Below are 230,686 nucleotides of genomic sequence, written 5' to 3' on the forward strand. Positions count from 1 at the left end.
ATCGGGCCCAGCGCGGAAGCGGGAACATGCGGTGGCGTCCGTCCTTGGCGCGACCTGAGGGGGACGCGTTCACCGGGTCATGGTAGCTGTCTGCTGCGAAGACGATGTGGGCTTGGGGGATTCGGGATTCGGGATTCGGGAATCGGGAATCGGGAATCGTCAGGCGAGCACCCCTCGCTTGCTGTGGGTGCGGTCTGTTCCAAAGCGATTGGCGCCGGCGAGCGGCGGCGCACTCAACCGAGTCGCCGCACCTCGTTGACGCCGGGCAGCGCGTCCAGCTTGCCAAGCAGGCTGGACAGCTGGCCGTAATCGCTGACCTTCAGGCGCAGGCGCAGCTGCGCCCTGCCGGTGTCGCGCACGTTGTCGCTGTTGATTTCCAGCACGTGCGCGTCCTCCTGCGCGATCAGGTTGGTGATGTCCTTGAGCAGCCAGCGGCGGTCGACCGCGCGCACCTGCACATCCACCTCGTAGCCGCTGCCGGCCTGGCCCCACTCCACCGGTAACACCCGCTGCGGATGCGCCGCGGCCAGACGCGACAGTGCCGCGCAATCGGTGCGGTGCACGGTGATGCCGCGGCCGCGGGTCAGATAGCCGGCGATCGGCTCGCCCGCCACCGGCTGGCAGCAGCGCGCCAGCTGCACCAGCAGATTGCCCACGCCCTGCACGGTGAACTTGGATTTACCCAAGCCCTCGCGGCGCGCGGTGGGCCGCGGTGGCGCCGGGACCGCGGGCTGCGAGGCGGCCCGTTCGGCCTCCAGCAGGGCGCGGCTGACCTGGTTGGGCCCGGTATCGCCCAGCGCCACCTGGATGTACAGATCGTCGACATTCTCGGCGTGGAACTTGCGCGTGGCCACGCCCAGGTCGGCATGCTGCAGGCCCAGCCGCTTGAGCTCGCGATCGAGCAGGTCCTTGCCGGCCTGTACGTTGCGCGCGCGGTCGAGCTTGTGGAACCACGCGCGCACCTTGTCGCGCGAGCGCCCGCTGGCCAGAAAGCCATTGGACGCCAGCAACCAGTCGCGGCGTGGGTCGGCCTCCTTGGCGGTCATGATCTCCACCCGGTCGCCGCTGCGCAGCCGGTAGGTCAGCGGCACGATGCGGTCGTTGACGCGCGCGCCGCGGCAGCGATGCCCGACCATGGTGTGCACGTGATAGGCGAAATCCAGCGGCGTGGCGCCTTGCGGCAGGTCGATGACCTCGCCCTTGGGGGTCAGTGCATACACGCGGTCTTCGATCAGCTCGGCGTCCAGCGCACCGGCCAGTTCGCCGTGGTCGCCTTCCTGCACCTGCTCCAGCAACTGGCGCATCCACAGGATCTTGCGGTCGAAGGCTTTTTCGCCGCCCTTGCCGCCTTCCTTGTATTTCCAGTGCGCGGCCACGCCAAGCTCGGCCTGCGCGTGCATCTCGTGGGTGCGGATCTGGATTTCGATCGTGCGCCCTTCCGGGCCGACCACCGCGGTATGCAGCGAGCGGTAGTCGTTGGCCTTGGGCCGGGCGATGTAATCGTCGAACTCGCTCGGCACCGGTGCCCACAGCGAGTGCACCGCCCCCAGGGCGGCATAGCAGGCGGCCACGTCATCGACCATCACCCGCACCGCGCGGATGTCGTACAGCTGGTCGAAGGACAGGCGCTTCTTCTGCATCTTTCGCCAGATGCTGTAGATGTGCTTCGGCCGCCCGCTCACCTCTGCGCGCAGGCCCTGCTGGGCCAGCGTCGTCGACAGGGTGCGCTTGACCGCGTCCAGATAGCGCTCGCGCGCCACGCGGGTTTCGTCCACCTCGCGGGCGATGCGGCGGTAGGTCTCCGGCTCCAGATGCCGGAACGCCAGGTCTTCCAGCTCCCACTTTACCTGCCAGATGCCCAGCCGGTTGGCCAGCGGCGCATGGATGTCGCGGGTGAGCTGGGCCAGTGCGCGGCGCTGCTCTTCGCTCAGGCGGTCGGCCACGCGCATGCGCGCCAACTGCCGCGCCAGCAGGATCGGCACCACCCGCAGGTCGTGGATGATGGACAGCAACAGCCGCCGCAGGCCTTCGCTGTTGCGCCCGGCCTCGCGACCGGCGTGCAGGGCCCAGACCTGGTCGGCCGCATCCAGCCCGTCCAGCAGCCCTTCCACCGCCACACGGCGCTCGGCCGGTTGCCACGGCAGGCCGGCGATCGCGCCGCGTAGCGCCGGCAGGTCGAACAACAGTGCCGCAATCAGGGTCGCCTCGTCGGCCGCCAGCAACCCCAACGCGTCCAGCGTGTCGGCGAGCAGCGCCCAGGGCACGTCCTCGCTCGGCGCTGGCAGCTGCTGCCAGGCCTGCGCCAGCGCGTCACGCAGGTCTGGCGCGATCGATGCGAGGGCAGGACGCTGCAGCAAGGCATGCAGGCGCTCGAAAGAGGAACTGGTCACAGCGGTGGACACGGCGATCGGCAACAACAAGGGGCTGACAGCTACGGTAACGTGCGCGTCACCTTCTCCACAACGCGCAGTGCGCCGTGGTCGGCGCAACGGCACGCGCCTGCGCTTATGGTCGGTTCACCCGCCAAGGTCTTGATTCGCAACCGCTGCGGGCCGGGATTGCTGCAGCGCCGCAAGCCGATCAGCACGGTCAATCGGCTTTTTACATGCTTTTTACAACTCGCCCAGACCGCCTGCCTATCCTCCATTGGCGTTGCCGCTGCGTCCTGCCGCGGCCACGTCATTCCAACCAACTGCGAGGTAGCCGATGAAGACCTGGAAGAAGCCTGTCGTTCGTGAAGTCAACTGTGGCGCCGAGATCAACTGCTACGTCTCCGGCGAATTCTGAGCGCACCTGCCGCCCTTCCTCCCGATGCATGACCGGCGATTGCCGGCAGATAGGTAACAGTTCTCCATGCGCATCATCGTTCTGGGATCGGCGGCCGGCGGTGGGCACCCGCAGTGGAATTGCCACACACCCGCCAGCCGGCGGGCATGGCAACAAGCCGACGGTGCCCAACGTCGTACCCAGGCCAGCATCGCCGTCAGCGCCGATGGCCAACGTTGGGTCCTGATCAACGCCTCACCCGATTTCCGTCAACAACTCCTCGCAACGCCCGCGCTCTGGCCGCAACGCGGTCTGCGGCATTCACCGATCGAAGCGGTGTTGCTGACCAGCGGCGAGATCGACCATATCGCCGGGCTGCTGTCGATGCGCGAGAGCCAGGCGTTCTCGCTGCATGCCAGCCGCCGCGTGCTGGACCTGCTGTCGCAGAACCCCATCTTCGATGCAGTCAATCCGGCTTACGTGCAGCGCCAGCCGTTTGCGCTGGAGACGCCACTATCGCTGCTGGGCCTGCAGCTGACGCCCTTCTCGGTGCCCGGCAAGGTGCCGTTGTTCATGGAATCGCGCAGCGGCGGCGACCTGGCCGGCTCCAATGAAGAAACCCTCGGGCTGACCATCGACGATGGCCAGCACCGCGTGCACTACATCCCCGGCTGCGCGGCGATGACCGATGCCTTGCGCGCGCGCCTGCAAGGCGCCGAGCTGGTGTTTTTCGACGGCACGCTGTGGCGCGACGACGAGATGGTGCAACTGGGCATCAGCCAGAAGACCGGCCAGCGCATGGGCCACATGAGCATCGACGGCCCCGACGGCACGATTGCCGCGTTCGCCCCGCTGGAGGTGGCGCGCAAGATCTTCATCCATCTCAACACCACCAATCCCGTGCTCGACATCCATTCGCCGGAGTACGCCAGTGCGCGTGCCAGCGGCTGGGACGTCGCCTACGACGGCCTGGAGATCACCCTGTGACCACCCTGCTCACCCCGGACCAGCTGGAGGCGGACCTGCGCGCCATCGGCGCCCGCCTGTATCACGACCAGCATCCTTTCCACGCGCTGCTGCACGAGGGCAAGCTCGATCGTGGCCAGGTCCAGGCCTGGGCGCTGAACCGCTTCGAGTACCAGCGCTGCATTCCATTGAAGGACGCCGCGATCCTGGCGCGCATGGACGACCCGGCGTTGCGGCGGATCTGGCGGCAACGCATCCTCGATCACGACGGCAACAGCCCCGGCGATGGCGGCATTGCCCGTTGGCTGCACCTGACCGACGCGCTCGGCCTGGACCGCACGCTGGTGGAATCCGGCCGTGCGCTGCTGCCCGGCACCCGGTTCGCGGTGCAGGCCTATCTGCAGTTCGTGCGCGAAAAAAGCCTGCTCGAAGCGATCGCCTCCTCGCTGACCGAGTTGTTCGCCCCCAACATCATCGGCCGGCGCGTGGCCGGCATGCTCAAGCATTACGACTTCGTCTCGCCCGAAGCGCTGGCCTATTTCGAGCATCGCCTGACCGAAGCGCCCCGTGATTCGGATTTTGCGCTGGACTACGTCAAGCAGCACGCCGATACCGTCGAGAAACAGGGCCTGGTCAAGGCCGCGCTGCACTTCAAGTGCTCGGTGCTGTGGGCGCAACTGGACGCATTGCACGTGGCCTACGTCGCCCCGGGCATCGTGTGGCCGGAGGCATTCGTGCCCGACCGCGACGCCAGCCGGGCCGCGGCGTGAGCAGCATCACCCGCGACAGCCAGCCGGCCCTGCGCGCAGGCGTGCGCCTGCAGCACGACCGCGCGCGCGACCAATGGGTGCTGCTGGCGCCGGAACGGGTGGTCGAGCTGGACGAGATCGCACTGGTGGTGGCGCAGCGCTACGACGGTGCGCGCTCGCTGGCGCAGATCGCGCAGGAACTGGCGGGCGAATTCGATGCCGACGCGGCCGATATCGAAGTTGATGTGATCGAACTCACCAACACGCTGCATCAAAAGCGTCTGCTGCGGCTATGACCATCGCCCCGCCACCACTGTCGGTGCTGCTGGAACTGACCCATCGCTGCCCGTTGGCCTGCCCGTATTGCTCCAACCCGATCGCATTGGCGGCGCTGCGCGAGGAAATGGATACTGCCGGCTGGCGCTCGCTGCTGCAGCAGGCTGCCGACATGGGCGTGCTGCAGGCGCATTTTTCCGGTGGCGAACCGATGCTGCGCAAGGACCTGCCCGAGCTGGTGGCGCACGCACGCGCGCTCGGGCTGTACAGCAACCTGATCACCTCCGGCGTAGCCGGCGGCGAGCCGATGCTGGACCAGCTGCAGGCGGCCGGACTGGAGCATGTGCAGCTGAGCGTGCAGGATGTCGACCCGGCCGGTGCCGACCGTATCGCCGGCTATCGCAACAGCCTGGCGAAGAAGCGCGCGTTTGCCGCCGCCGTACGTGCGCGCGGCCTGCCGCTGACGCTCAATGCGGTCTTGCATCGCCATAACGCCGAGCGCGTGCCCGGCATGATCGCGCTGGCGCTGGAGTGGCAGGCCGAACGCATCGAAGTGGCGCACACCCAGTACTACGGCTGGGGCCTGCGCAATCGCGCCGCGCTGATGCCCAGCCGCGCGCAGCTGATGGCCACGATTGACGCGGTGGAAACCGCCCGCCGCGAGCTCGGCGACCGCCTGGCGATCGACTTCGTCACCCCCGATTACTACGCCCGCCAGCCCAAGCCGTGCATGGGCGGCTGGGGCCAGCGCTTCGTCAACATCTCCCCGCGCGGCGACGTGCTGCCCTGCCACGCGGCCGAAACCATCGACGGCATGCGCTTTGACAACCTGCGCGAGCGTTCGCTGGCCGACATCTGGAACAATGGCGAGGCCTTCGTGCGCTTCCGCGGCACCGCGTGGATGCCCGAGGTCTGCCAGGGCTGCCCCAAGCGCGAGATCGACTGGGGCGGCTGCCGCTGCCAGGCGCTGGCGCTCAGTGGCGATGCCGCCACGCTGGACCCGGTCTGCGAACGCTCGCCGCGGCATGCCGAGGTGCGCGCCACCGCCGAACGCGAAGCTGCAGCGCCGGCACCGGAGTTGGTCTACCGCCGTCCCGAGCGTGCGAAAGTGCCCGCGTAGACCTTACGTCGCCGGTGGCGGAGCGCCCCCACACCCTGGTGGTGTCTCCACGCTGTGCGAGGCGGCCTGGGGCTGTCCCGCACGCATCAGCACCTGTGGTCTCAGGCTGCACGCTGCGCTCCAGCGTCTACACTAGCGGCCTCTTCGTCTTCTGGATGGCTTCCATGTCGCTCGCGCGCCGCATTCCATTGCTGGTCTGCCTGACCCTTGCCCTGAACGCCACCCCGGCCCTGGCGCAGCGCGCGGTGCAGGGCGACCTGCAATCGCAGATGAGCGCCGAACAGTTCAAGGCGGCCGGCCTGGACAAGCTCGATGCCGGCGAACTGGCCGCGCTCAACGACTGGCTGCAGGGCAAGGTCGCCAAGGAAGCTGCGGTCGTGGTCGAACAGGCCAAGGAAGCCGGCCGCCAGGAAGTGATCGTCAAGAACCGCGGCTTCTTCGATTTCGGCAGCAAGGAGCCGATCGAGAGCAACATCGTTGGCGAGTTCAAGGGTTTTTCGACCGGGCGCGTCTACACGCTCGCCAATGGCCAGGACTGGGAGCAGACCGACGCCGCCACGTTGTCGGGCGTGCGCAAGACCGCGCCCAAGGTCAAGATCAAGCCGGGTCTGGTCGGCGTGTGGTATCTGCAGATCGAGGGCTACAACACCCAGGCCAAGGTCCGCCGGATCAAGTAAGCCCGACCGGGCACTGCGCGGCCCGCCAGCGGGCTGGCGCACCCACGCCACTGGGAGAACACGCATGCGGTCGATGACACGTTGCAGCCTGGTGTTGCTGGCGTCGCTGGGCTGGTTTGCAGGTGCTGCGCCTGCAGGCGCGGCCCCTGCAGTCGCCCTGTCAGCGCAGCAGTGCGCCGACGCGCCCGAGGTCGGCATCGACCAGGCGCTGGTGTGCTATCACGATGCCATCGAACGCCAGCCGCTGGTCTACCGGCGTGTGGCCACCCGCACGGTGGCCGGCGTCGAGCGGCGCGATTACCTGCTGACCTCGCAGCAATGGTCGCCCGAGGCACTGGTGCAGCCGGCCAGTTGGCAACACGATGTCGCGATCTATGTCCCCACGGATGCGCTGCCGACGCGTGCACTGTTGCTCTCCACCAATGGCACCCGTCATCCAGCCGATGGCGGCGCGCCGCAGCCGTCCAGCGAATTGTCGCCCGAGGCCCTGGCGACGCTGGCAAAGCGCAGCCGCACCGTGGTGATCGCGCTGGGCGATATCCCCAGCCAGGCGCTGACCTATCGCAACGACGGCACGCCGCGCCGCGAGGACGACAGCGTCGCCTACAGCTGGTCGCTGTTTCTGGCATCGCCGCAGCAACGCAAGACCCTGCCGCTGCATGTGCCGATGGCCGCCGCCATCGCGCGCACCATGAGCCTGGCCGAACGCGAGTTGGCGCCGTTGCAGATTCATCGCTTCATCCTCGCCGGTGCCTCCAAGCGTGGCTGGGCGAGCTGGCATGCCACCATTGCCGATGCGCGCGTGGAGGCCGTGGTGCCATTGGTGATCGACATCCTCAATCTGCCGGCGGTGCTCGAGCACATGTACCGGAGCTATGGCGGCAACTGGCCGATCGCATTCAACGCCTATGCCAGGCAGGGCATCACCACGCAGCTGCACACGCCGGCCTTTGCGCAACTGGTGCAACTGCAGGACCCGCTGCATTATCTGCACACGCCGCAGCGCAAACGCCTGGCCGTGCCCAAGTACATCGTCAATGCCAGTGGCGACGATTTTTTCCTGCCGGACAACACGCGGTTCTTCTACAACGCGCTGCCCGGCAGCAAGGCGCTGCGCATGGTGCCCAACAGCGCGCATAACGGCATCCGCGCCTTCATCGTCGACAGCCTGGTGCCCTTCGTGACCCGGCTGCAGCAGCAACGCGCGCTGCCAAAGGTGCGCGATTCGCTGCGCGCAGGCGAACACCCGCAGCTCCGCTTCCACTCCTCCGAGCGCCCTGCGCAGTTGCGCCTGTGGCAGGCGAGCAACCCGGTGGCGCGCGACTTCCGCCATGCCTGCGGCATTCGCTACAGCGCCACGTCGATCACGCCTGCACGCGGCAACACCGTGTCGGTACCGGTACGGATGCCCGAGGCCGGCTGGAGCGCGTACTTCATCGAGGCCACCTACGCGGACGGCTTCGTCGCCACCAGCCAGACCTATGTGCTCGGCAAGCAGCAGTACCCGACGCAGGCACCACCCACCGACGGCGCGGCCTGCAGCACCTTGCCGGGCGCTGCCTCTGCGGCGACTGCGCGCTGAGTGGGCGACTCTTCCGGCAGCTGACAACCAGCTGTCGGTATCGAATGTCGGCATCAAATGTGGATGTGGATGTGGATGTCCATGATGGCCCAGCGTCCAGATGGCGACGAACGCCACCGTCGCAGACCAGGAGTGACCCGCGCGCGCCTTCCGCACTGCGCAATCACTTCCGCGCAGACAGCGCTGAATCGGGCGATCCTGCACTTGAGCCTGCCAACAAGATCGATCCAACCCGACTGAACCATTGACATCGTTGTCACCAACTTCTACACAGGCCGCTACTCGCCGATCGCATTGGCCGACCGGACGAACCCAAAGGACTGCACGTGGCTGCGACTTCGCGTTCTGCTCTCGCTACCGGCCTGCCCACCGCACCGGTTGCCACCGGCTTCATCGCGGCCGACGTCGGTGGCACGCATGTGCGGGTCGGCCACATCGCGCAGGCGGACAACGCTGCAGCCGAGCTGGCGCATTACCGCACCTACCGCTGCGCCGAACACGCCAGTCTGGACGCCATCCTTGCCGACTTCCTGCAGACCGGACGCGATGTCGAAGCCGTGGTGATCGCCAGTGCCGGGGTCGCACTGGACGATGGCAGCTTCATCAGCAACAACCTGCCATGGACGATTTCGCCTGGCCGCATGCGCGCCGCGCTCGCCGTGCCCAGCGTGCACCTGGTCAACGATTTCGAAGCGGTGGCCTACGCCGCCCCCTTGATGGAGCAACGCGCCGCGCTGCAACTGAGCGGGCCGACCCCGCGGCATGCGCGCGCCACCGGCCCGATCCTGGTGGTCGGCCCCGGCACCGGGCTGGGTGCGGCGGTCTGGATCGATGCCAGGCCGCGGCCGATCGTGCTCGCCACCGAAGCCGGCCAGGTCGCCCTGGCCAGCAACGACGAGATGGAACTGCAGGTGCTGCGGATCCTGCTGCGTGGCGAGCGCTATCTGCCACTCGAGCATGTGCTGTCCGGGCCCGGCCTGCTGCACCTGTACAACGCCGCGTGCGAACTGCATGGCGCCACCCCGCGCCATCGGCTGCCGGCCGCGATCACGCATGCCGCGCTGCACGAAGACGATGCGCTGGCACGCGAGTGCCTGCAGATCTTCTGCGCCGTGCTGGGCAGCGCGGTCGGCGACATGGCGCTGGCCTACGGCGCGGCCGGCGGCATCTATCTGGCTGGCGGCTTCTTGCCGACGATCGGGCCGTTCCTGCAGAACAGCGCTTTCCGCGAACGCTTTCTGGCCAAAGGCCGCATGCGCGCGGTGCTCGAACGCATCCCGGTCAAGCTGGTCGAGCACGGGCAACTGGGCGTGCTTGGCGCGGCCAACTGGTATCTGCAACACCACGCTGACCTGTCGTAAGCGATCCACCACGCGCTCGGTCCCGAGCGCGCGTCTGCAAGACCCCGCATCCGGCGAGCAGCAGCCCGCCGTCCTTCCCTGTGCGTGATGAGGAGAGACATCATGAAATACAGCATCACCCTGCTGTCCAGCGCGATCGCGTTGTCGCTGGCATTCACTGCGCAAGCCCAGGACACGGTCGACCGCCAGGCCACCGACCTGGACGCCGTGCAGGTGGTCGGCATCCGTGCCAGCCTGGAAAAGTCGCTCGACACCAAACGCAACAACGCCGGCATTTCCGAAGCGATCACCGCCGAAGACATCGGCAAGTTTCCAAGCACCAACGTGGCCGAGGCGCTGTCGCAGATTCCCGGTGTCACCCTGGACCGGCGCTTCGGCCAGGGCGAGCGCGTCAGCATCGACGGCACCGACCCCAGCCTCAATCTGTCCTTCCTGGACGGCCACCCGGTGGCACAGGCGATCTGGCTCTACGGCGAGCAACCCAGCCGCGGATTCGACTACACCTTGCTGGCGCCGCAGATCCTGGGCCGTGCGGAAATCCTCAAATCCTCCGAAGCACGCCTGACCGAGGGCAGCCTGGGCGGCACGGTGCTGATGCACACCCGGCAGCCGCTGGACCTGGACGTCAACGAGGTGGCCGCATCCATCGGCTACAGCTACAGCGCACAGGCCAGCGAAGGAAAACCGAATGCCGCGCTGCTGTATAGCTGGAAGAACGCGGCCGACACCTTCGGCATCGCGGTATCGGCGCAGCATTACGAAGAGCGCGTCGATCGCCGCGGCATGGAAGTGTTCGGCTATGCGCCGGCCAGCACATTTGCCAATGCCGCAGCCGGCGTGCCCGCCGATGCGGACGTGCCCAACTCGATCAACGCGGCCTGGTTCCAGCAGGATCGCGAGCGCGACAGCGCCGTGGTCAACCTGCAGCTCAAGCCCAGCGAGGCGCTGGAATTCAACCTCAGCGGCCTGTACATCAACGAGAACTTCGACAACTACAACCAGTCGATGTACAGCTTCCTGACCTGGAATGCCGGCACCGTGGCGGCAGTGGACCAACTCGGCGGCCTGCGCAACGGCGTGGTGACCAGCGGGCATTCCGGCGCCAATGCCGACCCGCTCGGCGGCACCGTGATCTACGACAACAATGTGCGCGAATCGGAAGTGACCACCAAGGGCCTGGACCTGCGCGGCGCGTTTCGCGGCGATGGCTGGGGATTGAATGGGCAGCTGGGCCAAAGCAGATCCGAGAACAAGGATCTGTCGCAGTATTTCATCGAACCGTTCTACAACGGCGGCTTCAGCTGGGACACGCGGCGCGGCATCCGCTTCGACGACCCGGCGCGTGCGCGTGATCCGGCCAACTGGGGCTCGGCTGGCGGCTGGTTCGGCAATAACGGCATCTTTTCCACCGAAAGCAAGGATACCTACGGCCAGCTCGACCTGAATCTGCAGTTCGACAGCGTGTTCAATCAACTGCTACTGGGCGTGCGTCATGGCAAGCACGAGGAGCGCTTCGAGCTCAACGTCTATGGCGGCGTGACGCCAGGCACGCTGGCCGATGTGCGCACCATCGGGCTCACCGACCTGCAGGAGTTCCATCCCGACCACGGCCGGCATGTGCAGGCAGGCCGCAACAACGTGCTGGACTGGATCCGCAACAGCCCGGTCGACTACGGCGCGCCAGACCCGGCCAGCTACCTCAACAACACCTGGGCGCTGCAGCAGACCAACAACGCCGCCTATGCCCAGCTGAATTTCTCCGGCGGCGGCCTGCGCGGCAATCTCGGGCTGCGTTATGTGGATTCGAAAACCGAGGGCAGCGGCTTCGTCTACAGCGGCACGCCCACCCTGCAGAACGCCGACAGCCTGTGGCAGACCCGCACGCGCAAGGAGGATTTCCTGCTGCCCTCGCTCACGCTGGCCTACGAGGCCGCCGACGATTGGGTGTTCCGGTTTGCCGCGGCCAAGGTGATCGCCTGGGCGCCGTACAACCAGATGGTCAACAACACCTTCCTCAACGACACCACGTTGACCGGCAGCGGCGGCAATGCCGAGCTGTCTCCGTACGAATCCTGGAACTTCAACCTGTCGGCCGAGTATTACTTTGCCCAGCAGTCGGTGGTGGCGTGGTCGCTGTTCTACAAGAAGATCGACAACTACATCGATACCAGCGCCAGCGTGGAACGCCAGTACAACGCGCTACGCGATACCGCGCCGCAAAGCTGGGCGCAGTTGCTCGGCAGCAACGGTTGCACCGCCGATGGCTACTGCGATTACAGCATCCAGCGGCCACGCAACGCCGGCGATGGCAAGGTCAAGGGCTTCAACATCGCATTCCAGCAGCCGTTCGGCGACAGCGGCTTCGGCCTGACCGCCAACTACACCTACGCCAATGGGCAGAACAACACCGGCGATGCCCTGCCCTATCAGTCGCGCAACAGCGTGGCAGTCAGCCCGTACTACGAAAAGGGCCCGCTCAACGCGCGGCTGACCTACAACTGGCGCGACAGCTACCTGGCCGGCGGTTACGTGGCCGGCGCCGCGCCGGCAAGCGTGGACGACTATGCCGAACTCGGCGCGAGCATCGGCTATGCGTTCAGTCCGAACTGGTCGTTGCAGATCGACGCGCAGAACCTGCTGGACGAGCAATACCTGCAGTATCTCGGCGACACCGACCACCTGGCCGGTCGCTACAGGAGCGGGCGCCGCTATATGGCGAGCCTGCACATGAAGTTCTAGCAGCGGCTGGCAAAACGGCTGCGCTCGCCGCCAGGCAGGCGCGGCCCGTGCTCGGAATCGGCACGTACACCTCGTACACGCCGGCTCCGGGCGCGCCGTCCACGCCCAGCCGGCCACTGCCCACTACGTTTCGTTAGTCGCGTCAAACGCGGCGCTCGGCCTGGGCGGCCGATCGATGCCAGGACCTGCGCTGATGCAGCGCGCTGGTGAGGACGGCAAGCCGCCGTCACCAGCGCGTCCAGCACCACTCAGTTGCGCAACGCCGCCACCCGCTGCGACAACTTCTTCGCCGACACGCCCGACCTGGCGCCCAGCTCCTGCGCGAACACCGACACACGCAATTCCTCCAGGTCCCAGCGTAGCGACTGCCATTCATCACGTTGCTGCAACCCGCGCGCGGCCGCCTGGTCCAATGCATCCACGAACGGCTTGAGTTCGAGCATGCGTGCCTGGTCGCGGGCCGGATCGCGTTTGGCACGCTCGGTCCGCAGGATCATCGCCTTGAGATAGCGCGGATAACTGGCCAGTGCCTCGGCCGGTGTTTCGCGCAGGAAGCCGGCATGCACCAGCGCGCGCAGCTGCTGTTCCATATCGTCCAGGTTGCCGCGCGCCCAGCCCATCAACGGCGCCTCCAGCAGCGGCTTGAGTTCGGCCACGGCGCCAAGGATGCTTTCGGCCAGCGTCAGCCGTTCCATCGCCTCGCCGAACAGGCGCTTGCCGGCCTCGTCGCGGCGCTGCGCAAAGGCACCGGGGTCGCGTATCGCGCCCAGGCCATCGGCCAGCACCGCGTTGAGCGCGGCATCGACCAGATCGCCGCGCAGCCGCTCCTGCGATTCGATCGCCGCGTACAGCAGGCCGGTCTTGGGCGACACCGGCAGTTGCTTGCGCGCCTGCTTGATCTTGTCGGCCAGCGCGATTTCCAGCAGCCGGCGCACGCCGCGCGGATGCGCCTGCGCCGCTTCGTTGCGGTCGGCGAAAATGCGCAGCGCCGCGTCTTCGCCCTGGTCCACCAGCGCCGGATACGCCGGCACGCCGGCCTCGCCGGCCACCTGTTCGGGAATCGGCGTGGACGGAAAATCGCGCAATCCCTCGGCCGCCAGCGCGCGCCCCGCACGTGCGGCGAAGGCCTGGCCGGCACGCTCGCCAAAGCGTGCGCGCAATCCGTCCAGGTCGCGCGACTCGGCCAGTACCTTGCCGTCGTCATCGCGCAGGCGCAGGTTCATCAGCAGATGCGTGTCCAGCGACTCTTCGTCGAAATCCAGCGCCGCCACCTGCGTGCCGGTGGCCTTGGTCAGAAAGCGCGCCAGCTCGCCACGGATAGCGTCGGCCGAGGCAATGCTGTAGGCCTCGTAGAACGCGCGCCCGAAATCCGGCGCCGGCACATAGTTGCGCCGTTGCGCCTTGGGCAGGCTGCGAATCAGGGCCGATGCCTTATCGGCGACGAAGCCCGGCGCCAGCCACGACAGCCGCGCCGGATCCAGCGCATTGAGCAGGTGCAGCGGCACATCCACCGTCACCCCGTCATCGATGGCGCCCGGCTCGAAGCGGTAATGCAAGGGCAGCCGCGCATCGCCCAGCGGGAAATACTTCGGAAACCGGTCGGCCTCGCTGCCTTCGCCCGGCAACAGGTCGTTCAACGTCCAGTGCAGGCTGCGGCGCTTGTCCGGCGGCAAGGTCTTCCACCATGCATCCAGCCCGCTGGCCGAGTGCAGCTCGGCCGGGATGCGATCCAGATACCAGCGCGCCTGCCAGTCTTCGTCGGCGACGATGCCGGCGCGGCGCAGCTTGGCTTCTTCCTCGCGCGCCTGCTCCAGCACCTTGAGGTTGTCGGCGATGAACGCCGCACGCGTATTGATCTCGCCCGTGACCAGGCCCTGGCGCACGAACAGGTCGTGTGCGCCGGCCGGATCGATCTTGCCGAAGTGGACCGGCTTTTTCGGCGCCAGCACCAGGCCGAACAGGCTGATCTGCTCGGATGCCACCACCTGCCCCTGCGCACGCGACCAATGCGGGTCGAAATGCTTGCGTGCCAGCAGATGCCCCAGCTCGGCGATCGCCCAGTCCGGCTCGATCGCGGCATTGGTCATGCCCCAGACTTTTTGCGTATCCAGCAGCGTGGCGGCCAGCATCCACGGCGGCGGCTTGCGTGCCAGTGCCGAGCCGGGAAACGGCACGAACCGGCGCTGCCGCGCGGCGAGAAAATCGCCTTTTTCGGTGCGATGGCCGATCTGCGTCGGCAGGCCGGCCAACAGCGCACGATGCAGGGCCTGATACGCCGCCGCGCGTTCGCGCTCGCTGATGCGTGCCGAGGCCTCGGCAAGGTCGGCACGCTTGCCGGCAGCGGCGGACGTGGCTTGCGTAGGTGGCGCATTCGGATCCGGCTTGCCTTCGCGCGCCAGCCGCGCAGCGCGATGCAACTGCCCGCGCGTCGGCCGGTTGGCGTTGTGCCCGTCCTCGCGCGCAGGCGCGCTGGCACCTGCCAGCAATGGCGCCAACATCGCAGCGGCCGGCTCCTCGCTCCACCCCAGCTCTTCGCACAACAGGCGCAGCTGCCGATGCAGCTCACGCCATTCGCGCATGCGCAGGAACCCGAGGAAATGCCGGTTGCACCAATCGCGCAACTTGGACTGGGTGAGATCCTCGTGCACCTGCCGGTACGCCTCCCACAACCGCAGGATGCCGACGAATTCGGAGCGTGCATCGGCAAACAGCGTGTGCGCATTGTCGGCCGCCTCGCGTGCTTCGGGCGGGCGCTCACGCGGATCCTGGATACCCAGGAACGCGGCGATGATGATCATCTCGCGCAGGCAGCCGTGCTGTTGCGCAGCCACCAGCATGCGCGCCAGCTTGACGTCCACCGGCAGGCGCGCCATCTGCCGGCCGATGGCGGTGAGGCGCCGATTGGCATCGATCGCGCCCAGCTCCAGCAACTGCTGCCAGCCGTCGGCGACTGCGCGTTCGTCCGGCGCTTCCAGGAACGGGAACTCCTCGATCCGCCCCAGCCCCAGTTGCAGCATGCGCAGGATCACGCCCGACAAGGACGAGCGGCGGATTTCCGGGTCGGTGAATGCCGGCCGCGCGGCAAAATCCGCTTCGGCATACAGGCGGTAGCAGATGCCTTCGGCAATGCGGCCGCAGCGGCCCATGCGCTGGTTGGCGCTGGCCTGCGAGATCGGCTCGATATGCAGGCGGTCCAGCTTCTGGCGCGGGCTGTAGCGCTTGATCCGCGCAAAGCCCGGATCCACCACATACCGGATGCGCGGCACCGTCAGCGAGGTTTCGGCCACGTTGGTGGCCAGCACCAGGCGCCGGCGCGGCCCCGGGTTGAACACGCGGTCCTGGTCGGCCGCCGACAGCCGCGCGTACAGCGGCACCACTTCGGTTTCGCGATACTTGCGCCGTTCCAGCGCCTGGTGCGCATCGCGGATCTCGCGCTCGCCGGGCAGGAACATCAGCACGTCGCCACGCGGATCGATGCGGGTGATCTCGTCGATCGCCGCCACGATCGCATCGTTGACGGTGCGCTCGCCATCGCGGCCATTGCCACGCTCGCCGTCGCCGTCGCTGTCGTCGGCCTCGCCTTCGAGCGGCCGGTAGCGCACCTCGACCGGGAAGGTCCGGCCTTCCACGTCGATCACCGGCGCGTTGTCGAAATGCCGGGCGAAGCGCTCGGTGTCGATGGTGGCCGAGGTGACGATCAACTTCAGATCGGAGCGCTTGTGCAGCAGCTGCTTGAGATAGCCGAGCAGGAAATCGATGTTGAGGCTGCGCTCGTGCGCCTCGTCCACGATGATGGTGTCGTAGGCCGACAACCAGCGGTCGCTGGCGATCTCGGCCAGCAGGATGCCGTCGGTCATGAACTTGATCCGCGACTGCTCGCCGACCCGGTCGGTAAAGCGCACCTGGAAGCCCACCGTGGTGCCCAGCGGCGTCTTCAGCTCCTCGGCCACGCGCGCGGCCACCGCCCGCGCGGCGATCCGGCGTGGCTGGGTGCAGCCGATCATGCCGGCCGCGCCGCGCCCGGCCGCCAGACACAGCTTGGGCAGCTGGGTGGTCTTGCCCGAGCCGGTTTCACCGGCGATGACGACGACCTGATGGTCGCGGATCAGCGCGATGATGCGCTCGGCCTCGCGCGCGATCGGCAGTTGCTCGTCCAACGTGATGGCCGGCTGCTGCTCGGCACGCGCCTGGCGTTGCGCCTGCGACGCTGCCAGCGCCTGCTCGAAGGCCTCGCGCACCTGCGGGTTGCCGGGCTTGCCCTGCCAGCGCGACCATAGACCGAGCAACCGGCCACGGTCGCGACTCATCGCGCCATCGACGGCGCGGCGGCGCTCACGCAAGGTGTTGGCAAGGTCGGTGTCGATAGCGCTCATTGATCGAAAAATGTGAAAGATTGAATGACAGCGGATCCTTTAGCCTGTCTATTGTGACCCGATATCTGTTTCCTCAGGAGGACCATTCCCATGTCCAAGAAAAAGAACGCCAACAAGCCCGTCGTCATCAATGAAGCATTGGACGCACTGCCGGTCGCCGCAGCATCGGCACCACACATCGATATCGGGATCAAGGACGGTGATCGCAAGCAGATCTCCGACGGTCTGGCCCGCTACATGGCCGACGCCTTCACCCTGTACCTGAAGACCCACAACTTCCACTGGAATGTCACCGGGTCGATGTTCAACTCGCTGCACACCATGTTCGAGACCCAGTACACCGAGCAGTGGGCGGCGCTGGACGAAGTGGCCGAGCGCATCCGCGCCCTGGGCTACAACGCACCGGGCTCCTACAGCGAGTTCGTCGCCCTGACCTCGATCCCGGAAGAACAGGGGCTGAGCGACAGTGCCGACTGGCGTGAAATGGTGCGCCAGCTGGTCAGCGGCAACGAAGCGGTCTGCCGCACCGCGCGCAAGGTGCTGGGCACCGCCGACGATGCCGGCGACGACCCGACCGTGGACCTGCTGACCCAGCGCCTGCAGACCCACGAGAAGTACGCCTGGATGCTGCGCTCGCTGCTGCAGTAAGCCCTGGGCCTGGTCCCTGCGGGTGTGCCCAAGGTTTCGCTGCGCCGGAACCTTGGGCCCCTGCTCCATCGCCGGCCACACCCCGCGCCTTCGACGCGCCCCTGACTTGGCGGGTTGCGGCCCTCTCCGCGTCGCGGAACACGTCCCCCGGCATTCACCTCGCGGCAATCCCCGACGCACCGTCGCGCAACGCCGCCCGCCTGACACCGGCCAGGGCTTGACCCGCGCGGTATCCTAGGCGGATGTCTTCCCCCGCCCACGAACTGCTCAGCCGCGTCTTCGGTTACGACGACTTCCGCGGCCCACAGCAAGCCATTGTCGAACACGTCGCGGCAGGCAACGATGCCCTGGTGCTGATGCCCACCGGCGGCGGCAAGTCGCTGTGCTACCAGGTGCCGGCGCTGTTGCGCGACGGTATCGGCATTGTGGTCTCGCCGCTGATCGCACTGATGCAGGACCAGGTCGAGGCCTTGCGCCAGCTCGGCGTGCGCGCCGAATTCCTCAATTCCACGCTGGACGCGGAAAACGCCCAGCGGGTCGAACGTGCGTTGCTGTCCGGCGACCTTGACCTGCTCTACGTCGCGCCGGAGCGTCTGCTGACCCAGCGCTTCCTGTCCTTGCTGGAACGCAGCCGCATCGCGCTGTTCGCCATCGACGAGGCGCATTGCGTTTCGCAATGGGGCCACGATTTCCGCCCCGAGTACCGCCAGCTCACCGTCTTGCACGAACGCTGGCCGCATATCCCGCGCATGGCCTTGACCGCCACCGCCGACCCGCCGACCCAGCGCGAGATCGCCGAGCGCCTGGACCTGGTCGACGCGCGCCACTTCGTCAGTTCCTTCGACCGCCCCAACATCCGCTACACCGTGGTGCAGAAGGACAACGCGCGCAAGCAGCTGCAGGAGTTCCTGGGCCGTCACCGCGGCTCGGCCGGCATCGTCTATGCGATGTCGCGGCGCAAGGTCGAAGAGACCGCGCAGTATCTGTGCTCGCAAGGCTTCAACGCCCTGCCCTACCACGCCGGCCTGCCGGCCGAGGTGCGTGCGGAAAACCAGCGCCGCTTCCTGCGCGAGGACGGCATCATCATGGCCGCCACGATCGCCTTCGGCATGGGCATCGACAAGCCGGACGTGCGCTTCGTGGCGCATGTGGATCTGCCCAAGTCGCTTGAAGGCTATTACCAGGAAACCGGCCGCGCCGGCCGCGATGGCGACCCGGCCGAGGCCTGGCTCTGCTACGGCCTGGGCGATGTGGTGCTGCTCAAGCAGATGATCGAACAGGGCGAAGCAGCCGAGGAGCGCAAGCGGCTGGAGCGCGCCAAGCTCGATCACCTGCTCGGCTACTGCGAATCGATGCAATGCCGCCGCCAGGTGTTGCTGGCCGGCTTCGGCGAGACCTATCCCAAGCCCTGCGGCAACTGCGACAACTGCCTGACGCCCGCCGCCGCGTGGGACGCCACCGTGGCCTCGCAGAAGGCGCTCAGCTGCGTGTACCGCAGCGGGCAACGCTTCGGTGTCGGCCACCTGATCGACATCCTGCGCGGCAGCGAGAACGAGCGCATCAAGCAGCTCGGCCACGACCAGCTGAGCACCTACGGCATCGGCCGCGACCTGGACGAGCGCACCTGGCGCGGGGTGTTCCGCCAGCTGGTGGCGGCCAGCCTGCTGGAGGTCGACAGCGAGGGCCATGGCGGCCTGCGCCTGACCGACGCCAGCCGCCAGGTGCTCAAGGGCGAGCGCCAGGTGATGATGCGCCGCGAGAACCCGGCTGCCGGGCGCGAGCGTAGCGCGCAACGCACCGGCCTGCCGGTGCAGCCGCAGGACCTGGTGCTGTTCAACGCCCTGCGCGGCCTGCGCGCGGAGCTGGCCAAGGAGCAGAACGTGCCAGCCTTCGTGATCTTCCACGACAGCACGCTGCGCAATATCGCCGAACAGCGGCCCACCAGCATCGACGCACTCTCGCGTGTCGGCGGTATCGGCGGCGGCAAACTCGCCCGCTATGGGGCGCAGCTGATCGAGATCGTGCGCGAGCAGGGCTGATGCAGCAGCGTGTGCCATCGCGGTGACGGGCCGGCATAAGAATCCGCGCAATCGACAGCGCGCATTCAATCAGCCGTTGCTAGTTTCACAAGGCGATCTGGCACGCGCTGTCAGTCCCTCCTGGTAGAGTCCATCCGATGAAACGCAGCCTGCTTCTCCTGGCCACTCTGTTTGCCGCCGGCAGCGCGCTCGCCCAGGCCGGCGAGCGCAGCGCCGAGCCGGGGTCGGCGCAGTCGCTGGACCTGAGCGTTCCGCAAGCCCCGGTGCAGTACCGCTCCGACCCCGCGTACAGCACCGACCCGCCGGGCACCTTCTATGGCGACAAGAGCGGCCCCAAGCCTGCGCTGACCCGCCCCAGCGCGGCCTCGCTCGCGGCCGAACGCGCCGAACAATGCCAGGGCAAGCTGCATGGCGCGGTCGAAACCGGCATGGGCTACTCCAACCGCGGCGGCAACAGCAACTGGCAGGCGGTCAACCTGAACTCCTGCAAGACCTATTACGACGATGACGGCAAAGCGCATCAGATCGGCGTCAGCATCAGTGTCGGGCGCGGCGAAGGCCCGCTGTTCGGGCCGCGCTACGGCCCCGGCGGCTATGGTCCTGGCCCGTTCGGCTGGTAACCGTACGGCTCCGTCTGCGTTGACAGAGGGTTCACTGCCGCATCGCTGAGAATGTGGCCTGCCTTACGAGACGTGCTCATGTCACAGAACAAGGAACGGCCAGTTGTATTCGTCGTCGAAGACGGCGATGGCACCCGACAACTCAGCTGCCTTGTGCTGGAAAGCTATGGTTTTACCTGCCGCAGCGCCGGCTCGGTCGAAGAGGCCCTGGCCCTGATCGAAAGCGACCCGCGCGTCGATGTGCTGTTTTCCGATATCCATTTCCCGGGCGGCCTGACCGGCGTGGATCTGGCGCTCAAGACCGCGCACGCCCCCTACAACCTGCCCGTGCTGCTCACCTCCGGGCTGGCGGTGGAGTATGTGGAAGAGATCCTGCCGGATGGCGTGGCCTTCCTCGAGAAACCCTATACCCCCGAGCAATTGCTGAGCGCGATCCGCAGCGTGATGGCCAAGCACCGGATACTTCCCACTCCGGTCGCCTGACGTAGAGGGTCGCGACTGGACGGCGACCCACAATCCCGGTATGAAGTGGCGGCCGACGCGATGCGTCGGCAACGGGGATTGATCACGACACGGTTGTGCCAGGGACGCGGCGCCATGCCCGCCTGGCCCGACCATGCCTTACGCCAGGGGACAACATGAAACACCTAGTGACCGCAGCCATGGCCATGGCTGCGTTGAGCGGTTGCGCGACGGTCATGAACGACGCGACCCAGCCCATCCGTGTGGATACCAAGACCGCCGATGGGCACCTCATCGCTGGCGCCGACTGCGCCCTCAGCAACGACAAGGGACGGTTCACCCTGAAGTCCGGACAGACCGTGCAGGTACGCCGGTCCTCGCGCGACCTGGAGGTCAGCTGCGTGCTGCCCGGTCAGCGCAATGCCGCCGGTCGCTCCATCTCGCGCGCCAACATCGGGATCTGGGGCAACATCCTGATCGGCGGCGCGATCGGCGCCATCGTCGATCACAGCAAGGGCACCGGCTACACCTACCCGAGCTGGATCCAGCTGGTATTCGGACAGACGCTGAGCTTCGACCGCCACCGCGAGGACCGCGGCCAGCCGTTACAGGGCGACAACGCACACGTCGCGGCAACCGCCTCCGGCACCGAAAGTGCACCCGGCGAAGCCGTCACGCTGCCGCTGGCAGGCGAGGTCGCCCCGCCTGTGCAGGCAGGCACAGCAGCACCGGCCAGCAAGGTCGCAGCCACGGTTGCGCCTGCGGGCCCGGCGATGTCCACCGAATCGGCCAGCACACGCGCCCAGGGCATCAGCAGCGGCCTGAATTGCGGCACGGTGCAGGCACACAGCGCCACGCGTTTCACCGCCGCCTGCAGTGGCGGCAGTACGGTGCAGATCGACTGCGCCGGCTTCCGCTGCAGCGCGACCTTCCCCTGACCTGACACGGCTGCGCTCGGGGACGAGCGCAGCCCGACAGCTTGACGATCGTCGGGGTTGACCCGACACGCTGTCGGCGCAGTCCCGATTTACGTGCCGCACGCCCCATTTAAACTGCAGCCACCGGACGCGAGGCCTGTTGGGCCGTTCAACTCGCGAGGCGCTGAGCACGCCCCCCGCCGGAACATCGCCGGCATCGCGTGACGCGCCTGGGTCGTGGTTGGTTGGTCGTCCACCAGCGTGGATGCGCGCGCCTTTCAGACGAAGCAGTCAGTCGTGCGCACGCACAGCGGCTCGCTCGAGTGCGCCGTCGAACCATCTGATAGGCATGCGACCACTGCGCCTGCGCTCCAGCGGACGTTACGAGATTCCCGAACCTGCAGCTGGATCCGTGCCGATATCCGCCTTGGCTGAGCTTGCGCGACGCCGTCGGATGCATTGGTTTGCCAGCCTCTCCCTAGCAGGTGGCTGGTCGCTGCTGTTCCTGCGCTTCCGGCTGCAGACCTGTCAGCTTGCCGCCGGCAGGCGAACACGTGCTCGGTCGCGCCTGTATTGCAGCCGCTGCGTCGGCAGGCAGATGCACGCGAGCGCGCTTGCAGCCGTCGCGCGCGCTTGCGGGGCCAGGCGACGCGGCGCGGTTGCGCGCGGCCGCTGCAGCGTATTTCACGCCATCAAGCAGGCCGCTCGCTAGGCTGACGTCAGTGCAGCACTCGGCTGCGAAGATTTTCAGGAAATTTCCATGGGCGACAATTCGTTTCTGTCACCGGCCTTCATCATTCTGGTCGTCGGCGTGATTGCCGTTGTGTTCTGGCTGGTGACGCGCGCCAAGAAAAAACGCAACAAGAAGTAAGCCACGAACCAGGCGACCCCGGCATCGGGATGCGCAACGCAGCTTGCGCTCACCGCGCAATCGCAGTGCATTGCCGAGCGCGCAAGACTCGGCCGACGCGCGTCGCTATTGCCCGGCACGGTCGCTACGTTTTACGTGCGGGCCTGACAGCGCATCAATGCCGCAATGGCCTGAACAACGGCGCCGGGCAGTGACACCGCCATGGTGCGGTTACGCAATGCTTGCTGCATACATGTCGGCAGCAGCGGCATGCCGCCGCATGGCAGCCACGCGCATCCAACACGTGCTGCCCGTCAGAAACGCTCGCCTGTCGGCAGATAGCGCCATTGGCCGATGGCCAGCTTGCCCAGCGACACGCGGCCCACGCGCAGGCGCCGGATGCTGACCACCTCCAGCCCGACCTCACCGCACATGTAACGCAGCTGGCCGGGTTGCACGTGCTTGATCGCAAAGCGCAGACGCTCCTCGTTCTGCCAGCTCACCTTGCACGGCGACAGGCTGCGCTGCTGATACACCAAGCCATGCGCAAGCCGCGCCATGCCATATGGGCGCAGCTCCCCGCGCACCTCCACCAGGAATTCCTGTTCGATGGAGGTGGCGTCGGCGCTGAGCCTGCGCAGGACGCGGCCGTCCTGGCTCAGTACCAGCAAACCGCTCGCCGCGTCCTCCAACGGCAGCGGCGCCTGCAGACGCAGGAAGTGCCGCTTGAGCACACGCATCTCGAGCTGGTCCAGGGCGCTGCGCGTTTCCGCAGTAGCCAGTGCCAGTGCCGCCTCGGCGCTCATGCCTGCCGGTTTGTGCAGCAGCAGCGTGGCAGGCTCGGCAGGTTCGAGCACGGCGTTTTCCGCCAGCGTCACCTGCGCCGCGGTCGCCAGGGCTTGCGGCTCTTCGACCACGACCCCGTCCACACTGACCCAGCCGCCCTCGATGTACTGCTGCGCCTCTCCACGCGAGCAGCCAAACCGCGCGGCCACGCATTTATCGAGACGGATCGGATCGGACATCGGGCGGGCTCGGCTTCAGGGGACGGCAGTGTACGTGCTGGGTCGACGGATGCGTGAGGCCGGCTTCTGCGCTGCCCGACAAAGTGGGAAACTGGGCGCTCACACAGGAGATTGCAGATGTTCATCAAGTTTGGCAGCACCCGGGTCCGCCTCAACCACATCTCCGTCATCAGCGATCCCTTCAACGCAGGCGAAAACTTCGGATCGTATTGCCACTCGGTCCGGGTCGGCCTGCTCTCCGGCGAGGAAATCTTTGCACGCTTCAATACCGAAAGCGGCGCCGAGCAGCTTCATGCCGATGTACTCGCTGCGCTGGAAGGTTGAGCGCAAGACCCATAGTGCCGCCATGCGCGTGACGCCTCACGCGCGATGCGCGCTGCCGCACCAGCAGCCGGCCATGCCGGCTTGCAAGGTGCACGTGGCAAGGCCCGTGTCGCATTGCATCAGAGTAGATCGCATCGCCGGAACACGCCGCTGCACCAGCACCGGCGCTTACCAAAGACAAGCGGATTGCAGGTATCGCGACACATAGCGGATGCGATCCTGTCAAAGCATCCGCTGCGCTCCAGGGGGGCGCCACCTGTCGGCGAAACGTCGGAAAATCGTTCTGCGGTTGGCATGCTTCGATCCAGCGATAGACGCCACAAACACGCAGTGCATGTGCGGATGTCAGGACGCTGCGGACGGCTGTCGGGAAATTTCTTCCGCACGATGAATTCAATCTAAGTCATTTCAGATACGTACCTTTAGCTCGTCGCAATCCGGCCGTTAGCTGGGCAAGACGCTCTGGTGGATGACCCATTCATCGAGCCCCTCAGCTGCACTACCTGGATGCGGTAATGAATACATATCTGCAACGCCTCAATGTCGGCCGTCGCCTGGGCATGGCCTTTGGCATCTTGATCCTATTGTCGGGCCTGCTTGTTGCGACCGGCCTGGTCACCATGTCCAACGCCCGTTTCGAGCTGGATACCATCGTCAACAGCAACATGGAGAAGATCCAGCTGTCCTCGGAAATGCTCGACGCCAATACCAATGTGGCGATCGGCCTGCGCGACATCGTGATGGTGTCCGGCGATGCCGCCAACCGCCGCAGCATGGAGATGATCGAAAAAAACCGTGCACGCTACAAGGAGGCGCATGACGCACTGACGGCCTTGCCGAGCAGCGCCCCTGAAAAGAACGCGCTCCAGCTGCTGCAGGAAAAGCGCGACGTGTCGGTGAAGTTCAACAACCAGATTCTCCAGTACGGCATTCACGACCAGAACCAGCAAGCGCAGGATTTGCTGCAGGGCGACGCCGCCGTGGCGATGGACGCACAGCAGGCGGCCATCCGCGCCAATGCCGAGCTGGAGCGCCGGCTCAGCAAGGAAGCTTATCAAACCGCCGTTGCCTCGATGCATCGTGGCAAGGTCATCCTGGCCAGTGGCGGCATCACCGCGCTGGCCATCAGTGCACTGCTGGCCTGGTTGATCACCCGCAGCCTGACCCAGCCGCTCAGCCAGGCCACACGCACTGCAGAGGCCATTGCAGCCGGCAACCTGCACAACGATGTGCACACCAGCGCCAACGACGAAACCGGCCGCCTGCTCAAGGCCATGGACAAGATGCAGCTGCAGCTGCGTAACCTGATCACCGCGCAAACCGACATGGCCAGGCATCACGACAACGGCCAGATCAGCTTCCGTATCGATGCGGCGGCCTTCCCGGGCGACTACGGGCGCATGGCCAACGACACCAACCTGCTGGTTGCCTCGCATGTGGCAGTGCAGACCGATCTGGCACGCATCATGGGGCGGTATGCCGTTGGCGAACTCTCCGAAGACATGCAGCCGCTGCCCGGCGAAAAGGCCGTTTTCAGCGACACCATGTCGCAGGTCAAGCTCAACCTGTCGGCGATGAATCACCAGATCAAGCATCTCGCCCAGGCCGCGGCCAATGGCGACTTCAGCGCGCGCGGCGATGCCGAGCATTTCCAGTTCGACTTCCGCATCATGGTCGAAAGCCTCAACCACCTGATGTCCACGGCCGACGGCAACCTGCAGTCGCTGTCGTCGTTGCTGCAGTCCATCGCCGCAGGTGACCTCACCGCACGCATGAGTGGTGAATTCCGCGGTGTCTTCGCACAGATGCGCGATGACGCCAACGCCACGGCCAACCAGCTGGCGCAGATCGTCGGCAACATCCAGCAATCGGCCGTGTCGATCAACTCCGCGGCCAGCGAAATCGCCGCCGGCAACCAGGACCTGTCGCAACGGACCGAACAGCAGGCGGCCAATCTCGAAGAAACCGCAGCATCGATGGAAGAACTCACCTCCACCGTCAGGCAGAATGCCGAAAGCGCACGCCAGGCCAATCAGCTGGCGATCGGCGCCGCACGCGTTGCCTCGCAAGGGGGCGAAGTGGTCGGCAAGGTCGTGGACACCATGAGCGGTATCGAGGCCTCGTCCAGGAAGATCGCCGACATCATCAGCGTCATCGACGGCATCGCCTTCCAGACCAATATCCTGGCCTTGAACGCGGCAGTGGAAGCCGCACGTGCCGGCGAACAGGGGCGCGGCTTTGCCGTGGTGGCCTCGGAGGTACGCACGCTCGCGCAGCGTTCCTCCGGCGCCGCCAAGGAGATCAAGGACCTCATCGACGACTCGGTGCAACGCGTGGCCGAGGGCTCGGCATTGGTGCACAGCGCCGGCGAGACCATGGGCGAGGTAGTGGCCAGCGTGCAACGTGTCACCGACATCATGGGCGAGATTTCTGCAGCCTCCCAGGAGCAGTCGGCCGGCATCGAGCAGGTCAACCAGACCATCACGCATATGGACGAAACCACGCAGCAGAACGCCGCACTGGTGGAAGAAGCCACTGCTGCCGCGCGTGCGATGGAAGAGCAGGCGGTGCAGCTCACCGATGCGGTGGCGATCTTCAAGATCGACGCACGGCAGACGCGGCAGCACGCAGCGGCACCGGTCGCACAGCTGCTGAGCAAGGCCCGCCACGCCTGAGCCGGCAGTCGGCACTGCACCATGGCGAGGTCGGTCGCATTGCGCGGCTCGCCTCACGCAACGCGGTAGCACCTTGAGGCGCCCTTCTGCCGCGCGCCGCACCATGCCGGTGCGGCGCGCGGCAGAAGGCACGACAACGCTAGCGCGTATAGAGCCCGGGAAAATAGCGCTCCATCAGCGACTGCGGAGACAGCGGCGGGGTGAAGCCGTAGCGTGCATAAAGGCCGTGCGCATCGCTGGTTGCCAGGCTGAAACGGCGCAGCCCCTGCAGATCGGGGTGCGCCATGACCGCGTCCATCAATTGTTTGCTATAGCCCTTGCCCCGGTGCTCGGGCAACACGAACACATCGCCCAGGTACGCAACGGTTGCGTAGTCGGAAACCACGCGCGCAAAGGCGACCTGCCTGCCCTCCCAGAACCCGCCAAAACACAGCGAATTGGCGATGGAGCGCTGTACCACCGCAAGCGGGATGTCCCTGGCCCAGCTGGTGTGCTGCGCCAGGTAGCGATGGATCAGCGCGATATCGAGCGCGGATGGATCGGTGGAGACATGCAGCGGCGACATGACACTAGCTCCGGGACGGTGAGGCCTCAGGGTAGCGCCTGCGAGGGCAGCAGCAACAATCCACACAGCACCAGCATGAATCCCGCGATCGCCGCATCCAGCACACGCCATGCGCGCGGATCGCGAAAGGCCGGCTGCAGCAGACGCGCGCCATAGCCCAGCCCGGAAAACCACGTGATGCTGGCAAGGCACGCGCCCGACGCGAACGCCCAGCGCAACGGACCCGGGTAACGCGCGGCCAGACTGCCGAGCAGCAGCATCGTGTCCAGATAGACGTGCGGGTTGAGAAAGGTAAAGGCCAGGCACGCCAGCATGGCGCGCTGCCAGCGTTGCGCGCCGGTCTGCGCCGGCGCCAGTGCGCTGGTGCCACGCCAGGCCCTGCGTGCAGCCAGCGCGCCATATGCCGCAAGAAATGCAGCTCCCGCATAGCGAAGCACCTGCAACAACTCCGGCCATTGCGTTACCAGCACGCCAATCCCGGCCACGCCCAGCACGATCAGCGCGATGTCGCCGAACGCGCAGATCGCCACCACCAGACCAACATGCTGGCGCTGCAGTCCCTGCCGCAGCACAAATGCATTCTGCGCACCGATTGCAATGATGAGACCTGCGCTGGCGATGAAGCCAGAGATTGCGGCTTGAAGTAACACGAGCACCTCCCGGATCACAGGCGCCAATGCTGGGCGTTCCGCTGCAATTAGGAAAACTAAATCTTCTGTATCCTGCTTAGAACTTCTAATCCCGCCGAACGTCATGGATCTGCTGCACCCGCAACTGGCTGCATTCGCTGCCGTTCTCGAGGAAGGCAGCTTCGACGCCGCTGCGCGGCGGCTGTCGGTGACGCCGTCGGCAATTTCGCAGCGGGTCAAGGCATTGGAAGACCGGCTCGGCCAGGTACTGGTGATCCGCAAGGCTCCCTGCCGCCCTACTCCGGCCGGCGAGCGCCTGCTGCGCCGCGTGAAGCCGATGCAGGTACTGGAGTCCGAAGCGATTGCCGATTTCCTTCCCGGCGACAGCAGCGCCGGGCATCCGCGCACGCTGGCCATCGCCGTCAATGACGACTCGCTGCAGACCTGGTTCCTGGCGGCCTTGTCGGCGCTGCATCGCGCACATGGTTTTCTGTTCGATGTGCAGATGGACGACCAGGACCACACCCTGGAGTTGTTGCGATCGGGCGCGGTGCTCGGCGCCGTCACTGCCGAGCGCAAGCCGTTGCAGGGCTGCAACGTGCAAGCGCTGGGAGTGATGCGTTATCACGCCATCGCATCGGCCGCATTCGTTGCGACGCACTTCACGCAGGGCTTGAGTGCAGCGGCTCTCGCGCGCGCCCCGATGCTGGTGTTCAACCGAAAGGACACGCTGCAAACCCGCTTCGTCCGCCGCATCACCCGCGTCCAGATGGCGCCGCCGATCCACTACCTGCCAACCTCGACCGGCTTTGTCGAAGCTGCCGCACGCGGACTCGGCTGGTGCCTGGCGCCGGAATCGATGGTCACCCCCGCCGTGCGCGACAGGCAGGTAGTCATCATCGACCCGACACGTTGGCTCGATGTGCCGCTGTACTGGCAGTGCGCGGCAGTGCGCTCGCGCGCCCTGCAGCAACTTGGCCAGGCCTTGCGCAAGGCGGCGGCCGCGAGCCTGCGCTGAGACCGGCCGTGCCGCACGCGAAGCGGGCAGGCAACTCCGAAGCCCGAGGCGCGCAACTGCCGGCAGGATGTCGCACCGAATTGACGTGCAGATACGGTCGCTACCCTGCCCGCGCGCGCTCGGCACAGCCGCGTTGCCCGGCATCGCGCTGCCGCCGCAGCGGCGACCGGGTCGCCGTGCCACGCCGAGCCTGCTAGCCTTTCCGCCTATTCCGTTGTGATTGCCGATCCGTCATGAAAAAAGCCGTTGTTCTGTTGTCCGGGGGCATGGATTCCGCTGCCGTCATCGCGCTTGCGCAGGAGCAGGGGTTTGCCGTGCATGCCCTGAGCGTGCGCTACGGCCAGCGCCATACCTCCGAGCTGGACGCCGCCGCGCGCGTGGCCGCGGCGCAGGGGGTGATCGCGCACAAGGTGGTGGACGTGGACCTGCGCAGCATCGGCGGCTCGGCGCTCACCGACGACATCGACGTGCCCGACGCCGGTGGCGACGGTATTCCGGTCACCTACGTGCCGGCGCGCAACACCATCATGCTGTCGCTGGCGCTGGGCTGGGCCGAGGTGATCGGCGCCAACGACCTGTTCTGCGGCGTCAACGCGGTCGATTATTCCGGTTACCCGGACTGCCGGCCCGAATTCGTGCGCGCCTTCGAAGTGCTGGCCAACCTGGCCACCAAGGCCGGCGTGGAAGGCGCCGGCCTGCGCGTGCATGCACCGCTGCAGTTCCTCAGCAAGGCCGACATCGTGCGTGAAGGCGTGCGCCTGGGCGTGGACTTCGGCCTGACCGTGTCCTGCTACCGCGCCGACGCCGACGGACGCGCCTGCGGCCACTGCGACGCCTGCCGCCTGCGCGCGGCCGGTTTCGCCGACGCCGGGGTCCCGGACCCCACCCACTACGCCATTTCGCCTTGACGCCGGTGTAGGGTAGAATGCGCACCCCGGCGCGCTGCCGGGACAGTGGGCCGTTAGCTCAGTCGGTAGAGCAGAAGACTTTTAATCTTTTGGTCGATGGTTCGAATCCATCACGGCCCACCAATCAGATCAACAACGTGAAGGGCGCCCAGGGCGCTTTTTTTTGTGCCTGCGGACAATCCACCGGCAACTGCGCAGCCATGGAACGTGCTGCACGGCCACGCGGATGGATGGGGTGCAGCGCCTATCGCAGCGCGCGCGGCGGCGCCCAAGCCGGCACCTCCCGCCCGATCACGCTGCGCCGGCCGTCAGGTCCTGGGCCCGGCGCTGGCGGCCGTGTCGTTCCCGCTGATCACCTGGCCCGCGTCTTCTGGACACGCGATTGCACGCGCCGCGTTCGCTGCGCGGCCCCGACGGCGCGCGCCTGCTTGCGCAGCCACGTGAGCACGTCCACCGCCGCGTCCACACGCATGCAGACATGCAGGCGGCCCAGCACGACGCTCTGCGCATCGCTGCCCGGCAAGACCTCATCAAAGCCAGTGGCTTCGCAGGCGATCAGGACAGGCGACGCATCGGGCCGCGCGTCGGAATGCAGCATCGCCAGCACATAGCCCTGCATCGCCTCGACGCTGAGAACCACACCCTCACAGACGCGGAATTGCCTGTTGGCGCTCATCGCTGCATCTCCGAGGGGCCATCGACGCCAACGATCACCGCAACCAGACGACGATAGGCCGACGTAAGCGGGTGAACGGGTGTGCTGGGGCCTTCGCCGCGCGGCGTCAGGTTGAACGAGGCTGCACGGTTCCATTCGAATGCGTTGGCGGCCGGATCGAAATGGAGGACGATCTGGCGCGCAGCAGATGCGGGCATTTCATGGGTGTCGTAAGACATGCTGGATTCCTTTTGTGTTTTGGAATCCGCCACCCAGACGCCAATCGGGGTGGCGGACGGTACGCGGTTGGCGTGCCGGCCAAAAGGAACCGGTGGGCCTTGCGGCCCCCGCGCACCGCCCGCCGTAGAGCTGGCCGGCATGCGCCCACAGTGATGCGGGCGGTAAAAAAGCGCCGTGCATCGATCGATGGGCGCTGGTGCGCCTTTTGGTTCGGGACGCCAATCCCGGTCGCCGAATGGGCGGCGACGCTGGAATACTCGCTCCGCCGCTTGGCGCCTGTCAACGTAAAGACACACCGCCGCGACGACGCGACGGTTGCGACGCAACGCGGCGAAAGCACTGCCCGCCGAGCCAGCAAAACCTGAAACTCCGGCACATCCCGCTGGACGATCGGCTGGGCCGATGCGGTTGCGCCCATATGTCACACGCCCTGGCGGGAGCGAACCGGCGCCGCAGCAAATGCGAATTCACATGCCGCGCCACGTTTCCTATCGTTGTCGGCTCAACGACACGCGAGCGCAACGCCATGAGCAACATCGAAAAAGCCGGCACGTTTCTTCTTGGAGATCGCAGCGTCGCCCGCATCGGCTACGGCGCGATGCAGCTCGCGGGGCCCGGCGTGTTCGGCCCGCCCAAGGATCGCGAAGGCGCGTTGGCGGTGCTGCGCGACGCGATGGCGCACGGCGTCAACCACATCGACACCAGCGATTTCTACGGGCCGCACACCACCAATCAACTGATCCGCGAGGCACTGCATCCCTACCCGCAGGCGCTGACCCTCGTCACCAAGATCGGCGCCGCCCGCGGCGCGGATGGTTCCTGGCTGCCGGCCTTCTCGCCGCAGCAACTGATCGAGGCGGTGCACGACAATCTGCGTAATCTGGGGCTGGAAACACTGGAGGTGGTCAACCTGCGCGTGATGTTCAAGACGCAGGAACCGGCGGAAGGCTCGATTGCCGAACAGCTGGAGACCCTGATCGCGCTGCAGCGCGATGGCCTGGTGCGGCACATCGGCATCAGCAACGTCACCGCGACGCAGGTGGCCGAGGCACGCGCCATGACCGACATCGTCTGCGTGCAGAACATGTACAACGTCGCGCATCGGCACGACGACGCCCTCATCGACGCGCTCGCGCGCGACGGCATCGCCTACGTGCCGTTCTTCCCGCTCGGCGGTTTCTCGCCGTTGCAATCGTCCACGCTCGCCGCTGTTGCCGGGCGCCTGGCCGCAACCCCGATGCAGGTGGCACTGGCCTGGTTGCTGCAGCGCTCGCCCAACATCCTGCTGATTCCGGGGACCTCGTCGGTGGCGCACCTGCGCGCCAATCTGTTCGCGGCGGAACTGAAACTGCCGGCCGATGCCGTCGAAGAATTGAACAGGATCGCCGCGTAAACGCGCACCACTACTGCCTCCCGCCGGGCAGCGCGCCGAGCGCCGGATCGGAGCGACCAACGCAACATCGCCAGTGCTCGCCAGGCGGATGCGGACGGCGCGTCAGCACTCACGGTGGACGCTTGGCAGACGCCGATGCCGGGTATCGGGTACGCCTGCCTGGCGGTACGCGCAGGCGTCGTGTCGCTCGCGCCTAGCGCCCCGGTTCGTCGTTCCACAGCAGCTTGTGCAGCTGCATCTGGAAGCGTACCGGCAGGCGGTCGGCCACGATCCAGTCGGCCAGCTGCCGCGGCGTCACTTCGCTCTTGCTGGGCGAAAACCACACCGTGCAGCGGCGGTCCAGCGCATGGGCCGCGACGATCTCGCGCGCCCATTCGTAATCGGCGCGGCTGCAGATCACGAACTTGATCTGGTCGCGTGCGGTCAGCAGCGGCAGATTTTCCCAGCGATTGCGCAGTTGCTCGCCGGATGCGGGGGTCTTGACGTCGACCACGCGCGAGACGCGCGGATCGACCGCCGACACGTCCAGCGCGCCGGACGTCTCCAGCGAGACATCGAAGCCGGCATCGCACAGTTTCTGCAGCAGCACCAGACAGCGCTTCTGCGCCAGCGGCTCGCCGCCGGTCACACAGACATGGCGCACGCCGTGGCCGGCGACCTCGGCAACGATCGCGTCGATGTCGTGCCATTCACCGCCGTGGAAGGCGTAGGCGGTATCGCAGTAGTGGCAGCGCAGCGGGCAACCGGTCAGACGCACGAACACGGTCGGCCAGCCGGCGGCCTCGGCTTCGCCTTGCAGGGACAGGAAGATTTCGGTGATCTTCAATCGCGGCAACGGCGACTGGACGATCTCGCTGGGGACGGCGGCGGCGTTCATGGGCAAAGTATGCGCCACGCCCGAAGGCGCACGCGCGCGCGGGCTCAGCGCAGTTGCTGGCCGAGACGGATGGACTGCAGACGCTCCTGGGCCACGCGCGCTGCGTCGGAGCCGGGATACTGCGTTGCGACCTGCTGCAAGGTCTGCTGGGCTTCGTCGTTCTTGCCTTCGCCATACTGCGACAGGCCAAGCTTCAACAGGCCGCCAGAGGCCTTGTCATGCGTGGGATAGCGGCTGACCAGATCGCGGAACTGCGCCTCGGCCAGCTGGAAATTTCGGGTGGCGTAATAGCTTTCGCCCAACCAGTACAAGGCATTGGGGGTATAGACGCCGTTTGGGTACAGCTCCAGAAAGCTCAGGAACAACTGCGAGGCATCGTCGTACTTGCCGTTCTTCAATGCATCGAAGGCGACATTGTAGGCAGTGCGTTCGTCGTTGCTGACGGCCATCGTGCCTGGATCGCCATGCACGCTGGGCGGCTTCTCGGAAGTTGCCGCCGCTGCAGGCCGCGCGGCAGGAGCCGGGGCCGGTGTGACGCTGCCGGTGGGCGATGGCAATGGCGGCGTTGCGCCACCTGCCCCTTCCAGCCGGTTCAGGCGTCCGTCCAGATCCAGATACTGGTCCTTGGACTGCTGCTTGAGTTGTTCGTTGTCGTGCTGCAGCTGCTCCACGGTCGCTCGCAAGCCCTGCAGGTCCGAACGCGCCTGCTGCAGCTGATTGAGAAGATCGTTGTTGGCCTGGCTGTTGGCCTGCTGCTGCTCAAGCACGGCAACACGATCAGCGAGACTGGCTCGCTGCGCGTGCGCCGGCGCGGCGACCACAAGGGCCGCCGCGACGAACAGGGATGTCACTCGAAAGCGCATCGCTTCTTACTGAGCCGTGTACACGATTTCAACGCGACGGTTCTGCGACCAGCAGCTTTCGCTGGTTTCGGTGCAGACCGGACGCTCTTCGCCGTAGCTGACCACGGTCAGCTGGCTGGCGGAACCGCCGGCAGCCTGCAACGAGGACGACACGGCGTTGCCGCGGCGCTCGCCCAGACCCATGTTGTACTCGCGCGAACCACGCTCGTCGGCATTGCCCTGCAGGGTGATGCGCGAGGACGGACGGTCACGCAGGTACTTGGCGTGGCACGCCATGATGGCCTGGAATTCCGGCTTCAGGGAGTCCTGATCCAGATCGAAGTAGACAACGCGCTGGCGCAGGCAGGCATCGGTATCCAGGTCGCCCGGGCCATACAGGCCAGAGGTGGACGGGCCGGTGGGAACGGAGGAACCAGCGGTGGTGTCAGTCGCAGGAGGCGGAGTTTCCTTCACCTTCTTCGAACAACCGGCCAGCACGGCAACGGACAACAGGGAGACAAGCAAGACGCGGGTGGACTTGTTCATGGGATACCTATGGAGGCTCTGGGCCAATGAGTGGTTTAACGCAGCGAAATATTAACATTAATGCGCGGTTCGGTAAGGCCCCCATGCGGGTTCTCTCACATCGCCATCGGCCAGGACCAGACGCTGGCGGACGCGAGCGTCGGCGGAGACGGCGTAGAGCACGCCACGGCCACCCTCACGTGCGGCGTACAGCACCATGCTGGCGTTCGGCGCAAAGCTCGGCGACTCGTCCAGCGACCCCGGCGAGAGCGTACTCCAGCTCGGTGAACCCAGGCTGCGATCCATCATGGCGATGCGGTAGCTATTGCCGCTGCCCTGCGCCACGGCGATCTTCTTGCCGTCAAAGGACACGCTGGCGGTGGCGTTGTAGTTGCCCTGGAAGGTCACGCGGTTGGCGCTGCCGCCGCTGGCAGAGACCTGATAGATCTGCGGACGACCGCCGCGATCGGAGGTGAAATAGATGCTGCCACCATCCGGCGCCCAGGTCGGCTCGGTGTCGATGCCGAAGTGGTTGGTCAGCTGGGTCAGCTGCTTGCTGCCCAGGTCCATCACGTAGATTTCCGGGTTGCCGCTGCGCGACAGTGCCAGCGCCAGGCGACGCCCGTCCGGCGAGAACGACGGCGCACCGTTGATGCCACGGAAGCTGGACACCAGTTCACGCGCGCCGGTGGCGATGTCCTGCAGGTAGATCGAGGAATTGCCGCGCTCGAAGCTCACATAGGCCAGCTTCTTGCCGTCCGGGCTCCAGTTCGGCGACAGCAGCGGCTCGGCCGAACGCACGATGGTCTGCGGGTTGTAGCCATCCGAATCGGCCACCATCAATGCATAGCGCATCGCGCCACCCTTGCCGCTGGCGGTCACGTAGGCAATCCGGGTCCAGAACGCGCCGCGCACGCCGGTGATCTTCTCGTAGATCGCATCGGCCATCTGGTGCGAGACATCGCGCATCGCGTTGGCGCGCGCAGTCATCGCCAGGCCGAGCAGGCGCTCGCCCTTGGCCACGTCGAACAGTTCGTACTCCACGCGGTAGGCGCCTTCGCCGGCATCCATGACGCGGCCGACCACGATGTAGTTCTGCTTGAGCGTGCGCCAGGTCTGGAACTGCACCTCGGTGCCACGGGTCGGCTTTTCGACGATCTGCGCAACCGGCAGCGTGCGGAACTGGCCGGAGCGGTCCAGATCGGCGCCGACGACGGCAGACACATCGGTCTGTGGCGCAGTACCGGAACCTTGGTACGGCATGGGCACGACGGTGATCGGTGTCGCCGAGGCGCTACCGCCCACGATATCGATGGTGAGCCCTTGCTGTTGCGCAAGTGCGCTCAGCGGCAACAACAGGGCGGTCAAGGCAGCTAGCCAACGCAGCGGTTTTTTCATGGACGGCTCGGATCGGGCAGGAAAAGTGTGCAAGGGATACCAATCAGCGAGTGAACATACTCGCAATCGTGAACGAGACAGCGTGAAAACGGAGCGAGTGGTCCACCAGCAGGCGCTTGCGTCAGTCTAGAGCGAGCGGGCTTGCGGTTGCGTGCCCACTCGGTTGCCCGGCAGACCTGCACCAGGCAGTGGATCGCTACCGCTTCCCCGCCGAGGCGCAGCGCAGGCTGTGCTGCCGCGCCCCGGCCATCCGTGACCTGTGCTTACTGGTCCTGGGCGGTGAACACAAACGTCAGGTTGCGCTGGAAGACCGACTCGAATCCGCGATACGGCAATGGCTGGGCGCTCAGCACCGCGGCCTCGATCGAGCGCTGGCCGGCCTCGTCGTACGGGCAGCCGGGCGCGACCTTGGCTTCCATCACGCTGCCGCCGGGCAACTGGCGGATGTTGATGGTGCACTTCTGGCCCGGCGGAACCGACGGCGGGCGCACCCACTGCGCCAGCACCTTCTGCTGGATCGCCGCGGCGTACTTGGCCGACAGATCGGTGCTGGTGCCGCCCTGCCCTGCGGTCGGTTGCGCGCTGGCGGCGGCAGCCGACGAGGCCTGCTGCGCGCGCGCGGCGGCGACCTGGCGCAGCTTCTGCTCGGCCAGCGCGGCCTCCTTGGTGGCCTGCTCGCGCTGGCGGCGGATCTCGGCGATCTTCTTCTCGCGCTCGGCATCGGCGGCAGCCTGTTGCGCGGCGGCCTGCTTCTTCTTGGCGTCGGCTTCTTCCTGCTGCTTGGCCAGGCGCAGTTTCTGCTCGGCCTCTTCCTGGCGCTTGCGCTCGGTCAGGTCGATCTGCTCCTGGCGGCGCTTGGCTTCCTGCTCCTGCTTGGCCTTTTCCGCCGACAGTGCCAGCGCATCGACACGGTCCTGGTCGACCTTGTCGGGTTGCGCGACGCGCTCCTGTGCCTGTGCCTGTTGCGGCGTGGGCGCATCCTGCGGACGCGGCTCGGGAATCGGCTGCGGCGGCGGCACGGTATCTTCCGGCGCCGGCTCGGGCAGCGGCGCGGGCGGTGGCGGTGCCTCCACCGGCGTGGCCTTCAGCGCCTGGCGCGCGACGCGTGCTTCGGCCGCGGACACGTCCAGCGAGGCTTCCATGCTGGGATCGCCCGCCGCCGGCTCGACCGAGCGTTCGGGCGACCACAGCCAGCCGGCAATGAACACCAGTGCGACCAGTACGTGCACGACCAGGGCAAGCATGACCGGTCGCAGCCAGCCATCCTCGCGTGCGGTCTGGGTGGGGAGTGCGTCAGCGTGCATCGCTGCCTGCAGTGCCGCCGGAGTCGGAGATCAGGCCGACCTTCTCGACCTTGGCCTGCTTGAGCACGTCGATGGCGTCCATGATCTTTTGATACGGCGCGGCGCGATCGCCGGCCACCACCACGCGCGCGTCCTTGTCCTGCGCCACGATGGCGGCCAGCTGCGCCTGCAGCGCGGCCACGTCCATGGCCTGCGGCTTGCCCTTGGGCAGCTGCAGGGCAAGCTGGCCGTCGGCAGCGACCACCACCACGACCGGATCCTGCTTGCTCTCCAGCGCCTTGGCGCGCGAGCTCGGCAGGTTCACGTCGGTACTCAGGGTCAGCAGCGGTGCGGTCACCATGAAGATGATCAGCAGCACCAGCATCACGTCGATGTACGGCACGACGTTGATGTCGGATTTGAGCTTGCGCTTCTTACGGCGGGAAATACCGGAAATCATCGCGGAACGTTCCTATTGATCCCCCGCACATGGATGTGCGGGCTCTTGCGGCGGACTCGCCCATCCAATCCCTCGCACACGCGGGTGCGAGCTGTCGCGCGTGGCAAGCCTGCCCAGTCCCTGCGCAGCGGGAAACGGGCATGAGCGGCTGCCAAACCGGCCACGTCCGCGCACCGGGGTGTGCGGGCCATGGCAGGAGATTGGCCTACCTGCCGGCTGTCGCAGGGCGCGCGCATCACTCGTCTGCGCCGGCCTGGCGCTGCAGGATCGAGCTGAACTCGTCGGCGAAGGTCTCGTAGCGCACCGACAGCCGTTCCACGCGGGTGGTGAAGCGGTTGTAGGCCCACACCGCGGGAATTGCCACGAACAGACCGATGGCGGTGGCGAACAGGGCTTCGGAAATACCCGGCGCCACGGCCGCGATACCGGCCTGCTCGCCGCTGCTGACCATGTCGTGCATGGTCACCATGATGCCGAACACGGTACCGACCAAGCCGACGTACGGCGCGGTGGAGCCGATGTTGGCCAGCAATTCGAGATTGCGCTCGAGCTGGTCGACTTCGCGGGTGAAGGCGGTGCGCATGGCACGCTGCGCGCCTTCCAGCTGCACCCGCCCGTCCAGCCGGCGGCGGTCACGCAGCCGCGAGAACTCGCGGAAGCCGCTCTCGAACATCGACTCCAGGCCGCCGACGGTGCGGTTGCGGTCGGTGGCAGATGCGTAGAGCTTGGCCAGATCGGCGCCGGACCAGAATCGGTTCTCGAACTCGTCCGCCTCGCGGTTGGCCTGCTTGAAGGCGCGCGCCTTGCGGAAGATGATCACCCAGCTGATGAACGAGCCGATCAGCAGCAGCAACACGATGATCTTGACCGGGATACTCGCCCGCAGGATCAGATCGACATAGTTGATGCTGCTGTTGTGCGCCACGCTGGCGGTCTGTGCCGCAGCGGCGGCAACGTCCTGCGGTAGTGCTTCCACTACCGTGTCCTGCAGGGCCAGGAGCAATGCAATCGACATCCGTTTGTTCCTCAGTAATCGGATTCTGGGGTTTCTAGAGCTTTCAACACGTCATACAGCGCATCGTCCATCCCGCGCGGGCGAAAGTCGCTGGTGCCGAGTGCGGCAATGCGCACCTCGGCGGTCAGCAGCACTTCGCCCTCGCGACGCACCGACTGCGCAAACAGCAGGCTGGCCCGTCTGCATCGCAGCAACACTGCCGACACTGACAGCGCATCGTCGAGCCGGGCCGGCTTGAGGAAATCCAGTTGCATCGAGCGAACCGCAAACACCAGCTCGTGCTGCTGGCGCAGGCGTTCCTGCCCATAACCGGCCGCGCGCATCCATTCGGTGCGCGCACGCTCCATGAAGGCGACGTAGCGCGCATGGTAGACCACCCCGCCGGCGTCGGTATCTTCCCAGTACACGCGTGTCGGCCAACTGAATACTGGCGGAAAATCGGGAGACGGGAATCGGGCGTCGGCGGTCATGGGCACGGAGGGTTGGTCGAGACGGGCCGGGCGAGCGACAAACGGAGCACCATCAGAACAGCTCTCCCGGCTCGCCGATGCCCGGGGCGCGATCGCGCGGCGGCTTCAGGCCCAGGTGCAGATAGGCCTTGGTGGTGACCATGCGGCCGCGCGCGGTGCGGATCAGAAAGCCCTGCTGGATCAGATAGGGCTCGATCACGTCTTCCAGCGTGCCGCGCTCCTCCGACAGCGAGGCGGCCAGCGATTCCACGCCGACCGGGCCGCCGTCGAAGTGTTCGACGATCACCCGCAGCATGCGCCGGTCGAGCTCGTCGAAGCCTTCCGGGTCGACCTTGAGCATCTGCATCGCCGCCTGCGCCACCGGCAGATCGATATGCCCGGCGGCCTTGACCTGGGCAAAGTCGCGCACACGCCGCAGCAGCCGGTTGGCGATACGCGGGGTGCCGCGCGCGCGGCGGGCGATCTCGGCCGCGCCTTCGGGCGTGCAATCGATGCCCAGGATCGCCGCCGAGCGGATCACGATGCGGGTCAGTTCCTGCGGCGAATAGAACTCCAGCCGCTGCACGATGCCGAAGCGGTCGCGCAGCGGCGCGGTCAGCAGGCCGGCACGGGTGGTGGCGCCGATCAGGGTGAACGGCGGCAGGTCGATCTTGATCGAGCGCGCGGCCGGGCCGTCGCCGATCATGATGTCGATCTGGAAATCTTCCATCGCCGGGTATAGCACTTCTTCCACCACCGGCGAGAGGCGATGGATCTCGTCGATGAACAGCACGTCGTGCGGCTGCAGATTGGTCAGCAGCGCGGCCAGGTCGCCGGCCTTTTCGATTACCGGGCCGGAGGTCGAGCGCAGGTTCACGCCCAGCTCGTTGGCGATGACATGGCTGAGCGTGGTCTTGCCCAGGCCGGGCGGGCCGAAGATCAGCACATGGTCCATCGCCTCGCCGCGCGCCCTGGCTGCTTCGATGTAGATCTCCATCTGCTCGCGCACCGGCTGCTGGCCTAGATAGTCGGCCAGGCGCTTGGGCCGGATGCTCGCATCGGCGGCATCGTCTTCGCGGGTGGCATTGCTGGCGATGATGCGGTCCATTGAAAAGCCGGGAATGGGGAATCGAGAATGGGGAATTGAGCGGACAATAGTAGCGGTTACCGGCACCGCTGGTGCCCTTTTCAGCCGCCGCCGAGTGTCTCGGGCCGGCGCAGGCCGTTGCTCTTCCTATTCCCCATTCCCGTCTCCCGATTCCAAAGGCCGCGACGCGGTCGCGGCCTCAGATCTCGACCTGGGCGCCCAGCTCGACCAGGCGGTTGCCGGGGATGCGGAAGAAGCCGGTGGCCGGGGCGGCGTTGCGATGCATCAGCGCGAACAGCTTGTCGCGCCAGATCGGCATGCCGCGGTTGGCGCTGGCCACGATGGTCTCGCGGCTGGCGAAGAAGGTGGTGTCCATCGGGTCGAAATGGATGCCGCCCTGGTCGCAGGAGCGCATCAGTGCCAGCGGCACGTCCGGCGTTTCCATGAAGCCGAAGCGCACATAGACGCGGTAGAACTCGTCGCCGATCGATTCGATCTGCAGGCGCTTGTCCGCCGGCGCGTATGGGATCGGCAAGGTGTCGACGTTGAGGAAGATGTTGCGCTCGTGCAGCACCTTGTTGTGCTTGAGGTTGTGCATCAGCGCATGCGGCACCACCATCGGGTCGGCGGTGAGGAACACCGCCATGCCCGGCACGCGCGCCGGCGGGGCCAGCATCAGGCCCGGCAGGAAGCTGTCGATGCGGATGCCGTCCTTGCGGATTTCCTCGCGCAGCAGCGCGCGGCCGCGGCGCCAGGTACGCATCAGGGTGAACACCACGATGCCCAGCGCCAGCGGGAACCAGGCGCCCTGCAGCAGCTTGGCACCATTGGCGATGACGAAGGCCAGCTCGATGAAGAAGAACACCACGCACAGCGGCAGCACCCAGTTACGCCAGCGCGGCCACAACGAGCGCGCCACCAGCGCCAGCAGCAGGGTGTCGATCAGCATGGTCATCGACACCGAGATGCCGTAGGCCACCGCCAGATTGGTGGAACTGCGGAAGATCAGCACCAGCGCGATCACCATCACCATCAACAGCCAGTTGATGCCGGGCACGTAGATCTGGCCGATGGTGGTGCGCGAGGTGTGCTTGATCAGCATGCGCGGGATGTAGCCCAGCTGCATCGCCTGGCGGGCCACCGAATAGGCGCCGGTGATGACCGCCTGCGACGCGATCACGGCCGCCAGCGTGGCCAGGATGATCATCGGATACAGCGCCCAGCCCGGCACCGCTTCGAAGAACGGGTTCTTCAGCGCGGATGGGTGATTGAGCACCAGCGCGCCCTGCCCCAGGTAATTGAGCAGCAGCATCGGCAGCACGAAGAAATACCAGCCGTGGCGGATCGGCCTGGCGCCGAAGTGGCCCATGTCCGCATACAGCGCCTCGCCGCCGGTCACCGCCAGCACCACCGCGCCGAGGATGAACACCCCGTGCCAGCCATGCTCCATGAAGAAGCGGATCGCCCACCACGGATTGAAGGCCTTCAGCACTTCCGGCGCATCGATGATGTTCCAGGCGCCGATCGCCCCCAGCGACAGGAACCACAGGCAGGTGATCGGCCCGAACACCTTGCCGACCTTTTCGGTGCCGAAGCGCTGCACCATGAACACCACCAGCAGCACGATCACGGTGATCGGCACGATGAAGGGATGCAGGCTGGGCGCGGCGATTTCCAGGCCTTCCACCGCGCCCATCACCGAGATGGCCGGGGTGATCACGCCATCGCCGAAGAACAGCGAGGCGCCGAAGATGCCGAGGATGCCGACCACGTACGCCGAGCGCGAGCCGTTGCGCATGGTGCGCTGGGTCAGCGCCATCAAGGCCATGATGCCGCCCTCGCCCTCGTTGTCGGCGCGCATGATGATGGTCACGTACTTGAGCGTCACCGTGACCATCAGCGCCCAGAACGCCAGTGACAGCACGCCCAGCACGGTGTCGTGGTCGCTGGTCAGCCCGTAGTGCGGCGAGAACGCCTCCTTGAGGGTGTACAGCGGACTGGTGCCGATATCGCCGAAGACGACGCCGATGGCGCCGATGACCAAGGCCATATGGCTATTGGCAGGCGCATGGCCGTGGCCAGCTGCGGAAGTGGGGGTCTGGGACATGAAGTGGGCAGGGTATCGCCAAGTGGCGTGAAGGAGAGGAAGACAGCGCAGCCTAGCGGAGCGCGGCCTGGAGGGCCTTGCGAATGACCGTGGCGACTTCGTCGCCTTCTGCCCCGGCCTCGCGTGCCATGCGTGCGGCCTCGGCCGGCTTGTAACCCAGTTGCTGCAACGCCACCGTGGCTTCGGACACCGCATCCGGGCCGAGCTGGCCGGTGATCGGCGCACCGCTGCTGAAGTCGGCGGCGCGGTCGCGCAGCTCCACCACCATACGCTCGGCGGTCTTCTTGCCGATGCCGGGGATGCGCGTCAGCGCGGTGATGTCGCCGCTGGTGATCAGGCGGGCGAACTCGTCCACGCTGACCCCGGACAGCACCGCCAGCGCGATCTTGGCGCCGATGCCGGTGACCTTCTGCACGTCGCGGAACAGCCTGCGCTCGCCTTCGCGCAGGAATCCGTACAGCGACACGCTGTCTTCCTTCTGCGCGTAGTGGGTGAACAGGATCACGTCGCGGCCGACATCGGGCAGGTCGTAGAAGGTGCTCATCGGCGCCTCCAGCTCGTAGCCCACCCCACCCACGTCGATCACCAGCCACGGCGGCTGCTTGTAGGCCAGGATCCCGCGCAGGCGGCCGATCATTGGGCACCGCCGGGGCGGTGCCGGGATTGGGGAATCGGGAATGGAGAATCGTAAGAGCGCGCGCTGCTCTGGACTCTGCTGTTGCAATTCCCGATTCCCGATTCCCGACTCCCGATTCTCATTTCTTGCGGCTCCAGGCCTGTTGGGTATTGACGCCCAGGCGCTGCGCGGTGGCGCGCACATGGGCGTGGGTGATGGCGACCGCCAGTGCGTCGGCGGCGTCGGCCTGCAGCTTGCCTTTCAGGTTGAGCATGATGCCGACCATGTGCTGGACCTGCACCTTGTCCGCCCCGCCCTTGCCGACCAGCGCCAGCTTGATCTCGGTGGCAGCGTACTCGTGCACCGGCAGGTCGCGCAGCACCACCGCGCAGATCGCCGCCCCGCGCGCGTGGCCGAGCTTGAGCGCGGAATCGGCACTCTTGCCCATGAACACCTTCTCGATCGCCACTTCCTGCGGCCGGTAGGTCTCGATCACCTCGCCCAGCCCGTGCAGCAGGCGCTTGAGCCGCTGGGCGAAGTCGCCCTCGCCCAGCAGCACCAGCGGCGCATGATAGACATGCCGGCTGCGACCGCTCTCATCGACGTCGATGATGCCGAGCCCGGTCCGCTGCGAGCCGGGGTCGATGCCCAGGATGCGGGTCATCGCGCGGCCGGGAATGGGGAGTCGGGAATCGGGAATGGGTAAAGCAGCCTCCTGGCATGCCCGACGCTGCCGGGCAATGCAGGATGCAGCTGTTTCAACTCCCGATTCTCCATTCCCGATTCCCGGCGCTTCAAGCGCCGAGACTCGACTGGTCGACGTTCGAATACACGTCCTGGACGTCGTCCAGGTCTTCGAGCATGTCGAGCAGCTTGCGGACCTGCACGGCGGTGTCGCCGTCGACGGCGATGTCGTTTTCGGCGCGGAAGGTGATTTCGGCGTGGGCCGGCTCCAGGCCGGCGGCGGTCAGCGCCTGCTTGACCTGGGCGAAGGCCTCCGGGGCGGTCAGTACGTCGATGGCGCCATCTTCGGGGTAGACCACCACGTCGTCGGCGCCGGCTTCGATGGCCGCGTCGGTGAGGGTGTCTTCGTCGGTGCCGGCGGCAAAGCTCAGCACGCCCAGGCGCTTGAACATGAAGGCCACCGAGCCGTCGGTGCCCATGTTGCCGCCGCACTTGCTGAAGGCATGGCGCACGTCGGCCACCGCGCGCACGCGGTTGTCGGTCAGGCAGTCCACGATCACCGCCACGCCGCCGGGGGCGTAGCCCTCGTAGCGCACTTCCTCGTATTCCACGCCTTCCAGCTCGCCGGTAGCTTTCTTGATGGCGCGCTCGATCACGTCCTTGGACATGTTCGCCGACAGCCCCTTGTCCACCGCCACGCGCAGGCGCGGATTGTTGGACGGATCGCCACCGCCGCCGCGCGCGGCGACGCTGATCTCGCGAATGATCTTGGTGAACATCTTGCCGCGTTTGGCGTCGGAGGCGTTCTTGCGGCCTTCGATGGAGGGGCCTCTACCCATGGGTGGTTCCGGACTGGCTTGAATGACAGGGCGCGAATTTTACCTGATTGCTCGCCCGCACCGGGGCGGCGGCGTTCAGTGGCCGAACCGGCCGTGGCGCAGGAAGCGCAGCACCTGCTGCGCGGCCTCGGGCGAGCGCAACAGACCGCTGTGGCTGGCCTGCACCACGCAATGGTCGCGCAGCCCCGGCAGGCGGGTTTCAGCCAGCGCCACGGTGCCGTCCGAGCCGCCGTCCAGCGGCGCCAGCCAGCGCCCCACCCCGCGCGCGACGGTGCCGGCGACCTGGCCGATCTCCGCCTCGCCCTCCCAGTGCGCGACACCGTGCTGCAACAAGGCCGCGCTGCGCCCCAGCGCCCAGCGCCCGCCGCGCCGGGCCAGGCCGCGCGCGGCGGCGCTGCCGCACAACGGCGAGCCCAGGCAGACCACGCGGCGCACAGGCAATGCGGGCGCGGCGCGCAGGGCCTGCAGCGCCACCAGCCCGCCCAGGCTGTGACAGACCAGCCACTGCGCGCCGGTCGCCTGCAGGCGTTCGATCAGCCGCGGCACCGCCTGCGCCGGACCGCCGAGCACGCTGGCGTAGCCGAACAGCGCCGGCGCCAGGCCCTCGGCACGCAGCCGACGCGCGAGCGGCAATAGCCAGTGCGCGGTATTCCAGACGCCGTGCACCAGCAGCACGTCGGCGGTTGCGGTCGCACGTCGCGCACCCGCTGGCATCGGCGTGCCGCTCAGTCGGCCGCAATGCGCGGATTGCGGCGCAGGATGAATTCGCGGTCGAGGATCTTGCCGACCGGGAAATCGTACTCGCCCACCTTTTCGAAACCGTAGCGGGCGTAGAAGCGTTGTGCGCCGAAATTCTCCGACCACACGCCGATCCACAGCGTGCGCGGGCCGTCGCGCTCCAGCCATTCCAGCGTGGTCTCGAACAGGCGGCTGCCCCAGCCACTGTTCTGGTAGTCCTTCAACAGATACAGCCGCTTGAGCTCACCGTCGCCGGGACGCACGTCCTGGTGCGGCAGCCCGCAGGGCCCGGCGGCGGCGTGGCCGACCAGCAGGTTGTCCATCTCCAGCAGCCAGATCGCATAGTCCGGATGCGCCAGCACGATGCGTGCGCGCTCGACCGCGTAGGTCTCCTGCAGGAAGCCGTGCAGATCCTCTGGCGAGTACAGATGCCCGAAGGTTTCGGTGAACGTCTGCGCAGCCAGCAGCGACAAGGCTTCGGCATCGTCCGGTGTGGCGCGGCGGATGCGGGTCATGCGGGCGTCTCATGCCGGGGGGACGTGGCAGCTTCGCGCATGCGGCTTCGTTGCCGCAAGCGGGGAATGGGGAATGGGGAATGGGGAATGGGGAATGGGGAAGCGGGAGGCGGGAATCGGGAAAGCATCCGGGATCCGCGTTTCCGGACCGCTCGCAGTGGATTGTCGAGGGCGCGCGAGGAGCGCGGCCCTGCGTCGCGGTTGCGGCAGGGCGCGCCTCGGCTGAGGACACCGCCAGTTCGGCAGATGTGCAGCGCGCCACCGCATCTACGCATGCGACACGCTGGGGGCGCGGCGTATCAGCTACACGGCCACGCGCTGGCATGGCCGTGTGGTGACAGGTCAGGCCTGCTTGGGGCGTACCTGCACGTGCACTTCGGCCAGCTGATCGGCGGCGATCGGCGACGGGGCGTCGGTCATCAGGTCCTGCGCGCCGGTGGTCTTGGGGAACGGGATGACGTCGCGGATCGATTCGGTGCCGGCCATCAATGCAGCGATGCGGTCGATGCCGAAGGCGATGCCGCCGTGTGGCGGGGCGCCGTAGTTCAGCGCATCGAGCAGGAAGCCGAACTTGGCACGCGCCTCCTCGGCGCCGATGCCGAGCAGCTCGAACACCGCGCTCTGCATGTCCGGGCGGTGGATACGGATCGAACCGCCGCCGATCTCGTTGCCGTTGAGCACCATGTCGTAACCACGCGAGACCGCGGTGCGGGCGTTGGCGCGCAGGTCGGCGATGTCGTCCACCGCCGGCGCGGTGAAGGGGTGATGCAGGGCCACGTAACGCTGCGCCTCCTCGTCCCATTCGAACATCGGGAAATCGGTGACCCACAGCGGCGCCCAGCCATCGGCGACCAGATTGAATTCCTTGCCGGCCTTCAGGCGCAGTGCGCCCATGAAGTCGGACACGGTGTTGTAGCGGCCGGCGCCGAAGAACACGATGTCGCCATTGGCCGCACCGACGTGCTTGAGCAGCGCAGCGAAGGCCTCTTCGCCGAAGAACTTGGCGATCGGCGAGCTGACCTCGCCGGTCTCCGACAGCTTGATGTAGGCCAGGCCCTTGGCGCCGTACTTGGCGGCGTGCGCGGCGTAGTCGTCGATCTGCTTGCGGCTCAGCGTGGCGCCACCGGGGATGCGCAGCGCGGCCACGCGGCCGTCGGCGTCATTGGCGGCGGCGGTGAACACCGGGAACTCGCTGGCCTTGACCAGCTCGGCCACGTCGACCAGCTCCAGCCCGATGCGCAGGTCCGGCTTGTCCGAACCATAGCGACGCATCGCCTCGGCCCAGGTCATGCGCGGGAACTGCGCGGCCAGCTCGACCTCCACCACTTCCTTGAAGATGGCGCGGATCATGTCTTCGACGAAATCCTGCACGTCGCGTTCGCGCACGAAGGCAAATTCCATGTCCAGCTGGGTGAATTCCAGCTGGCGGTCGGCGCGCAGCGCTTCGTCGCGGAAGCAGCGTGCGATCTGGTAGTAGCGGTCGAAGCCGGCCACCATCAGGATCTGCTTGAACAGCTGCGGGCTCTGCGGCAAGGCGTAGAACTCGCCCGGATGCATGCGCGCCGGCACCAGGAAGTCGCGTGCGCCTTCCGGGGTGGCCTTGGTCAGGATCGGGGTTTCGATGTCCTGGAAATCGCGTGCGTCCAGGTGCCGGCGCAGCGCCTGCACCAGCTTGATGCGGGTGCGCTGCATGCGCTGCATTTCCGGACGGCGCAAATCCAGGTAACGGTACTTCAGGCGGGTTTCCTCGCCCGGGTTTTCATGCGCGTGGAACGGCAGCGGCGCAGCCTTGTTGAGGATGCTGATGCGGGTGGCGATCACTTCCACCTTGCCGGTGCGCAGCTTGTCGTTGACCGCATGACGCGCACGCACCACGCCTTCGACCTGCAGCACGTCCTCGTAGCCGAGGCTGGCGGCCACCTTGAACAGCTCGGCGCTGGCGTCGTCGCCGGCCACCGGTTCCACCGTCACCTGCACGATGCCTTCGTGGTCACGCAGGTCGATGAAGCACACCCCGCCCAGGTTGCGGGCCACGTCGGTCCAGCCGGCGAGAGTGACGGTTTGGCCGATCAAGGTCTCATCGACCAGGCCGCAGAAGTGGGTACGCATCGAAAGCTCCGCTGAAAACCCGACGCAGGACGGCGCCGGAGAGCCGGATATTCTGGGGCCGGCGGGCGACAGGAGCAAATGCGCAGGCGCTCATGGCCGCTTAAGTCAGCGCCCGGCTGAATAGGCGCCAGACCCTTCCGCACCAAGGACGACACGATGCTGCGCACCGCCCTGCTGCTCTCCGGCTTCGGCCTGATCACCCTGACCGGCCTGCTGACCAGCGCGCCTGTCGCCGCGCAGGACCGTGGCTGGAACGGCCCCAGCATCACCTGCTCCAGCAACGACAACCGTCGCCGTGAGTGCGATACGCCGTTCCGCGGCCGCGCGGTGCTGGTCGAAAACATCTCCGGCACCCGCTGCATCGAAGGCCGCAACTGGGGCAGCGACCGCGGCCGGGTCTGGGTCGACAATGGCTGCCGTGGGCGCTTTGTCGATGGTCGCAACGGCGGCGGCGGCTGGGGCGGCAACACTGGCCCCGGCGGTGGCGGGGTCGCCGGTACGGTGCGCTGCGAGAGCAACGACCAGCGCCAGAAGATCTGTGACACCGGCTGGCGCCGCGCCATGCTGGTGCGCCAACTGTCCAACACGCCCTGCGTGGAAGGCCGCAACTGGCGCCAGGACGGGGGCCGCATCTGGGTGGACGACGGCTGCCGGGGCGAGTTTGCGCAGGCCCGCGGCGGCGGCTGGGGCCGGGGTGACGGCGGCGACGGTGGCCGCGACGACCGCCCGCGCAACGACTACGCCATCACCTGCGCCAGTGACGACCGCCGCCTGCGCACCTGCGGCTGGGATGGCCGCTATGGCCGCCCGGTGCTGACCCGCCAGCTGTCCGCCACCCGTTGCGAGGAAGGCCGCAGCTGGGGGTACGACGCCCGCCGCGCGACGCTGTGGGTCAACGATGGCTGCCGGGCGCGCTTCGAGGCACGTTGAGGCAGCAGGTACGCGCGCCGCTTACGGGTCGGGACAGGGGGATGCGGCTTCAGCACTGCCAGCCGCTGCCCGGCACCGCCCGTCGTTGCGGCGCACTGACCCGGCTCAGGCAGGGTCGGCCGCAGGCTTTGCCGCGGGCTTGCTCTCGGCGGCGGCGGCCGGCTTGGCATCGCCACCGGCGCTGCTGCTCTCGCTGAGGTTTTTCTTCTTCTCGCCCGCCGACTTGAAATCGGTCTCGTACCAGCCGCTACCGGACAGCCGGAACGATGGCGCGGTGATCTGGCGCTTGATCGTGGCCGCCGCGCAGGCCGGACAGGTCTGCGGATCGGGGTCGGCCATCTTCTGCAGGCGGTCGAAGGCGTGGCCGCAGGTGGTGCACTGGAAACCGTAGATGGGCATGGCAGGATCAGCTGAAGACGATGCAGGGGCGCAGATTCTAGACGGATGCGGGCAGGCAGGTGCAGTGGTGCATCTACGCTTGACCACGCGCACGCGTTGCCGGCGAGAGACATCGACCGGTGATCGCTGCGCGCCCGCCCGTGCGCCCGATGGGCGCCCGGCATCGCGGCTCCCATGACAGACGGCAAGACATGGGGGCGTGCGCGCACATGCCGACGGTCACCGGCCTGGACACCGAGTGATGGGGCGGCGTGACCGTGCGAACTGCGCAGGCAGGTGGGGCCGTCATCCGGAACGTCGAACATCCAGGCTTCGCGCCGAACTACAGCCAACCACTTGGTATCGAACGCCGAAAGCCAGCTGGCTTCGGTCAAGCCGCGCGACACGGGCTGCTACACTCGAACAGGTGATCGACGCGCCTCTTCCCCCACGAGGACCGCATCCATGTTGCGGCTGACTGCCTTACTGCTGGGCGTCGCCCTGCTGCTGACCGGCAGCGGGCTGCTCGGCACCCTGCTTGCCGTGCGCGGTGGCCAGGCCGGTTTCGATGCGCGTGCGCTCGGCCTGATCATGTCCGGGTATTTCGCCGGCTTCTTTCTCGGCACCTTCTTCGCACCGCCGCTGATTCGGCGCATCGGGCATATCCGCGCATTCGCGTTCTACGCGGCGCTGGCGGCGATCGCGGTGCTTCTGCATCCGATCTGGTTGAACGCCTGGGGCTGGGGATTGCTGCGGCTGGTCACCGGCGCGGCGCTGGTCGGCCTGTACACGGTGATCGAGAGCTGGCTCAACGCCGAGCCGGACGCGCGCCGGCGCAGCCGGGTGTTTTCGGTCTACATGGCGATCAATCTGTCGGCATTGGCGCTGGGCCAGATCCTGCTCACCGCAGGCGATGCGGGCGCACCGGCGATGTTCACGCTGACGGCGATCCTGATCTGCGCGGCAGTGATGCCGGTGATGACCACGCGCCTGATTCCGCCCGAGGTGCCGCACGTGTCGCGCCTGCGCCTCAAGACGCTGTACGCGTTGGCCCCGGTGGCGACCATCGGCGCGGGATTGTCGGGCCTGGCGATGGGGGCGTTCTGGGGCTTGTTGCCGGTGTACGCCGACCGCATCGGGCTGGATGCCGACGGCGTGGCAATGTTCATGCTCACCGCCATCATCGGCGGTGCAGTGCTGCAGTGGCCGATCGGGCGCATCAGCGATGGCCATGACCGGCGCATCGGCCTGGTCACGATCAGCATGCTGGCGGCCGGCATCGCGATCGCCGCCGCAGTGCCGATGGTGCAGGCACAGACGCAACTGTTGTTCGTGCTGTTCTTCGTGTACGGCGGGTTGGCGTTCTCGCTGTATCCGTTCGCGGTGGCACACATGCTCGATTACCTGCCGCGCGAAGATCTGCTCTCCGGCTGCAGCAGCCTGCTGTTGGTACATGGCGTGGGCGCGGCGATCGGTCCGGCCCTGGCCGGTGGCGCGATGCAGAAATTCGGCCCTGCCGCACTCCCGGTCTATTTCGCGGTGATGCTGCTGGCACTGGCCGGATTTACCCTGGCACGCCTGCTGCGCTTCACGCGCCGCCGCATCCACCCAATCTCCTTCCGCCCGATGCTGCGCACCACCCCATCGGCGTTGGAGTTGATGCCGGAGACGCAGCAGGCCGAAGCACCGCCGCACACCAGGAGCGGCTAACGCCCCTGTTTCGCGGGTATCGGTCGCAGAGCCGATGATCTGCGGCTTGGCTGCGGGGTCCTTGCCCGCCCACGGTCGCGGGACACGCCGCAAGACAGAGCAGCTGATAGAAGGCCGTGTAGATCATCTGTAGAGCCGATGGTCTGCGGCTTGGCCGCGGGGCCCTTGCCCGCCCACGGTCGCGGGACACGCCGCACGACAGAGCAGCTGATAGAAGGCCGTGTAGATCTGCTGTAGAGCCGATGATCTGCGGCTTGGCTGCAGGGTCCTTGCCCGCCCACCATCGCGGGACACGCCGTGAATCCATCCATGGAGGCTCTTACGCGGCATCCATGCCGCGTAAGGTCCCGCGACGGTGAGCGGGCAAGGACCTATCGAGATGGTCGGTGTGCATGGGAAGAGCAGTGCTGGGTGTGCCTTGTTGAATCACGTAGCAGCGGTTCCAGGTCTGATGCACATCGCACGACAGACGGCTTTCCAATGAGCGCCGACCAACTGTCTGGTGCGGCGTCCTTGCCGGTTGCGGGCCCGTGTGGCGGCATGGATGCCGCCACCGAGCCCCCAGGGATAGGTTCACGGCGTGTCCCGCAAGCGGTGAGGGCGCTGCGCCCTCGACGACCTGAGCTTTTGACCCAAGCACTTGACCACCCCTCCAACGACGCGACGATTCGCATCGCCTGTCTTGGAATGAATAGCCTCGGTATGACACGCAGTTTCGGAGGTGTCGTTCAACGACCCAACGCGAAGCATGCAGACGGCGCTAGCCCGCAATCGTCCTTGCGGCAGGGCGTAGTAAAACCATCCAGTGATCCCGACCACACCTTTTGCGCGGTCATCATCACGCAATGCAAGCACGGCAGTCTTTGCAGACCTCCCCGCTTGTTGGATTGTAATGGATTCGACGTCCTCCTCGCGCGTGCGCCATCCGGCCACGCTCGCGTTGCTACTGGTTCCGCTCACCCTGCCCGCCTACGCACAGCAAGCCCCCGATGGCGCAGCGTCTGGCCCGTCCGCGGCCGAACCGGGCAGCGCTGGCGAGCAGGTGTCCACGCTGGATCAGGTGCAGGTGGTCGGCCAGGCGATGACGTATTCCAAGACCAATGTCAGCAAGGAAATGCTGGACCGCCAGTTCGTGCTGGGCAGCGTCAACGATGCGCTCAACGAACTGCCCGGCGTGGTGGTGACCGAGGCCGATGCCTTCGGCTCGTCGGATTGGGGCACCCAGATCAGCATGCGCGGCTTCGTCAGCAATCGCGATACCCAGCAGATCGGCACCACCATCGATGGCGTGCCCAACGGCGGCTCTGCCTATGGCGGCGGCTCCAAGGCCAACCGCTTCATCGACATGCCGGACCTGGAAACGGTGGAAGTCAGCCAGGGCACCGCCGACATCGCCTCGCGCTCCAACGAAGCGTTGGGTGGCACCTTGAACTACCTCACCGGCGACCCGCTGGAAGAGCAGCGCGTGCGCGTGATCGGCGGCATCGGCGACAACCAGGCGCGCAAGTATTACGCGCGCTACGACACCGGCCTGCTCGGCGGCAACACACGCGCCTGGGTCAGCGGCTCGTCGGCACGCAACGACGACTGGATCGACGGCAGCGGCCACACCCGCCGCGACCACCTGGCCGGCAAGTTCGTCAGCGTGTTGGACAAGTGGACGCTCAGCGGCTACGCGTCCTACGACGATGCCGACGAATCCGAGTACACCAGCGTGACGCCCGAACAGTTCGCGCGCGACCCCGAGCACGACCTGCTGACCGGCACGCTCACCGGCATTCCGTACCTGGACCAGAACTATCGCTCCGGCTCGCGCGCGCTGCGCAAGAACACCTTCGGCTATCTGCGCGGCGCCTTCGATGGCGGCAATGGCTTCAAGACCACGCTGACCGGCTACGCGCACCGCATGCAGGGCCGTGGCGACTGGATTCCGCCGTATCTGGTGGATGTCACCAACGACGGCGCCGGCGCAGCGGAATCCGAAGCGCGTGGCGGCAACACCGTGTATGCCGGCAGCGACCTGGGCAAGCTGTATTACCTCACGCCCGGCGGTGCAGCCGCGACGATGCTGGCCGGTTGCGCCGGCAGCGATGCGCTGCCGGCCGAATCCAACCCGGCCTGCTATCCGGCCGGTTCGGTGCCGGTGCAGTCGTATCGCCACAGCCACTACGACAACCACCGCGCCGGCGCGATGGCCGACGTGGAATGGCGCGCGGATCTGGGCGCCATCGACAACACCGTGCGCGCCGGTGCGTGGCTGGAACGTTACGACCGTAGCGTCACCCGCGACTGGCATCGCCTGCTCAACGTCGGCACCAACATCGGCTTCGATCATCAGCCGTACTGGGTGCAGTTCAAGGATGCCTACCAGACCGACGAGCAGATGTATTACGTCGAGGACGTGATGCGCTACGGCGCCTTTGCCTGGCGTGTGGGCGTCAAGCAGTTCTTCGTCGACCAGACCCGCGACCGCCGCATCGGCGATGCGCAGCATGTGGAGTCGGATTCGCATTCGGACCCGCTGCTGTCGGCCGGCCTGACCTGGACCACCCCGGTGCAGGGCCTGGAAGCCTTTGCCGGGTATTCGCAGAACTTCGCCGCGATTCCCTCCGGCGTGCTGGGCGAAACCGACCCGGTCGCGCTGAGCCGGGTGCAACCGGAAACCGCCGACAACGTCGAACTCGGCCTGCGCCTGAGCCGCTGGCCGTTGACCGGCAGCGTGACGCTGTACGACATCCGCTTCGACAACCGCATCGTCTATGTGCCGGCCAACTTCGTCACCGGCATCGACTACCTGGGCGAAACCGATGGCGTGTACGAGAACTTCGGCGGCGTGCATGCGCGCGGCGTGGAAGCGGCGCTCGGCTATGGCTGGGACAACGGCTGGCGCATCAACGGTGCCTATACGTACAACAAGGCCGATTACCTGGGCAGCGGCGATGCCGCGCGCGACACCGCGCTGGAGATCACCCCCGGTGCGCAGGTGATCGGCCAACCGCGCAACACCTTGGTGGTGTCGGCGGACTGGCGCGGCCAGGCGTGGCGCTTCGGTGTGTCCGGGCGCTACCTGGGCAAGCGCTACCTGGACGCCTCCAACCGTGCGGCACTCGATGGCGTGACCACCTTCGATGCCAACCTGGGCGTGGAACTGTCGCAACTGTCGTCGCAGCTCAAGGGCCTGCAGCTGGCGCTCAACGTCAGCAACCTCACCGACAAGCGCTATCTGGAAGGCGTGGACGGCAGCGACAGCGCGTTCATCGGCGCGCCGCGCACGGTCGGGCTGACCGTGACGCTGGATCTCTAGCGTAGAGGGCGCACCGCTGCCCGGCAGGCGATAGGATTTCCAGTGATGGGGAGCGGATCGGGGAAAAGGCACACGACCGATCCGCTCCATGCATCGTCTCCTGCGCACCTGTAAAGGGACGGCATTGGCGCTTGTGCACGCACGCGCCAGAACACACGCACTGACATGTTGGGTACGCTCGGCCCGCTCCAGCGCCGACAGGATTGGCGCGCCAACCAGGTGACACGATGATCGACCTTCCCCGCCGCCGCGTTCTGCAGACCGGGCTTGCCGGCGCCGCCGCCGCGCTGCTGCCGCCCAGCATCGCGCGGGCCGCCGCCATCGCGCCGGACCGCCGCACCGGCACGCTGGAAGATCTGCAGCATGTGGTGATCCTGATGCAGGAAAACCGCGCCTTCGATCATTACTTCGGCGCCCTGCCCGGCGTGCGCGGGTTCGGCGATCGTTTCCCCATTCCCGCGCCGCCGCTGCCGGGCGCGCCCGCGCGCACGGTGTGGCTGCAACCCAGCGACGACGGCCGCCAATGGCTGACGCCGTTTGCGCTGGATACCGCAGCACAATTCGGCTTCATGCGCGTGCAAGGCACGCCGCATAGCTGGGTGGATGCGCAACGCGCCTGGGATCACGGCCGGCTCGGGCACTGGGCCGCGGCCAAGCACGACCACGCACTGGGCTATTACCGGCGCGCGGATATTCCGTTCCAGTACGCGCTTGCCGACGCCTTCACCATCTGCGATGCGTACCACGCCTCGATCCAGACCGGCACCAATTCCAATCGCGTGTTTCTGTGGAGCGGCGGCAACGACCCGCAGGCGCGCGCCGGCGGGCCGGTGATCGGCAACTCGCATGACAACTTTCCGGAACTGGGTGGTTTCGCCGAGCCGTATCGCTGGACGACCTACGTTGAACATCTTCAGAAAGCGGGTGTGTCCTGGCAGATCTATCAGGACATGCGCGACAACTTCACCGACAACCCGCTGGCCGGCTTTGCGCCGTTCCGGCAGGCCTTCACTGCTGCACCCGGGCACGATGCGCAGTTGCGCGCGCGTGGCGTCAGCACACGCGGTGTCGAGCAGCTGCGCGCCGACGTGCTGGGCGGGCGTCTGCCATCGGTGAGTTTCGTCATCGCCGACGCGGCCGGCAGCGAGCATCCGGATCCGTCCAGCCCTGCGCAGGGCGCGGCCTATACCGCGCGTGTGCTGGATGCGCTGACCGCCGATCCGCAGGTGTGGAGCCGCACCGCACTGCTGTTGATGTTCGACGAGAACGACGGCTTCTTCGATCACATGCCGCCGCCGGCGCCACCGTCGCCGGACCCGCGCGCGGCCGGCGGCCTTGCCGGCGCATCGAGCATCGCCACCGACGACGACTACCATCGCCACCCGGCACCGGGCGAACAGAAGGTGGATCTGCCCGAGCTGCGCGGCCGTCCCTATGGCCTGGGCCCGCGCGTGCCGCTGTACGTGATCTCGCCGTGGAGCCGCGGCGGCTGGGTGGATTCGCAGGTGTACGACCACACCTCGGTATTGCGGCTGCTGGAACGCCGCTTCGGCGTGCCCGCACCGGAGATCACACCGTGGCGGCGCGCAGTGTGTGGTGACCTCACCGGTGCATTCGACTTCCGCAATGCCGATGCGCGCCCCTTCGTCGCGGCGTTGCCCGATGTCAGCGCCACCGCAGCGCGCGCGGCAGCCCTGCGCGAACACGCACTGCCGCCGTTGCCGGCCACGTTGCAATCGCCGCAGCAGCCGTTCGGTACACGCCGTTCGCGGGCGCTGCCGTATCGCCCCAGCGTGGAACTGGCTTATCTGCCTGAGCGTGGCGAGGTGAAGCTGCGCATGTCAAACGCTGGCGCGGCGGTGGTCCTGCACGTCTACGACCGCCTCGATCTTGCCGCAATTCCGCGTCGTTATACGGTGGGGAACGGCGCGGCAGTGGATGGCACGTGGGCCACCGGCGATGGCCGTTACGACCTGTGGTTGATCGGCCCCAATGGCTTCCATCGTCACTATTGCGGAAAAAATCTGGGCGCACCATTACTGGTGGCCGAGATCACCCAGGATGCGAACGATCGCGCGGCCGTGTCCCTATCGCTGCGCAATGCCGGCAGCACTGCGGTGCAGGTGGAGCTGCAGCCGGGCGCGTATGCCACCGCGCAACCGCACGAACGCCTGCGCATTGCACCCGGCGCCACCGAACAACGCCGCTGGCAGGCAGCAGCAACCGGCGGCTGGTACGACCTGTGGGTGACGCACGACGGTGCAGCGCAGCGGCTTGCCGGGCGCATCGAAACCGGCGCAGACAGCGTCAGCGACCCGGCCATGGGCGGGCCGGCGCGGCTGCAGCAGGACGAGCCGCTGGTGATCGGCGCGCCGGGTTGAGAAAACTCAGCGCGGCGTGACCGCTGTCAGCGCGCGCCACTCGCGCTGGAACGCGTCGTCGGTGAACCCCGCGCCCGTCATCGCGACCGCGGCAGCAACAGCCTTGAGCGCTGCATCGCGTGCGGCAGCATCGACCGTTGCGCCATTGAGATAGGCGGTCAGCAGCAGCGGCGCCTGGCGTCCTGGCTGCCACAGGATGGCGATGTCGTTGCGGGTGTCGCTGCCGTTGCTGCCGGTCTTGTCGCCGATCTTCCAGCCGCGCGGCAGGCCGGCGCGCAGGCAGGTATCGCCGGTGCGGTTGTCGATCATCCAGTCGGTCAACTGCTTGCGCGAGGCCGGCTGCAGCGCGTTGCCCAGCAGCAGGGTGCGCAAGGTGGCGGCCATTGCCGCCGGGGTGGTGGTGTCGCGCGGGTCGCCCGGGGCGAACCGGTTCATCTCCGGCTCGTGGCGGTCGCTGCGCGTGTGCGCATCGCCGATGCCACGCAGGAAGGCGGTCAGTCCGGCCGGCTCGCCCACCAGCGGAAACAGCAGGTTGGCGGCCGGGTTGTCGCTATGGATCATCGTGGCCCGACACAGCTCGGCCACGCTCAGCGACCCGCCGACATGGCGCTCGGTGACCGGGGCATGTTCAAGCATGTCGGCGGCGCGGATCTTCACCCGTTTCGCCAGGGTCAGCTCGCCCTTGTCCACCCGCTGCAGCACCGCCGCAGCCAATACAAATTTGAAGGTGCTGCACAGCGGGAAGCGCTCGTCCTCACGCTGGCCGATGCGCCTGCCGGTGGCGCTGTCGAGCAGGCAGATGCCCAGGCGACCGCCGCTCCTGCGTTCGATCCCGGCCCATGCCTCTCGCAACTCAACCGCCGCAGACGCCACCAGACTGACGGCACGTAGGGGCCTGGACGCTGCAAGCAGCACACCCGCGCCGGTTGCGCACAGGAATTGTCGACGCTTCAACATGGACCAGCCTCCCGATCAGAGCCCGCAGTATCGGCCCGGGGCGGCCGCCGGAGTATCGCGATGTTTCGATCCCTGGCATGAATTGAACTAATCTCTGCGCATGCCCCGCCCTCGCCTCCCGCTCAACGCCTTGCGCGCCTTCGAGGCCGCCGCACGCCACCAGAACCTGACCCGTGCGGCGAGCGAGCTGTGCGTCAGCCAGGCCGCACTCAGCCACCAGATCAAGGCGCTGGAGCAACAGCTGGGCAGCAGCCTGTTCCATCGGCTACCGCGCGGGGTGGCACTCACCGACGAGGGCGCGGCGCTGGCGCCGGTGCTGGCCGAAGCCTTCGATCGCATTGCCGCCACCCTGGAGCGCTTTGCCGATGGCCACTATCGCGAGGTGCTCAGCGTCGGCGTGGTGGGCACCTTCGCCACCGGCTGGCTGCTGCCGCGCGTGGATGCCTTTCATGCGGCGCATCCGGAGATCGAGCTGCGCCTGTCGACTCACAACAACCGCGTCGACCTGGCCGGCGAAGGCCTGGATCTGGCGATCCGGTTTGGCGATGGCGACTGGCAGGGGCAGATTGCCGAGGCGTTGATGGAGGCGCCGTTTGCGCCGGTGTGTGCGCCGACCATGGCACGTGGCTTGCGCACGCCGACCGATCTGGCGCAACTGCCGTTATTGCGCTCGTATCGCCAGGACGAATGGCCGCAGTGGTTTCGCGCCGCGGGCGTGGCCGAAGTCGCCGCACGCGGAGCGATGTTCGATTCCTCGTTGACCCTGGCCAGCGCCGCGGCGGCCGGTATCGGTGTGGCGTTATTGCCGCTGCCGATGTTTCGCCAGGACCTGGATGCCGGGCGCCTGGTGTGCCCGTTTCCGATCCAGATCGACGCTGGACGTTATTGGCTGACGCGGCTGCGCTCGCGGGCGGAGAGCGAGGCTGGGCGAAGGTTTCTTGCGTGGTTGGTGGAGCAAACGCCGGGGTGACGCTGGATGCGTTCCCGGGCCGGTTGCCTGCGTGCACGCGACGCTGCCTCTCTTGTGAGATGGCTGCGCCGCACCTCACCCAGCCCTTCCATCGAGATGCCTGTCTTCCGTCGTACCCTCACCCCAACCCCTCTCCCGCAGGGAGAGGGGCTTAATCACCAGAGCGGCGGCTTGCTCCCTTCTCCCGCTGGGAGAAGGTGGCGCGTAGCGCCGGATGAGGGTACGGGCGCGAAGCCTACTTCCATCACCTTCGCCCTCTTGCACCAGCGATCAACAGGCACCATCACCAGCCCCATCACCGCGACCGCTGCTACACCCCCTCGATCAGCTCCATCCACGCCGCTTCCGCAGCCACCAGTTGCTGTGCGGTGGCCTCGCGGTCGCGGCCCAGCACCGCCATCTTCTCGCTGTCGGCATAGTTGCCCGGGTTGGCGAGCTCGCGGTCCAGCGCCGCCAACGCCGCTTCCAGTTCGCCGACGCGCTTTTCGGCGCTGGCCAGCTTGTGCGGGTTGACGGCCTTCTTCGGCGGCAGCGGCTTGGTCGGCGGTGGCGGTGTCGGCGCCACTTCGGCCATCTTCTGCTTGGTGCCCTGGGCGGCCGGGCGGCTGCGCAGCCAGGCGGCGTATTCGTCCAGGTCGCCTTCGAACGGCTCGACCACGCCATCGGCCACGCGCCAGAAACTGTCGCAGACCAGGCCGATCAGATGGCGGTCATGCGAGACCATCACGATCGCACCTTCGAAGTCGCTCAACGCTTCGGCCAGTGCCTCGCGCATTTCCAGGTCCAGATGGTTGGTCGGTTCGTCCAGCAGCAGCACGTTCGGCTGCTGCCAGGCGATCAGCGCCAGCGCCAGACGCGCGCGCTCGCCGCCGGAAAAACCATCCACCACCTCGAACGCACGGTCGCCGGCGAAATTCCATTTGCCCAGGAAGTCGCGAAACGCCTGGTTGGCACCATCCGGCGACAGCTCGCGGAAGTGATCCATCGGCGACTGGCCCTCGTGCAGCGACTCCACCGTGTGCTGGGCGAAGTAGCCAATCCGCAGGTCCGGATGCGCACTGCGCTCGCCCGACAGCGGCGCAAGCTCGCCCACCAACGTCTTCACCAGCGTGGACTTACCCGCACCATTGGGCCCCAGCAACCCGATCCGGTCACCCGCCTCCAGCCCGAACCCGACATCGTGCAGCACGGTAATCGCATCGCTGGACCCACGCTTTTGCGATTCCCCATTCCCGATTCCCGGCTCCCGCGGCGCAGCCGCATACCCGCAAGCCGCATGATTCAACCGGATCAGCGAAAACGGCAGCCGATTGGGCTGGGCAAACTGGATGCGGAACTCGCGCTCGGCGCGGACCGCCTCGGTGCCGGCCATCTTGGCCAGGCGCTTCATGCGGCTCTGCGCCTGGGTGGCCTTGCTGGCCTGCGCCTTGAAGCGGTCGATGAAGCTCTGCAGATGCGCGCGCTCGGCCTGTTCCTTGTCGTGGGCGATCTGCTGCTGGCGCAGGTGCTCGATGCGCTGGCGCTCGAAATCGGTGTAGCCGCCGACGTACAGCTTGGCGGTGCCGCCATGCAGGTGCAGGGTGTGGGTGGCCACGTTGTCGAGAAACTCGCGGTCATGCGAAATCAGCAGCAAGGTGCCCGGGTACTTGAGCAGCCATTGCTCCAGCCACAGCACCGCGTCCATGTCCAGGTGGTTGGTCGGTTCGTCCAGCAGCAGCAGGTCGCTGGGCATCATCAACGCGCGCGCCAGGTTCAGGCGCACGCGCCAGCCGCCGGAGAACGAGGACACCGCGCGGTGATGGGTGTCGGCCGGGAAGCCCAGGCCGTGCAGCAGCTTGCCGGCGCGCGCCTCGGCATCGTAGGCGCCGAGTTCGGCCATCTTCTGGTGCGCATTGGCCACCGCTTCCCAGTCCTCGCGCGCGGTGGCTGCGGCCTCTTCCTGCAGGATCGCGGAGACCTCGATGTCGCCACCGAGCACGAACGACAGCGCCGGATCGGGCAGCGACGGGGTTTCCTGCGAGACGCTGGCGGTGCGCACCTTGCCGGGCAGGTCGACATCGCCCTTGTCCGCTTCCAGTTCGCCCTTGACCGCGGCAAACAGGCTCGACTTGCCGGTGCCATTACGGCCAACCACACCGACGCGGTAGCCGGCATGCATGGTCAGGTCGACGTTGGACAACAGCAGACGCTCGCCGCGTCGCATGGAGAAGTTGCGCAGGGAAATCATTGATGGACAGTCCGATAGAACGAAAAGGAATGAGCAGATGAGCAGCACTCCTGCGACGCCATTCTAGCGTTAACGAATAATTAGCGCCTTCGGGCTGGCCGTCGTTCCTTCGCGTCGCCGCGACCAGACCCCGCCCAGCCTTGCTGGTCCTGCCTGGACCCCCGTTCGGAGTTGTCATGAATTACCCGCTGTCCTCGCTCGCAACCGCCGTGGTTGCGGCGCTGCTCGCCTCCCCCGCCTTTGCCCAGAGCGCCACGCCGGCCAGCGCGCCCGCCAACACGCTGGACACCGTCATCGTCACCGGTACCCGGGTGTCCGACCGGACCGTGGCCGAGTCGCAGTCGCCGATCGACATCATCAGCGCCGAGTCGCTGCAGGCCACCGGCACCTCGGAGCTGGCCACCGCACTGGCCCGCGCGCTGCCGTCGCTGAACTTCCCGCGCCCTGCGCTGAGCGACGGCACCAGCGCGATCCGTCCGGCACAGCTGCGCGGCCTGTCGCCGGACCAGGTGCTGGTGCTGGTCAACGGCAAGCGCCGCCACACCTCCTCGCTGCTCAACCTCAACGGCACCATCGGCCGTGGCGCCGCGGCGGTGGATCTGAACACCATTCCGGTGGCGGCGATCGCGCGCGTGGAAGTGCTGCGCGACGGCGCCTCGGCACAATACGGCTCCGATGCCATTGCCGGTGTGGTCAACATCGTGCTCAAGGGCGCGGAAAAGGGCGGCAGCCTGCAGGCCGGCTTCGGCCAGTACTCGGCCGGCGACGGCAGCAACTACGAGCTGTCCGGCGACACCGGCGTGGCGTACGGCAACGAGCGCGGCTGGCTGCATGTGGCCGCCCAGCTCAACCAGCAGGACCCCACCGACCGTGCGCGCGGCTATGCCGGCGCCCCCAGCGCCTCGCAGCCGGCGGTGGGCCAGAAGGCGTTCAAGATCGGCGACCCGGACGTCAACGCGCAGGCGGTGTCGGCCAATACCGAGTTCGCCTTCAGCGACAGCATCACCGGTTACGCCTTTGCCACCGCCAGCAACCGCGACATCACCTCGTTCGCGTTCTTCCGCGCGCCGGGCAGCACCCAGAACATCCTGTCGGTCTATCCGCAGGGCTTCCTGCCGGAAATCCAGACCTACGCCAAGGACCGCTCGCTGGTGGCCGGCGTGCGCGGGTCCACGGCCAGCGGCTGGGACTGGGATGCCAGCTACAACTACGGCTACAACAAGATCGATTTCCACACCCGCAACACGCTCAACGTGAGCCTGGGGCCGACCTCGCCGACCTCTTTCTACGATGGCGCGCTGGAGACCACGCAGAACATCGTCAACCTGGACGTCAAGCGCGGCTTCGACTGGGGCCTGGCGTATCCGGTGACGGTGGCCTTCGGCGCCGAATACCGCAACGAGAAGTGGAACCAGTCGCCGGGCGAAGTGGGCTCGTATTTCCAGGCCGGCACGCTGGCCGGTGGCGCGCAGGGTTTTGGCGGGTTTGCGCCGAGCGTGTCCGGGCAGTATTCGCGTGACAGCTACGCGCTGTATGCGGATCTGGAAGCCGATTTCACCGACAAGTTCTCGGCCGGCCTGGCCGGCCGCTACGAAGACTTCAACGATTTCGGCAGCCAGGCCTCGGGCAAGTTGTCCGGCCGCTATGCGTTCACCGACAGGATCGCGCTGCGCGGCACGGTGGCGTCGGGCTTCCGCGCGCCGTCGCTGGCGCAGCAGTATTTCCAGTCCACCAGCACCACCTTCCTGGCCGGCAATCCGAACCCGTTCGAGATCCGCACCTTCCCGGCCGACAGCACCGTCGCGCGTGCGCTGGGGTCCGAGCCGCTGGATGCCGAGACCTCGCTGTCCTACAGCCTGGGCCTGGTGCTGCAGCCGACCGATGCGCTCTACCTCACCGTGGATGCGTACCAGATCGACGTGGACGACCGCATCGTGCTGTCGTCCAACCTCACTGGCACCGGCGTGCGCAACCTGCTCGAAGCGCAGGGCATCTTCGGCATCAACGGCGGGCGCTACTTCACCAACGCGGTGGACACGCGCACGCGCGGTGTGGACGTGGTCGGCAGCTACCGCTGGCAGCTGGCCGCCAGCAGCGTGGACCTGACCGCCGGCTACAACTATTCGGAGACCGAGGTGCGCAGTGTCGCGGCCAATCCGGCCGCGTTGTCGGCCAACGGGCTGAGCCTGGAGCGCATCGACCGCACCGAACGCGGCCGCATCGAAGAAGGCTTCCCGCGCGACAAGTTCCTGGTCAACGGCAGCTGGAACCTGGAGCACTGGACGCTGGCACTGGGTGCCACGCGCTATGGCAAGTACAGCACGCGTCCGGCCGCGGCGATCAACGACCAGACCTTCGGCGCCAAGTGGGTGGTGGATGCCTCGGCCAGCTACAAGATCGATCGCTGGACGCTGACACTGGGTGCGGACAATCTGCTGGACGAGTACCCGGACGAGAACAATTTCGCCAACTCCACCAGCGGGCAGTTCCCGTACAGCAATCTGTCGCCGTTCGGCTTCAATGGTGCCTACGTGTACGGCCGCATCAACTATCGCTGGTAACCTGGCGGCCTAGCCTGCGGTGTTGCCCGGCATTTAGTGCCCAGGCGCGCTGCACGATTGCATCCTGACGCTCGACCACACGCCCCGGCTTGCCGGGGCGTGTGCGTTTTTGCCCGGCGTGCTTGCGGCGTTTTCCTGATGCAGGCCATCCGGAGGCGGGCATCGATGCGCCGTGAAGAGCCACCGGCGGCCGCAGTGGTATCAACGCGCTTCCACCCTGATGGAGCACCCACCATGGACGCAGCGCAACTCTCACGCGGCCGTCTGATCGACCACCTGCATCTGGTCGTCCACGACCTGGCGGCGAGCCGACGTTTCTACCAGGCCGTGCTCGATGTGCTGGGCATTCCGATCGGTGGCGAAGGCAAGGGATTCTTCTGGGCCGACGAGCTGTTCGTGTCCGATCGCCACACGGTGGCGCAAGGCGTACTCACCGGCCGCCACCATCTGGCCTTCCAGGCGCACGATGTCGCCATGGTGCATGCGTTCCATCAGGCCGCCCTCGCCCACGGCGGCCGCGACAACGGCGCGCCGGGCGTGCGCCCGTATCACCCGAGTTATTACGCAGCATTTGCCCTGGATCCAGATGGCAACAACATCGAAGCGGTGTTCCATGGTCCTGCGCAACGCATCGCCGATGCGGTGCAAATCACGTTCTGATGCAGAAGTTTCATAACTGCTATCGATGTCCATGATGGTGCAAAAAAACCCGTGCAGCAGCAGGTCGGGTGCAAGCGACGCATCACTCTGGTGCAAGCTGGCAACGTTTTCATAAGCATATTTGCGATAACGGTTGCAAGCGCAACATAACCAAAATTTGACATGCGGTTATGCGTGGTCAATGGTTGGAAACGCACCGCAGCTGCCGCAACGGACGCGGCCCGGGAAGGGGGCCCCTGCGATGCATCCGTTCCCCACTCGGAGTTGTCACCGCATGAATTGCAAGACCAGTCCACTCGCAGTTGCCGTTGTTCTTGCACTGTCGTTTTCCGCTTCAAGCGCAGTCGCGCAGTCACAAGCTCCCACCCAGAAAACCCTCGATACCCTGATCGTGACCGGCACGCGCGTGGCCGATCGCACCGTGGCCGAATCGGCATCGCCGATCGACATCATCTCGCCGCAGGCGCTGGAATCGACCGGCACCACCGAGCTGGCGACCGCGCTGTCACGCGCGATCCCCTCGTTGAATTTCCCCCGCCCGGCCATCTCCGACGGCTCGGATGCAGTGCGCCCGGCGCAGCTGCGCGGCCTGTCACCCGACCAGGTGCTGGTGCTGGTCAACGGCAAGCGCTACCACAGCACCGCGTTGATCAACCTCAACGACACCCAGGGCCGTGGTTCGTCGCCGGCCGACCTCAATACCATTCCGATCGCCGCGGTGGAGCGCATCGAAGTGCTGCGCGACGGCGCGTCGGCGCAATACGGCTCCGACGCCATCGCCGGCGTGATCAACATCGTGCTCAAGGGCAGCGGTGAAGGCGGCAGCGTCAATGGCCGCTACGGCAAGTACAGCGCCGGCGACGGCGAGCAGTATCAATTGTCCGGCGATGCCGGTTTCAGCTTCGCCGGCACCGGCAAGGTGCACCTGGCCGCGCAGGCCGGGCACTCGGACCAGACCAACCGCGCACTGCCCTTCCAGGGCCGCGTGGAGCAGCGTTACGGCGACCCGGACATCGACCAGGGCGCCATCTCGTTCAATGGCGAATACAGCCCCACCGATTACCTGACCTTCTACTCGTTCGGCATGGTCAGCCGCCGCGAGGTGCTGTCCAACGGCTACTTCCGCTTTGCCGGCGACAACCGCAACCGCCCGGAAATCTATCCGGACGGCTTCCTGCCGCAGATCTACAACGTCAGCAAGGACGTGTCGTGGGTCGGTGGCTTGAAGACCTCCACCGAAGGCGGCCTGAACATCGATCTGAGCTACAACTACGGCCAGAACAATCTCACCTTCGATGTACGCAACAGCTTGAACAACAGCCTGGGGCTGGCCAGCCCGACCAACTTCCATGCCGGCACGCTGGAAGTGACCCAGAACGTGCTCAATGCCGACTTCACCAAGACCCTGGACTGGGGCCTGGCATATCCGGTCACGCTGGCCTTCGGTGCGGAATGGCGCGGCGAGAAGTTCAACCAGTCGCCCGGCGATGCGGCATCATCGGCCAACGGCGGCATTCCCTCGGCCAGTGGCGCGTTGATCCCGGGCGCACAGGTGTTCCCGGGCTTCAAGCTCTCCGATGCCGGTTACTACAACCGCAACAGCCACTCGGCCTATGTGGACCTGGAAGCGGATCTGACCGACAAGTTCTCCGCCGGCCTGGCCGGCCGCTACGAGAAGTACAGCGACTTCGGCGATACCGCCACCGGCAAGCTGTCGCTGCGCTATGCGTTCACCGACAAGATCGCAGTGCGGGCCACCGCGTCCACCGGCTTCCGCGCGCCGTCGCTGCAGCAGCAGAACTTCCAGTCGATCGCCACCCAGTTCCTCAACGTGGCCCAGCCCAACGGCACGGTCACCGCGATCCCGTTCGAGATCGGCACCTTCCGTACCGACAACCCGGCCGCCATTGCACTGGGCGCCGAGCCGTTGAAGGCCGAGGAATCCAAGAACTACGGGCTTGGCGTGGTGCTGCAGCCGATCGAAAACCTGTACATCACGGTCGATGCATATCGCATCGAGATCGATGACCGCATCGTGCTGTCGGAAAACCTCACCTCCAATGCGGCGCGCAACTACCTTCAGGCCAATGGCTTCCCGGGCATCGGTGGCGGGCGCTACTTCACCAACGCGGTGGACACCAAGACCCAGGGCGTGGATGCGGTCGGCACCTATCGCTGGAACCTGGACGGCGGCAGCGCGGAGCTGACCTCCGGCTACAACTACAACAAGACCGACGTGGAACGGATCGCCGACAACCCGGCAGCGCTGGAAGCGATCGATCCGGGTGCGGTGCGCATCGGCCGCGCCGAACTGGGCCGCATCACCGAAGGCACGCCGCGCGACAAGTTCTTCCTGGGCGGCACCTGGTCGCCGGGCAACTGGTCGTTCACCGGCACCGCCACGCGCTGGGGCGAGTTCAGCACCTTCGGCACCAACGCCGGCAGCGACCAGACCTATGCGGCCAAGTGGACGCTGGACCTGGCCGCGTCCTACAAGTTGAACGACTGGAACTTCACCATCGGCGGCGACAACGTGCTCAACGAATATCCCGACCGCCAGGAAGCCGGCCTGGGCACGCGCACCTACCTGCCGTACAGCAGCGCCTCGCCGTTCGGTTTCAACGGCGCGCTGGTGTATGCCAACGTGAGCTACAAGTGGTAAATCGCCACGTGCCGGTCGGCAACGACCGGCACCTCGATCGCCGCGCCCCACGTCGCTGAGATCAGGCGGCACGCCCGCAGCATCGCTCGCCCTGTCCGATTGTCGCAACAGGGCGAGTTCCCCCCTCATTTCGCAAGGATGCGCCACGCAGCAGACGCTGCGTCGCAGTCCGTTGTCCTTGCCGTGCCCGCCATCCCGCCAGCGCACACGCGCTGCGTGCAGGCGACACGGATCACGCAGTCCGCCGTCCTCTTCCCCCGCACTACACGCAGCGCAGTGCTGCGTCCATCATCCCCCTTGAGTCTCCATTCCCATGCACACCTCCAACGCACTCTCGCTTGCGATCTCGGCCGCGCTCACCGTCTGTACGTTTGCCGCCAGTGCGCAATCGCAGCCTGCCCAGCCGCAGAAAACCCTGGATACGCTGATCGTCACAGGCACGCGCGTCAGCGACCGCACCGTGGCCGAATCCGAATCGCCGATCGACATCATCACCGAGCAGTCGCTGCAGGCCACCGGCGCGACCGACATCGCCACCGCGCTGGGCAAACTGCTGCCCTCGCTGAACTTCCCGCGCCCGGCGATCTCCGACGGCAACGATGCCGCGCGGCCGGCCACGCTGCGCGGGCTGTCGCCGGATGCGGTGCTGGTGCTGGTCGACGGCAAGCGCTATCACACCTCCTCGCTGATCAACTACAACCCCTACGTCGGGCGCGGTTCGGCGCCGGCCGATCTGAACTCGCTGCCGATGTCGGCCATCGCGCGCATCGAGGTGCTGCGCGACGGCGCCTCGGCCCAGTACGGCTCCGATGCCATCGCCGGCGTGGTCAATATCGTGCTCAAGCATGGCGCCGATGCCGGCAGCAATAGCGTGTCGATCAATGGCGGCATCATGGACAAGGGCGATGGCGAGCAGAACGGCATCGACGGCTCGGTCGGCCTGCCCTTCGGCGGCAGCGGCGGCGATACCGCGCCGGGCTGGGTGCGGCTGTCCTGGAACTACCAGAACACCATGAGCACCAACCGCGGCGAAAACACCAACCGCGCCACCACCGTGCCGGGCACGCCCAACCCGGGCGGTGTGCCCTACCAGCGCCACGGCGACCCGGCCTCCACGTTCTACCAGGGGCTGGCCGCCTTCGGCTATGCGTTCTCGCCGAACCTGGAGCTGTACGGCCACCTCAGCATGAGCCGGCGCGAAGTCACCTCCAACGGTTACTACCGCGCAGCTGAAAACACCGCGCGCAACGTGCAGGCGATCTACCCGAACGGCTTCCTGCCGCAGATCTACAACCCCACCAATGACCGCTCGGCGGTGCTGGGCCTGAAGGGCAGCACCGAGAGCGACTGGAATTGGGACATGTCGGCCACCTACGGCAAGAACGACATGAACTTCAACATCCTCAACAGCATCAATACCAACCTGTACTACACCACCGGCAGCTCGCCGACCAACTTCAATTCCGGCGGCTTCGAAACCGAACAGGGCACGATCAACCTGGACGTCAACAAGTCCTTCGACTGGGGCCTGGCGTATCCGGTCAATGTGGCCTTCGGCGCCGAGCATCGCCAGGACCGCTACCAGATCACCGCCGGCTCGCCGGCGTCGTACTTCTTCGATCCCAACACCATCAATCCCGACGACGGTGCCCCATATCCGGGCGGCGCCCAGGTGTTCTCCGGGCTTGAGCCGTCGGTGGCCGGCAAGTTCGGCCGCCACAGCAACGCGGTCTACGCCAACCTGGAAGCGGACATCACCGACAAGCTGTCCGGCGGCATCGCCGGGCGTTACGAAAACTACAGCGACGCCGGCTCCACGCGCTCGGGCAAGCTATCGGCGCGCTACGCCTTCAGCGATACCTTCTCGCTGCGCGGCACCATCTCCAACGGCTTCCGCGCGCCGTCGCTGGCCCAGCAGAACTATGCCTCGGTGGTGACCTTGATCCAGAACGGCGAGCTGGTGCAGGTCGGCACCTACCGCACCTCCGACCCGGTCGCGGTGGCGCTGGGCGCCGGCCCGCTGAGCCCGGAGAAATCGACCAACTACGGCCTGGGCGGCGTGTGGCAGCCGACGGCCAACTTCACCTCCAGCCTGGACGTCTACCAGATCCGCATCTGGGACCAGATCCTGTACTCGGACCAGCTGCAGCTGGCGCAGCCGATCGGCCAGGTGGCCGCGGTGCAGTTCTTCGTCAACGGCGCCACCAGCCGCACCCGTGGCGTGGACTGGATCAACAGCTATCTCGCCGACCTGGGCAGCTACGGCAAGCTCAACCTCAGTGCCAGCGCCAACTACAACAAGACCACGATCCTGGAACTGTCCAACCCCAACTTCGGGCGGGCCAGCCAGGGCCTGCTCACCGATGCCACCCCGCGTACCAAGTACATGGCCGCGGCGGACTGGACGCTGGGCGGCTTTGCACTGAACTTCAACGCCACCCGCTACGGATCGATCAAGCGCATCAGCGATCCGGCCGATGGCAGCCAGGACCAGACCTACGACGCGCGCTGGCTGTTGAACCTGGCCGCCAGCCAGACCTGGAACGCATTCACCTTCACCGTGGGCGCGGACAACCTCACCAACCAGTACCCGACCAAGGCGCAGCTGACCACCGGCTACGACGACCGCGCCGGCGGCCTGCAGTATTCGTCGCTGTCACCGTTCGGTTTCAACGGGCGTTACTGGTACGGCCGGGTCACCTATCGGTTCTAGGCCGCCACGCTCGATCGTAGAGTGCTGATCGAAGTTTCCGACCAGCTCATGTATCACGCAAACACCGCCGATCGCTCGGCGGTGTTTGTCGTTGGAGCCACCGCAACACGCGTGCAGCGGCTGTTTGCCGTCTACCACAATGGTGTGTATCCCGTTGAACGCCGTATTGATGGCCACAGTGCGTCGGCGGGCGTGGTCCACGCGTTGCCGCCATCCGTGCAGCGTCCAGGAGGGTTTGTTGGCTGCTATTGCCCGACGACCTCACCAGGAAGCAAGCAGCGCATCGACGCCGCGCAGGTTGGCGCGATCGTTCCAGCTCAGCGTGTCGCGCTGCTCCAGCCGCAGCGCCGGCAGACGCGCCAGCAGGCAGGCCAGAGCAGCCTCCATCTCGATCAGGGCCAGCCGGTTGCCCAGGCAATGGTGGATGCCGCCGCCGAAGGACAGCGCGCGGCCCTGCTGGCGGCGGATATCCAGCACCTGCGGGTCGGTGAACTGCAGGCTGTCGTGATTGGCCGCGCCCAGCATCAGGTACAGCATGGCGCCCTGCGGAACCGCCACGCCCTCGATCTCGAACTCCTGCAAGGCCGTGCGCGTGGCGATCTGCACCGAGCTGTCGTAGCGCATGCACTCGAGCACCGCATTGGGCAGCAGGCTCGGGGTGTCCTGCAGCAGGCGCAATTGCTGCGGATGCCGATGCAGGGCGACCAGCGCATTGCAGATCATGTTGGAGGTGGTTTCGTGGCCGGCAAAGAACAGCAGGATCACGTTGGAGACGATTTCCTCATCGCTCAGGCGGCGGCCGTTGTCCTCGGCCTGGATGAAGCGCGTGATCAGATCCTCGCCGCCATCGCTGCGGCGTTGCGCGATCACGTCGTGGAAATACGCTGCCAGCTGGTCATAGGCGACACTGGTCGCCTGCAGTTCTTCGGCCGTCATCATCGGATCGAAGACCTTTGCCAGGGCACTGGTCGCATGACTCAGCGCGGTGGCATCGGCCGCATCGATGTCCAGCATCCGGCAGATGATGGCGATCGGCAGCGGGAACGCGAACTCGGTCAGCAGATCGCAGTGGCCGTTTGCCTGGAAAGCGTCGATCAACCCGGCGGCGGTATCGCCGGCCACCTGGCGCATGGACTCCATCTGCCGCGCACCGAAGGCCTGTGTCATCAATCCACGCAACTGGGTGTGCAGCGGCGGGTTGAGCAGCAGGAACATGCGGCTCATGCCCTGAAACAGCGGCAGGTGCACCGCCGCCTCGCCGTAACGCAACCGAATGCTTTGCAGGTAATCGCGGCCGAGCCGGCGATCGCCGAGCAGCCGATCCACCACCGCGTAGCGGCCGGACATCAGCCGCCCGTCCGCCACCTGCACCAGCGGCCCTTCGTCACGCAGCCGTGCGTAGGTCGGATAGGGATCGTGCCGGAATTGGGGTGTTGCGAAATCGCTGAGATGCATGGCCTGGCTCGTAGGGCATCGCCCGCGACAGGGGCGATGAGGGCGTGGGCCTGCCGGACAACGCAGGCACTCCACTGGGGGCTCCGATTGTCGGCCGCCACCGCGCAGCGGCCTTGCGCAGGGGCGAAGCGGTGTCGTCTATGTTGAATCGGCGTGCCGGGCATGCGCCGTGCATCGCAGCCTGCGCCAGCGCGCGCAGGGCGCTGCGCCATGCGCGCGGAGGTCCGATGCATGCGTCCGCGTGCGTGCATGCGCTGCGTGTCGCATCACGTTAATCAAGCGCTGTGTACTATGGGCGTCCGGCCAACCGGACCAGCAACGCGGTCCTGTTCCCCCGCGCCGGACTCCAGCCATGACCACGCAATGCCCGCAGGCGATGCCCGGCGCAGTGCCGTTGGCTGGTCGCGCCCGCGACGCTCTCTCGGACACTCTCACAACGGATTGGAATGCATCACGACACCAGCCTCATCGACATCATCGCCGTCGGCCTCGCGGTCGCTTTCGTGCTGGGCACGCTCGCGCAGAAGGTGAAACTCTCGCCGCTGGTCGGCTATCTGCTGGCCGGAGTCTGCGTCGGGCCATTCACGCCCGGCTTCGTGGCCGACCAGACGATGGCCAACCAGCTGTCCGAGCTGGGCGTGATGCTGCTGATGTTCGGTGTGGGCCTGCACTTCTCGCTCGACGACCTGATGGAAGTGAAATGGATCGCGATTCCGGGCGCGTTGGCGCAGATCGTGGTCGCCACGCTGCTCGGCTGGGCACTGGCCTGGAGCATGGGCTGGCCGTTGATGCATGGCCTGGTGTTCGGCCTGGCGCTGTCGGTGGCCAGTACCGTGGTGCTGCTGCGCGCACTGGAAGAACGCCGCCTGCTGGAAACCCAGCGCGGCCGCATCGCGGTGGGCTGGCTGATCGTCGAAGACCTGGTGATGGTGATCGCGCTGGTGATGTTGCCGGCCCTGGCCGAGGTGCTGGGCGGCGGCGCGCCGGCAGCGTCGCATGACGGCGAATCCACCTCGCTGCTGGCCGCGCTCGGCCTGACGCTGTTCAAGATGGTGGCGTTCGTGGCGGTGATGCTGGTGGTCGGCCGCCGGGTGATTCCGTGGTCGCTGGAAAAGGTCGCCGCCACCGGCTCGCGCGAGCTGTTCACCCTGGCCGTGCTCGGCATCGCGCTGGGCGTGGCGTTCCTGTCGGCCACGCTGTTCGGGGTGTCGTTCGCGCTGGGCGCGTTCTTTGCCGGCATGTTGCTGAAGGAATCCGAGCTCAGCCACAAGGCCGCCAGCGATTCGCTGCCGTTGCGCGATGCATTCGCGGTGTTGTTCTTCGTCTCGGTGGGCATGCTGTTCGACCCGATGATCCTGGTCGAGCATCCGTGGCAGGTGCTGGCCACGTTCCTGACCGTGACCCTGGGCAAGTCGCTGGCCGCGTTCGTGATCGTGCGTGCGTTCGGCCATCCCACCGGTACGGCGCTGACCATTTCCACCAGCCTGGCGCAGATTGGCGAGTTCTCCTTCATCCTGGCCGGGCTGGGCGTGCAGCTGGCGATCCTGCCGGAAACCGGGCGCGACCTGATCCTGGCCGGCGCGCTGCTGTCGATCATCGCCAACCCGTTCCTGTTCTCGTGGCTGGATCGCTGGCAGGCCAGGCAGGCGCAGGACGCCCCGGCCAAGGTGGAGCCGGAGCTGCCGCCCGGCCCGCCGCTGCCGCTGGACGGCCATGCCATCGTGATCGGCTATGGCCGCGTCGGCAGCGCGCTGGCGCAGCTGCTGCGTAGCCGCGGCGTGCCGGTGCTGGTGATCGACGACAACAGCGATCATGTGGCCAAGGCGCATGCGGCCGGCATTCCCGGCATCCGCGGCAGTGCGGCGGCCGACCGCGTGCTGGCAGAAGCCCGCCCGGAGCACGCCAAGATCGCGATCCTGGCGATCCCGCAGCCGCTGGAAGCCGGCGAGGCGCTGGCCAAGCTGCGCGCGATCAACCCCTCGCTGACGCTGCTGGCGCGCGCGCACAGCGACACCGAGGTCAAGCACCTGCTCGAACACGGCGCCGACGGCGCGGTGCTGGCCGAACGCGAGCTGGCCTATTCGCTGGCCGAGATGGTGATGTCCACCCCGCCGTATCGGGCATTGCGCGTACCGGCGTCGTAACCGCAAGGCGGGGTGGCGCAGCGCTGCACGACACGAAAACCCGCCGGCAGCGCCTGCGGGTTTTTTATTGCCCGCAGGTGGTTCAGTGCGAAACGGCTTGCAGCCGTGCATTGATCGAACTGCGACCAGGGCACCGAAAACTGCCCACCAAATCCACTTGATAATCATTCCCATCCGGAGCAGGATGAGCGCCCGTTTCCTTGGCGGCCTCATCCATGACGTTTGCGGTTGGCGTTCTCAACGCAGTGCCGAGCGTGCAGTTGTGCGAGCTGCTGGGCCGCATCGGCTACGGCTTTGTGGTGCTCGATCTGGAACACGTGCTGCGCGCGCCGGACGACCTGGAACACGCCATCCGCGCCTGCGAGCTGTCCGGCTGCGAAGCCTGGGTGCGGGTGCCGGAAGTGGACGAAAAACTGATCGGCCGCGTGCTGGATGCCGGCGCGCGCGGGATCGTGATTCCACGCGCCGAATCGGCCGCGCAACTGGCCGATGCCATCGCCGCGGCACGGTTCCCGCCACTGGGCCGGCGCGGCATCACCGGCGGGCGCGTCACCGGTTTCGGCAATGTCGACCTGCCCACCTACATCGCGCAGGCCAATCGCGATATCCGCATCGTGCCGATGATCGAAAGTGCCGCCGGCATTGCGGCAGTGTCCGAGCTGCTGGCGCTGCCCGGCGTGGCACTGGTGATGGAAGGCGCGCTGGATCTTGCGCTAGACCTGGGCCTGGGCCCGCAACCGACCCATCCACAGGTGTGGGAGCTGCTGCTGCAACTGCATGCGCACTGCGTTGCGGCCAACGTGCCGTTCTGCCCCAATCCGCGCACCGACGCGCAACGCGCGCACTGGCTGCAACAGCCTGACCTGCGCTGGCTGCTGGCCGGCGAAGACCGCGCGCTGATTCAACGCGCACTGCGCGCTCATCTGGCCACTTTCGCCGCCCCTACTCCACCACCCGCCCGCAGGAGCACGCCGTAGATGTCGACGTTCCGTTTCCACGCCCTGACCATCGCCATCGCTGCGGCCACGTGGGCCCTGCCGCCGTTGGCGTTCGCCACCGAGTCGCCGGATGCGGCAGCCACCGATGCGCAGACGCCGATCCGTGCGCTGGACACGATCCAGGTGCAAGGCAGCCTGCTCGGGCGTTCCAGGCCCGACGACGTGCAGCGCTATGCCGGCAGCCGCCAGGTGATCGACCGCGAGCAACTGCGCAATGGCGGCAACCGCTCGCTGGACGATGCCCTGCAGCGCGTGCCGGGCATCAAGATCTTCGACGAGACCGGCACCGGGGCGTTGCCGCAGCTGATGCTGCGCGGCCTGTACGAAAGCCGCAGCGGCCGCGTGCAGGTGCTGGAAGACGGCATTCCGCTGGCACTGGCGCCGTACGGGCAGACCAGCCTGTCGTTGTTTCCGGTGGGGCTGAACCAGATCGACCGCATCGATATCGTGCGCGGTGGCGCGGCCGTGCAGTACGGGCCGAACAATGTCGGCGGGGTGATCAATCTGGTCAGCAAGGAGATCCCCAGCGAGTGGAGTACCACGCTGGCGCACAAGGTCACCGCCGGCGGCCAGGGCCAGTTCCTGCAGGACAGCGCGCTCAGCAGCGGCGGCTACCTCACCGACAACCTCGGCCTGCAGGTCGATGCCAATCGCACTTACGGCGAGTACTGGCGCGCGCACAGCGATACCGATATCAGCAATCTGCGCGTGCGTGCGGAGTGGTGGCTGGACGACACCAAGTTGCTCAAGGCCAGCGTGCAACGCTATCTGGTCGACATGGATCTGGCCGGCGCGCTCAGCCCGGACGATTACCGGCGCGACCCGCGCCAGTCCACGCGCCCGCTGGACAGCTTCGATGGGCGTACCACGCGCGCATCGTTGAGCTACGAGCAATTGTTCGGAGACTGGGGCCCGTTGAAAGATGTCCGGTTGTCCTGGACCAACTTCAGCGCGCGCAGCAGCCGCAACTTCATCGTCGGCATGCGCCAGGCCGCCACCGAAACCTGGCGTTCGGACCTGCCGCCGCAACTGCGCCAGACCGCACCGCGCGACTTCCGCGTGGTCGGCAGCGAGCCGCGCCTGAGCTGGAGCATGGGCGATGCCGGTGGCGTGCGTCAGCAGTGGACCGCCGGCGTGCGTGCGGTGCACGAGGACATCGATTTTTTGGTCGGCAATCTGCGCCTGCGCGATGGCCTGTTCACCAGCGTGCGTGACTGGCAGTTCGAAGACCGTGCCCTGGCCGCATACGTCAGCAATGCGATCACCCTGCCCGACGAACGCCTGACCATCACCCCGGGCCTGCGCTATGAGCGGCTGGATTCGCGCTATTTCAATCGCGCCACCGGCCTGCGTACGCGCAACCAGACCCGCGATGTATTGCCGGGGTTGACGGTGGGTTTCCAGGCCAACGCACACTGGTTCTTCTATGCGGACGGGCAGCGCTCGCTGCGTGCGCCGCAGGTCACCCAGATCATCTTCGGCAACAACCTGGATGCCGAACTGGCGTGGAATTACGAAGCCGGCACGCGCTACCAGCCCAACGACCGCACCCGCATCCAACTCGGTGCCTATCTAATCGATTTCGATCAGCAGATCCAGCTGGACAACACCACGCGCATGTTCCGCAACCTCGGCAAGACCCGCCATCAAGGCGGCGAGCTGGAACTGCAATGGAGCCCGGAAAACCTGCGCGCGCTCACCCTCAACGCCGGTTATGCGTATCTGGATGCCAGCCAGGAATCGGGTGCATTCCGCGGGCTGCGCGTGCCCTACACCTCGCGCAACCAGATCACCCTCGGCGGCAACTACACGCTCGGTCACACCACTGTCGCACTGTCGAGCTACTACTTCAGCAAGGCCTACAGCGATGCGGCAAATACCGTGCAGGAGAACGCGATCGCCTCGGTCGGCGAGTTGCCGTCGTACTGGGTATGGAACACGCAGGTGAGCCATACGCTGTTCGAACGCGATGGGCAAAAATTCAGCGCGTCGCTGGCGATCAACAACCTGTTCGATCGGCAGTACTGGTTCCGCGGTGTGGATACCAGCCCGTGGGGCCGCCAGGCCGCACCGTCACGCACCGTCACCGCCGGGCTGGAGTACACGTTTTAGGCCTGCCACCCGGCACATGCCGTAGCAACCGACGTACAGGGGCGTCGGTCGGCTGACGGCAACGGCGCTCGCGCTGGCGGGCGCCGCAGACAACACGGCGTGCATGACGCACGTCTCCCTGCCGCAGCATGCGGCATGCGATCACCGTATCGCAGGCCACCCACCGCCATCGCGGCGCCAGGCAGCCCGTTTCAGTACCGGTTTTTCCACCGTCCTGTTGAACGAGAGCTGCCATGACTGCGACATCCGCTGCACCGTTGGTGATCCTCACCCATGTCTGCCATCCGGCCATCACCGAAGGCTTCCTGCCGGCCGCGCATGCGCTCGGCCTGCCGGTGTGGCTGCTGACCGATCACCGACTCGATCACCTGAGCCATTTCCGCGAGCACCCCGCGCATGCGCCGCAGCGGGTGATCGAATGCGATGTGTTCAACCCGCTCGGCGTGCTGGATGCGTTGCACGACGCCGATGTGTCACCGCGCGCAGTGTTCAGCAACAGCGATCATCTGCAGACCAGCACGGCGCTGGTCGCAGCGGGTCTTGGCCTGCCCGGCAAGGACTGGCAGGTCTGTTACGCGGCCAAGAACAAGGCGGCGATGCGTCAGCGCCTGCGCGCGCATGGGCTGCCATCACCGTGGTTCTGCACGCTGGCGCCGGGTGCGGCGTTGCCGGCCGGCATTCCGTGGCCGGTGGTGGCCAAGCCGCGCGAGGGCGTGGCCAGTGTGGATGTGCGCCACTGCGCAGACGCCGCGCAGTTGCAGGCCTATCTGGACGATGTGTGGCAGCGCCATCCGCAGCGCACCGTGCTGCTGGAAGGCATGCTGGAAGGGGCGCTGTTCACGCTGGAAACGCTGGGCGACGGCCACACCCTGCAGGCGCTGGGCGGCTTCCAGGTGCGACTGTCGCCGCCGCCGCATTTCGTGGAATGCGAGGCGCAGTGGGATGCCCGCGTGGACACGCCGGTGATTGCGCAGGCGCTGCAACAGCTGCGCAGCTTCGGTGTCGGCTTCGGGTTGTGCCATAGCGAATTCATCCTCACCAATGACGGCCCGGTGCTGGTGGAGATCAACTACCGCAGCATCGGCGACCGCCGCGAATTCCTGCTCGACGACATGTTCGGCAGGCAGTGGTTCACCGCCGCGCTGGCGCCGCATCTGGGCCTGCCGCTGCCGCAGCTGCGCTGCGATCGCACCCATGCCTTGCTGCGTTACTACGTGGCCGAACAGGATGGCGAGCTGGTGGCCGCCAGCGAAGACCGCCGCCACCACGATGCGCACAGCGACGTGCACTACCGGCGCATGCGTGCGCCCGGCGAGCGCATCCGCCTGAGCCATTCCAACAAGGATTACCTGGGTGTGCTGAGCGCCGTGGCCAGCGATGCACAGGCGCTGCAACAGGCGGTGGTGCATGCCGAAGCGGGACTGCAATGGCGGATCGATGGCGCGGAGCTGCGCGCATGAGCAGCGCCGCCGACCAGCGCTACATCGCCACCCGCATCATCGATGCCTGCCTGCGCGAGGACCTGCGCGGGATCGCCTCGCGCGGCAGCGCCGCCACACCCGAGGCAAGCGTGCTGGCGGCATGGACCGACCCCAGCCCGGTGGAGGGCTGGTGGCGCATCGCACACCTGCCCGCTGGCACGCTGTGGTTGCCGATCCATCGGCAGGGCTATCTGCAGGACATCGGTGCCTGCGGCGACAGCTGGATCGTGCAGGGCGCCGATGGCGCGCATGTCGAACGCGGTGCGCAGGCGTGGCTGCAGCGCATCAGCGCGCAACTGGACGTGGAGACCCAACAGCTGCATCGCGCCTATGCCGAGGAAGCCGAGTGCGCGGCCGCCCACCTGGGCCTGGCGCGCCAGGCCTTCGATGCCCAGGCACCTGCGTTGCTCAACGCATTGCAGCATCCGGATGCAGCCGAGCGTGCGTATCGCTGCGATCAACTGGCCAGCTACCGCGACCATCCGTTCTATCCGACCGCACGCGCCAAGGCCGGGCTGGAGGCCTCGGAACTGCGCGATTACGCGCCCGAGTTCGCGCCCAGCTTCGCGCTGCGCTGGCTGGCGATTCCGCGGGCGCAGGTCAGCTGCACCGGCGCCGCGCCGGCCGAGCTGTGGCCGGACTTCGCCACGCTGGGCCTGGCACCCGAACTGGCCGACACGCATGTTGCCTGGCCGGTGCATCCGCTGGTGTGGGCGCGGCTGGAACAGGACGGGTTTGCGCTGCCGGCAGGCAGCCTGCGTGCGCCGCAGGCCTGGCTGGACGTGCGCCCCACCCTTTCGGTGCGCACGCTGGTACCGCTGCAGCATCCGCAGCTGCATCTCAAGTTGCCGATTCCGATGCGCACGCTGGGCGCGCTCAACCTGCGCCTGATCAAGCCGTCCACGCTGTACGACGGTCACTGGCTGGAGCGCGCACTGCGCCGCATCGATGCGCGGGATCCGGCGTTGCGCGGCCGCTGCGTGTTCGTGGACGAATCGCTCGGCGGGCACGTGGGACAGGCGCGTCACCTGGCCTATCTGCTGCGGCGCTACCCACCGCTGGACGACGCCACGCTGGTGCCGGTGGCCGCGCTGTGCGCGCTGCTGCCGGACGGCCGGCCGATGGCGATCCATCTGGCCGAGCGCTTTGCGCACGGCGATGTGCTCGGCTGGTGGCGCGAGTACACCGGGCTGATGCTGGGGGTGCATCTGCGCCTGTGGCTGCGCTACGGCATCGCGCTGGAAGCCAATCAGCAGAACAGCGTGCTGGTGTATGCCGATGGCCGGGCGACGCGGTTGCTGATGAAGGACAACGACGCCGCGCGCATCGCACTGCCGCAACTGCGCGCACAGCTGCCGGATCTGGACGCGTTGGGCCCCCTGCACGATGCGCGCATCGCGGTGGACGAGCCGCATGCCCTGGCGCGGATGTTCTGCACCATCGTGCTGCAGCTGGACCTGCAGGCGGTGCTGGAAGGCCTGGCCGAGTGGCAGCCCGCGCTGCGCGCGCCGCTGTACGCGCAGTTGCAGACGCAGTTTGCAGCGACGCTGGCGCAGCTGGACCGCGACGGCATCGACACCGGCCCCGCACGCCGCCTGCTGGCCGCACCGCGGCTGCCGGTGAAGTACCTGCTCAGTGCCGGCAGCCTGCTCAGCAAACAGCTTACCGGTGCGAGCGACATCAACAAGTTCTACGGCGATAGCGCGCCCAATCCCTTCGGCGCCGCCTTCGCTGGCGCACAGCAGATGCCGCGCCAACAGGCGGGTGCCCCGCGATGAAGCGCATCCTGGGCCCGGTGCTGGCGGCGCACTACCTGGCCGCCTTCACCGCATTGGGCATGCCGTTGTTTCTGCCGCAGGTGCTGGCCGAACTGGCGCCTTCGGCGGCGGTTGGCTGGAGCGGCGTGCTGTACGTATTGCCGACGCTGTGCACCGCGTTGACGGCCGGCACCTGGGGGCGCCTGGCCGACCGCTATGGACGCAAGCGTTCGTTGCTGCGTGCGCAGCTGGGCCTGGCGCTGGGCTTTGCGATCGCCGGCTTTGCGCCGTCGCTGAGCTGGCTGGTGATCGGCCTGATCGTGCAAGGCACCTGCGGCGGCTCGCTGGCAGCGGCCAATGCGTACCTGGCCAGCCAGCCGCAGGCCGGCCCGCTGGCGCGCGCGCTCGACTGGACGCAGTACTCGGCACGCCTGGCGATGGTCAGCGCGCCGGCGTTGCTGGGCCTGGCAGTGGCGCTTGGCCCGGCGCAGTCGCTGTATCGCGCGCTTGCGCTACTGCCGCTGCTGGCGTTCGCGCTGACCTGGCGCCTGCCGGCCGACCGGCCTGCGGTGCGGCCGGCAGCGTCCCCTGCGCGGTCAACACCCTCCGTAGACGCTGCCGCGTCGCTGTCGGCGTCAGCACGGACCGCCACGACGGCCAGCGCCCTGTGGCCTGCGTTGCTGGTCGCGCAGTTCCTGTTCTGCTTCGCGATGGTGGTGACCTTCCCCTACTTCATCCCGTATGCGCTGGCGCGCGGCGCCGGCCACGATGCGCTGGCCGGCCTGCTCTACAGCCTGCCGCATCTGGTCTATCTGGTGGTGCTGCCGTGGTGGCGGCGCGGCGATGGCGAGGCCTGGCTGGTGCCCGGCCTGATGCTGTTTGCGCTGGCCTGCCTGTGGCAGGCGCTGTTGCACGACGCCGCCGCATTGGCAGTGGCGCGGCTGTTGTTCGGCCTGGGCATGTTGTTCGGCCTGCGTGGGCTCAACCGCAGCCTGGCACTGGTCGCCAGCGGGCATGGCGCCGGGCGCCTGTTCGGCCGCTTCGACGCCTGCGGCAAATGGGCCGGCGTGTTCGCCGGTGCCGCTGCCGGCGCGCTGACCCAGGCGGCCGGCCCTGCCACCCCCTTTCTGGCTGCCGCGCTGGCTGCGGCGGCCGCTGCGCTCACCGTCCTGGTGCGCTTCCCTTCGAGGAGATCGACCGATGTCGCCGCACACGATGCATGACCCCTGGTACGACAGCATGGCCGACGCGCAGGCCTGCAGTTGCTGGTTGAACTGCTACCTGCGCGAGTTCGCGATTCCACAGCGCGCCGTGGACTTCGACTATCGCGGACTGGATCGCCCCGGCCCGCGCGTGGCCGAGCAGCGCTGGCTGCGGATCGATCTGGGCGATGCCGGCGCGCTGTGCGTGCGCATTGCCTACGCCGATCGCCTGGGCCGCTGCCGCTTTGCCTCCACGCCGTTTCTCAAGGGTGCCGGCCAACCGTGGCACAGCCTGGACGCGCATGCCCTGGCGCGCTGCCTGCTGCAGGCGCTGGGCAGCACGCAGGCGGTCAATCCGGAACTGCTCGCGCAAAGCGCCAACAGCGTGGCGGTCACCGCTACGTTATTGAGACAGGCGCACCGCACCGCGCCGACCGGCGAGGCGATGATCGACGCCGAACAATCGATGCTGTGGGGGCATGCCCTGCATCCCACGCCCAAGAGCCGCGAAGGCGTCGACCTGGCGCAGGTGCTGGCCTGCGCGCCGGAAGCGCGCGCCGCGTTCCAGCTGTTCTGGTTCCGCATCGACCCACGGCTGCTGCGCATGCAGGGCCGCGATGTGCGTGCGAGCCTGCGCCAGCTCTCCGGCGACGACGACCTGTATCCCTGCCACCCGTGGGAAGCGCAGCGCCTGCTCGACGATCCGTTGCTGCGCACCCTGCAGGGGCGCGGCCTGATCACGCCGGTCGGTGCGCTGGGCGACGCCCTGCGGCCCACCTCGTCGGTGCGCACGCTGTATCACCCGAAGCTGGACTATTTCCTCAAGTGCTCGGTGCATGTGCGCCTGACCAACTGCGTGCGCAAGAACGCCTGGTACGAGCTGGAAAGTGCGGTCGCGCTGACCGAGCTGCTGGCGCCGAGCTGGCGTGCGTTGGCGGCGCAGGTGCCGGGCTTCGATGTGATGCTGGAGCCTGCGGCGACCTCGCTGGAGATCGCCCAGGTCGATCCCGCCCTGCACGACGCCGACCCGCTGGCGGCGCGTGGCCTGTCGGAGAGCTTCGGCATCCTGTATCGGCAGACCCTGACTGCCGCGCAGCGGGCAAGGTGGCAGCCGCAGGTGGCCGCGGCCTTGTTCACCTGCGATGCGCAGGGCAACAGCGTGTGTGCGTCCAGGCTGCAGGCATTGGGTGGCGCGCAGCTGGATCGCCACACCGCCACGCTGCTGTGGTTCCGCGCCTATGCCGGCCTGCTGCTGGATGGCGCATGGAGCGCGCTGTTCCAGCACGGCATTGCGCTGGAACCGCATCTGCAGAACACCGTGATCGGGTTTGCCGAAGGCTGGCCGACGCGGGTGTGGATCCGCGACCTGGAAGGCACCAAGCTGCTCGCGCACCACTGGCCCGCCACGCGCTTGCAGGGCGTGGGCGAACGCGCGCGCCAATCGCTGTACTACACGCCGGAACAGGGCTGGAATCGCGTGGCGTACTGCGCGCTGGTCAACAATCTGGCCGAGGCGATCTTCCACCTGAGCGAAGGCGATGCCGTGCTGGACGCGCGCCTGTGGCAGTGCGTGGGCGAGCTCGCCGCGCGCTGGCAGCAGCGCCATGGCGCGCAGGCCGCACTACAGGGCCTGCTCGAGGGCGCGCCGCTGCCCGGCAAGAACAACCTGGGCACGCGGCTGTGGCAACGCGCCGACCGCCAATCCGACTACACCGCGCTGCCCAACCCGATCCCACGCAGCGCGGCGACACGGCGGGTGGCGGCATGAGCCTGCGCATCGATAGTGACGCAGTGATGCAGGCATTGCCGGGCATCCGCAACCAAAGCGATGGCCCGCTGTGCGCCTACGTCTACGACCTGGCCGCTCTGGATGCGCATGCGGCATGGATGCGCGCGCAGCTGCCCGAAGCGTGCGAGCTGTTCTACGCGGCCAAGGCCAATGCGGAGCCACCGATCCTGCAAACGCTCGCCCCGCACGTGGATGGCTTCGAGGCGGCCTCCGGCGGCGAACTGGCCTGGCTGCATCGGCAACAGCCCCAGGCCGCGTTGTTGTTCGGCGGCCCGGGCAAGCTCGATGCCGAACTGGCCCAGGCCGCCGCACTGCCCGACTGCACCGTGCATGTGGAAAGCCTGGGCGAACTGGAACGCCTGGCTGCGATCGCGGCGCAGGCCGGCCGCTGCGTGCCGGTGTTCCTGCGCATGAACATCGCCGTGCCCGGTGCGCAGAGCACGCGCCTGATGATGGGCGGGCAGCCCTCGCCGTTCGGCCTGGACCCGGACGCTCTGGATGCGGCGATCCAGCGCCTGCGGGCCAGCCCCTCGCTGCGGCTGGAGGGCTTCCATTTCCACCTGATGTCGCACCAGCGCGACGCCGGCGCGCAGCTGCAGCTGATCGCCGCCTACCTGCGCACCGTGCAGCAGTGGCGGCAACGCTATGGGCTCGGCCCGTTGCGGGTGAATGCAGGCGGCGGCTTCGGGGTGGATTATCTGGCGCCGGAATCGTCGTTCGACTGGGCCGGCTTCTGCGCCGGCCTGCCTGGCTTGCTGCGTGAACATGGCCAGGCGCTGCGCCTGCGGCTGGAGCCCGGCCGCTATGTCAGCACCAGCTGCGGCTGGTATCTGATGGACGTGCTGGACCTCAAGCGCAGCCACGGCGCGTGGTTTGCGATCGCCCGCGGCGGCACCCATCACTTCCGCACCCCGGCCGCGCAGGGGCACGATCACCCCTTCCGTGTGCTGCGTGGCGCGCATGCCCCGGTGCTGCGCGACACCCCGGTCACCCTGGTCGGGCAGCTGTGCACGCCGAAGGACGTGCTGGCGCGCAACCAGCACGTCGCCGCGCTGGCACCGGGCGACTGCCTGGCCTTCCCGCTGGCCGGCGCATATGCCTGGAATATTTCGCACCAGCAGTTCCTGATGCATCCGCCGCCGCAGATGGTGTTCCTGCCGGTGGCGGCTCAGGCGGCGGCAACGGCGTCGGTCGAAGGCTGGACCGGCACGCGGATATCTGCACGCAACGCTGCCTCTGCCACTGCTTCCGGGTCGTCAAGGTAGAGGTAATGCAGCGGCGCGGCGCGCAAGACGTAGCCGCTGTGTGGTAACCATTGCGCGAGCAGAAGGTCCAGTGCGTCTTCGATACCGGCATACGCACCGATGTGTCGCAACACCGCATGCGTGCCGCCGTCGAGCTGGCGCAGTTGCAGCGGCGCGGGCGGTGCCAGAGCGGCGTCGAAGACCATGCCGCATTCGAACAGGTGCCGATGCGCCGGCATGTCGCGGTGGTCGCTCAGCGGCAGGCCGATCAAGGACTGCAGTTGCGCGATCGCACCGACCCGCTCGGCCCAGGCCGCGATGCGGCCGAAGCCACGGTCCAGCTCGTCGAAGGCGCCACGCTGGCGCAACACCACCACTTCCAGCGGATCGAGCACCTGCACCAGCACCTGCAGGGGCGCGCCGGACACCTGCGGCGGCACCGAGGGCCTGGCCAGCTGCTGCAGTTTCTGCGCGCGCACGGCGGGCGCGTTGCGCAAGCTGCTCGGGCTGGCCTGCAGCACGGTGCGAAACGCGCGTGCCAGCGCCTGCGGGGTGTGATAGCCCACCGCCAGCGCCACCTCGGTGACCGATGTCGCCTGCTCGCCCAGCAGATGCAGCGCATGACTCAGGCGCAGCCGCGCGATGGTCTGCCCCAGGGTTTCGCCGGCCAGTGCGCGATAGACCCGATGAAAATGATGCGGCGATTGCTGCGCCACTGCCGCCAATGCGGCCAGGTCCGGCAGCGGTTCGCCGGCGCGGATGCTGGCCTGCAGATGGGCGACGACGCGCTCGACGCTGCGCTGGCGGTTGAAGACGACCGAGGTGGCTGCTGGCATGGGCGGTTCCTGATGGGCGGCCCCAGCATCGCGCAGATCGGCACCGCCTGCGGTCCCGATCTTGCGCAGTGGCGGTGGCGCGCCCGGGCGCAGACAACGCGCCGCAGGCGTCCACGTTGAAACGGCCTGGCTGCGGCGCGTGCGCCGGATGCACGTCACCGTCGATAGGCGGTGCGGCCCCGCCAGGAACACCCCGTATGCTCAGCTCGCTTGCAACGCCAGGGACTGGATGCGCCCCAGCGCGGCGCCGTCGGCGCGATCGATGTCGGCCGCCGGCGGGCCCTGCCAGTGGCTGAGGGGTATCCGCGCAACCGCGGATCCTGATGCAGCGGCAGCGCACGCGCAGTTGCCAACTTGATGACGAACAAGGCACAGCGCTGCAGCGTCGAGGCGACCACCACGCCCCATGCGCCGTCGGCGGTGGCCGCGCGCAGTTGCTGCCAGCCCGGTGCAGCGAGCGGGTCGTCGAGCTGGCCACGGCCGCTGCGCTGACCGGTGTCGCCGTCGCGCAGCACGCCGATCTACGCACTCATGCGTCGGACACGCCGGCTTCGGCAAAGGTCGCCATCCCGTTGTGCAAGGCGCAGGCATGGCGCAACAGCGGAATCGCCACCGCTGCGCCGCTGGCCTCGCCCAGGCGTAGATCCAGCTGCAGCAGCGGTTCGGCGTCGAGTGCGCGCAGCAAGGCGGCATGGCCGCGCTCCTGCGAGCGATGCCCGAACAGCAGCCATTCGCGCACGCCGCCATTGAGATGGGTGGCGACCAGCGCTGCGGCGGTGCTGATGAAGCCATCCACCAGCACCGGAATCCCGGCCTGCGCCGCGGCGATGTAGGCGCCGACCAACGCGGCGATCTCGAAGCCGCCCAACCGGCGCAGCCGCTCCAGCGCGGTGGAGGCATCGGCATGCAGGGCCAGCGCACGGGTGATCACGGTGGCCTTGTGGGCGATGCCCTCGGCATCCAGCCCGGTACCGGCACCGGCCATCGCCTGCGGAAACTGCGACAGCAGCGCGCAGCCCAGCGCGGCGGCCGAGGTGGTGTTGCCGATGCCCATTTCGCCACCGACAAACAGCTGCGTGTCGCAACTTCTTGCCTGCGCAACGCTTTCGGCGCCTGCGGCCAGTGCATCGCGCAACTGGGTGGAGGTCATCGCCGGTTGCTCGCAGATGTTGGCGCTGGCCGGCGCGATCCAGGCACGCCGCACCCGCGGCAACTCGCCCGGGTCGTTGACCACGCCCAGGTTCACCACTTCCAGGCGTGCACCGAGTTCGCGCGCCAGCACCGCGATGGCGGCGCCACCCCGGGCGAAATTACGCACCATCTCGCCGGTGACCGCCTGCGGAAACGCAGACACGCCTTCTGCGGCGACCCCGTGGTCGGCGGCATATACCGCGATCCAGACCCGCTGCACGGTGGGGTGTTCGTTGCGCTGCCAGGCCGCCAGTTGCACCGCCAGCTGTTCCAGCCGGCCCAGCGCGCCGGGCGGCTTGGTCAGTTGTTCCTGCCGCGCCAGCGCAGCCGCGCGTACGCGCGCGTCCGGCATCGCGCAGGCACCATGGATCCAATCGCTTGTCACACCACCTCTCCCGTCAGAACCATCGGCACACCTGCCACACCAGCACCACAGGCTCGCACTGTAGCGCCAATGCCTGGTGCAGCCGGCCGGCCTGATCGACAAATCGACGCGTCAGTTCGCCCACCGGCACGCTGCCCTGCCCCACCCGGTTGCTGACCGGCATGAGCTGCCACGACAGTTGCGGCAGGGTGGCGAGCAGGGCTCGCGCCTGCGCCCGAATCTGCCACTGCGTGTCTTCCAGGACCCGCGTCGGTGCCCGGCGCGCGAGGCCGCTCAGCGGCCATCGCCGGTGCACCAGCCGCGCTTACTGCGCGGCTTGATACCGCAGGGTCAGCAGATAATTGCGCCCCGGCTGCGCATACCAGCGTGCGGTTTCGTACTGGCGGTCGAACACGTTGTTGGCAGTGAGCGAGACCTTCCAGTCTGCAGTCACTGCATAGCTCACGCGCAGATCCAGCAAGCCGTAACCGGCCAGGCGCTCGGTGTTGGCCAGATCGTCGAACCGCTTGCCGGAGCCGAACAGGCTCGCGCCGACGCCGAATGCCCCGACGCTGCGGTCCGCATCGATGCGCCCGCTCTGCCGCGCACGCCGCGGCAGCCAGTTGCCTTGATTGATGCCGCCATCGGCTTCCGGCTGCAGCCAGGTCAAGGCGCTGCGCACGGTCCAGCCGGCCAGCTCGGTGTCGTAGCCGGCTTCCACGCCGCGGATGCGCGCCCGGTCGATATTGTTCGGCTGCCCGAACGGATGCGCCGCATCCACCAGCGCCGCGTCGTAGGCGATCAGGTCGTCGATGCGGGTCTGGAACGCGCGCAGCGTCCAGGTGCCCCAGTCGTAGCCACCGCGCAGGCCGAGCTCGGCGCTTCGGGAGGTTTCCGGCCCCAGCAACGGATTGCCGAAATCGGGGTAATACAACTCGTTGAAGGTCGGCGCCTTGAACGCGGTGCCGTAACTGGCGGTCAGGCGCAGATGCTCGGCAACATCCCAGCCCCACAGCAGGCTGCCGGTGGTCTTGCCGCCGAACTGGCTGTTGTCGTTGCGACGCAGGCTGGCCTGCACCGACTGCGTACCGAAACTTTGCTGCCACTGCGCGAATGCGGCGCGGTCGATGCGGCTGTCGGCATCGTAATTGTCGCTGCTGGCGATGGCATCGCGCTGCCAGTCGAAGCCGACCGTGAACAGGCCCGCGCCGGCAGCGATATCGGCCTGCAACGCGCCCTGCTTGCGGCGGGTGTCATAGGTGGACACATACGCACCGTCGTAATACGCATCGCTGAAGTCGGAACTGCTGCCGACGCTGGCGGTGAGCTTGAGCGCATCGGTGGGCGCATAACGCAGGCGGCCGCCGACCGTCTGCTGCACGCCCTTGGACAGGTTGCCGCCGAAGGCCGAGCCGTCGTATTCGTTGCGGCTCTGCGCGCGCAGGCCGTGCACGTCGGCATCCCACTGGCGATTGAAGCGCCAGCCGCCCTGCACGCTCAACGAATCGTTGCGGTAGCCATCGCGATCCGGATCGTAGTCGCTGGAGCTGGTGTCCAGATACGCGTTGATGCCATCGGTTTCGTCATGCACCGCGTTGGCCGAGTACCAGCCACCGCTTTCGCTCGGATCGCCTTCACTGCGCCCGGCCAGGCCCGCGCTGTAGCGGCGCGCATTGTCGCTGCCGGCCGCCGCGCTGAAGGTCGGCACGAAGCGGCCTTGCGGGCGGCGGGTAAAGATCTGGATCACCCCGCCCAGCGCCTCGGAACCGTACAGGCTGGAGAACGGGCCGCGCACGATTTCGATGCGCTCGATCTGCTCGATCGGCACGTCCTGCAACGCCGCGCCGCCCGAGGTGGCCGAGCCGATGCGCACGCCATCGATCAACACCACCACCTGGTCGGATTCGGTGCCGCGCAGGAACAGCGAGGTCGGCTTGCCCGGGCCGCCGTTGTTGGCCAGCGCCACGCCGGCCTCGCCACGCAGCAGGTCCTGCAGTGAATTGACTTGGCGACGCTCGATCTGCGCGCGGTCGATCACCGTGACCGGCGCCAGCGTCTGGTCCTGGGTCTGCGCAGTGCGCGAGGCGGTGACCACGACCTGGTCGAGATCGATGGCAGCCTCGGCGTGGGCCAGGTGGGCCACGCACAGCGACAGCCCTGCGGCCAGCACCGCACGGCGCGGCAAAACGGAAGAAACGGACATCGACTGCTGCTCCTGGAACCGCGCCTACCCGCGCGGGGGCAATGGGGCGGCAGGCAGCAACGGGCCAGGCGTCCAACGCGCAGCGCCAGACGAGCAAGGCCACGCCCACCGCGTGCCGGTTCAATCCCTCAGGCCGGTCTCCGGGCTCGCGAGGGAAGCCTGCGCCTCCGATGCCGCGCCTTCCCATGCGACTGCACAGTGGCGTGTTGCGGCACCTGACCTCGCCCACCGTTGCGGGGGCAGCTCCGGCATTGCAGCTCGCCAAGGCGATCTACGCACCGGATTCCCGTTTAAACCACCGCAACCGCGGCAGTCACCTCAGGGGCGCGCATGGTAGCAGGATTGGCCAGGGGCACCGGCGCGCTCTGGCAACCGGCCAGGCGCCGCGCGTCGGCACGCTCCAAATCCAGCCACGCGTCGGTGGGGTGCTGGAATTTCCCAGGGCATGGAAGCAACACGCCGAGGCGGCAGCGCGGGCGCACCAAGGCGCAGGTGAAGCTGGCGCGCAACCCGTGCATTGGTGCCCAACAGTAACGGGAGCTTCAAATCACGCGTTGCCGGCTTGTTCAAGGTTTCCAGGGCATGGAAGCGACGTGCCGAGGCGGCAGCGTGGCCGGGGATTGGCGGAGAGCGGCACACGGATGTGCCGCGGCGGCGAGTCAGACAGGATGTCTGACCGAGCCGAGGAGCCGGTCCCCGGCCGCGCTGCCGCCCCTACCGAAGCCCGAGAAAGACAGCGTGCTTGGCGGTGCCCGGAGAACCCGTACCTCACCCCAACCCCCGCAAGCGCGCCCCGGCCCGCGCTTGCGGCGCGGGCGCTCCAAGGCACGCGCGCCCATGGCGCACCAGCTGTGCCTCCTCGCCCCGACGGGAGCGGGGCTAGCCGTCTCCGGCTAGCTCGTTCCTTCGCGCACTCCCGCTCAGGTAACGGCTATCAACCTCATGCTCCCTGCAGCGCCTGCTCCAGATCGGCCAGCAGATCGTCGATGTGCTCGATCCCGATCGACAGCCGCACGGTGTCTTCACTGACGCCGGCATGTTCCAGCTCGGCCGGGCCCAGCTGACGGTGCGTGGTCGATGCCGGATGCGTGGCCAGCGACTTCGCATCGCCGATGTTCACCAGCCGCGTGAACAACTGCAGCGCATCCAGAAAACGCGCGCCTGCCGCGCGCCCACCGGGCAGGCCGAAGGTCAGCACGCCCGAGCCATGCCCGCCCAGATACTTCTGCGCCAATGCATGCTCCGGATGATCCGGCAGCGCGGCGTAATTGACCCAGGCAACCCGCGCGTGCTGCTGCAGATAGGTTGCTATTGCCAGCGTGTTGGCATTGATGCGCTCCATCCGTAGCGGCAGCGTTTCGATGCCTTGCAGGATCAGGAACGCATTGAACGGCGACAACGCCGCGCCGGTATTGCGCAGCGGCACCACGCGCGCACGGCCGATGTAGGCGGCATCGCCCAGCGCTTCGGTGTACACCACGCCGTGATAGCTCACGTCCGGCTCGTTGAGGCGTGGAAACCGCTGCTTGTGCGCCGCCCACGGAAAGCGCCCGCTGTCCACGATCGCCCCGCCGATGCTGTTGCCATGGCCGCCCAGATACTTGGTCAGCGAATGCACCACGATGTCGGCACCGAACTCGATCGGCCGCAGCAGCGACGGCGTGGCCACGGTGTTGTCCACGATCAGCGGCACGCCGTGCGCGTGCGCCACTGCCGCCACCGCCTCGATATCGGTGATGTTGCCGCGCGGGTTGCCGATCGACTCGACGAACACCGCCTTGGTGCGTTCGTCGATCAAGCCGGCAAACGCCTGCGGATCGCGATAGTCGGCAAAGCGCGTGCCGATGCCGAACTGCGGCAAGGTATGCGCGAACAGATTGTAGGTGCCGCCATACAACGCACTGGAGGAGACGATGTTGTCGCCGGCCTCGGCAATGGTCTGGATCGCATAGGTCACCGCAGCCTGCCCCGACGCCAGCGCCAACGCGTCGATACCGCCTTCCAGCGCAGCCACGCGCTGCTCCAGCACGGCGTTGGTCGGATTCATGATGCGGCTGTAGATATTGCCCTGCACCTTGAGGTCGAACAGGTCCGCGCCATGCTGGGTATCGTCGAATGCGTAGGCGACGGTCTGGTAGATCGGCACCGCCACCGCCCGCGTAGTGGGATCTGGCTGATAGCCGCCGTGCACGGCGATGGTTTCGGGCTTCCACTGCGGATCGGTCATGGCGCGGCTCGCTCGGACAGGAGTGCCGACCATAGCCGGCCTTGCGCGCGTGTCTGCAAACCAGCGGTGATGACCTTATGCCACCACGTTGTGAGCACAACGATGCGCCGCATGTGCCATCCACATCACGCAAACGGGCACTGCCTGCGCAGTGCCCGTTGCTTGCTTCAAACGCAACCAGCGATGCGGCGCACAACCGATGCCGGCTCTCAGCCCTTGGTGAACACCAGGCGCCCACCTTCGGCACGCACGCGCACGGTGTCGCCACCGAGGTACTGGCCCGACAGGATCTGCTGCGCCAGCGGGTTTTCCACCTGCGACTGGATCGCGCGCTTGAGCGGGCGGGCGCCATACACCGGGTCGAAACCGACATTGCCCAGCAATTCCAGCGCCGCATCGTCCAGGTCCAGCTTGAGGCCGCGCTCGGACAGGCGTTTTTCCAGCCCATGCAACTGGATGCGCGCGATCGACTTGATCTGCGCCTTGTCCAGCGGATGGAACACCACGATGTCGTCCAGCCGGTTGATGAACTCCGGGCGGAAATGCGCCTGCACCACGCCCATCACCGCCGCCTTCATCTGCGTGTAGGCCTCGGCGCTGCCGTCGCCGGACAGTTCCTGGATCTGGTGCGAGCCCAGGTTGGAGGTCATCACGATGACGGTGTTGCGGAAGTCCACCGTGCGGCCCTGGCCATCGGTGAGGCGGCCGTCGTCGAGCACCTGCAGCAGGATGTTGAAGACATCGGCATGCGCCTTTTCCACCTCGTCCAGCAGGATCAGCGAATACGGACGCCGACGCACCGCCTCGGTGAGGTAGCCGCCTTCCTCGTAGCCCACGTAGCCCGGGGGCGCACCGATCAGGCGCGACACCGAATGCTTCTCCATGAACTCGCTCATGTCGATGCGGATCATTGCCTCGGTGCTGTCGAACAGGAAGTCCGCCAGTGCCTTGCACAACTCGGTCTTGCCTACGCCGGTCGGGCCGAGGAACAGGAACGAGCCGCTCGGGCGATTGGGATCGGACAGCCCGGCGCGCGAACGCCGCACCGCGTCGGAAACGACCTTGATCGCCTCGTTCTGTCCGACCACGCGCTGATGCAGTTCCTCTTCCATGCGCAGCAGTTTGTCGCGCTCGCCTTCGAGCATCTTGTTGACCGGAATGCCGGTCCAGCGCGACACCACCTCGGCGATTTCCTCGGCGGTGACGCGGTCCTGCACCAGCTTGAAGTCGTGGTGTTCGACCTCGTTGGCCAGCGCCATCTGTTTTTCCAGCTGCGGCAGCACGCCGTACTGGATCTCGCTCATCTTGGCGTAGTCCTGGCGCCGTTGCGCCGCTTCCAGTTCCAGCTTGGCGTGCTCGATCTGCTCCTTGACCTTGGTGGTGCCCTGCAGTGCGGCCTTTTCCGACTTCCACAACTCGTTGAGGTCGTAGAACTCGCGCTCGAGCTTGTCGATGTCGGTTTCCAGATCGGCCAGGCGCTGACGCGAGGCGTCGTCCTTTTCCTTCTTCAGCATCTCGCGCTGGATCTTGAGCTGGATCAGGCGGCGCTCCAGGCGATCCAGTTCCTCCGGCTTGGAGTCGATCTCCATGCGGATACGCGAGGCTGCCTCGTCCATCAAATCGATGGCCTTGTCCGGCAGCTGGCGGTCGGTGATGTAGCGGTTGGACAGGGTGGCGGCGGCGACGATCGCCGGGTCGGTGATTTCCACGCCGTGGTGCACCGCGTAGCGTTCCTTCAAGCCGCGCAGGATCGCGATGGTGTCCTCCACCGTCGGCTCGCCCACGAACACCTTCTGGAAGCGCCGCTCCAGCGCAGCGTCCTTCTCGATGTACTTGCGGTATTCGTCCAGCGTGGTGGCGCCGATGCAGTGCAGCTCGCCACGCGCCAGCGCCGGCTTGAGCATGTTGCCGGCGTCCATCGCGCCATCGGCCTTGCCGGCGCCGACCATGGTGTGCAGCTCGTCGATGAACAGGATGATCTGGCCCTCGTTCTTGGACAGATCGCTGAGCACCGCCTTCAGGCGTTCTTCGAACTCGCCGCGGAACTTGGCGCCGGCAATCAACGCGCCCATGTCCAGCGACAGCACGCGCTTGCCGCGCAGGCCTTCGGGCACTTCGCCGTTGATGATGCGCTGGGCCAGGCCCTCGACAATGGCGGTCTTGCCCACGCCCGGTTCGCCGATCAGCACCGGGTTGTTCTTGGTGCGCCGCTGCAACACCTGGATGGTGCGGCGGATTTCTTCGTCGCGGCCGATCACCGGATCGAGCTTGCCGCTCTCCGCGCGCGCAGTCAGGTCGATGGTGTATTTTTCCAGCGCCTGGCGTTGTTCCTCGGCGTTTTCCGACTGCACGGTCTCGCCGCCGCGCAGCTTGTCGATGGCCGCTTCGATCTTCTTCTTGTCGCCACCGGCCGCCCGCAGGGCCACACCCAGCGGGCTGGCATCGTCGGCGGCGGCCAGCACGAACCACTCGCTGGCGATGAACGCATCGCCATGTTGCTGGGACAGCTTGTCGGTCTGGTTGAGCAGGCGGTTGAGATCGTTGCCGATCGACAGGTTGCCTTCCTGCCCGGAGACCTTGGGCAGCGTGTCCAGCGCCTCGCCCAGCCGCTCGCGCAGCAGCGGCACGTTGACGCCGGCCTGCGACAGCAGCGGGCGCGTGCTGCCGCCGCTCTGGTCGAGCAGCGCGGCCAGCACGTGCACCGGCTCGATGATGTTGTGGTCGCGGCCCACGGCCAGCGACTGCGCGTCGGCCAGCGCCTGCTGGAACCGCGAGGTGAGCTTGTCCATCCGCATGGGGAGAATCCTCTGAACTGGTGGCCGGCGACGCCGACGATACCGTGCAGATGCGGCTGCCGTGCGGGGTTTCAAGGTGTGGCGGCTGCGCAGGCGCCGATGCGGGGCACCAGGACCGGCTCATATCCGTGGCATGGGCTGCGCGCTACGGGCTCGCACAGGCCTGATCGGCCCAGGCCCACCGGCAAACCGTCAGATGATCCGCCGGAGAGACAAAGGTGCAGGTATCGCGCCACCCTGCTCCACGGCAGGAGTGTCCGCGCCCGCTGGCGCCACCACGTCCGGCGTCCGCAGCAGGCGCGCCAGCACCTGCGCCTGGATTGCCGCCAGGGCCGGCGCGCCGGGTGCACGCGGATGCGGGACCGGCACCGGCAGATCCAGGCCGACCTGGCCGTGTTCGATCAGCACGATGCGATCGGCCAGCGCACTGGCCTCGGCCACGTCGTGGGTCACCAGCACCAGGGTGAAGCCATGCTGCCGCCACAACTGCACGATCAGCTGCTGCATCTCGATGCGCGTCAACGCATCCAGCGCGCCCAGCGGTTCGTCCAGCAGCAACAGCCGCGGCCGATGCACCAGCGCACGCGCCAGGGCCACGCGCTGGCGCTGGCCGCCGGACAGCGTCGCTGGCCAGTCGCCGCCACGCGAGCCCAGCCCCACCGCGTCCAGCGCCGCCTGTGCCTGCGCACGCCCGGCACGCCCCAGGCCCAGCGCCACGTTGTCGATCACGCGCTTCCACGGCAGCAGCCGTGCGTCCTGGAACATCAGCCGCACCGCGTCGCGCTGCGCCGCCAGCGCGGCATGGCCGCTGTCGACGGTGCCGGTATCGGCCGTCTCCAGCCCGGCGATCACCCGCAGCAAGGTGCTCTTGCCGCAGCCGCTGCGCCCGACCACCGCCACACATGCGCCGGGCGCGACGTCCAGGTCGATGCCGCGCAACACGGCGCTATCGCCGTAGCGCTTGCCGATGCCGCGCAAGCGCAGCGGCAGGCCGGTCTCGGTCGCGCTCATCGGCGCAGCTCCGCACGCTGTTGCTGCGCCGGATGCCAGCCCAGCCACCAGGCTTCCAGTCCGCGTGCGGCCAGATCGGCCAGCTTGCCGAGCAGTGCATACAACACGATGGCGACCACCACGATGTCGGTCTGCAGAAACTCGCGCGCGTTGGTCGCCAGATAGCCGATACCGGAACTGGCGGAAATGGTTTCGGCCACGATCAGGGTCAGCCACATCAGCCCCAACGCAAAGCGCAAGCCGACCAGGATCGACGGCAATGCGCCGGGCAACAACACATCGACGAACAGCTGCGGCCCGCGCAAGCCGTAGTTGCGCGCCATCTCGATCAAGGCCGGGTCCACGCTGCGGATGCCGTGGTAGGTATTGAGGTAGATCGGGAAGAACGTGCCCAATGCCACCAGGAACAGCTTGGCGCCCTCGTCGATGCCGAACCACAGGATCACCAGCGGAATCAGCGCCAGATGCGGCACGTTGCGCAGCATCTGCAGGCTGCTGTCGAGCAGGCGCTCGGCCAACCGCGACACGCCGGTCAGCAGGCCCAGCGCAAAGCCGATGCCGCCGCCGATGGCCAGGCCCACGGCCGCACGCCAGCTGCTGATCGCCAGGTGTTGCCACAGCTCGCCACTGCGCACCAAGGTGACTGCCGCGCGCAGCACCGCGTCCGGCGCAGGCAGGATGCGCTGCGGCAACCAGCCGCCGGAGGCCGCGACCTGCCAGGCCACCAGCAAAACCAGCGGCAACACCCAGGGCACCAGCGCATTGCCCAGACGCTGCAGGCGGCTACGCATCGCGCAACCGTGGTGTGGTGGCAGGGTCTCGGCGCGACGGCGCGCATCTGCCCGTTGCCGATGTCCGGCACGCGTCCGCACCTGCGCGTGTGCTGCGGCTTGCGCGCATCACTTGCCCCCCGCCGGCTTGCCCGCCGTTTGCGCGGCCGCCGCCGCGGGCGCACGCCATACCGCCGGCGCCACCAGCACGCGTTTGGGCAACAGGCGCTGCGCGTAGAACAGATCGGCAGTGGCCTGCTGCGCCTTGACGACCTCGGCGCTGAGCGGCTGCACGCTGGCCGGCGGGCGGTGCGTCAGCGTGCGCTCGACCACCGCGGGCGACAGCCCGCTGACCTGCGCCAGCACCTTGATGCTGCCGGCGCGGTCGCGCTCCAGCAAGCCATCGGCCTGGTTGAGCGTGCCCATCACCTGCTGCACGAACGGACCCCAGGCAGTGGCGTAACGCCGCGAGGACAGGAAGAACCCGCCGGTCAGCCCCAACCCTTCGCCGTTGGCGAGCAGGCGTGCGCTGCCATCCAGCGTCAATGCCGAATACCACGGGTCCCAGATCGCCCAGGCATCCACCTGCCCGGCGGCGAACGCCGCACGTGCGTTGGCCGGCGACAGATACAACGGCGTGATGTCGCGCATGCCCAGGCCGGACTTGACCAACAGGCGCAACAACAGGTTGTGCGCACTGGAGCCCTTCTGGAAGGCAACCCGCTTGCCCTTGAGGTCGGCCACACGCCGCAGCGAGCTGTTGGCCGGCACCAGGATGGTCTCGGCCTTGGGCGTGGGCGGCACCCAGCCCACGTACAGCAGGTCGGCACCGGCGGCCTGCGCGAACAGCGGCGGAATGTCACCCGCACCGCCCAGGTCGATGCTGCCCACGTTCAGGGCTTCCAGCAGCTGCGGGCCGGCCGGGAACTCCACCCAGCTGATCCTGGTGCGCGGGAAGCGCTGCTCCAGCAACCGATGCTGCTTGGCCAGCACCAGGCTGGACACCGCCTTTTGATAGCCGATACGCAGCTGCGCCGGCTCGGCGGCCGTTGCGGGTTGCAGCCACGCGATGCCGGACAACAGCAACGCAGCAATCAAAAAGCGGTAGCGCATCGGCGTGTTCCTCATTGCCAGTCGGTGGACGGTTTTTCCCAGAGGTTCACGCCACCCTCGACCGCAAAGCGATCGATCTCGGCCAGCTCGTCCGCACTGAACTCGGTCGTCTGCAAGGCCGCGACGTTTTCAATCAACTGCTCCGGGCGGCTGGCGCCCAGCAATGCCGAGCTCACCCGCCGGTCGCGCAGCACCCAGGCCAAGGCCAGCTGCGCCAGGCTCTGTCCACGCCGCTGCGCGATCGCCTCCAGCCCGCGTGCGCGTTGCAGGTTGTCCTCGGACAGATGTTCCGGCCGCAGCGAGTCGCCACCAGGCCGGTTCACCCGCGCATCGCCGGGCACGCCATTGAGGTACTTGCCGGTCAACAGGCCCTGCGCCAGTGGCGTGAAGGCGATGACCCCGGCGCCGACCTCCTCGGTTGCGTCGAACAATTCGTGCTCGGCCCAGCGATTGAACAGGTTGTAGGCCGGCTGATGGATCAGCAACGGCACCTTCCACTCGCGCAACAACGCGGCGATTTCACGCGTGCGCGCCGCCGAATACGACGACACGCCCACATACAGCGCCTTGCCCTGCTGCACCGCGCTGGCCAGTGCACCGGCGGTCTCTTCCAGCGGCGTGTCCGCATCGAAGCGGTGCGAGTAGAAGATGTCCACGTAGTCCACGCCCAGGCGTTGCAGGCTCTGGTCCAGGCTGGACAGCAGGTACTTGCGCGAACTGCCGCCCTGCCCGTACGGGCCCGGCCACATGTCCCAGCCGGCCTTGGTTGAGAGGATCAATTCGTCGCGATACGGTCTGAAGTCTTCACGCAGCAGGCGGCCGAAGTTGATTTCCGCGCTGCCATACGGCGGGCCGTAGTTGTTGGCCAGATCGAAATGGGTGATGCCCAGGTCGAAGGCGGTACGCAGCAATGCGCGCTGCGTGTCGATCGGCGTGCTGTCGCCGAAGTTGTGCCACAGGCCCAGCGACAGCGCCGGCAGGACAAGGCCGCTGCGGCCGACACGGCGGTAGGCGACACGGTCGTAACGATCGGGATGTGCGAGATAGGTCATCAGGGTATCCGGTGAGTCAGCGTGCGCTGAAGCGATTGACGGGGCGTGCCAGCCCCAGATGATCGCGCAAGGTGCGCCCGGCATATTCACGCCGGAACAGTCCACGCCGCTGCAGCTCGGGCACCACGTGCGTGGCCACATCGGCCAGGCCGCCGGGCAGATGGGGTACCAGCACGTTGAAGCCGTCGGCGGCGCCCTGCTCGAACCAGGCCTGCAGCTCGTCGGCAATCTGCGTGGGCGTGCCGATCAGGCTGTAATGCCCGCGCCCGCCTGCGATGCGCTGGCCGAGCTGGGCAATGCTCAGCTGCTCCTGTCCGGCCAGCTCGGTGAACAACTGCTGGCGACTGCGTTGCCCGGTTTCGGTGAGCGGCAACTCCGGCAACCGGCCATCGGGCGGATAGCCGGACAGGTCGAAATTGCCCAGCATGCGCGACAGCAGCGCGATGCCGACCTCCGGCTCCACCAGCGCCTGGAACTGCTCGAACTTTTCCTGCGCCTCGGCCTGGCTCTGCCCGACCACGATGAACACACCCGGCATCACCTTCAACGCATCGCGCGAACGCCCGAACTGTTCCAGCCGCCCCTTGATGTCGGCATAGAACGCCTGCGCCTTGGCCAGCGACGATTGCGCGGTGAACACCACCTCGGCCGTTTCCGCCGCCAGCGCGCGCCCGGGCTCGGACGAGCCGGCCTGCACCAGCACCGGATGCCCCTGCGGCGCACGCGCGATGTTGAGCGGGCCGCGAACCTGGAAGTGCGCGCCGCGATGATCCAGCACATGCAACCGCGCCGGATCGTAGTGCACTCCGGCGGCGGTATCGGCGATGAAGGCATCGTCGTCCCAGCTGTCCCACAGCCCAGCGACCACCTGCTGGAATTCGCGCGCCCGCGCATAGCGCTCGGCATGCACGTAATGCGCGTCGCGGTTGAAGTTCAATGCTTCGTCGGCGGCATCGGAAGTGACCAGATTCCAGCCGGCACGCCCGCCGGACAGATGATCCAGCGAGGCGAACTTGCGCGCCACGTGGTACGGCTCGTTGTAGCTGGTGGTCATGGTGGCAATCAGGCCGATGCGCTCGCTCACCACTGCCAGCGCGCTGAGCAGCGTGAGCGGCTCGAACAGGCTGGAGCGCGCCATCCGCGATGCCACCGGCCCACCGGCCGCAGCCAGGCTGTCGGCGACGAACACCGCATCGAACCGGGCGGCCTCGGCGATGCGCACCATCTCACGGTAATGATCGAACACCAGCGGATCGGCACTGGCCTGCGGGTGCCGCCACGCGGCCACGTGATGGCCGGTGGCCATCAGGAACGCCCCGAGCGAGAGCTGTCGTGCGGCGCTCATCGCAGTCCACCGCGCGTCGCGCCTGCATGGCTCGGATCACTCTCGAAACACATCACCGACATCGTCAAAAATCCTTGTGCAATTGCAGCCCGACATAACGCTGGTCGTCACGCGGCACCAGCCGGTACACGTTGCCGGTGGCATTGGCCAACAATGGCGCGTACGTGCGGTCGCCGAGGTTGCGGCCGAGCACCGCCACCCGCCAGCCATGCGCATCGTCGGCCAGCGCGATGCTGGCGTTCCAGATCGCATACGGGCCCTGGACGGTCTGCGGGGTCTGGCTGAGGTCGTACTGCACGCTGTCCTGCCAGCTCACGTCGCCGTTGAATTCCAGGGCCAGGCTGCCGCGCAGCGGCACCCGATACCCGGCGCGCAGATTGCCCTTCCAGTCCGGCGAAAACGGCAGCGGCCTGCCGTCGACATTGCAGTTGGCCGCCGCGGCGGCAGGGCAGGCAAACCGCTGGATGCGCGCCTGCGTGTAGGCCAGCGAGCCGGCCAGGCTGAGCCGCTCGGTGGGCCGATACTCCAGGTCCAGCTCCAGGCCCTGCGTGCGCACTTGCCCGGCGTTGATCAGGCGCGTCACCACCTGCCCGGCCACGGTGTCGAAGAAGTTGGCCTGGTAGTTGGCGTACTCGGTATGGAACAGCGCCACGTTCGCACTGAGGCGATCGTCCAGTGCACGCGCCTTCAGGCCCAGTTCCCACGCGTTGGAAGTTTCCGGCTTCAGCGCTGGCGTATCGCGCGGCTGCATGTTGAAGAACACGTTGTAGGCCGGGCCCTTGTAGCCGCGCGAATAGGTGAGGTAACCGGTGGTCTGCGCATCGACGTCGTATTGCAGGCCGATGCGGCCGGACACGCCATTTTCCGCGGTGCTGCCACTGCTTGCCGTAGACGGCTGGATGCCGGTAACCGCGGCTGCGGAGCTGGACACGCGCTGGTGCCGGTAGTCGAGCGTATCGCGGGTAAAGCGTGCGCCCAGCAGCGCCCGCAGGTCCGGGCGCCAATGCCAGGTGGCCTCGCCGAACGCGGCATAGGTTTGCGCGCGGGTGGCGTAATCGGCCACACCCACGGCACTGGCGGTTGGCGTCGTCACCGTGCGGCGATAGGTTTCGTCGTTGCGCGCATGCAGGTAATACAGCCCGGCCACCGCTTCCACCGCGCGATCGCGCGGGGTCTGCAGGCGCAATTCCTGCGAATACTGCGTGTACCCCAGGTCGCCACGGTCGTGCGAGGACGGAAACGCCGCGCTGCGTTGCGCGGTGCGATCGCCGTCCTGGAACTGGGTGTTGTCCCACTGCCGCCACGCGCTGATCGAGGTCAGCAGCGCATCGCCGAGCTGCTGGTCCAGCTGCAGCGAGGCGCCCTTGTTGATGTCGTCCAGATACGTGCGGTAATCGCTGTTGATCTGCCGGTTGTCGGCGCTGGCGACAACCGGTGCCAGCGCCGCGGCGAAGTCCGCACGCGTGCTGGCAACCACCACCCCGCTGGGCGCATTGCTGTGCGATTGCAGGTAGTCGGCGAGCAGCGTCGCGTTCAAGCTGGGGGTCGGGGTCAGGTCCAGCCGCAGCCGCGCGCCGGAGCGTCGGTAGCCGTTGACGGTCTGGCCGTCGGCCGCGTTGCGCACATTGCCGCCGTACTCGGCCCACAACGCCGACACACTGGCCTTGAGCAGCTCCGGCACCAGCGTGCCGCCAACACTGGCACGCACGCGGTCTTCGTCGCCGCCACCGAAGTGCGAATAATCGACATAGCCGCCAAACAGTTCCGGCGCCGGCTTGCTGACGATATTGAGCACGCCGGCCGAGGCGTTCTTGCCGAACAAGGTGCCCTGCGGCCCGCGCAGGACTTCGATGCGCTCGACATCGAGCAGGTCCAGCGTGGCCTGGCCTGGGCGCCCCAGTACCACCCCGTCGATCACCGTGGCCACGCTGGGCTCGACGCCCGGCGAGGTGGAAATGGTGCCCACGCCACGCAGGAACAGCGAGGTGTCCTTGTTGGAGGCACCGGTGCGGAAGGTCAGGCTGGGCACCAGCGCCGGCAGGTCGGCCACGCTATTGCGGTTTTCGCGCTCAAGCGTCTCGCCCTGGACCACCGATACCGCCACCGGCACCTGCTGCAGGGTGGTTTCGCGGCGCGTGGCGGTCACGGTGACCGCACCCAGTGTCTGCGCGGCGCGCTCCGGCGTCGCGGCAGCCTCGCCCACCTCATCGGCCAGCACCGGCGTAACCGCCCACGCCAGACTCCACGCCAAAACTTGCGGCCTGGCCAACCATCTCGAAGCAGCGAGGATCCTTGCAGGGGTCCGGTGTCGCGCGGGCATGTACGTCCTTTCGTGGCGTCGGCTGTCTTGCAGCAGCGTGGGGAACTGCGAGTCGGCGAGCGTTGTGCACGGCGACCCTTGCGCAGCGCAAGCCAAAACGGCGCTGCAATGCGGTAGCGCATGCTGTTTGCAGCTGGCTCAAGCGTCAAATAACCAATGTTCAGATGGTTATTCACTCACGCGTCGCCGCGTGCCGGTCATCCATGCCCGGCGCGCGCCAAGACCCTCGCTGCACGACACCCGGCCAATGGCGATAATGGGCACATGGATGCACCCAAGCCCTGGCACCTCTACCTGCTGCTGTGCCGCAACGGCAGTTATTACGCCGGCATCACCAATGATCTGGAGCGGCGCTTTCAGGCACACCTGCGTGGCACCGGCGCGCGCTATACACGTGCACATCCGCCGCTGGAACTGCTTGCCAGCCATCCATATGCGGACCGCGCCGCCGCCTCGCGCGCGGAGTGGCAGCTCAAGCAACAACCGCGCGCGCGCAAGCTCGCCTGGCTGCTGGCACAACCGCACGGCGGCACCGAGTCACAGCCCGCTGACGCCTCGATCACGCCCGCCTAGCCGCGCGGTTTCTATGGTGTAGCGCTGTCAATCGCGGAGCAGCACATGCACTACCAGCTCTACTACTGGACCGGCCTGCAGGGCCGCGGCGAATTCGTCCGCCTTGCACTGGAAGATGCCGGTGCCGACTACACCGACGTGGCGCGCGTGGAAGGCGATGAGGTGATGAATGCCTTTCTGGAAGGCAACCAGGCCGGCGCGCAGCCGTTTGCGCCGCCCTTCCTCAAGGCTGGCGATACGGTGGTTGCGCAGGTCGCGGCCATCCTGCATGTCATCGGGCCACAACTGCAGCTGGTACCCGACTCGGACGCGCAGCGCATCCAGGCATTGCAGTTGCAGCTGACCATCGCCGACCTGGTGGCCGAGGTGCACGACAGCCATCATCCGATCGCCACCGGCCTGTATTACGAAGATCAGAAAGCCGAGGCGGCCAAGCGCGCCAAGGACCTGCGCGACAACCGCCTGCCCAAGTTCCTGGGCTACTTCGAACAGGTGCTGCAACAGGCCGGCGGCACCCATGTGCTGGGCACGCACTCGTACGTGGACCTGTCGCTGTTCCAGTTGGTCAGCGGATTGGAGTACATGTTCCCCAAGCGCATGAAGACACTATCGGCCGATCTTCCCGGCCTGAAGGCCTTGCAGCAACGCGTGGCCGCGCGCCCGCGCATCGCGGCCTATCTCGCATCCGAACGACGCGTGGCGTTCAATACCAATGGCATCTTCCGCCACTATCCGGAACTGGATGCGGCGTAAGTAATGGCGGCACGTGGCGTAGCGCGTGCCGCCCATCTGCGTTGCTTCATGCCGGAATGTGGCGCGAAGCTGCAACCATGCATGCAAGGCCGCACCGGGCGGCCTTATCCTCGCGCCACCACACGCCGCTTCAACGACCCTGCAGCAACGCTGTGCGGATCCGCTGCAACTGCGCCTTCACGGCAGCCGCCTGCGCCGGCCCCAGCCGCAGCAGCGCCTTTTGACCGACCGACAGCGACTCCAACGCCGGATCAACAAACCGATAACGGCCACGCTCGTCGCGTTGCACCCTGATCGGCTGTGCCGGGTCGGGCGTGCGTAGCAAATGATCGATCACGTCGATCACGCGATCGTTGAAGTAACGGTCCGGCGCGCCCAGGTCGGCATACGCCTGCTGCAACAACGGATAGAAACGTACATAACTGCGCACCAGCGCCTGCGCATCCACCTGGGTGAACGCCGCAACGTACGGCGCATAACGCGCCGCATTGGCCTGGTCGACCACTACACTTCCGGCGGCATCGGACACCGCAAATTCACCTGCCACCGGTTGCAGCACCGAGGCGCGACGGCTGATGCTGGGCTGGGTGAGATTGTCGATCATCACCACAACCCGTTCGATCAAGTGCTTGCGCAACACGATCGACAATGCACCGTCGTCCTGCACCAACGCCAGCAAGGCCTCCCACGCTGCCGCATCGCTTTGACCCAGCGCAGGGATCGCCGCGTCGGCGGCCTCGGCCGAGGGCTGCTGCACTGGATGGCGCGGCCCCGCCGGCGCCGGCGGCGACGGGGTCACCGCCGCTGCCACGGCGCTGGCGGTCTGGCTGATCGGCGCTGGCAAAGCGCCCGGCGCAGTGGGTGACCCGCTGAACAGCCACCAGGCAGCGCCGGCCACCACCGGCACCGCCAGCAGCCACGGCCAACGCGAAGACTTGGATTGCATCATGGAACTCCTTACATCGACACCATCCAGGGTGTGACCATGCCAGATCGCAGTGGTTCCATCGATGTGCAGCGATGCTGCGATCAAGCACTGAATCGAGGGCGCGGCGCCGTCACCGCCTGCGGGCACGCCGTGAATCCGTCCCTGGCGGTGGGGGATTGGTGGCCGCATCCATGCCGCCACACGGTCCCGCAACCGGCAAGGACACCGCACCAGAGAGTTGGTCGGTACTCATCTGAAAGCTGTCTGTCGTGCGGCGCGCATCGGACGTGGAGCCGACGCTTCATGATCGAACAAGACGCATCCAGCACTGCTCTTCCATGCACACCGACCCTCTCGACTGGTCCTTGCCCGCTCACCGTCGCTGGACCCTGAGCGGCATGGATGCCGCGCCGGAGCCTACAAGGACGTACTTGCGGCGTGTCCCGCGATGGTGGGCGGGCAAGGGCCTTGCAACCAAGCGCCAGATCGGCCGCTCTGCCGCTGATCCATCCGCACTTTCCAAGCCCAACCACCCAACCCAGAAAGCAGTCGAGACCGGGAACAGCGTGGTTGTTCAGCCGCGATCGGATGCTTGAATCAAAAGCTCAGTGAATCGAAGGCGCGGTGCCCTCACCGCTCGCGGGACACGCCGTAAACCCATCCCTGGGGGCTCGGTGGCGGCATCCATGCCGCCACACGGTCCCGCAACCGGCAAGGGCACCGCACCAGACAATTGGTCGGCGCTCACCTGAAAAGCCGTCTGTCGTGCGGTATGCATCAGACGTGGAACCGTTGCTCATGATCAAACGAGGCGCTTCCAGCACTGCTCTTCCCATGCACACCGACCATCTCGACTGGTCCTTGCCCGCTCACCGTCGCGGGACCCTGAGCGGCATGGATGCCGCGCCGGAGCCTACAAGGACGTACTTGCGGCGTGTCCCGCGATGGTGGGCGGGCAAGGGCCCGCAGCAAAGCCCCAGATCGCATGCTTTGGCTTTGGCTTTGGCTTTGGCTTTGGCTTTGGCGTTAACTTTGGCTCTGGCTCATCCACATCGCCTGGTCTCGGACCAGGACGACCGGCGTTGCCGCATCAAGCGACGCCCCCGCCCGCCTGAAATCCGCGAGCAGGCGTGCGCACCGCTCTCAGCCTCCGAAATCCAGCCGCGCATTCACCCAGGCCGCCACGATCGCGGCGGCCGCCTGCTCGGCCTGTTTCGCGGGCAGGCGCTTCTCGCGCACCAGCCATGCGGCAGTGTCGGCGCGCACCTTCGGTAGCAACGCGCGCACGGCCTTGCGCTGTGCCGCCGGCCAATCGCTGTCTTCCCCGGTCCAGGCGGCAATCGCCTTGTCCGGATCGTCGCCGTAGCGCTTGCGCAGTGCCGGGGTCAGGTATAGCAACGGCGACACCGACGCGCGTAGCGCGATGATTTTCCACTCCGCGTAACTGGCGTAGCGAATGGTGCCTGCGTCCTTGCCCAGGGCCTGGATCAACCCGTCGAAGCCGGCATCCAGCTGCTTCCAGCTGGCCAATGCAAACAGGCCGCCCGGCGGCTCGCAGATGGGCGCGAACCCGTCGCGGGTGGAGCCATACAGCGAGCCGAACGCCTCATATGCTGGCTCCCCCACTGTAGCGAAGATGAAGCAATGCACGTACGGGCGCTGATCGCGGTCGTCGCGCTCGATCCACATCCGCAACAACGTCAGGATACGTTCCTGCGGCTGCATGGCAGGCACGCCCTCCACGTCGTCGAGCAGGGATGCGGCGAAGTCGTCGACCTTGCGCAGCGCCTTGCGTGCGCTTTCAAACCGCGCATCCGCCAATGCCGCATCCACGCCCGCAGCAGGAACGAACTGATGCAGATACGCCAGCCACGCCGAGGCCAGCGGCGTGTCGTAGCCCTGCAACTGGCGCGCAGCGTCGGCAGGCGCAGTGGGAATCAAGGCGATGATGCGATCCAGCGCCTGTTGCTGCGCAACGAGCGCCTTGGCCAGCACATCGGCCCTGGCCTTCAATGTGCGTTGCAGGCAGTCATCCAGCTTGGCGTCCTGCGCGCAGGCATTGCGCTGCCGCAGCCAGGCGCGTTGCTGATCCCGCACGCCAGCGACCGTGTGCCGCGGCGTGGTGTCCACCAGCGCCCGATAGGACGCGTCGATCTGATCGTCCAGTGTGCCCAGCGCCGGCACCGCGCACAGCCGTTTTTCGACCGCGGTACCTGCCTGCTTGCAATCGAACGACGTCGCCCAGGCGCCGCCGGTGCCAAGCAACAGGGCGCCACCGATGAGCACGCGCAATACACCTGAGCGGGACATCATTGCACCGTGTCCTTGCGTGCAGGCAACAACGAGAGCAGCAGCAGGGTCACCGCCAGCGCGACATAGGCACCGACGAACTGCCAGCTGATCGCGCGCGCCAGGCCTTGCAGCGACCATGGCAGATAGATGCCACCGCGCGGGTCCACCGAATGGATCAGGCCGAACAGCGTCAGCCCGGCGGCCACCAGCAGGAAGACCGCGCCGCGACGCAGCCGGCCATCGATCATCGCCACCACCGTGGCGATCCACAGCATTGCGGTGATGATGAAGCCGTTACCCAGCGCGAAGATCACCGCCAGCTCCGGCAGGCCGTGCCCATCGAGCTTGGTGGTGAGTGCGACCAGCTGCTCCGGCGGGATCCAGCCCGGCGCCTTGATGGTCAGCAGGTACGCCACCGACGGCAGAAAGCCCAGCACCATCGCGCCGGCATGTTGCCTGGGCGTGGCCTGGAACGCCTGCGTGGTGATGTCGATCGACACGTACACGATGATCGGTGCCAGCACCGCCAGCGGCAGCCACTGCACCAACCCGGAGATCACGCCGAGCATGCCGCCGATGCCGACGAACAGGCCGGTCAGCAGCGTGTAACCGGAGCGCGCGCCCATGTGCTTGTAGGCCGGCTGGCCGATGTACGGCGTGGTCTGCGCCACCCCGCCGCAGACGCCGGCGACCAGCGTCGCCAAGGCTTCCACCAGCAGGATGTCGCGGGTGCGGTAGTCATCGCCCGCCGCGCGTGCGCTCTCGCTGACATTGATGCCGCCCACCACCATCAACAAGCCGAATGGCAGCAACAACGGCAGGTATGCCACCGTGGCCGGCAGGCCGTCGATGAAGCCCAGGTTCGGCAGCGGCAACACGATCGTCGGCGGCGTGAACGCAGGCACGGCAAAGCCCGGCGCACCCAGGCCTGCCAGGCCCAGCCCGTAATACAACGCAGTGCCGATCACGAACGCCACCAGCACGCCGGGCAACTTGGTCGGCAGCCGCCCCTTGGCCAGCAGCACGTACAGCAACAGGCCCAGGGTGACGAAGCCGGCCACCGGCGAGCGCAGGGTTTCCAGCAGCGGCAACAGGCCCATCAGCACCAGCGCGATGCCGGCGATCGAACCGAGCAAGGCCGCACGCGGCAGCGCGCGCGTGACCGCCTCGCCGACGAACGACAGCACCAGCTTGAGCAGGCCCATCACCACCAGCGAGGCCATGCCGAGTTTCCAGGTGGCGATGGCGGCCGCCTGCGGGTCCAGCCCCTGCGCCTTGAAGCCGACGAACGCCGGGCCCAGCACCAACAGCGCCATGCCGATGCTGGTCGGCGCATCCAGGCCCAGCGGCATCGCGGTGACGTCGTCGCGCCCGCTGCGTGCGGCCAGCCGCCGCGCCATCAGGGTGTAGAGCAGGTTGCCCACCAGCACGCCGAACGCGGTGCCGGGAAACATGCGCCCGAACACCACCTCGGCCGGGAACTGGAACATCCCGACCAGTGCCATCGCGATAAAGCCGAGGATGGAGAGATTGTCGACGACCAGGCCGAAGAAGCCATTGAGGTCGCCGGCGACGAACCAGCGCGGCGATGCCGCAGTACGCGAGGAAGGGGCCGACATGGGAGCCAGGAAGCGTGGGGATCGGCCGATGGTAGCCGCTGCTCCGCACGTGCGACAGCGGCGCGGTGGATCAGAGCGTGTCGCCGCGATTGCGCCGGTCTGTTCCATGCCAGGCGGCTGCGTGGCAGCAACGGCCCTACTTCATCGCCGCAGCAACCTCGATCCAGCCGACGATGTCGCCACGGTCGGCACTGCGATAGCGCACCTGCACGCGCGTGGCGTCGGCGCTGACATCCAGCGCATCGGCCCGATCGCCCTGCACCAGGTAGCGCTTGGTGCTGGTCGCCGAAGGTGTGGCGTACAGCGGCAGACGCGCCACCTGCACGTGCAACTGCACCGGCATCGGCGCGTCCAGCGTGGTACCGATCGCGCTGGACACCCGCACCCCACGCGCGTCGTAGCGCGGCCATACCGACAGCGGCATGCCATCGTCGCTGCCCGGATCCAGCAAGGTCTGGATCTGCGGCGAAGCGATCGGCTGCTGCGTCGTGGCCACATACAGCCGCCCATCGGCCGCGTAGCGATACACGTCGGCGTACCACATCGGCCCGCTGCGGCAGGAGCTGGTCAAGCTGCGCTGCTGCCTGTCGGGCGTCAGGTTGAACAAGCCTTCGCACTGCACCGCCGGGCGTGTGGGCGGGATCAGCGCACGAAACCGGCGTTGTGCCGGATCGAACACGAACACCAGCACCGCCTCGTTGACCTGGCCGAGCATCGCCGACACCGCCAGGTCAGGATGTCCGTCGAAGTTGTAGTCGTCGCTGTCCACGCCGGCGCCGCCTTCGCCGTCGTCCACATTCGCGTCGAGCCATTGCTCCTTGCCGCCCGGGGCGAACACCACATGCAGGCGTTCGCCGACCAGCGTGGCAGTGGCATGCGTGTGCGCGTCGATCGTCACCTGCACGCTGGCATCGCGTGCCGCGGCCGCGAACGACAGGCCGAAGAGCGCCGTCGACAACCACACGCCGGCTGCGCGCACATGCAGACGGCGCAGATGTTCAAGGCGCATGGCCACCCGGTCTGGCAGCTCACCCAGTACGAAGCTGCCCGCTGTAAAGGCACTGATGTGGCGCATCATTGCACCGCACGCGCAGCATTCGCCGGTGCCGCTGCCCACGCCGCGGTCGCACCGCAGGTACGGCGGCCGCGCCAAGCGGCACCACTCAGAACGACACCTCCACCGCCTGCCGCGACCACAGCACCGACTGGTGCCCGGTGGCCTGCTTCCAGGCCAGGCGGATCGCCTCGATGTCGTTGCGCCGCTGCGGGGTGTCCTCGTGCAGGATCACCAGCACCTTGGTGCCCAGCCGGTTCGGCTCCTTGGCACCGCGAAACAGCCACTGGCCGTAGGCATCGAACACGGTCAGCCCGTCCGGGAAGCGCGGGGTCACTTCCTTGTCCAGGAACGCGCGCCATTGCGTGTCGTCGATGGTGCGGGTCTGCGGGCGATCGGCCGGGCCGGTCTCCTCGCCCACACCGAAGTACAGCTCGCTGCGCACCCAACCGTGCGCCGTCGCCGGCCGCGCCGCATCGCCTTGCAGGCTGGCAGTGGTCGACCCCGGCGCGCCGCCGGGGGTGGTGGCGCAGGCGGACAGCGCCAGCGTGGCGGCAAGCAGGCAGGACGGCAGCAACTTCATCGACTTCTCCACAACGGGTACGGTTACGACGGATCGGGGGCAGGCTCATGCAGGGCCGGCATCAGCTGATGCCGGCGTGCGCGCACTGTGCCATCTCGCACGCGCCTGAACAACGCGATAATATCTCTCTATCCGGATGAATGTGGACGATCCGAACCCCTTTGCGCCCTGCCCGGCCGGATGCCGACCGCGCGGCGCGTTCGCAGTTGCTGTTGCAGGAGAGAGACATGACCCGCCCCACCCTTTCGGCCATCGGCCTGGCCGTCGCCGCCGCGTTGAGCGCCAATGCACAGGCCCAGCAGGCCGCCCCCGGCGCCACCACGCTGGACACCGTGATCGTCACCGGCACCCGCGCCAGCGACCGCACCGTGCTGGAATCGACCGTCCCGGTGGACGTGCTCACGGCCGAGGACATCCGCAAGGCCGGCGTGGTCAATGGCGAGCTCGGTAGCGCGCTGCAGGCATTGCTGCCCTCGTTCAACTTCCCGCGCCAGTCCAACTCCGGCGGCGCCGACCATATCCGCGCCGCGCAGCTGCGCGGCCTCTCGCCCGACCAGGTGCTGGTGCTGGTCAACGGCAAGCGCCGCCACACCTCGGCGCTGGTCAATACCGACAGCAAGATCGGCAAGGGCACCACGCCGGTGGATTTCAATTCCATCCCGATCAATGCGATCAAGCGCATCGAAGTGCTGCGCGACGGTGCCGGCGCGCAATACGGCTCGGATGCGATCGCCGGCGTCATCAACGTGATCCTGGACGACAACCCCGAGCGCGGCGAGCTGGAAGCCAGCTTCGGCGCCTACAACACCGATGTGGAGCCGATCAACCGTCGTGTCACCGATGGCCAGACCAGCTACGCCAGCGCCAAGGTCGGCACGCTGCTCGGCGATGACGGCGGCTTCTTCAAGGTCGGCCTGGAGCTGAAGAATCGCGAAGCGACCAATCGCGCCGGCTTCGACCAGATTCCACCGTTCGAAGAACAGACCCCGGCCAACCTGGCCCTGGCCGGCCGCCGCAACTACGTGCTCGGCGATGGCGCCACCAAGGGCCTGAACGCCTGGCTCAACACCAAGGTCCCCTTCAGCGCCAACGGCGAGTTCTACGCCTTCGGCACCTACAACCAGCGCGACACCGAAGGCGCCAACTACTTCCGTTACCCGGATGGCAGCGCCAACTGGCGCGAGATCTACCCCAACGGCTACCGTCCGATTTCCGAAGGCGAGAATCGCGATCTGCAGATCGTCGCCGGCGCCCGTGGGCAGCTCGGCGACTGGGACTACGACGCCAGCGTCAACTACGGCCGCAACGACTTCACCTACCGGCTGCGCAATTCGCTCAACGCCTCGCTCGGCCCCGGCAGCACCACGCGCTTCAAGACCGGCGATTTCGCCTTCGCGCAGACCGTGGGCAACCTGGATCTAACCCGCGTGTTCGATGCGGCCGGCGCCACCCATACCTTCGGCACCGGCGCCGAATTCCGCCGCGAGCAATACCGCACCCATGCCGGCGACCCGGCCAGCTATGCGGCCGGCCCGTTCACCGATCGCCCCACCGGCTCGCAGGCCGGCGGCGGCCTGAGCCCGCAGGACGAGGCCGACCTGTCGCGCAACGTGGCCAGCGCCTATGCCAACGTGTCCAGCCAGTTCGGCGACAAGTTCTCCACCGACCTGGCCGGCCGCTACGAGCATTACCAGGATTTCGGCAGCCAATGGACCGGCAAGCTGGCCGCGCGCTATGCCTTCGCCCCGGCATTCGCGCTGCGCGGGGCGGTCTCCAACAACGTGCGTGCGCCCTCGCTCAGCCAGATCGGCTACGAAGCCACGTCCACCGGTTATGACGCGGCCGGTCGCCTGACCCAGGGCCGCCTGCTGTCGGTCTACAACCCGATCGCCCGCGCGCTCGGCGCCACCGACCTGAAGCCGGAAAAATCACTCAACTACAGCCTGGGCTTCACCAGCCAGCTGGGCGATCACTTCGACCTGTCGCTGGACTTCTTCCAGATCGACATCGACGACCGCATCGCGCTGTCCGAAGACATCACCGGCACCGCGCTGACGGACTTCGTGCAGCAGAACTTCGGCGTCAGCGGTGTGCAGAGCGCCAGCTACTTCCTCAACGCCGCCGACACCCGCACCCGCGGCGCCGAGCTGGTCGGCAACTGGCGCCAGTACGCCTTCGGCGGCGACCTGCTGCTGACCGGTACCTACAGCTACGCCAAGACCGAGTTGAAGAACGTCATCGGCACCCCGGTGCAGTTGCTCGCGCTGGACCCGGACTACGTGCTGTTCGGCATCGAAGAGAGCAACACGCTCACCGATGCGGCGCCGCGCACACGCGCCGCGCTGGCCGCCAACTGGAACAACGAGCACTGGAACCTGCAGACCCGCATCAACCGCTACGGCAGCGCGACGCGCGTGTTCGACTTCGGCGGCGGCTTCGTGCCACGCCAGACCTACGGCGCGGAATGGCAGCTGGACCTGGAAGCCGAGTACCACCTGGGCACGCAATGGACGCTGGCGATTGGCGGCCAGAACATTCTGGATAACTACTCGGACCGTTCCATCGACGACATCGCCTACTTCGGCAACCTGCCCTACGACGTGCTCTCGCCGATCGGCAGCAACGGCGCGTACTGGTACGGGCGGGTGCGCTACACCTTCTGACGCCGGGATTGGCGGATTGGGGATTGGGGGATTGGCAAGGGCGACTAGGCGCCAATCCCCACTCCCGAATCCCCAATCCCCGCTGTTGCATAACCTGAATATCACATCGCTTTGCGCACACTAGCGCGATGGCAGACGTGCACTCCCCCCTTCCGTCGCCGCCATTGCTGGACGATGCCTGTGCATTGTTTCTGGACGTGGACGGTACCCTCATCGACTTTGCCGACAGCCCCGAGGCTGTGCGGCTCCTGCCCGAGGTCCGCGCGGCCATCGGCCAGCTGAGCGAGCGCCTGCATGGCGCAGTGGCACTGGTCAGCGGACGACCGCTGTCGCAACTGGACGCCCTGTTCGCGCCGTTGCTGCTCCCGGCCGCCGGCCTGCACGGACACGAACTTCGCAGCGACATCGCTGCGCGCGCGGCAATGCCGCAGGACACCTCCGAGTGGCTGCATGGCCTGCACCAACGCGCCGCCGCACTCACGCACCGGCACCCTGGTGTGCTGGTCGAAGACAAAGGCGTCAGCGTCGCGCTGCACTGGCGCGCGCAACCGCTCGCCGGCCCCGAGGTGCTCGCCTTCGCGCAGCAGGAAATCGCCCAGCTTTCCGGCTATCGCCTGCAACCGGGCGACCACGTGGTCGAATTCGTGCCCGAAGGCAGCAACAAGGGCCTGGCGGTCGAACAGCTGATGCAGCACGGCGCATTCGCCGGCCGCACGCCGGTGTTCGTTGGCGATGACCTCACCGACGAATTCGGCTTCGAAGCGGCCAATCGTCTCGGCGGCTGGAGCGTGCTGGTCGGCGATCGCGCCCAGACCAGCGCGCGCTTCAGCGTCGACGGTACCGCCGATGTGCATGCGTGGCTGCAACGCAACGCGCGCCAGGCGTGAGCGCGGCGCGCTTCCCTCTTCTCTTCAAAAGGATCGTTCGCACTCCATGACCGAGCCAAACCTGGATCTGGGCGTCATCGGCAACTGCAGCTTTGGGGCATTGGTCGATCGGCAGGCGCGTGTGGTGTGGAGTTGCCTGCCGGCCTTCGACGGCGACCCGGCATTCTGTTCGCTGCTCTCGCCCAAGGGCGAAGGCGGCGACTTCGCGGTGGAGCTGGAAGACTTCGCCAGCAGCGAGCAACACTACCTACCCAATACCGCCGTGCTGCGTACCGTGTTGCGCGACAGCCACGGCGGCGAAGTGGAAGTCATCGACTTCGCGCCGCGCTGGCGCAACAACGGGCGCTTCTATCGGCCCGTCAGCATCATCCGGCAGATCCGCCCGCTGGCCGGCAACCCGCGCATCATCGTGCGTGCGCGCCCGCTGGCCGACTGGGGTGGCCGCAGCCCGGAGACCACCTGGGGCAGCAACCACATCCGCTGGGTGCTGCCCGAGTTCACCCTGCGCCTGACCACCGATGTGCCGGTCCGCTTCGTGCGCGACGGCCTGCCGTTCGTGCTCAGCCACCCGGTCAACCTGGTGCTGGGCGTGGACGAATCGCTGACCCGCTCGCTCACCGGTTATGTGCAGGAAGCGCAGGAACGTACCGAGGAATACTGGCGCGAATGGGTGCGCTACCTGTCGATTCCCCTGGACTGGCAGGAAGCGGTGATCCGCAGTGCGATCACGCTCAAGCTGTGCCAGTACGAGGACAGCGGCGCCATCATTGCGGCGATGACCACCTCGATCCCGGAGGCGCCCAACACCCCGCGCAACTGGGATTACCGCTATTGCTGGTTGCGCGATGCTGCGTTCGTGGTGCGCGCGCTCAATCGCTTGGGCGCCACGCGCACGATGGAGCAGTTCATCGGCTACATCTTCAACATCGCCACCGCCGACGGCACGCTGCAGCCGCTGTACGGCGTCGGTTTCGAATCGCAGCTGGAAGAGCACGAAGTCGAGACGATGGACGGCTATCGCGGCATGGGCCCGGTACGGCGCGGCAACCTGGCCTGGATCCAGCAGCAGCACGACGTCTATGGCAGCGTGGTGCTGGCATCCACGCAGCTGTTCTTCGATCTGCGCCTGAAGGATCAGGGCGATGCGGATACCTTCCGCCGCCTGGAGCCGCTGGGTGAGCGCGCGTTCGCGCTGCATGACGTGCCCGACGCCGGCCTGTGGGAATTCCGCGGACGCGCCGAAGTGCATACCTACACCGCTGCGATGTGCTGGGCTGCCTGCGACCGGCTGTCCAAGATCGCCGACCGGCTGGTGCTGCCCGAGCGCAGCGTGTACTGGCGCGAGCGCGCCGACACCATCCGCGCACGCGTGCTGAGCGAGGCATGGAGCGAGGAACGTGGTCATTTCACCGATACGCTGGGCGGCCATCGCCTGGATGCATCGCTGTTGCTGCTGGCCGATATCGGCATCGTCGCCAACGACGACAGCCGCTTCGTGCGCACGGTCGAAGCCGTCGGCCGTGTACTCAAGCATGGCGATGCGCTGTACCGCTACATCGCACCGGATGACTTCGGTGAGCCGGAAACCAGCTTCACCATCTGCACGTTCTGGTACATCGACGCGCTGGCCGCGATCGGTCGCAAGGAGGAGGCGCGTGAATTGTTCGAGCGCATCCTCTCGCGCCGCAATCACCTCGGCTTGCTGTCCGAGGATCTATCGTTCGAAGACGGCGAAGCCTGGGGGAACTTCCCCCAGACCTATTCGCATGTGGGTTTGATCATCGCAGCGATGCGCTTGTCGCGCAGCTGGCAGGAGGCGTCATGAGTCGTTTGGTAGTGGTATCCAACCGCGTCGCGGTGCCCGGCGAAAACCGTGCCGGCGGCCTGGCGGTGGGCTTGTTGGCGGCGCTCAAGGAGCGTGGCGGCGTGTGGTTCGGCTGGAGCGGCAAGACCGTGCGCGGCGACAGCGGCGGCATGCACGAGCAGACCGAGGGCGACATCAAGTTCGTCACCATGGACCTCAACAAGCGCGACATCGATTCGTACTACAACGGCTTTGCCAATCGCACGCTGTGGCCGCTGCTGCATTTCCGCCTGGACCTGGTCGACTACGACCGCGCCACCCGCGAAGGCTATATGCGGGTCAATCGGCTGTTCGCCGAAAAGCTGGCGCCGTTGTTGAAGGACAGCGACACCTTGTGGATCCACGACTACCACATGATCCCGCTGGGCGCGATGCTGCGCGAGCTGGGGGTGGGCTGCAAGATGGGCTTCTTCCTGCACGTGCCGATGCCCTCGGCCGACCTGATGCAGGCGATGCCCGATCACGCGCGCCTGTTCAGCACGTTCTACGCCTACGATCTGGTCGGCTTCCAGACCCAGCGCGACGCCGAGCGCTTCAAGGCCTATGTGCGCCTGTTCGGCGGCGGCCGCATCCTGGACGGCGACATCGTCGAGGGTCCGGGCGGGCGTCGCTTCAGTGCCGCGGCCTTCCCGATCGGGATCGATACCGAGTTGATCGCCAACCAGGCCAAGGCCTCGGTCGGCAAGCAGGCCGTGCGCGACCTGCGCGAAAGCCTGCGCGGCCGGCAACTGGCGATCGGCGTGGACCGGCTGGATTATTCCAAAGGCCTGCCGGAACGCTTCCAGGGGTTCGAGCGCTATCTGGAGCGCTACCCGGAGCAGTCCGGCAGCCTGACCTACCTGCAGATCGCGCCGGTGTCGCGCGGCGATGTCAACGAATATCGCCGGTTGCGCGGGCAACTGGAGCAGATCGCAGGCCATATCAACGGCGGGCATGCCGAGCCGGATTGGACGCCGCTACGCTACGTCAATCAGAACTTCAGCCATGCGACCTTGACCGGTTTCTATCGCGCCGCCTCGGTCGGTCTGGTCACGCCGCTGCGCGATGGCATGAATCTGGTCGCCAAGGAATTTGTCGCGGCGCAGGATCCGCAGGATCCCGGCGTGCTGGTGCTGTCGTTGCTGGCCGGTGCCGCCGATGAAATGAAGGAAGCGCTGCTGGTCAATCCGCACGACCTCGACGGCGTGGCCGATGCGATCGCCACCGCCGCAAGCATGCCGTTGGCAACGCGCATCGAGCGGTGGCGGGCGATGATGGATCATCTGCGCAAGAACAATATCAACCACTGGCGCCAGCGGTATTTGCAGGCGCTGGCCGATATCTGACTCGGGATTTGCGCGTTACCAGCAACACGCTACCCGCGCACACCGCGATCAGCACACTCAGGCGCCGCGCACTGCCGGCGCCTTTTTTCTTGCATCGGGAGAAAGTGCCTGAAGGGCGATGAGAATACGTCTGCCGGTGCAAGTGGAGGATGCTCGAGTCGAAAATCCTGGCGTGCACGACTCGCCATTCCCGAATGCCGAATCCCGCCTCATCGCTTGCGTCAATAACAAATTAGAGTTACAGCCGGATGACGCATTTTGTCGCCATGCGCGAATGCCACCAGGACCGCCTGAGATCACCGGCACTCTCCATCCCTGCAGTTTTAAGCACTTCCCGCGCTGCGATGCACGGCCTGAACACTGGTTCCCATTCCGTCACGGACACGAGCGTCGTTGCGGTCTAAAATATTCACATGAGTAGCGCTGAGAACCTGGGAGGGGCTGCGCGTTCATATCCGGACGTTCTTGTTTAGGACGTTTTAGTTAGAGCACGGGCCGCCCTTCGCCAGCCTGTGATCTTTCTCCCTCCACGACTCGCCATCGCCTGCCGGTGCCTGGGTCCTTCCTGACATCTCAAAATGACTGATCAATCCTCAAAACGTGGACTAGGCACCTGGTTGCTGGTGGTCTATGCCGTGGTGATCGCCGTGCTCGGTGCGGTGCTTGCCTACGAGGGCGGCCGCCTGGTCGCCGTCGGTGGTTCCTGGTATTACCTGCTGGCGGGCATCGGCCTGTTCCTGGCCGGCGTGTTGCTGGCATTGGGCAAGCGTGCCGGCCTGTGGCTGTTTGGTGCGACGCTGGCGGCCACCATCGCCTGGGCGCTGTGGGAAGTGGGCCTGGATGGCTGGGGTCTGGTCCCGCGTCTGGCCTGGCTATCGGTGCTGGGACTGGTGCTGCTGCCGTTCTGGGGCGTGGCCCGTCGCCGCATGCAGCCGTTGTCGGGGCTGGGCTATGTGCTGGTGACCGGCGTGCTGCCGATCCTGGGTGCGACGCTGATCCTGTGGCCGTTGCTGGCACCGCGCAACGTCGAACTGGCTGATGCCTCCAAGCTGCCGGCCGAGAACGCGACGCCGTTCAGCCGCGGCAACGTGCCCAGCCCGGACGGCAACGTCGCGGCCAATCACGATGCCAGCAACTGGACCGCGTATGCCGGCTCCAACCTGTCCAACCATTACACCCCCGGCGCGCAGATCACCCCGGAAAACGCCAAGGACCTGAAGGTGGCCTGGGAGTTCCATACCGGCGACCTGAAACCGGCCGGCTCCAAGCTGGGCTACGCCTTCCAGAACACCCCGCTCAAGGTCGGCGACCTGCTCTACATCTGCACCCCGACCCAGAAGGTGATCGCGGTGGAAGCGGCCAACGGCAAGGAGCGCTGGCGCTTCGACCCGCAGACCAATCCGAAGGCGATGGCCGGCGTTGCCGCCACCACCTGCCGCGGCGTGTCGTACTACCAGGCGCCACAAGGCACCGCCGAGTGCCCGACGCGGATCTTCTGGCCGATGGTCGATGGCCGCCTTGGCGCGCTGGACGCGCAGACCGGCAAGCTGTGCACCAGCTTCGGCACCAACGGCTTTGTCGATCTCAACGCCGGCACCGGCAACACCAAGCCGGGCTTCGTCGGCCCGACCTCGCCGCCGGTGGTGATGCGCGGCGTGGTGATCCAGCCCACCGGCCAGGTCCGCGACGGCCAGGAAGGCGATGCGCCGTCGGGCGTGGTGCGCGGCTTCGATGCGCTCACCGGCCAGCTGCGCTGGGCCTGGGACCTGGGCAACCCGGCGATTACCGCCGAGCCGCCGGCCGGGCAGACCTACACCCGTTCGACCCCGAACGTGTGGTCGCTGATGTCCGCCGACGACGAGCTGGGCCTGGTCTATCTGCCAACCGGCAATGCCTCGGGTGATTTCTTCGGCAAGGGCCGCACCCCGCAGGATGAGGAATACACCGCTTCGCTGGTTGCCGTGGATGCGGCCACCGGCAAGGAGCGTTGGCACTTCCGCACCGTCAACCACGACCTGTGGGATTACGACATCGGCCCGCAGCCGAACCTGGTCGATTGGCCGGTGGCCGGTGGCGGTACCCGCCCGGCGGTGATTCAGGCCACCAAGTCCGGCCAGGTGTTCGTGCTGGACCGCGCCACCGGTGCGCCGCTCATGCCGGTCAAGCAGATCGCCGTGCCGCAGGGCACCGATCACGGCGACTGGACCGCGGCCACGCAGCCGATCTCGCCGGGCATGCCCAATACCGTGGGCGCGCCGAGCCGTGACTACGAAACCATTATCGAATCCGATGCCTGGGGCATGACCCCGTTCGACCAGCTGGCCTGCCGCATCCAGTTCAAGCAGCTGCGCTACGAAGGCATGTTCACCCCGCCGACCCTGCAAGGCTCGCTGGCCTTCACCGGCAACCACGGCGGCATCAACTGGGGCGGCGTCTCGGTCGACCTGCAGCGCGGCATCATGGTGATGAACAGCAATCGCCTGCCCTACACCCTGCAGGTCTACACCCGCGAAAAGATGAATGAGCTGGGCGTGGTATCGGTGTTCGACGGCAAGAGCAAGACGCCCGGCTACATGGCGCAGAAGGGTCTGGCCTACGGCGCCCGCAAGGAGCCGTGGATGTCGCCGCTCAACACGCCGTGCGTGGCACCGCCGTGGGGCTACATCTCCGGCGTGGACCTGCGCACCCAGCAGGTGATCTGGCGCCGTCCGCTGGGCACCGGTTACGACCAGGGCCCGATGGGCATCCCGTCCAAGACCAAGTTCGAGATCGGCACGCCCAACAACAGCGGCTCGCTGGCCACCGCCGGCGGCGTGACCTTCATCGGCGCGTCCCTGGATGATTTCATGCGCGGCTTCGACACCCGCACCGGCAAGCAGGTCTGGGAGACCCGCGTGCCGGCTGGCCCGCAGGCCGCGCCGCTGAGCTACACCATCGACGGCAAGCAGTACATCGTGGCCGCAGTGGGCGGACACGACCGCATGGAAACCAAGTCGGGCGACAGCGTGATCGCCTGGGCGCTGCCGGACGAGGCAGGTGCCAAGCCGGCGAAGTAAGCCGGTGTAGCGTCAGCTAATTAGGTATCGATAGACCGGCCATCGTGAGATGGCCGGTTTTTTTTTGGGGATTGGGGATTGGGGAATCGGGAATCGGGAATCGGAAAAGCGTCTTTCTGTCGCTTTGGGCTGGGCTGGGCCTGTGGGTCGCCTGATTCCCCGATTCTCCATTCCGCTCTTCGATGTCTATTCGTGGCGTTTCGCTGATCTGGATCTGCAGGGCACCCTATTCCCTATTCCCGATTCCCGATTCCCGATTCTCCATTCCCGGCTCCCGCGCCTTGATGTGTATTCGTGGCGTGGCGCTGCGGCCAGTCTTGGTCACCGGCACGCGATCAGATGGCGTGGAGTCCAGGTCTACAAAGTGTTGACGGCAGCCATCAATATTTCACGTGGAATTTACAATTTGGAGGCAGGTGTCTAGTGACACCTCACGGCTCTGCGGTGGACCGGACGGCACTGAAACCGCTTCCAAATCAACTACATCGGGGTTTTCAGGAGTACGGGCGACAGATTCCGACGAACGGCAATTTCACGCCGTCATGATTCGGGCTCGGCCGCCGATACCCCATAGCAGCCCATGCAGTGCAGGACAGCGCTCCCCACTCCGAATCACTCCGTTGGACTCAGCCTATGTCGCCCTCATTCGATGCCACTGCCGTCTCCCGCCCGCCTTCCGGCCGGAGCCTCGCGCGTCTCACCAGGGCCACATGGCTGCCCGCGGCTGCACAGCTCGGGCTGCTGGCCTTGCTAGCGCTCCATGCGGCCACGCTGTTGCCCGGCGGCGTATGGGCCGGGTTGGCGCGCCTGCTGCCGGCGCTGCTGGTGCTGGGCGCGGCAAGTGCGGGGCTGTGGTGGTGGTCGCGCCGCCGCAACGTCGCGCAACTGCAACAGGCCGTCGGCACGGTGACGGCCATCGGTGACGGGCACTTCCAGCGCCTGGACCTGCGCAACGCCGCCGGCGAGCTCGCGCCGTTGCTGCATGCGCTGCAGGCGACCCAGGACAAGCTGGCCATCCGCCTGGATGTGATGGAACAGGGCCTGCGCCACGGCCAGTTCGTGATCAAGGCGCTGGACGATATGGACACCATGATCCGCATCGCCGACGACGATGGCCAGGTGCTGTTTGCCAACCGCAAGCTGCTGGCGATGCTCAAGCTGATCGAGCCGGATGTGCAGAGCTTCCGCCCCGGCTTCCATGCCGAAGGATTCGTCGGCGGCAGCATCGGCGACATCTATCCGGACAGCCAGGCCGCAATCGACCGCATGCGTGCATTGACCGCATCCAAGGCGGTGCGCGCGCCGTTCTTCGGCCGCCAGATCGACTTCGTCTACAGCCCGATCATCGCCGCCGACGGCGCCAGGCTGGGCACCATCGCACAGTGGGTGGACGTCACCGCGCAGGTCAACGCCGAGCAGACGCTGATCCAGATCATCGATGCCGCCGCGGCCGGCGATTTCAGCCGGCGCATGCAGATCGACGGCATGGACGGCGTACTGCTGTCGCTGGCCCAGGGCATCAACCGCATCTACGACTCGGTGGAAACCCACCTGGCCGCGTTGGCGCGCGTGATCGCTGCCCTGGCCGACGGCGACCTCACCCAGCGCGTGGACGGCGATGCGCACGGCATCTTTGCGCGCCTGCGCGACGACACCAACCAGACCGTGACCCGTCTGACCGAGATCATCGGCGGTATCCAGATCGCATCGGACACGATCCGCCGCGCGGCGATGGAAATCGCCGCCGGCAACACCGACCTGTCCGAGCGCACCGAGCAGCAGGCCGCCAATCTGGAAGAAACCGCCAGCTCCATGGAGGAACTCACCTCCACCGTGAAGCAGAACGCCGACAGCGCGCTGCAGGCCAACCGGCTGGTGGTGGGCACCGGCGAAGTGGCGCAGAACGGCGGCCAGGTGATGGACGCTGTGGTGTCCACCATGGGCCAGATCAGCACCGCCTCGCGCAAGATCGGCGAGATCATCGGCGTCATCGACGGCATCGCCTTCCAGACCAATATCCTGGCGCTCAACGCCGCGGTGGAAGCCGCCCGCGCTGGCGAGCAGGGCCGGGGCTTTGCGGTGGTCGCCTCGGAGGTGCGCGCCCTGGCGCGGCGCTCGGCCGATGCGGCCAAGGAGATCAAGACGCTGATCGCCGACTCCACCGACAAGGTCGAACTCGGCTCGGGCCTGGTGCACCGCGCCGGGGCGACCATGCGCGAGATCGTCGGCTCGGTCAAACACGTCACCGACATCATGAGCGAGATCACCGCCGCCAGCGCCGAGCAATCCAGCGGCATCGAACAGGTCAACCGCACCGTCGCGCAACTGGACGAAGTCACCCAGCGCAACGCCGCATTGGTGGAAGAAGCCACCGCCGCCGCGCGCAGTCTGGAAGAACAGGCCGTGGACCTGGCCGATGCGGTGTCGATCTTCCGCCTGCAGCCTGCGCACGGCGGCAACCCGAAGGTAGTGCACGCAAGTTTCGGAAACGCCGCCGCGTAAGCCGCCGACACGGAATCACCGTAGGAGCGCACCTGGGCGCGATGAGGCTTTCCCGGTAACGCCCCATCGCGCCCAGGTGCGCTCCTACACCGAGCAGGCATGCCTGTCCGCCACCACAGATCCAACGCACGCGGCCGAACAACACTCCGTATCAACAAGCCATCATAGAAATCAGCGCGCAGTCGTAGGAGCGCACCCGGGCGCGACGAAGCATTACCAGTAAGCCCATCGCGCCCATGTGCGCCCCCACATCGGGCTGCGGCGCTAGTCCAGAAACCGCGCGTGCTGCTCCGGCGCAGGCAGCTGCACGAACGCGTCCGGCCCCAGCACGAACAACGGCATGCTCAGGGCGCGATCCAGGCCAGCGTGGCCATGCGTCCGCTACGACGGTCGCGACGATGCGAGAAGAAGCGTTGCGGCTCGGAAATGGTGCACAGCCCGCCGCCGTGGATGGCGCTGGCCGGCACACCGGCACGCTGCAGGCGCTGACGCGCCAATGCATACAGATCCACCCGCCAATGCCCCGGGCGGGTCGCGACGAACGCGGCGCGTGCCTGCGCATCGTGCGCGACGAAGGCGTTGAACACGTCTTCGCCGATTTCATACACCTGCGGCCCCGCTGCCGGCCCCAGCCAGGCCCTCACCTGCTGTGGCGGCGTGCGCATCGCCGCCACGCTGCGCTCCAGCATGCCGTCGGCCAGGCCGCGCCAGCCGGCATGCGCGGCGGCCACTTCGCTGCCATCCCTGGCCGCGAGCACGACCGGCAGGCAGTCGGCGGTGAGGATCGCCAGCACCACGCCGGGCACCGCGGTCACCGCTGCGTCGGCAACCGGTTCCTGCGCAGCTGGGGCGGCAGTTCCGGCCGCGCCCACCTGCTCGCCGGACGCAGGCGCGGGCGCATCGACGCGCAGCACCTCCACGCCATGCACCTGACGCAGCCACTGCGGGGTGCCGGGCAGTGCCAGCGCCTCGACCAGCAGCGCCCGGTTGCGTTCCACCTGCTCCGGCACGTCGCCCTCGGCACTGTTGCGGTTGCCGAGGTTGAGCGTGTCGAACGGCGCCAGCGAGCCGCCCAGGCCGTAGCGCAGCGTGGTCAGCGCATGGATGCGTGGCGGCGCCGGCCAGTCGGCCGGCAGCACGAAGGGCGCGGCGGCGGCCATGTCAGCGGCGTGCCAGCTCGGCGGCGCGTGCACTGTCTTCACGCAGCGCGCTCATCAGCCGCTGCAGGTCGGCCGGCACCGGCGCGCTGGCGCGCACCGGCTCGCCGCTGACCGGGTGCAGGAACTCCAGGGTTTCGGCATGCAATGCCTGGCGCTTGAAGGTACGCAGCTCGTGCACCAGTTCGTCGCTGGCGCCCTTGGGCAGCTTCAGCGCGCCGCCGTACAGCGGGTCGCCGACGATCGGCGACTTCAGGTGCGCCATGTGCACGCGGATCTGGTGGGTGCGCCCGGTTTCCAGCCGGCATTCCAGCGCGGTATGCGCGCGGAAGCGCTCGCGCAGGCGGTAGTGGGTGACCGCATCGCGGCCGTCGTCGCGTACCGCCATCTTCAGCCGATCGCGCGGATGGCGGTCGATCGGCGCGTTGGCGGTGCCGCCGGAGACCAGCGCGCCCACCACCACCGCCAGGTACTGGCGGTGCACATCGCGTGCGGACAGCTGTTCCACCAGCGCGGTCTGCGCCTGCACGGTGCGCGCCACCACCATCACCCCGCTGGTGTCCTTGTCCAGCCGGTGCACCACGCCGGCGCGCGGCACCGCCGCCAGCGCCGGGTCGCGGAACAGCAAGGCGTTGACCAGGGTGCCGTCCGGGTTGCCGGCACCCGGGTGGACCACCAGCCCGGCCGGCTTGTCGATCACCAGCACCTGGTCGTCTTCGTACAGCACGCTCAGCGGGATGTCCTGCGGCGCGGCATGGGTCTGGGTTTCCAGCACCACCTGCACCTGCACGCTCTCGCCGCCGCGCAAGGTGTCGCGCGGGCGCGCCATTTCCCCGTTCAGCAGCGCATCGCCGGACTTGATCCACTCCGACAGGCGCGAACGCGAGAATTCGGGAAACAGCTCGGCCAGCACCGCGTCGAAACGGCGTCCTGCGGCGTTGTCGGGCACGATGGCCTGGCGGATGGACGGGTCGAGGGGTTCGGCAGATGGGTCGGACATGGACACAGGCACTCGGGCAAAAGCGGGAATTTGGGGGTCCGGGCGGCGGGAGTCAGTCGCCGGACAGGCCACTAGGCTATCATCGCGCTCTCGTTTTCCTGATGCGTCCTGCCCAGACCCATGATCCGACGGTCCACGTTTTCCGCGCCTGCGCGCCTGATTGCCCTCATGCTGGTCATGGCGTTCGTCGTCACCGGCTGCCACCGCGGCGCCAAGGACAAGAATCCCGACGAGGGCATGCCGGTCGAGCAGCTCTACGGCAAGGGCCACGACCTGATGGAGAAAGGCAACTGGGCCGGCGCCGAAGCCAGCTACAAGCGCCTGATCGCCCAGTACCCGTATGGCCCGTACACCGAGCAGGCGATGATCGAAACCGCCTACGCCCAGTACAAGGCCGGCAAGCACGACGACACCGTCTCCAGCGTCGACCGCTTCATCCGGACCTACCCGACCCATCGCAACATTTCGTACCTGTATTACCTGCGCGGGCTGGCCAACAGCAACCGCGACACGGTGTTCCTGCGCCGCGTGTGGTCGCTGGACCCGAGCCGCCGCGACCTGTCCTCGCCGCAGCAGGCCTACAACGACTTCAACACCGTGACCGACCGCTACCCGAACAGCCGCTACGCGCCGGATGCGCGCAAGCGCATGATCGAGCTGCGTGACGTGTTCGCCCAGCATGAACTGGACAACGCGCTGTATTACTTGCGCCGCAATGCCTGGGTGTCGGCGGCCGGTCGCGCCAACTACCTGCTGGAAACCTATCCGCAGAGCGCCTACCAATACGACGCGGTGGCGGTGCTGGCCGAGGCCTACACCCACCTGGGCAACAAGACCCTGGCCGCCGATGCCCGCCGCGTGCTGGAGCTCAACAGCCCGCAGCATCCGTGGCTGACCGGCAATTGGCCGAAGTACCCGTGGGCCATCCGCAAGCTCAACCCGTTCGCCGGCGAGAAGTCCGCCGCCACCGGTCAGCGCAATGCACAGATGAGCCGCGACTGAGCGATCAGCCGCCGGTGTGATGAGAAGGGGCCGCAAGGCCCCTTTTCTTATTGCGGCAATACGGATGCGGCAACGCGCCTGTGGCGATGGCACGGCTGATTGCCGCAGGCGCTTGCGGTGCCTGACGACAGCCAGGCTCAATCGAGCGACAGATCGACCTTTCCCGCACTACGGACGTGCACGCTTGCACGCCACGCGTCCTCGCACCGCCGAGCGCGCTTGCGTTCACCTCGCCAGACCTGGCACCAGGTCACCGAACCGCGCCTGCGCGCTGCCTATACTCGGCCTCGGGAAGATCATTCCCGCTGACGCCCGCCAGGAGGCCGCATGTCCCGCCGCATCGTCCCGTTCATGCTTGGCCTGCTGCTGGCGGCAATGACCACCACCGCCAGCGCGGCTCCCATCGTCTACGGCGTCAACGCCCACGACAGCCGCTCCGCCTACCCGATCGCCCAGGCCGAGGCCCGCTTCAAGCTGCTGGCCGCGCGCAATCTGCGCAGCTACCGCTTCGATGTGGACCCGCGCGATTACGCCACGCTGGATGCGCTGGTCCCGCTGGCGCGCAAGTACGGCATCACGCTGCGCCCGATGGTGTACCCGATGTCGCGCGAGATCGGGTACCAGCTGGCGCGTCGCTATGCGGCCAACATCAAGGTCTGGGAGATCGGCAACGAACAGGATCTGGTGCGCGCCGAGGCCGATGCCCGCATCGCGGCGATGACCACGATGTACCTGGGCATGCGCCAGGCCTCCAACGAACTGGGCGCCGGCCTGCGCTTCAACATCAACATCACCGCCTGCAACAGCGACGACCACAGCGCCAACGCACGCTGCCCGGGTGACCGCAATGGCTCGCTGTGGTTCCTGGCCAAGGCCAAGGCGGCCGGCTTCAACTTCGACCACATCAGCTTCCATTACTACGCCTTCCACCAGGACGCCGGCTACTGGAGCACGTTGTATCTGGGCCAGCTGCGCACCGCCGCGCAGACCTACAAGACGCCGGTGTTCTTCAACGAGCTGAACTGTGCGGAGATCTACACCGGCAATACCACCGGCGGTGCGGAAGGCGACCGCGGCTGCTACGACAGCCTGGCGCAGCTGCTGCGCAACGTGCGCGACAACTACGCCGACGTGGTGTCCGAGGTGAACGTCTACGAATTGCTGGACCAGACCAGCATCGAGGGCGCCGAAGGTCATTTCGGCCTGATGTACGACCTGACGCGGCCCAAGCCGACCCTGGACCTGCTCACCCGCTTCGCCCAGGCGCCGGCCGCCGCGGCAGTGGCTGGCGCACCGGGCTACCGACCGCAATAGCCAATCGGGCTACTGGCCAGAATACCCATTGGTGATCGGGTAACGCCGCTCGCGACCGAACGCACGCCGCGACACCTTCGGCCCGGGCGCGGCCTGGTGGCGCTTCCATTCGTTGAGCCGCACCAGCCGCAGCACGTGTTCCACCGTATCGGCGGCGTAGCCGGCCGCGACGATGTCGTCGCGCGACTGTTCCTGGTCGACGTAGCGATACAGGATCCCGTCCAGCACATCGTAGGGCGGCAGCGAATCCTGGTCGGTCTGGTTGTCGCGCAACTCGGCCGAGGGCGGGCGCGAAATCACCGCCGGCGGAATCACCGGCGCCCCGCCTACGGTATTGCGCCACTTGGCCAGGCCGAACACTTCGGTCTTGTAGAGGTCCTTGAGCGGGGCGTAGCCGCCGCACATGTCGCCGTAGATGGTGGCGTACCCCACCGCGTATTCGCTCTTGTTGCCGGTGGTCAGCAACAGCCCGCCGAACTTGTTGGACAGCGCCATCAGGATCACCCCGCGGCTGCGCGACTGCAGGTTCTCTTCGGTGATGTCCGGCTGGGTGCCTTCGAACATCGGCCCCAGCGCGGCAAGCAGCCCTTCGAACGCCGGCTCGATCGCGATGGTTTCCAGCTTGACGCCCAGCGCGCGGCATTGCTCGTCGGCCAGGTCGTTGGACAGATTGGCCGTGTAGCGCGACGGCAGCCGCACCGCGGTGACGTTGTCGCCGCCCAGCGCGTCGACTGCCATCGCCAGCACCAGCGCCGAATCGATGCCGCCGGACAGGCCCAGCCAGACCTTGCTGAAACCGTTCTTGCGGCAATAGTCCTGCAGCCCGCGCACCACGGCGCGCCAGGCCAGCGCATCCATGCTTTCGTCGCCGTCGTCCACCCACACCACCGGAGTGAAGCTGCGCTCGCCGGCGGCGTAGTCCACCACCAGCCACTGATCGACGAACGCGGCGGCGGCCGGATGCACGGTGCCGTCGCCATCGGCCACCACCGAGGCACCGTCGAACACCAGCGCATCCTGCCCGCCGACCACGTTGAGATAGGCAATCGCCGCCCCGCTCTCACGGGTGCGCTCGGCCAGCAAGGCATCGCGCTGCGCATGCTTGCCGCGCTCGTAGGGCGAGGCGTTGGGCACCAGCACCAGCTCGGCGCCGGCCTGCACGGTCCTGGCCAACGGCTCGACAAACCAAAGGTCCTCGCAGATCACCAAGCCCACCTGCACGCCCTTGACCGTGACCACGCAGTCATCGCCATCCGGGTCCACGTCGAAATAGCGGCGCTCGTCGAATACCGCGTAATTGGGCAGCTCGCGCTTGCGGTACGTCGCTTCGATGCGCCCGTCGCGCAACACGCTGGCGGCGTTGTAGACCACGCTGCCGGCACTCTGCGGCCAGCCGACCACCGCCACGACCCCGCGCGTGCTGGCGGCGATGCGCGCCAGCGCTTCCTCGCAATGGGCCAGAAAACCGGGCCGCAGCAGCAGATCTTCCGGCGGGTAACCGCTGATCGCCAGCTCGGGAAACAGCACGATGTCCGCATCGAACTCATCGCGCGCTGCCGCGATGAAGTCGATGATGCGATCGGTATTGCGCGCCACGGCACCGACCGGAAAGTCGAACTGCGCCATGGCAATGCGGAGCGTCTGGGACATGTCAACGGCCTTGTGCGTGTGTTTTCCGAAGCACGGAAGCGGAAAGGGAGAACGAGCCGCAAGCAGACCTCGCGCGATCATCTCGCAGACGTCGTCGCCACTCGCCAGCACCGCATTATTCCAGAAGCGCAGCACCTGGAAGCCCTCGCGGCGCAGGAAAGCATCGCGCGTGGCATCCGCACCCGGCAGCAGGTGCTGGCTACCGTCGATTTCGACGATCAACGCCCGGGCGAGGCAGACGAAATCGACGATGTAGGGCCCGATGGGGACCTGACGCCGGAATTTGAAGCCGAGCAGACGCCGATCTCGCAACCGATACCAAAGCGCGCGCTCGGCGGCGGTCATCTCACGACGCAGGCGCTTGGCGAATCCGGTCTTGGCGGCGTGGCGCATCGACATTCTCGGAAGGAGGATGGCCACGGTGACCGGTTCCGCCCGGGTGGCGCCATCGGTGTCGATGGCGCTTTGGCGTGGGAGATCGCCGCGCGGGAAGCGCCCTCACCCCTACCCCTCTCCCGCAGGCGGGAGAGGGGATGTCGCTGCCGGCGGGGGCTTGGGCAGCGGCATTTGCCTGACCTCGGTGTGCTCCGTCGATTTGCCGGAGAACGACACACCTAGCGTGCTTGAGAACATGATCGGGCTCTTGCTCCTGCTCCTGCTCCTGCTCCTGCTCTTGCTCCTGCTCTTGCTCCTGCTCTTGCTCTTGCTCCTGCTCCTGCTCTTGCTCTTGCTATTGCTCTTGCTATTGCTCTTGCTATTGCTCTTGCTATTGCTCTTGCTATTGCTCTTGCTCTTGCTATTGCTCTTGCTATTGCTCTTGCTGTTGCTGTTGCTCTTGCTCTTGCTGTTGCTCTTGCTGTTGCTCTTGCTGTTGCTCTTGCTGTTGCTCTTGCTGTTGCTCTTGCTCTTGCTGTTGCTGTTGCTCTTGCTGTTGCTCTTGCTGTTGCTGTTGCTCCCTTCTCCCGCCTGCGGGAGAAGGTGCCCGAAGGGCGGATGAGGGCATGCTTCCAAACACCCACAAAAAAGGCCGCCCGAAGGCGGCCTCTCTGACGCTCACACGCTTGCGCGCGTGGCGTGCTTACTTCACCAGCGCAGCAATCGCCGCACCCAGATCGCCCGGCGAACGGACGGTCTTGACGCCAGCGGCTTCCATCGCCGCGAACTTGCCTTCGGCAGTGCCCTTGCCGCCCGATGCGATCGCACCGGCGTGGCCCATGCGCTTGCCGGCCGGCGCCGAGGCACCGGCGATGAAGCCGACGACCGGCTTCTTCACGAACTGCTTGATGTACTCGGCGCCAGCTTCCTCGGCGTCGCCACCGATTTCGCCGACCATGATGATGCCTTCGGTCTGCGGGTCTTCGTTGAACAGCTTGAGGCAGTCGACGAAGTTCAGGCCGTTGATCGGGTCGCCACCGATACCGATGCAGGTGCTCTGGCCCAGGCCCACTTCGGTGGTCTGCTTGACCGCTTCATAGGTCAGGGTGCCCGAACGCGACACGATGCCGATCTTGCCCGGCTTGTGGATGTGGCCCGGCATGATGCCGATCTTGCACTCGCCCGGGGTGATCACGCCCGGGCAGTTCGGCCCGATCAGCACGGTGTCCGGATGCGAGCGGGTCAGCACGTTCTTGACGCGCAGCATGTCCAGTACCGGGATGCCTTCGGTGATGCAGACGATGACCTTGATGCCGGCCGCAGCCGCTTCCAGGATCGCATCGGCCGCGTACGGCGGCGGCACGTAGATCACCGACGCGTCTGCGCCGGTGGCCTTGACGGCATCGGCCACGGTGTTGAACACCGGCAGGTCGATATGCGTGGTGCCGCCCTTGCCCGGCGTCACGCCGCCGACGACCTGGGTGCCGTACTCGATCATCTGAGTGGCGTGGAAGGTGCCCTGCTGGCCGGTGAAGCCCTGCACGATCACCTTGGTGTTCTTGTTAATCAAAACGGACATGGATAGTTCCTTCGGTGTCGTGAATCAGGCGGCGTTCTTGACAGCTTCGACGACCTTCTTGGCACCGTCGTTGATGTTGTCGGCCGGGATGATGGCCATGCCGCTGTCGCGCAGCAGCTGCTTGCCTTCTTCCACGTTGGTGCCTTCCAGGCGCACCACGACCGGAACCTTGACGCCCACTTCCTTGACCGCCGCGATGATGCCCTCGGCAATCATGTCGCAGCGGACGATGCCGCCGAAGATGTTGACGAAGATGCCTTCGACCTTGTCCGAGGACAGGATCAGCTTGAATGCCTCGATGACGCGCTGCTTGTTGGCGCCGCCGCCCACGTCCAGGAAGTTCGCCGGCTCGCCGCCGTTGAGCTTGATCACGTCCATGGTGGCCATGGCCAGGCCGGCGCCGTTGACCATGCAACCGATGTTGCCGTCCATGGTGACGTAGTTGATGTCCAGCTCCGACGCAGTCACTTCGGTCTCGTCTTCCTGCGTCTTGTCGCGCATGGCGACCAGCTGCTTCTGACGGAACGCGGCGTTGTCGTCGCTGTCGAACTTGCCGTCCAGCGCGTACAGGTTGCCATCGTCCAGGATGGCCAGCGGGTTGATTTCAACCAGCGCCAGGTCCTTTTCGTTGAACAGGCGATACAGGTTCACCATGATGCTGGCGAACTGGCCGGCCTGCTTGGCGGTCAGGCCGAGCTTGAAGCCGAAATCGCGGCCGTGGTAGCCCTGCACGCCTTCGACGAAATCGACATTGAGCGAGTGGATCAGCTCCGGCGTCTCGGCGGCGACCTGCTCGATCTCCACGCCACCCTCGCTGGAGGCGATGTAGGTGATGGTCTTGGTGCCGCGGTCGACCAGAATCGACAGGTACAGCTCCTTGACGATCTCGCCGGCGGTGGTCACCAGCACCAGGTTGATCGGCAGCTCGACGCCGGCGGTCTGGTAAGTGGACATCTTGGTGCCGAGCATCTTGGCCGCTGCGGCCTTCACGTCGTCGGTGGTCTTGCAGAACTTGACGCCGCCAGCCTTACCGCGACCGCCCGCGTGGATCTGCGCCTTCACCATCCAGGGGCCCTTGCCCAGGGAATTGGCGACTTCAACCGCTTCGTCCGGGGTCGCCGCGACCTTGCCGGCCGGAACGGGGATGCCGTACTCGGCAAGCAGCTGTTTTGACTGGTATTCGTGGAAATTCATGCGTCACCGTGGGAAAAGGAAACGACCGCTGCGTGCAACGCAGACCGCCAGGGCGGCACGTCAAGAGACGCGAACGGGCCGCCTATTGTGGCCGACCACGCCGTGCGGCGCAAAAGTCGGCCCGAGTGCCCCGCCGCTGGCGGCGCTTGCGTCCAGCCCGGCACTGTGCGCAAGCGCTGCGTGGGCCGCGCACCTGCCTATACTCGCGGCTTGCGCCCGCGGGGAATCGGTTTGCCATCCAGCCCATCGCTTATCGACCGGATCCAGTCCGCGCCACAGCGCGAGCTGTACTTCTTTTCGCTGTACCGGGTGCTGGTGGCCGGGCTGATCGCCGCACTGGTCTTCAGCCCCCTGTCCGACGCGATCCCCGAGCCCCGCTACCCGCGCCTGGCGGCCGGCGTGGCGATCGGCTACCTGGCGATGGCCATCCCGCTGCTGTTCCGCGGCCGCAACGAGCGCCGCCTGACCGCCACCGTGCTGTGCGCGGTGATCGCCGACATCCTCGCCGCGACGCTAGCCACGCATGCGCTGCCCGGCGCCAGCGCCGGCATCGCGATGATGCTGCTGTTCAATGTCGCCGCCGCCTCGATCCTGCTGCGCCTGCGCTATGGCATGAGCATTGCCGTGCTCGCCAGCGCCGCCACCGTGCTGGAGTACCTGTGGACCGTGCTGGAAGGCGGCGGCGCCACCCGCCCGATCGCCGAACTGGCGATGTTCGCCACCAGCTATGTCGCAGTGGCCTTCATCTGCGAACAGATCGCCTCGCGGGCGCGCCGCAATCAGGTGCTGGCCGAGGAGCGCGGTGCGCAGGTCGCCAATCTCTACGAGATCAACGAGCTGATCATCCGCCGCATGCGCACCGGCGTGCTGGTGGTCGATACGCACAACCGCATCACCCTGGCCAACGAGGCGGCGCTGGCGCTGCTCGGCGATGGCGACCAGCGCAACGCCCCGGTCGACCTGTCGCTGGCCGCGCTCACCCCGGAGCTGGCGCGCCGCCTGCAGCGCTGGCGCAGCGGCTGGCGCCAGGAAGAGGCCCCGCTGCAACTGGGCGCCGACCGCCCGGAAGTCCAGCCGCGCTTCGTGCGCCTGCTCGCCGACAGCGACCTGGTACTGGTGTTCCTGGACGATGCCAGCGTAGTGTCGCGGCGCGCCGAATCGCTCACCCTGTCGGCGATGGGACGCTTTTCGGCCAGCCTGGCGCATGAGATCCGCAACCCGCTGGCGGCGATCAGCTACGCCTCGCAATTGCTGGAAGAATCCCCGGACATCGGCGATGCCGACCGCCGCCTGCTGCAAATCATCCACCAGCAATGCCAGCGCACCAACGGCATCGTCGAAAGCGTGCTTGCGCTGGCCCGGCGCGAACGCGCCAACCCCGACAACCTGGACCTGGCCGCGTTCGTGCGCCGCTTCGTGATCGAGTACCGGCAGACCCTGTCAATGGAAACCGACATCCTGGAAGCGAGCATTCAAGGCGCGTCCGTGCATGCCCTGGTCGACCCCAAGCACCTGCACCAGATCCTGACCGCGCTGGTCCACAACGCACTCAAGTACGGCCGGGTGATGGACGAGCCGGCGCGGGTGAAGCTGCGCGTCGAACGCCTGGAGCGCATGGCGGTGATCGATGTCATCGACCGCGGCCCCGGCATCCCGGAGACGGTGGCCGCACAGCTGTTCCGCCCGTTCTACACCACCTCCGAGCACGGTACCGGGCTCGGCCTGTACATCGCCCAGGAGCTGTGCCGCGCCAACCAGGCGCAACTGGACTATGTGTCGGTGCCGGGCGGCGGCGCCTGCTTCCGGATCCTGTTGCAGGGGCCTAACAGTCTGCTCGGGAAATGAGCGGGATCGTTGCGTCACGCCTGCAGCAAGCCCATGGCGCATCTGCCTGCAACGGCGCTGCATTCGTGTATCTGCGGCCAGCCGCTACGCTTCGTGCGTCCCGCCGCGCCCGTTGTTTGATCATGTGAATCGTTAGGCCCGCACTCGGCCGGCAATTGTCGACTGTCATCGCCCTGGGCTATCGTGCGCCACATGAACGAACCGAAAAGTGCCCTGGTTGTCGATGACGAGCGTGACATTCGCGAACTGCTTGTTCTCACCCTGGGCCGGATGGGCCTGCGCATCAGCACCGCCGCCAACCTGGCCGAAGCGCGCGAGTTGCTGGCCAACAATCCCTACGACCTGTGCCTGACCGACATGCGCTTGCCCGACGGCAACGGCATCGAACTGGTCACCGAAATCGCCAAACACTATCCGCAGACCCCGGTGGCGATGATCACCGCGTTCGGAAGCATGGACCTGGCGGTGGAAGCCTTGAAGGCCGGTGCCTTCGACTTCGTCAGCAAGCCGGTGGACATCAGCGTGCTGCGCGGCCTGGTCAAGCACGCACTGGAATTGAACAACCGCGACCGCCCTGCGCCGCCGGCGCCGCCGCCGGAACAGGCCAGCCGCCTGCTTGGCGATTCCAGCGCGATGGAAAGCCTGCGCGCCACCATCGGCAAGGTGGCGCGCAGCCAGGCGCCGGTCTACATCGTCGGCGAATCGGGCGTGGGCAAGGAGCTGGTCGCCCGCACCATCCACGAACAGGGCGCCCGCGCGGCCGGCCCGTTCGTGCCAGTCAACTGCGGCGCCATCCCCGCCGAACTGATGGAAAGCGAGTTCTTCGGCCACAAGAAGGGCAGCTTCACCGGCGCGCATGCCGACAAGCCCGGCCTGTTCCAGGCCGCGCATGGCGGCACGCTGTTCCTGGACGAAGTGGCCGAACTGCCGCTGCAGATGCAGGTCAAGCTGCTGCGCGCGATCCAGGAAAAATCGGTGCGCCCCGTCGGCGCTTCCAGCGAGTCGCTGGTGGACGTGCGCATTCTCTCGGCCACCCACAAGAACCTGGGCGACCTGGTCTCCGATGGTCGCTTCCGCCACGACCTGTACTACCGCATCAACGTGATCGAACTGCGCGTGCCGCCGCTGCGCGAACGCGGCGGCGACCTGCCGCAGCTGGCCGCGGCGATCATCGCGCGCCTGGCGCACAGCCACGGCCGCCCGATACCGCTACTGACCCAGTCCGCGCTCGATGCGCTGGACCGGTACGGCTTCCCGGGCAACGTGCGCGAGCTGGAAAACATCCTCGAACGCGCCCTGGCCCTGGCCGAAGACGACCAGATCAGCGCCACCGACCTGCGCCTGCCCGCCCACGGCGGCCACCGGCTGGCCGCCACCCCCGGCAGCGCCGCCGTCGAACCGCGCGAAGCCGTGGTCGACATCGACCCCGCCTCGGCCGCCCTGCCCTCCTACATCGAGCAACTGGAACGCGCAGCGATCCAGAAGGCGCTGGAAGAAAACCGCTGGAACAAGACCAAGACCGCCGCGCAGCTGGGCATCACGTTTCGGGCGTTGCGTTACAAGTTGAAGAAGTTGGGGATGGAGTAGAAGGGCCGGGAATGGGGAATCGGGATTGGGGAATCGTAAAAGCGAGTTCGCTGCGTTCGCTCGTCCTGAATGCTTCGTTCTGACCTCTATGTCTTCTTGAGCATTGAAGACGGCATTCATGGCCTGATGCTGTTCTCACCATAAAAAACGGCGCTCCTCTTACGAGGAAGCGCCGTTTTTTTGGCCTTCGCAGCTTTGCCCAGTCTCAAAACCGTCGAGCAAAAGCTTGGGGGGAAAAGGATTACCGCTGTAACCAGCTTCTCCGATTCTCCAATCCCGATTCCCGATTCCCGGCGCTCAGTCCTTGGTTACGCGATTGATCTCGGCCAGACTGGTCACCCCATGCGCGGCCTTGACCAGCGCCGACTGGCGCAGGTCGCGGATGCCGATCTTCTGCGCCGCCTCGGCGATCTGCATCGCGTTGCCGCCTTCCAGCACGATCGCGCCAATCTCGTCGGTCATCGGCATCACCTGGTAGATACCGGTACGGCCCTTGTAGCCTTCGGTGCACTCGTCGCAACCGACCGCCTCATACAGTTCGATACCGGCAGCGAGCTGCTCTGCAGTGAACCCTTCCGCCAGCAACGCATGCTCGGGCAAGGTCGATTTGCGCTTGCAGTTGTTGCACAGGCGCCGCGCCAGACGCTGCGCAATCACCAACGTCACCGATGAGGTGATGTTGTAGGGCGCAATACCCATGTTCATCAAACGCGCGATGGTCTGCGGCGCATCATTGGTGTGCAGCGTGGACAGCACCATGTGACCGGTCTGCGCGGCCTTGATCGCGATCTCGGCCGTTTCCAGGTCGCGGATTTCGCCGACCATGATGATGTCCGGATCCTGGCGCAGAAACGAGCGCAACGCCGCCGCGAACGTCATGCCGCGCTTGTTGTTCTGCTGCACCTGGTTGACGCCAGGCAGGCGGATTTCGACCGGATCCTCGGCGGTGGAAATGTTGCGCGTCTCGTCGTTGAGGATGCCCAACGCCGTATACAGCGACACCGTCTTGCCCGAACCGGTCGGCCCGGTCACCAGCACCATGCCGTACGGCTTGTGGATCGCCTCCAGGAACAGCTTCTGCTGGTCCGCCTCGTAGCCCAGCTTCTCGATGCCCAGCTTGGCCGCGCTGCCGTCCAGGATACGCAGCACCACCTTTTCGCCGAACAGGGTCGGCAAGGTGCTCACGCGGAAGTCGATCTGCTTGGTCTTGGACAGGTTGAGCTTGATGCGCCCGTCCTGCGGCACCCGCTTTTCGGCGATATCCAGCTGCGACATCACCTTCAGACGCGCCGCGATGCGCTGGTTCAGCTTTACCGGTGCCTTGGCCACGTTCTTCAGCAAACCGTCGATCCGCAGCCGCACCCGGTAGTCGTCTTCATAGGGCTCGAAATGGATGTCGGAGGCTCCCCGCCGGATCGCATCCACCAGCACCTTGTTGACGAACTTCACCACCGGCGTGTCGTCGCCCTTGGCATCAACCCCGGAATCCCCGCCGGCGCCCATGTCCTCGTCCCCGGCCGACACGTCCAGGTCGCCCATCCCCTCATCGTCGTCACCGAGCGACGAGCCAAGCGCCGCATTGCTGGCTTGCCATTGCTCCAGGGTACGACGGATCTGGTCCTCATCGACCAGGATCGGCTCGACCACCAGGTTGGTGTGGAACTTGATATCGTCCAGCGCCCTGGTCTGGGTCGGGTTGCTCACCCCCACGAACAACCGGTTGCCGCGCTTGAACAGCGGCAGCACCTGGTACTTCTGGAGCAACTCCTCGCTGACCAGCTTGATGGCATTCTGGCTGGCGTCGAATACCGACACGTCCATCAAAGGCATACCGAACTCGACCGCGTTGGCCGCTGCTAGCTGGGATGCAGTGACCAGTTTTTTTTCTGCGAACCATTGCGGCAAGGGCACCTTAGCCGACGACGCCTGATCCATTGCAGCTCGTGCAGCAACCTCTTCCAAGACGCCGTCTTGGACCAGACGTCTTGCTATCCCAGTGATACCGACTAGGTTTAAGGAGCCTGCGTTCATTATTCCTCGCATTTATCGAGCGATCACGACGAAGCACAATATCATTAAGGGCAGTGACCTTGACCAGACTTGAAACCACGAATAGCGTCGCAGGTAGTACCCGTATTCAGCCAACTCAGCTGAGCACTAGTGCTCGCGGGATTATCAACAATAGTAAGATATTGACCGGTCTGGAGGTTGGTAGCGCCAGTTGTCGCAACAATAACGCCGTCGATAATTGAAAATGGACGAACAAGATTCTTAGTTGGGACCGGGGAAACGACTGGTACACCGTTGAGACCCGCTGAGCAACCAATTAATGTCTGCCGTTCGTCAGCGCAAGCTGCAATAGCCGACCTGTAGGCTTCAAGCTCAACCATTGCTGCAGCAGCTCTGGTTCGGGAAATGTAGTGGTGATACTGCGGTAAGGCTATTACCGCCAGTATTGCGATGATAGCGACAACTATCATCAACTCGATCAAGGTAAAACCCTTGTCCTGCCGCATACATACCTCCCGAACGGCTTCACACACCCTAAATAGAGTTGGAGCGAGAGCTGCACAAAGAAAGAAACTTAATGCCCAGCATCTATAGCATATCAACTCACCTGACTAACCAGCCGCTAGAGAACACTAACCCGCATAGTGGACAGCAAAAAATCAAAAAAAAAAAACTTAAATAATAAGACACGGCCCCGATTGATCCGGGACCGTGTCTAGTCCTCGACCTTAAAATAAGGCCAAGAGCGACAGATTAAGGACAGCCACCCTGACCCGGCTTGAAACCGCGAGTCGCATTACAGGAAGTACCGGTATTTAACCAGGTGATCGTGGCACCGTTAGCGGTAGGAGCGAGAACATAAGTCAAGTTTGCACCACCGCTACTGGCAGTAGCACCAGTTGTAGCCGTAATCACGCCGTTCGTGATACTCGTGATACCAGTCACATTCTTGGTCACTGGGAAGGCAGCGGTCGTGATTGCCGGAATGCCATTAGTATTTGCATCGCAGCCAGTAGCAGTCTGGGTTTCCGCAATGCAAGCACTAACAGCGGAACGGTAACCAGCAAGTTCAGCGGCGGCGCCAGCAGCGCGAGCACGCGAGACATAGTCTTGATACTGCGGAATTGCGATAGCGGCCAAGATCGCGATGATAGCCACGACGATCATCAATTCGATCAATGTAAAGCCTTGCTGCATCTTCTTCATTGTGTATCCCCTAGAGAGATTATTGGAGTTTCGAGACCGCGCCTCGAGCTGTAGAACGGCTTGCCTTATGCGCAGATTGTAGCTAAGCAGGATGTGTGCCAAGTGGAGAACCGTCGCCCCAACATCCTTGTAGCAGATGATGCACTAGTTCCAGACAGCCCTACACCCTTTAGGCACCCGTTCTGCGATGTACTAGTCAGCAAGACCAAGTTGGTCACAACGTGACAAATACGGGCAGTATCGTTTGCGCTTTGAGCCCTCGCCTGACGTCGTAGTGCAATCGTGCTTAGAGTAGCGGAAAGAGGTACCATCGCCGTATTGCTCGCCTGGGGAAGGCGAATTGGGGACTAGACATGGCAGCAATACGAGGCACTCTTAAAGGTAAGCCTAGCGGCACAGTCAACCAGCTATCTACTTTTGTCTGGGAAGGCGCAGATCGCCGCGGCGTGAAGATGAAAGGGGAGCAGAGTGCCCGTAACGTGAACTTGTTACGGGCGGAGTTACGACGCCAGGGCATCACCCCCAGCGTGGTGAAGCCCAAACCAAAGCCACTGTTTGGCGAGGCCGGCAAGAAAATTACGCCAAAGGACATTGCCTTCTTCAGTCGGCAGATGGCAACAATGATGAAGTCAGGGGTGCCGATCGTTGGTGCGTTGGAAATCATTGGAAGCGGACATAAGAACCCACGCATGCGCAACTTGGTTGGACAGGTGAGGACTGACATTGAAGGCGGCTCATCCCTGTACGAATCCTTGAGTAAGCATCCCGTTCAGTTCGACGAACTCTATAGAAACCTCGTAAAGGCAGGCGAAGGCGCGGGCGTCCTTGAAACTGTCCTTGATACCGTTGCGACTTATAAAGAGAATATTGAAGCATTGAAGGGGAAGATAAAAAAAGCACTCTTTTATCCAGCAATGGTCATTGCCGTAGCAATTATCGTCAGCGCAATTCTCTTGGTATTCGTAGTGCCTCAGTTTGAAGATGTATTCAAAGGCTTTGGTGCCGAACTACCAGCGTTCACTCAGTTGATCGTTTCTGCATCACGCTTCATGGTTGCGTACTGGTGGCTAATGCTTTTTGTAAGCATTGGTTGCGTAGCGGGGTTTTTGTACGCATTCAAACGCTCATTGCGACTACAGCACCTCGTGGATAGACTGACCCTTAGAGTGCCTATCATTGGTCAGATCATGCACAACAGCGCGATTGCGCGCTTTTCAAGAACTACAGCAGTTACCTTCAAGGCAGGTGTACCCTTGGTAGAAGGTCTTGGCATAGTCGCCGGGGCGACTGGCAATGCTGTCTATGAAGATGCAGTCTTACGTATGCGAGACGATGTCTCGGTCGGATATCCGGTCAATATGGCCATGAAACAAGTCAATGTATTCCCACATATGGTCATTCAGATGACTGCAATTGGCGAAGAAGCCGGTGCGCTGGACACAATGCTTTTCAAGGTGGCCGAGTATTACGAGCAAGAAGTGAACAATGCTGTAGATGCACTGAGTAGCCTGCTTGAACCTTTGATTATGGTCTTTATCGGAACTCTAGTCGGCGGTATGGTCATCGGCATGTATCTACCAATCTTCAAACTTGCTTCGGTGGTCTAGTCAAGTATGGCATTTCTCGACCAGCATCCCGGCCTCGGCTTTCCCGCCGCGGCCGGACTGGGACTGCTGATCGGCAGCTTCCTGAACGTGGTGATCCTGCGCTTGCCCAAGCGCATGGAGTGGCAGTGGCGGCGCGATGCGCGCGAGATCCTGGAGCTACCGGATATCTACGAGCCGCCGCCGCCGGGAATTGTGGTGGAGCCATCGCACGACCCGGTCACCGGCGACAAGCTCAAGTGGTGGGAGAACATCCCACTCTTCAGCTGGCTGATGCTGCGCGGCAAGTCGCGCTACAGCGGCAAGCCGATCTCCATCCAGTACCCATTGGTCGAGTTGCTCACCTCGATCCTGTGCGTGGCCAGCGTCTGGCGCTTCGGCTTCGGCTGGCAGGGCTTCGGCGCGATCGTGCTGAGCTGCTTCCTGGTTGCCATGTCGGGCATCGACCTGCGCCACAAGCTGCTGCCGGACCAGCTGACCTTGCCGCTGATGTGGCTGGGCCTGGTCGGCTCGATGGACAACCTCTACATGCCAGCCAAACCAGCCCTGCTGGGTGCGGCGGTGGGCTATGTCTCGCTATGGACGGTGTGGTGGCTGTTCAAGCAGCTCACCGGCAAGGAAGGCATGGGCCACGGCGACTTCAAGTTGCTGGCCGCGCTCGGCGCCTGGTGCGGGTTGAAAGGCATCCTGCCGATCATCCTGATCTCCTCGCTGGTCGGCGCCATCCTCGGCTCGATCTGGCTGGTCGCCAAGGGCCGCGACCGCGCCACCCCGATCCCGTTCGGCCCCTACCTGGCCATCGCCGGCTGGGTGGTGTTCTTCTGGGGCAACGATATAGTCGACGGTTACCTGCACTTCGCAGGCCTGCGTTGATCGGGGCACGACGATGAGCGACTTCATCGTCGGCCTCACTGGCGGCATTGCCTCCGGCAAGAGCGCCCTCGCCGCCGAGTTCGAGAGGCTGGGCGTGCCGGTCATTGATGCGGATGTAGTTGCGCGGCAAGTGGTGGCGCCGGGGCCAGTTCTCGACGCCATCGTCGCGCAGTTCGGGGCCGAGGTTTTGCTCACCGACGGAACGCTGGACCGCCAGACCCTGCGCCAGCGCGTCTTTGCAGATACCGCGCAACGACGAGTGCTCGAAGCCATCACCCACCCAGCCATCCGCAGCGAACTGCAGCGCGCAGCGCTGGCTGCACTGGCTCCGTACGCCATTGTCGCCATCCCCTTACTCGCCGAGGCCGGCGGGCGGGCGGGCTATCCCTGGCTCGATCGCATCCTCGTCGTCGACGTGCCGGTCGCCTTGCAACACCAACGCCTGATGCAGCGCGACGCAGCGACGGCCGAGTTGGCCGACCGCATGATTGCTGCGCAAGCGACGCGCGAGCAACGGCTGGCCATTGCCGATGATGTCGTCTGCAATGACGGCGTGTTGGAACAGTTGACGCAGGCGACGCATAGATTGGACGCCGACTATCGGGCACGGTCCGACCGTTAGGCCATCGCGCATCGGTAGTCGCTTATGCACTAGGCATAATAGGTAGATCGCTTTTCCGCTCAGACCTAGTTGCAGTATCTGCTGCAGAGCGCCGAGGGTGCACTGAGGCGATCGCAGAAGCAGCGCAACGCTAGCCCCTAGCGGTCATGCTTGTACGATAAGCTCTTACGGCGCAGGCACGACCACGATGACCTGCAGACATTCTCCAAGGAGTTGGACGCGATGCAGGACCTGCAGATGCGAGCCCCGGGACACGGGAGCAAGTGGTTCGGAATGCTGTTGGCCATCGCGGTGACGTGTGTTTCCGTCATTCCCACGATACAGATTGCTTATGCATATGACTCAGCCGTTTGCAATGCAGGAACGCTCTTATGCGATCAGGGCCAGGCATATCTCAATGCTATAAAGGAAGGAAACGAAGCAATCTGCATTGGCGAAGGAACATTAGCCGCTGTAAATACTCATGCCAGCTTAGTTCTCGACCTAGCCTATGATCAGCGCTACCAAGCAGTCGTTCAGTGCTATAGACCGTTTGATAACTACACCGGTGAATCTCGCTTAGGCGAGAGCTTTTACCACGCAAAATGCACTGCCAGACCGACATTCGCTCCTGCTGGCGGCAGCACTGGCAAAGTCTGCCAGGAGGGCTGCGAATACACGGTAAGCAACAATGGCGGGCTGCCGATCGCCACGCCTAACGGCGCAGTCTGCGCATCCCCTCCCCAGATCGATCCCGGCAAGAACAACGGCTGTTGCGACGCCACCACCGGGCCAACCACAGCTGGCAACCCCGCGAACGTGTTCACCGGGGCCAAACTCGAAACCGCAGTCGATTACCGCGCTCCTGTTGGACATCTGGAGTTCGTACGCTATTACAGCAGCGCAGCTGGCTTGCAGCCCGTTACCGCACTCGGTTCCACGTGGCGGCATAGCTACGCACGTGCGTTGACGGTGGCCGATGCAGCAACCGTGGTCCTGACCCGTCCCAGCGGCAATTTCTACACCTTCAAGAAGTCTGCCAGCGGGACCTGGACGCCCGACTGGGACGTGCGCGAAGTGCTGACCGAACTCCTCGACACCGGCGTGCGGAGCGGCTGGCAAGTCACCACTGCAGACGATACGCAAGAAACCTTCGGCCCCGATGGCAAACTGACCGGCATGGCCTATCCGGATGGCGAGCGACTGACGTTGACCTATGCCGGCACGCAATTGCAGTCGGTGCGGGACCTGCGCGGCCGGCAAATCGTGTTTGCCTACCAAGCCGGCAGGCTCGCCCAGGTCACGCTACCCGATGGTGCAACCCTCGGTTATGGCTATGACACCCAAGGGCGCTTGAGCTCGGTGGCCTTGCAGGCGGCAGGAGCATCGGCCTCCTCGACGGTGGCCAGTTATGGATATGGCGATTCACGCTTTCCGGATGCGCTGACGACACATCGCGATGCACAAGGCCAGGTCTATGCGTCATGGAGCTACGATGCGCAAAAACGTGTGACCCGCAGCGTGCATGGCAATCCGGCAGGAGCGATCGACCAATTCACGATCGCCTATACAGGCACCGCCTCTACCGTCACCACGCCATCAGGAAACACCATCACGCGTACTGGCCTGTCCAAGCTCGGCCAGGCCAAGGTGGTCGCAGTCCAGGGGCTGTGCCCGGAATGCACGAGCGCATCGTTCCAGTCCCGCAGCTATGACGGGAATGGCTATCCCGATCTGGAAGTCGATTTTGCCGGCGTCTCCACCGACTGGGCTTACAACTATCGCGGTCTCCTGACCAGCAAGATCGATGCCGCCAACGATACGGCCGGCCGCAAGCGCACGGTACAAACCGATTGGCACGCCAGCTTGCGTCAACCCGTAGACCGCCGCAGCTATGACGCCGCCAATGCGCTGGTGGCCAGGACAACCTGGGCCTACAACGCCAGAGGCCAGGCACTGACCATCTCGCAACTCGACCCAGCTGGAAGTCCCTCCCGGGTTGTTACGCAACGTTATTGCGAAGAAGCCGATATCGCCACCGGCACCTGTCCGCTGGCGGGCGTACTGCTCTCCAGCGATGGCCCGCGCAGCGATATCGCCGACAGCACGCGCTACAGCTACTACCTCAGCGATGATGCGAGCTGCGCTGCAACACCAACGACCTGTGCGCATCGCAAAGGCGACCTATGGAAAGTCACCAACGCCCTCGGCCGCGTCACCGAATACCTCGCCTACGACGGCGCCGGCCGCCCGCTGTCCATCAAGGACACCAACGGCATCGTCACCGACTACACCTATCACCCGCGCGGTTGGCTGACCGCCAGCAAGGTGCGCGGAAGCGATGCGTCCAGCGAGGCCGATGACCGCATCACCCGCATCGACTACTGGCCCACCGGCCTGGTCAAGCAGGTCACCCAGCCCGATGGCGCGTTTACCGTCTTTACCTACGATGCGGCGCATCGGCTGACCGATATCACCGATAACGCGGGTAATACCGTCCACTACACGCTGGACAACGCCGGCAATCGCGTCAAGGAAGACACCCAGGACGCGGCCGGTACGTTGAAGCGCACGCTCTCGCGCGTTTACAACCAGCTGGGGCAACTGAAGACGCAGGCCACCGCGGCCAGCGACCCCACCGACTTCGAGTACGACGCCAACGGCAACGCCACCAAGGTGACCGATGCGCTGGCAGCCGCAACGCAGAGCGAATACGACCCGCTCAATCGCCTCTCGCGCACGCTGCAGGATGTGGCCGGCATCAAGGCCAACACCACCTTCGACTACGACGCGCTGGACAACCTCACCAAGGTCGCCGACCCCAAGGGCCTGGATACCAAATACGAGTACAACGGCTTTGGCGATCTGGTGAAGCTCACCAGCCCGGATACCGGCGTCACCAGCTACACCTACGACAGCGCCGGCAACCGTGCCACCCAGACAGATGCGCGCGGCAACACCACCGCCTACGGCTACGACGCGCTCAATCGCCTGACCAAGGTCACCTACCCCACCACCAGCCTCAACGTCACCTACACCTACGACGTGACCCAGACGGCCTGCGCGAGCGGGGAGACCTTCTCCATCGGCCGCCTGACCAAGATGCAGGACGGCGGCGCCATCACCCAGTACTGCTACAACCGCTTTGGCGATCTGGTGCGCAAGGTGCAGACCAGCAACGGCAAGGCGCTGGTACTGCGCTACGACTACGCCGTCGGCGGCCAGCTGCGGCGGATGACGTATCCCGACGGGGCGGTGGTCGATTACGTGCGCAACACCCAAGGCCAGACCACCGAGGTCGGCGTGACCCCGGCCGGCGGCAGCCGGCAGGTGCTGCTGGGCAATGCCATCTACTACCCATTCGGCCCGGCTGCCGGTTGGACCTACGGCAATGGCCGCACCCTCGCCCGCCAGTACGATCTGGACTACCGCCCGCAGGCGATCCAGGACACCCGCGCGGGCGGGCTGGAAGTGGGCTTCGGCTTCGACCCGGTTGGTAACCTCACCGCACTGACACCCGCTGGTAATTCCACGCCGGAGATCGGCCTGGACTACGACGCGCTGGGCCGCCTGACCGGCCTCAAGGACGGCAGCACCGGCACCCTGATCGATGGCTACAACTACGACGCTACCGGCAACCGCCTCAGCGCCAAGGTCGGCACGGCCACGCAGGCCTACACCTACCCGGCCGACAGCCATCGCCTCAGCGCGGTGGCCGGCCTGGCACGTACATACGATGCCGCCGGCAACACCACCGCCATCGGCGGCACCGCCCGCCAGTACACCTACGACACCACCGGCCGCATGACCCAGGCCCGCCGCGCCGGCGCGGTGACCATGAACTACCGCTACAACGGCCGTGGCGAGCAGGTGCGCCGCTTCCTCGGCACCACCAACACCTACACGCTCTATGACGAAGTCGGCCACTGGCTGGGCGACTACGACAGCAATGGCGCGCCCAAGCAACAGGCGATCTGGCTGGACGATCTACCGGTCGGCCTGCTGGCCAACGCCAACACGCTGCACTACATCGAACCCGACCACCTGGGCAGTCCGCGTGTGGTCATCGACCCCACCCGCGATGTGGCGGTCTGGACGTGGAGCTTGAAGGGCGAAGCCTTCGGCAACACTGCGCCGAATCAGGATCCTGATGGGGATGGTGCGGCACTGGTGTTGGATATGCGGTTTCCGGGGCAGCGGTACGATGCGGCGAGTGGGTTGAATCAGAACTACTTTCGGGACTATGAACCTAGTACCGGGCGGTATGGGCAGAGTGATCCGATTGGCTTGAGAGGTGGCATCAGCACTTTTGGATACGCATTGCAGACTCCTTTTGTCCACATGGATTTTTATGGCTTGGCAACTTGGAAGGGCTCTACTTTTGGAGTTGGTGTCGGGGCAGGAAAGTTCGGCTTGAACATAGACTTCTATCAAGTCACTTCCCCCTGTCCGGGTGGCGGACTCGCATCTGCCTATGTGATGGCATTCGGAGGCGCAGGTGGATTAGGGGCACCAATTTCAATGGCTGGTTCGCAAGTAGAACTCACCGACTCCAATGATGTGCCAGACCCTGATGTATTCAACGGTCCTTATGCGAAATTCTCTGCAGGATCAGTTTCATTTGGTTTGGGCTATCAGATGTATCAAAAAATATCGATTGGCGGAGCTTGGTGGAACTTCGGCGCTGGAGCTGAAAGCACAGGATGGCATCAGAGCCAAGGCGGATTTGACGCCACTGTTTATGGCGCTGCCGCAGGCAATGCCGTTGTTATCCAGCAGAAAAAATGTTCATGTGAAGCGCAATGAAGCTGACTTATATACTAGCGATGCTTGCAGGTGGATTTTTTCTTGGGCTAGGGGGCCTGATTCGATGGGGATCGTTCTTGGCTGCACCTCAAGCGAAGCCTTTCCGATCAGCATGGGACAAGAGAGGTTTGATAATGGCAATTGCAGGCGCGTCGTGGATGATCCTTGTTACGGTAATTTACGAATCACTTCGCTAGCGTTCTAGTTCTGTATGTCAGTAAAAATGAGCTATTCAATTGCTAATAGAAGTATCTATGTCTAGCCGCTGTGGCGGCTAGACATAGGCAAGACTAATGTCGTCAAACAGTTGACATCCCAAGCAACCAGTAGCAATCTCCGCCTCAAGGAGCGTAGAAACTCCGTGCATAGCGGTACCCACCTCCGTCAAACCGGTGGGTTTTTTGTGCCTGCCTGCAGGTACAAGCCGACGCGATGCCTGCGTCGGGAGGGCGGCTAATACAACACTCCTTCGGGAGGAATACGCCCGCCGACTATGCACGGTTTCTAACCTCCCGACATCCCGTCGCCGGCCGGCGACGGTGCCTGTTCTTCGAAGGAGGCGTCGTCATGGCAAATGTATCGATACTGCAGATGGGTGGGCGTCGTCGCTCCGTGGTGCTGACGGAGGTGAGGCGATGAGCCGGGCGCCCTCTTCGACCGCCAAGCGATCCAAGCCGAACGCCAGACGCGCCGCTACCGCAGAGCAAGCAGCCACGCCGGTGAAAGATGCGCAACCAATGCAGCTGGTGCCCTCGCCCACGTTCGATGTGGACACCCCCGACGTCGACCGCCGCCACAGGTCTCGCGTGGATGATCTGCCGCCGCGGCCACCGCGCAAGGCACGCACGCCCACGCGCTGCACGGTGGGCTATGCGTTCTACGACGCAGAACCGGGCCGGCCGCAGAGCCAGCGGATTCCCAGCGTGCGCTTGCGCGGGCTGTGGCTGGAGCAGCTGGGGTTTGCGGTTGGGTGCAAGCTGCAGATCACTGCGCGTGCGGGCGAGTTGGTGGTGACGGTGGTGGAGCGCTGAGGGGTGTTTTGGATGCAGATGTGTCTGCAAACCCCGGCGTGAGAGCGTCATGGGTAAGGCTGTCGCGCCCGGGTGCGCTCCTACGGAGGTGCGGGGGGTGGTTAGCGGTGGAAGGCGAGTGTTGCGATGACGCCGCGCTGCTGGCCTGGGCGCACGCTGACGCGCCAGCCGTAGAGGTCGCACAGCCGGCTGACGATCGATAGGCCGATGCCGCCGCCTTGCGAGTGGCCGGCGTGGGTGCCGCGGTAGCCGCGCTGGAACAGCTTGGCGGCGTCTTCCTCGCTCAGGCCGGGGCCGGAGTCGATCACTTCCACTGCATCGGCAAGCACGCGTACGCGCACCTGGCCGTCCTGGGTGTACTTGACCGCATTGCCGATCAGGTTGCCCAGCGCCACCGACAGAGCGGATTCGGGCGCGTCGATGACCAGGTCGCGCTCGCCTTCCAGCAGCAGCTCCAGCGGTTTGCCGCCGAGCTGGGCGCGGTGCGCGTCGATCAGTTGTTCGGCCACCTTGGCGACATTGCTGCTGCCCTGCCCGCGCTCGTTGCGCGAGAGCAGCAGCAACGAGCCGATCAAATCGCTGCACTGCAGTTCGGCGCGCTGGATGCGTTGCAGGCGCTGCAGCATCTTCTCGTCGAGATTGGGCTTGGTGAGCAGCAGTTCGGTGGCGCCGCGAATCACCGCCAGCGGGGTGCGCAGTTCGTGGCTGACATCGGCGTTGAATTCGCGGTCGCGCTGCACCACCTCGGTGAGGCGGGCCGAGTAATCGTCCAGCGCTTCGGCGAGCTGGCCCACTTCGTCGTCCGGGAAGTGCGCGGCCAGCGGTTTGGGCTCACTGGTGCCGCCGCGGTAAGCACGCAGGCGCGCGGCCAGGTCCGACACCGGGCGCATCACCTTGGACGCAGACCACCAGCCGATCAGCAGCGAAAAGCCGCTGAACACCAGCACCGAGAGCATCAGCGTGCGCTTGAGCTGGATCTCGCCCTTGAGCGTCTGGGTCATGTCGTAGGCGAGGAAGAACCACTCGCTCGGCGTCTTGCGTACCGCCAGCTTGTACGAATACGCGTTGCCACTGTCGTCCACGCCGGAGATGGTGTGGATGCCGTCGGGCAACTGGTACCACTCCGGCTGTTCCAGCCGCAGCGCATCGAACTTGTCGCTCTTGACCACGCGCCCGCGCATCTGCTGCACCGGCAGATCGGGGTTGCGCAGCGGGTCGGAGTAGAAGCGCTGCGCGAAGGCGTCGATATTGCGGTTCATCACGTCTTCGACCAACTGGTTTTCCACGCGCGAACGTGCCCAGTTGGTGGCGAAGGCGAACAGCGTGGTCAGGCAGAAGCCCAACAACACGAACGACAGGATGATGCGGCTGCGCAGACGCCGCCGGTAACGGCCGCGCTTGCGCGCCGGCCGCGCGCCGTTATTGCTTTCAGGCATCGGGCGAGGCGATGCGATAGCCGATGCCGTGACGGGTCTGGATCATCGGTACGTCGAACGGCTTGTCGACCACCGCGCGCAGACCGTGGATATGCACGCGCAGCGAATCCGAATCCGGCAGCTCCTCGCCCCAGACGCGGGTTTCCAGCTCCTGGCGGGTGACCACGGCCGGCGAGGCCTCCATCAGCGACTGCAGGATCTTCAACGCGGTGGGGTTGAGCTGCAGCAGCTTGCCGCGGCGACGCACTTCCAGCGTATCCAGGTTGTATTCCAGGTCGCCGGTTTCCAGCACGCGGGTGTGCACGCCCTTGCCGCGACGCGACAGCGCATTGAGCCGCACTTCCACTTCCTGCAATGCAAACGGCTTGATCAGGTAGTCGTCTGCACCGGAGTCGAAACCGGCCAGCTTGTTGTCCAGCGAATCGCGCGCGGTGAGCATCAGCACCGGGGTCTGCTTGCGCGCTTCGTTGCGCAGCTTGCGGCACACTTCGATGCCATCCATGCCGGGCAGGTTGAGATCGAGCACGATGGCGTCGAACTCATGCACCACGGCCAGATGCAGCCCGGTCACGCCATCGGCGGCAAAATCCACCGTGTGGCCGCGGTCTTCGAGATAGTCGCCCAGATTGGCGGCGATATCGCTGTTGTCTTCGATTACTAGAATTCGCACTGAAACCTCAATAACTATGGTCGGGGTGGACTTAGGAGCCCGGGTCGGTAGCTTTGTATCTCCGCTGCATGGAGCTCATGTCGCGCTCGCCGCTGTCACGCAAGCGTCTGCGTTCGGCAACGGTTTTGCAGATCGAAGTGGTGTGATGAGAACCCGTCGCCTTTTCACGAGTACAAATCAGGCGACTTTCCTCACCCGCCCTTGTCAAAATTGTGTTGATGAGCTCTTGGTCGTTGTAAACCGCTGCTTTTCGGTCTGGAGTCAACGCCTGCGCATCACCCTGGTCTGCAACTGCAACTTCTATTCTCGTGAGCGCAGAAAGCACCTTAGCGCGATCTTCCTGACTGATCTCGGAGTACTTAGTGCCGCCGTCCAACTCCTTGCGCACTTGGGCGACCTGCTGGGCGACGGGCTTCTTGACGTCTACTTTGGCCGAGGCAGCCTCAGCATCGGCCAGCAGAAGCACAGCTAGAGATGCGGCATAACAGAAAGCCTTGAGCATGATCGTTCCTTGTCCCATCGTCCGTTTAACATTTCCTCACTTTAGACTCGACTTTACTGCTGGAGCAAGCATGCCTAAGTAAAAAGGCCCAAGTGCGACAACGCACTTGGGCCAAAAGTTCATCCCGATCACCGTCACTGCCGAGAGCGGAGCTACGGTCGGGTGAGGCTAGCGAGGAAAGGATTAGATTTTCGTTAAATTTTCGATAACGGCGCGGGTGGCCCGATCAGCGGATCGACTGCTCCAGGTGCTGGATGATCGCCGCCGCCACGTCCACCTCGCAGACCCCTTCCACGCCCTCCAGTCCGGGGGTCGAATTGACCTCGAGCACCAGCGGCCCGCGCGTGGAACGGATCAGGTCCACGCCCGCCACGGCCAGGCCCAGCGCGCGCGCCGAGCGCACCGCGACTTCCTGTTCCTGCTCGGTGGCCTGGGCCACCGCGGCGCTGCCGCCCAGATGCAGGTTGGAACGGAAGTCGCCCTCGGCCGCCTGCCGGCGCATGGCGGCAACGACCCGGTCACCGACCACGAAGCAGCGCAGGTCCGCGCCCTCGGCCTCGCCGATGAACTCCTGCACGATGAAATTGGCGTAGAGCCCGCGCAGCGCCTCGACCACGCCGCGCGAGGCGCTGGCTTTCTCGGTGAGGATCACCCCGGCGCCCTGCGCGCCCTCGTTCAACTTCACCACATGCGGCGGCGGGCCGAGCATCGACAGCAGGTCCTGGGTGTCGTCGGGGTTGTCGCCGAACACGGTCACCGGCATGTCGATGCCTTGCGCGGCCAGCAACTGATGCGCGCGCAGCTTGTCGCGCGAGCGCAGGATGGCATCGGAGGGGTTGGGCGTATAGGTGCCCATGAATTCGAGCTGGCGCAACACCGCGGTGGCATAGCGGGTGACCGAGGCGCCGATGCGCGGGATCACTGCGTCGAACCCGGTGATCGGCTTGCCCTTGTAGTGCAGGCTGAAGCCGTCGGCGGCGATGCGCATGTAGCAGCGCAGCGGGTCGAGGATGCGCACGGTGTGGCCACGCTTGCGCCCGGCCTCGATGAGCCGCCGGGTCGAGTACAGCTTGCTGTTGCGGGAAAGGATGGCGATTTTCATCGCAGCAGGGGTACGGCGCGGCCTGGACATGGTCGGAGTCTGATGACGGAGTGACCCAAGTCCGCAGGTCTGCCGGTCGATTGCACGGGCGGGCAGCGTCCCTGCCCTGCATGCTGCGTTCGACGGGTGTGCGACGGCCCCGAGAATGGGAGGCGGAAGCGACGCAGCAAGGCAGCTGTCACACTGCATGCGTTGCATGACTCCGACGGCTGGATGCTAGCAGGGCGGCTGCGCGGCGCTCAAGCGCACGCGTACATTGGCGCGAATGATGCACGGCGGGGTTGGTCTGGCGACAGCCGCATAGACAACGCAGCCGACCCGCGCGATGCGTACATGTCAGATCCCCGCGGCCGTGCGCCCTGTTTTTCCGTCACTGCGGTCAGAAAATAATCGGCGGCCACGCCCTGCAACAACCGCCCTCACGCCGCCCCCCTGCCGTCGTGACGCAGTTTGCACAGCTGCCCACGCAATGCTTGAGTCCCCTCAATGCCGGCATGCCGGCGCACCCGAGACTCTCAATGCGACGTCCAGCAAGCGCGGCTTACGCCAACCCCTCCCGCATCCGCCAAGGACGCCCGTTTCCGCGCGGCGCCGTCTTCGATGGCAAGGGCACCAATTTTGCATTGTTTTCCGCGCATGCCACCCGCGTGGAATTGTGCCTGTTCGACGAACAGGGCACCGAAGTGCGGGTGGACCTTCCGGAATACACCAACGAGATCTGGCACGGCTACCTGCCCGACGTCAAACCCGGACAGCGCTACGGCTACCGCGTGCATGGCCCGTATGAACCGACCGAAGGCCACCGCTTCAACCACAACAAGCTGTTGATGGACCCGTACGCACGCGAGATGGATGGCGACCTGATCTGGGCGGACGAACTCTACGGGTACACCGTGGGCCACCCGGACGGCGACCTGAGCTTCGACGAGCGCGATAGTGCGCCGTTCATGCCCAAGTGCGTGGTGGTCGAAGACACCTACGACTGGGAAGACGACACACGCCTGCTGACGCCGTGGAACGAGACGGTGATCTACGAGACCCACGTGCGTGGTTACACCATGCGCAACCCGCAGGTACCGGAAGCCGTGCGTGGCACCTTTGCCGGCCTGGCACAGCCGCAGGTACTGCAATACATCAAGGACCTGGGCATCACCGCGGTCGAACTGTTGCCGGTGCATGCGTATCTGGACGACCAGCATCTGCTGGACAAGGACCTGCGCAATTACTGGGGCTACAACACCATCGGCTTCTTCGCGTTGAAGTCGCGTTACCTGTCCAGCGGGCATCGCGATGAATTCCGCGACATGGTCAAGGCCATGCACAAGCAGGGCCTGGAAGTGATCCTGGACGTGGTCTACAACCACACCGCAGAAGGCAGCGAGCTGGGCCCGACGCTGTCGTTCAAGGGCATCGACAACGCCAGCTACTATCGCCTTGCCGAAGACAAGCGTTACTACATCAACGACACCGGCACCGGTAATACACTCAATCTGAGCAACTCGCGGGTGATCCAGTTCGTCAACGATTCGCTGCGCTACTGGGCCAGCGAGATGCATGTGGACGGCTTCCGCTTCGATCTGGCCACGATCCTGGGACGCGAGCCGAGCGGCTTCGACCAGCGCGGCGGCTTCCTGGATGCATGCAACCAGGATCCGTTGCTGTCGGAGGTCAAGTTGATCGCCGAGCCCTGGGACTGCGGCCCCGGCGGCTACCAGGTCGGTCACTTCCCGCCGGGCTGGTCGGAATGGAACGACAAGTTCCGCGACAATGCGCGCGAGTTCTGGAAGGGCGAGGACGGCAAGCTGGCCGAGTTCGCCACCCGCTTCACCGGCTCAGCAGACCTGTTCGATCGTCGCGGCCGCCGCCCGTGGGCATCGGTCAACTTCATCACCGCGCACGATGGATTCACCCTGCGCGACCTAGTGAGCTACAACGAAAAGCACAACATGGCCAACGGCGAGGACAACCGCGACGGCTCGTCCAACGATGGCTCCTGCAACTACGGCGAGGAAGGCGACACCGAGAATGCGGACGTGCTGCAGATCCGCGAGCGGCAGATGAAGAACCTGCTTGCCACGCTGCTGCTCTCGCAGGGCACGCCGATGATGCTCGCCGGCGACGAGCGTGCCCAATCGCAGGGCGGCAACAACAATACCTATTGCCAGGACAACGAGATCACCTGGCTGGACTGGGAAAACGACCCGACCGATGGCCGCCTGACCGACTTCGTCAAGGCGCTGACGCACTTGCGCAAGCGCTATCCGATCCTGTCGCGCGGCCGCTTCCTCAACGGCCAGTACAACGAAGAAGCGGGCCTGCGCGATCTCACCTGGCTCAATCCCGGTGGAACCGAGATGGACGACGCGCACTGGACCGACGCCGGCGCGCGCTCGGTGGGACTGCTGCTGGAAGGCAAGGCACAGACCTCCGGCGTCAAGGAGCTGGCCAACGACGCCACCTTGCTGATCGTCATCAATGCCTACCACGAAGGCGTGACCTTCACCCTGCCCTCGACCGATGAACCGGTGCATTGGAAGCTGGTGCTCTCGACCGACGAAGCCCTGGAAGTGGACATGATGCCGGCAGGCGCCAGCGAATTCCTGGCCCCGCCGCGCAGCGTGTCGGTATTCGAGTGCAAGAACGACCAGTAACCCTGATGCGATAAACCAGACGCGCGGTCTGCCGGAACTCCGGCAGGCCGCGCGTTTTTTTATTGCGTCGACAGAGGCGATGGATGCTCCGGTTTGAACCGGATCTGCACTGCCGGTCGGTAAACACCGCTGCTGTTTTCGTGTGCGGTTACCACTCTGCCGCTGACACCCAGCTGCGCGTCAAGCGCGGGGCAAACCGCAGCGCGCCTGACGACGGCGCGATCGCAGATCAAGCTCCGATTGCTTAGCTGGCGAAAGCGCTTTTTAAGGCGGTATCGATGACACCTATGGCCTGGATCACGGCGACATCGGCAAGCGTGATCACTGCCAGCCTGGATTGCACGATCCGGCAACGCCCGCAATGCAGCGCGGCACTTACAGCGCTAAAACCAAGGTGCAGGAAGGCCGTAATCGCCAGGCGACAGGCGTGCGCGCAGCCAGACCTTGACTCTTCAAGAACTCAGCCCGGATACAGCGGGAATCGCTTGTCCGGATGGTTGGCCTTCCATTCCTTGTAGGAGCTGGTGCCTTCCCATGCCTTGAACGCGCGCGGTGTGCGGCCACGCCCGGACCAGGTCTCGCCGGAATGCGGAATCCAGTACTTGGCGACGACCTCGCCCGTGGACGACAACGGCCCCTTGGACTTGCCGGTCATTGCCAGCGACGCGATCTGGGACTTCTGCTTGGCATTGAAGCGGCTGCCGAACTGGGTCAGCACCTCGACCACCTGGTCGAAGGCTTCCAGCGTCTGGGCGTACTTCAGCTGGGCTTCTTCCTGCTCGAGCTTGCGCAGCTCTTCCAGCAATTGGGCTTTGGCGGCGGCGGCGGATGAAGCGGGCGGAACCTGGCGCATTGGCAAAACTGAGGTTGGAAGGGTCAGCGAGTATTGCTGTTGCGCCGGCTAGCGTAAAGCGGCCGGGCGCGCCCGAGTCTGGCGGCGCTCAGCGATGGCGCAGCAAGGCGTGCTCGCGGGCCATGGTCAGCACCGGCCCGATGCGCCCGGCCCGGATCAGCTCGCGGCAGTGCTTGCCAACGAACTCGACCCTGGGCGCCGAAAACCACTGAACCACCCGATCCAGCTCGCCGGCGTTGATGGACCAGGCATGGCAGACCGCCTCGCCCAGTTCTTCCACGCCCACCAGCCCCAGCTCGCGGATCTGCTCGGAATCCAGCGCGAACATCTCCAGCACCTTGCCCGCATCGTCCGGCGTGCCGTAGTCAAAGCGCATCTGCCCGGCCAATTCGGCGCAATACGCAATAGAGGCTGCGCGCGCGGATTCGGCGCGTCGGATGCCCTTGAGAAGTGCGCCGATAAGTTGAGGGTGCGTGGTGGTCATGGTGCTCGCTCGACGTGCCCGGCACTATGCCCATCGCCGCGCACCCGCTCAATCAGGAGCTTCCTGACCATGGGGAAGGAAATGGCGAAGCAGGTACCAAACCCCGGCCTGTCGTTCCCATACTCGGCGCCCCCCTACGCTGCGTAAGTAACTCACCCACATCCGCCCCGAAATGACCCCACGGGGATTGCGGCAAGCTCCGACGGCATAAGGTGACAGGTGCCGCAAAAAGCACAGCATTTGTATAGAGCTTGAATATACATGTATGCCTTTTCTTCATTCCTTGCGGTAGAGGCCGCTAAGTGTGTGTGCGCTTTTGCACAGCTCCGAAGGTTTACGAGATGGAATTTCTTCAAAGGCACGGCGTTGGTAAGCGCCTGGGCGCCGCATTCGGCGTCCTGATTCTTCTTTCTGCCATGCTTGTTGCAGCAGGCCTGTGGACGATGTCGGTTTCCAAACATCAATTGGACTCGATCGTTCAAGACCGGATGGCGAAGATCCAGGTCGCCAATGAAATGCTGGACGCCAACTCTTCGATCCTGGTAGCGCTCGGGACCTATGCAATGGTCACCAGCGATGCGCTCAACAAAGAGGCTGTCAAGACCATCAGTGACGAACGGGCCCGCTACAACGGGCTACGCGAAAAGCTCAGAGCCCTGGACAGCCTTTCCTTGTCTGAAGGCGGCCGCCGCGTCAGAGTCGCCCTGGACGAACGCCGCACCATCGCTCGCAGCTTCACTGATCAGGTGATGGCCCTGTGCGCCGAAGGGGACCGCATGGGAGCACAAACCCTGCTGAGCGAGAAGGGCAGACCCGCCGTCCTGCTCTGGCAGAAAACACTGCGGGAGTTGGTGTCACGCCAGAACAACAACACCAAGGATGCGTACGCGGAAGCACTGGCCGCCATTGCAGGCGGACGGGCCATGCTCATCACCGGTGGCGCCGTTGTCCTGATCGCAAGCGCTTTGCTGGGCTGGATCATTACCCGCAGCCTCACCACGCCCCTGGCCCGTGCAACACAGGTCGCCAATGCCATTGCGCAAGGGGATCTGACCAGCAACGCGCAAACCAAGGCTCGGGACGAACCGGGGCGTTTGCTTCAGGCAATGCAGGTCATGCAAACGCAAATCCGCAGCCTGATGGCGGCCCAGTCAGACATGGCCAGGCGCCATGACGAAGGCCAGATCAGCTTTCTGATGGATGCCAGCGCACTGCCCGGCGACTACGGCCGCATGGCCGAGGACACCAACGCCCTGGTTGCCTCCCACCTCAGCGTGCAGTCCAACCTCGCACGCATCATGGGCCGCTACGCCATTGGCGACCTGAGTGAAGACATGGAGCAGTTGCCAGGCGAAAAAGCCGTGCTGACGCAGACCATGAATGAGGTCAAGACCAACCTGTCTGCCATGAACCTGGAAATCAAGCAGTTGGCACAAGCTGCTGCCAATGGCGACTTCACCGCACGCGGCGATGCGGAACGGTTCCAGTACGACTTCCGCATCATGGTCGAGAGCCTCAACCTGCTCATGGCCACCGCGGACAGCAACCTGCAATCCCTGTCCTCGCTGCTGCAGTCCATCGCCGCAGGCGACCTAACAGCCCGCATGACCGGCGAGTTCAAGGGCGTCTTCGCGCAGATGCGCGACGATGCCAATACCACTGCTGCACAGCTTGCAGAGATTGTCGGACGCATCCAGCAGTCGGCGGTGTCCATCAATTCGGCAGCCAGCGAGATTGCGGCAGGCAACCAGGACCTGTCCCAGCGCACAGAACAACAGGCGGCCAACCTGGAAGAAACCGCTGCCTCGATGGAAGAGCTGACCTCCACCGTTCGCCAGAACGCCGAACATGCGCGCCAGGCCAATCAGCTGGCGATCGGCGCCGCAGGCGTGGCATCCCAGGGCGGCGAAGTCGTCGGCCAGGTGGTCGCAACCATGAGTGGTATCGAGGCATCGTCCAAGAAGATCGCCGACATCATCTCGGTCATCGACGGTATCGCGTTCCAGACCAACATCCTGGCATTGAATGCCGCCGTGGAAGCGGCGCGGGCCGGCGAGCAAGGCCGCGGCTTTGCCGTGGTCGCCTCGGAAGTACGTACGCTGGCACAGCGTTCGTCCGGCGCGGCCAAGGAGATCAAGGACCTGATCGACGACTCGGTGCAGCGCGTCGTGGAAGGCTCGGCCCTGGTGCGCAGCGCCGGAACCACGATGACCGAAGTGGTCGCCAGCGTGCAGCGCGTGACCGACATCATGGGCGAAATCTCTGCAGCCTCGCAGGAACAGTCGGCCGGCATCGAGCAGGTCAACACCACCGTGACGCAGATGGATGAAGCGACCCAGCAGAACGCCACACTGGTCGAGGAGGCGACCGCTGCAGCCCGCGCGATGGAAGAACAGGCCACGCAGCTGACCGACGCCGTGGCGGTGTTCAAGATCGACAAGGACAACGTTGCGGTCCGCGCGGCTCCTGCCTCGTCAGCCATTGCTGGCTCAAACAGCAACAGGACGCCAACGCCTGTGAAGACACCCGCAAAAATTGTCCCGCACCGTGCACCGCGCAAACTGGAAGCCATCAGCTCCACTGACGGCGCAGGCTGGCAGGAGTTCTGAGTCAATCTAGGTGGGCCCAGATTTTCTGGGCCCACCGGGGTTCTGATTCGCCCCGGCATTGCACAGCAGCAGACGGTGGCAAACGCTTGTCCTGCATTTCCGAGTCCGCTATAAGTTGCCCCTAAGCGGGCTTAACAGCACCGACATAGTGGCCAGGTAGGCTCGCTCCTCAGGGTCAGATGAGGTGCGGGGCTACCGTCTGTGCATCAAAGGGCATAAATGCAAACACTGATAAATGACCTGGAAGTGCTGCTGGCAGCTTGGGATGCGCAGGCAAAAATTTTTGATTCATGCGACATGCCTGCGTCCGCACTTGCCTTTCGAGAATGCCGGCGGCGCTTGAGCCTGGTCTTGGCACCGCATGTTGGCGTTTTCGGCGCACATGCCACGAAGGTCACTACCCCTCCCTGACGGAGCAGGGGTGACCCATGCGCTTGGCCACCAGTCCAGCCCCCGGAGGATGCGGAAGCCTAGGCGCTCAACAGACCACGTCCAGCACCAGCTGCTGGCCCATAGGCGAGCATGGCTTGGCGCGACAAAGGTCAGGCGGTCCTGCGGCCGGGTCGGTGTATTGGATGCAACAAATGCCGACACCCCTGGCAGTGTCGCTGCAAAGCAAACGCAGGTGGCAAATACCGATCTCTGTTGAAAGATCACGATCTCCAGCCGTGCGGGCGCCTCCAGCGCCCGCTACGTCCGCGAATCGAAGAATGGAAAGCCCCATCTACGACAGGGATGGCAATGCGATCAACTCGCGGTTTCCGGCGCGATTACTTCGGCGGGGCGACGGTCTGGGCGTAGGTCCCCAACGTTTCGCCTTTCGCCAGAACATGGCCCGACGCAGCGGCAAGCACCTCGTCCCGGGTCGCACCCGGCTTGACGTCCAGCATGGTGTCCAGCGCCAGGACCTGGAAGTGATAGTGGTGCGGCGGATCGCCCACAGGCGGGTGCGGTCCGTAGTAGCCAACCGAACCACGGCTCGTTGCCCCCTGCAGCACGCCGTCGGGCTCAGTCAGACGCATCTGCTCCTGCACGCCCTCGGGCAGCTGGGTGACCTTGGCGGGAATGTTCCAGGCCACCCAATGGACGAACGGCGTGATGGGCCTGGCATCGGGGTCTTCCATGATCACGACGTAGGAGGTGGCCTTGGCAACCGCTTTCCATGACAGCGCCGGCGAGACGCCATCGGCGTAATCGCTGAAGCGCTTGTCCATCGCAGCGCCGCTGGCAAACGCGGGCGCAGTCACGGTGAGCGTTCCCTTGCCGTTGGTCTCGGGACGAGCCAGGGCGAGCGGCACCCCATTGCCCTGGTTGACCTGTTTCTCGAGCGACGCCGCTGGTGCTGCGCTGGGTTGCCCTGCTGCCGCAGCGCGGGCCGGCGCGCCCGTGGCGGAGATGCGGTAGATGACGCCATTGGCATCGTCCGAGACCAAAAGCGCGCCGTTGGCTGTCTCCGCCAGGCCCACGGGCCGCGCAAAGTGTTTCGTGCCGCCCTCGGTCAGGAAACCGGTCACGAATGGCTCGAAAGCGACCGGCTTGCCGTTTTCGAACTTCAGCCGCACCACCTCGTAGCCGGACGCCGGCTTGCGATTCCACGACCCACGGAAGGTGATGAAGGCATCGCCCTTGTAATCGGCCGGGAAGGATGCGCCCCGGTAGAAGTGGAACTGCATGGCTGCGGCGTGAGCCGTGTAGCCCAGGACCATCGGTTCGCTGATCGCGGCCCACTGCTGCTTGGTCATCTCGCCCTGCGGCGTGCTCTGCGGGTTGACCCCGTCCTTGCCCCAGATGTGGGGCCAGCCATATTGCTTGCCCTTGACGATGTGGTTGAGCTCCTCCGGCTGGACCTCATCGCCCAGGAAATCCATGCCCTGGTCCATGCCCCAGAACTCGCCGGTCGCAGGGTCCCAATCGAAGCCGATGGTGTTGCGCAGGCCACTGGCAAAGATGGTGCGTGACTTCCCATCGGGCGACACGCGCAGCATCGTCGCGTGCTCGGGGTTGGTCTCGTTGCACGCGTTGCAGGTCGAGCCGATGCTCAGATACAGCATGCCGTCCGGGCCGAATGCCATCGTACGATTCGGATGCTGCCCACCGTCCGGTAGATCGCCCACCAGCAACCTGAGTGGTCCCAGGGTTCCGTCTTTCAGAATCGGGGCGACGAACAGCTCCTTGACCGTGACCAGGTAGAGCTGGCCATCGCGAACCGCCAGGCCATGCGCTCCGGATCGGTTGGCCACCACCTTGGCAGGTGCGTCGAGCTTGCCATCGTCGTTGGCGTCCTTCAGCAGCAGGACGTCGCCCTGATCACGCCGGGACACGTAGATGTTGCCGCCCGGCGCCACGGCGATGATGCGGGCATTCTTCAGCCCGGTTGCGAGCGGCTTGATCTGAAAGCCTGCCGGAACTTTCAACCCAGCCATCTGACCAGGACTGGCGTCTACCTTCTCCGGCTTGAATGTGTGCACCTGCGCCGGCACGTCGGTGCCGTCCCCTTGCTGCGCGTGTGCGTGACCTACCAACAATCCGAGCAGTGCTGCGGACAGGATACGGCGCATATGGCTCTCCCGATGCGTGGATAAATCGCTCTCAAGGACTGCCCGATGGATCGGCAGTCGACACGATCTTTTTGCACGAGATGCGTGATGGGAACAGCAAGGAAACGCCTGCGTCACCTTGCTCACGGCCCATGGCCATGGCCCAAGTGAATTAGACGCCGGGCCGGTTGACGCAAGCACAGTCGGTACAGGTCACAATGACGACGATCGGCGCCAGACAGGCAGGTCCTGCGCAAGGAGATTTCGGTGGAGACATCTGTCGTCGTTACATTGGAGGCCGCGTTCGCTGGGTTCACATTCCTGCCCTGGATTGCGTGGGCGCACAACAGCCTCAACCCCACGTTGATTCTTCATGCAGAGCGTGTGGAGTACCGCGTCTTGCGGACCCGTACTCGGTCTTACGCAGATGTTGCCTTGGTCGACTACCGGAAGACCCACGGAACCGAGAACATCGTGCTTGCGTTCCACGGATCGAAGACCACCTTCATTGCGAACACAGGGCTGCTGCGACGGACCAGGGAGGCCATCCACTTGCTCCACCAGCGTGGCTGCCCTCTTTCGGATCGTGCGCGTGCGTTGATTTCTCCAGGCAGCAGCAACGACACCCACAACCCATCGCGCTAACGCACCCGCCCGACGTGCAAGGCTCAGACCACCGCAATGCCGCTGCGTCGCTGCGCCGGCTGACCACAGCGGGCTCAGCGGCAGGTTCGGCGTCGGCAGCGGTCAAACCGCGAAGCGCCCGGTCAGCTCGTCGTGGGCACCACGGTCTGGCGCAGGGGCGGATGCGAGTAAAACGAACCGCGCTGCTGCTATGCAACGCGTTGCATCCCCAAAAACGGCCCAGCTGTGCGTGCCCTCATCCTAGGGCGACGCCCCCACAGCTTGCTCAATCCGCGAAACTCAACACCACGCGACCTTCGATGGCGCCTTGGTGCATGCGGGTAAATACCTCGTTGATGTTTTCGAGCCGGTCGGTCTGGACCGTCGCGGCCACCTTGCCTTGCCCTGCGAAGTTCAGCGACTCTTGCAGACCCAAACGACTGCCGACGATCGATCCTCGCACGGTCACGCCGTTGAGCCCTCCTTCTTCGCATTGACCGCCACAGTGGCGCCCGGTCGCCGGGCGAGATCCAGCTTGGCGTCGTCCACATCGACCGCTGCCACAGTGAGTCACATCGCCTTGGCGTATTGCACGGCCATATGACCCAGCCCGCCGATGCCGGAGATGACGGCCCAGTCTCCGGGCTTGGTGTCGGTCATTTGAGCCCCTTGTGGACCGTCACACCTGCGCAAAGAAGGGGGGGAGCGATCTGAACGACTTCTTAGAAGGTAAGCGTTGGAGCGAAGCCTAACGCCTCACCTCAAAGCCGCTTTGAGTTCAATCAATTTTTCCGTGGCGCGAGCGCTTTCCAGCAGGCTGCACGCCATGCACCTGGATACCCAGGACCCAACGTCAGAAACGACCGGTAAATAAGCATCAGCTCTCCGCATCTTGGACTGACATTTTTTGCGTGACGATGCCCGAATCAATTCGGTTTGCTCCGGCACATACCATCATCCCAGCTTGCTCCAGAGGCCGTTCGATCCGAGTTGATCGAAATCAAGGCAGGCGTGTATGGTGCAATGCATCATGAGACCCGAGGTGGCACCGGCTGGCGTTGCTTTTCGGTGTCGAAGTCGCACCGTGATGGCGAGAAAGAAAAGCTGTTGTGGGGGGCAACAGCGTCATATTTTTTCAAGGAGTGTGGACATGAGGCCTGGTGAAAAATCAGCAGTCGTTACCGGTGCTGCGCAACGCAGTGAGGCTTCTTCGAGCAAGGCTTCAGGCGGATACGACATGCACGCACACACGTCTGCCCATCCCGGACCCGACTTCATCGCCAATGCCCAGCAGACCTTCGGGCTGACTGTCGTGAGCCTTACGGGAGCCCAATGGGAGGGACGCGCTCGGGAGGTCAGTCTTCCTGGAGAACGCGGCCGATTTGGCGTGATGGCACGACATACACCAATGCTGAGCACGCTGCGCGAAGGCATGATCCTCATTTATCCGGAAACGGGCGAGCCGCCTTTCCAGCTCTATGTGTCGGGCGGCTTCGTCGAGGTCCAGCCAACTCACGTCGCCGTTTTGGCTGACCTGGCGCTGCGAAGCGAAGACCGGGACAGGGCGAAGGCCGAAGTTGCGAAAACTGCCGCGAATTCGCCCATGGCAACGTCTCTCACGGACGCTGCCTATGCGCAAACGCACGCCGAGCTCATGCATCACTTTGGGGAAAGCCCACGCGCCAAGCCTTGATGACTGGAACCGCGGCACATCGCCTCAAGCGTTCTCCGCTTGTTGAACAGTCATAAAAGAGGGCCCCGCATGTCAGGTCGCGTCAAAGCAGCATTCAAGTATTTCAATCAAGCCGTGCCGTTCAAACTGCCTCAGGCCCTGGTGACAACGGCCGTGCTTATCGCATTGCTCTTGCTCCCGTGCCCTGAAGGCCTGACGCCCAAGGCCTGGGGGCTGGTCGCCATCTTCCTGACCACCATCATCGCGATCATCCTCAAGGTCATGCCCATCGGGGTGATGGCGATGATGGCCATCGTCATCGTCGCGCTTTCCCAAGTCACGTCAACCAGCTCCAAGGGTGCGATCACTGATGCGCTCAGCAGCTTCTCGAGCCCGCTCATCTGGCTGATCGTGGTTGCGATCCTGATTTCCCGTGGCCTGAAGAAGACGGGCCTGGGGAACCGTATCGGCATGGTGTTCATTGCGCTCCTGGGCAAACGGACACTGGGCATCGGCTACGGCCTGACGATCTGCGAGCTCCTGCTCGCCCCCTTCACCCCCAGCAATACCGCGCGTGGCGGGGGCATTGTTCACCCCATCATGAGGTCTATTGCCAACTCGTTCGATTCCGATCCGGCCAAAGGCACGCAAGGCAAGGTGGGGACCTACCTGGCATTGGTGAACTACCACGCCAATCCCATCACATCGGCAATGTTCCTCACCGCCACAGCACCCAATCCGCTGGTGGTCGATTATGTGGCCAAAGCGACGAACCAACAGCTGCACCTGTCCTGGACGACCTGGGCGCTCTGCATGCTTCTACCGGGGCTGGCCTGTTTGATCATCATGCCTCTGGCCATCTATCTGCTGTCTCCTCCGGAGTTGAAGGCCACCCCTAACGCGGTTGATTTCGCCAAGACCGAATTGAAGGCGATGGGGCCGCTGACGGCGAAAGAAAAAGTGATGATCGGGACCTTTGGTTTGCTGTTGGTCCTTTGGGCGAACGTGCCCGCCATGATTCTCGGCCCCTCATGGACCCTGGATCCCACAGTCGTGGCATTCGTTGGCTTGTTTACGCTGATCATCACCGGCACGCTGGACTGGGACGACGTGCTTTCCGAAAAAAGTGCGTGGGACACGCTGGTGTGGTTTGGCGCGCTGGTGATGATGGCCGAACAGCTCAACAAGCTGGGCGTGGTTGGCTGGTTCACCGAGGCCATGAAGGGCGCCATCATCGCGAGTGGAATGGGATGGAAAGCCATCGCCTGCGTGCTCGTCCTGGCCTTTGTCTTTTCCCATTATCTGTTCGCGAGCACCACCGCCCACATCAGTGCGATGCTGCTTGCGTTCCTGGGCGTGGGTGCACTGCTCATACCGCCGGATTACGTCATCCCCTTCATGCTCATGATGACCGCGTCTTCGGCGATCATGATGACACTGACGCACTATGCCACGGGAACCTCACCCATCATTTTCGGCAGCGGCTACGTCAGCCTGGGCGCCTGGTGGAGGATCGGACTGATCATGTGCCTGCTTGAGCTTCTCATCTTCGCTCTCGTCGGCAGCACCTGGTGGAAAGTCCTTGGCTTCTGGTAGATCTTGGATCGTCCCATGAGCAGCCAGGAACACAGCGCCTGACACGCCACCTGGCAACGGCCAACTGATCGCGCAGCGTGGAGCAGCACCTGCGTATCCCGCACGACCTGCGACAGAAAGGCCGCCAAGAAAACGTCAGGACTCTTGCCTGCATGCCGCGTGGCACACCGCAACCGATGCTGGATAGATGGCATGCGGGCCGGCCGAGCGCGACATCATCAGCGGCGTGGGCAGGATTGATCCCTCGCTTGATACCTCAAGGGGCATCGCTCGGAATTATCAATCGGCCGGAATATCCAGCCAGGTCAGACACTTAAAGACTTGGCGGAAGCTCTGGAGCGGGCGATGGGAATCGAACCCACGTCAGTAGCTTGGGAAGCTACAGCTCTACCATTGAGCTACGCCCGCGTGGCGTTGCGAGAGTGTAGGCGGGTGCGGGTGTCGGGCGCAATGCGCAGACGTGACGAGGGCCGGTTGCCCGGCCCTCGTGTCCTGCAGATCTACCGCGTGGACAGCTGTGCGGCGCGGATCAGAAATTGCCGCTGAAGTTCACGAACAGCGTCGCATCGCGGGCGCTGCGCTGTGCGGTGGTAGTGCTCAGGCCGATATTGCTCTGCAGGCCCCACAGGCCGGTGCGGGCGCCCAGCACGACGGTCGCGTAGTTGCGGTCGAAGTTCTGGCCCGGGACGGTGTACATGCCGACTTCCGGCATCGACTGCAGCCAGGCGCTGGCTTCGGTGCCGTCCTTGAACTCGTGGTCGTAGGTTGCCTGCAGGTATGGCTTGACCATTGCACCGTCCAGGCGCACCTGGAAGCCGATGCGGCCGACCATCGAATCGATGTCCTGATCGGCGTAGCCCAATGCGGTGGAGCTTGCGTTGCCCTCGGTGTAGCCGTCGAGCTTGAGCTTCTGCCAGGTCAGGCCGACCACCGGGCCGTACTTGACGTTGCCTTCGCCCAGCGAATAGCCGGCGTTGACCGCGGCGGTGAGGTTGCTGCCGTCCGGCGAGCCGCTGTGCACGCGCGTGGCTGGCCCGAGCTGCACTTCGCGGTCGACGTCGTAGCTGAGCCAGCTGTAGCTGACCTGGGCATTGACCCAGACCGGGCCGGTATACCAGCCGAAGAAGCCGCCCAGCGTGGTGTCGTCCTGCTTGAAGCTGCCGTTGCGGTTGCCGAAGTCGGCATCCATGCTGCCGAAGCCGGCAAAGCCGCCGAACACCAGGTCGCCGGCAGTCCAGTCCACGCCGAACAGGCCGGCCGGGGCCATGCCGTCGTACAGATCGGCGTGGTCGTAGCGCTGCATGTCGCCACGCACACTGCCCCACCAACGCAGGCCATCGGCGTCCGGCTTGCCGTCCAGATGCCAGGCCACCTGGTCAGCGCGCGCGCGGCCGACCGCCTGCGCCGAATGCGTCAGCACCTGCTGCAGGCGCGGCGCTTCCAGCAGCGAAATGGCGTACTGGCCCAGGATCTGGTGAGTGGCGGTGGTCGGATGGATGCCATCGGCAAACACATAGGTGTTCGGGGCGTTGGCGGCGACCAGGCTGGTCGGGTTGCACGCCGGCAGCGGCACGGCCGGGTTGCAGGCGGTGCTGGTGACATTGCTGAAGCCGTAGGTGCCCGGATCGGCAACCACTTCCTGCAGGATGTGGAAGGTGTCCACCGGGATCACGCGCAAGCCGGCCGAGCGCAGGCCATTGAACAGCGCGGTGTTGTAGGCGGTTGCCGCCGCAGTGCCCTGCGCCATCGCGGCGGCACCGCCGGCGCGGAAGCGCGGGGTGATGCCCACGTCCGGAATGGTCGGCACCATCACGTAGCGCGCGCCGGCGGCCTGCAAGGCGCCGACCGCCCCGACCTGCGCGGTGACCGCATTGCCGATGATGGCCTGCGCCTGGGCCGGCGCAGCTGCAGCGGCGAGCAGATCGTTGGCGCCGCCCCACACGGTGTAGAGCGCGTTCGGATTGGCCTGGCCGCCGTTGGCGCTCAGGTAGGTGTTGACCTGGCTGGTCACCGACGGCGCGGCACCGAGCACGCTGGTCGAATTGGCCTGGATGCGCGCGCCGCCGGCAGCGTAGTTGTCGCCGGTCTGGCCGTTGCCGTTGGGCGCTGCATTGGTGCCGTAATGGTCGGCGACGTATTCGGCCCAGACCCAGCCCGGGTTGGTGGTGAACTTGCCGGTGACTGCGCGCGAGGCGGCCGGCAGCAACGGGTTGTAGTAGCCGCTGTCGGTGAGGCTGTCACCGAAGAACACGGTCTGGTCGAAGGCAGACGCGGCCATGGCCGGGGTGGCCGCAATGGCGATGGCCACGGCCATCAGGGAACGGATCGGGCGAAGAGTTGAAGCCATGGAAGTGCCTGCTCAAGGTAGTGTGGAACTGGACCGGACCTGCTGACGTACGCCGGCGCATGGCACATGGTTTCACCCTCGCCGCCCGCGCTCACGCTGCATTGCCGCATAACGCAAAAACGCGCGCCCTGACGGCACGCGATGCCACAATCATGACATGAACATTCAACTCAACGGCACCCCGCGCGACATTCCCGACGACTTGCTGCTGGCAACCCTGCTGGAGCAGGAAGGTCTTGCACAGCGGCGCGTGGCGGTGGAGGTCAATGGCGAAATCGTGTCGCGCGGGCGGCACGCCACGCACCGTTTGCGTGCCGGCGATGTGGTGGAGATCGTGCACGCATTGGGCGGCGGCTGATGCGGCGCGCAGGCCGGCGCAGCTGCGCGCGATCGGTGATAATTGCCTGATGACCAATACCGCCCCCTCTGATGCGCTGATCATCGCCGGCAAGCCCTACCGTTCGCGCCTGCTGACCGGCACCGGCAAGTTCAAGGATCTGGACGAAACCCGCCTGGCCACCGAAGCGGCCGCCGCGCAGATCGTCACCGTGGCGATTCGCCGGGTGAATATCGGCCAGGACCCGAACGCGCCCAGCCTGCTCGATGTGCTGCCGCCGGATCGCTACACGCTGCTGCCCAACACCGCCGGCTGCTACACCGCTGAAGATGCGGTCCGCACCTGCCGGCTGGCGCGCGAACTGCTAGACGGCCACAACCTGACCAAGCTGGAGGTGCTCGGCGACGAGCGCACGCTGTATCCGGACGTGGTGCAGACGCTCAAGGCCGCCGAGCAGCTGGTCGCCGACGGCTTCGACGTCATGGTCTATACCTCCGACGATCCGATCCTGGCCAAGCGCCTGGAGGAGATCGGCTGCGTGGCGGTGATGCCGCTGGCCGCGCCGATCGGCTCCGGGCTGGGCATCCAGAACAAGTACAACCTGCTGGAAATCATCGAAAACGCCAAGGTGCCGATCATCGTCGACGCCGGCGTGGGCACGGCATCGGATGCGGCGATCGCGATGGAGCTGGGCTGCGACGGTGTATTGATGAATACCGCCATCGCCGGTGCGCGTGATCCGATCCTGATGGCCAGCGCGATGCGCAAGGCGATCGAGGCCGGACGCGAGGCCTTCCTGGCCGGGCGGATTCCGCGCAAGCGGTATGCCTCGGCGTCCAGTCCGGTGGATGGCGTGATTGGATGAGTGGGTGTGCTGCGTTGACATTGCAGTCGATGCGCAATGCTTGGCGGTGTGAGGTGCCGGATGTGGCCGTTGCCAGATCGCGCATTACTGCGAGTGCCCCTCACGCCCTACCCTCACCCCAACCCCTCTCCCAAAGGGAGAGGGGCTTTGTTTTCTGATGTGACCTACTTCATGACTGATCCTTTCACCAGCGACGGCGCCAAGATGCCGCCCAAGCCCTTCACCATCGAAGAGGGGCGCCGGCAGGTGCGCAGCTTCGTGCTGCGCCAGGGCCGCTTTACCCCGGCGCAGCAGCGCGCGTTCGACGAGCTGTGGCCACGCTTCGGCCTGGACTACAGCGGCACGCCGCGCGACCTGGATGCGGCGTTCGGCCGTCCCGCGCCCAAGGTGCTGGAGATCGGGTTTGGCAACGGGGCGGCATTGCGCTTTGCCGCCCAGCAGGACCCCAGCCGCGACTACATCGGCATCGAGGTGCATGCGCCTGGTGTCGGTCGCCTGCTCAATGCGCTGGACGATGACGGCAGCACGCATGTGCGCCTGTACCACCACGATGCGGTGGAAGTGCTCGAGCACGAGATCGCCGATGGCGCGCTGGACGAGGTGCGCATCTACTTCCCCGACCCATGGCACAAGAAGCGCCACAACAAGCGCCGCCTGATCCAGCCGGCGTTCGCGGCGCTGGTGGTGCGCAAGCTGCGCCATGGTGGCCGCCTGCACGCGGCCACCGACTGGGCCGATTACGCCGAACAGATGTGGGACGTGCTCGACGCCACACCGGGCCTGGTCAATCGCGCCGGCCCGCGCGGCCACGTCGAACGCCCCGCCTGGCGCCCGCAGACCCACTTCGAAACCCGCGGCCAGAAGCTCGGCCACGGCGTGTGGGATTTGCTGTATGACCGGGAATCGGAAATCGGGAATCGGGAATCGCAGGAGCAAACGGCGATGCCCCCCGGATAACTCACAGCGTCAGCGCTTTCCCGCTCTGCCAATTCCCTATTCCCGACTCCCCATTCCCGGCCCCCAATGGATACCGCGCTGACACTGACCAACGATATGAAGCTCGTCCTCGGGCTGGTCGGTTTCACGATGGCGATGTTCCTGTTCGAGCGCATTCGCGCCGATGTGGTGGCGTTGATCGTGCTGGTGGTGCTGGGCGTCACCGGGCTGGTGGCGCCGGAAGAACTGTTTGGTGGTTTTTCCGGTAACGCGGTGATGAGCATCATCGCCACCACCATCCTCGGCGCGGGGCTGGAGCGCACCGGTGCGTTGAATCGCCTGGCGACCTGGTTGCTGCGGCGCTCGCACGGCAGCGAACAACGCCTGATGATGATGACGCTGGCCATCTCCGGCCTGAACTCGTCCTTCATGCAGAACCCGTCGGTGATGGCCTTGTACCTGCCGGTCGCCTCGCGGCTGGCCGCGCGCACTGGGCTGACCCTGCAACGCATGCTGCTGCCGATCGCCGCGGCCATCGTGATGGGCGGCGCGCTGACCATGGTGGGCAATTCGCCGCTGATCCTGCTCAACGACCTGCTGGTGTCGGCCAACAACAACCTGCCCTCGGGCATGGCCAGCATCGAGCCGTTGACCATGTTCGCGCCGCTGCCGATCGGCGTGGCCTTGCTGATCGCTGCATTGCTGTACTTCCGTTTCTACGGCGACCGCAAGCTGATCGAGGAAGAACGCCTGATCAACGAAGGCGTCACGCCCTCGCGCACCGAGAGCTATTTCGCCAAGACCTACGGCATCGACGGCGACGTGTTCGAGCTCACCGTCAGCGCCGAAAGCCCGCTGGTCGGCATGACCCTGGGCGAGGCCGAGGCGCTGCACGACGCGCCCTTGCTGCTCGCCTTGAAGACCGGCAACGACACCCGCCTGGCGCCGCCGGCGGACATGCGCATCTGGGTCGGCAGCGTGCTCGGGGCGATGGGGCCGCGCCAGGAAGTGACCGACTTTGCGCAGAACCAGTTCCTGCGCATGTCCTCGCGCCTGCGCAACCTGGGCGATCTGTTCAATCCCAGCCTGGCCGGCATTTCCGAAGCATTGATTCCGCCCAACTCGCGGCTGATCGGCAAGACCGCCGCCGAGTTGCGCCTGCGCAAGCAGAGCGGCATCAGCCTGCTGGCGATCAACCGCGACAAGCAGGTGATCCGCGAGGACGTGCGCAACGTGCCGCTGCGCGGCGGCGACATGCTGGTGTTCCACAGCATCTGGCAGGACCTGGCGCAGGCGGCGGAAAGCCGCGACTTCGTGCCGGTGACCGACTTCCCCAAAGGCGAGCAGCGCCCGCACAAGTTCAAGATCGCCATGGCGATCTTCGCCTTCACCATCCTGATCGCGCTGACCTCGCGGCTGCCGGTGGCGCTGACCTTGATGACCGGCGTGGCCTGCATGCTGGTGAGCGGCGTGCTGCGCATGGACGAGGCCTACGCCTCGATCAACTGGAAGACCATCTTCATGATGGCCGGCCTGATTCCACTGGGCTGGGCAATGGACAGCAGCGGCACCGCGGCCTGGGTGGCCGGCCACACCATCGACCGCCTGCCCGAGGGCATTCCGGTGTGGGCGCTGGAAATCAGCCTGGCGCTGCTGACCACCGCGTTTTCGCTGGTGATCAGCCATGTCGGCGCCACCATCGTGATGGTGCCGATCGCGGTCAATCTGGCATTGGCGGCCAACGGCAACCCGACCGCGTTCGCACTGATCGTGGCGTTGTCGGCGTCCAACAATCTGATGACCGCCTCCAACCCGGTGATCTCGATGGTGGCCGGCCCGGCCAACTATCAGCCACGCGAGCTGTGGCGCGTGGGCGCACCGCTGTCGCTGATCTACGTCGTGGTCATGGTCTCGATGATCAACCTGATGTTCTGGTGGGCAGCGCGCTGAACCGGCGTCGTGGCCGCCGACGGCGATCGCTGCAGATATGCGCGCAGATGGATCGATCATCGATGGTGCGCCGTCAGGCGCATTGCACGCCAGATCGCCAGACACGAGACGCGGCGACGGCGCCACCTGCTGCTTGAAGCTGGCCGACGACTGCTGGCGATGTCCTGCCAGCCGCGCTTTGCTCCAGCCTCGGCACACGGACGTTGTACTGGATCGTGTGACGCCGCCTTAGAGCGGCAACCTAGCCAAGGACCACCTGCGTCCCCTCGATGCGTACCGGCACCGCCAGCAGCGATTGACCGCGGCACGGCCCGCTGATGCATTCGCCGCCACTGAGCTCGAACGCCGCGCCGTGCGCCGCGCAGACCAGGTGGCCTTCCTTGGTCTTGAGGAACTGGCCGGGTGCCCAATCCAGCCGCCTGCCGGCATGCGGGCAGACATTCAACCAGGCGCGCACCTGTGCACCATCGCGATACAGCACCAGCGACTCCGTGCCGCCGTCCCACACCGCTTCGACTTCCAGAAATCCGGCATCGGGAATCTGCGCCAGGTCGGCAAGCGTGGTGGGCGATGGCGAAGACATGCGGTCTGCTGTGGGAGAACGGACTGCGATTGTGGCACGCGCCTGCATCGCGCCGACGCCATGCGATAGCCGCCACGCATGCATCTACTGCGCTCACGAATGCGCGTTCCTGCCGACCGGACGCCCTGCTTCCAGCCCACTGGATGTGATGGACTTAACAAAACAGGCCATTGTTTAACGAAGTTTTCACTCAATGACATGAAACCGCAACGATACTGCGGGCCTGTTTCCTGCCCGGCAGCCCACCGCCATGCCTGCACGTCTCTTCCAATTCGGCAACCTCCACCACCTGTTTGCCCCGCGCAAGCCGCGTCACCCGCTGGTGCGCGTTGCCGCCGGCCTGGCCGGTCTGGTCATCCTTGCCGTGCTGATCTTCTTCAGCGTGTTCGTGGGCGCGGCGATGATCCTGGGCGGCATCGCCTGGAAGCTGCTGAGCAAGTCGAACCGTCGCACGCCGCAACAGACACGCGTGGTCGAAGCCGAGTACCGCGTGGTGCGCAAGCCCGCGTTGCCGTTGTCGCACTGAAGCACCGCGCCACCGCCATCCGGCGCGGTGGGCATTGAATGCTGATATCACTGCGCGCATGAGCTGACCGGCATGCGCGCTTTCGCCTGCGCCGACGCAGACCGTGATCGCACGCACTGCCGGCCAGGCGGCGCGATGCACTCAACGCGCAGCACGGCGGTTCCGTCATGCACGGCCAAACGGCTAGACTCAGCTGCCCCGTTCCCCAAGGATGCGTGCATGACCCACGATGTGATTCCCGCCGCCGACGTCCCGCGCATTCCGGTGGTTGGTGGCGGCAACTTTCCGGTGCACCGCATCTACTGCGTCGGCCGCAACTTCGCCGATCACGCGCGCGAGATGGGCGCCGCAGCGCCTGCCTCCAGGGCCGAACGGGGCCAGCCGACCTTTTTCATGAAGCCTGCCGATGCGATCGTGGTCGGCCACGGCGACCACATTCCGTACCCGCCCGGCACCAAAGAACTGCACCACGAAGTGGAGCTGGTGGTGGCACTGGGCAGCGATGCGCCGGCCGGCGAGTTGCCGGTGGATCAGGCAGAGGGGCTGATCTATGGCTACGGCGTGGGCCTGGACCTGACCCGACGCGATCTGCAGGCCGCCGCCAAGGCCAAGGGCCTGCCGTGGGACATCGCCAAGGGCTTCGATCACTCCGCGCCGATCAGCGAGCTGGTGCATGCCGGCGAAGTGGGTGCGCTGGAGGCATTGAACCTGTCGCTGGAGGTCAACGGCCAGGTGCGTCAGCAGTCGTTGCTGGACCAGATGATCTGGAACGTGCCGGAAATCCTGCATGAGCTCTCCAAACTCTATGCGTTGCGCGCGGGCGATCTGATCTTCATGGGCACGCCTGCCGGTGTCGGCCCGCTGCTGCCGGGTGATCAGTTCAGTGCACGCCTGGAAAACGTCGCCGAGCGCCACGGCATCATCGCGGGCTGACACGCCGCCCGCTACGATCACGCCGCGGCAGTTGGTCCGCGACCGCATCTGGAGTGCGCTATGGGAATGGTCAGCGAATTCAAGCAATTCGCGATGCGTGGCAATGTCATCGACCTGGCGGTCGGTGTGGTCATCGGTGCAGCGTTCGGCAAGATCGTCACCGCGCTGGTGGAAAAGATCATCATGCCGCCGATCGGCTGGGCCATCGGCAATGTGGATTTCTCACGCCTGGCCTGGGTGCTCAAGCCTGCCGGCGTCGATGCCACCGGCAAGGAAATTCCGGCGGTGGCCATCGGCTACGGCGATTTCATCAACACCGTCGTGCAGTTCGTGATCATCGCCTTCGCGATCTTCATGGTGGTCAAGCTGATCAACCGCCTGACCCACCGCAAGCCGGATGCCCCCAAGGGCCCGAGCGAAGAAGTGCTGTTGCTGCGCGAGATTCGCGATTCGTTGAAGAACGACACGCTGAAGACACCAGGCGTGCCGTAAGCGGGCACATCCATTGCGCAACGTCGCGCAGGAGGATGACCTTTCGCACGCAGACGGGGGACCTCGCGCTGATAAGCTCGGGGTCCCCCTTGTCGTTGGAGCCGCCCTGCATGCGTCGCCTCGCTGTTGCCATCTCTGCCCTACTCGCTTGCGCACCCGCGCTCGCCGCACAGACCACCATCGCCGATAGCGCACTGCGCACCGCCGCGCAGCTGCGCGAGCAGGCCTTGGCCGACGACACCGGCTTTGCGGTGGTGGAATCGTTGACCACCGAAGTGGGCCCGCGCATTGCCGGTGGCGAGGCCGATCCGCGCGCGGTGGCCTGGGCCAAGGCCAAGTTCCAGTCACTGGGCTTCGACAAGGTGTGGACCGAGCCGGTGCGCTTTCCCAAGTGGCAGCGGCGCAGCGAACAGGCCGCGGTGATCGGCGCGCATGCGCAGCCCCTGCATATCACCGCCCTGGGCGGCAGCCCGGGTGGCACCGTCGAGGGCGAGGTGGTGCGCTTCGACAACCTGGCCGCACTGCAGGCCGCACCGGCCGGATCGCTGGCCGGCAAGATCGCATTCGTCGATTACCAGATGACCAAGGCGCGCGACGGCAAGGATTATGGCAATGGCGGCGCGGTGCGCAGCAAGGGCCCGTCGGAAGCGATCCGCAAGGGCGCGATCGGCTTCGTGATGCGCTCGGCCGGCACCGACTCGCACCGCGTGCCGCATACGGGCATCACCCGTTTCGACGAAGGCCTGACGCCGGTACCGGCAGCGGCGTTGTCGGTGCCCGATGCCAACCAGCTCGCGCGCCTGGCCGCGCTGGGCAGCACGCGTGTGCGGCTGGCACTGGATTGCGGCTGGGATGGCACGGCGACTTCGTACAACGTGATCGGCGAAATCACCGGACGCAGCAAGCCCAAGGAAGTGGTGGTGATCGGCGGGCACCTGGATTCCTGGGATCTGGGCACCGGCGCGATCGACGATGGCGCCGGCGTGGCGATCACCATGGCCGCGGGCCACCTGATCGGCCAACTCAAGCAGGCGCCCAAGCGCACGATTCGCGTGGTGGCCTTCGCCAACGAGGAGCAGGGCCTGTACGGCGGCAAGGCGTATGCAGCCGCGCACGGCAAGGATGCCAAGGACATGGCGCTGCACCAGATCGGCGCAGAGAGCGACTTCGGTGCCGGGCGCATCTATGCGTTCAACACCGGCTCGGCGGCACCGGAAGACTCGCGCGCCGCGACCAAACAGATTGCCGAGGTGCTCGCGCCGTTGGGCATCGCGTATGTGCCGGACAAGGGCGGCCCCGGCCCGGATGTCGGGCCGATCTCCGCCAAGGGCGGCGCATGGGCATGGCTGGCGCAGGACGGCACCGACTACTTCGACCTGCACCACACCGCCGACGACACCCTGGACAAGATCGACCCCAAGGCGCTGGCGCAGAACGTGGCGGCCTACACGGTATTTGCATACCTGGCGGCCGAGGCCGATGGCGATTTCGGCAGTCGCGCGAAAAGCGTGCAACCGCCGAGCGAGTAACTGCGACGGAAGACGTCGCAGGTGTCTTTGGTGAGGGCGAGCGGCACGGATGACGCGCATGCTGCGCGTTGCCTGTGCCGATACCTCCATCGACAGCGAGTGCCAGCGGCCAGGCACTCGCGGTTGCTGCAGGCCTCGCGCTACCTGCTGCCCCTTCGCTTCCACTCCAGGACGAGCACACACAATGGCGGCCAAGCGCCAACGCAGTGCCAACAACGCAGCGACCTTGCTGGATGTCGCCAAGCACGCCGGGGTCTCGCCGATGACGGCCTCGCGCGTCATCAACCGTCACCCGCATGTCGGCGAGGACATGCGCGTGCGCGTGGAAGCCTCGGTGCAGGCATTGGGGTACCGCCCCAATCTGGCAGGCCGTTCGTTGCGCACCAGCGGCCTGTTGCGCATCGGCGTGCTGTACAGCAATCCCAGCGCGGCCTACCTCAATCAATTCATGCTCGGCCTGCTCGAGCAAAGCAGCCTCAATGGCAGCCAGGTGCTGGTGGAAAAATGCGGTGCCATCCGCAGCCAGCGTGCCGCCACCGAACGCTTGCTGGCAGCCGGCGTGGACGGCGTGATCCTGCCGCCCCCGTTATGCGATTCGCGCCAGACCATCGCCGAACTCGATGCACGCGGCATCCCGGTCGTGGCGGTGGCGAGCGGCGCACCGATGGCGCAGATCAGCTCGGTGCGCATCGACGATTACCAGGCCGCGCGCGCCATCGTCGACCACCTGGTTGAACTGGGCCATCGCCGCATCGCACTGATCAAGGGCGACCCCAAGCACACGCCAAGCGCGTTGCGTGCCAATGGCTATCTCGACAGCCTGCAGGCCGCTGGCCTGCCCGTGGCCGAGGAATTGATGGCAGAGGGTCTGTTCACCTATCACTCCGGCCTGCTCGCCGCGCGCAGCCTGCTCGCACAGGCGCAACCGCCCACCGCCATCTTCTGCAGCAACGACGATATGGCCGCTGCGGCCGTTGCGGTCGCGCACGGCCTGGGCCTGCGCGTACCCGAGGATGTCTCGGTCGCCGGCTTCGACGACACCCCGGTCGCCACCACCATCTGGCCCGAGCTCACCACCGTGCATCAACCGGTCACTGCGATGGGCCGCGCCGCGGTGTCGTTGCTGGCCGATGCGATCCGCCAGCGACGCAAGGGCAATCCCGCGCAGGGCGTGCACCAGGTGATGAAGTACACCGTGGTCAAGCGCGGCTCGACGGCCGGGCCGCCGGCGCGGTAAGTGCTGCATCGATCGGCATCGTGTAACGCCTGCGCCATCACACACAAAAAAACGGCCACATCGCTTCCCGACGATGCGGCCGAATGGGAGGGTGCCTGACGTTGCCGTCAGGCGTACTGCAGCGCCGCAATCAACGGCGACGGGAAGAAAAGCGCAATGACCGCCTGGAGAGTGACAACAGCGAAACATGTGCGACACGGCGCGGGGGTGCGCCATGTCGCACAACGCACAGCCGGATCAGAAGCGCAGACGCAGGCCGGCGTAGTAACGACGCTCGAAGATGTTCTGGTCGTAGTAGTGGTTGGTCCACTGCGCGTAGCGCCGCTCGCTTTCGCCGGTCAGGTTGGTTGCCTGGGCGTACAGGGTCAGGTGGTCGTTGACGTCGTAGCTGAAGGACGCATCGAGATAGCCGACGTCGTCGTTCCAGATCGCCAGCTCGTCGCCCCACGCACCGCTGTTGACCTGGCTGAAGCGCTTGCTGCGCCAGTTGTAGGCCACGCGTGCCTGCAACTTGTCCTTCTGGTACCACAGCACCGCGTTGGCCTGGTGCTTGGAATTGTCGCCGATCGGCAACGTATTGCCTTGGATATCGGTGTTGTCGGTGTCGGCATCGGAGAAGGTGTAGTTGATGTTGGTACCGAAGCCACTCAACCAGCCGGGCAGGAAGTCGAAGGCCTGTTGATAGCCGACTTCAAAGCCCTTGATCTTGCCGCCACCGCCATTGACGATGCGCTCCACCGGGCCGCCCAGCCGCGCCACGCCATCGGCGTCGGGCAACAGTTCGATGTTGGTCACCGTGGTGGGGAACGACTTCACGTCGATCAGGAACGCACCCACGCTGACCAGCGACGCATCGGAGAAATACCATTCCCACGAGGCGTTGTAGTTGGTGGCGCGATACGGATCGAGATCCGGGTTACCGGAGCGGCCATTGAGGAACAGCACCGCATCGGAGGGCAACGCAGGGTTGCGCGGCGGCGTGCCATTGACCGCGTAGAAGCTCACCAGCCCGCGCCCGAGATCGGGCAGGTCCTGGCGCGCCACCGCCTTGTTGTAGGCAAAGCGCAGCTTCTGCGCGTCGGTGATGTCCAGCGACAGGTTGGCGGTGGGCAGCACGTCGGTGTACTGACGGTTCAGGCGATTGGTGCCGATCGCCGGGCTGACACCGTTCCATTCAACGTTGCCGATGAACACGTTGCCGCTGCTCAGGTACTGATCGATCGCCAGCTTGGTCTGCACGATGCGCGCGCCGATGTTGGCCGTCCACGGCACCGCGCTGCCGGTGCCGCCTTCCAGGTTTGCCAGGAAGTACGCCGCGGTGCTCTTTTCGGTGACCTTGTAGGAATCGGCGGCCTGCTGGTAGGCCACGTTGCCCGGGTACAGGCTGTTGAGGTAGCCCACCGGGTCCTTCATGACCTGCGGGTTGATCGCCGGCAGGCCCTGGCTGCCCAGGCCGGTGACCCTGAGCGGATCGAAGTCGTTGAAGTAGGCCCAGTAACCGGGGATCGAATTGAACGGCAGCAGGCGCGCTTCGGAGACGCCGCTGCAGGTGTCCACAATCAGCGGATCCTTGAAGTAGTACAGCGAGCGGTTCGGATCGGCACAGCTGGTCGACACCGGCGACAGGTAGCGATAGGTGTCCAGCTTGACCTCGCGCTCACCGTAACGGATGCCGAACTGGAAGCCGCGCACCACGCCCTCGTCGAACTCGAAGGTGCCATCGGCGCGGAACGCGTCCATCGTCGCTTCGATCTTGTTGCCCTGCGCCCAGGTCGACATCAGTTGCCAGTTGTCCGGGTTGGACACATCGGTGCCGAGGTTGACCGCCGGATAGGTGCCACGGAAGTCCACCGAGGCATCCACCGTCGGCAGGCCATTGGCATTGGCCCATTGCGTCACCCCGCCGGCGCGGGTGATCTGGTCGCCGCGTGTCACCACCGCATCGGCACGCGCTTCGTCGTAGGTGCGCTGCGCATCGCCATGCACCCAGCGGAACGAGGCACGGAAGGGGCCACCATCGTCGAAGCGCAGTTCCAGATTGGTGTTGAGCGCGTCCGAGTCGGCGACGCCGGCCATCGAGTGGGCCTGGAAGCGGTTGTAGCGGAACTGGCCGTATTCCAGCACGCCATTGGAATCGACCACCGATCCGGGCTGCAGCTGGTTGGTGGCCCAACCGGTGTGCAGCTGCGCGGCGACCGAGGTGTCCTGGTCATCGAGCTTGGTGTAGGCCGCATCGGCCAGCACCGTCCACGAATCGTTGATGTTGAACTGGAACGAGCCGTTGATGCCGGTGCGCTGGCGGTCGGTGCTGCGGTTGTCCAGCTCGGTGGCAACCCAGTTGTAGAAATAGTCGCGTGGCAGGTTGGACGGATCGGTATTGCTGCCGATGCGGCCATCGCCGTTGAAATCGAAGCCCACGTTCTGCTCGGTGGATTTCTGCGCGCCATTGGAATACACGCTGGGATGCTTGTTCTCCAGCGTGGCATCGGAGTACGACACCGCCAGCAACGCGCCCCAACGCTCGGTGCGGAAACTGGCCAGGCCCGAGTACAGCTCGTTGAGTTCCTGCACGCGGTCGCCGTAGGAGCCTTCGGCCTGGCCGCTGAAGGTCCAGCCTTCGGGCAGGTCGAACGGGCGCCGTGTCTTGAGCGAAACCGTACCGCTGATGCCGCCATCCAGGTCCGCTGCGGTCGGCGATTTGATCACGTCCACGCCGCTGAACAGCGTCGGCGGGATGTCGACGAAATCCGGCTGCGCGCGGCCGATGTTCGGCTGGCCGTACTGGTCGCCGCCACCGGCGCTCAGGTACAACTCGCCGTTCATGGTGGTCTGCACCTGCGGCATGCCGCGGATATTGAGCTGCGAGCCCTCGCCGGCCGAACGCCGGATCTGCACGCCGGGCACGCGCTGCAGCGAATCGGTGATGGTGACATCGGGCAATTTGCCGATGTCCTCTGCAGAGATCGAGTCGATGATCTGCGCGGCGGTGCGCTTGTTCTCGATGGCCTCGGCCTGCGCGCCGCGCACGCCCTTGACCATGACCTTGTCCAGGTCGGTGACCCCGGCGGCAGCGCTGGCGTCCTGTGCGTTTGCGCTGCCGGCCAGCAGGGTGAGTGCAGCCGCCAGTGCGGCGACCAATGGGGTGTGGCGGGTGTTCGCATGCAGCTTGTTCATGGTCCCCTCCCAGGGATGACGACAATCCACGACCGTTTCGAATGGCATTGCAGCAACGGCAATGCGGTATTGGCTGACGCGCGATCGGCGCATCAGTGCGACCGCCGTGCGGACACGGCGTGGCAACCTGTCGGCGCCGCTACGGAAGCCCGCTGGCGACGCCTGTTGATGGTTCGACATTCCAGCCGCGCACCTGCAGCGTGGCGTTGCGCAGGCTCGCCGCGGACGGGCCGCGAATCTCGACCTCGCGCTGCTCGCCCGGCACCAGGCTGAGGTAGTTGTCGCTGTAGTACGCCGGCAGGATGCGTTGGCCCTGCGCGTCCACCAGGGTCAGCTTGGTGTTGAGCGCAACCTGATGCGAAGCATTGCGCACGGTGGCGCGCAGCACCGGCTCGGCACCCTCCTGCAGTTGCGTGCTGAGCTGCACCGGCACTGCTGCCAGCGCATCCAGGCCACGCATGGCTGCCGCATCGCGCGCCACCCAGTAGAAATTGCGCGAACGCACGACCGCATCGCGATCGAGCAATTGCAGCCGCACAAAGCCCAGCCCGTTGGTGTCCTTGAGCAACGGCGCCAGTTGCAGCACCGGTGCCGAGACCGCAACGGGCGCGGCGTCCACGGCCTGTTCGCGCTGCTGCAGCAATGCGCCATCGCTGCTGTAGACCTCTGCACGCACGCGCAGGCCACGCACCGGGGCGCTGGCATTGTTGACCACCACCACGTCGTGGCCGGGCAGGTTCATCTGCACATGCAGCATCTCTGCCGCATTGCGCACACCGTAGTAGGCCGCATGGGTGTCGTAGTCGTGGCTGTAGATCTGCCACATGTTGCTGGGCCAGGCCGGATGGCTCATCCACAGCAGGCGCCCGCTGTTCTTGGTCCACAGCTGCGCGTTGAAGCCTTCGAAGATGGCGCGATGGGTGTCGTAGTTGAGCAATTGCGCCTTGCGCTCAAAATCTTCCAGGCTGGTGGGCGCACCAAGCTTGTCGGTGAGCGAACGCATGAAGCTGGCGGTGTCGCCGTTACCGGACTGGTGCCAGTCGTGATAGGCCCAGGCATCGCTGATCGGCCACTGGTCCTGCGCCGCCGGGACGGAGGCCTTGAACGACTCCAGGGTGGAGAACGACGGCGTGCCCACTTCCACCGAAAAGCCCTGTGCCAAGGCGTTGAAGTACCCCACCGGCTCGCGGTAGTTGTACGGGCCGCTGCCCTGCAGATTGACCTGGTTGGAACTGCCGGTGTACCAACGCGTGCCATCGAGCTCGGCCACCAGCGCATCCAGGCCTTCGTTGAGGATGGGTGCGGGCACGCCTTCGTTGCGGCCGAACCACAACACGATGGACGGATGGTTGCGGAAGCGCTTGATCACCTCGGCGGCATTGTCCAGGAACAGCGCCGCATCGGCCGGCTCCATGTTGTAGTTCTGGGTGGACTGCCAGAAGTCGTTGAGCACCAGCATGCCGTATTCGTCGGCCAGCTCGAAGAAGCTGGCTTCGGTGTTCTGCCCCACCCAGTTGCGCACCACATTGAAATGCGCATCGCGCTGCAGGCGGAAGTACGGCTCCAGCCGCTCGCGCGAGACGCGCTTGCGCCAGTCGTCCATGCCCCAGTTGCCGCCCTTGACGGCAATGCGTACGCCATTGATGCGGATGGCCAGGTAAGGTGCCAGCGCGTCGTCACTCAGCGGCGTGACCGCCGGCGATGCCTGCGCGCCGGGATAGAACGATTGCGCATCGCCTCCGGGCACGGGGCGGATCGCACTGTGGCGGGCATCGACAATGCGTTCACCACGCTGACGTGCCTTGTTGAAATCCACCAGCACGCGGCGCAGCGCACCGTCCTGGTCGAACAGCGACAGTTCGTAACCGACCTCGCGAATGCCAAAGCGCAGCTGCTGCGTGTCCGATGGCGTACCGGCCACCTCGACGCTGGCCTGCAGGGTATACAACGCAGGCTCGCCATAACCGTTGGGCCACCACAGGCGCGGATTGGCGATGACCAGCTGCGGCGTATCGGCGGCGCTGAGCGTGAGCGTGGTACCACCGGCCGGCACGTTGACCTGCCGCTGGATGCGCACATCGCCGATGGCCAGTTGCAGGGTGCCCTGCACCGCCGCGGCACTGTCGTTGCGCAATGGCACGCTGATTTCAAGCTCGGCACGCCGGTGATCCGGGGCCAGCCGCGTCGTCACCACCCGGGTGTCGCCAAGCGCCAGCGGCCCGGTGGCGTGCAACTGCACGTCCTGCCACAGCCCGGCATTGCGATCGCGTACCGCCGGAATCCAGTCCCAGCCTTCGCTGGCGATGAAGGTCGGCCCATCCAGCGCCTGCACACCGCCGTTCTCGCCCACGCCTGCGGTCATCGACTGCTCGTGCGCGATGCCAGGATGCGGCGGCGGCGAGACACGCACTGCGATGATGTTGCGGCCAGCCTTGAGCTGCTTGCTGACATCGAAGCGGCCGCGTGCGAACGCACCACGCGTACGCCCGACCTGCGTACCGTTGACCCAGACCTCGCCCGCATAGTTGATGCCGTTGAACAGCAGCTCCAGCCGCTTGCCCTGGGCTGCAGCAGGCAGATCGAAACGGCTGCGGTACCACCAGTCCTGCCGGCTCAGCGATTCGGGAATGGCCATGTTGTTGAGACCGATATCCGGATCCGGATACACGCCCCGATCGACCAGCGTGGTGAGCACCGTGCCCGGCACGGTGGCCGCGTGCCAGGCCGCGGCACCGCCGCTGTCATCACCGCGCGACAGGCTGGCGCCCGTGGCCTGCCCCAGCTCCGGCGCAGCAGCCAGTTCCCACGCACCGACCCGCCATGCCGCCGCATCCAGCGGCTGCAACGCGGGCGTCGGTTGTACCGGCTTGGCGACCGGCGCAGAGAAGGCCGCCGCACTGCGCGGCAGCGTTGCCGGCGGCTGCGGCGCGACCTGGCCAGCCATCTGCTTGACCTGGACCTGCCAGGCCGGCGAGGCGTCTTCGAAACGCTGCATGGCCTGATCCGGCGCCTTGGCCGTAAGCTGCGCGATGGCCGGCGCATCCAGTGCAGCGGCGTGCGCGAGGAAACCGGCAATCTCGCCACCGAAGTGCTGCGTATAGGCGGCGGGCTGCTCGCGCGGACCAAACATCAGCACGGGCGCGACCGCGCTCTGGCGTACCGCACCGCTGGCGACCTGACGGCCATTGGCGTACAGCGTCAACCGCCCCGCTTTCGCCACCGCAGCCACCTGCGTCCAGGTCCCCGCAGGCAGCGCCTGCTTGCTGCGCAATACCGTATCTGCGCCCTGCACGAAGGCGAGCCTGCCGTTGTCGATTGCGAAGTAACGCCCGGCCGATTTCGCATCGCCCAGACCGGCGATCAATGCCGGGCCTGCATTCGCGCGCGAGGGACGCACCCAGCCGGACACGCTCCAGTCTGCGTCGGCAGCCAGCAACGGCGCATCGGCGGCAAGCTTCTTGGCCAACCCCATCCCGCCCGCCAGTACGCGGACATCGTAGGGACCGGTCGATCGCACATCGACGGGCGCAGCCTCCACTGCAGCCCAAGCCATGCAACCACATACCACCCACAGCGCTCCACGGCGGAACGCCTTGCGAACCATCAGCATTAGAGGCCTCTCCCAAGCTCTACTGCCAAGCAACGGTACACATCGCGACAACGCAACTGCCAAAACGACGCATAGCCGCCTTGTCATTGCCTCTGCCGTGATGCCGCCCGTGGCTGCCGCCCCTGTTTCAGCGGCCATGGTGCGAGGTAACGTTACCCCAGCTAGATATCGACGACAACCGTTCTGCGTTAGGGTTGGCGCTCCCAGGAGGAGGGACTCATGCGAAACCTGATCCAGTCCGCAGTACCGGCGGCGTGCGCGTTGCTGTATTCGATCGCGTTGCCTGCATCCGCGCAGCGCCTGCAGGTGCAATCGCCCGACGCACGTACGCAGGTGGAATTCACGCTACGCGAGGGCGGCGTGCCGAGCTATCGCGTGCTGTATCGCAACAAAGTTGTGCTCGACAACGCGCCGCTCGGGCTGGACCTGGGCCGGGCCAACACCCTCGGCAAGGCGATGACGCTGCAGGGCAGCACGACCGAAACGCATGACAGCCGATTCGAATTGCCCGTAGGCAAGACACGTCAGGCGCGCGATCACTATCGTCAATTGCGCGTGCAGTTGTCAGACCCCAAACAGCGACGCCTGACGGTGGAATTGCGTGCCTACGACGACGGCGTTGCGCTGCGTTATGTGCTGCCCGACGCCGGTGAGGTGCGGATTCGCAACGAACTCACCAGCTTTGCGTTTCCGCGCGATTACGCATGCTGGACCTTGAACCTGGGGCGCTTTGGAACCAGCCACGAGGGCGAATACGATGCGATCGCCGCATCCAGATTGCGCCCGCACAATCTGCTGGAGTTGCCGCTGGTCTGCCAGACCGATGCCGGCGGCACCACGCTGGCGATTGCCGAGGCAAACCTGCGCGACTATGCCGGCCTGTATCTCACCGGCCGCGAGGACGGCAGCCTGGGCGTAGCGGCGAAATTATCGCCACGCCTGGACGACCCCACGCTGGCGGTCAGCGTCGATGCCAAAGGCCAGGATTTCGCCACGCCATGGCGGGTGATCATGCTGGGTGACAGCCCGGCCAGCCTGATCGAATCCACCCTGATTTCCGCGCTGAACCCGCCGCCTGCCTTCGATGCGAGCTGGGTGCGCGCGGGCAAATCGGCATGGGACTGGTGGTCCGGCGGGCTGGCCGGCGGCGTGGCGCAGCCGGGCATGAATACCGCCACGATCGAGCGCTATATCGATCACGCGCAGCAATTGAAGCTGCAGTACATGCTGATCGACGACGGCTGGTATGTCGGCAGCACCGGCGATGGCCAGTACAACGTCGATGCCGATATCCGCCGGCCGGTGGAGCAGCTCGACCTGCCGGGCCTGGTGGCCTACGCACGGCAGCGCGACGTCGGGCTGTGGCTATGGGCGCATTGGCGCGCGCTCGATGCGCACATGGACGAAGCGCTCGCCTGGTATCAGCAGCTCGGCATCAAGGGTATCAAGGTCGACTTCATGGACCGCGACGACCAGCAGATGGTGGACTTCTACCATCGCCTGCTAGCCAAGGCTGCCGAACACAAACTGCTGGTGGACCTGCATGGCGCCTATCACCCGACCGGCCTGACCCGCACCTACCCCAATTACCTCACGCAGGAAGGCGTGCTCGGCGCCGAGTACAACAAGTGGACCACGCGCATCACCGCAACCCACAACCTCACGCTGCCGTTTACGCGCATGTTGCTCGGCCCGATGGATTACACCCCGGGCGGCTTCCGCAATGTGCGCCCGGCCGAATTCAGGATGCAGCACATCGCGCCGCAGGTGATGACCACCCGCGCGCAGCAACTGGCGATGTATGTGGTGTACGAAAGCCCGTTCGCGGTGGTCGCCGACAGCCCGGAGCAGTTCGAAAACGTGCCGGCCGCGCAGTTCCTGCGCGATGTGCCGGCCAGCTGGGATGAGACACGCGCACTCGACGGCGCCATCGGCGAGCACATCGCGCTGGCGCGGCGCAGCGGCAAGGACTGGTACGTAGGTGCGATGACCAACGAGCAGGCGCGCATGCTGACGTTGCCGTTGACGTTCCTGGGCAAGGGCCGCTGGACCGCCACCATCTACGCCGATGGCCAGGCCCCGACGGACGTACGCATCGACACGCGCCAGCTCACCTCCACCGACAGCCTGCAGCTGCCATTGGCTGCAAACGGCGGGGCTGCCGTGCGACTGCAGAAAAAGTAAGACCAGCCATGCTGATCGCCCCAAGGCAGGCGGATGCCACCCGGTCGCGGCGTGTCGGTGACGCATGGGTACTCCATCGCCACCCATCCCGTGCGGCGGCTGTCGTCGGTGAGCGTGGCGCAGCCGTGCTGCTATACGTTGGCGATGGCCGGTTACGGGTATCCGTATGCATTGACTCCGGCGTCACCTGCACCGGCCTGTCGGCGGAAATGCGTAACGGCGGTTTCTACTTCTGCGGGCCGGGCAGCGCACGTTGAGCTGAGTTGAGTTGGCTTGAGTCGATCGCGCGCACCGTTTTTCAGTGCGCGCGATCGATTACGGCAGGTCCACGCCTGCGCACACGTCCGGGCGCGCGTCCTTGAGCGGGTGCACGCCACTGGCGTCGAACTGCAACGCCGCATGCCCGGGTGCGAACCCAGGCCAGGCCGGCAAGCCCGTGGCATTCGGATTGCCCCGCTGCACGAACGCGGCCCAATAACGTTGCAGGCTCACCGGCGGCTGGCCGATCGGCAGGTCCTTGAACAGGAACGGCAGCTCGGCGCTGTGCGTGACCTGCCCGCCCGGTGCGGCGGTATCGAACACGTAATGCCACACCGGCACGCCGAGTGCGGCTTGGTGTTGGGCGACGGTCACCGCCGGGCAACGGAAGGTCAGGTCGGTGGACAGCTGCATCGCCGCATCGCCCTGACGCGCCGCACGCTGCGCCGCATGCGTGCGCTGCGCCTGCAGCACCGCATCGGCCTGCGCCGGATAGTCGCGCCGCAGCCGCGCCTGCGCACCCTGCTTGCCACCGTATTCCAGCTCCTGCGCCACATAGCCGATCAACAGCGGCACCTTGGCCTGTGCCCCCTCGGCCAGCAACGCGGCCGGCGCACGTGGCAGCACGCGTCCATCGACGACCGCCTGCAGCCAGATGTAGCCATCGTCATCCAGTGCCGGCACGTCGACGCCCTGTCCGGCCTTGATCAGCTGCTCCACCGGCAACGCGCGCAGCTGTGCCAGGCGTGTCGCAGCATCCTCGATGCCTGCGCGCCTGGCGATCTCCACACCCAGCGCGCGATTGTCCTCCAGCGAACGTGCCGGCAATCCGAACCCGGCAGTGCCGCTTTGCTCGATCGCCGCCGAGAACAGGCCACGTGCCAGCGGGCTGAGCATCAGCAAGCCCACGTCCTGGCCGCCGGCCGACTGTCCGGCGATGGTGACCCGCGCAGGATCGCCACCGAATTGCGCGATGTTGTCGCGCACCCACTGCAGTGCGGCGATCTGATCGAGCAAGGCGTAGTTGCCCGCGGCTTGGTTGTCGCCATCGCGCAGTTCCGGCAGCGACAGGAAGCCGAGCGCGCCGAGCCGGTACTGCAGCGTCACCACCAGCACGCCCTGTGCGACCAGGTTGGTCGGCAGGTGGCCGTCGGCGCCGCCGGCCACATTGGCGCCGCCATGAATCCACACGAACACCGGCAGCGGCTTGGCCGGCTGCAGCGTTGGCGTCTGCACCTCGACGTAGAGACAGTCTTCGCTGCCGCGCCTGGCCATCGCATTGTTCCAGCCCAGCGCCGGTTGCACGCATGGGGTGGCGGCCTGAGTGGCATCGCGCACCTCCGACCAGGCCGCCGCCGGTTGCGGCGGCTGCCAGCGCAATGTGCCCAATGGCGGGGCGGCAAACGGAATTGCGCGAAACACCGCACTGCCGTCGTCCTGCCATTGCCCGCGCACCACACCGTGATCGGTGCGCACCTGTGGCGGCGTGGCAGGCGTGGCAGGCGTGGACGCGGCGGCGGCGTGAGCGCCGGCGCTCGCTGCGCAGGCGGTGGCAAGCAGCCAGGCAGACAGGCGCATCACGGCGTTCCGCCCATCACACGGGCACGCCAGGCGGCCTGGAACACCGCGGTGGCCGAGGCCACGTTGAGGCTTTCGACCTTGCCGCTGCCGCGGATCGACAACTGCAGGTCGCAATCGCGCGCGAACTGGCGGTCCATGCCCTCGCTCTCCGCGCCCATCACATACACCAGCCGCTGCGGCAGCGCAGCGGCGAACACGTCCTGGCCGCCTTCCACCAGCGTGGCGGCCACCGCAAAACCGGCCTGACGCAGCTGTGCCATCGCCGTTGCCGTCTCGGGCAGCTGCACCAGCGGCACCGCCTCGGCGCCACCTTCGGCCACGCGCGCGGCTGCACCGGACAGCCCCAGCGTGGCGCCGGCAGGCAGCAACAGGCCGGCCACCCCGAAGTGCGCGGACGAGCGCAAAATCGCGCCGAAGTTGTGCGGGTTGCCCACGCCATCCAGCCACAGTGCCAGCACCGGCCCTGCCGGCAACGCAGCCAGCCAGTCCTGCAACGGTTGCGGGGCGACGCGCAGCACATCGGCCACTACGCCTTCGTGGTGCGTGCTGGCAGCGAGCTTGCTGAGATCGGCCTCCTCGACCACGCGGTAGCCGATGCGCTGGGCCACGCACCAGGCCAGCAAGGCCTTGAACTGCGGAATGCGCGCCTGGCTCAGATACAGCTTGCGCACCGCCTCCGGGCGCGCCTTGAACACCGCCTGCACGGCGTTGATGCCGTACAGCCGCAGCTCGCGCGCATTGCCGCCGGACGACGAAGCCGCGGACTGCGAAGCAGCAGGCGTGTAAGCCGTTGGCGCCTGCTGTGCCGGCGGGCGGCCTGCAGGTGCGCGCGGCGCGGCGCGGCCCCAGGGATTGTGGGCGGCGCCGGAGCTGCCGCCATCGCGCGGCGGTCGTGCGCCCCGTCCATCATGCTGTGTCATCGTCGTATCCAAGGTTCGTGTTGCTTGCCGGGTCTGCAGGCACCGTATCGCCCTTCCACCACCCAGCGGTGTTGGTCATCTGCACGCCGATGCAGCCGGCGGTGCAAACGCATGGCGACGATGGTAAGCCACTGGCATAGCCAGCCGTACACGCGGCAGCGGAAGCATGGCGTTCGAGGCCCCGCAAGGCGCGAGGCAGGGTGACCTCGACGCCGTGCAGAACACGCCCGGGATCGGCACCACTGTCGGTGATGGATCTGCGCGAATCAGCAGCGCGCAGACCCGCTCGGCCGATGCGTTCGCCGTGGCACGCAGACGCGGCTCACACCAGCGCGGCCGGCCGCCCCACCCGCGCGAACACGCGCAAATCGTGCAATCCATCCGGCTTCACGATCGCGCAGCGGCTGACGCCTTCCTCGACGAAGCCGTTGCGCAGCAGCACCCTGGCCGATGCCGGATTGGTGTCGAGCACGGTGGCCTGGACGCGATGGAGCGGCAGGGCCTGCATCGCCCAGGCCACATAAGTGGCCACGATGCGCGTCATCCAGCCACGGCCCCAGTACGCGCTGCCGATCCAGTAGCCCAGCTCGGCCGAAAAGCGCCGCTCACCCTGCCCTGGACGCGCCGCGATCGTGCCGCAGGCCTGGCCGTCGATCTCGATGGCCAGCACCGGGTGTTGCAGATCGACCACGCGTCCGGCCAGGAACGCCTCGCCATCGGCGCGCGTATACGGATGCGGAAACCGATCACTCAATCCGCGCGGTACCAACGGGTCGTTGGCGTGCAGCAACAAGGCGCCCAGGTCGTCCTGGCGCCAGCGGCGCAGCACGAAGCCCTCTCCGTGCAGCATCAATGATTCGTCCATCGCTTCATCCCTGGAGTGGCTGACAAAACGTAACGGGCAGTCGCCAGGTGGATACGGAAGGCGCGCCCGGAACCGGAGTGTACGCGTGGCACATGCCGATTCCAGGCACCGGCTGCGCGCCTGACGGTGAGCGCAGTCGTTTCGTTCGCCGCTCCGGATCGCGCAGCATCGACACCGTCGATGCTGCGCACCCCGGCCGCAAGCCGGCGACTCAGCGCCTGGCGGTCTGCGCCTGCTTGAGCGCGGCGCACAGGCGGATGGTCTCGCCGGTCTGGGCCATGCCACGGTCGGCACCGCTGAGGGTGGCCAGGCGCGGTTTGAAGAACGCATCCAGGCGGTCGGCTTCTTCCACGCTGCAGCCACCGGACGCACCCAGCGCCGGCAACCCGCCGCCATCGAACGAGCCGCTGCGCTGCACGATGCGGTCGAAGTTGGCGGTGAACCACGGCCACATCGACGCGTGCGAGGTCTCGTAACTGTGGCCGCGCGTCAGCAGGCTCTTCATCTCGCCCACCTTGATCGCATCGGTCAGCGCGAAATCACGCACCTGGGTGAGTAGCGCCGGGTCCTGCACCGCACCCAGGGCGGCGATCATGGCGTTGCGCTGCGCCGGGTCGGCGTGCGTGCGCAATGCATCGATCAGGCTCTGTACCGCCGGTGCGCCGCGCTCCTGCGCGGTCACTGCCAGTGCGGTGCCGAGCAGATCCGGATTGGCCTTGGAGAAGTCCAGCGCACCATTGCCGCCGGCCAGGACCGCATCGCCCTGCGCCAGCAGCGCCTTGCGCACCTCCGCGTTCTGCAGGCGCAGCGCGAACAGGCCGGCCAACGCCGAGCGCAAGCTGGTGTCGTCGATCGATTCGCCGCTACGCCGCGTGTAACCCAGCTGGCGCAGACGTGGCAGATAGGCCTGTTCGGCCACCTTGCGCAATGCGCCGCGCTGGGTCTCGCTGGTGGCCTGGTAGCGCCAGATCCACACGAAGCGGTTCAGCAGTGCGGTGGACACATCGGCCGACGCAGACGGCGCCAATTGCTTGAGCGCTGCCAGCACCGCGTCGCTGTCGGCATCGCCATGGCGGTAGGCCGCATCGATCGCATCGGCATAGGCCAGCTGTTCGTTGTCGTCGAGCTGGCCGACCTGCTTGCCCAGTGCGGCCAGCTGCTTCTTCGGCAAGCTGAAGCGGTAATAGCCTGCGCCACGCGCATTCGGGAACACCCAGGTGTTCTTGCCGGCGCCGTCCAGCACGATGCTGCCGCTGGCGCCGTCGAGCATCTGGCAGGCGGTACCGACCTGGTCCTTGCCCTTGCCGTACTTGACGCACACCGGCACGCCCCATTGCTGCGCGGCCGAGCCGGTGGAGCCCAGCGGCAGGTAGCGCTGCTGCTGCAGCCTGACCACGGTCTTGCCGCCTTCGCTGGCGAGCTGGGTCTGCAGGTACGGCACGCCCGGCTGATTGAGGAAGCTGCGGAATGCGGCCTTGAACTCTTCGCCCTTGCCGGCGGCGGCGGCGATCGCATCGACCAGATCGTCGGCGGTGGCGTTGCCGAATTTATGCTTGGCGATGTAGGCGCGCATGCCCTCGCGGAACACATCTTCGCCGACGAAGGCTTCGAACATCGCCAGCACCGCCGCACCCTTCTGGTAGGTGATGCCGTCGAAGGCGGTTTCGATATCGCCGTTGCCGGTGATCGGCTGGCGGATCTTGCGCGCGCTGACCAGGCTGTCGTTGTCCATCGCATGCTGGGCACCGGCGATGCGGTCCAGATTGGCGCGGTATTCCGGGTGCAGCTGCATGGTGATCTTCTGCTGCATCCAGGTGGCAAACGCCTCGTTCAACCACAGGTCGTCCCACCATTCCATGGTGACGGCGTCGCCGGTCCACTGGTGGGCCAGCTCATGGGCATTGGTGTTGAAGGAGCGCTGCACGTTCTCTGCCGGCGAGTCCTTGTCCAGCAGCAGCAGCCAGTCGCGGAAGGTGACAAACCCGGGGTTTTCCATCGCACCGGCGCTGAAGTCCGGGGCGGCGACCAGATCGAGCTTGTCGAACGGATACCCGAAGGCGTAATAGTCCTCCAGCGCGGCGATGATCGCCGGGGTCTGGTCCAGCGCCGGGGTAATGCGCGGACCCTGGCCCTTGGCGGCAATGCCGCGCAACGGGGTCGGATTGGGGCGCTGCGGGGTGGCCGGCATGGCCGGCACGTCCACCACGTCCCACGGGCCGGCGGCGTAGGCAACCAGGTAGGTCGGCAGCGGCACGGTCGGAGCGAAGCTCACCGTCTTCCAGCCTTTGCCGGCCGGCTTGGTCGAGGTGGCGATGGTGTTGGCCAGCGCCTGGTCGTCGGTGGGCACGGTCAGGCTGAGGTCGAACGGGGTCTTGAACGCCGGCTCGTCGAAACCGGGGAACGCATAGCGCGCGCTGATCGGCTCCATCTGCGTCATCGCATAGGCCTGGCCCTGGTACTTCACCTGATACAGGCCCTGCAGCTGCTGGTTGAGCGGCGCGCTGTAGACGATGTCCACGGTGAGCGTCTGCGGCTGCAGCGTGCGGCCGAAATCCAGGCGCACCACGCCGGTCTGCGCATCGGCTTGCACGTAGCGTGCGGTCAGCGCCTTGCCCTTGACCGGCGTGACCGTGACCTTGCTGACCTTCAATTCCTTGCCGTGCAGCCAGAGATGGTCGGAGGCCTGCTTGAGCTGCACGCGGATGCTGCTGCGGCCGCTGAACTCGGCCTGGTCCGGGTCGATCTTGAACGCCAGGCTGTAGCGCTCGGGCACCGCCCAGGCCGGCAGGCGGCCATTGGGGACCGGCTCGCCGGAGGACTGCGCCAGCGCGGTGCCGCAGCACAGCGCAAGGAGAGAGGGAGCAAGCAGGCAGGCAAGACGACGCATTGGCGATTCCGGGCAGGGTAACCGCCGAAGTCGACCATAGCCGGGCATGACTGTCATGTGACCTTAGTCATTGCGCAACGACGCGGCGGCTGCGCAGACACCTACACGGCAGGCACGGGCATGGCACTGCAGCCCGTCAGCAGCCTGCCGTGCTCAGGCGTGCCCGCCTACCGACGGCGTCTGCGCCTCCAGGGTTTCCAGCTCGCGCGCCACCGCTTCGGGCGACTTGGTGAATGGCGCGATCAGGCTGTAGAACGCCGGCACCACGTACAGCGACAGCAAGGTGGACAGCGACACGCCGAAGATCACCACCACGCCGATCGTGGCGCGGCTGGCCGAGCCGGGCCCGCCGGCCACCACCAGCGGAATCGCGCCGACCACGGTGGCGATCGAGGTCATCAGGATCGGACGCAGGCGCACCGATGCCGATTCCACGATCGCCTCATGCACGCTGCGCCCTTCGTCGCGTAACTGATTGGCGAACTCCACGATCAGGATGCCGTTCTTGGCCGCCAGCCCCACCAGCATCACGATGCCGATCTGGCTGAACAGGTTGAGCGTGCCGCCGGTGAGCCACAGGCCGACCAGCGCGCCGAGCACCGCCAGCGGCACGGTGAGCATGATCACCAGCGGATGGGCGAAGCTCTCGAACTGCGCGGCCAGCACCAGGTACACCACCAGCAGGGCCATGCCGAAGGTCAGCAATACCGCGCTGCCGGATTGCTGGTACTCGCGCGATTCGCCCTTCCAGTCCACCTGCGCATACTCGGGCAGTTCCTCGCGCGCGGCCTGCTGCGCCCAGGCAATCGCCTCGCCGAGCGGGTAGCCCGGCGCCAGGCCGGCACTGATGGTGATCGCACGCAGGCGGTTGAAGCGATTGAGGGTACCGGCCTCGGCCACTTCGCTGAGCGTGACCAGGTTGGACAGCGGAATCAGCTCGCCACGCGTGGAGCGCACGCGGATGGCGGTGAGGTCTTCCGGCGCCATGCGGCCCTCGCGCCCGGCCTGCAGCATCACGTCGTACTCCTCGCCGTTGTCCACGAACGTGGTGACGCGGCGCGAGCCCATCATCGCTTCCAGCGCGCCACCGATCGCGGTGACCGGCACGCCCAGGTCGGCCGCACGCAGGCGGTCGATGTTCACGCGCATCTGCGGGCGGGTTTCCTTGTAGTCCGAGTCCGGGCCGACCAGGCCGGGATTGGCTTCCATGCGCTGCAGGATGCGGTCGCGCCACTGCGCGATCTCCGCATAATCCGGCCCGCCCAGCACCAGCTGGAACGGCTGGCCGCGGCTGCGCACCAGGCCGCCACTCACCTGCGTGCGTGCACGCACGCCGCTGAGCACATTGAGTTTCTGCTGCAGCTCGTCGGCCACTTCGGTGGTCGGGCGCGTGCGTTTTTCCCAGTCCTGCAGGAACACGCTGACCCGGCCGGTATGCATTTCCTCGCTGCTGCCGAAGCCTCCGGGCACGCGCGGGTTGGCGCGCACGATCGGCTTGTCCGGGCCCACGTAAGGGCCGAGGATCGCCTCGACCTGATGCATCTGCCCCACGGTGTAATCGAAGCCAGCGCCCTCGGGCCCGTCGATCATGATCTGGAAATTGCCGCGGTCTTCGGCCGGGGCCAGCTCGGAGGGAATCCGGCCCATCAACCACGCGCTGGCCCCCAGCGCCAACAGCATCAGCAGCGCGAAGATCCAGGTGCGATGCACATGCCGCTCCAGCGAGCGCCCGTACGCGCCGGACACCGCCTGCATGCGGCCATCGAACCAGCGATGGAAGCGATTGGGTTTGGCCTGCCCATGCGAGCGCAACAGCTTGGACGACATCATCGGCGTCAGCGTCAGCGCCACGAAGGCCGAGATCGCCACCGCCGCTGCCAATGCCACCGCCAGCTCGCGGAACAGGCGCCCGGTATTGCCTTCCAGAAAGCCCACCGGCAGGAACACCGCCACCAGCACCGCGGTGGTGGCAATCACCGCGAAGGCAACCTGCCCGGTACCGCGCCTGGCGGCCACCAGCGGCGGCTCGCCCAGGTCAATGCGGCGCTGGATGTTTTCCACCACCACGATCGCATCGTCCACCACCAGCCCGATACACAGCACCAGCGCGAGCAAGGTCAGCAGGTTGATCGAAAAATCGAACGCGTACAGCGCGATGAATGCGGCGATCAGACACACCGGCACCGTCACCGCCGGAATCAGCGCCGCGCGTGCACTGCCCAGGAACACCCAGATCACCACCAGCACCAGCACCACCGCTTCGATCAGCGTGTGGTACACGCGCTCCACCGCCGCATCGATAAACGTCGTGGTGTCGAAGGCGACGAAGATGTTGGTGCCCTGCGGCAGCGACTTCTGTACCTCGTCGGCCTGCGCGCGTGCCTCGCGTGCAACGTCCAGCGCGTTGGCGGTGGAGTTGCGCACGATGCCCAGGCCCACATTGGGCACGCCGTTGCTCTGGAAGTAGGCGCGGCGCTCGGCCGAGGTCAGCTCCACCCTGGCCACGTCGCCCAGGCGCACCACATAGCCGCCCTCGCCCTTGCTGAGCGGCAGCTTGGCAAAGTCCTCGGGCTTGAGATAACTGCGCTCCACGCGCAGGGTGAAATCGCGCTGCGCCGATTCGATGCTGCCGGCCGGCAGCTCCACGTTCTCGTTCTGCAGCGCCGCTTCCACATCGGCCACGGTGAGTTCACGCGCGGCCAGTTGATCGCGGTCCAGCCAGATGCGCATCGCATAGCGCTGGCGCCCGCCGATACGCACCTGCGCCACGCCGTCCAGGCTGGAGAAGCGGTCCACTACGTAGCGCTCGGCGTAGTCGGACAGCTGCAGCGTGTCCATCGTGCTGGAGCTCATGTTGAGCCACAGGATGGGGTCGGCGTCGGCCTCGACCTTGGAAATCTCCGGCGGGCGCGCCTGGTCGGGCATGCGGTCGGAGACGCGGCTGACCGCATCGCGCACGTCGTTGGCGGCCGCTTCCACATCGCGCGACTGCACGAATTCGATACTGATGTCGGACGAGCCATTGCGGCTGCGCGCCTCGATGGTCTCGATGCCTTCGATGCCGGCCAGCGCGTCTTCCAGCACCTGGGTGATGCGGCTCTCTACCACCGCCGCCGACGCGCCGGTGTATTCCACATCCACCGACACGATCGGCGGGTCGATCGCCGGCAACTCGCGCAAGGTGAGCCGGGTGAACGACATCACCCCCAGCACGATCAGCAGCAGGCTCATCACCACCGCCATCACCGGGCGGGTAATGGACAGGTCGGAGAGTTTCATCGGGCTGCCTGCGGGCGCGCGGCTGCCGGTGTCGATGCAGGCACGGGCGCGGCCTGGTCGACCACCTTCAGCCCCGGACGCAGCTTGCCGGTGCCGTCCACCACGATGCGCTCACCGGCCTTGACCCCGTCGAGAATTTCCACCTTGCCGTCGCGGCGCTCGCCCAGGCGCACGTCGGCGCGCTCCACGCTGCTGTCGGGCTTGACCCGGAACACGTAGGACTCGCGCCCCACCTGCACCACCGCGATCTCCGGGATCACCACCGCCTGCCGCGCCGGCTGGATCAGCCGCACATCCAGCAACATGCCCGGGCGCAGCCGGCGATCGCCGTTGGGGAAATCCGCCCGCACCGTCACCGAACGGGTGGTCTCGTCGATACGCGAATCGATCGCCGCCACCACGCCTTCGAACTGCTGGCCCGGGTACGCCGCCGCGGTGCCGTTGACGGTATTGCCGAGCTGCACCAGCCCGAACTGCGATTCCGGTACCTGGAAGTCCACGTACATGCGCGCCACATCGTCCAGCGTGGCGATCACCGTGCTGGAGGTGATCAACGAGCCCGGGCTGATCTGGCGGATGCCGAGCACGCCGGAGAACGGCGCACGCACCTCACGGTCGGTGATCTCCGCGCGCATCTGCTGCACGCGCGCCTGCGCCGCGTCGCGCAGCGCGCGTTGCGTATCGACAGTGGACTTGGCCACCAGTTGCTGGCCAACCAGGCTCAACTGGCGCCGGTACAGCTGGTCGGTTTCCTCGAAGGTGGCCTGGGCCGCGGTCAGCGCCGCCTGCTGCGAGTTGCCGCGTAGCCGCAGCAGCAGTTGCCCGGCCTTGACCTCGTCGCCACTGTCGAAGTTGACCTGCTCGACCACATCGCTCACCGCCGCGGTCAGCGCCACCGATTCGCGCGCACGCACGGTGGCGATCGACTGCACGGTCGAGTTCCAGGGCTGGGTGGTCACCGCCTGCACAGAGACCGGGATGGGTTTGGCGGCGGCCGGCGCGGCGGCCTGACGGCTGCAACCGGCCAGCGTGACGGCCAACAAGAGCGCTGCGCCGAAACGCGCGCTGGGTCGAACAAGCATCAGAACATCCTGGCGGGGTACGTCGAAAGTTTAACGACCTAGCCGCCATGGAGTTGACAGAAAGGGCGTGCTTTGCACCATGACCAAAGACCCTTGCTGTCGTCGGCGCGATGCGCTGGTCAGCGTTCCAAGTCGAGGAACTCGAGCACATGGCGCGCCAGCGCCTCCACGTTCTCACCATCGGCGTGAAGATGGATCTCCGGCGCCTCCGGTGCCTCGTAGGGCGAATCGATGCCGGTGAAGTTGGGGATCTGCCCGGCCCGTGCCTTGCGGTACAGCCCCTTCACATCGCGCGCCTCGGCAACCGCCAGCGGCACGTCCACGAATACCTCGACAAATTCCCCGTCGTCGAACCGCTCGCGCGCCAGTTGCCGCTCGGCACGGAACGGCGAGATGAAGCTCACCAGCACGATCAGGCCGGCATCGGCCATCAGCCGCGCCACCTCGGCCACGCGGCGGATGTTTTCCACCCGGTCTTCGTCGGTGAAGCCCAGATCGCGGTTGAGCCCGTGGCGCACGTTGTCGCCGTCCAGGATGAAGGTGTGATAGCCCAGCGCATGCAGGCGCTTGTCGACCAGGTTGGCGACCGTGGATTTGCCCGCGCCCGACAAACCGGTGAACCACAGCACGCGCGGCGCCTGGCCCTTGATGCGCGCACGCGCGGCGCGATCCACATCCAGGTGCTGCCAGTGCACGTTGCCGGCGCGGCGCAGCGCGAACTCCAGCGTGCCGGCGGCCACGGTGGCATTGCTCTGCCGGTCGATCAGGATGAAGCCGCCCAGCACGCGGTTGCGCGCATACGGCGAGAACGCGATCGGCTCGTCCAGCGCCAGATTGCAGTAGCCCACTTCATTGAGCTCCAGCCGCTTGGCGGCCAGCCGCTCCTGCGTGTTCACATCGACCTTGTGCTTGATCTCGCTGATGCTCGCGGTGACGTTACGCGTGCCGATCTTGAGCCAGTACGGGCGGCCCGGCAGCAAGGCGGCATCGTCCATCCACAGCAGATGCGCGGCGAACTGGTCGGCCACTTCCGGCGGGTCGTCGACGGCGGCGATGATGTCGCCGCGGCTGATGTCGATCTCCTCGCGCAAGGTCAACGTGACCGCCTGGCCGGCGCGTGCGCTGTCCACCTCGCCGTTGGCATCCAGCACCGAGGCCACCTGCGTGCGGCGGCCGGACGGCACCACCACCACGGCATCGCCCACGCGCACCTGCCCGGCCGCGATGGTGCCAGCATAGCCACGAAAGTGCTGGTGGGGACGATTGACCCACTGCACCGGCAGCCGGAAGCCGCTGCCGGCTTCCGGCGCCTGCACGTGCACGGTGTCGAGATGCTGCAGCAGATGCGGGCCGCGGTACCAGGGCATCCGCGTCGATGGGCTGGACAGGTTGTCGCCAGCCAGTGCCGACAACGGAATGCATTGCACATCGGCAATGCCCAACTGCGCGGCCAGCGCGCGATAGCCCTCGACGATGTCGGAAAACACCTGTGCGTCGTAGTCCACCAGGTCCATCTTGTTGACCGCCAGCACCACGTGGCCGATGCCCAGCAACGACACGATGTAGCTGTGCCGGCGCGTCTGCGCCAGCAAGCCCTTGCGCGCGTCCACCAGCACCACCGCGACATCGGCAGTGGATGCGCCGGTGGCCATGTTGCGCGTGTACTGCTCGTGCCCGGGGCAGTCGGCGACGATGAACTTGCGCCGGTCGGTATCGAAATAGCGATACGCCACGTCGATGGTGATGCCCTGCTCGCGCTCGGCGGCCAGCCCGTCCATCAACAACGCATAGTCGATCCCTTCGCCCTGCGTGCCATGCCGGCGGCTATCGCTCTGCAGCGCGGCAAGCTGATCGTCGAACAGGCGCTTGCTGTCGTACAGCAACCGCCCGATCAGCGTGCTCTTGCCATCGTCCACGCTGCCGCAGGTGATGAAGCGCAGCAGCGGCTTGGATTCGTGTTGATGCAGGTAGGCGCCGATGGCGCCGGGAATCGGGAGTCGGGAATCGGGAATCGCAAAGGCGTCCTCCTCCGTCGTAACGTCTGCAGCAAACTGCTGTTGCGAATCCCCAATCCCCAATCCCGATTCCCTGCCCATCAAAAATACCCCTCAAGCTTCTTCTGCTCCATCGACGCACCGGGCGCATGGTCGATCATGCGGCCCTGGCGTTCGGAGCTGGTGCTGACCAGCATTTCGGCGATCACCGCTTCCAGCGTGTCTGCGGTCGATTCGATCGCGCCGGTCAGCGGATAGCAGCCCAGCGTGCGGAAGCGCACCGAGCGCAGTTGCGGCGTCTCGCCCGGGTGCAACGGCAGGCGGTCGTCGTCGACCATGATCCAGGCGCCGTCGCGCTCCACCACCGGGCGCGGCGCGGCGAAGTACAGCGGCACCACCGGGATCGCCTCGCGGTAGATGTACAGCCAGATATCCAGCTCGGTCCAGTTGGACAGCGGAAACACCCGCACGCTTTCGCCGGGCCTGGTGCGCGCGTTGTACAGGTTCCACAGCTCCGGGCGCTGATTCTTGGGGTCCCAGCGATGCCGCGCGTTGCGGAACGAGAACACGCGCTCCTTGGCGCGCGATTTCTCCTCGTCGCGGCGCGCCCCGCCGATCGCCGCATCGAAACCGCCCTGCTCCAGCGCCTGCTTCAGGCCCTGGGTCTTCATGATGTCGGTATGTACCGCCGCACCGTGGCTGATCGGGCCGACGTCCTGGGCGATGCCGTCGGGGTTGATGTGCACGCGCAGGTCCACGCCGGTCTCGGCCGCGCGGCGGTCGCGGAAGGCGATCATCTCGCCGAACTTCCAGCGCGTGTCCACATGCAGCAACGGAATCGGTGGCGGCGACGGCGCGAAGGCCTTGAGCAGCAGGTGCAGCAGCACCGAGCTGTCCTTGCCCACCGAATACAGCATCACCGGGGCCCGGAATTCGGCGGCGACCTCGCGCAGGATATGGATGCTTTCGGCCTCGAGCCGATCCAGGTGTGACAGGGGCAACAGGGTCATCGGGGTGTCGTGGGCGTCGGCGGGGCAGACCAGCCGATGGTAGGGCAAGGCGCCGCAGTGTGTGGCGCCGGCCGCCCGCACCCAAATAAGCGGCCGGCATAACGCGATAACGGCTCATCCTTTCTGGCCGCGGCAACGCATCCCTAACATCGCTGGTCTCATCAACCGCCCTGGATCCGAATGACCGCCGCCAGTTCCGCGCTACCGCCCAGCCCCTTGCCCGACGAGCGCAAGGCGCTGCTGGAACGGTTGGTCGACGGCCTGGATGCCGCGTCGCTGTGGTGGCTGTCCGGCTACACCGCCGGCCTGGCGCAGGGCCAGCCGCCGCGCTCGCTGGCGGTGCTGCCGGGCGGGCAGCCGCATGCGCCGGCGCAGGAGAGCCAGCGCCTGACCGTGCTGTACGGCAGCCAGACCGGCAATGCCCGCCGGGAAGCCGAGCAGCTGGTAGCCGAGGCCGAGGCCGCCGGCCTGAGCGTGCGCCTGCTGCGCGCCGACCAGTACCCCACCCGCGAGCTGGCCAGCGAGCGGCTGCTCTACGTGGTCATCAGCACCCAGGGCGAGGGCGACCCACCGGACGATGCGATCGGGCTGGTGGAATTCCTGGCCAGCCGCCGCGCGCCCAAGCTGCCCGAGCTCAAATACGCGGTGCTGGGCCTGGGCGATTCCAGTTACGCGGAATTCTGCGGCATCGCCCGCCGCATCGACGACCGTCTGGCCGAACTTGGCGGCAGCCGCGTGCAGCCACGCGGCGAAGCCGATCTGGATATCGACAGCGTCGCTGCGCCCTGGCGCGCACAAGCGCTCAAGCACGCACGCGAACAGCTCAAGAGCGGCCCGCCATCGGCCACCATCACGCCGTTGCGCAGCAGCGCGGCAGCGCCGGTGTGGTCGCATCAGCAGCCCTTCCCCGCCGAATTGCTGGCCAACCAGATCGTCAGCGGGCGCGACTTCAAGGGCCCGCGGTTCCGCGTCTATGCCGTGCCGAGCAAGCGCGTGCGCCATCTGGAATTTTCGCTGGAAGGCAGCGGGCTGAGCTATGAGCCCGGCGATGCGCTGGGCGTCCGCCATCGCAATCCGCCCGCGCTGGTGGATACGGTGCTGCAGACGCTGCGCCTAGATGGTCATGCCGCGGTCACCGTCGGCGAAGAGACGCTGGCCTTGCACGAGTGGCTGGCCACCCGGCGCGAACTGACCAAGCTGTCGCGGCCGCTGCTGGCCGCCCATGCCGAGCGTGCACGCGCCGACGAGCTGCAGGCGCTGCTCACCCCGACCCAGACCGCCGGCCTGGCGTCACTACTCGCCGATCACCAGCTGATCGACGTGCTGCGACGCTGGCCGGCGGATTGGGACCATGCCGGCCTGCTGGCCGCGCTGCGTCCGCTCACCCCGCGCCTGTACTCGATCGCCTCCAGCCGCAAGCGCGTGGGCGAGGAAGTGCACCTGGTGGTGGACGAACTCACCTACCAGGCGCACGGGCATGCGCACCTGGGCTCGGCCAGCGGCTTTCTTGCCGCACTGCGCGAAGGCGATACCGCGCCGGTCTACATCGAGCCGAACGAGCGCTTCCGGGTGCCGGCCGATACCGATCGCGACATCCTGATGATCGGCCCGGGCACCGGCGTGGCGCCGTTCCGTGGCTTCGTGCAGGAACGCGCCGAAACCGGCGCCAAGGGCCGCAACTGGCTGTTCTTCGGCGCCCAGCATTTCAATACCGATTTCCTCTATCAGGCCGAATGGCAGCAGGCCTTGCAGCGCGGCGAACTGCACGCGCTGGAAGTCGCGTTCTCGCGCGACCAGGCGGAAAAGATCTACGTGCAGCATCGCCTGCGCGCGCGCGGCGCCGAGGTCTATGCCTGGCTGCAGGGCGGCGCGCACCTGTACGTCTGCGGCGCCATCGGCATGGGCAAGGATGTGCACGCCGCCCTGCTCGACATCGTCGCCACCCACGGCGCCCTGGATGCGGAAGCCGCTGCGGCGTATCTCACCCAGCTGCAGGTGGAGGGGCGGTATGCGCGCGATGTCTATTAGGGCCGGGAATCGGGAGTGGGGAATCGGGAATCGGTACAGCCCGCAACTGAATTCTCCCGGCAGATCAAGCCGCTTCTTACGATTCCCCATTCCCGACTCCCGATTCCCATGACCCATTCCGTCGAAGACATCAAATCCGAAAGTCGCCGTCTGCGCGGGTCGCTGGAACAGAGCCTGGCCGATGCGGTGACCGGGGCGTTGCGCGAGGACGATCAGACCCTGATCAAGTACCACGGCAGCTACCAGCAGGACGATCGCGATATCCGCGATGAGCGGCGTCGGCAAAAGCTCGAACCGGCGTATCAGTTCATGATCCGCACGCGTACGCCGGGCGGGGTGATCTCGCCCACGCAATGGCTGGCGCTGGATGACATCGCCACGCGGTACGCCAATCATTCGCTGCGCATCACCACGCGCCAGGCGTTCCAGTTCCATGGCGTGATCAAGCGCGAACTCAAGGCGACCATGCAGGCGATCAATGCCACCTTGATCGACACGCTGGCCGCCTGCGGCGATGTCAATCGCAACGTGCAGGTCGCTGCCAATCCACTGCTGTCGCAGGCGCATGCCACGCTGTATGCCGATGCCGCGCGGGTGTCCGAGCATCTGTTGCCCAATACCCGGGCGTATTACGAAATCTGGCTGGACGAAGAGCGCGTGTCCGGCTCCGGCAACGAAGAAGAACCGATCTACGGCGACCGTTATCTGCCGCGCAAGTTCAAGATCGGTTTCGCCGCGCCGCCGCTCAACGATGTGGACGTGTTCGCCAACGACCTGGGCTTCATCGCGATCCTGCGCGAGGGCGAGTTGCTCGGCTACAACGTCAGCATCGGCGGCGGCATGGGCGCCAGCCACGGCGATGCGGAAACCTGGCCGCGCGTGGCCAATGTCATCGGATTTGTCACCCGCGACCAGTTGCTGGAGGTGGCCACCGCCGTGGTCACCACCCAGCGCGACTTCGGCAACCGTGCGGTGCGCAAGCGCGCGCGCTTCAAGTACACCATCGACGATCATGGCCTGGACATCATCGTGGCCGAGATCGAACGCCGTGCCGGCGTTGCGCTGCAAGCTGCCAGGCCGTTCGCGTTCGAGCACAACGGTGACCGCTACGGCTGGGTCGAGGGCGACGACGGCCTGTCGCATCTGACCCTGGCTTTGCCGGCCGGGCGCATCGCCGATACCGACACCGCCGCACATCTGAGCGGCCTGCGGGCGATTGCGCAATTGAACGTCGGCCAGTTCCGCATGACGCCCAACCAGAACCTGGTCATCGCCGGGGTGCTGGCCAGCGAGCGCGCACGCATCGATGCCCTGGTCGCCCAGTACGGCCTGGATGCCGGCAATCGCGCGCCCACCGCGCTGGCACGCGGCGCAATGGCCTGCGTGGCGCTGCCGACCTGCGGCCTGGCGATGGCCGAGGCCGAACGTTACCTGCCCGACTTCAGCGCGGCGTTGCAGCCGGTGCTGGAACAGCACGGACTGGCCGACACCCCGATCGTGCTGCGCCTGTCCGGCTGCCCGAATGGCTGCTCGCGCCCGTATCTGGCCGAGATCGCGCTGGTGGGAAAGGCACCGGGCCGCTACAACCTGATGCTGGGCGGCGATCGCCGCGGCCAGCGCCTGAACACGCTGTACCGCGAAAACATCACCGAAGCGGACATCCTCGCCGCGCTCGAGCCGCTGCTGGCGCGTTATGCAACCGAACGCGACCAGGCCGGTGACGAAGGCTTTGGCGACTTCCTGCACCGCAGCGGCCTAATCGCGCTGCCGCCCTACCCCACACACCGTCACCTCGACCTGGAACTGCTCGCATGACCGCGCTGCCCGCTGCATCGATCACTGCATCCGCGCTGGACGACCTGGACGCGCTCAACGCGCAGCTGGAGGGCCTGCACGCCGACGAGCGCGTGGCCTGGGCACTGCAGCACGGCCCGCAGGAGGCCGCGCTGTCGTCCAGTTTTGGCGCCCAGTCGGCGGTCACCTTGCACCTGCTCACCCGGCAGCGCCCGGACATTCCGGTGATCCTGGTCGATACCGGCTACCTGTTCCCGGAAACCTACCGGTTTGCCGACGCGCTGGCCGACCGGCTCAACCTCAACCTCAAGGTCTATCGCCCGCTGGTCAGCCGTGCCTGGATGGAGGCGCGCCACGGCCGCCTGTGGGAACAGGGCATGGTCGGCATCGACCAGTACAACAACCTGCGCAAGGTCGAGCCGATGCGCCGCGCCTTGGACGAGCTCAACGTGGGCACCTGGTTCACCGGCCTGCGCCGCAGCCAGTCCGGCGGACGTGCACAGACGCCGATCGTGCAAAAGCGTGGCGAGCGCTACAAGGTCAGCCCGATTGCCGACTGGACCGACCGCGACGTGTGGCAGTACCTGCAGGCGCACGACCTGCCGTATCACCCGCTGTGGGAACAAGGCTACGTGTCCATCGGCGACTTCCACACCACGCGCCGCTGGGAACCGGGCATGCGCGAAGAAGACACGCGCTTCTTCGGGCTGAAGCGCGAGTGCGGCATCCACGAGGACATCTGAGCACCACGCATCGCGCGCTCGTTACGAAGCTTGCATGCACCACCATGCGTCGAGTTTCCCGATGCACCCACCGCCGAGCGCGTCCCTGCCTCGGCGAGTCCACGGTGCATTGAGGTGACGCGCACGTGCTCATGGCGCGGGGGCACGCGGCTGGTTGCGCTGCATCCAGTAGCGATCCAGCAACCACATCAGCACCAACGACACCCCGACCAGCGGGAAGATCAGCCCGCAGATCGCCAGCAGCACCAGCAGACCGCGCAGCGTGCGCGGATCTGCCGGCAATGGCGGCACGCCCAGGCCGCCGACCGGGCGACGTTTCCACCACATCACCGCCGCGCTCACGCACAGCAGCACGATCGCCGCGCACGCCAGCAACAGGATCAGCTGATTGGCCGTGCCGTATTGCTGGCCCAGATGCACGTTGATGCCCCATTCCAGCGCGCGTCCGACCGGCCCGTAATCGCGATAACGCATGTCCAGCAGCACCGCGCCGCTGTACTGATCCAGATGGATCACGCGCTGGTGCTGCAGGTCGGCCGGATACACCGAAGCGGTGTACACGCCGGTGGCGCCACGTGGCGGCGAGACGCTGTAGCCCGGCACGATGCCGAGTGCGTCGAAGCGCGCCATCGCCGCATCCAGCCCGATTGCACCGTGCCCCGGCGCTGCGACATGACCGGTGCCGCCGTGGGCGGCATGTTCCGACTGCACCGCGTGTTCTGACGGGCTTGGCTGTTCCGCGTGTTCCGCGTGTTCCGCGTGGTCCGCGTGGTCCGAGTGGTCCGAGTGGTCCGAGTGGTCCGCATCCGCCAGCGTCACACCCGCCCGCCCGTCATGCAACCCCTCATCCACCCCCACGGCTCCACGCCCAGGCACTACAGATTCCGGCATACGCGCCTGCCGCAACGACCACGCCGGATCGGTCGTCTCGGACAAGCGCTGTTGCGACATCGGCTGCTGCACCCGCAGACCGGCCGGGTAGCCGAAGTCCTGCCCGTTGACCCAGCGATTGACCTGCGCGCCCCACAGCCATGACCACGGCATCCCGGTCAGCGCCAGGAACAGCAACACCGCACCGACGCCCGCGCCGGTGACCGCATGCAGATCGCGCCAGAACAGCCGTTGCGCGGGCTTGCCGCGTACGCTGACCACCCCACCGCGGCGCCCGCGCGGCCACCACAGATAGACGCCGGTGAGCACCAGCACGATCGCCCAGCCGGCCGCCATTTCGATCAACCCGCGCGCGAACGGCCCGACCAGGGCGAGACTGTGTAGCCGGCGAATCGTCCAGGCCAGGGTGCCATGCTCGGGCAGCGTGCCAAGCACGCGTGCGCGGTAGGGGTCGACATACACCACCTGCCGCGCACCGTGCGTATCGACCAGTCCGATCTCGGCGCTGGCGTCGGCGCGGCTGGGCTTGGTGTAACGAAACAGGGTGCCGCCGTACCTGCGCTGCGCCACATCGACCAGGCGTTGCGCAGGCACCCGCGCCTCGCCTACCGGCACGACCTTCAAGCCGTGGTGCACGCTGCGGTCGATCGCATCCTGGTACAGAAACGCCGCACCGGTCAGCGCCAGCCAGACGATGAAGGGCAACACCAGCAAGCCGGCATAGAAATGCCAGCGCCACACCGCGCGATAGAAGCGCCAGCGGCCACCCCGGCGCGGTTCGGTGACGCTGTCATCGACCATGATCGCGCGCATCAGAAGCTCCAGTCCCACGACAGCGACAGCGCACGTCCATCACCAGGCGAATAGCCGGAACTGCCCGTGTCGTACCACGCGTAGACGTAGGCGCGATCGGTGACATTGCGCAGCTGCAGGCTGAGCGCATTGCGCGCATCCACATTCCAGCGCGCGCCCAGATTGAGCAGGGCGTAACCACCGGTGCGGCCCAGCGTATTGCTGCGCTCCAGATAATAATCGCCCTGCGCAGTGCCCCAGGCGCTCAGCTGCACGGCCGCAGTGGGTTGCCACTCCAGCCCGGCGGTGGCCAGCCAGTGCGGCACGTTCTCGATCTCCTTGCCGCGCGTGGCCGGCGCACTCGGGTCGGGCGTGGCGATGCTGGCCTTTTGCCGCGCATACGACATCCAGGCCCGCCAGTGTTCGGCCGGCTGCAGGTTCAGTTGCGCATCCCAGCCGCGGCGCAGCGTGCGCCCGACATTGGCCACATCGCCGGCACCGGCCACGCCATTGACACCCAGGATGGTGGCCACTTCGCCGGAGGCGCGTTGCTCCCAATACGCCAGGCGGCCGTCCATCACCGCCGATGGCGCGAACTTGAAGCCGGCTTCCCAACCGTCGTTGATCGACGGGCCCAGATTGCCGGGCTGGCGCCGGTACGCACCATCGCCGCTGCCGATCTGGAACGTCCGCCCCCAGTTGGCGTACGCACTGCTCTGCCCGGCCAACCGGTAGCTGGCACTGAACTTGGGCTGCTTGATGGTGCCGTAGTCGTAGGTCGGTGCGTGGATGCCGGCACGCACATCGTGCAGCTGCCCATCGACGCGGTCGATGCGATAGCCGGGCACCAGCTGCAGCCGCTCGATCGGCGTCAGCACCGCCTGCACATAGGCGCCGCGCGTGCGCAGGGTGTACTCCCAGTTACGCAGTTGCGCACCCCGCACCCGTGCCACGGTGCGGTAACGCTGCGACTGATTGTCCTGCCATTGCGCGTCCACGCCGGCTTCGAGATTGGCCGCCAGCGCGCCCCAATCCGGCTGCCAGTTGCCGCGCAACAGCAGGCCGCGGTGGGTTTCGTCGGTATCGCGTTCCTGCTGGAGGCCGGCGGCGGAAAAGCGCACCCAACGCCGATTGCGGTAGTCGTTCTGGTAGGCCTTGGCGCTCCACTGCGCAGCGGCACCCAGTGTGCCGTCCGCATGCAACGCGGTCTGCCGCAGCTGGCGTTCGCTGCGGTCGTCCTGCGCATAGCCCGGCGAACTGCGTGGCGCCGCACGCGCAGTGGCTGCATCCAGATAACCCGCCTCCAGCGCATGATTGTCGTAGTACCGCGTGGTGAGCCCGGCCCGGAATGCGCCATCGGGGTCGGTGTAGAACCACTTGCCGGCCACGCTGCGTTTACGCGCGTCGGCATGCTCGCGATAGCCATCGGAGTCGCGCCAGGCCAGCACATAGTTCTGGCTCCACGCGCCCTGTTCGAAACCCTTGCCCAGCTGCACCTCGCGCGCACCGAAACTGCCGGCCGTCACGCTCAGCCGGCCATCGTTGCCGCCGGTACGGGTCAGCACATCCACACTGCCGGCGATCGCATGCAGACCGTAGCGCGCATCGTTGGTACCGCGCACGATCTCGATCGCGCTGATGTCCTGCGGGAATACGGCATCCAGATACGGCATGCCGCCGGCGTTGTCGTTGCTGGGGATGCCGTCGATCAGCAGCTTCACCGCATTGATCCGCCCCTCGCCATTGAAGCCGCGGAACGAGAACCGCCCCGCGTCGGTGCCCATGCGGAACTGGGTGACCTGCACGCCGGGCGCACGCATCAGCAGCTCCCAGCTGTAGTCGACGTGTTGATCATGCAGCAGCTCGCCTCCGATCACATCCACCGAACTCAGCACGCGTGCCGCGCTCGGGCTGCGCTGCGGCTGCGCGTTCACCTGCACCTTGCCCAGGGTCAATGCCGCATCCTGCGCCTGCGCATCGCAGGCAGACCCACACACCAGCGCCAGCGATGGCGCGCACCACAGCGTTTTCAATAATCGCAACCACATGACCACCCCTTTGCCATGCCGGCACGGCAACACCGCCGTGCGCCGCGGCATGACGGCGGGCACAGGCATCACTTCAGGAAGACGGGGCGTCCGTGCAACTGCGTGCAGGCGTGCCAGACGATCGGGCACGCAATCGCTACATCGCAGCGGACGCCCACAATGGGGCCAGACTCACGCGTGCAGCGGCGGCCCACGTGCCCCGAGTGCGGCCCAACGCACCATCGTTGCCGGGCGTGCCTGCCGGTGCACCGGCGCTGGCGCCGGCAGCCGGTGCAGCAGGCACAACACCAACAGCGCCAGCCACGGCAGCAGGCGCGCGGCCAGCACGCAGTAATCGCAGGCTTCGCCGTGGGTGGTGGCGTGTTCGCCGGTGTGCGGCTTGTCTGGCGATGCAGCGGTGGGATGCTGATGCGCGGCTGCCTGTGCCGGCAGGGCCTGATGATCCGCATGCAGCGAACCGCCCGCGTCCAGCACCGGCCCGCTCATGCACATCGGCTCGACCGACGGCGCCTGGCTCCAGCGGCTGATCAGCGGCGCCACCAGCATCAGCAGCACTGCCAGACAGGCAAGCAGATGCAGGCAGGGGTGGCGACGGAGCGAGGGCATTGCGCGAGTGTAAGCCGCCACATGCCGCGGGGGCGATGGCGGCGGCCGGTGCGCGACCGCTTGTCGCACCCGTCGGCACCGCCCACCTTGCCCACCACAAGGGCCGATGGCGGAGTCCACGCCCGCCCCCGAACCGCGCCGACACACAGGGGCAACCGTGGAAGGCCATGCACGGGCGGTTGTCGAGGCCGGTAGTCACAGTTCCGGCAGTGGACATGACCGCGCCTACGTGGCCGGCCCTGGCATGCCCTATGCTTGTACATCACTCCTGTCATCCTGCGCGCGCATGAGCACCGTCCTGTCCGATCAAGCGGCCGAGCCCCTTCCCTGCGCTGCCAAGCCGCCGAGCGAGGCATTGCGCCTGCAGGCGCTGCGCAGCTACGGCATTCTCGACACGCCGCGCGAGGCCGCGTTCGAAGACATCACCAGGCTGGCCTCGATCATCTGCCAGACCCCGATCGCGCTGATCAGCCTGGTGGATGCCGACCGGCAGTGGTTCAAGAGCGAAATCGGCATGGGTGAGCGCGAAACGCCGCTGTTCAAGTCGATGTGTGCGCATGCGTTGCTGGACAGCGACGTGCTGGTGGTCCCGGACACACGCCAGGATGTGCGCTTCGCGCGCAATCCGCTGGTGACCGGCGAGGCACCGCTGCATTTCTATGCCGGTGCCGTGCTCAAGACCAGCGAAGGCCTCCCGCTGGGCACGGTCTGCGTGCTCGACCGGCAGCCGCGCCAACTCAGCGACGAACAGGTCGATGCGCTGCGCGCACTGGCGCGCCAGACCATGGCGCAGCTGGAGCTGCGCCGCGCGCTGCAGGTGGCCGAAGAATCCGACCGCTACCGCAGTCGCCTGATGGCCATCGCCGGGCACGACCTGAAGACCCCATTGCGTACCGCCGCCTATGCCATCGACAAGATGCGCCGGCATGCCAACGTCGATTCCATCCCGACCCTGGTCACCGCGCGCGATGCGATCAATCTGGTGGCACGCAACCTCGACGAGCTGGCCACCCTGGCCGCCGCCAGCGAGACCGCCTCGCCGGATCTGCAGCCGCTGGCACTGGAAGATGTACTGCATGCGGTGCTGGGCGTGTGGCGGCAACCGGCAATCGACAAGTGCCTGGCCTTGCGCCATGTACCCACCTCGCTACGCGTGCGCAGCCATCCCACGCTGCTGACCACCTTGCTCGGCAACCTGATCGGCAATGCGGTCAAGTACACCGAACGCGGGCGCGTGTTGGTCGGCGTCCGGCGTCGCCCCGGCCATGCGGTGGTGGAAATCATCGACAGCGGCATCGGCCTGAACCTGGACCACCCCGAACAGGTGTTCCAGGCCTTCCGCCAGGCCGACCCGCGCAGCGACGGGCTGGGCATCGGCCTGTGGATCGTGCACCGCACCGCCGAAACCCTGGGCTGCGAAGTGGATGTGCGCCCCCGCCCAAGCGGCGGCACCTGCTTTTCGGTGCGCATCCCGCTGGCCTGACAACGGCGCTCGGCAGCGCCGCGCCAGACCGCCGCCACCGCGCAGCAGATAGCGCTGGCTTGCCAGCGCTGCGCAGACCGGCATGCTCCGGTCGATAGCGCAAAAAAAAGGCGGACCCGGGCTCCCGACCCGACTCCGCCGCCAAGCACGCCAGGTCTCTCCCCAGGGACCCGGGTGCGCCGGTCGTTCCCGTGCGCAGCCTCGCGCAACGGTGTTGCGACAGCGCTGGCAACCGCTTGACGACACCGACAAACAGACCGGCCATGCGATGTACCGCATCGCCGGTCCCGCGCCGTCCACCCCTAGACGTTCGAGCGTGTCGCGTCATGGTTGCTACAAGGATTTACGACAGCGCAGCGCCCAACTTGATGCGGCCAGACCACACCGCCGCGGCCACCCTGACACCTGTAGGGAGAATCACTGACAGCGTGCAATCCAGTCAGCGCAGGCGTTTGGCCAGGCCATTGATAACACGATGGTTTTTCTGGAGAGCGGGCGCTGCGGCGCAGCATTGCGATGGCTTTCGCCGATTACCGTCGACCGTCTCAATCCTCCGAATCGGCCCCATCCTGGCGTGCGAACCAGTCCGCCGAATGCACCTCGTCTGCCGCAACCTCCAGCAACTGGCGCAACACCGCCAGCGGAATCTGCACCTGGGCGCCATCGGCCTGCACTGCCACCCAGAGCGACTCGTCCCGGGCATCAGCCAATACCGTCAGTACCGCATGCTCGCGTCCCTCGATGCTTGCCGACAGCTGCAACGCCATGCCGCCATCCTGATCGGGTAACCACAGCCGGCTCAGTGGTGGACGCAGGGGCTCGGTCATCGGTTTCAGCGCCTCACAGTGGCGAACGGGGAGCACGTGCAGTGAACCGGGTCGGTACACCCTGCATGCAGACCGCAGTGTACGAACTGTCGCCATCGATTCCGAACACCGACAGCCAGCATGATGCAGTTGCACAGTTGCTACATGGACGTACTTGCGGCATGTCCCATGCCGGTACGCGCGCAAGCGCCCGCAGCCAACACCGGCAGCCATCGCCTGCGGGGGCGATCGATGCGCGGTGGCGCAACCGGACGCGGCACCACGCCTCAACTCGTCACCGCAGCTGACTGGCAGGCAATGCCCCTGCTTTACCTGCAGCCACCGACAACACCCGGTGGTGCTTGCGCGCGTGCCGGCGTGGGACCTTGAGCGGCATGGATGCCGCGCCAGAGCCTACAAGGACGTACTTGCGGCGTGTCCCATGCCGGTACGCGCGCAAGCGCCTTTCATTGACCGAAGTATTCGTACAAGACCGTGCAAAGGTGGGTGCGGGAATGGCCTGTGCGCGGCACCTTCACTCCTCACGTCCGCTGATAGGCAAGCAATGCTTTCGCTTCTCCTGCAGCCACCGACACCAATCGGTGGTGCTTGCGCGCGTGCCGGTGTGGGACCTTGAGCGGCATGGATGCCGCGCCAGAGCCTACATGGACGTACTTGCGGCGTGTCCCATGCCGGTACGCGCGCAAGCGCTCCTCAATGACGAAGCCCTCTCGCAAACCCCGCAGACGTCGTGAGCAAGCGTGGTCGATGCGCGCTGCAATCTTCGACAGGCGGTTCAGCTGGTAATGGTCTGGGTCAGGGATTCCCAGGTCGGCGGCAATGGCCAGGCCGGGGCCTGGTTGCCGTCCAGCACGCGGCGCAGGTCGCGCTTGTCGATCTGCGGCGCCAGCACATGCACCAGGTCCAACGCGTAGTCGCGCAGCACGCGGTCGCGCGGCAGCACCGCCCAGGCGATGCACTCGGCGATCGGCGCCGGTGCCGGCCAGGCGCGCAGGTCCTCGTCGCTGGCGCTGACCGCCATCTCCGCCACCAGGCCAACGCCGAGGCCGGCGCGCACATAGGTCTTGATCAGGTCCGCATCCAGCGCGGTCAGCGCGATGCTCGGCTCCAGCCCGACCTGCGCGAACGCGCGCTGCAGCGAGGAGCCGGGCCGCGTGGAGGATTCGTAGCTGATCAACGGGTGCTGAGACAGGGCCTGCATGTCCGGCGCGGCACGTGCCTGGTCCAGTGGATGGCCGCGCGGCACGATCACCAGCCGACGCCAGCGATACAGCGGCACCGCGATGCCGGCGCTCGGTTCGCCACCGGCGGTGCTGACCACCGCGATATCCGCATCGCCCTGGCTGAGCAGGTCCAGCGCCGCGCTTTCGGCGGCCTGCTGCAGATGCACGCTGACCTGCGGATAGGCGTGCTTGATCTGCGCCACCGCCGGCGGCAGCACGAAGCGCGCCTGGGTATGGGTGGTGGTCAGGGTCAGCTGGCCCTGGCTCTCGCGGCGCTGGTTGGCCGCATAGGTGCGGATGTTGTTGGCTTCCGACAGCACCGAGCGCGCGCGCTCGATCACTTCCACGCCGGCCGGTGTCACCGCATCCAGGCTGCGCCCCTTGCGCACGAACAGCAGAAAGCCCAGCTCGTCCTCCAGCTGCTTGAGCTGCTTGGACAGACCGGGCTGGGTCGCATGCACGCGCGCGGCCGCGAGCGTGATGTTGAGTTCGGCATCGGCGATGGCGACCAGATAACGAAGTTGGGTCAGCGTCATGGGCTTATATCCAAAAAAGCGCGAGGCGCCACGAGGAACTCGACTGTAGAGGAGTTCTGCAGGCCAGCTTATAACCGAACGCTATTTTCAGGGTGTATGAAGTCATTTCCGACGGCTATATGCCGGCGTTACGGTCTGGCCCTCCCCCTCTCGATGCGCTGTCCGTGCCCTCTGTGTTCCCGCTTCTTGCCGACCTGCGTGGCCGTGCCGTCCTGGTGATCGGCGGCGGCGCCGAGGCCGAGCACGCCACCGCCGCGTTGCTGCAGGCCGGCGCACTGCCGCTGGTGGGCGCACCGGAGCTCAACTCGCAGCTGCGCGCCTGGGCGCAGGCCGGGCGGCTGCGCTGGCTGGTGGGACGGTTCGAGCCGGCATGGCTGGACCTGCCCGATCAACCGGTCTGGCTCACCATCGCCGCCAGCACTGCGCCCGACCTCAACGACGCGCTGCACGCTGCGGCCAGCGCGCGGCGCCTGCTCACCCACGACGCCACGCCCGCCGCTTCGGCGGCGCCACCTGCACGGTCGCCGGCGCCCCGCACCAGGGTCGGCCAGCTTTCCCCCGGCAGCGTGAGCCTGGTCGGTGCCGGCCCCGGCGACCCCGGCCTGCTCACCCGGCATGCCCTGCGTGCGCTGCGCCAGGCCGATGTGCTGCTCTACGATCGCCTGGTCAGCCCGCAGATCCTGCAACTGGCCCGCCGCGACGCCCTGCGCGTGGAAGTCGGCAAGGCCGCCCAGGGCCACAGCACGCGCCAGGAACAGATCCACGCACTGATGCGCGAGCACGCGCGCGCCGGGCGCCGCGTGGTGCGGCTGAAGGGCGGCGACCCATTCGTGTTCGGCCGCGGCGGCGAAGAGCTGGAATTCCTGCGCGCGCACGGCATCGGCTTCCAGGTCATCCCTGGCATCACCGCCGCGGTCGCCTGCGCCGCCTACGCCGGCATTCCGCTCACCCATCGCGACCATGCCCAATCGCTGCGGCTGATCACCGCGCACTGCAAGGATTCGCTGGACACACTGGACTGGCAGGCGCTTGGCCAGGAACGCCAGACCCTGGCCTTCTACATGGGCGTGGCCGGCCTGGAGAGCATCCAGCAGCGCCTGCTGCAGGCAGGTCGCGCGCCGACCACCCCGTTCGCGCTGGTGGAAAACGGCTCGCGCCCGCAGCAACGCGTGATCACCGGCACGCTCGCCAGCCTGGCCGCCACCGCGCAGCAGCACGCGGTGCGTGCGCCAGCCCTGCTGATCCTGGGCGAGGTCGCCGGGCTCGCCGCCAGCCTGCACTGGTTCGGCGCCGCGCCGTTGAGCGCGCCCCCGTCCCCGCACTCACCCATCGCAACGCCCGACGCGCCCACACTCGCCCACGCAGCCTGATTCCGACGGAGACCCCATGGCCCTGTACGACAACATCCTCGACACCATCGGCCGTACCCCGGTGCTCAAACTCCATCGCCTCGCTCCGGAACACGTGACCTTGTACGTCAAGGTCGAGTCGTTCAATCCGGGCGGCTCGGTCAAGGACCGCCTGGCGCTGGCGATCATCCTCGATGCCGAACAGCGCGGCCTGCTCAAGCCCGGCGACACCATTGTCGAGGCCACCTCCGGCAATACCGGCGTGGCGCTGGCGATGGTGGCCGCCGCGCGCGGCTACAAGTTCGTCGCCACGATGGTGGAAACCTTCTCCATCGAACGCCGCAAGCTGATGCGCGCCTATGGTGCCAAGGTGATCCTGACCCCGGCGGCCGAGCGCGGCAGCGGCATGGTGCGCAAGGCCAGGGAACTGGCCGAGCAGCATGGCTGGTTCCTGGCCAGCCAGTTCGCCAACCCGGCCAATCCGGCCTACCACCGCAACACCACCGCCGCGGAAATCCTGCGCGACTTCGCCGGGCTCCGGCTGGACCATTTCGTCACCGGCTGGGGCACCGGTGGCACGCTCACCGGCGTGGGTGAAGTGCTGCGCGTGGCCCGCCCGGAAGTGCGCATCACCGCCACCGAGCCGGCTGGCGCTGCGCTGTTGCAGGGCCAGGACTGGAAGCCGCACAAGATCCAGGGCTGGACCCCGGACTTCGTGCCGGAAGTGCTCAACCGCGAGGTCGCCCACGAGGTGCTGAGCGTGGAAGACACCGACGCGATCACCGTGGCGCGCCGCCTGGCCGCCGAAGAAGGCATCTTCACCGGCATCTCCGGCGGCGCCACTGTCGCCACCGCATTGCGCGTGGCCGAAGGCGCGGCGCCCGGCGCAGTGGTGCTGGCGATGCTGCCCGACACCGGCGAGCGCTATTTCTCCACGCCGCTGTTTGCCGACATCAACGAAGGTTCCGACGACGATTGGCTGGCCGGTCTGCCTTGATCGATCACGTCGTTGGTTTGCACGCACAGGCCGCGCCCATAGCGCGGCCTGTTTGCTTGTGGGTCCACCCAGGCATCGCCCCTGGCCTTCTGCGGTATGCGATTCCGTTTGAAGAAGCGTGTCTGGGTGACGAATTCGGCCGCCACTACAGCGCCTGTTGCGCGCGCGTGCGGCGCCGGCCGTAAGTGCGCGACCGTCGGTGATACGGCCGGTCGGCGATTGAGCCGATCGATCGCATCGGGGTGTTCTCAAGCCTCCGTCAGCGCAACCGCCACAGCCCTTTCCGGCAATCGCAGCAGGTGAGATGAATGGGCGATAGCGTGCCCGTTCCGTAACGCGCGCCCCATCACGCGTTCCTCATGCAAATCCCATAATTATCGCGCTATGAAGATCGAAGTCTGGCAAGGCGACATCACCGAACTCGACGTTGACGTCATCGTCAACGCCGCCAACGAATCACTGCTGGGCGGTGGCGGCGTGGATGGCGCCATCCATCGCGCAGCCGGCCCGCGCCTGCTGCAGGCCTGCGAAGCATTGCCGCAGGTACGTCCGGGTGTGCGCTGCCCCACCGGCGAAATCCGCATCACCGACGGGTTCGACCTCAAGGCGCGGCATGTCTTTCATACCGTCGGCCCGGTCTGGCGCGATGGCAAGCACAACGAGCCGGAACAACTGGCCAACTGCTACTGGCAATCGTTGAAACTGGCCGAGCAGATGATGCTGCACTCGATCGCGTTCCCGGCCATCAGCTGCGGGATCTACGGCTATCCGCTATACCAGGCCGCACGCATCGCCGTTACCGAAACCCGCGACTGGCAGCGCTCGCACAAGGTGCCCAAGCACATCGTGCTGGTGGCCTATAACGAAGCGACGTTCAAGGCCTACCAGCAAGCCCTGGCCGCGCAGGAAACCGCTGCCGCCTGACGCTCGCGATGCAGAAGGTAAGGATGACGAGCGCCGCGAGGCGCTCGTTGCATTTGGGCAGGTACGCAGGCGCAGCGCGGTCCACGCAAACAAGAACGCCGGCATCGCTGCCGGCGTTCTCTTTGCTACGTTCGATCCGGCCGCAAGGCGGCCGACACGGCGATCAACCCTTCCACTTGCCCAGTGCGGCCAGGCCGTTTTCCTTGGCGCGCTCATAGATGATCTGCTGCGCCTTGGCGACGTTGCCGGTCATGTCTTTGGCCCACAGCTTCAGCGCAGCCTGCTGCATCGCACGGCCATACGAGAAGCTCAGCGGCCACGGCAGGTTGCCGAGCTGGTGCATCTCGTTGAGGTGGGCGGTGGACTGCTCGTCGGTCTGGCCGCCAGACAGGAACACGATGCCCGGCAGGATCGCCGGCACGGTCGACTTCAGGCACATCACGGTGGACTCGGCCACTTCCTCCACGCTGGCCTGCTCTTCGCAGCCCTTGCCGGAGATGACCATCGAGGCCTTCAGGATGGTGCCTTCGAGCACGACGTTCTGCTCATACAGTGCGCCGAACAGCGAACGCAGCGTGGCTTCGGTGACTTCGTAGCAGGTCTCGATGTCGTGGTTGCCGTCCATGATCACTTCCGGCTCGACCATCGGCACCAGGCCCTGCTCCTGACACAGTGCGGCGTAACGCGCCAGCGCGTGCGAGTTGGCCTCGATGCAGGTGCCGGACGGGATGTCTTCGCCGATGTTGATGACCGCACGCCACTTGGCGAAGCGTGCGCCCAGCGTGTAGTACTCCTCCAGACGCGCACGCAGGCCGTCAAGGCCTTCGGTGACCAGCTCGCCCGGCATGCCGGCCAGCGGCTGCGCACCCTTGTCGACCTTGATGCCCGGGATGATGCCGTGGGCGGTCATGTACTCGGCGAACGGCACGCCGTCCTTGGTCTTCTGACGGATGGTCTCGTCGAACAGGATGGCGCCGGAGATGTAGTCGCTCAGCTTGGGCGTGGTCAGCAGCAGTTCGCGATAGGCGCGACGGTTTTCTTCGATGTTCTCGATGCCGACGCTGGCAAAACGCTTGGCGATCGTGCTGGTCGATTCGTCGATGGCGATGATGCCCTTGCCCGGGGCGACCATGGCCTGGGCGGTTTCGGCAAGCTGTTCGATGCTCATGTAGTTCCTGTGGCAGCTGCGGGGGAGAAGGAAAGTATAGCGACGAAAGTCGTACACATTCCTTCACGGAATGTCTGCAACCGATTACACATGTGCTGCATGACAGGATGTGTGGCGCTGCTCGCAGCGTGATGCGCGTGCCTCGCGCTATGCGCGCCTGCAGGCGCATCCCGCACCGCAGACCATGTCCCGCACAGCACAACGGCGACCCGCAGGCCGCCGCTGTATTTGCAGGCAACGATGGTGGGCCAGCGCGTGCATCGACCTGCGACGCACGCGCGGCTCAGGCCAGGCGTTACAGCTCGCCCAGGCCGCTGGCGCGGCCGTCCTCGCCCACTTCCAGCAGGCGGAGCGTGTTGGTGGCGCCATGGGTTTCCATGTGCTCGCCGCTGGTGAACACCACGCGGTCGCCCGGTCCCATGCGCTCGTTCTCCACCAGCAGGCGGATCGCCGCACGTGCGGCTTCGCGCGGGGTCAGGCCGCGGCTGTCGAAGCTGATCGGGAACACGCCACGCATCATCGCCATGTGGCGGCGTGCGCCATCGTGACGGGTGAAGGCGTAGATCGGCATGTTGGAACGGAAGCGCGACAGGTAACGCGGCGTGCCGCCGGACTCGGTCAACGCGACCACGCCGGCCAGACCGATGTGTTCGGACAGGAACATGGTCGCCATTGCGATCGCCTGGTCGGCGCGCTGCAGGTTACGTTGCGCCGCTTCGAAGTCGGTGTCGAACTCGAACTGGCGCTCGGCACCCAGACAGATGCGTGCCATCGCTTCCACCGCACGCACCGGATAGGCGCCGGCCGCGGTTTCGGCCGAGAGCATCACCGCGTCGGTGCCGTCGATGACCGCATTGGCCACGTCCAGCACTTCGGCGCGGGTCGGGATCGGGCTTTCCACCATCGACTGCAGCATCTGCGTGGCGGTGATCACCACTTTGTTCTGCGCCAGCGATTCGCGGATGATCTTCTTCTGCAGGCCCGGCAATTCGGCATCGCCGATTTCCACGCCCAGATCGCCACGCGCCACCATCACCACGTCGGAGGCTTCGACGATCTCGACCAGGTTCTCGATCGCTTCGGTGCGCTCGATCTTGGACACCAGCGCGGCATCGCAGCCGTGCTGACGCGCGATACGGCGCGCATCGTTCATGTCCTCGGCGTTGCGGCAGAACGACACCGCGATGAAGTCCACGCCGATCTTGGCGACGATGCCGATCAGCTCCTTGTCGCGCTCGGTCAGCGCGCCCAGCGACAGGCCGCCGCCCTGCTTGTTCAGGCCCTTGCGATCGGACAGCACGCCATCGTTGAGCACGGTGGTGACGATGCGCTGACCCTGCACCTCGGTCACCTGCAGCTGCACCAGGCCATCGTCCAGCAGCAGCACGTCGCCGGCGGCCACGTCCTGCGGCAGGCCGAGGTAGCTGACGCCAACCTGGTGCTGGTCGCCCGCGGGCGCATTGGGGTCGGCCACCAGGTCGAAACGCTCGCCGGTGGTCAGCTTGATCTTGCCTTCGGCAAAGCGTTCGACGCGGATCTTCGGACCCGGCAGGTCGGCCAGGATGCCGACTTCGGCTCCGACGCGGACGGCCGCGGCGCGCACTTCGGCAGCGCGCTTGGCCTGGCCGGACGGGTCGCCGTGGCTGAAGTTGAGGCGCACCACGTTGACGCCGGCCTTGAACAAGGCCTCCAGTACACCGGGCGGATCCGTCGCCGGTCCGAGCGTGGCAAGGATCTTGGTGCGGCGTTGACGTTCTTTCATGATGGCCTCCCTGTAAAAGCCGCGAAACTTAACACACGCGTCACCTACCGAGGATGGCATTGCGGCATAGCCACCCTCGCATTCCGGCATGTCCTGTAGACAGTGCGGGACAGTACGTACGCTTTCCGCAGCGCGCTGGGCGCGCGGCGGGTTGTTGCTGTGGGCTGCCACCCTAACGCGGCAGCGGTGAAGGTCCCACGGTTCGCAGCAGTCAGCAGACGACAGCGAGCGGACGCGGGGGCGCCGACGCTGCACGCCCCTCGCCGCCTGCGCATGCGGCCACGCCCAGGCGAGCGCCGGCCGCGCTCGCCTGGCAATGTGCGCGGCTGCGTGGTCCGTCAGTCCTGTCCATCGATCAGGGCGCGCAACTCGGCAGGGGTGTGTGCGATCGCACCCGCACCTGCGCCCCGCAGCTCGGCTTCGTCGCCGAAGCCCCACAACACGCCGATGCTATGGATGCCGTGATGGTTGGCGCCATCGATATCCATCCGGCGGTCGCCGATCATCACGCAGCCGGTCTTGGCAATGTCCAGGCGTCGCAAGGCTTCGGCAATCAGGTCCGGCTTGAAACGGCGCTCGCCGTCTTCGCTGGCCCCGATCACGTTCTCGAAGCACGCACCAAACGGCAGATGCTCGACGATGCGGCGCGCGTAACGCTCGTTCTTCGAGGTCACCACCGCCAGGCGATGACCGGCGCGCTGCAGGTCGCTGACGACTGCACCGATACCGTCGAACACGCTCAGTTCGGTCCAGCCCACCGCGTCGTAACGCTGGCGATACGCTGCCAGTGTGCGCTGCACCAGCGCCGGATCATCAGGAAAACAGTCGGTGAAGCTGTCGCGCAGCGGCGGGCCGATCCACGCGCGCAGGGTTTGCGGCGAGGGTCGCGGCTGGCCCACCGCGTCGAAGGCATGCACGATGCTGGCGACGATGCCCGGCTCCGAATCGACCAGGGTGCCGTCCAGATCGAAGAACAGCGTGGCTGCACTCACTTGCCGCGCGCCTCGAGTGCCGCCACCGCCGGCAGGGTCTTGCCTTCCAGGAATTCCAGGAACGCGCCGCCGCCGGTGGAGATGTAGGTGACGTCCTTGGCGATGTCGTACTTGTCCACCGCGGCCAGGGTGTCGCCGCCACCGGCGATCGAGAACGCCCTGGAGCTGGCGATCGCACGCGCCAGGGTTTCGGTGCCGTGGCTGAAGGGCTCGAACTCGAACACGCCGACCGGCCCGTTCCACACCACGGTGCCGGCACTGGCGATCAGCTCGGCGTAGCCCGTGGCGGTCTGCGGGCCGATGTCCAGGATCAGATCGTCGGCCTCCACCGCATCGAGCGACTTCACCGTCGCCTCGGCATCGGGCAGGAACTGCTTGGCGACGACCACGTCGGTGGGCAACGGAATCTCCGCGCCGCGCAGCTTGGCATCGGCGACGATCTGGTTGGCGGTGGGAATCAGGTCCGGCTCGCTCAGGGACTTGCCCACCGCATGTCCGGCCGCGGCGATAAAGGTGTTGGCGATGCCGCCGCCGACGATCAGCTGGTCGACCTTGTTGACCAGGTTGGACAGCAGCTCCAGCTTGGTGGACACCTTGCTGCCGGCCACGATCGCCAGCAGCGGCTTGGCCGGGTTGTCCAGTGCCTTGGCCAGCGCATCGAGTTCGGCCATCAGCAGCGGGCCGCCGGCAGCCACCGGCGCGAAGCGGATCACGCCATGGGTGGAGGCCTGCGCGCGATGCGCGGTGCCGAAGGCGTCCATGACGAACACATCGCACAGCGCGGCGTACTTGCGCGCCAGGGTTTCGTCATCCTTGCCCTCGCCGACGTTCATGCGGCAGTTTTCCAGCAGCACCACCTGACCCGGCGCCACCTCCACGCCATCGACCCAGTCGCGCACCAGCGGCACGTCCACGCCCAGCAGCGCGGTCAGGCGCGCGGCCACCGGCGCCAGCGAATCCTCCTCGGTCCAGCTGCCTTCCTTGGGGCGGCCCAGGTGCGAGGTGACCATCACCGCGGCGCCCTTTTCCAGCGCCAGCTGGATGGTGGGCACCGACGCGGTGATGCGCTGCTCGGAGGTGATCTGGCCGTTGTCGATCGGCACGTTGAGATCCTGGCGGATCAGCACGCGCTTGCCGGAGAGATCGAGGTCGGTCATGCGGACGATGGACATGGGGTCAGCTCGCTAGGTCTGGGGAATGGGGAATGGGGATTCGGAAATCGGGATTGGGGAATCAAAAAGCAGCCGGTACACGTGGCGCCGATGTCTGGACGCTGCGCGGATGGGTGGCGTGGGGCAGCCGTTGCACGCTGGCGTTGCGCCCGCGTGCAGGTCGCGGAGATTGCAGCTTGCCTGCCGCGCATGTCGCCGCCCATACGGCTGACGATGCGGGGGATGGTCGGTCGAGGACGACGGGCAATGCGGCTGCCTTGGCGACGGGGGATGCCCATTGTCGGACCTTCGCGCCGCAGCGGCAAACCGCGGTGCGGCGCGCGGGTCGTCAGGGGCTGCGATTGGCCGCCGGGCTGCGCAGCAGACTCACGGCGAAACCACCAACCAGCACGGCGCCGCCGATCAGCAGCCCCCACAGCAACCAACGCTTCCAGTCGCGCGGCGTGGCGGCCGGCTGCAGCGCGGCATCGCCGGCCAGCGGCTGCGCCTGCGCGGCGATGCTGGCCGGCGCCGGTTGCCACTGCGCGCCGCGTTCGCGGCGCAGCGCCTGCAGCATCGAGGCCAGTGGCGCGTCACCGCGTTGCACGCGCGCGCTACCCGCGACCATGGCATACGGCGGCTGCCCCTGGGCGAGGAACATCATCCGCTCCGGCTGGTAGCCCACGCGCAGCGTCGGCCTCGCGGTGCTGCGGCCTTGTGCGGCGAGCAAGCGCCATTGGCGATCACGCACCGGGGCCGACAGCTGTTGCGGCGGGGACGCGGCGGCCTTGCCGGCACCGAGTCGATACGCCAACCACGGCCCGGCGCGGCGCAGCCACGGCGCGTCATCGGCATCACGGCTTTCCACGATCCATTCGACCGCCTCGGCCTGACCGCCGCTGACATCGACCTGGGTGACCGGAAAGCGCCCGGGCAAGGCATACAGCACCGCCTTGTCCTGTGCGGTGCCCGGCAACTCCAGCCACTGCGATTGCAGCGGCGCAGCGACGCCGTCCAGTTCCGCATCGACCGCGCGCAAGGCCGGCAGCGCGCCCGACACCGGCACGATGCGCAGATAGCGCGCGCCCTCGTCCAGCGCGATACGGCGTTGCTGCAGACGCTGCGCCTGGTTGTCCAGCGCCATCACGGTGGCGTCGGCGGCCAGCACGCGCCAGTCGCGCAGATCGTCGCTGCCTTCCACACGCAGCCGCGCCTGCACCGGCGTGTTGCCGTCCCAGTCCAGCCACAGCGCACGCGGACGATCACCCAATGCGCTGGCATCGATCAGCCAGCTGCCACCGGCACCTGCAGCGGCGCCGGTGGCAAAACGGCCTTCCAGCCGCCGCACCGCGCCACTGGCATCGCGTTCGGCGATCAGTTGCAGGTCGCCGTTGGCAGGCGCCGCACCGGCCGGCAGCGCAAACACGGGCAGGCGTTGCCGACGCGGTGCGGCAGCCGGCGCGGCATCCACCGGCAAGAGCGCGGCCGGCATCTCCTCGCCACGCGCATCGATCACCGTGACATCGCGCAGCCCTGCGTCCTGTGCGCTGCGATAGATCGCTGCGTTCAAGCGCAGCTGATACAGGCCGGCGTCCGAGCCGGCCACCTGCAGCGGCCACTGTTGCCGATAGTCCTGGCGCACATCGGCCGCCTGCGCCATCAGCGGCACCAGCAGCAGCCATCCCCATTGCCTCGATTTCATGCCTGTTCCTTGTCGACGCCATCGTCTCCGACGGCCTGCGCATCGGCCACCGGCTGGCGCGGCGGCGCCGGTGCCAGGTAGCCCACCACGGTGCACAACAGGCCATAGGCCATGAACGAGCCGATGCCAAGCAGATTGCCCAGATGCTGGCGGTCGACCAGCACCAGCTTGGCCAGCACCAGGCCCATCAGCAACGCACCACCCAGCCATAGCCCACGCTGACCGCGCCGCGAGCCGATCACCCAGCCCAGCACACCCAGCACGCTCCACACGATGGTCAGGCTGGTCTGCGACAGGGTCGCGCCGATCAACCCGGCGTCCCATGCCACGCCACCCCAGTGATGCACGCTGTGCAGGGTGCTGCCGGTGACCAGGGCCCAGCCCAGGACACCCAGCGCGGTCACCCGCCACCGTTGCACGACCAAGGGCGCGTGCGCAGACCACGCCCACCGCGCCAGCAGGGCCAGCACCGCCAGTTGCGCCAGCTCGGCCGGATTGAGCAAGGGCAGCCACGGCAATGGCGCGGCGCTCACCGGGTCCAGCAGCACGATCAGCCAACCGCTGCCCAGCACCGCGAACACACAGCCCAGCAACGGGTTGCGTGCCCGATCGAAGCCGGCGCCTTGCGGCCACGCCAGCCACGGCCAGCGCAACAGGCCCACTGCCGCCACGCCCAACCAGGGCGCGGCCAGCAAGGCGCAACGCCAGCCATTTGCCAGCATGTACGTATCGGCCAACCACGCCACGCCCAGCGACACCACCAACGGCCACAGCAGCCACCAGATGAACTGCGCGGCTACGGCGCCTGCGCCGTGCTGCCTGCGCAGGCACCACAGCGCGCGCGTGCCTGCCACGGCGAACGCCAACCAGGCCAGCGCCCCCCAATGCGCGAACGGTTGTGTATGCGCATGGCATTGCCACAGCGCCAACGGCGCAGCCAGCGCCAGCCCGGCCATCGCCGTCCACACCAGCGCCGTTGCCGGGCGACGCCGATGCACCTCGGCGGCCAGCCACACGGTGAGCGCGACAAAACCCAGCAGCAGATCCGGCTCGCTGCGCAGATCGCCGGCAAAGCGCAGGATCTCGTGCACGCCGCACAGCGTCCACCAGCCCAGCCCCCACAGATACGCCACCAGCGCGCGGCGCGGCTGCCCTGCATCGCGCAGGAACCAGGCACTGGCCCAGCCGGCCAGTGCAAGCAGCAGGGTGCTCATGCATGTGGCGTTGGCTACCGCCACCGCGTCGTAACGCCAGGCATCCACGCCGAAGGCGACACCCACCGCCGCCAGCAACTGCAATGCCACCCCGCTGAACTGCGAGATCCGACGCCGTTGCCGCAGCCCCAGCCACAGCAGACCGGCACCCTCCAGCGCAAAGACGCTGGCGGTGGCACGCGCCGACAGTGCCAGCGGCACGGCCAGGGTGGCAAAACCGACCGCCAGCATCGCGTGCGCCTGGCCCAGCAGACGCGTGGAGGCACGCCGCAGCAACCAGCCGGCCAGACCCGCGTACAGCGCAGCCACCGCCAACGCGCACAGCGCCAACGGCAAGCGTTCACCATCCAGCAGGCGCGCCTGCAACGCGAAGGCCACCAGCGGGGTGCCGAACAACAGGCTGCCGTCGATGCGCTTGCCCGCACTGCCATCGCCACGGCGCGCGTGCAGGACCGGGATTGCCACATACATGGCGAAGAACAGCAGCAGGAACGGCTCGGTGGTGGCAAATTTCGCCGGGGTGTATTGCAGCGCGCCCCACAGCGTGCCGATGCCGAAGGTGAAGGCGAATCCGAGCAGGTTCAGCACCCGCCACGGACGCGTCCAGGCGATCGCCACGATGCCGGCGTTGAGCACCGCGTAATACGCAAACAGCGCGACATGATTGCCGCTGCCGGTGGACAGCCAGATCGGCGCAAGGAAGCCGGCCAGCACCCCCAGCACCGCCAGCGTGCGCGAATCCTGCACCACCGCCAGCACGCACATGCCGGCAATCAGCACCACGCTGATGCCCATCGCCAGGCCTGCGCCGAGCAGCCCGTACAACTTGAACGCGGCAAACACCGTCAGCAGCAAGCCGCCGATGGCGCCGCCCTGCAACGCCAGCGCAAAGCCGGGCCGCTGCAGCCGCTGCTTCCAGCCCAGGACCAGGCCGGCGAGCGCCAGCACACTGATGCCGGCCAGCCGCAGCTCGATCGGCATGCGCATCCAGCCCTGGTCGCTGGCGTACTTCAACAGCGACGCCACGCCGGCCAGCAACACCAGCATGCCGACCTTGACCGGCACGTTGCCTTCGGTGAACCAGCGCTTCACCGCGCTGGCCGCGCGCGCCAGCGGGCCTGGTCCGGACGGGACGTCGTGCGCTTGCTGCTCGAATTCCGCAGGCGCAGCGGCCAGGGGCGGTGCTTGGACTGCACTGCGCGCCGTAGCAGATGCGGGCACCTGTGCGGGCAATGATGGCGGCATCGGTCTCGGCATCGGCGCGACCGGCGACGGCGCAGCGTGCACATCTGCGGCGGCAGGCCGCTCAGGGGCGCCAGACCCAGACAGGCCGAGGTCGGACGCCTCCTGCGCCCCCCATGTACCGACTGGCGACTGCATTGGGCTGTGCACCGCCGCCGCGTCCGCGCCGCCTGCGCCGCTGGCCTGCCATTGCGCAAGCCGCTGTTCCAGCGCATCCACGCGCCGCCGCAGGCCGGCGATCCACACCAGGGCAATCACCAACCCTACCGGCACCGCAAGCAGCAACAGCACCACCGACACGATCATCGTTTCCAACGCATAACCCCTGAGTCGGCATCCGGCCGAATGCGCGAACCATACAGGCTCAGGACGCGTCTGGGCAGCCAGTCACTGGCTGAAGCGCAGCGACGCGATGCCGTCAGGGACGCCGGCACGCAATGGCTACAGGCATGGACATGCCCCCAAGAAAAACGCCCGGTAGAACCGGGCGTTTGAACATCATTCGCGGTAGCCGCTGTCGTTCTTGTTATGGATGATCCAGATCAGGTTGCCGCCGGTGTCCATCGACTTGCCAGCGAACACCAGACGCCCCTGGCCCTTGTAGGCCATCTCATACCGGTAGCGGTCGCCGCCGAAGAAGAACGGGATGAACGCCTTACCGGTCACGTAGGAGCCCTGATCGTTCGGCTGACCAATCAGGTCGGTGACCTGCTTCATCGGCATGCCGATCTTCAGCTGGGTGAACTTGCTGTCAGGCGCCGGCTTGCCGGTGATCTCGCCTTCGTAATCGTTGATGCCCTTGACCGTTTCGCCATAGCCCGCCTCGACATCGGCCGACTTGATCACCTCGCCATCGGCATTCATCCAGGCCGGCGTACCGGTCTGCTTTTTCGCGGCCCAAGTGGTCGACGGAGCCGACACCGCAATCACCACACCGAGCGCCAATACGCCCGCCAGAAATTTACTCATGAGTTTTGTTCTCTCGATCCATGGAGTTCCCCGATCCTTCGTACACGACACGGGAACGACCGCCGTGCCCGCAAATTAGCGCACGTGGGCCTCGCAAAGTCCACTTCCCGTACTGCCGACGACGCGGTGACGGCATCAGCACACGTCACGTTCCGGCACATACAAAACGAAAGGCCCCGGCATGCCGGGGCCTTCACTCGTCGCCTAGGCGCGAGGTTTACTTCGCGACAACCCGCACCATTTCCAGGCACTTGTTGGAATAGCCCCACTCGTTGTCGTACCAGGACACCAGCTTGACGAAGGTCGAATCCAGCGCGATGCCGGCGTCGGCGTCGAACACCGAGGTGCAGGTTTCGCCGCGGAAGTCGGTGGCCACGACCTTGTCTTCGGTGTAACCCAGCACGCCCTTCAAGGCGCCTTCGCTCTGCGCCTTCACTTCGGCACAGATCTCGGCATAGGTGGCCGGATTTTCCAGCTCGACGGTGAGGTCGACCACCGACACGTCCGAGGTCGGCACGCGGAAGCTCATGCCGGTCAGCTTCTTGTTGAGCTCGGGAATCACCACGCCCACGGCCTTGGCGGCACCGGTGGAGGACGGAATGATGTTCTCCAGGATGCCGCGCCCACCGCGCCAATCCTTGTTCGACGGGCCGTCCACGGTCTTCTGCGTCGCGGTGGCCGCGTGCACGGTGGTCATCAGGCCGCGCTTGATGCCCCACTTGTCGTTGATCACCTTGGCCAGCGGCGCCAGGCAGTTGGTGGTGCACGAGGCGTTGGAGACGATCGCTTCGCCGTTGTAGGTCTTGTCGTTGACGCCGAACACGAACATCGGCGTGTCGTCCTTGGACGGTGCCGAGAGGATCACCTTCTTGGCGCCGGCGTCGATGTGCTTCTGCGCGGTTTCCTTGGTCAGGAACAGGCCGGTGGACTCGATCACCACGTCGGCACCGACCGCATCCCACTTGAGGTTGGCCGGGTCGCGCTCCTGCGTCAGGCGGATCTTGTTGCCGTTGACGATCAGCGTGTTGCCGTCGACCGACACATCGGCCTTGAAGCGGCCATGCACCGAGTCGTACTGCAGCATGTAGGCGAGGTAATCGGGCTCGAGCAGGTCATTGATGGCCACGATCTCGATGTCATTGGCGAAGTTCTGCACCGCAGAGCGCAGCACGTTGCGGCCGATGCGACCGAATCCGTTGATGCCAACCTTGATTGCCATGTTCACTAGCTCCTGCGGCCGCGATGGCGCGGCGGATGGAAAGGGACCGCCATTCTAGCAGCGTCGCACTCCCGCAGCCGTGCTGCAGCCAGCGCTGCGGCATGTGGCGCCAGGACGTTGTGCCGTGGTGCATGCGGGGCGGGAATCGGGAATCGGGAATCGAAAGGTGGGCAGGCTGTGTGGGTGCCGTCAATCGACAAGGTGATGAGCTCGGCGCTGCAAGCACGATGCGGTATGGGCTGACGCCTGCCTGACTTGAGGGCCCGCGACGATCTGAGGTGCGGCACGGACGCGGCAATCGAAAACACGCCTTATTTTCGATATATCCAAATTATTTCAATTACTTAAATTCTACGTCTATACGCTGAAAGGCGTATCGATGCATATGCCGAACAGCAGCATTTCGGCGCTCCGTGGATTTCGATACTGGCCGTGCCTGCTGAGGCACCCATCCATCACAACGGAGATTCCCCCATGCGTCGCACCTTTCTCTCTCTGGTCCTGGCACTGGCCGCCACCCCGGCGCTGGCTGGCGGCGTGATGCACTACACCGACAAGGCCACCTTGCCCACCGATGGCGAAGCGCGCGAAGTCGCTGCGCTGTTCGACACCTGGAACGCGGCACTGGCCACCGGCAACCCGCACAAGGTGGCCGATCTGTACGCGCCGGACGGTGTGTTGTTGCCGACCGTGTCCAACGAGGTGCGCGCCTCGCGCGCGCAGATCGAAAAATACTTCGCGATGTTCCTGACCAAGAAGCCGCAGGGCGTCGTCAACTACCGCACCGTGCGCGTGCTCGATGACGACAGCGCAGTGGATGCCGGCGTCTATACCTTCACGCTGACCGACAAGGACGGCAAGAAGAGCAAGGTGCAGGCGCGTTACACCTTCGTGTACGAAAAGCGCGACGACAAGTGGCTGATCATCAACCACCACAGCTCGGCGATGCCGGAAGTGGATGCGCCCAAGCTCGCCAAGGCCAGGTAAGTGCGCGATCCCTGCCGCCATCCGCTCGCTGCCGGCTCCCCCGCGCATGCAGGCGTCGGAGTTCCTTCCCCGCCGCCGCTGGCGCCAGGCGCCTGGCGTCGCAGCGCAGAAGCGATGCGCCGGTGCGATCACCGGCACGGCGCAGATCGCTGCTGCCGGTGCCGGTCCCTGGTCACCTCCGCGCATGACCTGTCGCGGCAGCGCGCGCAGCGATTGATCAGGATCAAGGCATCCATCGGGCAAAGCCCCAAGACTTCTTCCATCCTCTGCACACAACGGGAATTTCCATGCGCATGCGCTCTACCCTTCTGCTCGCCGGCCTGGCCGCCGCCTTCGCCAGCGTCCCCGCACTGGCTCAATCCAAAGGCGACTGGACCGTTGCCGTCGGTGCCCACCAGGTCGCTCCCAAATCCGATAACGGCCGCCTGGTCGGCGGTACGCTCGAAGCGGACGTCGGCAAGGACATCAAGCCCACCTTCACTGCGGAATACTTCATTGCCGACAACCTGGGCATCGAAGTACTGGCTGCGCTGCCGTTCGAGCACGACATCGCGCTGCGCGGCCTGGGACGTGTCGCCAGCACCAAGCATCTGCCGCCGGTGATTTCGCTGCAGTACCACTTCAACAGCCAGGGCAAGCTCTCGCCGTTCGTTGGCGCGGGCATCAACTACACCCGTTTCTTCAGCACCGACACGCGTGGCGCGCTGGCCGGCAGCGAGCTGGAACTGGACGACTCCTGGGGCCTGGCCCTGCACGCAGGCGTGGACTACAAGCTCAGCGAGCGCGGTGCGCTGCGGGTGAACCTGCGCTGGATCGACATCGATACCGAAGCGCGCCTCGACGGCAACCGCATCGGCACGGTCAACATCGACCCGCTGGTCTACGGCGTGGCCTACGTGCACCGCTTCTGAGCCCGGCAGCGTGCGCGATGCATCTCTGGCACACTTGGCGTCCAGGGACGTGAATCCACCGCCGGAGTTGCGGACAGGTTGGCCACGTCGACCGCCTGTCCGACCTATCCGGGGATTCCATGAGCATGCTGATTCGTACCGCCCTCGCCATCGCACTGGCCGCCTCGGCCGCACCCGCCCTTGCACAATCGGCCGGCCACTGGACCACGGGCTACGGCGCCGGCTATGTCTCGCCCAAGTCCGACAGCGGCAGCTTCGGCGGCACGCGTGCCGAGATCAAGGGCGCCCCGACGCTGTCGTTCACCTACGAATACTTCCTGCGCAACAATCTCGGTATCGAGGTGCATGCCGCGGTAGCGGGCAAGCACGATCTGGAGCTTGAGGGCGTCGGCAAGGTGGGCAGCTACTGGTCGGTACCGCCGAGCGTGCTGTTGCAGTACCACATCAACGGCTACGGCACGGTGTCGCCGTTCGTGGGTGTCGGCATCAACTACACCACGTTTGTCGGCGAGGACGTCGATGACGCCTTCGGCAGCGGCGACCTGCGCTTCGACGACTCGGTGGGCGCCACTGCACATATCGGTGTGGACTACATCTTCAACGAGCGCAGCGGCCTGCGGGTGGATGCGCGCTGGACCGATTCGCGCAGCAATGTCGATTTCAATGGCAGCCGGCTGGGCAAGGCGCGGATCGATCCGCTGACCTATGGCGTCTCGTACCTGGTCTATTTCTAAGCCTGCCGCAGACGCCGCGCTGAGCCGTGGCTGTGGTCGGACCGGGACAGCCATCAAACCGTCCCGGACCGATGCGTACAATTGCCGGATGAAGACCTTCTCCCCTCGCCTCCTCCTTCTTGCCGCAACCGTTGCCGCGGCACTCCAGCCCATCAGCGCCTTCGCCTGGGGGCCGCAAGGCCACCGCCTGGTGGCGCGCATTGCCGAGACCGAGCTGAGCCCGCAGGCGCGGGCACAAGTGGCGCAATTGCTGAAAGGCGACGCCAATCCGACACTGGCCGGTGTCGCCACCTGGGCCGACGAATTGCGCGAGCATGATCCGGACCTGGGCAAGCGCTCCGGCCCGTGGCATTACGTCAATCTCGGCGAGCACGACTGTACGTACGAGCCGCCGCGCGACTGCCCGGACGGCAACTGCGTGATCGCCGCGCTGGATCGGCAGACCGCGCTGCTTGCCGATCGCAGCCAGCCCCTGGACGTGCGTCGGCAGGCCCTGAAGTTCGTGGTGCATTTTGTCGGCGACATCCACCAGCCGATGCATGCCGGCTACGCGCACGACAAGGGCGGCAATGCATTCCAGCTGCAGGTCGCTGGCAAGGGCAGCAACCTGCATGCGCTGTGGGACAGCGGCATGCTCAACGACCGCCAGCTTGATGACGACGCGTATCTGCAACGCCTGCTGGCGTTGCCGGCGACCGCGGCGACATCGCCGGTGCTGCCACCGCCGGCTGCGGCCTGGGCGCAGGCCTCCTGCAGGATCGCGATCACGCCCGGCGTTTATCCGGACAAGCACGTGTTGCCGGACGGCTACATCGCGACCTATCGTCCGGTTGCCGAGACGCAATTGCGCGAGGCTGGCGACCGACTGGCTGCCGTGCTCAACGCGGCGCTGGCCACGCACTGAGATGGAGACGCCGATGCAGCCCGAGGTGCTTGCGTTCTTCCACGCCGACAGCAACACCTTCACCTATGTAGCCGCTGACGCGGCGACCGGGGCGGCAGCGGTGATCGACCCGGCGCTGGACTATGCGGCCGACAGCGGCGCGGTCGGCACGCGCGCCGCGCAGGCGATCGTCGATGCCATCGCCCACCGCGGCTGGCAGGTGCAGTGGCTGCTGGAAACCCATGCGCATGCCGATCACCTGTCTGCCGCGCAGTGGCTGAAACAGCACTGGCCACAGGCACGCATCGGCATCGGCGACGGCATTCGGGACGTGCAGCAGACGCTCGCGCCACACTACGCGCTGCCGGAAGACTTCCGTGCCGATGGCTCGCAGTTCGATCACCTGTTCGCCGATGACGAGCGCTTCGCCCTGGGCACGCTGCAGGTACGTGTCATCGCGGTGCCCGGGCATACCAGCGACAGCATCGCGTATCTGATCGGCGATGCGCTGTTCCCCGGCGATTCGTTGTTCATGCCCGACGCCGGCACCGCGCGCTGCGATTTCCCCGGTGGCGATGCACGGCAACTGTTTGCCTCGATCCAGCGCATGTACGCACTGCCGGAGGACACGCGCGTGTTCGTCTGCCATGACTACGGCCCGGGCGGCCGCGACGTGGCCTACCAGACCAGCATCGGCGAACAGCGGCGCAGCAATATCCATGTGCGCGATGGCGTGGAGGTCGATGCGTTCGTGGCGCAGCGCCAGGCACGCGATGCCACGCTGCCCGAGCCCAGGCTGATCCGGCCGGCATTGCAGACCAATCTGCAGGCCGGCCGCTGTGACGGAGTGGTTCGCTGACGCGTCAGCGTGGCCGCCACGCGGCGCATCGCGCGCAGCCGCTATGATCGGTGCCTGACCCTGCTGGAGCCCCCCATGCGCACGATCGGTTTTTGGCAGCGCGCGTTCTGCGTGCTGATGCTTGCCCTGCCCGTCCTGGCCACGGCGCAGACCGCGCCGGTGACGGTGTTTGCTGCGGCAAGCCTGAAGGAATCCATGGACGAGGCCGCGGCCGCCTACCAGAAGGCGACCGGCACGCCCGTGCGCGTCTCCTACGCCGCCAGCTCTGCACTGGCACGCCAGATCGAGCAAGGCGCACCGGCAGACGTGTTCTTTTCGGCCGACCTGGAATGGATGGACTATCTGCAGCAGCGCGGCCTGGTGCTGCCGGCGCAGCGTCACAACCTGCTCGGCAATACCCTGGTGTTGATCGCCCCGGCCAGCAGCAGGCTGCGCGTGGATCCGCGCCAGCCGGGCGCAATTGCCAGGGCGCTCGGCGAGCGCGGTCGGCTGGCGGTGGGCCAGACCAACAGCGTGCCGGCGGGCAAGTATGCCGCCGCAGCGCTGCGCAAGCTCGGCCACTGGGACGGCGTGAGCAATCGCCTGGCCGAGTCGGAAAGCGTGCGCGCCGCGTTGATGCTGGTCTCGCGCGGGGAGGCGCCGCTGGGCATCGTGTACGGCTCGGATGCACGCGCCGACCCCAAGGTCCGCGTGGTTGCCACCTTCCCCGACGATAGCCACGAGGCCATCGTGTATCCGGTTGCCGCGTTGAAGAACAGCAGCAATGCCGGCACCGCCGCGTTCGTGCAGTGGCTGGGCAGCAAGCCGGCCGGGGCGATCTTCGTGCGCCGTGGTTTTTCGTTGCAGGATTGAGGCGCGCCGTTGTCGATGTTCACCCCGCAGGAGCTGACCGCGATCGGCCTGAGTCTCAAGGTCGCCATCGTTGCAGCCATCGCCAGCCTGCCGCCAGGCATCGCCTGTGGCTGGCTGCTGGCGCGGCGGCGCTTCCCGGGCAAGGCGCTGCTGGATGCCCTGCTGCATTTGCCGCTGGTGATGCCACCGGTGGTGACCGGTTACGCGCTGCTGGTGGTGCTGGGCACGCAGGGGCCGGTCGGCAGCTGGCTGCTGGAGCACCTCGGCATCCAGTTCGCATTCCGCTGGACCGGTGCGGCGCTGGCATGCGCGGTGATGGGGTTCCCGTTGATGGTGCGCGCGATCCGCTTGTCCATCGAAGCGACCGATCGTCGCCTGGAAGCGGCCGCCGCCACGCTCGGCGCGGGCCCGTGGCGGGTGTTCTTCAGCATCACCTTGCCGCTGGCCTGGCCTGGCCTGGTGGCCGGCACGGTGCTGGCGTTCGCCAAGGCCTTGGGCGAATTCGGCGCGACCATCACCTTCGTGTCCAATATTCCTGGCGAAACCCAGACCTTGTCGTCGGCCATCTACGGGCTGATGCAGGTGCCGGGCATGGAATCGGGCGTGTGGCGGCTGGCCGGCGTTGCGTTGGCGATCTCGCTGGCGGCGCTGCTGCTGTCCGAGTGGCTGGTGCGCAGACCGCATCCACGCGAGGACGGCTGATGCTCGATATCGACCTGCACCTGCAGCGCGGCAATTTCCAACGGCATGTCCACATCCAGGACCAGGCCCGTGTGGTGGCCCTGGTCGGCCCCTCCGGCGCGGGCAAGAGCACGGTGCTCAACGCAATCGCCGGGCTGGTGCGGCCGCAGGCCGGGCATATCCGCATCGACGGGCGCTGCCTGTACGACGCCCGGCAAGGCGTGGACCTGCCCACGCACAAGCGCAGGATCGGCTACGTGTTTCAGGATGCGCGGCTGTTTCCGCATCTGGATGTGCGCCGCAACCTGCGTTATGGCCGGCACGCCCGAGGCGCGGCGCCATTCGGCTTCGACGACGTGGTGGCGCTGCTGGGTATAGCGCCGTTGCTGCAACGCCGGCCGCGCAACCTCTCCGGGGGCGAAGCGCAGCGTGTGGCGATCGGCCGCGCCTTGTTGTCGCAACCGGCGATCCTGCTGTTTGACGAGCCCTTGTCGGCGCTGGATCAGGCGCGCCGCGAAGAACTGATTCCCTACCTGCAGCGCGTGCGCGACGAGATCCGCCTGCCGATGTTGTACGTCAGCCACAATCCCGATGAAGTGCAGCGCATCGCCGATAGCGTGCATGTGCTGGAATGAGCGCATCGACGCCGTCGATCGCCCCATCCAATCAGCTGGTGTGTCCATGAAACAGTATCGGAAACATGCATTCCCGGTGGAGCAGGTGCGCCGCTTCCTCGAACCCGGGCCGGTGGTGCTGGTGAGCTCGGCCCACAAGGGCCAACGCGACATCATGACCATGGGCTGGCATATGGTGCTGGAGTTTTCGCCCTCGCTGATCGCCTGCTGCATCGCTCCCGGCAACCACAGTTTCGAACTGGTCCGGCGCAGC

169 protein-coding genes, 2 tRNA genes, 2 other RNA genes, 4 pseudogenes and 1 riboswitch (1 of these 178 cut by a window edge) are annotated in these 230,686 nt (G+C 66.3%); of the genes and pseudogenes, 88 read left to right on the forward strand and 89 right to left on the reverse strand.

Features of this window, described 5'->3' with window-relative positions:
• Positions 1–233 precede the first annotated feature (233 nt).
• Positions 234–2,417, reverse strand: a complete 2,184-nt coding sequence (locus CPBF1521_RS12470; protein WP_181901235.1) for a RelA/SpoT family protein — start codon at positions 2,415–2,417, stop codon at positions 234–236.
• On the opposite strand from CPBF1521_RS12470, the gene CPBF1521_RS12475 reads away from it, so the two are divergent.
• The 11 genes from CPBF1521_RS12475 to CPBF1521_RS12525 all read left to right on the forward strand — a co-directional run bounded on the left by CPBF1521_RS12475 (position 2,361) and on the right by CPBF1521_RS12525 (position 12,375).
• Positions 2,361–2,738: a hypothetical protein gene (locus tag CPBF1521_RS12475; RefSeq protein WP_147295459.1), complete on the forward strand. Its 378-nt coding sequence runs from the start codon at positions 2,361–2,363 to the stop codon at positions 2,736–2,738. The two genes, CPBF1521_RS12470 and CPBF1521_RS12475, sit on opposite strands and share 57 nt — an antisense overlap.
• Positions 2,707–2,787, forward strand: a complete 81-nt coding sequence (pqqA, locus tag CPBF1521_RS12480; protein ID WP_002812057.1) for a pyrroloquinoline quinone precursor peptide PqqA — start codon at positions 2,707–2,709, stop codon at positions 2,785–2,787. Before CPBF1521_RS12475 ends, pqqA begins: the two co-directional genes overlap by 32 nt.
• Positions 2,788–2,853: 66 nt before the next feature.
• Positions 2,854–3,753 (forward strand): pyrroloquinoline quinone biosynthesis protein PqqB, encoded by a 900-nt coding sequence (gene pqqB / locus CPBF1521_RS12485; protein ID WP_104584653.1) that lies wholly within the window; start codon positions 2,854–2,856, stop codon positions 3,751–3,753.
• Positions 3,750–4,502, forward strand: a complete 753-nt coding sequence (gene pqqC, locus CPBF1521_RS12490; protein ID WP_115677204.1) for a pyrroloquinoline-quinone synthase PqqC — start codon at positions 3,750–3,752, stop codon at positions 4,500–4,502. Before pqqB ends, pqqC begins: the two co-directional genes overlap by 4 nt.
• Positions 4,499–4,777, forward strand: coding sequence for a pyrroloquinoline quinone biosynthesis peptide chaperone PqqD (gene pqqD / locus CPBF1521_RS12495; protein ID WP_115677205.1), 279 nt, complete (start codon positions 4,499–4,501; stop codon positions 4,775–4,777). The genes pqqC and pqqD overlap by 4 nt, the downstream gene beginning before the upstream one ends.
• Complete coding sequence (gene pqqE, locus CPBF1521_RS12500) at positions 4,774–5,877, forward strand: pyrroloquinoline quinone biosynthesis protein PqqE (protein ID WP_115677206.1); 1,104 nt, start codon at positions 4,774–4,776, stop codon at positions 5,875–5,877. The genes pqqD and pqqE overlap by 4 nt, the downstream gene beginning before the upstream one ends.
• Positions 5,878–6,041: 164 nt before the next feature.
• Positions 6,042–6,554 (forward strand): hypothetical protein, encoded by a 513-nt coding sequence (locus CPBF1521_RS12505; RefSeq protein ID WP_104584661.1) that lies wholly within the window; start codon positions 6,042–6,044, stop codon positions 6,552–6,554.
• Positions 6,555–6,618: 64 nt separating this feature from the next.
• The gene (locus CPBF1521_RS12510) at positions 6,619–8,136 is read left to right on the forward strand and encodes a PhoPQ-activated pathogenicity-related family protein (protein ID WP_115677207.1); all 1,518 of its coding nucleotides are present in this window, start codon (positions 6,619–6,621) and stop codon (positions 8,134–8,136) included.
• A 326-nt stretch (positions 8,137–8,462) separates the two neighbouring features.
• On the forward strand, positions 8,463–9,497 hold the full coding sequence (locus CPBF1521_RS12515) for a glucokinase family protein (RefSeq protein ID WP_115677208.1): 1,035 nt from the start codon (positions 8,463–8,465) through the stop codon (positions 9,495–9,497).
• 102 nt (positions 9,498–9,599) lie between these two features.
• On the forward strand, positions 9,600–12,236 hold the full coding sequence (locus CPBF1521_RS12520) for a TonB-dependent receptor (protein ID WP_115677209.1): 2,637 nt from the start codon (positions 9,600–9,602) through the stop codon (positions 12,234–12,236).
• Positions 12,237–12,298: 62 nt separating this feature from the next.
• Positions 12,299–12,375, forward strand: a non-coding RNA gene (locus CPBF1521_RS12525) — sX9 sRNA.
• 109 nt (positions 12,376–12,484) lie between these two features.
• Here CPBF1521_RS12525 and hrpA read toward each other — a convergent pair.
• Positions 12,485–16,609 carry an ATP-dependent RNA helicase HrpA gene (gene hrpA, locus CPBF1521_RS12530; protein WP_115677210.1) on the reverse strand — a complete coding sequence of 1,375 codons (4,125 nt, stop codon included), beginning with the start codon at positions 16,607–16,609 and terminating at the stop codon, positions 12,485–12,487.
• A 90-nt stretch (positions 16,610–16,699) separates the two neighbouring features.
• Here hrpA and CPBF1521_RS12535 point away from each other — a divergent pair, with 90 nt between their 5' ends.
• The 5 genes from CPBF1521_RS12535 to CPBF1521_RS12555 all read left to right on the forward strand — a co-directional run bounded on the left by CPBF1521_RS12535 (position 16,700) and on the right by CPBF1521_RS12555 (position 21,316).
• The gene (locus CPBF1521_RS12535; RefSeq protein WP_102580821.1) at positions 16,700–17,257 is read left to right on the forward strand and encodes a Dps family protein; all 558 of its coding nucleotides are present in this window, start codon (positions 16,700–16,702) and stop codon (positions 17,255–17,257) included.
• Between the two features lie 242 nt (positions 17,258–17,499).
• Positions 17,500–19,296: a DNA helicase RecQ gene (gene recQ, locus CPBF1521_RS12540; protein ID WP_024939934.1), complete on the forward strand. Its 1,797-nt coding sequence runs from the start codon at positions 17,500–17,502 to the stop codon at positions 19,294–19,296.
• A gap of 137 nt (positions 19,297–19,433) precedes the next feature.
• A complete protein-coding gene (locus CPBF1521_RS12545) occupies positions 19,434–19,916 on the forward strand; it encodes a hypothetical protein (protein ID WP_104584671.1) in 483 nt (160 codons plus the stop codon).
• A 78-nt stretch (positions 19,917–19,994) separates the two neighbouring features.
• On the forward strand, positions 19,995–20,399 hold the full coding sequence (locus CPBF1521_RS12550; protein WP_104584674.1) for a response regulator: 405 nt from the start codon (positions 19,995–19,997) through the stop codon (positions 20,397–20,399).
• Positions 20,400–20,614: 215 nt separating this feature from the next.
• The gene (locus CPBF1521_RS12555) at positions 20,615–21,316 is read left to right on the forward strand and encodes a hypothetical protein (protein WP_235858447.1); all 702 of its coding nucleotides are present in this window, start codon (positions 20,615–20,617) and stop codon (positions 21,314–21,316) included.
• Between the two features lie 1,143 nt (positions 21,317–22,459).
• Here CPBF1521_RS12555 and CPBF1521_RS12565 read toward each other — a convergent pair.
• Positions 22,460–23,170 carry an rRNA pseudouridine synthase gene (locus tag CPBF1521_RS12565; RefSeq protein ID WP_115677211.1) on the reverse strand — a complete coding sequence of 237 codons (711 nt, stop codon included), beginning with the start codon at positions 23,168–23,170 and terminating at the stop codon, positions 22,460–22,462.
• Positions 23,171–23,287: 117 nt separating this feature from the next.
• On the opposite strand from CPBF1521_RS12565, the gene CPBF1521_RS12570 reads away from it, so the two are divergent.
• Both CPBF1521_RS12570 and CPBF1521_RS12575 read left to right on the forward strand, forming a co-directional pair.
• Entirely contained in the window at positions 23,288–23,494 is a 207-nt protein-coding gene (locus CPBF1521_RS12570; RefSeq protein ID WP_115677212.1) for a hypothetical protein, read from the forward strand.
• A 515-nt stretch (positions 23,495–24,009) separates the two neighbouring features.
• Positions 24,010–26,169: a methyl-accepting chemotaxis protein gene (locus tag CPBF1521_RS12575; protein ID WP_115677213.1), complete on the forward strand. Its 2,160-nt coding sequence runs from the start codon at positions 24,010–24,012 to the stop codon at positions 26,167–26,169.
• 139 nt (positions 26,170–26,308) lie between these two features.
• Here CPBF1521_RS12575 and CPBF1521_RS12580 read toward each other — a convergent pair whose 3' ends face one another.
• Both CPBF1521_RS12580 and CPBF1521_RS12585 read right to left on the reverse strand, forming a co-directional pair.
• The gene (locus CPBF1521_RS12580; RefSeq protein ID WP_115677214.1) at positions 26,309–26,734 is read right to left on the reverse strand and encodes a GNAT family N-acetyltransferase; all 426 of its coding nucleotides are present in this window, start codon (positions 26,732–26,734) and stop codon (positions 26,309–26,311) included.
• 26 nt (positions 26,735–26,760) lie between these two features.
• Positions 26,761–27,411, reverse strand: coding sequence for a LysE/ArgO family amino acid transporter (locus CPBF1521_RS12585; RefSeq protein ID WP_370659379.1), 651 nt, complete (start codon positions 27,409–27,411; stop codon positions 26,761–26,763).
• Positions 27,412–27,487: 76 nt separating this feature from the next.
• Here CPBF1521_RS12585 and CPBF1521_RS12590 point away from each other — a divergent pair, with 76 nt between their 5' ends.
• From CPBF1521_RS12590 to CPBF1521_RS12600, 3 genes are all read left to right on the forward strand, one after another.
• A complete protein-coding gene (locus CPBF1521_RS12590) occupies positions 27,488–28,381 on the forward strand; it encodes a LysR family transcriptional regulator ArgP (protein WP_115677215.1) in 894 nt (297 codons plus the stop codon).
• Positions 28,382–28,614: 233 nt separating this feature from the next.
• Positions 28,615–29,289: a 7-cyano-7-deazaguanine synthase QueC gene (gene queC / locus CPBF1521_RS12595; RefSeq protein WP_016904340.1), complete on the forward strand. Its 675-nt coding sequence runs from the start codon at positions 28,615–28,617 to the stop codon at positions 29,287–29,289.
• A 47-nt stretch (positions 29,290–29,336) separates the two neighbouring features.
• Positions 29,337–29,412: transfer RNA gene (locus CPBF1521_RS12600), tRNA-Lys, on the forward strand.
• 229 nt (positions 29,413–29,641) lie between these two features.
• On the opposite strand, the gene CPBF1521_RS12605 is transcribed toward CPBF1521_RS12600, so the two are convergent.
• Both CPBF1521_RS12605 and CPBF1521_RS12610 read right to left on the reverse strand, forming a co-directional pair.
• Positions 29,642–29,965, reverse strand: coding sequence for a hypothetical protein (locus tag CPBF1521_RS12605; protein ID WP_164739745.1), 324 nt, complete (start codon positions 29,963–29,965; stop codon positions 29,642–29,644).
• Positions 29,962–30,183, reverse strand: coding sequence for a hypothetical protein (locus tag CPBF1521_RS12610; protein ID WP_104584690.1), 222 nt, complete (start codon positions 30,181–30,183; stop codon positions 29,962–29,964). The genes CPBF1521_RS12605 and CPBF1521_RS12610 overlap by 4 nt, the downstream gene beginning before the upstream one ends.
• Positions 30,184–30,710: 527 nt before the next feature.
• Between CPBF1521_RS12610 and CPBF1521_RS12615 the strand changes: the two genes are divergently transcribed.
• Positions 30,711–31,577, forward strand: coding sequence for an aldo/keto reductase family oxidoreductase (locus tag CPBF1521_RS12615; protein ID WP_115677216.1), 867 nt, complete (start codon positions 30,711–30,713; stop codon positions 31,575–31,577).
• Between the two features lie 193 nt (positions 31,578–31,770).
• On the opposite strand, the gene queE is transcribed toward CPBF1521_RS12615, so the two are convergent.
• The 16 genes from queE to aspS all read right to left on the reverse strand — a co-directional run bounded on the left by queE (position 31,771) and on the right by aspS (position 47,121).
• Positions 31,771–32,454 carry a 7-carboxy-7-deazaguanine synthase QueE gene (gene queE / locus CPBF1521_RS12620; RefSeq protein WP_115677217.1) on the reverse strand — a complete coding sequence of 228 codons (684 nt, stop codon included), beginning with the start codon at positions 32,452–32,454 and terminating at the stop codon, positions 31,771–31,773.
• A gap of 44 nt (positions 32,455–32,498) precedes the next feature.
• Positions 32,499–33,317, reverse strand: a complete 819-nt coding sequence (gene ybgF, locus CPBF1521_RS12625; RefSeq protein ID WP_104584696.1) for a tol-pal system protein YbgF — start codon at positions 33,315–33,317, stop codon at positions 32,499–32,501.
• A gap of 6 nt (positions 33,318–33,323) precedes the next feature.
• Positions 33,324–33,842: a peptidoglycan-associated lipoprotein Pal gene (gene pal / locus CPBF1521_RS12630; RefSeq protein WP_016904129.1), complete on the reverse strand. Its 519-nt coding sequence runs from the start codon at positions 33,840–33,842 to the stop codon at positions 33,324–33,326.
• 57 nt (positions 33,843–33,899) lie between these two features.
• Positions 33,900–35,219, reverse strand: a complete 1,320-nt coding sequence (gene tolB, locus CPBF1521_RS12635) for a Tol-Pal system beta propeller repeat protein TolB (RefSeq protein WP_104584698.1) — start codon at positions 35,217–35,219, stop codon at positions 33,900–33,902.
• Between the two features lie 263 nt (positions 35,220–35,482).
• The gene (gene tolA, locus CPBF1521_RS12640) at positions 35,483–36,523 is read right to left on the reverse strand and encodes a cell envelope integrity protein TolA (protein ID WP_104584700.1); all 1,041 of its coding nucleotides are present in this window, start codon (positions 36,521–36,523) and stop codon (positions 35,483–35,485) included.
• The gene (tolR, locus tag CPBF1521_RS12645) at positions 36,513–36,962 is read right to left on the reverse strand and encodes a protein TolR (RefSeq protein WP_016904126.1); all 450 of its coding nucleotides are present in this window, start codon (positions 36,960–36,962) and stop codon (positions 36,513–36,515) included. Before tolR ends, tolA begins: the two co-directional genes overlap by 11 nt.
• A gap of 235 nt (positions 36,963–37,197) precedes the next feature.
• The gene (gene tolQ, locus CPBF1521_RS12650) at positions 37,198–37,977 is read right to left on the reverse strand and encodes a protein TolQ (RefSeq protein ID WP_016904125.1); all 780 of its coding nucleotides are present in this window, start codon (positions 37,975–37,977) and stop codon (positions 37,198–37,200) included.
• A gap of 11 nt (positions 37,978–37,988) precedes the next feature.
• Positions 37,989–38,447 (reverse strand): tol-pal system-associated acyl-CoA thioesterase, encoded by a 459-nt coding sequence (gene ybgC, locus CPBF1521_RS12655; RefSeq protein ID WP_104584702.1) that lies wholly within the window; start codon positions 38,445–38,447, stop codon positions 37,989–37,991.
• 52 nt (positions 38,448–38,499) lie between these two features.
• Positions 38,500–39,534 carry a Holliday junction branch migration DNA helicase RuvB gene (gene ruvB, locus CPBF1521_RS12660; RefSeq protein ID WP_104584704.1) on the reverse strand — a complete coding sequence of 345 codons (1,035 nt, stop codon included), beginning with the start codon at positions 39,532–39,534 and terminating at the stop codon, positions 38,500–38,502.
• A 178-nt stretch (positions 39,535–39,712) separates the two neighbouring features.
• A complete protein-coding gene (locus CPBF1521_RS12665; protein WP_115677218.1) occupies positions 39,713–41,620 on the reverse strand; it encodes a potassium transporter Kup in 1,908 nt (635 codons plus the stop codon).
• 52 nt (positions 41,621–41,672) lie between these two features.
• Positions 41,673–42,257: a Holliday junction branch migration protein RuvA gene (gene ruvA / locus CPBF1521_RS12670; RefSeq protein WP_023904818.1), complete on the reverse strand. Its 585-nt coding sequence runs from the start codon at positions 42,255–42,257 to the stop codon at positions 41,673–41,675.
• A gap of 118 nt (positions 42,258–42,375) precedes the next feature.
• On the reverse strand, positions 42,376–42,900 hold the full coding sequence (ruvC, locus tag CPBF1521_RS12675) for a crossover junction endodeoxyribonuclease RuvC (protein ID WP_016904120.1): 525 nt from the start codon (positions 42,898–42,900) through the stop codon (positions 42,376–42,378).
• Positions 42,901–43,030: 130 nt separating this feature from the next.
• Positions 43,031–43,759, reverse strand: coding sequence for a YebC/PmpR family DNA-binding transcriptional regulator (locus CPBF1521_RS12680; RefSeq protein ID WP_104584708.1), 729 nt, complete (start codon positions 43,757–43,759; stop codon positions 43,031–43,033).
• A 75-nt stretch (positions 43,760–43,834) separates the two neighbouring features.
• A complete protein-coding gene (locus CPBF1521_RS12685) occupies positions 43,835–44,473 on the reverse strand; it encodes an alpha/beta hydrolase (protein WP_180496727.1) in 639 nt (212 codons plus the stop codon).
• 11 nt (positions 44,474–44,484) lie between these two features.
• Positions 44,485–45,012, reverse strand: a complete 528-nt coding sequence (locus CPBF1521_RS12690; RefSeq protein ID WP_115677219.1) for a GNAT family N-acetyltransferase — start codon at positions 45,010–45,012, stop codon at positions 44,485–44,487.
• Between the two features lie 342 nt (positions 45,013–45,354).
• On the reverse strand, positions 45,355–47,121 hold the full coding sequence (aspS, locus tag CPBF1521_RS12700; RefSeq protein ID WP_104649773.1) for an aspartate--tRNA ligase: 1,767 nt from the start codon (positions 47,119–47,121) through the stop codon (positions 45,355–45,357).
• 156 nt (positions 47,122–47,277) lie between these two features.
• Between aspS and CPBF1521_RS12705 the strand changes: the two genes are divergently transcribed.
• On the forward strand, positions 47,278–48,051 hold the full coding sequence (locus tag CPBF1521_RS12705) for a DUF3011 domain-containing protein (protein WP_115677221.1): 774 nt from the start codon (positions 47,278–47,280) through the stop codon (positions 48,049–48,051).
• Positions 48,052–48,156: 105 nt separating this feature from the next.
• Here CPBF1521_RS12705 and CPBF1521_RS12710 read toward each other — a convergent pair whose 3' ends face one another.
• Positions 48,157–48,450 carry an FmdB family zinc ribbon protein gene (locus CPBF1521_RS12710; protein ID WP_104583599.1) on the reverse strand — a complete coding sequence of 98 codons (294 nt, stop codon included), beginning with the start codon at positions 48,448–48,450 and terminating at the stop codon, positions 48,157–48,159.
• Between the two features lie 444 nt (positions 48,451–48,894).
• Here CPBF1521_RS12710 and CPBF1521_RS12715 point away from each other — a divergent pair, with 444 nt between their 5' ends.
• The 3 genes from CPBF1521_RS12715 to CPBF1521_RS12730 all read left to right on the forward strand — a co-directional run bounded on the left by CPBF1521_RS12715 (position 48,895) and on the right by CPBF1521_RS12730 (position 55,824).
• A complete protein-coding gene (locus tag CPBF1521_RS12715) occupies positions 48,895–50,139 on the forward strand; it encodes an MFS transporter (RefSeq protein WP_104649771.1) in 1,245 nt (414 codons plus the stop codon).
• Between the two features lie 892 nt (positions 50,140–51,031).
• On the forward strand, positions 51,032–53,443 hold the full coding sequence (locus tag CPBF1521_RS12725; RefSeq protein ID WP_115677222.1) for a TonB-dependent receptor domain-containing protein: 2,412 nt from the start codon (positions 51,032–51,034) through the stop codon (positions 53,441–53,443).
• A 227-nt stretch (positions 53,444–53,670) separates the two neighbouring features.
• On the forward strand, positions 53,671–55,824 hold the full coding sequence (locus tag CPBF1521_RS12730; RefSeq protein WP_115677223.1) for a phosphocholine-specific phospholipase C: 2,154 nt from the start codon (positions 53,671–53,673) through the stop codon (positions 55,822–55,824).
• A 6-nt stretch (positions 55,825–55,830) separates the two neighbouring features.
• Here the strand turns inward: CPBF1521_RS12730 and bla are convergent, their stop codons facing one another.
• Positions 55,831–56,781: a class A beta-lactamase gene (gene bla, locus CPBF1521_RS12735; protein ID WP_115677224.1), complete on the reverse strand. Its 951-nt coding sequence runs from the start codon at positions 56,779–56,781 to the stop codon at positions 55,831–55,833.
• 100 nt (positions 56,782–56,881) lie between these two features.
• Between bla and ampR the strand changes: the two genes are divergently transcribed.
• The gene (ampR, locus tag CPBF1521_RS12740) at positions 56,882–57,751 is read left to right on the forward strand and encodes a LysR family transcriptional regulator AmpR (RefSeq protein WP_115677225.1); all 870 of its coding nucleotides are present in this window, start codon (positions 56,882–56,884) and stop codon (positions 57,749–57,751) included.
• 310 nt (positions 57,752–58,061) lie between these two features.
• Here the strand turns inward: ampR and CPBF1521_RS12745 are convergent, their stop codons facing one another.
• Positions 58,062–59,978 (reverse strand): ABC-F family ATP-binding cassette domain-containing protein, encoded by a 1,917-nt coding sequence (locus tag CPBF1521_RS12745; protein WP_115677226.1) that lies wholly within the window; start codon positions 59,976–59,978, stop codon positions 58,062–58,064.
• 176 nt (positions 59,979–60,154) lie between these two features.
• Here CPBF1521_RS12745 and CPBF1521_RS12750 point away from each other — a divergent pair, with 176 nt between their 5' ends.
• The 4 genes from CPBF1521_RS12750 (at position 60,155) to CPBF1521_RS12765 (ending at position 68,574) form a co-directional block, all read left to right on the forward strand.
• Entirely contained in the window at positions 60,155–62,539 is a 2,385-nt protein-coding gene (locus CPBF1521_RS12750) for a TonB-dependent receptor plug domain-containing protein (protein ID WP_115677227.1), read from the forward strand.
• A 234-nt stretch (positions 62,540–62,773) separates the two neighbouring features.
• Positions 62,774–63,199, forward strand: a complete 426-nt coding sequence (locus tag CPBF1521_RS12755; protein ID WP_181901224.1) for a VOC family protein — start codon at positions 62,774–62,776, stop codon at positions 63,197–63,199.
• 274 nt (positions 63,200–63,473) lie between these two features.
• Positions 63,474–65,861, forward strand: coding sequence for a TonB-dependent receptor plug domain-containing protein (locus CPBF1521_RS12760; RefSeq protein WP_115677228.1), 2,388 nt, complete (start codon positions 63,474–63,476; stop codon positions 65,859–65,861).
• Positions 65,862–66,174: 313 nt separating this feature from the next.
• A complete protein-coding gene (locus CPBF1521_RS12765) occupies positions 66,175–68,574 on the forward strand; it encodes a TonB-dependent receptor plug domain-containing protein (protein WP_115677229.1) in 2,400 nt (799 codons plus the stop codon).
• A 261-nt stretch (positions 68,575–68,835) separates the two neighbouring features.
• On the opposite strand, the gene CPBF1521_RS12770 is transcribed toward CPBF1521_RS12765, so the two are convergent.
• Positions 68,836–70,029: a cytochrome P450 gene (locus CPBF1521_RS12770; RefSeq protein WP_115677230.1), complete on the reverse strand. Its 1,194-nt coding sequence runs from the start codon at positions 70,027–70,029 to the stop codon at positions 68,836–68,838.
• Positions 70,030–70,475: 446 nt separating this feature from the next.
• Here CPBF1521_RS12770 and ybaL point away from each other — a divergent pair, with 446 nt between their 5' ends.
• The 8 genes from ybaL to CPBF1521_RS12815 all read left to right on the forward strand — a co-directional run bounded on the left by ybaL (position 70,476) and on the right by CPBF1521_RS12815 (position 82,777).
• Positions 70,476–72,173, forward strand: coding sequence for a YbaL family putative K(+) efflux transporter (gene ybaL / locus CPBF1521_RS12780; RefSeq protein WP_115677231.1), 1,698 nt, complete (start codon positions 70,476–70,478; stop codon positions 72,171–72,173).
• Positions 72,174–72,388: 215 nt separating this feature from the next.
• Positions 72,389–73,150, forward strand: a complete 762-nt coding sequence (locus CPBF1521_RS12785) for an HpcH/HpaI aldolase family protein (protein WP_115677232.1) — start codon at positions 72,389–72,391, stop codon at positions 73,148–73,150.
• Complete coding sequence (locus tag CPBF1521_RS12790; protein WP_115677233.1) at positions 73,151–75,283, forward strand: TonB-dependent receptor family protein; 2,133 nt, start codon at positions 73,151–73,153, stop codon at positions 75,281–75,283.
• 233 nt (positions 75,284–75,516) lie between these two features.
• On the forward strand, positions 75,517–76,743 hold the full coding sequence (locus tag CPBF1521_RS12795; RefSeq protein ID WP_115677234.1) for an ATP-grasp domain-containing protein: 1,227 nt from the start codon (positions 75,517–75,519) through the stop codon (positions 76,741–76,743).
• The gene (locus CPBF1521_RS12800; protein WP_115677235.1) at positions 76,740–78,542 is read left to right on the forward strand and encodes an IucA/IucC family protein; all 1,803 of its coding nucleotides are present in this window, start codon (positions 76,740–76,742) and stop codon (positions 78,540–78,542) included. The genes CPBF1521_RS12795 and CPBF1521_RS12800 overlap by 4 nt, the downstream gene beginning before the upstream one ends.
• A complete protein-coding gene (locus CPBF1521_RS12805) occupies positions 78,539–79,744 on the forward strand; it encodes an MFS transporter (RefSeq protein ID WP_115677236.1) in 1,206 nt (401 codons plus the stop codon). Before CPBF1521_RS12800 ends, CPBF1521_RS12805 begins: the two co-directional genes overlap by 4 nt.
• Positions 79,722–81,491 carry an IucA/IucC family protein gene (locus CPBF1521_RS12810; protein WP_115677237.1) on the forward strand — a complete coding sequence of 590 codons (1,770 nt, stop codon included), beginning with the start codon at positions 79,722–79,724 and terminating at the stop codon, positions 81,489–81,491. The genes CPBF1521_RS12805 and CPBF1521_RS12810 overlap by 23 nt, the downstream gene beginning before the upstream one ends.
• Positions 81,488–82,777 carry a type III PLP-dependent enzyme gene (locus CPBF1521_RS12815; RefSeq protein ID WP_115677238.1) on the forward strand — a complete coding sequence of 430 codons (1,290 nt, stop codon included), beginning with the start codon at positions 81,488–81,490 and terminating at the stop codon, positions 82,775–82,777. Before CPBF1521_RS12810 ends, CPBF1521_RS12815 begins: the two co-directional genes overlap by 4 nt.
• Here CPBF1521_RS12815 and CPBF1521_RS12820 read toward each other — a convergent pair.
• The 13 genes and pseudogenes from CPBF1521_RS12820 to CPBF1521_RS12890 form a co-directional block, all read right to left on the reverse strand.
• Positions 82,681–83,592 (reverse strand): AraC family transcriptional regulator, encoded by a 912-nt coding sequence (locus CPBF1521_RS12820; RefSeq protein ID WP_235858448.1) that lies wholly within the window; start codon positions 83,590–83,592, stop codon positions 82,681–82,683. The genes CPBF1521_RS12815 and CPBF1521_RS12820 overlap by 97 nt on opposite strands.
• 231 nt (positions 83,593–83,823) lie before the next feature.
• Positions 83,824–84,113 (reverse strand): annotated as a pseudogene (locus CPBF1521_RS12825) (histidine phosphatase family protein); the annotation flags it as partial.
• Between the two features lie 8 nt (positions 84,114–84,121).
• Positions 84,122–85,168, reverse strand: coding sequence for a nicotinate-nucleotide--dimethylbenzimidazole phosphoribosyltransferase (gene cobT, locus CPBF1521_RS12830; protein ID WP_104650231.1), 1,047 nt, complete (start codon positions 85,166–85,168; stop codon positions 84,122–84,124).
• A pseudogene (locus CPBF1521_RS12835) lies at positions 85,165–85,370 on the reverse strand (bifunctional adenosylcobinamide kinase/adenosylcobinamide-phosphate guanylyltransferase); the annotation flags it as partial. The pseudogene CPBF1521_RS12835 and the gene cobT, both read right to left, overlap by 4 nt.
• 102 nt (positions 85,371–85,472) lie before the next feature.
• Complete coding sequence (btuB, locus tag CPBF1521_RS12840) at positions 85,473–87,350, reverse strand: TonB-dependent vitamin B12 receptor (RefSeq protein ID WP_115677241.1); 1,878 nt, start codon at positions 87,348–87,350, stop codon at positions 85,473–85,475.
• A 114-nt stretch (positions 87,351–87,464) separates the two neighbouring features.
• Positions 87,465–87,686: riboswitch (cobalamin riboswitch) on the reverse strand.
• A 604-nt stretch (positions 87,687–88,290) separates the two neighbouring features.
• On the reverse strand, positions 88,291–89,577 hold the full coding sequence (locus CPBF1521_RS12855; RefSeq protein WP_115677242.1) for an O-acetylhomoserine aminocarboxypropyltransferase/cysteine synthase family protein: 1,287 nt from the start codon (positions 89,575–89,577) through the stop codon (positions 88,291–88,293).
• Between the two features lie 209 nt (positions 89,578–89,786).
• Positions 89,787–92,372 (reverse strand): ATP-dependent chaperone ClpB, encoded by a 2,586-nt coding sequence (clpB, locus tag CPBF1521_RS12860; protein WP_104583623.1) that lies wholly within the window; start codon positions 92,370–92,372, stop codon positions 89,787–89,789.
• Between the two features lie 192 nt (positions 92,373–92,564).
• Entirely contained in the window at positions 92,565–93,383 is an 819-nt protein-coding gene (locus tag CPBF1521_RS12865; RefSeq protein WP_115677243.1) for an ATP-binding cassette domain-containing protein, read from the reverse strand.
• On the reverse strand, positions 93,380–94,174 hold the full coding sequence (gene ssuC, locus CPBF1521_RS12870) for an aliphatic sulfonate ABC transporter permease SsuC (protein WP_115677244.1): 795 nt from the start codon (positions 94,172–94,174) through the stop codon (positions 93,380–93,382). The genes CPBF1521_RS12865 and ssuC overlap by 4 nt, the downstream gene beginning before the upstream one ends.
• A 108-nt stretch (positions 94,175–94,282) precedes the next feature.
• Positions 94,283–95,266, reverse strand: coding sequence for an aliphatic sulfonate ABC transporter substrate-binding protein (locus CPBF1521_RS12875; protein WP_115677245.1), 984 nt, complete (start codon positions 95,264–95,266; stop codon positions 94,283–94,285).
• Between the two features lie 11 nt (positions 95,267–95,277).
• Positions 95,278–96,318 carry an L-glyceraldehyde 3-phosphate reductase gene (mgrA, locus tag CPBF1521_RS12880; RefSeq protein WP_115677246.1) on the reverse strand — a complete coding sequence of 347 codons (1,041 nt, stop codon included), beginning with the start codon at positions 96,316–96,318 and terminating at the stop codon, positions 95,278–95,280.
• A gap of 16 nt (positions 96,319–96,334) precedes the next feature.
• The gene (locus tag CPBF1521_RS12885) at positions 96,335–97,663 is read right to left on the reverse strand and encodes an LLM class flavin-dependent oxidoreductase (RefSeq protein ID WP_115677247.1); all 1,329 of its coding nucleotides are present in this window, start codon (positions 97,661–97,663) and stop codon (positions 96,335–96,337) included.
• A gap of 64 nt (positions 97,664–97,727) precedes the next feature.
• The gene (locus CPBF1521_RS12890) at positions 97,728–99,983 is read right to left on the reverse strand and encodes a TonB-dependent receptor (RefSeq protein WP_235858450.1); all 2,256 of its coding nucleotides are present in this window, start codon (positions 99,981–99,983) and stop codon (positions 97,728–97,730) included.
• Between the two features lie 264 nt (positions 99,984–100,247).
• On the opposite strand from CPBF1521_RS12890, the gene CPBF1521_RS12895 reads away from it, so the two are divergent.
• Positions 100,248–100,556: a GIY-YIG nuclease family protein gene (locus CPBF1521_RS12895; RefSeq protein WP_104650220.1), complete on the forward strand. Its 309-nt coding sequence runs from the start codon at positions 100,248–100,250 to the stop codon at positions 100,554–100,556.
• Between the two features lie 45 nt (positions 100,557–100,601).
• Positions 100,602–101,309: a glutathione S-transferase gene (locus CPBF1521_RS12900; RefSeq protein WP_115677248.1), complete on the forward strand. Its 708-nt coding sequence runs from the start codon at positions 100,602–100,604 to the stop codon at positions 101,307–101,309.
• 130 nt (positions 101,310–101,439) lie between these two features.
• Here CPBF1521_RS12900 and CPBF1521_RS12905 read toward each other — a convergent pair whose 3' ends face one another.
• From CPBF1521_RS12905 to CPBF1521_RS12935, 5 genes are all read right to left on the reverse strand, one after another.
• Positions 101,440–102,255, reverse strand: a complete 816-nt coding sequence (locus CPBF1521_RS12905; RefSeq protein WP_115677392.1) for a DUF3014 domain-containing protein — start codon at positions 102,253–102,255, stop codon at positions 101,440–101,442.
• Positions 102,256–103,380: 1,125 nt separating this feature from the next.
• Positions 103,381–104,547, reverse strand: a complete 1,167-nt coding sequence (locus CPBF1521_RS12920; protein ID WP_115677249.1) for a lysozyme inhibitor LprI family protein — start codon at positions 104,545–104,547, stop codon at positions 103,381–103,383.
• Positions 104,547–106,148, reverse strand: coding sequence for a SulP family inorganic anion transporter (locus tag CPBF1521_RS12925; protein ID WP_115677250.1), 1,602 nt, complete (start codon positions 106,146–106,148; stop codon positions 104,547–104,549). Before CPBF1521_RS12925 ends, CPBF1521_RS12920 begins: the two co-directional genes overlap by 1 nt.
• 136 nt (positions 106,149–106,284) lie before the next feature.
• Positions 106,285–107,157, reverse strand: a complete 873-nt coding sequence (locus CPBF1521_RS12930) for an XAC2610-related protein (RefSeq protein WP_235858451.1) — start codon at positions 107,155–107,157, stop codon at positions 106,285–106,287.
• Between the two features lie 154 nt (positions 107,158–107,311).
• Entirely contained in the window at positions 107,312–107,785 is a 474-nt protein-coding gene (locus CPBF1521_RS12935; RefSeq protein ID WP_104650216.1) for a DUF3574 domain-containing protein, read from the reverse strand.
• A gap of 227 nt (positions 107,786–108,012) precedes the next feature.
• On the opposite strand from CPBF1521_RS12935, the gene CPBF1521_RS12940 reads away from it, so the two are divergent.
• The 6 genes from CPBF1521_RS12940 to CPBF1521_RS12970 all read left to right on the forward strand — a co-directional run bounded on the left by CPBF1521_RS12940 (position 108,013) and on the right by CPBF1521_RS12970 (position 120,082).
• The gene (locus tag CPBF1521_RS12940; RefSeq protein ID WP_115677252.1) at positions 108,013–110,448 is read left to right on the forward strand and encodes a TonB-dependent receptor plug domain-containing protein; all 2,436 of its coding nucleotides are present in this window, start codon (positions 108,013–108,015) and stop codon (positions 110,446–110,448) included.
• A 128-nt stretch (positions 110,449–110,576) separates the two neighbouring features.
• Positions 110,577–111,335 carry a trehalose-phosphatase gene (gene otsB, locus CPBF1521_RS12945; RefSeq protein WP_115677253.1) on the forward strand — a complete coding sequence of 253 codons (759 nt, stop codon included), beginning with the start codon at positions 110,577–110,579 and terminating at the stop codon, positions 111,333–111,335.
• A 46-nt stretch (positions 111,336–111,381) separates the two neighbouring features.
• Positions 111,382–113,160, forward strand: a complete 1,779-nt coding sequence (locus CPBF1521_RS12950; RefSeq protein ID WP_104583635.1) for a glycoside hydrolase family 15 protein — start codon at positions 111,382–111,384, stop codon at positions 113,158–113,160.
• A complete protein-coding gene (gene otsA, locus CPBF1521_RS12955; RefSeq protein ID WP_104583636.1) occupies positions 113,157–114,524 on the forward strand; it encodes an alpha,alpha-trehalose-phosphate synthase (UDP-forming) in 1,368 nt (455 codons plus the stop codon). The genes CPBF1521_RS12950 and otsA overlap by 4 nt, the downstream gene beginning before the upstream one ends.
• Before the next feature lie 617 nt (positions 114,525–115,141).
• Positions 115,142–117,580: a glucose/quinate/shikimate family membrane-bound PQQ-dependent dehydrogenase gene (locus CPBF1521_RS12960; protein ID WP_180708160.1), complete on the forward strand. Its 2,439-nt coding sequence runs from the start codon at positions 115,142–115,144 to the stop codon at positions 117,578–117,580.
• Positions 117,581–118,213: 633 nt separating this feature from the next.
• The gene (locus CPBF1521_RS12970; protein ID WP_115677255.1) at positions 118,214–120,082 is read left to right on the forward strand and encodes a methyl-accepting chemotaxis protein; all 1,869 of its coding nucleotides are present in this window, start codon (positions 118,214–118,216) and stop codon (positions 120,080–120,082) included.
• A 344-nt stretch (positions 120,083–120,426) separates the two neighbouring features.
• On the opposite strand, the gene pgeF is transcribed toward CPBF1521_RS12970, so the two are convergent.
• Together pgeF and rluD are read right to left on the reverse strand one after the other, a co-directional pair.
• Positions 120,427–121,242 carry a peptidoglycan editing factor PgeF gene (gene pgeF / locus CPBF1521_RS12975; protein WP_115677393.1) on the reverse strand — a complete coding sequence of 272 codons (816 nt, stop codon included), beginning with the start codon at positions 121,240–121,242 and terminating at the stop codon, positions 120,427–120,429.
• Between the two features lies 1 nt (position 121,243).
• Entirely contained in the window at positions 121,244–122,239 is a 996-nt protein-coding gene (gene rluD, locus CPBF1521_RS12980) for a 23S rRNA pseudouridine(1911/1915/1917) synthase RluD (protein ID WP_115677256.1), read from the reverse strand.
• 120 nt (positions 122,240–122,359) lie between these two features.
• Here rluD and CPBF1521_RS12985 point away from each other — a divergent pair, with 120 nt between their 5' ends.
• Both CPBF1521_RS12985 and CPBF1521_RS12990 read left to right on the forward strand, forming a co-directional pair.
• On the forward strand, positions 122,360–123,241 hold the full coding sequence (locus CPBF1521_RS12985) for an outer membrane protein assembly factor BamD (protein WP_104583641.1): 882 nt from the start codon (positions 122,360–122,362) through the stop codon (positions 123,239–123,241).
• Positions 123,242–123,568: 327 nt separating this feature from the next.
• On the forward strand, positions 123,569–124,555 hold the full coding sequence (locus CPBF1521_RS12990) for a glycoside hydrolase family protein (RefSeq protein ID WP_115677257.1): 987 nt from the start codon (positions 123,569–123,571) through the stop codon (positions 124,553–124,555).
• Positions 124,556–124,564: 9 nt separating this feature from the next.
• On the opposite strand, the gene CPBF1521_RS12995 is transcribed toward CPBF1521_RS12990, so the two are convergent.
• Positions 124,565–126,205: an NAD+ synthase gene (locus CPBF1521_RS12995; protein WP_201798635.1), complete on the reverse strand. Its 1,641-nt coding sequence runs from the start codon at positions 126,203–126,205 to the stop codon at positions 124,565–124,567.
• A gap of 39 nt (positions 126,206–126,244) precedes the next feature.
• A pseudogene (locus tag CPBF1521_RS21575) lies at positions 126,245–126,598 on the reverse strand (endonuclease domain-containing protein); the annotation flags it as partial.
• 375 nt (positions 126,599–126,973) lie between these two features.
• On the opposite strand from CPBF1521_RS21575, the gene CPBF1521_RS21825 reads away from it, so the two are divergent.
• Positions 126,974–127,255 (forward strand): hypothetical protein, encoded by a 282-nt coding sequence (locus CPBF1521_RS21825; RefSeq protein WP_353961344.1) that lies wholly within the window; start codon positions 126,974–126,976, stop codon positions 127,253–127,255.
• 28 nt (positions 127,256–127,283) lie between these two features.
• Here CPBF1521_RS21825 and sucD read toward each other — a convergent pair whose 3' ends face one another.
• The gene (gene sucD / locus CPBF1521_RS13005) at positions 127,284–128,159 is read right to left on the reverse strand and encodes a succinate--CoA ligase subunit alpha (RefSeq protein WP_047124757.1); all 876 of its coding nucleotides are present in this window, start codon (positions 128,157–128,159) and stop codon (positions 127,284–127,286) included.
• Positions 128,160–128,183: 24 nt separating this feature from the next.
• Entirely contained in the window at positions 128,184–129,353 is a 1,170-nt protein-coding gene (gene sucC, locus CPBF1521_RS13010; protein WP_016901264.1) for an ADP-forming succinate--CoA ligase subunit beta, read from the reverse strand.
• A 231-nt stretch (positions 129,354–129,584) separates the two neighbouring features.
• On the opposite strand from sucC, the gene CPBF1521_RS13015 reads away from it, so the two are divergent.
• Entirely contained in the window at positions 129,585–131,198 is a 1,614-nt protein-coding gene (locus CPBF1521_RS13015) for a sensor histidine kinase (protein WP_104544483.1), read from the forward strand.
• A 192-nt stretch (positions 131,199–131,390) separates the two neighbouring features.
• Positions 131,391–132,785 (forward strand): sigma-54-dependent transcriptional regulator, encoded by a 1,395-nt coding sequence (locus CPBF1521_RS13020; RefSeq protein ID WP_180496733.1) that lies wholly within the window; start codon positions 131,391–131,393, stop codon positions 132,783–132,785.
• A gap of 297 nt (positions 132,786–133,082) precedes the next feature.
• On the opposite strand, the gene pilB is transcribed toward CPBF1521_RS13020, so the two are convergent.
• The 3 genes from pilB to CPBF1521_RS13035 form a co-directional block, all read right to left on the reverse strand.
• Positions 133,083–134,816 (reverse strand): type IV-A pilus assembly ATPase PilB, encoded by a 1,734-nt coding sequence (gene pilB / locus CPBF1521_RS13025; RefSeq protein WP_181901227.1) that lies wholly within the window; start codon positions 134,814–134,816, stop codon positions 133,083–133,085.
• 44 nt (positions 134,817–134,860) lie between these two features.
• Positions 134,861–135,301, reverse strand: coding sequence for a pilin (locus CPBF1521_RS21785; protein WP_115677261.1), 441 nt, complete (start codon positions 135,299–135,301; stop codon positions 134,861–134,863).
• Positions 135,302–135,548: 247 nt separating this feature from the next.
• A complete protein-coding gene (locus CPBF1521_RS13035) occupies positions 135,549–136,001 on the reverse strand; it encodes a pilin (RefSeq protein ID WP_115677262.1) in 453 nt (150 codons plus the stop codon).
• Between the two features lie 353 nt (positions 136,002–136,354).
• Here CPBF1521_RS13035 and CPBF1521_RS13040 point away from each other — a divergent pair, with 353 nt between their 5' ends.
• The 5 genes from CPBF1521_RS13040 (at position 136,355) to CPBF1521_RS13070 (ending at position 144,916) form a co-directional block, all read left to right on the forward strand.
• Positions 136,355–137,608 (forward strand): type II secretion system F family protein, encoded by a 1,254-nt coding sequence (locus CPBF1521_RS13040; RefSeq protein ID WP_115677263.1) that lies wholly within the window; start codon positions 136,355–136,357, stop codon positions 137,606–137,608.
• Between the two features lie 6 nt (positions 137,609–137,614).
• Positions 137,615–138,478, forward strand: coding sequence for a prepilin peptidase (locus tag CPBF1521_RS13045; protein WP_115677264.1), 864 nt, complete (start codon positions 137,615–137,617; stop codon positions 138,476–138,478).
• A 13-nt stretch (positions 138,479–138,491) separates the two neighbouring features.
• Positions 138,492–139,100, forward strand: a complete 609-nt coding sequence (gene coaE, locus CPBF1521_RS13050; RefSeq protein WP_115677265.1) for a dephospho-CoA kinase — start codon at positions 138,492–138,494, stop codon at positions 139,098–139,100.
• Positions 139,101–139,322: 222 nt separating this feature from the next.
• Entirely contained in the window at positions 139,323–143,885 is a 4,563-nt protein-coding gene (locus CPBF1521_RS13055; protein WP_181901237.1) for an RHS repeat-associated core domain-containing protein, read from the forward strand.
• Between the two features lie 635 nt (positions 143,886–144,520).
• Positions 144,521–144,916, forward strand: coding sequence for a SymE family type I addiction module toxin (locus CPBF1521_RS13070; protein ID WP_115677266.1), 396 nt, complete (start codon positions 144,521–144,523; stop codon positions 144,914–144,916).
• Between the two features lie 101 nt (positions 144,917–145,017).
• Here CPBF1521_RS13070 and CPBF1521_RS13075 read toward each other — a convergent pair whose 3' ends face one another.
• The 4 genes from CPBF1521_RS13075 to rimK form a co-directional block, all read right to left on the reverse strand.
• Entirely contained in the window at positions 145,018–146,352 is a 1,335-nt protein-coding gene (locus CPBF1521_RS13075) for a sensor histidine kinase (protein ID WP_164739182.1), read from the reverse strand.
• Positions 146,345–147,022 (reverse strand): response regulator transcription factor, encoded by a 678-nt coding sequence (locus CPBF1521_RS13080; RefSeq protein WP_006448355.1) that lies wholly within the window; start codon positions 147,020–147,022, stop codon positions 146,345–146,347. The genes CPBF1521_RS13075 and CPBF1521_RS13080 overlap by 8 nt, the downstream gene beginning before the upstream one ends.
• Before the next feature lie 31 nt (positions 147,023–147,053).
• Entirely contained in the window at positions 147,054–147,524 is a 471-nt protein-coding gene (locus tag CPBF1521_RS13085) for a hypothetical protein (protein WP_208414038.1), read from the reverse strand.
• Between the two features lie 226 nt (positions 147,525–147,750).
• Positions 147,751–148,626, reverse strand: a complete 876-nt coding sequence (gene rimK, locus CPBF1521_RS13090; protein WP_104583653.1) for a 30S ribosomal protein S6--L-glutamate ligase — start codon at positions 148,624–148,626, stop codon at positions 147,751–147,753.
• A gap of 518 nt (positions 148,627–149,144) precedes the next feature.
• On the opposite strand from rimK, the gene glgX reads away from it, so the two are divergent.
• Entirely contained in the window at positions 149,145–151,277 is a 2,133-nt protein-coding gene (gene glgX / locus CPBF1521_RS13095) for a glycogen debranching protein GlgX (protein ID WP_115677267.1), read from the forward strand.
• A gap of 460 nt (positions 151,278–151,737) precedes the next feature.
• Here glgX and CPBF1521_RS13100 read toward each other — a convergent pair whose 3' ends face one another.
• On the reverse strand, positions 151,738–152,130 hold the full coding sequence (locus tag CPBF1521_RS13100; protein ID WP_104583655.1) for an H-NS histone family protein: 393 nt from the start codon (positions 152,128–152,130) through the stop codon (positions 151,738–151,740).
• Positions 152,131–152,218: 88 nt separating this feature from the next.
• On the reverse strand, positions 152,219–152,614 hold the full coding sequence (locus CPBF1521_RS13105; RefSeq protein ID WP_115677268.1) for a hypothetical protein: 396 nt from the start codon (positions 152,612–152,614) through the stop codon (positions 152,219–152,221).
• A gap of 341 nt (positions 152,615–152,955) precedes the next feature.
• On the opposite strand from CPBF1521_RS13105, the gene CPBF1521_RS13110 reads away from it, so the two are divergent.
• Together CPBF1521_RS13110 and CPBF1521_RS21900 are read left to right on the forward strand one after the other, a co-directional pair.
• On the forward strand, positions 152,956–155,223 hold the full coding sequence (locus CPBF1521_RS13110; RefSeq protein WP_115677269.1) for a methyl-accepting chemotaxis protein: 2,268 nt from the start codon (positions 152,956–152,958) through the stop codon (positions 155,221–155,223).
• A 219-nt stretch (positions 155,224–155,442) separates the two neighbouring features.
• Complete coding sequence (locus tag CPBF1521_RS21900; protein ID WP_370659377.1) at positions 155,443–155,634, forward strand: hypothetical protein; 192 nt, start codon at positions 155,443–155,445, stop codon at positions 155,632–155,634.
• 359 nt (positions 155,635–155,993) lie between these two features.
• Here the strand turns inward: CPBF1521_RS21900 and CPBF1521_RS13120 are convergent, their stop codons facing one another.
• Positions 155,994–157,781: a YbhB/YbcL family Raf kinase inhibitor-like protein gene (locus tag CPBF1521_RS13120; protein WP_115677270.1), complete on the reverse strand. Its 1,788-nt coding sequence runs from the start codon at positions 157,779–157,781 to the stop codon at positions 155,994–155,996.
• Positions 157,782–158,670: 889 nt separating this feature from the next.
• Positions 158,671–159,100, reverse strand: a pseudogene (locus CPBF1521_RS13130) (zinc-binding dehydrogenase); the annotation flags it as partial.
• Positions 159,101–159,534: 434 nt separating this feature from the next.
• Here CPBF1521_RS13130 and atpC point away from each other — a divergent pair.
• Both atpC and CPBF1521_RS13140 read left to right on the forward strand, forming a co-directional pair.
• Positions 159,535–160,077: an ATP synthase F1 subunit epsilon gene (atpC, locus tag CPBF1521_RS13135; RefSeq protein WP_235858453.1), complete on the forward strand. Its 543-nt coding sequence runs from the start codon at positions 159,535–159,537 to the stop codon at positions 160,075–160,077.
• Positions 160,078–160,146: 69 nt separating this feature from the next.
• Complete coding sequence (locus CPBF1521_RS13140) at positions 160,147–161,652, forward strand: DASS family sodium-coupled anion symporter (RefSeq protein ID WP_115677273.1); 1,506 nt, start codon at positions 160,147–160,149, stop codon at positions 161,650–161,652.
• A 334-nt stretch (positions 161,653–161,986) separates the two neighbouring features.
• Here CPBF1521_RS13140 and CPBF1521_RS13145 read toward each other — a convergent pair.
• Together CPBF1521_RS13145 and CPBF1521_RS13150 are read right to left on the reverse strand one after the other, a co-directional pair.
• Positions 161,987–162,060, reverse strand: a tRNA-Gly gene (locus tag CPBF1521_RS13145).
• Positions 162,061–162,181: 121 nt separating this feature from the next.
• Positions 162,182–163,966 (reverse strand): autotransporter outer membrane beta-barrel domain-containing protein, encoded by a 1,785-nt coding sequence (locus CPBF1521_RS13150; RefSeq protein ID WP_104583663.1) that lies wholly within the window; start codon positions 163,964–163,966, stop codon positions 162,182–162,184.
• Positions 163,967–164,156: 190 nt separating this feature from the next.
• Here CPBF1521_RS13150 and thiS point away from each other — a divergent pair, with 190 nt between their 5' ends.
• The 4 genes from thiS to CPBF1521_RS13170 all read left to right on the forward strand — a co-directional run bounded on the left by thiS (position 164,157) and on the right by CPBF1521_RS13170 (position 168,087).
• Positions 164,157–164,357: a sulfur carrier protein ThiS gene (gene thiS, locus CPBF1521_RS13155; protein WP_104583664.1), complete on the forward strand. Its 201-nt coding sequence runs from the start codon at positions 164,157–164,159 to the stop codon at positions 164,355–164,357.
• A gap of 49 nt (positions 164,358–164,406) precedes the next feature.
• Complete coding sequence (locus CPBF1521_RS13160) at positions 164,407–165,201, forward strand: thiazole synthase (RefSeq protein WP_016903327.1); 795 nt, start codon at positions 164,407–164,409, stop codon at positions 165,199–165,201.
• Positions 165,202–165,372: 171 nt separating this feature from the next.
• The gene (trmB, locus tag CPBF1521_RS13165; protein WP_104648926.1) at positions 165,373–166,158 is read left to right on the forward strand and encodes a tRNA (guanosine(46)-N7)-methyltransferase TrmB; all 786 of its coding nucleotides are present in this window, start codon (positions 165,373–165,375) and stop codon (positions 166,156–166,158) included.
• A 66-nt stretch (positions 166,159–166,224) separates the two neighbouring features.
• Positions 166,225–168,087, forward strand: coding sequence for an SLC13 family permease (locus CPBF1521_RS13170; RefSeq protein ID WP_104648908.1), 1,863 nt, complete (start codon positions 166,225–166,227; stop codon positions 168,085–168,087).
• 241 nt (positions 168,088–168,328) lie between these two features.
• Here the strand turns inward: CPBF1521_RS13170 and CPBF1521_RS13175 are convergent, their stop codons facing one another.
• Entirely contained in the window at positions 168,329–168,670 is a 342-nt protein-coding gene (locus CPBF1521_RS13175; protein ID WP_115677274.1) for a Rieske (2Fe-2S) protein, read from the reverse strand.
• A gap of 250 nt (positions 168,671–168,920) precedes the next feature.
• On the opposite strand from CPBF1521_RS13175, the gene CPBF1521_RS13180 reads away from it, so the two are divergent.
• The 5 genes from CPBF1521_RS13180 to CPBF1521_RS13200 all read left to right on the forward strand — a co-directional run bounded on the left by CPBF1521_RS13180 (position 168,921) and on the right by CPBF1521_RS13200 (position 173,387).
• Entirely contained in the window at positions 168,921–169,196 is a 276-nt protein-coding gene (locus tag CPBF1521_RS13180) for a hypothetical protein (protein ID WP_115677275.1), read from the forward strand.
• Positions 169,197–169,415: 219 nt separating this feature from the next.
• Positions 169,416–170,129: a fumarylacetoacetate hydrolase family protein gene (locus tag CPBF1521_RS13185; protein WP_115677276.1), complete on the forward strand. Its 714-nt coding sequence runs from the start codon at positions 169,416–169,418 to the stop codon at positions 170,127–170,129.
• A 60-nt stretch (positions 170,130–170,189) separates the two neighbouring features.
• Positions 170,190–170,621, forward strand: a complete 432-nt coding sequence (mscL, locus tag CPBF1521_RS13190) for a large-conductance mechanosensitive channel protein MscL (protein WP_024940317.1) — start codon at positions 170,190–170,192, stop codon at positions 170,619–170,621.
• Positions 170,622–170,731: 110 nt separating this feature from the next.
• Complete coding sequence (locus CPBF1521_RS13195) at positions 170,732–172,150, forward strand: M20/M25/M40 family metallo-hydrolase (RefSeq protein ID WP_115677277.1); 1,419 nt, start codon at positions 170,732–170,734, stop codon at positions 172,148–172,150.
• Between the two features lie 184 nt (positions 172,151–172,334).
• Entirely contained in the window at positions 172,335–173,387 is a 1,053-nt protein-coding gene (locus CPBF1521_RS13200) for a LacI family DNA-binding transcriptional regulator (protein ID WP_115677278.1), read from the forward strand.
• A 237-nt stretch (positions 173,388–173,624) separates the two neighbouring features.
• Here the strand turns inward: CPBF1521_RS13200 and CPBF1521_RS13205 are convergent, their stop codons facing one another.
• Both CPBF1521_RS13205 and CPBF1521_RS13210 read right to left on the reverse strand, forming a co-directional pair.
• Entirely contained in the window at positions 173,625–176,561 is a 2,937-nt protein-coding gene (locus tag CPBF1521_RS13205; RefSeq protein WP_115677279.1) for a TonB-dependent receptor, read from the reverse strand.
• A 139-nt stretch (positions 176,562–176,700) separates the two neighbouring features.
• Positions 176,701–180,171 carry a glycosyl hydrolase 2 galactose-binding domain-containing protein gene (locus tag CPBF1521_RS13210; protein WP_115677280.1) on the reverse strand — a complete coding sequence of 1,157 codons (3,471 nt, stop codon included), beginning with the start codon at positions 180,169–180,171 and terminating at the stop codon, positions 176,701–176,703.
• Positions 180,172–180,390: 219 nt separating this feature from the next.
• On the opposite strand from CPBF1521_RS13210, the gene CPBF1521_RS13215 reads away from it, so the two are divergent.
• Positions 180,391–182,355, forward strand: coding sequence for a glycoside hydrolase family 97 protein (locus CPBF1521_RS13215; protein WP_115677281.1), 1,965 nt, complete (start codon positions 180,391–180,393; stop codon positions 182,353–182,355).
• 315 nt (positions 182,356–182,670) lie between these two features.
• Here the strand turns inward: CPBF1521_RS13215 and CPBF1521_RS13225 are convergent, their stop codons facing one another.
• The 9 genes from CPBF1521_RS13225 to cysD all read right to left on the reverse strand — a co-directional run bounded on the left by CPBF1521_RS13225 (position 182,671) and on the right by cysD (position 196,231).
• Positions 182,671–184,191 (reverse strand): carboxylesterase/lipase family protein, encoded by a 1,521-nt coding sequence (locus tag CPBF1521_RS13225; protein WP_115677282.1) that lies wholly within the window; start codon positions 184,189–184,191, stop codon positions 182,671–182,673.
• The gene (locus CPBF1521_RS13230; protein ID WP_115677283.1) at positions 184,191–185,114 is read right to left on the reverse strand and encodes a TrmH family RNA methyltransferase; all 924 of its coding nucleotides are present in this window, start codon (positions 185,112–185,114) and stop codon (positions 184,191–184,193) included. Before CPBF1521_RS13230 ends, CPBF1521_RS13225 begins: the two co-directional genes overlap by 1 nt.
• Before the next feature lie 322 nt (positions 185,115–185,436).
• Positions 185,437–185,979: a GNAT family N-acetyltransferase gene (locus CPBF1521_RS13235; protein ID WP_115677284.1), complete on the reverse strand. Its 543-nt coding sequence runs from the start codon at positions 185,977–185,979 to the stop codon at positions 185,437–185,439.
• Between the two features lie 17 nt (positions 185,980–185,996).
• A non-coding RNA gene (locus CPBF1521_RS13240) (sX9 sRNA) lies at positions 185,997–186,073 on the reverse strand.
• Between the two features lie 117 nt (positions 186,074–186,190).
• Positions 186,191–188,866 (reverse strand): M1 family metallopeptidase, encoded by a 2,676-nt coding sequence (locus CPBF1521_RS13245; RefSeq protein ID WP_115677285.1) that lies wholly within the window; start codon positions 188,864–188,866, stop codon positions 186,191–186,193.
• 153 nt (positions 188,867–189,019) lie between these two features.
• Positions 189,020–192,145 (reverse strand): efflux RND transporter permease subunit, encoded by a 3,126-nt coding sequence (locus CPBF1521_RS13250; protein WP_115677286.1) that lies wholly within the window; start codon positions 192,143–192,145, stop codon positions 189,020–189,022.
• On the reverse strand, positions 192,142–193,227 hold the full coding sequence (locus CPBF1521_RS13255) for an efflux RND transporter periplasmic adaptor subunit (protein ID WP_115677287.1): 1,086 nt from the start codon (positions 193,225–193,227) through the stop codon (positions 192,142–192,144). Before CPBF1521_RS13255 ends, CPBF1521_RS13250 begins: the two co-directional genes overlap by 4 nt.
• Positions 193,228–193,346: 119 nt before the next feature.
• On the reverse strand, positions 193,347–195,323 hold the full coding sequence (cysN, locus tag CPBF1521_RS13260; protein ID WP_104583682.1) for a sulfate adenylyltransferase subunit CysN: 1,977 nt from the start codon (positions 195,321–195,323) through the stop codon (positions 193,347–193,349).
• Positions 195,323–196,231 carry a sulfate adenylyltransferase subunit CysD gene (cysD, locus tag CPBF1521_RS13265; RefSeq protein ID WP_104583683.1) on the reverse strand — a complete coding sequence of 303 codons (909 nt, stop codon included), beginning with the start codon at positions 196,229–196,231 and terminating at the stop codon, positions 195,323–195,325. The genes cysN and cysD overlap by 1 nt, the downstream gene beginning before the upstream one ends.
• Positions 196,232–196,411: 180 nt before the next feature.
• Between cysD and CPBF1521_RS13270 the strand changes: the two genes are divergently transcribed.
• From CPBF1521_RS13270 to CPBF1521_RS13280, 3 genes are all read left to right on the forward strand, one after another.
• A complete protein-coding gene (locus CPBF1521_RS13270; RefSeq protein ID WP_115677288.1) occupies positions 196,412–198,259 on the forward strand; it encodes an assimilatory sulfite reductase (NADPH) flavoprotein subunit in 1,848 nt (615 codons plus the stop codon).
• A gap of 108 nt (positions 198,260–198,367) precedes the next feature.
• Entirely contained in the window at positions 198,368–200,074 is a 1,707-nt protein-coding gene (gene cysI, locus CPBF1521_RS13275; RefSeq protein WP_115677289.1) for an assimilatory sulfite reductase (NADPH) hemoprotein subunit, read from the forward strand.
• Positions 200,071–200,796 carry a phosphoadenylyl-sulfate reductase gene (locus CPBF1521_RS13280; protein WP_115677290.1) on the forward strand — a complete coding sequence of 242 codons (726 nt, stop codon included), beginning with the start codon at positions 200,071–200,073 and terminating at the stop codon, positions 200,794–200,796. The genes cysI and CPBF1521_RS13280 overlap by 4 nt, the downstream gene beginning before the upstream one ends.
• A gap of 129 nt (positions 200,797–200,925) precedes the next feature.
• Here CPBF1521_RS13280 and CPBF1521_RS13285 read toward each other — a convergent pair whose 3' ends face one another.
• The 3 genes from CPBF1521_RS13285 to CPBF1521_RS13295 all read right to left on the reverse strand — a co-directional run bounded on the left by CPBF1521_RS13285 (position 200,926) and on the right by CPBF1521_RS13295 (position 205,133).
• On the reverse strand, positions 200,926–202,500 hold the full coding sequence (locus CPBF1521_RS13285; RefSeq protein ID WP_235858454.1) for a PepSY-associated TM helix domain-containing protein: 1,575 nt from the start codon (positions 202,498–202,500) through the stop codon (positions 200,926–200,928).
• Positions 202,500–204,503 (reverse strand): TonB-dependent receptor, encoded by a 2,004-nt coding sequence (locus tag CPBF1521_RS13290; RefSeq protein WP_181901238.1) that lies wholly within the window; start codon positions 204,501–204,503, stop codon positions 202,500–202,502. Before CPBF1521_RS13290 ends, CPBF1521_RS13285 begins: the two co-directional genes overlap by 1 nt.
• A 195-nt stretch (positions 204,504–204,698) precedes the next feature.
• Positions 204,699–205,133, reverse strand: a complete 435-nt coding sequence (locus CPBF1521_RS13295) for a DUF2946 family protein (RefSeq protein ID WP_115677291.1) — start codon at positions 205,131–205,133, stop codon at positions 204,699–204,701.
• Between the two features lie 286 nt (positions 205,134–205,419).
• On the opposite strand from CPBF1521_RS13295, the gene CPBF1521_RS13300 reads away from it, so the two are divergent.
• A complete protein-coding gene (locus CPBF1521_RS13300) occupies positions 205,420–206,616 on the forward strand; it encodes a GAF domain-containing sensor histidine kinase (protein WP_104583689.1) in 1,197 nt (398 codons plus the stop codon).
• Between the two features lie 545 nt (positions 206,617–207,161).
• On the opposite strand, the gene CPBF1521_RS13305 is transcribed toward CPBF1521_RS13300, so the two are convergent.
• Both CPBF1521_RS13305 and CPBF1521_RS13310 read right to left on the reverse strand, forming a co-directional pair.
• A complete protein-coding gene (locus CPBF1521_RS13305; RefSeq protein WP_115677292.1) occupies positions 207,162–207,443 on the reverse strand; it encodes a hypothetical protein in 282 nt (93 codons plus the stop codon).
• A 775-nt stretch (positions 207,444–208,218) separates the two neighbouring features.
• Positions 208,219–209,202, reverse strand: coding sequence for a LysR family transcriptional regulator (locus CPBF1521_RS13310; RefSeq protein WP_104583691.1), 984 nt, complete (start codon positions 209,200–209,202; stop codon positions 208,219–208,221).
• 164 nt (positions 209,203–209,366) lie between these two features.
• Between CPBF1521_RS13310 and cobA the strand changes: the two genes are divergently transcribed.
• The 3 genes from cobA to CPBF1521_RS13330 all read left to right on the forward strand — a co-directional run bounded on the left by cobA (position 209,367) and on the right by CPBF1521_RS13330 (position 212,472).
• Positions 209,367–210,572, forward strand: a complete 1,206-nt coding sequence (gene cobA / locus CPBF1521_RS13315) for a uroporphyrinogen-III C-methyltransferase (RefSeq protein WP_115677293.1) — start codon at positions 209,367–209,369, stop codon at positions 210,570–210,572.
• 16 nt (positions 210,573–210,588) lie between these two features.
• Complete coding sequence (gene cysK, locus CPBF1521_RS13320; protein ID WP_115677294.1) at positions 210,589–211,548, forward strand: cysteine synthase A; 960 nt, start codon at positions 210,589–210,591, stop codon at positions 211,546–211,548.
• 384 nt (positions 211,549–211,932) lie between these two features.
• Positions 211,933–212,472 (forward strand): O-acetyl-ADP-ribose deacetylase, encoded by a 540-nt coding sequence (locus tag CPBF1521_RS13330; protein WP_024938170.1) that lies wholly within the window; start codon positions 211,933–211,935, stop codon positions 212,470–212,472.
• A gap of 163 nt (positions 212,473–212,635) precedes the next feature.
• Here CPBF1521_RS13330 and CPBF1521_RS13335 read toward each other — a convergent pair whose 3' ends face one another.
• From CPBF1521_RS13335 to gap, 8 genes are all read right to left on the reverse strand, one after another.
• Positions 212,636–213,640, reverse strand: a complete 1,005-nt coding sequence (locus CPBF1521_RS13335; RefSeq protein WP_104583694.1) for a class I fructose-bisphosphate aldolase — start codon at positions 213,638–213,640, stop codon at positions 212,636–212,638.
• Positions 213,641–213,935: 295 nt separating this feature from the next.
• Entirely contained in the window at positions 213,936–215,402 is a 1,467-nt protein-coding gene (gene pyk, locus CPBF1521_RS13345; protein WP_104583696.1) for a pyruvate kinase, read from the reverse strand.
• A gap of 338 nt (positions 215,403–215,740) precedes the next feature.
• Entirely contained in the window at positions 215,741–216,394 is a 654-nt protein-coding gene (locus tag CPBF1521_RS13350; protein WP_115677296.1) for an HAD family hydrolase, read from the reverse strand.
• Positions 216,391–217,566 (reverse strand): phosphoglycerate kinase, encoded by a 1,176-nt coding sequence (locus CPBF1521_RS13355; RefSeq protein WP_115677297.1) that lies wholly within the window; start codon positions 217,564–217,566, stop codon positions 216,391–216,393. The genes CPBF1521_RS13350 and CPBF1521_RS13355 overlap by 4 nt, the downstream gene beginning before the upstream one ends.
• A gap of 328 nt (positions 217,567–217,894) precedes the next feature.
• Complete coding sequence (locus tag CPBF1521_RS13360; protein ID WP_115677298.1) at positions 217,895–219,247, reverse strand: DUF3999 domain-containing protein; 1,353 nt, start codon at positions 219,245–219,247, stop codon at positions 217,895–217,897.
• Positions 219,244–222,009 (reverse strand): DUF2339 domain-containing protein, encoded by a 2,766-nt coding sequence (locus tag CPBF1521_RS13365; protein ID WP_370659380.1) that lies wholly within the window; start codon positions 222,007–222,009, stop codon positions 219,244–219,246. The genes CPBF1521_RS13360 and CPBF1521_RS13365 overlap by 4 nt, the downstream gene beginning before the upstream one ends.
• A gap of 192 nt (positions 222,010–222,201) precedes the next feature.
• A complete protein-coding gene (locus CPBF1521_RS13370; RefSeq protein ID WP_115677300.1) occupies positions 222,202–222,672 on the reverse strand; it encodes a hypothetical protein in 471 nt (156 codons plus the stop codon).
• Positions 222,673–222,889: 217 nt separating this feature from the next.
• Entirely contained in the window at positions 222,890–223,891 is a 1,002-nt protein-coding gene (gene gap, locus CPBF1521_RS13375) for a type I glyceraldehyde-3-phosphate dehydrogenase (protein WP_115677301.1), read from the reverse strand.
• 474 nt (positions 223,892–224,365) lie between these two features.
• Here gap and CPBF1521_RS13380 point away from each other — a divergent pair, with 474 nt between their 5' ends.
• The 9 genes from CPBF1521_RS13380 to CPBF1521_RS13420 all read left to right on the forward strand — a co-directional run.
• On the forward strand, positions 224,366–224,878 hold the full coding sequence (locus tag CPBF1521_RS13380) for an SgcJ/EcaC family oxidoreductase (protein WP_115677302.1): 513 nt from the start codon (positions 224,366–224,368) through the stop codon (positions 224,876–224,878).
• A gap of 287 nt (positions 224,879–225,165) precedes the next feature.
• On the forward strand, positions 225,166–225,789 hold the full coding sequence (locus CPBF1521_RS13385; RefSeq protein WP_115677303.1) for an OmpW/AlkL family protein: 624 nt from the start codon (positions 225,166–225,168) through the stop codon (positions 225,787–225,789).
• Positions 225,790–225,908: 119 nt separating this feature from the next.
• Entirely contained in the window at positions 225,909–226,523 is a 615-nt protein-coding gene (locus tag CPBF1521_RS13390) for an OmpW/AlkL family protein (RefSeq protein WP_104648881.1), read from the forward strand.
• Positions 226,495–227,427 carry a S1/P1 nuclease gene (locus tag CPBF1521_RS13395; RefSeq protein WP_235858455.1) on the forward strand — a complete coding sequence of 311 codons (933 nt, stop codon included), beginning with the start codon at positions 226,495–226,497 and terminating at the stop codon, positions 227,425–227,427. Before CPBF1521_RS13390 ends, CPBF1521_RS13395 begins: the two co-directional genes overlap by 29 nt.
• Before the next feature lie 13 nt (positions 227,428–227,440).
• Entirely contained in the window at positions 227,441–228,265 is an 825-nt protein-coding gene (locus tag CPBF1521_RS13400) for an MBL fold metallo-hydrolase (RefSeq protein ID WP_115677398.1), read from the forward strand.
• Positions 228,266–228,340: 75 nt separating this feature from the next.
• Entirely contained in the window at positions 228,341–229,117 is a 777-nt protein-coding gene (gene modA / locus CPBF1521_RS13405) for a molybdate ABC transporter substrate-binding protein (RefSeq protein WP_115677399.1), read from the forward strand.
• Between the two features lie 15 nt (positions 229,118–229,132).
• Positions 229,133–229,819 carry a molybdate ABC transporter permease subunit gene (gene modB, locus CPBF1521_RS13410; RefSeq protein ID WP_180497036.1) on the forward strand — a complete coding sequence of 229 codons (687 nt, stop codon included), beginning with the start codon at positions 229,133–229,135 and terminating at the stop codon, positions 229,817–229,819.
• On the forward strand, positions 229,819–230,433 hold the full coding sequence (modC, locus tag CPBF1521_RS13415) for a molybdenum ABC transporter ATP-binding protein (RefSeq protein WP_115677306.1): 615 nt from the start codon (positions 229,819–229,821) through the stop codon (positions 230,431–230,433). The genes modB and modC overlap by 1 nt, the downstream gene beginning before the upstream one ends.
• A gap of 46 nt (positions 230,434–230,479) precedes the next feature.
• Positions 230,480–230,686, forward strand: the start of a protein-coding gene (locus CPBF1521_RS13420) for a flavin reductase family protein (RefSeq protein WP_115677307.1). 351 nt of this gene lie beyond the right edge of the window; the window shows 207 of its 558 coding nt (coding positions 1–207); its start codon is at positions 230,480–230,482; the stop codon falls past the right edge of the window.

This window comes from Xanthomonas euroxanthea (genome assembly GCF_900476395.1).
Lineage (GTDB): Bacteria > Pseudomonadota > Gammaproteobacteria > Xanthomonadales > Xanthomonadaceae > Xanthomonas > Xanthomonas euroxanthea.

Excerpts from the sequence above, each read along its gene's own strand:
- CPBF1521_RS13210 (WP_115677280.1), bottom strand. The coding sequence starts at position 180,171 with ATGCTGATGGTTCGCAAGGCGTTCCGCCGTGGAGCGCTGTGGGTGGTA.
- ybgC (WP_104584702.1), bottom strand. The coding sequence starts at position 38,447 with ATGACCGCCGACGCCCGATTCCCGTCTCCCGATTTTCCGCCAGTATTC.
- CPBF1521_RS13100 (WP_104583655.1), bottom strand. The coding sequence starts at position 152,130 with ATGCGCCAGGTTCCGCCCGCTTCATCCGCCGCCGCCGCCAAAGCCCAA.
- CPBF1521_RS12900 (WP_115677248.1), top strand. The coding sequence starts at position 100,602 with ATGCACTACCAGCTCTACTACTGGACCGGCCTGCAGGGCCGCGGCGAA.
- sucD (WP_047124757.1), bottom strand. The coding sequence starts at position 128,159 with ATGTCCGTTTTGATTAACAAGAACACCAAGGTGATCGTGCAGGGCTTC.
- thiS (WP_104583664.1), top strand. The coding sequence starts at position 164,157 with ATGAACATTCAACTCAACGGCACCCCGCGCGACATTCCCGACGACTTG.
- CPBF1521_RS13140 (WP_115677273.1), top strand. The coding sequence starts at position 160,147 with ATGTCAGGTCGCGTCAAAGCAGCATTCAAGTATTTCAATCAAGCCGTG.
- CPBF1521_RS13370 (WP_115677300.1), bottom strand. The coding sequence starts at position 222,672 with ATGAGTAAATTTCTGGCGGGCGTATTGGCGCTCGGTGTGGTGATTGCG.
- modA (WP_115677399.1), top strand. The coding sequence starts at position 228,341 with ATGCGCACGATCGGTTTTTGGCAGCGCGCGTTCTGCGTGCTGATGCTT.
- CPBF1521_RS12895 (WP_104650220.1), top strand. The coding sequence starts at position 100,248 with ATGGATGCACCCAAGCCCTGGCACCTCTACCTGCTGCTGTGCCGCAAC.
- CPBF1521_RS13330 (WP_024938170.1), top strand. The coding sequence starts at position 211,933 with ATGAAGATCGAAGTCTGGCAAGGCGACATCACCGAACTCGACGTTGAC.
- CPBF1521_RS12730 (WP_115677223.1), top strand. The coding sequence starts at position 53,671 with ATGATCGACCTTCCCCGCCGCCGCGTTCTGCAGACCGGGCTTGCCGGC.
- CPBF1521_RS13215 (WP_115677281.1), top strand. The coding sequence starts at position 180,391 with ATGCGAAACCTGATCCAGTCCGCAGTACCGGCGGCGTGCGCGTTGCTG.
- rimK (WP_104583653.1), bottom strand. The coding sequence starts at position 148,626 with ATGAAAATCGCCATCCTTTCCCGCAACAGCAAGCTGTACTCGACCCGG.
- CPBF1521_RS12750 (WP_115677227.1), top strand. The coding sequence starts at position 60,155 with ATGAATTACCCGCTGTCCTCGCTCGCAACCGCCGTGGTTGCGGCGCTG.
- CPBF1521_RS12760 (WP_115677228.1), top strand. The coding sequence starts at position 63,474 with ATGAATTGCAAGACCAGTCCACTCGCAGTTGCCGTTGTTCTTGCACTG.
- otsA (WP_104583636.1), top strand. The coding sequence starts at position 113,157 with ATGAGTCGTTTGGTAGTGGTATCCAACCGCGTCGCGGTGCCCGGCGAA.
- CPBF1521_RS12905 (WP_115677392.1), bottom strand. The coding sequence starts at position 102,255 with ATGCAATCCAAGTCTTCGCGTTGGCCGTGGCTGCTGGCGGTGCCGGTG.
- CPBF1521_RS13085 (WP_208414038.1), bottom strand. The coding sequence starts at position 147,524 with ATGCTCAAGGCTTTCTGTTATGCCGCATCTCTAGCTGTGCTTCTGCTG.
- CPBF1521_RS13305 (WP_115677292.1), bottom strand. The coding sequence starts at position 207,443 with ATGACCGAGCCCCTGCGTCCACCACTGAGCCGGCTGTGGTTACCCGAT.
- CPBF1521_RS12820 (WP_235858448.1), bottom strand. The coding sequence starts at position 83,592 with ATGCCAGCAGCCACCTCGGTCGTCTTCAACCGCCAGCGCAGCGTCGAG.
- CPBF1521_RS12755 (WP_181901224.1), top strand. The coding sequence starts at position 62,774 with ATGGACGCAGCGCAACTCTCACGCGGCCGTCTGATCGACCACCTGCAT.
- CPBF1521_RS12940 (WP_115677252.1), top strand. The coding sequence starts at position 108,013 with ATGACCCGCCCCACCCTTTCGGCCATCGGCCTGGCCGTCGCCGCCGCG.
- CPBF1521_RS13160 (WP_016903327.1), top strand. The coding sequence starts at position 164,407 with ATGACCAATACCGCCCCCTCTGATGCGCTGATCATCGCCGGCAAGCCC.
- tolA (WP_104584700.1), bottom strand. The coding sequence starts at position 36,523 with ATGCACGCTGACGCACTCCCCACCCAGACCGCACGCGAGGATGGCTGG.
- CPBF1521_RS12690 (WP_115677219.1), bottom strand. The coding sequence starts at position 45,012 with ATGACCCGCATCCGCCGCGCCACACCGGACGATGCCGAAGCCTTGTCG.
- ruvA (WP_023904818.1), bottom strand. The coding sequence starts at position 42,257 with ATGATCGGCCGCCTGCGCGGGATCCTGGCCTACAAGCAGCCGCCGTGG.
- CPBF1521_RS13360 (WP_115677298.1), bottom strand. The coding sequence starts at position 219,247 with ATGAAATCGAGGCAATGGGGATGGCTGCTGCTGGTGCCGCTGATGGCG.
- CPBF1521_RS12680 (WP_104584708.1), bottom strand. The coding sequence starts at position 43,759 with ATGGGTAGAGGCCCCTCCATCGAAGGCCGCAAGAACGCCTCCGACGCC.
- CPBF1521_RS12610 (WP_104584690.1), bottom strand. The coding sequence starts at position 30,183 with ATGTCTTACGACACCCATGAAATGCCCGCATCTGCTGCGCGCCAGATC.
- pqqA (WP_002812057.1), top strand. The coding sequence starts at position 2,707 with ATGAAGACCTGGAAGAAGCCTGTCGTTCGTGAAGTCAACTGTGGCGCC.
- recQ (WP_024939934.1), top strand. The coding sequence starts at position 17,500 with ATGTCTTCCCCCGCCCACGAACTGCTCAGCCGCGTCTTCGGTTACGAC.
- modC (WP_115677306.1), top strand. The coding sequence starts at position 229,819 with ATGCTCGATATCGACCTGCACCTGCAGCGCGGCAATTTCCAACGGCAT.
- CPBF1521_RS13045 (WP_115677264.1), top strand. The coding sequence starts at position 137,615 with ATGGCATTTCTCGACCAGCATCCCGGCCTCGGCTTTCCCGCCGCGGCC.
- gap (WP_115677301.1), bottom strand. The coding sequence starts at position 223,891 with ATGGCAATCAAGGTTGGCATCAACGGATTCGGTCGCATCGGCCGCAAC.
- CPBF1521_RS13070 (WP_115677266.1), top strand. The coding sequence starts at position 144,521 with ATGAGCCGGGCGCCCTCTTCGACCGCCAAGCGATCCAAGCCGAACGCC.
- CPBF1521_RS13295 (WP_115677291.1), bottom strand. The coding sequence starts at position 205,133 with ATGCCCTCGCTCCGTCGCCACCCCTGCCTGCATCTGCTTGCCTGTCTG.
- modB (WP_180497036.1), top strand. The coding sequence starts at position 229,133 with ATGTTCACCCCGCAGGAGCTGACCGCGATCGGCCTGAGTCTCAAGGTC.
- CPBF1521_RS12575 (WP_115677213.1), top strand. The coding sequence starts at position 24,010 with ATGAATACATATCTGCAACGCCTCAATGTCGGCCGTCGCCTGGGCATG.
- pqqE (WP_115677206.1), top strand. The coding sequence starts at position 4,774 with ATGACCATCGCCCCGCCACCACTGTCGGTGCTGCTGGAACTGACCCAT.
- CPBF1521_RS13020 (WP_180496733.1), top strand. The coding sequence starts at position 131,391 with ATGAACGAACCGAAAAGTGCCCTGGTTGTCGATGACGAGCGTGACATT.
- ruvB (WP_104584704.1), bottom strand. The coding sequence starts at position 39,534 with ATGGACCGCATCATCGCCAGCAATGCCACCCGCGAAGACGATGCCGCC.
- CPBF1521_RS13225 (WP_115677282.1), bottom strand. The coding sequence starts at position 184,191 with ATGCGCCTGTCTGCCTGGCTGCTTGCCACCGCCTGCGCAGCGAGCGCC.
- CPBF1521_RS12995 (WP_201798635.1), bottom strand. The coding sequence starts at position 126,205 with ATGTCCCAGACGCTCCGCATTGCCATGGCGCAGTTCGACTTTCCGGTC.
- CPBF1521_RS13150 (WP_104583663.1), bottom strand. The coding sequence starts at position 163,966 with ATGGCCGTGGCCATCGCCATTGCGGCCACCCCGGCCATGGCCGCGTCT.
- pal (WP_016904129.1), bottom strand. The coding sequence starts at position 33,842 with ATGAACAAGTCCACCCGCGTCTTGCTTGTCTCCCTGTTGTCCGTTGCC.
- clpB (WP_104583623.1), bottom strand. The coding sequence starts at position 92,372 with ATGCGGATGGACAAGCTCACCTCGCGGTTCCAGCAGGCGCTGGCCGAC.
- CPBF1521_RS12920 (WP_115677249.1), bottom strand. The coding sequence starts at position 104,547 with ATGTCCCGCTCAGGTGTATTGCGCGTGCTCATCGGTGGCGCCCTGTTG.
- CPBF1521_RS12990 (WP_115677257.1), top strand. The coding sequence starts at position 123,569 with ATGTCCCGCCGCATCGTCCCGTTCATGCTTGGCCTGCTGCTGGCGGCA.
- CPBF1521_RS13180 (WP_115677275.1), top strand. The coding sequence starts at position 168,921 with ATGCCTGCACGTCTCTTCCAATTCGGCAACCTCCACCACCTGTTTGCC.
- queC (WP_016904340.1), top strand. The coding sequence starts at position 28,615 with ATGAAAAAAGCCGTTGTTCTGTTGTCCGGGGGCATGGATTCCGCTGCC.
- CPBF1521_RS12520 (WP_115677209.1), top strand. The coding sequence starts at position 9,600 with ATGAAATACAGCATCACCCTGCTGTCCAGCGCGATCGCGTTGTCGCTG.
- btuB (WP_115677241.1), bottom strand. The coding sequence starts at position 87,350 with ATGTCCGTTTCTTCCGTTTTGCCGCGCCGTGCGGTGCTGGCCGCAGGG.
- cysN (WP_104583682.1), bottom strand. The coding sequence starts at position 195,323 with ATGGGCAGGGAATCGGGATTGGGGATTGGGGATTCGCAACAGCAGTTT.
- ybgF (WP_104584696.1), bottom strand. The coding sequence starts at position 33,317 with ATGCGCTTTCGAGTGACATCCCTGTTCGTCGCGGCGGCCCTTGTGGTC.
- CPBF1521_RS12475 (WP_147295459.1), top strand. The coding sequence starts at position 2,361 with ATGCAGGCGCTCGAAAGAGGAACTGGTCACAGCGGTGGACACGGCGAT.
- CPBF1521_RS12890 (WP_235858450.1), bottom strand. The coding sequence starts at position 99,983 with ATGCCCGCGCGACACCGGACCCCTGCAAGGATCCTCGCTGCTTCGAGA.
- otsB (WP_115677253.1), top strand. The coding sequence starts at position 110,577 with ATGGCAGACGTGCACTCCCCCCTTCCGTCGCCGCCATTGCTGGACGAT.
- CPBF1521_RS12765 (WP_115677229.1), top strand. The coding sequence starts at position 66,175 with ATGCACACCTCCAACGCACTCTCGCTTGCGATCTCGGCCGCGCTCACC.
- ybaL (WP_115677231.1), top strand. The coding sequence starts at position 70,476 with ATGCATCACGACACCAGCCTCATCGACATCATCGCCGTCGGCCTCGCG.
- CPBF1521_RS12810 (WP_115677237.1), top strand. The coding sequence starts at position 79,722 with ATGTCGCCGCACACGATGCATGACCCCTGGTACGACAGCATGGCCGAC.
- rluD (WP_115677256.1), bottom strand. The coding sequence starts at position 122,239 with ATGTCCGACCCATCTGCCGAACCCCTCGACCCGTCCATCCGCCAGGCC.
- CPBF1521_RS12505 (WP_104584661.1), top strand. The coding sequence starts at position 6,042 with ATGTCGCTCGCGCGCCGCATTCCATTGCTGGTCTGCCTGACCCTTGCC.
- CPBF1521_RS13035 (WP_115677262.1), bottom strand. The coding sequence starts at position 136,001 with ATGAAGAAGATGCAGCAAGGCTTTACATTGATCGAATTGATGATCGTC.
- tolB (WP_104584698.1), bottom strand. The coding sequence starts at position 35,219 with ATGAAAAAACCGCTGCGTTGGCTAGCTGCCTTGACCGCCCTGTTGTTG.
- ruvC (WP_016904120.1), bottom strand. The coding sequence starts at position 42,900 with ATGACCCGCATCCTGGGCATCGACCCCGGCTCGCAGCGGACCGGGCTC.
- CPBF1521_RS12855 (WP_115677242.1), bottom strand. The coding sequence starts at position 89,577 with ATGACCGATCCGCAGTGGAAGCCCGAAACCATCGCCGTGCACGGCGGC.
- ssuC (WP_115677244.1), bottom strand. The coding sequence starts at position 94,174 with ATGCGTAGCCGCCTGCAGCGTCTGGGCAATGCGCTGGTGCCCTGGGTG.
- CPBF1521_RS12800 (WP_115677235.1), top strand. The coding sequence starts at position 76,740 with ATGAGCAGCGCCGCCGACCAGCGCTACATCGCCACCCGCATCATCGAT.
- CPBF1521_RS13255 (WP_115677287.1), bottom strand. The coding sequence starts at position 193,227 with ATGCTTGTTCGACCCAGCGCGCGTTTCGGCGCAGCGCTCTTGTTGGCC.
- CPBF1521_RS13235 (WP_115677284.1), bottom strand. The coding sequence starts at position 185,979 with ATGGACGAATCATTGATGCTGCACGGAGAGGGCTTCGTGCTGCGCCGC.
- CPBF1521_RS13205 (WP_115677279.1), bottom strand. The coding sequence starts at position 176,561 with ATGAACAAGCTGCATGCGAACACCCGCCACACCCCATTGGTCGCCGCA.
- ampR (WP_115677225.1), top strand. The coding sequence starts at position 56,882 with ATGCCCCGCCCTCGCCTCCCGCTCAACGCCTTGCGCGCCTTCGAGGCC.
- mgrA (WP_115677246.1), bottom strand. The coding sequence starts at position 96,318 with ATGACCTATCTCGCACATCCCGATCGTTACGACCGTGTCGCCTACCGC.
- CPBF1521_RS12950 (WP_104583635.1), top strand. The coding sequence starts at position 111,382 with ATGACCGAGCCAAACCTGGATCTGGGCGTCATCGGCAACTGCAGCTTT.
- pqqB (WP_104584653.1), top strand. The coding sequence starts at position 2,854 with ATGCGCATCATCGTTCTGGGATCGGCGGCCGGCGGTGGGCACCCGCAG.
- CPBF1521_RS12985 (WP_104583641.1), top strand. The coding sequence starts at position 122,360 with ATGATCCGACGGTCCACGTTTTCCGCGCCTGCGCGCCTGATTGCCCTC.
- CPBF1521_RS21785 (WP_115677261.1), bottom strand. The coding sequence starts at position 135,301 with ATGCGGCAGGACAAGGGTTTTACCTTGATCGAGTTGATGATAGTTGTC.
- CPBF1521_RS12590 (WP_115677215.1), top strand. The coding sequence starts at position 27,488 with ATGGATCTGCTGCACCCGCAACTGGCTGCATTCGCTGCCGTTCTCGAG.
- CPBF1521_RS13365 (WP_370659380.1), bottom strand. The coding sequence starts at position 222,009 with ATGATCGTGTCGGTGGTGCTGTTGCTGCTTGCGGTGCCGGTAGGGTTG.
- CPBF1521_RS13285 (WP_235858454.1), bottom strand. The coding sequence starts at position 202,500 with ATGCGCGCGATCATGGTCGATGACAGCGTCACCGAACCGCGCCGGGGT.
- pilB (WP_181901227.1), bottom strand. The coding sequence starts at position 134,816 with ATGAACGCAGGCTCCTTAAACCTAGTCGGTATCACTGGGATAGCAAGA.
- CPBF1521_RS13200 (WP_115677278.1), top strand. The coding sequence starts at position 172,335 with ATGGCGGCCAAGCGCCAACGCAGTGCCAACAACGCAGCGACCTTGCTG.
- CPBF1521_RS12580 (WP_115677214.1), bottom strand. The coding sequence starts at position 26,734 with ATGTCGCCGCTGCATGTCTCCACCGATCCATCCGCGCTCGATATCGCG.
- CPBF1521_RS13270 (WP_115677288.1), top strand. The coding sequence starts at position 196,412 with ATGACCGCCGCCAGTTCCGCGCTACCGCCCAGCCCCTTGCCCGACGAG.
- CPBF1521_RS12725 (WP_115677222.1), top strand. The coding sequence starts at position 51,032 with ATGGATTCGACGTCCTCCTCGCGCGTGCGCCATCCGGCCACGCTCGCG.
- CPBF1521_RS13105 (WP_115677268.1), bottom strand. The coding sequence starts at position 152,614 with ATGACCACCACGCACCCTCAACTTATCGGCGCACTTCTCAAGGGCATC.
- CPBF1521_RS13395 (WP_235858455.1), top strand. The coding sequence starts at position 226,495 with ATGGCGTCTCGTACCTGGTCTATTTCTAAGCCTGCCGCAGACGCCGCG.
- CPBF1521_RS12875 (WP_115677245.1), bottom strand. The coding sequence starts at position 95,266 with ATGCGCTACCGCTTTTTGATTGCTGCGTTGCTGTTGTCCGGCATCGCG.
- CPBF1521_RS13380 (WP_115677302.1), top strand. The coding sequence starts at position 224,366 with ATGCGTCGCACCTTTCTCTCTCTGGTCCTGGCACTGGCCGCCACCCCG.
- CPBF1521_RS12885 (WP_115677247.1), bottom strand. The coding sequence starts at position 97,663 with ATGAGCGCCGCACGACAGCTCTCGCTCGGGGCGTTCCTGATGGCCACC.
- CPBF1521_RS12970 (WP_115677255.1), top strand. The coding sequence starts at position 118,214 with ATGTCGCCCTCATTCGATGCCACTGCCGTCTCCCGCCCGCCTTCCGGC.
- CPBF1521_RS13195 (WP_115677277.1), top strand. The coding sequence starts at position 170,732 with ATGCGTCGCCTCGCTGTTGCCATCTCTGCCCTACTCGCTTGCGCACCC.
- CPBF1521_RS12510 (WP_115677207.1), top strand. The coding sequence starts at position 6,619 with ATGCGGTCGATGACACGTTGCAGCCTGGTGTTGCTGGCGTCGCTGGGC.
- CPBF1521_RS12570 (WP_115677212.1), top strand. The coding sequence starts at position 23,288 with ATGTTCATCAAGTTTGGCAGCACCCGGGTCCGCCTCAACCACATCTCC.
- CPBF1521_RS12555 (WP_235858447.1), top strand. The coding sequence starts at position 20,615 with ATGAACGACGCGACCCAGCCCATCCGTGTGGATACCAAGACCGCCGAT.
- tolQ (WP_016904125.1), bottom strand. The coding sequence starts at position 37,977 with ATGTCGATTGCATTGCTCCTGGCCCTGCAGGACACGGTAGTGGAAGCA.
- glgX (WP_115677267.1), top strand. The coding sequence starts at position 149,145 with ATGCGACGTCCAGCAAGCGCGGCTTACGCCAACCCCTCCCGCATCCGC.
- CPBF1521_RS12550 (WP_104584674.1), top strand. The coding sequence starts at position 19,995 with ATGTCACAGAACAAGGAACGGCCAGTTGTATTCGTCGTCGAAGACGGC.
- CPBF1521_RS12805 (WP_115677236.1), top strand. The coding sequence starts at position 78,539 with ATGAAGCGCATCCTGGGCCCGGTGCTGGCGGCGCACTACCTGGCCGCC.
- pyk (WP_104583696.1), bottom strand. The coding sequence starts at position 215,402 with ATGAAAGAACGTCAACGCCGCACCAAGATCCTTGCCACGCTCGGACCG.
- CPBF1521_RS13400 (WP_115677398.1), top strand. The coding sequence starts at position 227,441 with ATGCAGCCCGAGGTGCTTGCGTTCTTCCACGCCGACAGCAACACCTTC.
- CPBF1521_RS13310 (WP_104583691.1), bottom strand. The coding sequence starts at position 209,202 with ATGACGCTGACCCAACTTCGTTATCTGGTCGCCATCGCCGATGCCGAA.
- CPBF1521_RS13170 (WP_104648908.1), top strand. The coding sequence starts at position 166,225 with ATGGATACCGCGCTGACACTGACCAACGATATGAAGCTCGTCCTCGGG.
- CPBF1521_RS13280 (WP_115677290.1), top strand. The coding sequence starts at position 200,071 with ATGACCGCGCTGCCCGCTGCATCGATCACTGCATCCGCGCTGGACGAC.
- CPBF1521_RS12865 (WP_115677243.1), bottom strand. The coding sequence starts at position 93,383 with ATGAGCGCGACCGAGACCGGCCTGCCGCTGCGCTTGCGCGGCATCGGC.
- CPBF1521_RS12545 (WP_104584671.1), top strand. The coding sequence starts at position 19,434 with ATGAAACGCAGCCTGCTTCTCCTGGCCACTCTGTTTGCCGCCGGCAGC.
- CPBF1521_RS13055 (WP_181901237.1), top strand. The coding sequence starts at position 139,323 with ATGCAGGACCTGCAGATGCGAGCCCCGGGACACGGGAGCAAGTGGTTC.
- CPBF1521_RS12770 (WP_115677230.1), bottom strand. The coding sequence starts at position 70,029 with ATGCATCTCAGCGATTTCGCAACACCCCAATTCCGGCACGATCCCTAT.
- CPBF1521_RS12605 (WP_164739745.1), bottom strand. The coding sequence starts at position 29,965 with ATGAGCGCCAACAGGCAATTCCGCGTCTGTGAGGGTGTGGTTCTCAGC.
- pgeF (WP_115677393.1), bottom strand. The coding sequence starts at position 121,242 with ATGGCCGCCGCCGCGCCCTTCGTGCTGCCGGCCGACTGGCCGGCGCCG.
- sucC (WP_016901264.1), bottom strand. The coding sequence starts at position 129,353 with ATGAATTTCCACGAATACCAGTCAAAACAGCTGCTTGCCGAGTACGGC.
- CPBF1521_RS13385 (WP_115677303.1), top strand. The coding sequence starts at position 225,166 with ATGCGCATGCGCTCTACCCTTCTGCTCGCCGGCCTGGCCGCCGCCTTC.
- CPBF1521_RS13355 (WP_115677297.1), bottom strand. The coding sequence starts at position 217,566 with ATGTCCATCGTCCGCATGACCGACCTCGATCTCTCCGGCAAGCGCGTG.
- CPBF1521_RS12715 (WP_104649771.1), top strand. The coding sequence starts at position 48,895 with ATGTTGCGGCTGACTGCCTTACTGCTGGGCGTCGCCCTGCTGCTGACC.
- CPBF1521_RS12535 (WP_102580821.1), top strand. The coding sequence starts at position 16,700 with ATGTCCAAGAAAAAGAACGCCAACAAGCCCGTCGTCATCAATGAAGCA.
- CPBF1521_RS13175 (WP_115677274.1), bottom strand. The coding sequence starts at position 168,670 with ATGTCTTCGCCATCGCCCACCACGCTTGCCGACCTGGCGCAGATTCCC.
- CPBF1521_RS13120 (WP_115677270.1), bottom strand. The coding sequence starts at position 157,781 with ATGCGCCGTATCCTGTCCGCAGCACTGCTCGGATTGTTGGTAGGTCAC.
- CPBF1521_RS13110 (WP_115677269.1), top strand. The coding sequence starts at position 152,956 with ATGGAATTTCTTCAAAGGCACGGCGTTGGTAAGCGCCTGGGCGCCGCA.
- coaE (WP_115677265.1), top strand. The coding sequence starts at position 138,492 with ATGAGCGACTTCATCGTCGGCCTCACTGGCGGCATTGCCTCCGGCAAG.
- CPBF1521_RS13250 (WP_115677286.1), bottom strand. The coding sequence starts at position 192,145 with ATGAAACTCTCCGACCTGTCCATTACCCGCCCGGTGATGGCGGTGGTG.
- atpC (WP_235858453.1), top strand. The coding sequence starts at position 159,535 with ATGAGGCCTGGTGAAAAATCAGCAGTCGTTACCGGTGCTGCGCAACGC.
- CPBF1521_RS12685 (WP_180496727.1), bottom strand. The coding sequence starts at position 44,473 with ATGCCAGCGGGTGCGCGACGTGCGACCGCAACCGCCGACGTGCTGCTG.
- CPBF1521_RS12925 (WP_115677250.1), bottom strand. The coding sequence starts at position 106,148 with ATGTCGGCCCCTTCCTCGCGTACTGCGGCATCGCCGCGCTGGTTCGTC.
- CPBF1521_RS13185 (WP_115677276.1), top strand. The coding sequence starts at position 169,416 with ATGACCCACGATGTGATTCCCGCCGCCGACGTCCCGCGCATTCCGGTG.
- CPBF1521_RS13040 (WP_115677263.1), top strand. The coding sequence starts at position 136,355 with ATGGCAGCAATACGAGGCACTCTTAAAGGTAAGCCTAGCGGCACAGTC.
- queE (WP_115677217.1), bottom strand. The coding sequence starts at position 32,454 with ATGAACGCCGCCGCCGTCCCCAGCGAGATCGTCCAGTCGCCGTTGCCG.
- CPBF1521_RS21900 (WP_370659377.1), top strand. The coding sequence starts at position 155,443 with ATGCAAACACTGATAAATGACCTGGAAGTGCTGCTGGCAGCTTGGGAT.
- cysI (WP_115677289.1), top strand. The coding sequence starts at position 198,368 with ATGACCCATTCCGTCGAAGACATCAAATCCGAAAGTCGCCGTCTGCGC.
- CPBF1521_RS12615 (WP_115677216.1), top strand. The coding sequence starts at position 30,711 with ATGAGCAACATCGAAAAAGCCGGCACGTTTCTTCTTGGAGATCGCAGC.
- aspS (WP_104649773.1), bottom strand. The coding sequence starts at position 47,121 with ATGCGTACCCACTTCTGCGGCCTGGTCGATGAGACCTTGATCGGCCAA.
- CPBF1521_RS12795 (WP_115677234.1), top strand. The coding sequence starts at position 75,517 with ATGACTGCGACATCCGCTGCACCGTTGGTGATCCTCACCCATGTCTGC.
- CPBF1521_RS13300 (WP_104583689.1), top strand. The coding sequence starts at position 205,420 with ATGAGCACCGTCCTGTCCGATCAAGCGGCCGAGCCCCTTCCCTGCGCT.
- tolR (WP_016904126.1), bottom strand. The coding sequence starts at position 36,962 with ATGATTTCCGGTATTTCCCGCCGTAAGAAGCGCAAGCTCAAATCCGAC.
- CPBF1521_RS12935 (WP_104650216.1), bottom strand. The coding sequence starts at position 107,785 with ATGAAGTTGCTGCCGTCCTGCCTGCTTGCCGCCACGCTGGCGCTGTCC.
- CPBF1521_RS12785 (WP_115677232.1), top strand. The coding sequence starts at position 72,389 with ATGACGTTTGCGGTTGGCGTTCTCAACGCAGTGCCGAGCGTGCAGTTG.
- CPBF1521_RS12710 (WP_104583599.1), bottom strand. The coding sequence starts at position 48,450 with ATGCCCATCTACGGTTTCCAGTGCACCACCTGCGGCCACGCCTTCGAC.
- trmB (WP_104648926.1), top strand. The coding sequence starts at position 165,373 with ATGACTGATCCTTTCACCAGCGACGGCGCCAAGATGCCGCCCAAGCCC.
- CPBF1521_RS13230 (WP_115677283.1), bottom strand. The coding sequence starts at position 185,114 with ATGACACAGCATGATGGACGGGGCGCACGACCGCCGCGCGATGGCGGC.
- CPBF1521_RS12790 (WP_115677233.1), top strand. The coding sequence starts at position 73,151 with ATGTCGACGTTCCGTTTCCACGCCCTGACCATCGCCATCGCTGCGGCC.
- cysK (WP_115677294.1), top strand. The coding sequence starts at position 210,589 with ATGGCCCTGTACGACAACATCCTCGACACCATCGGCCGTACCCCGGTG.
- CPBF1521_RS12665 (WP_115677218.1), bottom strand. The coding sequence starts at position 41,620 with ATGTCCCAGACCCCCACTTCCGCAGCTGGCCACGGCCATGCGCCTGCC.
- CPBF1521_RS13390 (WP_104648881.1), top strand. The coding sequence starts at position 225,909 with ATGAGCATGCTGATTCGTACCGCCCTCGCCATCGCACTGGCCGCCTCG.
- CPBF1521_RS12705 (WP_115677221.1), top strand. The coding sequence starts at position 47,278 with ATGCTGCGCACCGCCCTGCTGCTCTCCGGCTTCGGCCTGATCACCCTG.
- CPBF1521_RS13245 (WP_115677285.1), bottom strand. The coding sequence starts at position 188,866 with ATGCGTCGTCTTGCCTGCCTGCTTGCTCCCTCTCTCCTTGCGCTGTGC.
- CPBF1521_RS13335 (WP_104583694.1), bottom strand. The coding sequence starts at position 213,640 with ATGAGCATCGAACAGCTTGCCGAAACCGCCCAGGCCATGGTCGCCCCG.
- CPBF1521_RS12745 (WP_115677226.1), bottom strand. The coding sequence starts at position 59,978 with ATGATTTCCCTGCGCAACTTCTCCATGCGACGCGGCGAGCGTCTGCTG.
- mscL (WP_024940317.1), top strand. The coding sequence starts at position 170,190 with ATGGGAATGGTCAGCGAATTCAAGCAATTCGCGATGCGTGGCAATGTC.
- CPBF1521_RS12930 (WP_235858451.1), bottom strand. The coding sequence starts at position 107,157 with ATGCGCCTTGAACATCTGCGCCGTCTGCATGTGCGCGCAGCCGGCGTG.
- CPBF1521_RS12565 (WP_115677211.1), bottom strand. The coding sequence starts at position 23,170 with ATGTCCGATCCGATCCGTCTCGATAAATGCGTGGCCGCGCGGTTTGGC.
- CPBF1521_RS13075 (WP_164739182.1), bottom strand. The coding sequence starts at position 146,352 with ATGCCTGAAAGCAATAACGGCGCGCGGCCGGCGCGCAAGCGCGGCCGT.
- bla (WP_115677224.1), bottom strand. The coding sequence starts at position 56,781 with ATGTTGAAGCGTCGACAATTCCTGTGCGCAACCGGCGCGGGTGTGCTG.
- CPBF1521_RS12815 (WP_115677238.1), top strand. The coding sequence starts at position 81,488 with ATGAGCCTGCGCATCGATAGTGACGCAGTGATGCAGGCATTGCCGGGC.
- hrpA (WP_115677210.1), bottom strand. The coding sequence starts at position 16,609 with ATGAGCGCTATCGACACCGACCTTGCCAACACCTTGCGTGAGCGCCGC.
- cysD (WP_104583683.1), bottom strand. The coding sequence starts at position 196,231 with ATGACCCTGTTGCCCCTGTCACACCTGGATCGGCTCGAGGCCGAAAGC.